Source organism: Pseudomonas sp. Irchel 3A5 (genome assembly GCF_900187575.1).
Lineage (GTDB): Bacteria > Pseudomonadota > Gammaproteobacteria > Pseudomonadales > Pseudomonadaceae > Aquipseudomonas > Aquipseudomonas folii.
The window spans coordinates 1-224,715 of record NZ_FYDU01000012.1; the positions used below are offsets into that span (position 1 = coordinate 1).

At 58.0% G+C, this 224,715-nt stretch carries 209 protein-coding genes and 3 pseudogenes; 116 read left to right on the forward strand and 96 right to left on the reverse strand.

Features of this window, described 5'->3' with window-relative positions; genetic code table 11:
• Nucleotides 1–597 precede the first annotated feature (597 nt).
• The 8 genes from CKW31_RS19430 (at nucleotide 598) to CKW31_RS19465 (ending at nucleotide 7,114) form a co-directional block, all read left to right on the forward strand.
• A complete protein-coding gene (locus CKW31_RS19430) occupies nucleotides 598–1,623 on the forward strand; it encodes an NAD(P)H-dependent glycerol-3-phosphate dehydrogenase (protein WP_095098687.1) in 1,026 nt (341 codons plus the stop codon).
• 23 nt (nucleotides 1,624–1,646) lie between these two features.
• On the forward strand, nucleotides 1,647–1,991 hold the full coding sequence (locus CKW31_RS19435) for a DUF4389 domain-containing protein (RefSeq protein WP_027897936.1): 345 nt from the start codon (nucleotides 1,647–1,649) through the stop codon (nucleotides 1,989–1,991).
• Entirely contained in the window at nucleotides 1,988–2,443 is a 456-nt protein-coding gene (gene sixA, locus CKW31_RS19440; protein WP_095098690.1) for a phosphohistidine phosphatase SixA, read from the forward strand. The genes CKW31_RS19435 and sixA overlap by 4 nt, the downstream gene beginning before the upstream one ends.
• A 366-nt stretch (nucleotides 2,444–2,809) precedes the next feature.
• Nucleotides 2,810–3,253, forward strand: coding sequence for a hotdog fold thioesterase (locus CKW31_RS19445; RefSeq protein WP_095098693.1), 444 nt, complete (start codon nucleotides 2,810–2,812; stop codon nucleotides 3,251–3,253).
• A 117-nt stretch (nucleotides 3,254–3,370) separates the two neighbouring features.
• Nucleotides 3,371–4,168, forward strand: a complete 798-nt coding sequence (locus CKW31_RS19450; RefSeq protein ID WP_095099225.1) for an alpha/beta fold hydrolase — start codon at nucleotides 3,371–3,373, stop codon at nucleotides 4,166–4,168.
• On the forward strand, nucleotides 4,165–5,019 hold the full coding sequence (locus CKW31_RS19455) for an alpha/beta fold hydrolase (protein ID WP_095098696.1): 855 nt from the start codon (nucleotides 4,165–4,167) through the stop codon (nucleotides 5,017–5,019). Before CKW31_RS19450 ends, CKW31_RS19455 begins: the two co-directional genes overlap by 4 nt.
• Nucleotides 5,020–5,137: 118 nt before the next feature.
• Nucleotides 5,138–5,968: a DUF4892 domain-containing protein gene (locus tag CKW31_RS19460; protein WP_095098699.1), complete on the forward strand. Its 831-nt coding sequence runs from the start codon at nucleotides 5,138–5,140 to the stop codon at nucleotides 5,966–5,968.
• 99 nt (nucleotides 5,969–6,067) lie between these two features.
• A complete protein-coding gene (locus CKW31_RS19465; RefSeq protein ID WP_095098702.1) occupies nucleotides 6,068–7,114 on the forward strand; it encodes an AI-2E family transporter in 1,047 nt (348 codons plus the stop codon).
• Nucleotides 7,115–7,126: 12 nt separating this feature from the next.
• Here CKW31_RS19465 and CKW31_RS19470 read toward each other — a convergent pair whose 3' ends face one another.
• Complete coding sequence (locus tag CKW31_RS19470; RefSeq protein ID WP_095098705.1) at nucleotides 7,127–8,380, reverse strand: MFS transporter; 1,254 nt, start codon at nucleotides 8,378–8,380, stop codon at nucleotides 7,127–7,129.
• Between the two features lie 374 nt (nucleotides 8,381–8,754).
• On the opposite strand from CKW31_RS19470, the gene CKW31_RS19475 reads away from it, so the two are divergent.
• Both CKW31_RS19475 and CKW31_RS19480 read left to right on the forward strand, forming a co-directional pair.
• On the forward strand, nucleotides 8,755–10,248 hold the full coding sequence (locus CKW31_RS19475) for a helix-turn-helix transcriptional regulator (protein WP_095098708.1): 1,494 nt from the start codon (nucleotides 8,755–8,757) through the stop codon (nucleotides 10,246–10,248).
• A 149-nt stretch (nucleotides 10,249–10,397) separates the two neighbouring features.
• Complete coding sequence (locus CKW31_RS19480; protein WP_095098711.1) at nucleotides 10,398–10,661, forward strand: DUF1652 domain-containing protein; 264 nt, start codon at nucleotides 10,398–10,400, stop codon at nucleotides 10,659–10,661.
• Here the strand turns inward: CKW31_RS19480 and CKW31_RS19485 are convergent.
• Nucleotides 10,650–10,955 carry a DUF6482 family protein gene (locus CKW31_RS19485; protein WP_095098714.1) on the reverse strand — a complete coding sequence of 102 codons (306 nt, stop codon included), beginning with the start codon at nucleotides 10,953–10,955 and terminating at the stop codon, nucleotides 10,650–10,652. The genes CKW31_RS19480 and CKW31_RS19485 overlap by 12 nt on opposite strands.
• A 397-nt stretch (nucleotides 10,956–11,352) precedes the next feature.
• On the opposite strand from CKW31_RS19485, the gene CKW31_RS19490 reads away from it, so the two are divergent.
• Nucleotides 11,353–12,972, forward strand: coding sequence for a methyl-accepting chemotaxis protein (locus tag CKW31_RS19490; RefSeq protein WP_095098717.1), 1,620 nt, complete (start codon nucleotides 11,353–11,355; stop codon nucleotides 12,970–12,972).
• Between the two features lie 60 nt (nucleotides 12,973–13,032).
• Here CKW31_RS19490 and CKW31_RS19495 read toward each other — a convergent pair whose 3' ends face one another.
• From CKW31_RS19495 to CKW31_RS19505, 3 genes are all read right to left on the reverse strand, one after another.
• On the reverse strand, nucleotides 13,033–13,779 hold the full coding sequence (locus CKW31_RS19495) for a FadR/GntR family transcriptional regulator (protein ID WP_095098720.1): 747 nt from the start codon (nucleotides 13,777–13,779) through the stop codon (nucleotides 13,033–13,035).
• A gap of 153 nt (nucleotides 13,780–13,932) precedes the next feature.
• The gene (locus tag CKW31_RS19500) at nucleotides 13,933–15,516 is read right to left on the reverse strand and encodes an aldehyde dehydrogenase (NADP(+)) (RefSeq protein ID WP_095098723.1); all 1,584 of its coding nucleotides are present in this window, start codon (nucleotides 15,514–15,516) and stop codon (nucleotides 13,933–13,935) included.
• A gap of 593 nt (nucleotides 15,517–16,109) precedes the next feature.
• Nucleotides 16,110–17,033 carry a LysR family transcriptional regulator gene (locus CKW31_RS19505; RefSeq protein WP_095098726.1) on the reverse strand — a complete coding sequence of 308 codons (924 nt, stop codon included), beginning with the start codon at nucleotides 17,031–17,033 and terminating at the stop codon, nucleotides 16,110–16,112.
• A gap of 100 nt (nucleotides 17,034–17,133) precedes the next feature.
• Here CKW31_RS19505 and CKW31_RS19510 point away from each other — a divergent pair, with 100 nt between their 5' ends.
• The 4 genes from CKW31_RS19510 to CKW31_RS19525 all read left to right on the forward strand — a co-directional run bounded on the left by CKW31_RS19510 (nucleotide 17,134) and on the right by CKW31_RS19525 (nucleotide 20,691).
• The gene (locus tag CKW31_RS19510) at nucleotides 17,134–17,670 is read left to right on the forward strand and encodes a GNAT family N-acetyltransferase (RefSeq protein WP_095099231.1); all 537 of its coding nucleotides are present in this window, start codon (nucleotides 17,134–17,136) and stop codon (nucleotides 17,668–17,670) included.
• Between the two features lie 171 nt (nucleotides 17,671–17,841).
• Nucleotides 17,842–18,918, forward strand: coding sequence for an ABC transporter substrate-binding protein (locus CKW31_RS19515; protein ID WP_095098729.1), 1,077 nt, complete (start codon nucleotides 17,842–17,844; stop codon nucleotides 18,916–18,918).
• Nucleotides 18,905–19,903 carry an ABC transporter permease gene (locus CKW31_RS19520; RefSeq protein ID WP_095098732.1) on the forward strand — a complete coding sequence of 333 codons (999 nt, stop codon included), beginning with the start codon at nucleotides 18,905–18,907 and terminating at the stop codon, nucleotides 19,901–19,903. Before CKW31_RS19515 ends, CKW31_RS19520 begins: the two co-directional genes overlap by 14 nt.
• The gene (locus CKW31_RS19525; protein ID WP_095098735.1) at nucleotides 19,897–20,691 is read left to right on the forward strand and encodes an ABC transporter ATP-binding protein; all 795 of its coding nucleotides are present in this window, start codon (nucleotides 19,897–19,899) and stop codon (nucleotides 20,689–20,691) included. The genes CKW31_RS19520 and CKW31_RS19525 overlap by 7 nt, the downstream gene beginning before the upstream one ends.
• A 4-nt stretch (nucleotides 20,692–20,695) precedes the next feature.
• Here CKW31_RS19525 and CKW31_RS19530 read toward each other — a convergent pair whose 3' ends face one another.
• Nucleotides 20,696–20,935, reverse strand: coding sequence for a hypothetical protein (locus CKW31_RS19530; RefSeq protein WP_095098738.1), 240 nt, complete (start codon nucleotides 20,933–20,935; stop codon nucleotides 20,696–20,698).
• Between the two features lie 255 nt (nucleotides 20,936–21,190).
• On the opposite strand from CKW31_RS19530, the gene CKW31_RS19535 reads away from it, so the two are divergent.
• Nucleotides 21,191–21,844, forward strand: coding sequence for a TetR/AcrR family transcriptional regulator (locus CKW31_RS19535; protein WP_095098741.1), 654 nt, complete (start codon nucleotides 21,191–21,193; stop codon nucleotides 21,842–21,844).
• A 48-nt stretch (nucleotides 21,845–21,892) separates the two neighbouring features.
• Here CKW31_RS19535 and CKW31_RS19540 read toward each other — a convergent pair whose 3' ends face one another.
• Nucleotides 21,893–24,658 carry a glycoside hydrolase family 3 protein gene (locus tag CKW31_RS19540; protein WP_095098743.1) on the reverse strand — a complete coding sequence of 922 codons (2,766 nt, stop codon included), beginning with the start codon at nucleotides 24,656–24,658 and terminating at the stop codon, nucleotides 21,893–21,895.
• A gap of 482 nt (nucleotides 24,659–25,140) precedes the next feature.
• On the opposite strand from CKW31_RS19540, the gene CKW31_RS19545 reads away from it, so the two are divergent.
• From CKW31_RS19545 to CKW31_RS19605, 13 genes are all read left to right on the forward strand, one after another.
• Complete coding sequence (locus tag CKW31_RS19545) at nucleotides 25,141–25,368, forward strand: hypothetical protein (protein ID WP_095098746.1); 228 nt, start codon at nucleotides 25,141–25,143, stop codon at nucleotides 25,366–25,368.
• A 97-nt stretch (nucleotides 25,369–25,465) separates the two neighbouring features.
• Nucleotides 25,466–27,202, forward strand: coding sequence for a type II secretion system ATPase GspE (gspE, locus tag CKW31_RS19550; protein ID WP_176469923.1), 1,737 nt, complete (start codon nucleotides 25,466–25,468; stop codon nucleotides 27,200–27,202).
• The gene (gene gspF / locus CKW31_RS19555) at nucleotides 27,199–28,401 is read left to right on the forward strand and encodes a type II secretion system inner membrane protein GspF (protein WP_095098752.1); all 1,203 of its coding nucleotides are present in this window, start codon (nucleotides 27,199–27,201) and stop codon (nucleotides 28,399–28,401) included. The genes gspE and gspF overlap by 4 nt, the downstream gene beginning before the upstream one ends.
• A gap of 25 nt (nucleotides 28,402–28,426) precedes the next feature.
• Nucleotides 28,427–28,858, forward strand: a complete 432-nt coding sequence (gene gspG / locus CKW31_RS19560; protein ID WP_095098755.1) for a type II secretion system major pseudopilin GspG — start codon at nucleotides 28,427–28,429, stop codon at nucleotides 28,856–28,858.
• Nucleotides 28,859–28,867: 9 nt separating this feature from the next.
• Nucleotides 28,868–29,305 carry a GspH/FimT family pseudopilin gene (locus CKW31_RS19565; RefSeq protein ID WP_080238180.1) on the forward strand — a complete coding sequence of 146 codons (438 nt, stop codon included), beginning with the start codon at nucleotides 28,868–28,870 and terminating at the stop codon, nucleotides 29,303–29,305.
• Nucleotides 29,302–29,679, forward strand: coding sequence for a type II secretion system protein (locus CKW31_RS19570; RefSeq protein ID WP_095098758.1), 378 nt, complete (start codon nucleotides 29,302–29,304; stop codon nucleotides 29,677–29,679). Before CKW31_RS19565 ends, CKW31_RS19570 begins: the two co-directional genes overlap by 4 nt.
• On the forward strand, nucleotides 29,676–30,296 hold the full coding sequence (locus tag CKW31_RS19575; RefSeq protein ID WP_095098760.1) for a prepilin-type N-terminal cleavage/methylation domain-containing protein: 621 nt from the start codon (nucleotides 29,676–29,678) through the stop codon (nucleotides 30,294–30,296). Before CKW31_RS19570 ends, CKW31_RS19575 begins: the two co-directional genes overlap by 4 nt.
• Nucleotides 30,293–31,027 carry a type II secretion system protein GspK gene (locus CKW31_RS19580; protein WP_095098762.1) on the forward strand — a complete coding sequence of 245 codons (735 nt, stop codon included), beginning with the start codon at nucleotides 30,293–30,295 and terminating at the stop codon, nucleotides 31,025–31,027. The genes CKW31_RS19575 and CKW31_RS19580 overlap by 4 nt, the downstream gene beginning before the upstream one ends.
• A complete protein-coding gene (locus tag CKW31_RS19585) occupies nucleotides 31,024–32,097 on the forward strand; it encodes a PilN domain-containing protein (RefSeq protein WP_095098765.1) in 1,074 nt (357 codons plus the stop codon). The genes CKW31_RS19580 and CKW31_RS19585 overlap by 4 nt, the downstream gene beginning before the upstream one ends.
• Nucleotides 32,072–32,725, forward strand: a complete 654-nt coding sequence (gene gspM, locus CKW31_RS19590) for a type II secretion system protein GspM (protein WP_095098767.1) — start codon at nucleotides 32,072–32,074, stop codon at nucleotides 32,723–32,725. The genes CKW31_RS19585 and gspM overlap by 26 nt, the downstream gene beginning before the upstream one ends.
• A complete protein-coding gene (locus CKW31_RS19595; RefSeq protein WP_095098769.1) occupies nucleotides 32,722–33,246 on the forward strand; it encodes a general secretion pathway protein GspN in 525 nt (174 codons plus the stop codon). Before gspM ends, CKW31_RS19595 begins: the two co-directional genes overlap by 4 nt.
• Entirely contained in the window at nucleotides 33,247–35,586 is a 2,340-nt protein-coding gene (gspD, locus tag CKW31_RS19600; RefSeq protein ID WP_176469924.1) for a type II secretion system secretin GspD, read from the forward strand.
• A gap of 60 nt (nucleotides 35,587–35,646) precedes the next feature.
• Nucleotides 35,647–36,375: an alpha/beta hydrolase gene (locus CKW31_RS19605; protein WP_095098774.1), complete on the forward strand. Its 729-nt coding sequence runs from the start codon at nucleotides 35,647–35,649 to the stop codon at nucleotides 36,373–36,375.
• 258 nt (nucleotides 36,376–36,633) lie between these two features.
• On the opposite strand, the gene CKW31_RS19610 is transcribed toward CKW31_RS19605, so the two are convergent.
• On the reverse strand, nucleotides 36,634–38,532 hold the full coding sequence (locus CKW31_RS19610) for a sigma 54-interacting transcriptional regulator (protein ID WP_095098776.1): 1,899 nt from the start codon (nucleotides 38,530–38,532) through the stop codon (nucleotides 36,634–36,636).
• A 239-nt stretch (nucleotides 38,533–38,771) separates the two neighbouring features.
• Between CKW31_RS19610 and CKW31_RS19615 the strand changes: the two genes are divergently transcribed.
• The 7 genes from CKW31_RS19615 (at nucleotide 38,772) to CKW31_RS19645 (ending at nucleotide 44,964) form a co-directional block, all read left to right on the forward strand.
• Nucleotides 38,772–39,254, forward strand: a complete 483-nt coding sequence (locus CKW31_RS19615) for an MSMEG_0572/Sll0783 family nitrogen starvation response protein (protein WP_087263801.1) — start codon at nucleotides 38,772–38,774, stop codon at nucleotides 39,252–39,254.
• A 195-nt stretch (nucleotides 39,255–39,449) separates the two neighbouring features.
• Nucleotides 39,450–40,418 (forward strand): Nit6803 family nitrilase, encoded by a 969-nt coding sequence (locus CKW31_RS19620; protein WP_095098778.1) that lies wholly within the window; start codon nucleotides 39,450–39,452, stop codon nucleotides 40,416–40,418.
• The gene (locus CKW31_RS19625) at nucleotides 40,405–41,487 is read left to right on the forward strand and encodes an MSMEG_0568 family radical SAM protein (protein WP_095098780.1); all 1,083 of its coding nucleotides are present in this window, start codon (nucleotides 40,405–40,407) and stop codon (nucleotides 41,485–41,487) included. Before CKW31_RS19620 ends, CKW31_RS19625 begins: the two co-directional genes overlap by 14 nt.
• A 26-nt stretch (nucleotides 41,488–41,513) precedes the next feature.
• Nucleotides 41,514–42,074: an MSMEG_0567/Sll0786 family nitrogen starvation N-acetyltransferase gene (locus tag CKW31_RS19630; protein ID WP_095098783.1), complete on the forward strand. Its 561-nt coding sequence runs from the start codon at nucleotides 41,514–41,516 to the stop codon at nucleotides 42,072–42,074.
• Nucleotides 42,067–43,095: a sll0787 family AIR synthase-like protein gene (locus tag CKW31_RS19635; protein WP_095098785.1), complete on the forward strand. Its 1,029-nt coding sequence runs from the start codon at nucleotides 42,067–42,069 to the stop codon at nucleotides 43,093–43,095. Before CKW31_RS19630 ends, CKW31_RS19635 begins: the two co-directional genes overlap by 8 nt.
• Before the next feature lies 1 nt (nucleotide 43,096).
• The gene (locus tag CKW31_RS19640) at nucleotides 43,097–43,417 is read left to right on the forward strand and encodes an MSMEG_0570 family nitrogen starvation response protein (RefSeq protein ID WP_095098787.1); all 321 of its coding nucleotides are present in this window, start codon (nucleotides 43,097–43,099) and stop codon (nucleotides 43,415–43,417) included.
• Between the two features lie 257 nt (nucleotides 43,418–43,674).
• Complete coding sequence (locus CKW31_RS19645; RefSeq protein ID WP_095098789.1) at nucleotides 43,675–44,964, forward strand: MSMEG_0569 family flavin-dependent oxidoreductase; 1,290 nt, start codon at nucleotides 43,675–43,677, stop codon at nucleotides 44,962–44,964.
• Nucleotides 44,965–45,810: 846 nt separating this feature from the next.
• Here the strand turns inward: CKW31_RS19645 and CKW31_RS19650 are convergent.
• Entirely contained in the window at nucleotides 45,811–46,824 is a 1,014-nt protein-coding gene (locus CKW31_RS19650) for a DUF4917 family protein (protein WP_371856783.1), read from the reverse strand.
• A gap of 168 nt (nucleotides 46,825–46,992) precedes the next feature.
• On the opposite strand from CKW31_RS19650, the gene CKW31_RS19655 reads away from it, so the two are divergent.
• On the forward strand, nucleotides 46,993–47,724 hold the full coding sequence (locus CKW31_RS19655) for a GntR family transcriptional regulator (protein WP_176469925.1): 732 nt from the start codon (nucleotides 46,993–46,995) through the stop codon (nucleotides 47,722–47,724).
• Between the two features lie 306 nt (nucleotides 47,725–48,030).
• Here the strand turns inward: CKW31_RS19655 and CKW31_RS19660 are convergent, their stop codons facing one another.
• The 3 genes from CKW31_RS19660 to CKW31_RS19670 form a co-directional block, all read right to left on the reverse strand.
• On the reverse strand, nucleotides 48,031–49,422 hold the full coding sequence (locus CKW31_RS19660) for a HAMP domain-containing sensor histidine kinase (RefSeq protein WP_095098794.1): 1,392 nt from the start codon (nucleotides 49,420–49,422) through the stop codon (nucleotides 48,031–48,033).
• On the reverse strand, nucleotides 49,400–50,083 hold the full coding sequence (locus CKW31_RS19665; protein WP_095098796.1) for a response regulator transcription factor: 684 nt from the start codon (nucleotides 50,081–50,083) through the stop codon (nucleotides 49,400–49,402). The genes CKW31_RS19660 and CKW31_RS19665 overlap by 23 nt, the downstream gene beginning before the upstream one ends.
• A 260-nt stretch (nucleotides 50,084–50,343) precedes the next feature.
• Nucleotides 50,344–51,264, reverse strand: a complete 921-nt coding sequence (locus CKW31_RS19670) for a formate/nitrite transporter family protein (protein ID WP_095098798.1) — start codon at nucleotides 51,262–51,264, stop codon at nucleotides 50,344–50,346.
• Between the two features lie 140 nt (nucleotides 51,265–51,404).
• Between CKW31_RS19670 and CKW31_RS19675 the strand changes: the two genes are divergently transcribed.
• Complete coding sequence (locus CKW31_RS19675) at nucleotides 51,405–51,890, forward strand: GNAT family N-acetyltransferase (protein WP_095098800.1); 486 nt, start codon at nucleotides 51,405–51,407, stop codon at nucleotides 51,888–51,890.
• Nucleotides 51,891–51,958: 68 nt separating this feature from the next.
• Nucleotides 51,959–53,728 (forward strand): S8/S53 family peptidase, encoded by a 1,770-nt coding sequence (locus CKW31_RS19680; protein WP_095098803.1) that lies wholly within the window; start codon nucleotides 51,959–51,961, stop codon nucleotides 53,726–53,728.
• 18 nt (nucleotides 53,729–53,746) lie between these two features.
• On the opposite strand, the gene pncA is transcribed toward CKW31_RS19680, so the two are convergent.
• From pncA to CKW31_RS19705, 5 genes are all read right to left on the reverse strand, one after another.
• On the reverse strand, nucleotides 53,747–54,385 hold the full coding sequence (gene pncA, locus CKW31_RS19685) for a bifunctional nicotinamidase/pyrazinamidase (protein WP_095098806.1): 639 nt from the start codon (nucleotides 54,383–54,385) through the stop codon (nucleotides 53,747–53,749).
• A 160-nt stretch (nucleotides 54,386–54,545) separates the two neighbouring features.
• A complete protein-coding gene (locus tag CKW31_RS19690) occupies nucleotides 54,546–55,502 on the reverse strand; it encodes a D-2-hydroxyacid dehydrogenase family protein (RefSeq protein ID WP_095098809.1) in 957 nt (318 codons plus the stop codon).
• Between the two features lie 61 nt (nucleotides 55,503–55,563).
• Entirely contained in the window at nucleotides 55,564–56,217 is a 654-nt protein-coding gene (locus tag CKW31_RS19695; RefSeq protein ID WP_095098812.1) for a DUF1345 domain-containing protein, read from the reverse strand.
• Nucleotides 56,218–56,446: 229 nt separating this feature from the next.
• Nucleotides 56,447–57,787 carry a glucarate dehydratase gene (gene gudD, locus CKW31_RS19700; RefSeq protein WP_095098815.1) on the reverse strand — a complete coding sequence of 447 codons (1,341 nt, stop codon included), beginning with the start codon at nucleotides 57,785–57,787 and terminating at the stop codon, nucleotides 56,447–56,449.
• Nucleotides 57,788–57,821: 34 nt separating this feature from the next.
• Entirely contained in the window at nucleotides 57,822–59,171 is a 1,350-nt protein-coding gene (locus tag CKW31_RS19705; protein WP_095098818.1) for an MFS transporter, read from the reverse strand.
• A gap of 434 nt (nucleotides 59,172–59,605) precedes the next feature.
• Here CKW31_RS19705 and CKW31_RS19710 point away from each other — a divergent pair, with 434 nt between their 5' ends.
• A complete protein-coding gene (locus tag CKW31_RS19710) occupies nucleotides 59,606–60,319 on the forward strand; it encodes a FadR/GntR family transcriptional regulator (RefSeq protein WP_095098821.1) in 714 nt (237 codons plus the stop codon).
• A gap of 123 nt (nucleotides 60,320–60,442) precedes the next feature.
• Here CKW31_RS19710 and CKW31_RS19715 read toward each other — a convergent pair whose 3' ends face one another.
• A complete protein-coding gene (locus CKW31_RS19715; protein ID WP_371856788.1) occupies nucleotides 60,443–61,585 on the reverse strand; it encodes an alpha/beta hydrolase in 1,143 nt (380 codons plus the stop codon).
• Between the two features lie 352 nt (nucleotides 61,586–61,937).
• Here CKW31_RS19715 and CKW31_RS29975 point away from each other — a divergent pair.
• Nucleotides 61,938–62,021, forward strand: a pseudogene (locus tag CKW31_RS29975) (VOC family protein); the annotation flags it as partial.
• 17 nt (nucleotides 62,022–62,038) lie between these two features.
• Here the strand turns inward: CKW31_RS29975 and CKW31_RS19725 are convergent.
• Nucleotides 62,039–62,521, reverse strand: a complete 483-nt coding sequence (locus CKW31_RS19725; protein ID WP_095098824.1) for a GFA family protein — start codon at nucleotides 62,519–62,521, stop codon at nucleotides 62,039–62,041.
• A 253-nt stretch (nucleotides 62,522–62,774) separates the two neighbouring features.
• On the opposite strand from CKW31_RS19725, the pseudogene CKW31_RS30450 reads away from it, so the two are divergent.
• From CKW31_RS30450 to CKW31_RS19735, 3 genes and pseudogenes are all read left to right on the forward strand, one after another.
• A pseudogene (locus tag CKW31_RS30450) lies at nucleotides 62,775–63,545 on the forward strand (MCP four helix bundle domain-containing protein); the annotation flags it as partial.
• Between the two features lie 15 nt (nucleotides 63,546–63,560).
• Complete coding sequence (locus tag CKW31_RS30455; RefSeq protein ID WP_371856789.1) at nucleotides 63,561–64,400, forward strand: methyl-accepting chemotaxis protein; 840 nt, start codon at nucleotides 63,561–63,563, stop codon at nucleotides 64,398–64,400.
• Nucleotides 64,401–64,488: 88 nt separating this feature from the next.
• The gene (locus CKW31_RS19735; RefSeq protein WP_095098829.1) at nucleotides 64,489–65,733 is read left to right on the forward strand and encodes an AGE family epimerase/isomerase; all 1,245 of its coding nucleotides are present in this window, start codon (nucleotides 64,489–64,491) and stop codon (nucleotides 65,731–65,733) included.
• Nucleotides 65,734–65,937: 204 nt separating this feature from the next.
• On the opposite strand, the gene xth is transcribed toward CKW31_RS19735, so the two are convergent.
• Nucleotides 65,938–66,726, reverse strand: a complete 789-nt coding sequence (gene xth, locus CKW31_RS19740; protein ID WP_095098832.1) for an exodeoxyribonuclease III — start codon at nucleotides 66,724–66,726, stop codon at nucleotides 65,938–65,940.
• 75 nt (nucleotides 66,727–66,801) lie between these two features.
• Nucleotides 66,802–67,890 (reverse strand): AbrB family transcriptional regulator, encoded by a 1,089-nt coding sequence (locus CKW31_RS19745; protein WP_095098835.1) that lies wholly within the window; start codon nucleotides 67,888–67,890, stop codon nucleotides 66,802–66,804.
• 118 nt (nucleotides 67,891–68,008) lie between these two features.
• On the opposite strand from CKW31_RS19745, the gene CKW31_RS19750 reads away from it, so the two are divergent.
• Nucleotides 68,009–68,911 carry a LysR substrate-binding domain-containing protein gene (locus CKW31_RS19750; protein WP_095098839.1) on the forward strand — a complete coding sequence of 301 codons (903 nt, stop codon included), beginning with the start codon at nucleotides 68,009–68,011 and terminating at the stop codon, nucleotides 68,909–68,911.
• A 96-nt stretch (nucleotides 68,912–69,007) separates the two neighbouring features.
• Nucleotides 69,008–69,238, forward strand: a complete 231-nt coding sequence (locus tag CKW31_RS19755; RefSeq protein WP_095098842.1) for a hypothetical protein — start codon at nucleotides 69,008–69,010, stop codon at nucleotides 69,236–69,238.
• Nucleotides 69,239–69,438: 200 nt separating this feature from the next.
• Here CKW31_RS19755 and CKW31_RS19760 read toward each other — a convergent pair whose 3' ends face one another.
• The gene (locus CKW31_RS19760; protein WP_095098844.1) at nucleotides 69,439–69,963 is read right to left on the reverse strand and encodes a nucleoside 2-deoxyribosyltransferase; all 525 of its coding nucleotides are present in this window, start codon (nucleotides 69,961–69,963) and stop codon (nucleotides 69,439–69,441) included.
• 157 nt (nucleotides 69,964–70,120) lie between these two features.
• Here CKW31_RS19760 and CKW31_RS19765 point away from each other — a divergent pair, with 157 nt between their 5' ends.
• Complete coding sequence (locus tag CKW31_RS19765) at nucleotides 70,121–71,800, forward strand: VRR-NUC domain-containing protein (RefSeq protein ID WP_095099243.1); 1,680 nt, start codon at nucleotides 70,121–70,123, stop codon at nucleotides 71,798–71,800.
• A gap of 207 nt (nucleotides 71,801–72,007) precedes the next feature.
• On the opposite strand, the gene CKW31_RS19770 is transcribed toward CKW31_RS19765, so the two are convergent.
• The 10 genes from CKW31_RS19770 to CKW31_RS19815 form a co-directional block, all read right to left on the reverse strand.
• A complete protein-coding gene (locus CKW31_RS19770) occupies nucleotides 72,008–72,709 on the reverse strand; it encodes a GntR family transcriptional regulator (RefSeq protein ID WP_095098847.1) in 702 nt (233 codons plus the stop codon).
• Nucleotides 72,710–72,761: 52 nt separating this feature from the next.
• Nucleotides 72,762–73,529, reverse strand: coding sequence for an amino acid ABC transporter ATP-binding protein (locus tag CKW31_RS19775; protein WP_095098849.1), 768 nt, complete (start codon nucleotides 73,527–73,529; stop codon nucleotides 72,762–72,764).
• A gap of 19 nt (nucleotides 73,530–73,548) precedes the next feature.
• The gene (locus CKW31_RS19780; protein WP_087263864.1) at nucleotides 73,549–74,322 is read right to left on the reverse strand and encodes an SDR family NAD(P)-dependent oxidoreductase; all 774 of its coding nucleotides are present in this window, start codon (nucleotides 74,320–74,322) and stop codon (nucleotides 73,549–73,551) included.
• Nucleotides 74,323–74,337: 15 nt separating this feature from the next.
• Entirely contained in the window at nucleotides 74,338–75,315 is a 978-nt protein-coding gene (locus CKW31_RS19785; RefSeq protein ID WP_095098851.1) for an NAD(P)-dependent oxidoreductase, read from the reverse strand.
• 34 nt (nucleotides 75,316–75,349) lie between these two features.
• Nucleotides 75,350–76,021: an amino acid ABC transporter permease gene (locus CKW31_RS19790; RefSeq protein ID WP_087263868.1), complete on the reverse strand. Its 672-nt coding sequence runs from the start codon at nucleotides 76,019–76,021 to the stop codon at nucleotides 75,350–75,352.
• A gap of 7 nt (nucleotides 76,022–76,028) precedes the next feature.
• Nucleotides 76,029–76,700 carry an amino acid ABC transporter permease gene (locus tag CKW31_RS19795; protein WP_087263870.1) on the reverse strand — a complete coding sequence of 224 codons (672 nt, stop codon included), beginning with the start codon at nucleotides 76,698–76,700 and terminating at the stop codon, nucleotides 76,029–76,031.
• Between the two features lie 23 nt (nucleotides 76,701–76,723).
• Nucleotides 76,724–77,590 carry an ABC transporter substrate-binding protein gene (locus tag CKW31_RS19800; RefSeq protein ID WP_095099247.1) on the reverse strand — a complete coding sequence of 289 codons (867 nt, stop codon included), beginning with the start codon at nucleotides 77,588–77,590 and terminating at the stop codon, nucleotides 76,724–76,726.
• 82 nt (nucleotides 77,591–77,672) lie between these two features.
• The gene (locus CKW31_RS19805) at nucleotides 77,673–78,569 is read right to left on the reverse strand and encodes an allantoinase PuuE (protein ID WP_095098854.1); all 897 of its coding nucleotides are present in this window, start codon (nucleotides 78,567–78,569) and stop codon (nucleotides 77,673–77,675) included.
• A 5-nt stretch (nucleotides 78,570–78,574) separates the two neighbouring features.
• A complete protein-coding gene (locus CKW31_RS19810; protein WP_095098857.1) occupies nucleotides 78,575–79,075 on the reverse strand; it encodes an ureidoglycolate lyase in 501 nt (166 codons plus the stop codon).
• Between the two features lie 390 nt (nucleotides 79,076–79,465).
• The gene (locus CKW31_RS19815) at nucleotides 79,466–79,768 is read right to left on the reverse strand and encodes a hypothetical protein (protein ID WP_095098859.1); all 303 of its coding nucleotides are present in this window, start codon (nucleotides 79,766–79,768) and stop codon (nucleotides 79,466–79,468) included.
• A 342-nt stretch (nucleotides 79,769–80,110) separates the two neighbouring features.
• Between CKW31_RS19815 and pstS the strand changes: the two genes are divergently transcribed.
• The 4 genes from pstS to pstB all read left to right on the forward strand — a co-directional run bounded on the left by pstS (nucleotide 80,111) and on the right by pstB (nucleotide 83,862).
• Nucleotides 80,111–81,136, forward strand: a complete 1,026-nt coding sequence (pstS, locus tag CKW31_RS19820) for a phosphate ABC transporter substrate-binding protein PstS (protein ID WP_095098862.1) — start codon at nucleotides 80,111–80,113, stop codon at nucleotides 81,134–81,136.
• A gap of 70 nt (nucleotides 81,137–81,206) precedes the next feature.
• Nucleotides 81,207–82,202 carry a phosphate ABC transporter permease subunit PstC gene (gene pstC / locus CKW31_RS19825; protein ID WP_095098864.1) on the forward strand — a complete coding sequence of 332 codons (996 nt, stop codon included), beginning with the start codon at nucleotides 81,207–81,209 and terminating at the stop codon, nucleotides 82,200–82,202.
• A complete protein-coding gene (pstA, locus tag CKW31_RS19830) occupies nucleotides 82,199–83,083 on the forward strand; it encodes a phosphate ABC transporter permease PstA (protein ID WP_095098866.1) in 885 nt (294 codons plus the stop codon). The genes pstC and pstA overlap by 4 nt, the downstream gene beginning before the upstream one ends.
• Entirely contained in the window at nucleotides 83,083–83,862 is a 780-nt protein-coding gene (gene pstB, locus CKW31_RS19835; RefSeq protein ID WP_087263883.1) for a phosphate ABC transporter ATP-binding protein PstB, read from the forward strand. Before pstA ends, pstB begins: the two co-directional genes overlap by 1 nt.
• Before the next feature lie 9 nt (nucleotides 83,863–83,871).
• On the opposite strand, the gene CKW31_RS19840 is transcribed toward pstB, so the two are convergent.
• Nucleotides 83,872–84,798, reverse strand: a complete 927-nt coding sequence (locus tag CKW31_RS19840; RefSeq protein ID WP_095098869.1) for a LysR substrate-binding domain-containing protein — start codon at nucleotides 84,796–84,798, stop codon at nucleotides 83,872–83,874.
• A gap of 964 nt (nucleotides 84,799–85,762) precedes the next feature.
• On the opposite strand from CKW31_RS19840, the gene CKW31_RS19850 reads away from it, so the two are divergent.
• Together CKW31_RS19850 and CKW31_RS19855 are read left to right on the forward strand one after the other, a co-directional pair.
• On the forward strand, nucleotides 85,763–86,563 hold the full coding sequence (locus CKW31_RS19850) for a glucose 1-dehydrogenase (RefSeq protein ID WP_095098872.1): 801 nt from the start codon (nucleotides 85,763–85,765) through the stop codon (nucleotides 86,561–86,563).
• Nucleotides 86,556–88,382 (forward strand): glycoside hydrolase family 15 protein, encoded by a 1,827-nt coding sequence (locus CKW31_RS19855; RefSeq protein WP_095098875.1) that lies wholly within the window; start codon nucleotides 86,556–86,558, stop codon nucleotides 88,380–88,382. The genes CKW31_RS19850 and CKW31_RS19855 overlap by 8 nt, the downstream gene beginning before the upstream one ends.
• 150 nt (nucleotides 88,383–88,532) lie before the next feature.
• Here the strand turns inward: CKW31_RS19855 and CKW31_RS19860 are convergent, their stop codons facing one another.
• From CKW31_RS19860 to CKW31_RS19880, 5 genes are read right to left on the reverse strand one after another with little or no spacing between them, the layout of a single operon-like run.
• Complete coding sequence (locus tag CKW31_RS19860; RefSeq protein ID WP_095098878.1) at nucleotides 88,533–89,966, reverse strand: DUF2723 domain-containing protein; 1,434 nt, start codon at nucleotides 89,964–89,966, stop codon at nucleotides 88,533–88,535.
• A 15-nt stretch (nucleotides 89,967–89,981) separates the two neighbouring features.
• Nucleotides 89,982–90,968 (reverse strand): lysylphosphatidylglycerol synthase transmembrane domain-containing protein, encoded by a 987-nt coding sequence (locus CKW31_RS19865; RefSeq protein ID WP_095098881.1) that lies wholly within the window; start codon nucleotides 90,966–90,968, stop codon nucleotides 89,982–89,984.
• Complete coding sequence (locus CKW31_RS19870) at nucleotides 90,965–91,705, reverse strand: SDR family oxidoreductase (protein WP_095098884.1); 741 nt, start codon at nucleotides 91,703–91,705, stop codon at nucleotides 90,965–90,967. Before CKW31_RS19870 ends, CKW31_RS19865 begins: the two co-directional genes overlap by 4 nt.
• Nucleotides 91,706–91,718: 13 nt before the next feature.
• On the reverse strand, nucleotides 91,719–93,035 hold the full coding sequence (locus CKW31_RS19875; RefSeq protein WP_095098886.1) for an FAD-binding oxidoreductase: 1,317 nt from the start codon (nucleotides 93,033–93,035) through the stop codon (nucleotides 91,719–91,721).
• The gene (locus tag CKW31_RS19880; RefSeq protein ID WP_095098892.1) at nucleotides 93,032–94,495 is read right to left on the reverse strand and encodes a UbiA family prenyltransferase; all 1,464 of its coding nucleotides are present in this window, start codon (nucleotides 94,493–94,495) and stop codon (nucleotides 93,032–93,034) included. The genes CKW31_RS19875 and CKW31_RS19880 overlap by 4 nt, the downstream gene beginning before the upstream one ends.
• A 448-nt stretch (nucleotides 94,496–94,943) precedes the next feature.
• Between CKW31_RS19880 and norR the strand changes: the two genes are divergently transcribed.
• On the forward strand, nucleotides 94,944–96,500 hold the full coding sequence (norR, locus tag CKW31_RS19885) for a nitric oxide reductase transcriptional regulator NorR (protein WP_256582671.1): 1,557 nt from the start codon (nucleotides 94,944–94,946) through the stop codon (nucleotides 96,498–96,500).
• A 158-nt stretch (nucleotides 96,501–96,658) separates the two neighbouring features.
• On the forward strand, nucleotides 96,659–96,883 hold the full coding sequence (locus tag CKW31_RS19890; protein ID WP_027900221.1) for a DUF6555 family protein: 225 nt from the start codon (nucleotides 96,659–96,661) through the stop codon (nucleotides 96,881–96,883).
• On the opposite strand, the gene CKW31_RS30460 is transcribed toward CKW31_RS19890, so the two are convergent.
• Together CKW31_RS30460 and CKW31_RS19895 are read right to left on the reverse strand one after the other, a co-directional pair.
• Nucleotides 96,835–96,963 carry a hypothetical protein gene (locus CKW31_RS30460; RefSeq protein WP_371856786.1) on the reverse strand — a complete coding sequence of 43 codons (129 nt, stop codon included), beginning with the start codon at nucleotides 96,961–96,963 and terminating at the stop codon, nucleotides 96,835–96,837. The genes CKW31_RS19890 and CKW31_RS30460 overlap by 49 nt on opposite strands.
• A complete protein-coding gene (locus CKW31_RS19895) occupies nucleotides 96,960–98,399 on the reverse strand; it encodes an MFS transporter (RefSeq protein ID WP_095098895.1) in 1,440 nt (479 codons plus the stop codon). The genes CKW31_RS30460 and CKW31_RS19895 overlap by 4 nt, the downstream gene beginning before the upstream one ends.
• 516 nt (nucleotides 98,400–98,915) lie before the next feature.
• Between CKW31_RS19895 and CKW31_RS19900 the strand changes: the two genes are divergently transcribed.
• Both CKW31_RS19900 and CKW31_RS19905 read left to right on the forward strand, forming a co-directional pair.
• The gene (locus tag CKW31_RS19900; protein ID WP_176469932.1) at nucleotides 98,916–100,223 is read left to right on the forward strand and encodes an Nramp family divalent metal transporter; all 1,308 of its coding nucleotides are present in this window, start codon (nucleotides 98,916–98,918) and stop codon (nucleotides 100,221–100,223) included.
• A gap of 145 nt (nucleotides 100,224–100,368) precedes the next feature.
• A complete protein-coding gene (locus CKW31_RS19905; RefSeq protein WP_256582673.1) occupies nucleotides 100,369–101,841 on the forward strand; it encodes an MFS transporter in 1,473 nt (490 codons plus the stop codon).
• A 1-nt stretch (nucleotide 101,842) separates the two neighbouring features.
• On the opposite strand, the gene CKW31_RS19910 is transcribed toward CKW31_RS19905, so the two are convergent.
• Complete coding sequence (locus tag CKW31_RS19910; protein ID WP_095098902.1) at nucleotides 101,843–102,052, reverse strand: hypothetical protein; 210 nt, start codon at nucleotides 102,050–102,052, stop codon at nucleotides 101,843–101,845.
• A gap of 119 nt (nucleotides 102,053–102,171) precedes the next feature.
• The gene (locus CKW31_RS19915; RefSeq protein ID WP_027900216.1) at nucleotides 102,172–102,372 is read right to left on the reverse strand and encodes a hypothetical protein; all 201 of its coding nucleotides are present in this window, start codon (nucleotides 102,370–102,372) and stop codon (nucleotides 102,172–102,174) included.
• A gap of 191 nt (nucleotides 102,373–102,563) precedes the next feature.
• Between CKW31_RS19915 and CKW31_RS19920 the strand changes: the two genes are divergently transcribed.
• On the forward strand, nucleotides 102,564–103,151 hold the full coding sequence (locus CKW31_RS19920; RefSeq protein WP_176469926.1) for a LysE family translocator: 588 nt from the start codon (nucleotides 102,564–102,566) through the stop codon (nucleotides 103,149–103,151).
• Nucleotides 103,152–103,155: 4 nt separating this feature from the next.
• Here CKW31_RS19920 and CKW31_RS19925 read toward each other — a convergent pair whose 3' ends face one another.
• The 4 genes from CKW31_RS19925 to CKW31_RS19940 all read right to left on the reverse strand — a co-directional run bounded on the left by CKW31_RS19925 (nucleotide 103,156) and on the right by CKW31_RS19940 (nucleotide 107,382).
• The gene (locus CKW31_RS19925) at nucleotides 103,156–103,977 is read right to left on the reverse strand and encodes an AraC family transcriptional regulator (protein WP_095098905.1); all 822 of its coding nucleotides are present in this window, start codon (nucleotides 103,975–103,977) and stop codon (nucleotides 103,156–103,158) included.
• Nucleotides 103,978–104,167: 190 nt separating this feature from the next.
• The gene (locus CKW31_RS19930; protein ID WP_095098908.1) at nucleotides 104,168–105,598 is read right to left on the reverse strand and encodes a PLP-dependent aminotransferase family protein; all 1,431 of its coding nucleotides are present in this window, start codon (nucleotides 105,596–105,598) and stop codon (nucleotides 104,168–104,170) included.
• Nucleotides 105,599–106,055: 457 nt separating this feature from the next.
• Nucleotides 106,056–106,367 carry an RcnB family protein gene (locus CKW31_RS19935; RefSeq protein ID WP_095098911.1) on the reverse strand — a complete coding sequence of 104 codons (312 nt, stop codon included), beginning with the start codon at nucleotides 106,365–106,367 and terminating at the stop codon, nucleotides 106,056–106,058.
• A gap of 157 nt (nucleotides 106,368–106,524) precedes the next feature.
• A complete protein-coding gene (locus CKW31_RS19940) occupies nucleotides 106,525–107,382 on the reverse strand; it encodes an SDR family oxidoreductase (RefSeq protein ID WP_095098915.1) in 858 nt (285 codons plus the stop codon).
• A 131-nt stretch (nucleotides 107,383–107,513) separates the two neighbouring features.
• Here CKW31_RS19940 and CKW31_RS19945 point away from each other — a divergent pair, with 131 nt between their 5' ends.
• Nucleotides 107,514–107,885, forward strand: a complete 372-nt coding sequence (locus tag CKW31_RS19945) for a winged helix-turn-helix transcriptional regulator (protein ID WP_371856790.1) — start codon at nucleotides 107,514–107,516, stop codon at nucleotides 107,883–107,885.
• A gap of 208 nt (nucleotides 107,886–108,093) precedes the next feature.
• On the opposite strand, the gene CKW31_RS19950 is transcribed toward CKW31_RS19945, so the two are convergent.
• The 3 genes from CKW31_RS19950 to CKW31_RS19960 are packed head-to-tail and all read right to left on the reverse strand — an operon-like array spanning nucleotide 108,094 to nucleotide 111,835.
• Nucleotides 108,094–109,320, reverse strand: coding sequence for a cytochrome c (locus tag CKW31_RS19950; RefSeq protein ID WP_095098921.1), 1,227 nt, complete (start codon nucleotides 109,318–109,320; stop codon nucleotides 108,094–108,096).
• Nucleotides 109,317–111,080 (reverse strand): GMC family oxidoreductase, encoded by a 1,764-nt coding sequence (locus CKW31_RS19955; RefSeq protein WP_095098924.1) that lies wholly within the window; start codon nucleotides 111,078–111,080, stop codon nucleotides 109,317–109,319. The genes CKW31_RS19950 and CKW31_RS19955 overlap by 4 nt, the downstream gene beginning before the upstream one ends.
• Nucleotides 111,081–111,085: 5 nt before the next feature.
• Nucleotides 111,086–111,835: a gluconate 2-dehydrogenase subunit 3 family protein gene (locus tag CKW31_RS19960; RefSeq protein WP_095098927.1), complete on the reverse strand. Its 750-nt coding sequence runs from the start codon at nucleotides 111,833–111,835 to the stop codon at nucleotides 111,086–111,088.
• Nucleotides 111,836–112,382: 547 nt separating this feature from the next.
• Here CKW31_RS19960 and mrdA point away from each other — a divergent pair.
• From mrdA to CKW31_RS30470, 11 genes and pseudogenes are all read left to right on the forward strand, one after another.
• Nucleotides 112,383–114,272: a penicillin-binding protein 2 gene (gene mrdA, locus CKW31_RS19965; protein ID WP_095098930.1), complete on the forward strand. Its 1,890-nt coding sequence runs from the start codon at nucleotides 112,383–112,385 to the stop codon at nucleotides 114,270–114,272.
• 234 nt (nucleotides 114,273–114,506) lie between these two features.
• Nucleotides 114,507–116,225, forward strand: a complete 1,719-nt coding sequence (gene poxB, locus CKW31_RS19970) for a ubiquinone-dependent pyruvate dehydrogenase (protein ID WP_095098933.1) — start codon at nucleotides 114,507–114,509, stop codon at nucleotides 116,223–116,225.
• Nucleotides 116,226–116,506: 281 nt separating this feature from the next.
• A complete protein-coding gene (locus tag CKW31_RS19975) occupies nucleotides 116,507–117,367 on the forward strand; it encodes a MurR/RpiR family transcriptional regulator (protein ID WP_095098937.1) in 861 nt (286 codons plus the stop codon).
• A gap of 49 nt (nucleotides 117,368–117,416) precedes the next feature.
• Complete coding sequence (ddpX, locus tag CKW31_RS19980; RefSeq protein WP_095098940.1) at nucleotides 117,417–117,977, forward strand: D-alanyl-D-alanine dipeptidase; 561 nt, start codon at nucleotides 117,417–117,419, stop codon at nucleotides 117,975–117,977.
• Nucleotides 117,978–118,177: 200 nt separating this feature from the next.
• Entirely contained in the window at nucleotides 118,178–119,746 is a 1,569-nt protein-coding gene (locus tag CKW31_RS19985) for an ABC transporter substrate-binding protein (RefSeq protein ID WP_095098943.1), read from the forward strand.
• A 128-nt stretch (nucleotides 119,747–119,874) separates the two neighbouring features.
• On the forward strand, nucleotides 119,875–120,891 hold the full coding sequence (locus tag CKW31_RS19990) for an ABC transporter permease (protein ID WP_095098945.1): 1,017 nt from the start codon (nucleotides 119,875–119,877) through the stop codon (nucleotides 120,889–120,891).
• Nucleotide 120,892: 1 nt separating this feature from the next.
• Nucleotides 120,893–121,792 carry a D,D-dipeptide ABC transporter permease gene (gene ddpC, locus CKW31_RS19995; RefSeq protein WP_095098948.1) on the forward strand — a complete coding sequence of 300 codons (900 nt, stop codon included), beginning with the start codon at nucleotides 120,893–120,895 and terminating at the stop codon, nucleotides 121,790–121,792.
• A 2-nt stretch (nucleotides 121,793–121,794) separates the two neighbouring features.
• Nucleotides 121,795–122,814, forward strand: a complete 1,020-nt coding sequence (locus CKW31_RS20000; protein ID WP_095098951.1) for an ABC transporter ATP-binding protein — start codon at nucleotides 121,795–121,797, stop codon at nucleotides 122,812–122,814.
• Nucleotides 122,811–123,797, forward strand: a complete 987-nt coding sequence (locus CKW31_RS20005; RefSeq protein ID WP_095098954.1) for an ABC transporter ATP-binding protein — start codon at nucleotides 122,811–122,813, stop codon at nucleotides 123,795–123,797. Before CKW31_RS20000 ends, CKW31_RS20005 begins: the two co-directional genes overlap by 4 nt.
• 164 nt (nucleotides 123,798–123,961) lie before the next feature.
• Nucleotides 123,962–124,993: pseudogene (locus CKW31_RS30465) on the forward strand (cache domain-containing protein); the annotation flags it as partial.
• A gap of 93 nt (nucleotides 124,994–125,086) precedes the next feature.
• Nucleotides 125,087–125,851, forward strand: coding sequence for a methyl-accepting chemotaxis protein (locus tag CKW31_RS30470; RefSeq protein ID WP_371856791.1), 765 nt, complete (start codon nucleotides 125,087–125,089; stop codon nucleotides 125,849–125,851).
• A 115-nt stretch (nucleotides 125,852–125,966) separates the two neighbouring features.
• Here CKW31_RS30470 and CKW31_RS20015 read toward each other — a convergent pair whose 3' ends face one another.
• The 7 genes from CKW31_RS20015 to CKW31_RS20045 form a co-directional block, all read right to left on the reverse strand.
• Nucleotides 125,967–126,791 carry an HDOD domain-containing protein gene (locus tag CKW31_RS20015; RefSeq protein ID WP_095098957.1) on the reverse strand — a complete coding sequence of 275 codons (825 nt, stop codon included), beginning with the start codon at nucleotides 126,789–126,791 and terminating at the stop codon, nucleotides 125,967–125,969.
• A 329-nt stretch (nucleotides 126,792–127,120) separates the two neighbouring features.
• Nucleotides 127,121–128,074 (reverse strand): 2-hydroxyacid dehydrogenase, encoded by a 954-nt coding sequence (locus tag CKW31_RS20020; RefSeq protein ID WP_095098960.1) that lies wholly within the window; start codon nucleotides 128,072–128,074, stop codon nucleotides 127,121–127,123.
• 153 nt (nucleotides 128,075–128,227) lie between these two features.
• Entirely contained in the window at nucleotides 128,228–129,502 is a 1,275-nt protein-coding gene (locus CKW31_RS20025; RefSeq protein WP_095098963.1) for an MFS transporter, read from the reverse strand.
• Between the two features lie 468 nt (nucleotides 129,503–129,970).
• Nucleotides 129,971–131,278, reverse strand: a complete 1,308-nt coding sequence (locus CKW31_RS20030) for an OprD family porin (protein WP_371856793.1) — start codon at nucleotides 131,276–131,278, stop codon at nucleotides 129,971–129,973.
• Nucleotides 131,279–131,560: 282 nt separating this feature from the next.
• On the reverse strand, nucleotides 131,561–131,980 hold the full coding sequence (locus CKW31_RS20035) for a GFA family protein (protein WP_027902769.1): 420 nt from the start codon (nucleotides 131,978–131,980) through the stop codon (nucleotides 131,561–131,563).
• A gap of 288 nt (nucleotides 131,981–132,268) precedes the next feature.
• A complete protein-coding gene (locus CKW31_RS20040) occupies nucleotides 132,269–133,156 on the reverse strand; it encodes an arginase family protein (RefSeq protein WP_095098968.1) in 888 nt (295 codons plus the stop codon).
• Between the two features lie 146 nt (nucleotides 133,157–133,302).
• Nucleotides 133,303–134,232, reverse strand: coding sequence for a helix-turn-helix domain-containing protein (locus CKW31_RS20045; RefSeq protein WP_095098971.1), 930 nt, complete (start codon nucleotides 134,230–134,232; stop codon nucleotides 133,303–133,305).
• Between the two features lie 776 nt (nucleotides 134,233–135,008).
• On the opposite strand from CKW31_RS20045, the gene CKW31_RS20055 reads away from it, so the two are divergent.
• On the forward strand, nucleotides 135,009–136,835 hold the full coding sequence (locus tag CKW31_RS20055; RefSeq protein WP_095098977.1) for a hypothetical protein: 1,827 nt from the start codon (nucleotides 135,009–135,011) through the stop codon (nucleotides 136,833–136,835).
• A 395-nt stretch (nucleotides 136,836–137,230) separates the two neighbouring features.
• Here CKW31_RS20055 and CKW31_RS20060 read toward each other — a convergent pair whose 3' ends face one another.
• Complete coding sequence (locus tag CKW31_RS20060; protein ID WP_095098980.1) at nucleotides 137,231–137,518, reverse strand: hypothetical protein; 288 nt, start codon at nucleotides 137,516–137,518, stop codon at nucleotides 137,231–137,233.
• Nucleotides 137,519–137,983: 465 nt separating this feature from the next.
• Between CKW31_RS20060 and CKW31_RS20065 the strand changes: the two genes are divergently transcribed.
• A complete protein-coding gene (locus CKW31_RS20065; protein ID WP_095098983.1) occupies nucleotides 137,984–138,805 on the forward strand; it encodes an NADPH-dependent oxidoreductase in 822 nt (273 codons plus the stop codon).
• A 27-nt stretch (nucleotides 138,806–138,832) separates the two neighbouring features.
• Here the strand turns inward: CKW31_RS20065 and CKW31_RS20070 are convergent, their stop codons facing one another.
• Both CKW31_RS20070 and CKW31_RS20075 read right to left on the reverse strand, forming a co-directional pair.
• A complete protein-coding gene (locus tag CKW31_RS20070) occupies nucleotides 138,833–140,224 on the reverse strand; it encodes a heavy metal sensor histidine kinase (RefSeq protein WP_095098986.1) in 1,392 nt (463 codons plus the stop codon).
• The gene (locus CKW31_RS20075) at nucleotides 140,221–140,895 is read right to left on the reverse strand and encodes a heavy metal response regulator transcription factor (protein ID WP_095098990.1); all 675 of its coding nucleotides are present in this window, start codon (nucleotides 140,893–140,895) and stop codon (nucleotides 140,221–140,223) included. Before CKW31_RS20075 ends, CKW31_RS20070 begins: the two co-directional genes overlap by 4 nt.
• A 543-nt stretch (nucleotides 140,896–141,438) precedes the next feature.
• Between CKW31_RS20075 and CKW31_RS20080 the strand changes: the two genes are divergently transcribed.
• From CKW31_RS20080 to CKW31_RS20095, 4 genes are all read left to right on the forward strand, one after another.
• A complete protein-coding gene (locus tag CKW31_RS20080) occupies nucleotides 141,439–142,665 on the forward strand; it encodes a TolC family protein (protein ID WP_256582676.1) in 1,227 nt (408 codons plus the stop codon).
• Between the two features lie 66 nt (nucleotides 142,666–142,731).
• Nucleotides 142,732–144,066 carry an efflux RND transporter periplasmic adaptor subunit gene (locus CKW31_RS20085; RefSeq protein WP_095098997.1) on the forward strand — a complete coding sequence of 445 codons (1,335 nt, stop codon included), beginning with the start codon at nucleotides 142,732–142,734 and terminating at the stop codon, nucleotides 144,064–144,066.
• Nucleotides 144,067–144,090: 24 nt separating this feature from the next.
• The gene (locus tag CKW31_RS20090; RefSeq protein ID WP_095099000.1) at nucleotides 144,091–147,234 is read left to right on the forward strand and encodes a CusA/CzcA family heavy metal efflux RND transporter; all 3,144 of its coding nucleotides are present in this window, start codon (nucleotides 144,091–144,093) and stop codon (nucleotides 147,232–147,234) included.
• 131 nt (nucleotides 147,235–147,365) lie between these two features.
• A complete protein-coding gene (locus CKW31_RS20095) occupies nucleotides 147,366–147,989 on the forward strand; it encodes a hypothetical protein (RefSeq protein ID WP_095099003.1) in 624 nt (207 codons plus the stop codon).
• A gap of 7 nt (nucleotides 147,990–147,996) precedes the next feature.
• Here CKW31_RS20095 and CKW31_RS20100 read toward each other — a convergent pair whose 3' ends face one another.
• From CKW31_RS20100 to CKW31_RS20145, 10 genes are all read right to left on the reverse strand, one after another.
• A complete protein-coding gene (locus CKW31_RS20100) occupies nucleotides 147,997–148,584 on the reverse strand; it encodes an SMI1/KNR4 family protein (protein ID WP_095099006.1) in 588 nt (195 codons plus the stop codon).
• A gap of 90 nt (nucleotides 148,585–148,674) precedes the next feature.
• Complete coding sequence (locus CKW31_RS20105) at nucleotides 148,675–149,265, reverse strand: SMI1/KNR4 family protein (RefSeq protein WP_095099009.1); 591 nt, start codon at nucleotides 149,263–149,265, stop codon at nucleotides 148,675–148,677.
• Between the two features lie 46 nt (nucleotides 149,266–149,311).
• Nucleotides 149,312–149,830, reverse strand: a complete 519-nt coding sequence (locus CKW31_RS20110; protein ID WP_095099014.1) for a DUF4303 domain-containing protein — start codon at nucleotides 149,828–149,830, stop codon at nucleotides 149,312–149,314.
• 40 nt (nucleotides 149,831–149,870) lie between these two features.
• Complete coding sequence (locus CKW31_RS20115) at nucleotides 149,871–150,200, reverse strand: hypothetical protein (RefSeq protein WP_095099017.1); 330 nt, start codon at nucleotides 150,198–150,200, stop codon at nucleotides 149,871–149,873.
• Between the two features lie 63 nt (nucleotides 150,201–150,263).
• On the reverse strand, nucleotides 150,264–150,800 hold the full coding sequence (locus CKW31_RS20120) for a hypothetical protein (protein ID WP_141230169.1): 537 nt from the start codon (nucleotides 150,798–150,800) through the stop codon (nucleotides 150,264–150,266).
• A gap of 77 nt (nucleotides 150,801–150,877) precedes the next feature.
• The gene (locus CKW31_RS20125; RefSeq protein WP_095099024.1) at nucleotides 150,878–151,195 is read right to left on the reverse strand and encodes a hypothetical protein; all 318 of its coding nucleotides are present in this window, start codon (nucleotides 151,193–151,195) and stop codon (nucleotides 150,878–150,880) included.
• A 69-nt stretch (nucleotides 151,196–151,264) separates the two neighbouring features.
• Complete coding sequence (locus CKW31_RS20130) at nucleotides 151,265–151,846, reverse strand: hypothetical protein (RefSeq protein WP_095099027.1); 582 nt, start codon at nucleotides 151,844–151,846, stop codon at nucleotides 151,265–151,267.
• 61 nt (nucleotides 151,847–151,907) lie between these two features.
• Nucleotides 151,908–152,357: a hypothetical protein gene (locus tag CKW31_RS20135; protein ID WP_095099030.1), complete on the reverse strand. Its 450-nt coding sequence runs from the start codon at nucleotides 152,355–152,357 to the stop codon at nucleotides 151,908–151,910.
• Between the two features lie 121 nt (nucleotides 152,358–152,478).
• Complete coding sequence (locus CKW31_RS20140) at nucleotides 152,479–154,074, reverse strand: J domain-containing protein (protein WP_095099033.1); 1,596 nt, start codon at nucleotides 154,072–154,074, stop codon at nucleotides 152,479–152,481.
• Between the two features lie 3 nt (nucleotides 154,075–154,077).
• Entirely contained in the window at nucleotides 154,078–155,772 is a 1,695-nt protein-coding gene (locus tag CKW31_RS20145; RefSeq protein ID WP_095099036.1) for a molecular chaperone HscC, read from the reverse strand.
• 437 nt (nucleotides 155,773–156,209) lie between these two features.
• Between CKW31_RS20145 and CKW31_RS20150 the strand changes: the two genes are divergently transcribed.
• The 8 genes from CKW31_RS20150 to CKW31_RS29885 all read left to right on the forward strand — a co-directional run bounded on the left by CKW31_RS20150 (nucleotide 156,210) and on the right by CKW31_RS29885 (nucleotide 163,955).
• The gene (locus CKW31_RS20150) at nucleotides 156,210–156,779 is read left to right on the forward strand and encodes a hypothetical protein (protein ID WP_095099039.1); all 570 of its coding nucleotides are present in this window, start codon (nucleotides 156,210–156,212) and stop codon (nucleotides 156,777–156,779) included.
• 213 nt (nucleotides 156,780–156,992) lie between these two features.
• Nucleotides 156,993–157,589 carry a hypothetical protein gene (locus CKW31_RS20155; protein ID WP_095099042.1) on the forward strand — a complete coding sequence of 199 codons (597 nt, stop codon included), beginning with the start codon at nucleotides 156,993–156,995 and terminating at the stop codon, nucleotides 157,587–157,589.
• Nucleotides 157,590–157,642: 53 nt separating this feature from the next.
• Nucleotides 157,643–158,074 (forward strand): hypothetical protein, encoded by a 432-nt coding sequence (locus CKW31_RS20160; protein WP_095099045.1) that lies wholly within the window; start codon nucleotides 157,643–157,645, stop codon nucleotides 158,072–158,074.
• A gap of 123 nt (nucleotides 158,075–158,197) precedes the next feature.
• Nucleotides 158,198–158,977 carry a hypothetical protein gene (locus CKW31_RS20165; RefSeq protein ID WP_141230170.1) on the forward strand — a complete coding sequence of 260 codons (780 nt, stop codon included), beginning with the start codon at nucleotides 158,198–158,200 and terminating at the stop codon, nucleotides 158,975–158,977.
• A gap of 126 nt (nucleotides 158,978–159,103) precedes the next feature.
• Nucleotides 159,104–159,586 (forward strand): cell division protein, encoded by a 483-nt coding sequence (locus CKW31_RS20170; RefSeq protein WP_095099051.1) that lies wholly within the window; start codon nucleotides 159,104–159,106, stop codon nucleotides 159,584–159,586.
• 42 nt (nucleotides 159,587–159,628) lie between these two features.
• Complete coding sequence (locus tag CKW31_RS20175; RefSeq protein ID WP_095099054.1) at nucleotides 159,629–162,064, forward strand: alpha/beta fold hydrolase; 2,436 nt, start codon at nucleotides 159,629–159,631, stop codon at nucleotides 162,062–162,064.
• A gap of 42 nt (nucleotides 162,065–162,106) precedes the next feature.
• Complete coding sequence (locus tag CKW31_RS20180) at nucleotides 162,107–163,063, forward strand: DKNYY domain-containing protein (RefSeq protein ID WP_095099057.1); 957 nt, start codon at nucleotides 162,107–162,109, stop codon at nucleotides 163,061–163,063.
• 25 nt (nucleotides 163,064–163,088) lie between these two features.
• On the forward strand, nucleotides 163,089–163,955 hold the full coding sequence (locus tag CKW31_RS29885; protein ID WP_176469928.1) for a hypothetical protein: 867 nt from the start codon (nucleotides 163,089–163,091) through the stop codon (nucleotides 163,953–163,955).
• A gap of 48 nt (nucleotides 163,956–164,003) precedes the next feature.
• On the opposite strand, the gene CKW31_RS20190 is transcribed toward CKW31_RS29885, so the two are convergent.
• The gene (locus tag CKW31_RS20190; protein WP_176469929.1) at nucleotides 164,004–165,260 is read right to left on the reverse strand and encodes a M20/M25/M40 family metallo-hydrolase; all 1,257 of its coding nucleotides are present in this window, start codon (nucleotides 165,258–165,260) and stop codon (nucleotides 164,004–164,006) included.
• An 87-nt stretch (nucleotides 165,261–165,347) separates the two neighbouring features.
• On the opposite strand from CKW31_RS20190, the gene CKW31_RS20195 reads away from it, so the two are divergent.
• Nucleotides 165,348–165,833: an immunity 22 family protein gene (locus tag CKW31_RS20195; protein WP_256582678.1), complete on the forward strand. Its 486-nt coding sequence runs from the start codon at nucleotides 165,348–165,350 to the stop codon at nucleotides 165,831–165,833.
• A gap of 121 nt (nucleotides 165,834–165,954) precedes the next feature.
• Here the strand turns inward: CKW31_RS20195 and CKW31_RS20200 are convergent, their stop codons facing one another.
• On the reverse strand, nucleotides 165,955–166,161 hold the full coding sequence (locus CKW31_RS20200; protein WP_095099063.1) for a hypothetical protein: 207 nt from the start codon (nucleotides 166,159–166,161) through the stop codon (nucleotides 165,955–165,957).
• A gap of 254 nt (nucleotides 166,162–166,415) precedes the next feature.
• On the opposite strand from CKW31_RS20200, the gene CKW31_RS20205 reads away from it, so the two are divergent.
• The gene (locus CKW31_RS20205) at nucleotides 166,416–166,745 is read left to right on the forward strand and encodes a DUF2790 domain-containing protein (RefSeq protein ID WP_095099066.1); all 330 of its coding nucleotides are present in this window, start codon (nucleotides 166,416–166,418) and stop codon (nucleotides 166,743–166,745) included.
• A 65-nt stretch (nucleotides 166,746–166,810) separates the two neighbouring features.
• Here the strand turns inward: CKW31_RS20205 and CKW31_RS20210 are convergent, their stop codons facing one another.
• Nucleotides 166,811–167,752 carry a LysR family transcriptional regulator gene (locus tag CKW31_RS20210; protein WP_095099069.1) on the reverse strand — a complete coding sequence of 314 codons (942 nt, stop codon included), beginning with the start codon at nucleotides 167,750–167,752 and terminating at the stop codon, nucleotides 166,811–166,813.
• 157 nt (nucleotides 167,753–167,909) lie between these two features.
• Here CKW31_RS20210 and CKW31_RS20215 point away from each other — a divergent pair, with 157 nt between their 5' ends.
• Together CKW31_RS20215 and CKW31_RS20220 are read left to right on the forward strand one after the other, a co-directional pair.
• Complete coding sequence (locus tag CKW31_RS20215) at nucleotides 167,910–169,235, forward strand: MFS transporter (protein WP_095099072.1); 1,326 nt, start codon at nucleotides 167,910–167,912, stop codon at nucleotides 169,233–169,235.
• A gap of 31 nt (nucleotides 169,236–169,266) precedes the next feature.
• Nucleotides 169,267–170,307, forward strand: a complete 1,041-nt coding sequence (locus tag CKW31_RS20220) for a histone deacetylase family protein (protein ID WP_095099075.1) — start codon at nucleotides 169,267–169,269, stop codon at nucleotides 170,305–170,307.
• Between the two features lie 116 nt (nucleotides 170,308–170,423).
• Here CKW31_RS20220 and CKW31_RS20225 read toward each other — a convergent pair whose 3' ends face one another.
• On the reverse strand, nucleotides 170,424–171,854 hold the full coding sequence (locus tag CKW31_RS20225; protein WP_095099078.1) for a mechanosensitive ion channel family protein: 1,431 nt from the start codon (nucleotides 171,852–171,854) through the stop codon (nucleotides 170,424–170,426).
• A gap of 117 nt (nucleotides 171,855–171,971) precedes the next feature.
• On the opposite strand from CKW31_RS20225, the gene CKW31_RS20230 reads away from it, so the two are divergent.
• Nucleotides 171,972–172,877 carry a LysR family transcriptional regulator gene (locus tag CKW31_RS20230; protein WP_095099081.1) on the forward strand — a complete coding sequence of 302 codons (906 nt, stop codon included), beginning with the start codon at nucleotides 171,972–171,974 and terminating at the stop codon, nucleotides 172,875–172,877.
• 423 nt (nucleotides 172,878–173,300) lie between these two features.
• Nucleotides 173,301–174,170 (forward strand): AraC family transcriptional regulator, encoded by an 870-nt coding sequence (locus CKW31_RS30130; protein WP_095099084.1) that lies wholly within the window; start codon nucleotides 173,301–173,303, stop codon nucleotides 174,168–174,170.
• 346 nt (nucleotides 174,171–174,516) lie between these two features.
• On the opposite strand, the gene CKW31_RS20240 is transcribed toward CKW31_RS30130, so the two are convergent.
• Together CKW31_RS20240 and CKW31_RS20245 are read right to left on the reverse strand one after the other, a co-directional pair.
• Nucleotides 174,517–175,698, reverse strand: a complete 1,182-nt coding sequence (locus CKW31_RS20240; protein ID WP_256582680.1) for an MFS transporter — start codon at nucleotides 175,696–175,698, stop codon at nucleotides 174,517–174,519.
• 90 nt (nucleotides 175,699–175,788) lie between these two features.
• Entirely contained in the window at nucleotides 175,789–177,912 is a 2,124-nt protein-coding gene (locus tag CKW31_RS20245; protein WP_095099087.1) for a TonB-dependent receptor domain-containing protein, read from the reverse strand.
• Nucleotides 177,913–178,286: 374 nt separating this feature from the next.
• Here CKW31_RS20245 and CKW31_RS20250 point away from each other — a divergent pair, with 374 nt between their 5' ends.
• The 5 genes from CKW31_RS20250 to pnuC all read left to right on the forward strand — a co-directional run bounded on the left by CKW31_RS20250 (nucleotide 178,287) and on the right by pnuC (nucleotide 184,246).
• A complete protein-coding gene (locus CKW31_RS20250) occupies nucleotides 178,287–178,907 on the forward strand; it encodes a DapH/DapD/GlmU-related protein (protein ID WP_095099090.1) in 621 nt (206 codons plus the stop codon).
• A 110-nt stretch (nucleotides 178,908–179,017) separates the two neighbouring features.
• Nucleotides 179,018–180,040, forward strand: a complete 1,023-nt coding sequence (locus tag CKW31_RS20255; protein WP_176469930.1) for an aldo/keto reductase — start codon at nucleotides 179,018–179,020, stop codon at nucleotides 180,038–180,040.
• Nucleotides 180,041–180,526: 486 nt separating this feature from the next.
• Complete coding sequence (locus tag CKW31_RS20260) at nucleotides 180,527–182,749, forward strand: TonB-dependent siderophore receptor (protein WP_095099093.1); 2,223 nt, start codon at nucleotides 180,527–180,529, stop codon at nucleotides 182,747–182,749.
• An 8-nt stretch (nucleotides 182,750–182,757) separates the two neighbouring features.
• Nucleotides 182,758–183,594: a 5'-nucleotidase, lipoprotein e(P4) family gene (locus tag CKW31_RS20265; protein ID WP_095099096.1), complete on the forward strand. Its 837-nt coding sequence runs from the start codon at nucleotides 182,758–182,760 to the stop codon at nucleotides 183,592–183,594.
• Between the two features lie 58 nt (nucleotides 183,595–183,652).
• Nucleotides 183,653–184,246, forward strand: coding sequence for a nicotinamide riboside transporter PnuC (pnuC, locus tag CKW31_RS20270; RefSeq protein ID WP_095099099.1), 594 nt, complete (start codon nucleotides 183,653–183,655; stop codon nucleotides 184,244–184,246).
• A gap of 169 nt (nucleotides 184,247–184,415) precedes the next feature.
• On the opposite strand, the gene CKW31_RS20275 is transcribed toward pnuC, so the two are convergent.
• Nucleotides 184,416–185,027 (reverse strand): hypothetical protein, encoded by a 612-nt coding sequence (locus tag CKW31_RS20275; RefSeq protein WP_095099102.1) that lies wholly within the window; start codon nucleotides 185,025–185,027, stop codon nucleotides 184,416–184,418.
• 250 nt (nucleotides 185,028–185,277) lie between these two features.
• Here CKW31_RS20275 and glsB point away from each other — a divergent pair, with 250 nt between their 5' ends.
• On the forward strand, nucleotides 185,278–186,186 hold the full coding sequence (gene glsB, locus CKW31_RS20280; RefSeq protein WP_095099105.1) for a glutaminase B: 909 nt from the start codon (nucleotides 185,278–185,280) through the stop codon (nucleotides 186,184–186,186).
• Between the two features lie 164 nt (nucleotides 186,187–186,350).
• Nucleotides 186,351–187,448, forward strand: coding sequence for a DUF1615 domain-containing protein (locus tag CKW31_RS20285; protein WP_176469933.1), 1,098 nt, complete (start codon nucleotides 186,351–186,353; stop codon nucleotides 187,446–187,448).
• Here CKW31_RS20285 and CKW31_RS20290 read toward each other — a convergent pair.
• Entirely contained in the window at nucleotides 187,445–187,675 is a 231-nt protein-coding gene (locus CKW31_RS20290) for a DUF6555 family protein (protein WP_246475477.1), read from the reverse strand. The genes CKW31_RS20285 and CKW31_RS20290 overlap by 4 nt on opposite strands.
• A gap of 50 nt (nucleotides 187,676–187,725) precedes the next feature.
• A complete protein-coding gene (locus CKW31_RS20295) occupies nucleotides 187,726–188,160 on the reverse strand; it encodes a DUF1810 domain-containing protein (protein WP_095099111.1) in 435 nt (144 codons plus the stop codon).
• A 254-nt stretch (nucleotides 188,161–188,414) separates the two neighbouring features.
• Between CKW31_RS20295 and CKW31_RS20300 the strand changes: the two genes are divergently transcribed.
• On the forward strand, nucleotides 188,415–190,226 hold the full coding sequence (locus CKW31_RS20300; RefSeq protein ID WP_095099114.1) for an ABC transporter ATP-binding protein: 1,812 nt from the start codon (nucleotides 188,415–188,417) through the stop codon (nucleotides 190,224–190,226).
• A 201-nt stretch (nucleotides 190,227–190,427) separates the two neighbouring features.
• Here CKW31_RS20300 and CKW31_RS20305 read toward each other — a convergent pair whose 3' ends face one another.
• From CKW31_RS20305 to nac, 12 genes are all read right to left on the reverse strand, one after another.
• Nucleotides 190,428–191,261, reverse strand: a complete 834-nt coding sequence (locus CKW31_RS20305) for an ABC transporter substrate-binding protein (protein ID WP_095099117.1) — start codon at nucleotides 191,259–191,261, stop codon at nucleotides 190,428–190,430.
• Between the two features lie 56 nt (nucleotides 191,262–191,317).
• A complete protein-coding gene (locus CKW31_RS20310) occupies nucleotides 191,318–192,046 on the reverse strand; it encodes an amino acid ABC transporter ATP-binding protein (RefSeq protein ID WP_176469934.1) in 729 nt (242 codons plus the stop codon).
• Between the two features lie 22 nt (nucleotides 192,047–192,068).
• Nucleotides 192,069–192,812 (reverse strand): amino acid ABC transporter permease, encoded by a 744-nt coding sequence (locus CKW31_RS20315; protein ID WP_095099123.1) that lies wholly within the window; start codon nucleotides 192,810–192,812, stop codon nucleotides 192,069–192,071.
• A 6-nt stretch (nucleotides 192,813–192,818) separates the two neighbouring features.
• Nucleotides 192,819–193,517, reverse strand: a complete 699-nt coding sequence (locus tag CKW31_RS20320; protein ID WP_095099127.1) for an amino acid ABC transporter permease — start codon at nucleotides 193,515–193,517, stop codon at nucleotides 192,819–192,821.
• A gap of 104 nt (nucleotides 193,518–193,621) precedes the next feature.
• On the reverse strand, nucleotides 193,622–194,374 hold the full coding sequence (locus CKW31_RS20325; protein ID WP_095099130.1) for an SDR family oxidoreductase: 753 nt from the start codon (nucleotides 194,372–194,374) through the stop codon (nucleotides 193,622–193,624).
• Between the two features lie 377 nt (nucleotides 194,375–194,751).
• Nucleotides 194,752–195,519: a LamB/YcsF family protein gene (locus tag CKW31_RS20330; protein ID WP_095099134.1), complete on the reverse strand. Its 768-nt coding sequence runs from the start codon at nucleotides 195,517–195,519 to the stop codon at nucleotides 194,752–194,754.
• Nucleotides 195,516–195,938: a biotin/lipoyl-containing protein gene (locus CKW31_RS20335; protein ID WP_095099137.1), complete on the reverse strand. Its 423-nt coding sequence runs from the start codon at nucleotides 195,936–195,938 to the stop codon at nucleotides 195,516–195,518. Before CKW31_RS20335 ends, CKW31_RS20330 begins: the two co-directional genes overlap by 4 nt.
• 10 nt (nucleotides 195,939–195,948) lie before the next feature.
• Nucleotides 195,949–196,920 (reverse strand): biotin-dependent carboxyltransferase family protein, encoded by a 972-nt coding sequence (locus tag CKW31_RS20340; RefSeq protein WP_095099140.1) that lies wholly within the window; start codon nucleotides 196,918–196,920, stop codon nucleotides 195,949–195,951.
• Nucleotides 196,917–197,588: a 5-oxoprolinase subunit PxpB gene (pxpB, locus tag CKW31_RS20345; RefSeq protein WP_095099143.1), complete on the reverse strand. Its 672-nt coding sequence runs from the start codon at nucleotides 197,586–197,588 to the stop codon at nucleotides 196,917–196,919. The genes CKW31_RS20340 and pxpB overlap by 4 nt, the downstream gene beginning before the upstream one ends.
• Complete coding sequence (gene accC, locus CKW31_RS20350) at nucleotides 197,585–198,937, reverse strand: acetyl-CoA carboxylase biotin carboxylase subunit (RefSeq protein WP_095099146.1); 1,353 nt, start codon at nucleotides 198,935–198,937, stop codon at nucleotides 197,585–197,587. Before accC ends, pxpB begins: the two co-directional genes overlap by 4 nt.
• Before the next feature lie 27 nt (nucleotides 198,938–198,964).
• The gene (locus tag CKW31_RS20355; protein WP_095099149.1) at nucleotides 198,965–199,396 is read right to left on the reverse strand and encodes an acetyl-CoA carboxylase biotin carboxyl carrier protein subunit; all 432 of its coding nucleotides are present in this window, start codon (nucleotides 199,394–199,396) and stop codon (nucleotides 198,965–198,967) included.
• Between the two features lie 105 nt (nucleotides 199,397–199,501).
• Nucleotides 199,502–200,416 carry a nitrogen assimilation transcriptional regulator NAC gene (gene nac / locus CKW31_RS20360; protein WP_095099152.1) on the reverse strand — a complete coding sequence of 305 codons (915 nt, stop codon included), beginning with the start codon at nucleotides 200,414–200,416 and terminating at the stop codon, nucleotides 199,502–199,504.
• A gap of 1,175 nt (nucleotides 200,417–201,591) precedes the next feature.
• Here nac and CKW31_RS20375 point away from each other — a divergent pair.
• The 4 genes from CKW31_RS20375 to CKW31_RS20390 all read left to right on the forward strand — a co-directional run bounded on the left by CKW31_RS20375 (nucleotide 201,592) and on the right by CKW31_RS20390 (nucleotide 206,920).
• Nucleotides 201,592–202,800 (forward strand): aspartate transaminase, encoded by a 1,209-nt coding sequence (locus tag CKW31_RS20375; RefSeq protein WP_095099274.1) that lies wholly within the window; start codon nucleotides 201,592–201,594, stop codon nucleotides 202,798–202,800.
• Between the two features lie 9 nt (nucleotides 202,801–202,809).
• On the forward strand, nucleotides 202,810–204,363 hold the full coding sequence (locus CKW31_RS20380) for an MFS transporter (protein WP_095099161.1): 1,554 nt from the start codon (nucleotides 202,810–202,812) through the stop codon (nucleotides 204,361–204,363).
• Nucleotides 204,364–204,426: 63 nt separating this feature from the next.
• Complete coding sequence (locus CKW31_RS20385) at nucleotides 204,427–205,758, forward strand: OprD family porin (RefSeq protein ID WP_095099164.1); 1,332 nt, start codon at nucleotides 204,427–204,429, stop codon at nucleotides 205,756–205,758.
• Between the two features lie 142 nt (nucleotides 205,759–205,900).
• Nucleotides 205,901–206,920: an alpha/beta fold hydrolase gene (locus CKW31_RS20390; protein ID WP_095099167.1), complete on the forward strand. Its 1,020-nt coding sequence runs from the start codon at nucleotides 205,901–205,903 to the stop codon at nucleotides 206,918–206,920.
• Between the two features lie 158 nt (nucleotides 206,921–207,078).
• On the opposite strand, the gene CKW31_RS20395 is transcribed toward CKW31_RS20390, so the two are convergent.
• Nucleotides 207,079–207,480, reverse strand: coding sequence for a DUF4124 domain-containing protein (locus CKW31_RS20395; RefSeq protein WP_095099170.1), 402 nt, complete (start codon nucleotides 207,478–207,480; stop codon nucleotides 207,079–207,081).
• A 365-nt stretch (nucleotides 207,481–207,845) separates the two neighbouring features.
• On the opposite strand from CKW31_RS20395, the gene phnC reads away from it, so the two are divergent.
• The 14 genes from phnC (at nucleotide 207,846) to CKW31_RS20465 (ending at nucleotide 218,979) form a co-directional block, all read left to right on the forward strand.
• On the forward strand, nucleotides 207,846–208,679 hold the full coding sequence (phnC, locus tag CKW31_RS20400; RefSeq protein WP_095099172.1) for a phosphonate ABC transporter ATP-binding protein: 834 nt from the start codon (nucleotides 207,846–207,848) through the stop codon (nucleotides 208,677–208,679).
• Nucleotides 208,680–208,745: 66 nt separating this feature from the next.
• Nucleotides 208,746–209,750, forward strand: a complete 1,005-nt coding sequence (gene phnD, locus CKW31_RS20405; RefSeq protein ID WP_027901496.1) for a phosphonate ABC transporter substrate-binding protein — start codon at nucleotides 208,746–208,748, stop codon at nucleotides 209,748–209,750.
• 58 nt (nucleotides 209,751–209,808) lie between these two features.
• Nucleotides 209,809–210,606: a phosphonate ABC transporter, permease protein PhnE gene (phnE, locus tag CKW31_RS20410; protein WP_095099181.1), complete on the forward strand. Its 798-nt coding sequence runs from the start codon at nucleotides 209,809–209,811 to the stop codon at nucleotides 210,604–210,606.
• Nucleotides 210,607–210,778: 172 nt separating this feature from the next.
• On the forward strand, nucleotides 210,779–211,486 hold the full coding sequence (gene phnF, locus CKW31_RS20415) for a phosphonate metabolism transcriptional regulator PhnF (protein ID WP_095099184.1): 708 nt from the start codon (nucleotides 210,779–210,781) through the stop codon (nucleotides 211,484–211,486).
• Nucleotides 211,487–211,500: 14 nt separating this feature from the next.
• Nucleotides 211,501–211,956, forward strand: coding sequence for a phosphonate C-P lyase system protein PhnG (gene phnG, locus CKW31_RS20420; RefSeq protein ID WP_095099187.1), 456 nt, complete (start codon nucleotides 211,501–211,503; stop codon nucleotides 211,954–211,956).
• A complete protein-coding gene (gene phnH / locus CKW31_RS20425) occupies nucleotides 211,956–212,564 on the forward strand; it encodes a phosphonate C-P lyase system protein PhnH (protein ID WP_095099189.1) in 609 nt (202 codons plus the stop codon). Before phnG ends, phnH begins: the two co-directional genes overlap by 1 nt.
• Nucleotides 212,564–213,640, forward strand: coding sequence for a carbon-phosphorus lyase complex subunit PhnI (locus tag CKW31_RS20430; protein ID WP_095099192.1), 1,077 nt, complete (start codon nucleotides 212,564–212,566; stop codon nucleotides 213,638–213,640). The genes phnH and CKW31_RS20430 overlap by 1 nt, the downstream gene beginning before the upstream one ends.
• Complete coding sequence (locus tag CKW31_RS20435; protein WP_095099194.1) at nucleotides 213,637–214,521, forward strand: alpha-D-ribose 1-methylphosphonate 5-phosphate C-P-lyase PhnJ; 885 nt, start codon at nucleotides 213,637–213,639, stop codon at nucleotides 214,519–214,521. The genes CKW31_RS20430 and CKW31_RS20435 overlap by 4 nt, the downstream gene beginning before the upstream one ends.
• Nucleotides 214,518–215,336 (forward strand): phosphonate C-P lyase system protein PhnK, encoded by an 819-nt coding sequence (gene phnK / locus CKW31_RS20440; RefSeq protein WP_095099196.1) that lies wholly within the window; start codon nucleotides 214,518–214,520, stop codon nucleotides 215,334–215,336. Before CKW31_RS20435 ends, phnK begins: the two co-directional genes overlap by 4 nt.
• Nucleotides 215,337–215,358: 22 nt before the next feature.
• Nucleotides 215,359–216,075, forward strand: coding sequence for a phosphonate C-P lyase system protein PhnL (gene phnL / locus CKW31_RS20445; protein ID WP_095099198.1), 717 nt, complete (start codon nucleotides 215,359–215,361; stop codon nucleotides 216,073–216,075).
• Nucleotides 216,069–217,244: an alpha-D-ribose 1-methylphosphonate 5-triphosphate diphosphatase gene (locus CKW31_RS20450; RefSeq protein WP_095099201.1), complete on the forward strand. Its 1,176-nt coding sequence runs from the start codon at nucleotides 216,069–216,071 to the stop codon at nucleotides 217,242–217,244. The genes phnL and CKW31_RS20450 overlap by 7 nt, the downstream gene beginning before the upstream one ends.
• Complete coding sequence (gene phnN, locus CKW31_RS20455; protein ID WP_095099204.1) at nucleotides 217,244–217,810, forward strand: phosphonate metabolism protein/1,5-bisphosphokinase (PRPP-forming) PhnN; 567 nt, start codon at nucleotides 217,244–217,246, stop codon at nucleotides 217,808–217,810. The genes CKW31_RS20450 and phnN overlap by 1 nt, the downstream gene beginning before the upstream one ends.
• Complete coding sequence (gene phnP / locus CKW31_RS20460) at nucleotides 217,801–218,550, forward strand: phosphonate metabolism protein PhnP (protein ID WP_095099210.1); 750 nt, start codon at nucleotides 217,801–217,803, stop codon at nucleotides 218,548–218,550. The genes phnN and phnP overlap by 10 nt, the downstream gene beginning before the upstream one ends.
• A 99-nt stretch (nucleotides 218,551–218,649) precedes the next feature.
• A complete protein-coding gene (locus CKW31_RS20465) occupies nucleotides 218,650–218,979 on the forward strand; it encodes a thioredoxin family protein (protein ID WP_095099215.1) in 330 nt (109 codons plus the stop codon).
• 203 nt (nucleotides 218,980–219,182) lie between these two features.
• Here the strand turns inward: CKW31_RS20465 and moaA are convergent, their stop codons facing one another.
• The 5 genes from moaA to CKW31_RS20490 all read right to left on the reverse strand — a co-directional run bounded on the left by moaA (nucleotide 219,183) and on the right by CKW31_RS20490 (nucleotide 224,392).
• Nucleotides 219,183–220,181: a GTP 3',8-cyclase MoaA gene (gene moaA / locus CKW31_RS20470; RefSeq protein ID WP_095099277.1), complete on the reverse strand. Its 999-nt coding sequence runs from the start codon at nucleotides 220,179–220,181 to the stop codon at nucleotides 219,183–219,185.
• Nucleotides 220,182–220,239: 58 nt separating this feature from the next.
• On the reverse strand, nucleotides 220,240–221,058 hold the full coding sequence (locus tag CKW31_RS20475; protein WP_095099217.1) for a formate/nitrite transporter family protein: 819 nt from the start codon (nucleotides 221,056–221,058) through the stop codon (nucleotides 220,240–220,242).
• A 358-nt stretch (nucleotides 221,059–221,416) separates the two neighbouring features.
• Nucleotides 221,417–222,439: a sensor histidine kinase gene (locus CKW31_RS20480; protein ID WP_176469931.1), complete on the reverse strand. Its 1,023-nt coding sequence runs from the start codon at nucleotides 222,437–222,439 to the stop codon at nucleotides 221,417–221,419.
• Nucleotides 222,423–222,875 (reverse strand): response regulator, encoded by a 453-nt coding sequence (locus tag CKW31_RS20485; RefSeq protein ID WP_095099221.1) that lies wholly within the window; start codon nucleotides 222,873–222,875, stop codon nucleotides 222,423–222,425. Before CKW31_RS20485 ends, CKW31_RS20480 begins: the two co-directional genes overlap by 17 nt.
• Before the next feature lie 176 nt (nucleotides 222,876–223,051).
• Entirely contained in the window at nucleotides 223,052–224,392 is a 1,341-nt protein-coding gene (locus CKW31_RS20490) for a sodium:proton antiporter (protein ID WP_095099223.1), read from the reverse strand.
• Nucleotides 224,393–224,715 lie beyond the last annotated feature (323 nt).

The following is a 224,715-nucleotide window of genomic DNA, read 5'->3' on the forward strand; positions in this document are numbered from 1 at the left end:
AAAACCCTTTTACCAACGCTTGGTCGCCAATGGTAAACCCAAGAAAGTGGCCCTCGTGGCCGCTGCTCGTAAACTGGTTACCATGCTCAACGCAAGGATGCGCGAAGCCTTGCAGGCTGGCGCGCATCTGGCTTGAGAACACAGTTGCTACAGAAGATCGGTAAGTTCACACAACCAGGTCGGCTGTCAGGCCGCCGCGCTTTTGATCTTGGGCGCCCCGTTAAACCACGCTGGCCGAACGCAGATTCTGAACCGTGGGTAACCCGGCAGGACGCCGGGTTAGCCGCATTGGGCCATGGATGGCCCGTTGCGGCGGCCCACGGTTCAGGATCTGCGGGCGGGCATCCCGAGCCTAGGCGAGGGACCGAGTGGTGGGGCGAGAGCGTTTTGCTTACTTTTGTCTGGGCCGGCTTCCGGATTTCAAAAGTGAGGCGCTGTAAAAGCGCAACCAATATCAGCCATGCCCGCGGTAACGGATATGTACACAAGAACCACTACCAAGAACCACCTGGCAATGAACGTTGTCACTGGCCGCCATCGCCATGCTCCGTATAATGCCGCCATCGCCAGATGAGATGGCTCTAAATGGATGTCTTTATGACCACACAGCAACCTGTTGCGGTTCTAGGTGGCGGCAGCTTCGGCACCGCAGTGGCCAACTTGCTGGCGGAGAATGGTCGTCCGGTCCGTCAATGGATGCGCGACCCGGAACAGGCCGAGGCCATTCGGGTCAATCGCGAGAACCCTCGCTACCTCAAGGGCATCAAAATTCTGCCCCTGGTTGAACCCGTCACGGACCTGGCGGCCACGCTGGATGAATGCGAGCTGGTTTTCGTCGCCCTGCCTTCGAGTGCACTGCGCAGCGTATTGGCGCCGCATGTAGAGCGCCTGACCGGCAAAATGCTGGTCAGCCTGACCAAAGGCATCGAAGCACAGAGCTTCAAATTGATGAGCCAGATCATCGAGGATATCGCGCCTAAGGCCCGCATTGGCGTGTTATCCGGCCCCAACCTTGCGCGGGAAATTGCCGAGCACGCGTTGACTGCAACGGTAGTCGCCAGCGAAGACGAAGACCTCTGTCAGCAGGTTCAGGAAGTGCTGCACGGCAGGACGTTCAGGGTCTACGCCAGTGCTGACCGCTTTGGTGTGGAGTTGGGTGGGGCGCTGAAAAATGTCTACGCGATTATCGCCGGTATGGCCGTGGCGCTGGACATGGGCGAAAACACCAAGAGCATGCTGATCACCCGCGCACTGGCGGAAATGACCCGTTTTGCGGTCAGCCAGGGTGCCAATCCGATGACCTTTCTTGGGCTGGCGGGTGTCGGTGACCTGATCGTGACCTGCTCTTCGCCGAAGAGTCGCAACTATCAGGTGGGTTTTGCCCTGGGGCAGGGCTTGAGTCTTGAGGAAGCAGTCAACCGGCTCGGTGAAGTCGCCGAGGGCGTCAATACCCTCAAGGTGCTCAAGGTCAAGGCGCATGAGCTGCAGGTGTACATGCCGCTGGTCGCAGGCCTGCATGCAATTCTTTTCGAGGGACGTACGCTGAATCAGGTCATTGAGCAGTTGATGCGTGCCGAGCCGAAAACGGATGTGGACTTTATCTCCATTACCGGTTTCAACTGAAACACTCATACCGGGAGAAGATCTTGAACGAGTCGAAAATCAAGCAAGACGAGTCCATTTTGCTGCGCATCCTCTGGATGGTGCTGTTCGTGGTGATCTGGCAACTGGCTGAACTGCTGCTGGCAGGCGTGGTACTGGTGCAATTGGGCTATCGCCTGATCTACGGTGCGCCGAGTGGCAGCCTGATGAATTTTGGTGACAGCCTGAGCCAGTTTCTTGCGCAGATCGGCCGCTTCGGCACTTTCCACAGTGATCAGAAACCCTGGCCGTTTGCCGACTGGCCGACACCTCGTGCGCCGGAAGGTGAAACGCCACACAGTGTTCCACCTGCGGCGCATCCGGTGCGTGATGAGGAACCCAAACTGTGAAGCTATGGGTGCTGCGCCATGGTGAAGCTCAGGCGCATGCGCGCAGTGACGCGCAACGCGAGCTGACAGGTCATGGTCGAGAGGAAGTGCTGCAAAGCGCAGCGCACCTGTTGAATAAGCCTCTGACGCGAATCCTCGCCAGCCCTTACGTGCGGGCGCAGCAGACGGCCGAGCTGGTGCGTCAGGCATTGGGCTTCAGTGAACCCGTGGTCACCGTGCCCTGGCTGACTCCGGAAAGTGACCCGGGCAAGGTGCTTGGTCAACTGGACACCTATGCCGCTGAGGATGTGCTTCTGGTCAGCCATCAACCTTTGGTGGGCTCATTGATCGGGCTTGCGGTGCATGGCAGTGTTCAGCAAGCGCAACCCATGAGCACAGCTAGTCTGGCGGAGTTGAAAGGGGAGTTTGCACTGGCCGGGACGATGGAGTTGTTGAGCGTTCGGCACGTTTGATTGTTGCTATCCTGACAGTTGCTATTTTGACAAGAAATCGCTCTGTGCCCTGACACAGCGGACCTGCAAGAGCCGTCCCGGTGTCCCTGACACCGCGCTGTCTCTCTGCAAACTCAGGGCTATGCAGGAGTGAGCTTGCTCGCGATAGCGTCAGTTAATGCGATAAATTCGTTAACCATGAAATCGAATCGCGAGCGAGCTCACTCCTACAGGGTCCGTGTTTGCTTCGCGACAGCGCTGTGTGAGGGCAGAGAGCAATCTCCTACACAAAACATTCCATATCAGCTGATTGCAATCTGTTTGATAACGGCAAGGCAGATGAACTCCCGCGCTCAGTATTCGGGCGCTTCATGACAAGGATTGACTATGAGCCTATGGCGCGAAACTCCGGACCTTGAGCAACTCAATGCCAACAGTAAAAACACCATTCTTGAACTGCTCGATATCCGTTTCGAGTCCTTCACCGAAGATTCCCTGACTGCCAGCATGGTGGTCGATCATCGGACTCATCAGCCTTACGGCCTGCTGCACGGCGGTGCATCGGTGGTACTTGCCGAGTCACTGGGTTCGTCAGCCAGTTACCTGTGCATCGATACCAGCAAGTATTTCTGCGTCGGCATCGAGGTCAACGCCAATCATCTGCGAGGCGTGCGCAGTGGTCGGGTTACGGCCGTGGCGCACCCGGTGCACATCGGTCGCACGACCCATGTCTGGGATATCCGTTTGACCAGCGAAGAAGGCAAGGCCAGTTGCATCTCCCGGCTGACCGTTGCGGTTGTGCCGCTAGGGCAGGAACCTCCAGCACGCTAGATGCCTGTTGTGCCGGGCATTGGCCGGATCGTCATGTGCGATGGCCGTTACGATCATTGCCGACTCAGCAACTCATTGCGCACAATCACCACTGATCGGCTCAATGAGTGCTTCGGCATGTCGCAACAGGTGTTCTTCGCTCACGCCAACGGTTTTCCGTCAGGCACTTACGGCAAACTGTTTTCCGCGCTGGCGCCGGACTATGTCGTGAGCCATCTGGAGCAGCATGCTCACGACCCGCGCTTTCCAGTGGATGATAACTGGCTGAATCTGGTGGATGAGCTGATTCACCATTTGCGCGAGCAGCCCGAACCCGTATGGGGCGTGGGTCATTCTCTGGGCGGCGTATTGCACTTGCATGCGGCGATGCGCTGTCCGGAACTGTATCGCGGCGTCGTCATGCTTGATTCCCCGGTGCTGACTCTGGCTGATCAATGGATGATCCGTGCCGCCAAACGATTTGGTTTCATTGACCGCATTACCCCCGCCGGACGCACGCTGGGACGTCGCGAGGCGTTTGCCGATCTTGAGGCGGCGCGTCGTTACTTCGCTGGTAAAACCCTGTTCCGCCGCTTCGACCCCGAGTGTTTCGACGCCTATCTGCAGTATGGTTTGCAGAGCGACGGTGAACAGCTACGGCTACGTTTCGACCCTGCCACGGAAATCAGTATTTACCGCAGTGTGCCGCACACCAGCCCTGGGCTCTCCCGCCAGCTCAAACTCCCGTTGGCGATGGTGCGTGGGGAGCACAGCCGTGTCGTGATGCGCCACCATGCTCGTTCAGTCAGGCGCATGCCGCTGGGGGAATACCTGTCCATGCCGGGCGGGCACATGTTTCCACTCGAGCAACCGGAAGCGACAGCGCAGTTGCTCAAATCGCTGTTCAGCCGCTGGACCGCAGGCGCTGGCGTATGAGTCATTCTGTGGAAGAGGTTCGCCTTAGCCTGCCGCATATCGAATTGGCAGCCCACTTGTATGGTCCCGAGGACGGCCAGCCGGTGATCGCGCTGCATGGCTGGCTGGACAATGCCAACAGCTTTGCGCGTCTGGCGCCGCGACTCGAAGGCTTGCGCATCGTCGCCCTGGATCTGGCCGGGCATGGTCATTCCAGTCACCGGCCGCCGGGTGCGGGTTATGCACTGGCGGACTACGTTCACGATGTGCTGCAAGTCGCCGAGCAATTTGGCTGGCAGCAGTTTTCGTTACTTGGCCATTCGCTCGGCGCAATCATTTCGGTGTTTCTCGCCGGGGCGCTGCCCGAACGGGTTTCGCGACTCGCTTTGATCGATGGTCTGATTCCACCCATGGGCGAGGCCGATAACGCGCCTGAGCAACTGGGCAAGTCATTGCAGGCGCAACTGCGTCTGGTGAACAAGCGCAAGCCGGTTTACCCCGATCAGGAACAGGCAATCTGCGCACGAATGAAAGGAGCGGTCGCCGTTACCCGTGACGCGGCTGAATTACTGGCCCAGCGTGGCCTGATGCCGGTGCCCGGTGGCTACACCTGGCGCAGTGACGGGCGGCTGACGTTGCCTTCGGCGATCCGGATTACTCGCCAACAAGCCATGGCGTTCGTCGAGGCAATCCGCTGTCCGACACATTTGGTAGTAGCTTCTCAAGGGTTGCTGGCGCAGAACGAATCGCTGCTTTCAGGTCTGCCTTTTGAGGTTACAGGCCTGTCAGGAGGCCACCATCTGCATTTGAATGACGAAGCCGGGGCAGGCGCTGTTGCAGACTGTTTCAATCGCTTCTTCGCTGCGCCTTGACTTGCGCAGGGCAACTGTCGAGGCTGGGGGTGTTGAAACAGGAATCAATCATGATGGATCTATGTATCGCTGTACCCTTTGAACTGCCCGTTAACGCTTTTTCCCCGAACGTGCCGCGATGAGCGGGTCTATTGGTTTTACCCGCGCACTCGGAGTGGCATTGTGTGTCTCTGCACTCAGCACGTCGCTATGGGCTGCGGACGTTCCCGGCAGCAGTGATCTGCAGATCGTACCAAGGCTGACTGACGCTGAAATTGTCGATTATCGTCCGGCTTCCGAGCTTGAGCGCATCTATCCCATGGGCTCGATCCGCAAGATCAGCGGCCAGTTGCGCTTTGACGGTCAGGTCAGCGCGAGGGGCAATGTGACTGGCGTGACCTATCAATTACCCGCCGAGCGCACTTCTTATGAGGCCTTTACTGCCGCACGTGAAGCCTTGCAGGCGCAAAATGCCGAGTTGTTGTTCTGGTGTCAGGCCCGGGACTGCGGTGAAAGCAGCCTGTGGGCCAACGAGGTATTCGGCAACTCCAAATTGTATGGCGCTGACGAGCAACAGGCTTATCTGTTGTTGCGTCTGGCGGAGCCCAAAGCCGACACACTGGTCGCTCTCTACAGCATTACCCGGGGTAATCGCCGAGCCTATTTGCATGTGGAGCAGTTCGACTCCGCTGCGCCACTGGGCGACCTGATGCCCACGTCCGGAACGCTGCTTCGGCAACTGAAAAGCACCGGCAAACTGACTCTCCCGAAACTGGTGGGTGCTCCTCAGGACGCGTGGCTGACGCTACTGTCCCGCGGCCTCAATCTCGACAGCAGCCTGCGTGCCACAGTATCCGGCCCGCAAGCCGAAGCCTGGCGTCAGGCGCTGATCAGCAAAGGCGTACGAGCGGCACGTCTGGAAGCGGGGAGTGGTGATACACCTGGCCTGCTTATCGAACTGATTCGCTGACTGCAGTTCATACGCGGGTCCACGGCGAACACTAACGTCGTCACTGTTCGCCGTTATGCTTCACTTCTGATGTCCTGATCCTTCTTTTGGAAACTGCTCATGTTCAATAACGATCGCCTGTTGGTGCAGATCCTGCTCCTGGCGCTGCTCGGTGCCTGTGTCTGGGTGATGGCGCCATTCTGGTCGGCACTGTTCTGGGGGGCGGTGCTGGCATTTGCCAGCTGGCCGTTGATGCGGCTGCTGACACGCTGGCTCAATGGCCGCGAGTCCCTTGCGGCATTGATCCTGAGTCTGGGCTGGATGGTTCTGGTGGCCGCGCCGCTGGTCTGGCTTGGCTTCAACCTGGCTGATCACGTACGTGACGCGACCGCGCTGATCAAGGATATTCAGGTCGACGGTTTGCCTGATCCTCCCGGCTGGCTGGGCAGCGTTCCATTGGTTGGCGAGCGGCTGGTCGCCTTCTGGAACAGCATCGACGAGCAAGGCGCGGCGATGATGACGACCCTCAAGCCGTACCTGGGTCAGGTAGGTAACTGGCTGTTGGCGCGCAGCGCGCAGATCGGCGGCGGGATTCTCGAACTGACCTTGAGTCTGGTGTTTGTATTCTTCTTCTATCGCGACGGTCCGCGACTGGCGGCTTTCGTGCTGCGGTTGCTGGAACGCTTGATCGGTGACCGGGCGCAATATTACCTGGATCTGGTAGCCGGCACCGTCCAGCGAGTTGTCAACGGCGTGATCGGCACCGCTGCTGCGCAAGCGGTGCTGGCCTTGATCGGTTTCCTGATTGCCGGGGTGCCGGGCGCTTTGGTGCTGGGCATCATGACGTTCATGTTCAGCTTGATCCCGATGGGCCCACCGCTGGTGTGGATTCCTGCGACTGCGTGGCTGGCGTGGAATGGCAACTATGGCATGGCCGTCTTTCTGGCCATCTGGGGCACGTTCATCATCAGTGGCGTCGACAACGTCCTCAAGCCTTACCTGATCAGTCGTGGCGGTAACCTGCCGCTGGTGATCGTGTTGCTGGGCGTGTTCGGTGGTCTGCTGGCTTTCGGCTTTATTGGCCTGTTCATTGGCCCGACGCTGCTGGCTGTGGGTTACAGTCTGGTCACCGACTGGGCACGCAGTGAGCGCCCAGTCAGGACTTGATGTGAAGAAGCGTCACACAGTCTGCGGGAGGGCGGAGTCCTTCGCTTCTCCCGGACGCTCCGTGGCGCTTAGCGTTTCCGGCATTGCCAGCAGCAACAGCAGTGCTGCCGTGGCAATGGCCGCAAGGGTCAGAAACGCTGCGTTATAGCCCGCGTTCTGGACGATGATCCCGGCCAGTCCATTGCTCAGTGCCGCGCCCAGACCGAATATCGTGGATATGATCCCGAGGCTCACGCTGAAACGTCCAGTTCCCTGAGTCAGGTCCTTGACCACCAATGGAAACAGCGCCCCGAATAGCCCGGCACCGATGCCGTCTAGCAATTGCACGGCGACCAGCCAGAAAGGGTTATCGGACAGCACATAGAGCACGCCGCGAATCGGCAGAATCAGAAACCCAGCCAACAGCAAGGGTTTGCGCCCCCAGACGTCAGCCTTCGCACCTACCAGCAGCGCGACAGGCACCATGACCCATTGGGCTGCGACAATGCAGGCCGAGGTCAACGGCGTTGCCAATTGCAAATTCACCTGTGCCAGCTTCTGGCTCACCAACGGCAGCATCGCCGCGTTTGCCAGGTGGAAAAGGGCGCAGCAGGCGGCAAATAACAGCAGGGTTTTGTTACCCGCCAATGCTTTGAAGCCGGAAGGCTGAGCGCCGCTCTTTGGATCTCCATGACCCAGCTCACGGGCGACATCATGATCAATCGCCTTGGCCGATACGCAACTGACCGCGATGACGCTGGCAACAGCCATCGCCGCCATCAGATAAAACACTGCGATAGGGCCAAACAGGTACGCAAAGCCGCCAGCCAGCATCGCTGCACAGGCGTTACCGGCATGGTTGAAGGTTTCGTTACGTCCTGTCCGCCGGGTGAATGCCTTGGGACCGGTGATACCCAGGGAAATGGCGGCAATGGCCGGGACAAATACCGACGCGGCGATCCCGCTGACTGCTTGGGTTATGGCGATCAGGCTGACTGAGGAAGTGAAGGGCAGCACCAGGCAACTGGCCGTCACCAACAGGGCTGCGATCGCGACCACGGCGCGTTTGTAATGAGTGCTGTCGATCAGTGCGCCTGCCGGTCCCTGGGTCACCAGACCAGCAATCGCCGCCACGGTCATGACAATGCCAATGCTCGCCGGATCCCAGTGGTGGACTGCCAGCAGATAAATAGCCAGATATGGCCCTAACCCGTCGCGGACATCGGCGAGAAAGAAATTCAGGGCATCCAGTGAGCGGTTGTTGCGGCGTTGGGTATGGGCGTCCACGGGATGTCTCGATTGGTCGATGATTGAGCTTTGAGCGGTGGTTATGAAAAAGGTTTGCTGCGCTCAGAATTTTCATAAGAGCGCAATATTTCGATGTGTGATCGGCTTTAGCCGGGAAAGCGGTGTTGCTGACGAGCTGATTTTGTGACCGTTCCGGCCTCTTCCCGGCTAAAGCCGGTCCCACGACGCATTGCGCTCACCCGTGGGGTAAGCCTCGCTCCAACACGAATGGCATTCCAGCCGGACAGCCTTGAATTCTTTGGAATTCCCGACAAAGTTCCACTGTCATACCGACGTTGGGCAATGATCTGCCGTGGCTGAACAGCAAGCTTCAGCGACGTGCCAGGTGCTCGTTGGCATGGAACGGAGGAACCATGAGTCAGGCAGTCCTTGAGAGAGAAACCGATCGTCGACAACTGCAGAGCATTATTGGGGGCCTGTCAGACGGTGTGCTGTTGATCGAGCTGGATCAGAGCATTCTGTGGGCCAATGAGTCCGCGTTGGAGATGCACGGCGTCAAACACGTCAAGGAACTGGGTCGTAACGTCCGGGAATATGCATCACGGTTCCATCTGCGATACCGCAACAACCATCCACTGGCGCTGGACAATTACCCCATCAGCCGGATCGCCCAAGGGGAATCCTTCAGCGATGTCGTGGTGGAAGTCAGGCCGACGGGCAACGATGAAAAATGCTGGGTGCATCGAGTGCGCAGCATGGTGCTGGAAGGTCGCTCCGGTGAGCCCGAACTGATGGCGCTCATCATCACCGATGCTACCGAACTGGCCAGCGCCGAGCAGCGTTTCGAACGTACATTCGCGGCTAACCCGGCACCGGCGGTTATCTGCAGGCTCAGCGATTTGCGCTACATCAAAGTCAATCAGGGTTTTCTGGAGATGACCGGCTACACCCGCGAGCAAGTCATCGGGCGCTCAGTCTATGAACTTGACGTTCTCGAGAATGCAGAGCGTAAAGACCTCGCCATCGAGCGGCTCAACGACGGCGGAACCATTCCGCAAATGCAGGCCGAGCTGAGGCTGCCCGACGGCGGCAGCAAACTGGTGATCGTCGCCGGACAGCCGCTGGACATCAGCGAGGACGACTGCATGCTGTTTTCTTTCATGGATATGGAGCCCCGCCGCAAGGTCGAGACTGCATTGCGCCAGAGCGAAGAGCGTTTCGCCAAAGCCTTTCGCCTGACCCCGGTGCCGACGCTGGTGTGTAACGCCGAATCGCAGTTTTTGGTTGAGGTGAACGATGCCTTCATTAACACCACCGGTTTCACCGCGCAGGAACTGACCGGGCGATCTGTCGAGGAGCTTGGCTTCATTGACGACCCGAAAAGCTGCGAACAGATATTCGAGGTATTGAAGAAGACCGGCAGCATTGAAGGTATGGAGCTCAAGGTGCGCAAGCGTGGTGATGAGGTCATCGACTGCGTACTGTCTGCCGATACTGTCGTGATTCAGGGTATCTCCTGTTATCTGCTGGTGCTGATGGACATCTCGGAGCGCAAGCGATCCGACCTGGAATTGATCGCGGCCATCGAAGAGGTCATGCAGGACGCTTCCTGGTTTGCCCGCTCGTTGATTGAAAAGCTGGCCAACGTGAAGAAAGGCAAAGCCCCGCAGTTACCAGGCAGTTCATTGACAGACCTGACGGCTCGGGAAAAGGACGTATTGGGCTTGATCTGCGAAGGCCTGGCCGACAAGGAAATCGCGGCACGTCTTAAGCTCGCGCCCAACACCGTGCGCAATCACGTAGCGACCATGTATTCCAAACTTGGTGTACACAGCCGCGCTGAAGCTATTGTCTGGGCAAGGGAGAGGGCACTCTTCACCAGTGATGGCCGCAAGCCACTGCACTAGATTGATGGTGCGAATGCACTAGTGCTACCAGTGCAAATTCGTCTGTTTATCTTGGCGCTGTTTTCTTTACCCTGACGGTCCATTTCTGGACCTTGTCAGGGGCAGCAGTTGCAGACTTTTAAGAGCTCGCAAGTACAAGGTGGCCGGCAATGAGCTGGCTGTCGCAGGTCCGTCAGGAAATCGAAGGCAGCTTTGAGCCCTTGGCATGCGAATGCGTCATCAGTGCAGACGCATCCCTCAGCGTACGCATTTATGATCGAGAATCAGGACGCGTTGACCTGATGGTCATCGGCATTGCGCTGGATCAGGTTAAAACCCAGCACGACGTGTTGGCGCTTATCAGCGAATTACGCGATGAGCTGGGCAGTGTCGGAATGAACCCACTTGATGTTGCTCCCTCTTCACAGGCTTGAGTTCCAGGGAATCGGTTCGCGATTGGGTTGCTGGTCAGTGGTACCCAAGCCGACCATCTCGTCATAGACCGCGGGCTGGACGAGGAACAGCGGTACTTCAGGCACGCCCTTCAGGTTTTTGCGTGCCTCTTCCAGTGACGCGATATGCAGCGTGCTGCCCTTGGCATCGATGATAGGGTGGGATTTGCCATCCTTCATCGCATGCATGACGTAGGACCCTCCCTCCATCGTGACCAGATGGACCGCTTCAATTTCGCCTTTCTTCACCTGATCAGCCAATTTACCCAGTTCCATGATATTACCTCTTGAACATTGGCGGACGATTGCCTGCCTGCTCAGGTTTGAGACAGATGCGCGGGTCAAGTTCGGACCTCGCCGATTAGTGGTCGTCAGTTGACAGCAATGCAGGGTTTGGAAAATTAAAAAGCTGACTGTTTGATCAGTTAAAGTTTTTATTACTTTTATTTTTTAGCGGCTTACGCACACACCCCAGCACAGATTTTTCTCGTCCCAATACATTGTTTCTTTCAGCCAGCTTTCAACGTGCCGAATAATTTAATACGGGTGAGGTGTTCCAACTAATGCGAGTAAACAGTGTGCTACTGCAATTTTTAAGATGGCCTCAAGCTTAATTTTTAATGGCCGATAGTTTCACATCGAATGCTAATAAATCTGAAACGGAAGCCTGTTAATGAGAAACCTCAAGGTATCGGTGCGCGCGACACTCAGCTTCATGTTTATCGCTTTTCTGTTGGTGGCCCTGGGGGGGATCTCCGTATGGAAAATGGGCGATATTCGCGAGATGGCTGCGGATCTGGAGAATGACGCACTGGCCAGTATCGTGGTTGCCGACCGGATCAACGCCGCCATGCTGCGCTTGCGTCTTGAGAACCGTCGACTGGTTTCCCAGACCGATCCCGAGGCTATCGCCGCAACCGTCAAAACCATCAACAACCTGCGTGACGAGCTAAGGAAGCAGATTCAGACTTACGCCCCTTTTGTTGCCAGCGACAGGGAAGGCCAGTTATTCAAAGCCGTTTCTGAAAACTCTGAAAAAATGCTGACCGCGTTCGATGGCGTTTCAGCCCTTGCAAGTCGAGGTGCAGCTGCCGAGGCATTGGCTTATATAGCCAGTAACGTAACCCCCGTGACGCGACCTCTGGAAGAAGCAGTGGCCGGGCTTGTCCAGATGAATATTGAAGAGGCGGGCGAAGCAGGTAAAGCGTCCGAGGCGTCTTATCAAAGTGGCTTGATGTTTGTCATTTTCATAATTGTCGCCGCCGCATTGGCAACTATCGCGCTAGCGGTCTTGTTTACTAAAAGTATTGTTGTGCCTTTGCGCGACATGTTGCGGGTCAATGACATGATCGCCAAAGGTGATCTGCGCACCGTTATTACAATCAATGGCAAGGACGAGTTCGCCGACCTTCTGCGCTCCACCCAGCAGATGCAGAACAACCTGCGCGACACCATCAAGCTGATTGGTGATTCAGCCACTCAACTGGCCTCGGCATCTGAGGAGATGAATGCTGTCACTGAAGAGTCCAGCAAAGGGTTGATGCGTCAGAACACCGAAATCGATCAGGCGGCGACGGCGGTCAATGAAATGACTGCGGCTGTTGATGAAGTCGCCCGTAATGCGGCTTCGGCGTCTGACGCTGCCAAGGCTTCTGATCAGGCAACCCGCACAGGCGCTTCGCGGGTTACCAGCACCGTCACTGCCATCGAGAGACTCAGTCAGACCGTGCAGAACACCAGCGGTGACGTGCAGCGTCTGGCGGTACAGTCCAAGGACATCAGCAAGGTGCTGGACGTGATCCGCACCATTGCCGAGCAGACAAACCTGCTGGCCTTGAACGCAGCCATCGAAGCGGCGCGGGCAGGGGAGCAGGGTCGAGGCTTTGCTGTCGTCGCCGACGAGGTGAGGGCGCTGGCGCATCGTACTCAGACGTCCACGCAGGAAATCGAGCAAATGATCGGTGACATTCTCAAAGGCACCGAGCAGGCCACCAAAGCCATGAGTGAGAGCTGTGAGCAGGCGCAAGGTACATTGGGTGTGGCTCATGAAGCGGGCGCGGCGCTGACATTGATTGCCAAAGCCATCAATGAAATCAACGAAATGAATCAGATGATCGCCACCGCTTCGGAGCAGCAGGCCCAAGTGGCTCGTTCGGTAGACGGCAACCTGATGAGTATTCGTGACCTGTCCATCCAGAGCGCGACGGGCGCTCATCAGACCGCAGCGGCGAGTTCCGAGCTGTCGCGTCTGGCGGCTGACATGAACAGGCTGGTGGGACGGTTCGCCCTGTAATTTTTCAGGCTGGGAAAGCTGTAGCGACGCAACAGTCGCTACAGCGCGTTCGGTCGGTGTTCATGATCCCTGTTTCTCATACGCTGCACGCAAGCGCTCACGGATATTACTCAAGTGGCGACGCATTGCGGCCTTGGCACCGTCTGAGTCCCGGTTGGCAATGGTGGCATAAATGTCGTGATGTTCCTGACGCAGCCTGGCGCTGTAATCCTTGATGGCCGTGTTGGCCAGCGCTGCCGAGTTGAGGCGGTTACGCGGAATGAGCGTCAGGCCCAGATGTTCGGTGATATCAGCGAAGTAGCGATTGTCGGTGGCCAGGGCAATTTGCTGATGAAAATCAAAATCAGCGGCTGCCGCTTCGGCCCGGCTCACAGTCGGGTCCTCAATGATGCTTAGCGCCTGTCGCATACGCGCCAGTTGTTCCTCGGTTCTGCGCAGGGCGGCGAAGCCCGCAGAGTCGACTTCGATCCCGATACGTAACTCGATGACTGCCATGACGTCGCTGAGCGTGCGGTCTGCCTGAGGATCGATTTGATCGACTCGCTGCCGAACCACAAACGTTCCGATGCCGTGTCGGGTTTCCACCAGTCCGTGGGATTGCAGGTGCGAAATAGCCTCGCGCACTACCGTACGACTGACGCCGTGCTCCTGGGTAATGTGTTTTTCCGGCGGGAGCTTGTCACCGACCTTGAGCTGACCGTCTTCAATCATGCTGGTCAGGATGTTGACCAGCGCCAGTGTCAGATTACGCGGACGTCTTATGGACGGATCGCTCTCTGCCGGTTCGAAAATCGGGGTGGGATTCATGGTGTTCCACCTGAGGAAATACGTGCCTTGCAGGGTGCCGAAGGATCTTTCCGGGCGCTGCGCAGCTCTCTATATAAAACTCTTCAGATAAACAAATGGCGCGGCTTTTGGGCCGCGCCATTTCTTCTCACAGAGACCTGACAGATGTCAGTCTCAAGCGATTGGCTGATCGCTCCACTCGCTGTTCACCAGGCGCTTGAGGCCCAGCGGGTTGGCGTTTTGCAGCGCTTCTGGCAGCAGGCTGTCAGGGTAGTTCTGATAGCAGACCGGACGCAGGAAGCGATCGATGGCCAGCGTGCCCACAGAGGTGCCGCGAGCATCGGAAGTCGCCGGGTATGGGCCGCCGTGGACCATGGCTTCGCAGACTTCGACGCCGGTCGGGTAACCGTTGACCAGGATGCGGCCGACTTTCTCTTCCAGCACCGGCACCAGCCATTGGTACTTCTGCAGATCGCTCTGTTCGCCGATCAGGGTGGCAGTCAGTTGACCGCGAAGGGCTTGCAGCGCGCTTTTCAATTGCGCGTCGTCAGCGACTTCGATCACCAGAGTCGTTGGACCGAACACTTCTTCCTGCAGCAGTGGATCGCCGTTGAGCAGCAGGCTGACGTCAGCTTTGAACAACTGCGCCTGAGCCTGTTTGCCTTCCTGCGGTTTACCTGCCAGATGGGTCACACCCGGATGCGACAGCAGATGCTCTACGCCTTTGCTGTAGCTGCGCAAGCCGCCAGCGTTCAGCATGGTTTGTGGAGCCTGGCCGCCCATGTGTTCCTGAAGCTGCTCCAGGAAACGGGTGAAGGTCGGCGAGCTGATGCCGATCACTACGCCAGGGTTGGTGCAGAACTGACCTGCGCCCATCACCACGGAAGCCGCCAGATCCTTCGCCACGGTATCGCCACGCGCTGTCAGCGCTTCAGGCAGCAAGACTACCGGGTTGATGCTCGACATTTCGGCGAATACCGGGATTGGCTCAGGACGTTCGGCAGCCATTTTGCACAGTGCGTCGCCACCGCTCAGGGAGCCGGTAAAGCCAACGGCCTTGATAGCCGGATGCTTGACCAGACCTTCGCCAACACCGCTGCCGAAGATCATGTTGAACACGCCTATCGGCATGTTGGTTTTTTCTGCTGCACGAATGATCGCCGAGCCCACCAGATCGGCAGTCGCCATGTGGCCGCTGTGCGCTTTGAACACAACCGGGCAACCTGCCGCCAGTGCTGCAGCGGTATCGCCGCCAGCAGTAGAGAAAGCCAGCGGGAAGTTGCTGGCACCAAACACGGCAACCGGGCCTACGCCGATACGGTATTGGCGCAAGTCAACGCGTGGCAATGGCTTGCGATCCGGCAGTGCCAGATCGATACGCGCGCCCAGGAAATCACCGCGACGCAGAACTTTGGCGAACAATCGCATCTGGCCGCTGGTACGTCCGCGCTCGCCCTGAATACGGGCGGTTGGTAGAGCGGTTTCCTGACAAACGATAGCGACGAAATCATCACCGAGCTGGTCCAGCTCGTCGGCGATAGCATCAAGGAATTCTGCACGGCGAGCCGGGCTCAACTGGCGGTATTCAAGAAAGGCGCCTTTGGCTGCCAGTGCTGCTGCGTCAATTTCCGCGTCAGTAGCCTGGTAAAAGCTGTAGGGCAGGGCTTCGCCAGTAGTGGCGTCGAGACTTTTGTGTTGCGGCTCGCCAAGTGCGCTACGTGCGCCTGCGATGAAGTTGTGGCCGAGAACATTAGGCATCTTTGTCTCCTGTTTTTATTTGCGGGTTTAATCAGGCTGATGCCTGTCTTAGAGATCTGCCAACCGTTCGATGACGGTAATGTGAGCTTACCAGCAACTGCACGGCTCAACATGTTGACAGTCATCGTACAACTATGGGTATGACTGCGCAACCATGGAGATTCCATGCTGGCCTGCAATTTTACCCGCTGGCCATTAACCCCGTAGGACCAGCTTTAGCCGGAAAAAGTGGTGTTTCCGCCGAAAAAATTTAGCGAACGTTCCGACGCCCTCCCGGCTAAAGCCGGTCCTACGGGATTGCATAGATCCTGTGGGAAATTCTATGTTCGCCCACGTCATCAGTGATTCCTGTGGGAGCGAGGCTTGCCCGCGATAGGGACACCACGATTCAGCAGGTTCAACGCGTTATCGTTCATCGCGGGCAAGCCCGACTCCCACATGAGATTGCGCTCTTCCGTAGGACCGGCTTCAGCCGGGAGGGCGTCGGGACATCCTCTAAATATTCTTCGCCTGAAATACGGTCCTCCCGGCTAAAGCCGGTCCTACGAGATCAAGCTTGCAGGCGAACACAGAATTTCCCACAGTACCGAATTTCAAGTCGATACTTTCGGTTCCCCGGCAACGATCCCCTTAACCGTTAACCCCCGCAACGCATCAATCACCTCACGCAGCGCGCGATTGACCGGTTTGTCCTGGCGCAGCACCAGGCTCAGACTGCGGCTCAAAGGTGGCGTCAGGCTACGGATTTGCAGGTTACGCTGATGGTGAGCAGTGGCCACCGCAATACGTGGGACGATGCTATAACCCAGCCCGGCAGAGACCATTTCTTTAATGGCTTCGATGCTACCCAATTCCATTACCGGGCTGGGCCTGACACCCGCATGCTGAAACCACTGGTTGATCAGCAAGCGCGTGCTGCTGCCTGCTTCGAATACCACCAGCGGCAAACTGCTCAAGGCGTCGCCATCGATCGACGGCTTCAGGTCGGTCTGGTCAGGTGCAAAGATCGCCACCATTTCGTCCTCCAGCAATGTTGTGGCGTGCAGGCTACGACCGGCCGCTGGCAAGGTGACCAGGGCGAGGTCAATACGGTTTTCTTCCACGGCTTTGAGGATAGTCTCTGTATTGCCGGTGCAAACCCGTACATCCAGTTTCGGGAAAGACGTGCGCAAGGTTTTCAGGATCGGCGGCAACAGATGAATGCAGGCGGTGGCGCCGGTGCCAATTACGACTTGTCCGGCGACGCCTTGAGCATGGCTGGCGAGATCCTGGAGTGCGTCATCAATCACCGAATCAATACGACCGATATGGCTCAGCAAGGTAAGCCCCGCAGCCGTCGGTTTCAGACGTTTGCCGACGCGCTCGATCAGGCGCAGGTTAAGGCGTTGCTCCAGCAGGCGAATATGCAAGCTAACCGCTGGTTGCGTGAGGTTCAGCGTAGTGGCCGCGGCTGAAAAGCTGCCCTGATGAATGACCTCGGAAAAACTGTTCAAGTGATTCAGGTTCAACGCTTGCATGGCAAAGTTTTACTTATGCTGAGGATGATTAATCATAGCTTTATTAAGGTCGGTGGGGTCGGCATGATTGCCGCACTTGCAATCGTTACCGAGAATGAAGATGAATCACGATCTAATCCTGCGCACTGCTCGCGAGGATGACATGCCTGTTGTACAGGCTATCTACGCACACCATGTGCTGACCGGCATTGCCAGCTTCGAACTGCAGCCGCCATCAGTGGAGCTGATGCTGGAACGTCGTGCGGAGGTGCTTTCGCGCAAATTGCCGTATCTGGTCGCCGAACTGGCTGGAGCAGTGGTGGGCTATGGTTACGCCACGCTGTATCGACCGCGGCCCGGCTACCGTTTTACGGCGGAAGACTCGGTGTATATGGCTGAGGGCATGGGTGGCAAGGGGATTGGTCAGGCATTGTTGGCTGCAGTCATCGAGCACTGCGTGCAGGGCGGCTGGCGGCAAATGGTGGCGGTGATCGGCAACAGTGAAAACCATGGTTCTCTGCGACTTCATGAAAAGCTGGGGTTTCGTCGGGTCGGGGTTTTTGAGTCGATAGGCTTCAAGCACGGACGCTGGGTCGACACAGTGTTGATGCAGCGAGCATTGGGTGATGGTAGCGGCAGCCTTCCGAATGATCAGTAAGGCAGGCAGAGTCGATAGACTATTTGCATATTAGTTTAGAATTTAAATGCATTTTCGGAATAAATTAACCGGTGATAAGGTTTTAACCAGTCACTGGAAACCTTGAGAAAAGTTATAAAAAAGGGATTTCGGCTGACGGCCCGATTTATCCACTTCTCAAGGAATACCTGCATGGCAGCTTTTGATCAACTCACCCGGCGTCGTTTGCTCGGTTTGACCGGCGTTGCTTTGGCCAGTCCGTTACTGGCTTCTGTTCCCGGTTTCGCCTGGGCTGCCGACGAGCATGCCGGGCACGACGCTGGCGGCGGTGGTGCGGAGCCAGCAGGCACCGGAGAATTCATCAAGCTTGCCGAAACACGCAAACTCAAACTGGCAGTCAATCTCAACGCGGTCTGCCTGGCACCTGTCGTGATCGCCCACGGTCAGGGCTTTTTCACCAAACACAATCTGGACGTCGAGCTGGTCAACTTCGGTAACTCTACTGAAGTGCTGCTTGAAGCCATTGCTACCGGCAAGGCGGATGCGGGTGTTGGCATGGCGTTGCGCTGGCTCAAAGCGTTGGAACAGGGGTTCGACGTCAAACTCACCGCGGGCACCCACGGTGGTTGCCTGCGATTGCTCAGCGCCGTCGACAGCCCGGTGCAGAAACTCGAAGACCTCAAGGGCAAAGCCATCGGCGTCACCGACATGGCCAGCCCGGATCGTAACTTCTTTTCCATTTTGCTCAAGAAGCACGGCGTTGACCCGGTACGTGACGTCGAGTGGCGGCTGTTCCCGGCGGATTTGCTCGGCACCGCGCTGGAGCGCGGTGAAGTACAGGCAGTCAGTGGCAGTGACCCGTTTATGTACCGCCTGATTCAGGGCGGCAAGGCTCGCGAACTGTCAAACAACCTGGTCGAGGAATACGCCAATCTCAGCTGCTGCGTTGTCGGTGTGACTGGCAAATTGGTGCGCGATGAGAAACGCGTCGCGGCGGCTTTGACTCAGGCCATTCTCGAAGCTCATGACTACTCTGTGAAAAATCCGGAGGTCGTCGCCAAGGGCTTCCAGGCTCACGCCCTGAACACGTCGGTTGAAGAAGTGAAAGCCATTCTTCACGACCACACCCATGGCCACCATGCGGTTGGCGCAGCCTTGACCAAGGAAATCGTCACCTATGTGACCGATTTGCAGACGGTTGAAGTGATTCGCAAGAGCACCGACGCCGTGGCCTTCTCCAAGGAGATTACCGCCGATGTCTTCAATTGAAGCCGCGTCGCAGATAGCCGCGCTTGAGCGAGCACCTGCCCGTTTCTGGCGGCAGGGGGCGGTGGCCGTTGTCGCCTGGATTGGCGTCGCGCTGCTGATCGCTTATTTCCCTAACGCCACCCGCAACTGGCCCATGACTCAGGGGCTGGCCAATCTGTGCCTCGCGGTCGCCGCGTTGATTGGCCTGGTGGGTATTTTGGGTCGCTGGTTTCCCGCTGTGCAGCGCCGGGCCTATCCCGCAGGTGCTTGGCTGATTGCCTTGCCAGTGTTGTTAGGAATCTGGGAGTTGCTGACCGCCAAGCTGGCATTGTTGCCGGTGCCGTTCTTTGCGCCGCCACAGGCGCTGCTGGATGTGTATGTCGAAGACTGGCCTCGTCTGGCCGACAGCTTGCTGAACTCGGCGCTATTACTGGGCACGGGCGTCGCATTGGGTGCAGTGACAGGGTTTATTGCCGGTGTCGCGATTGGCTGGTCAACCAGCATCGGCTACTGGTTGCACCCGGTACTGCGCATTCTGGGCCCAGTGCCTTCCACGGCATTGCTGCCGCTGTGCTTCTTCCTGTTCCCCAGCAGCTGGAGTGCCAGCGTGTTTCTCATTGCACTGGCAACCTGGTTCCCGGTCACGGTGCTGACCTGGTCGGGGGTCGCGAGTGTCGATAAAGCCTATTACGACGTTGCCCGGACGCTGGGCGCCAAACCGGGCTTTCTGATTTTCAACGTGGCAATCCCGGCTGCACTGCCTCACGTATTCGTCGGTCTGTTCATGGGGCTGGGCGCGTCGTTTTCTACGCTGGTCGTTGCCGAAATGATGGGCGTGAAATCAGGCATCGGCTGGTACTTGCAATGGGCTCAAGGCTGGGCTGCCTACGCCAATATGTATGCGGCGTTGCTGATCATGGCGCTGGCCTGTTCCGGCTTGATTTCCGGGCTGTTCCTGATTCGCGATCGCTTGCTGGCCTGGCAACAAGGAGCCATGAAATGGTAGCCACTGCATCTGCTTCAACGGTTTCCAGGCCGGCTGGCCTGGCGCTACGGATTGAAAACCTGAGTCATGGATTTGCGCTGGACGGACAGCGTTTGCCCGTTCTGGAAAATGTATCGCTGGACGTCGCCCCTGGAGAGTTTGTCGCGTTGCTGGGACCGTCGGGTTGCGGCAAGTCCACCTTGTTGCGACTGGTTGCCGGGCTGGAACCCGCTGACAGTGGCGCTTTGCTGGCTGATGGATTGTCGATTGCGGGCCCTGATCCAAGTCGCGTGGTGGTCTTTCAGGACCCGACGTTGTACCCGTGGCGGCGAGTCTGGGACAACGTTGCACTGGGTTTGCAGGCTCAGGGGCTGCTCAAGACTCACGCTGGTAAAGTCGATGCGGCGCTGGCCACGGTAGGCCTCAGCAATTTTGCCCGCGCTTATCCGCGGCAACTATCAGGGGGGATGGCTCAGCGTGTGGCGCTCGCTCGTGCGCTGGTCAACGAACCGCGACTGCTGATTCTCGATGAGCCCCTAGGCAAACTCGATTCGCTGACGCGCATTACCATGCAAAAGGAATTGATCGACCTGTGGCAGCGTCAGGGCTACACCGCGTTGCTAGTGACTCATGACGTGGAAGAAGCCTTGCTGCTGGCCAATCGTGTGATCGTTTTCAGCGACCGCCCGGCCAGCATCAAGGCGCAGCTGACCATCGAACGGCCTTATCCACGCCATCGTGACGATCCGTATCTGGTCGACCTGCGCAAGCAGATTCTGGGGCTGCTCGGGCTAGGGGAGAGCTGGTAGCCGTTTAGAAACGGGCTTGGGCTGAATACTCCGGCCCGTCATTGAAGCAGGCCAGATCAACCAGCAGGGTTTCCCATTCCACGCCATCCGCGAACTGATCCAGATGCGCCTGGCCCGCTTCGGCGTCCGAGGCGGTGATGGTTTTTACCGTCTCCGGCTGGGCCGTGACGCGATCAGGGGTGGGAGTGACTTTGATTGCAAGGCGAGACAGTAGCGATTCTTTGAGCATCAGTAGATAGGACATGAGCGTGTTCCTTTCTGGTGGCGTGAGTATCGACTGCGCCGCACTGTTATTGGACGAAACGCGGGTACAAGACGTTTAATTGGTGCGCCTTGCGGGACGATTGGTCCGGCTGTGCGACGAATAGCGGCCTGACACCATTCCCTTGAAAATAACGTGCCAACCTAGAACGGGCGTTCAGTTTTAAGGGCGGCCTGGATGATTGCGACCGGTTGTCTTTGCCGGTAGGGTAGCTGCCTGTCTGGCAAGGAGCTTGAAATGACTCAGTTAACCCCGCCCGGAGTGGCGGATGCAGCACTCGATCGACCTAAGCAACGTCGCGCGCCGAAAGGCGAGAAGCGCCGCGAAGAGTTGCTCGATGCTGCCTTGCAGGTGTTTTCCCTGGAAGGGTACAGCGGTGCCTCGGTGGCTCAGGTGGCGGCGATTGTCGGCATATCGGTTGCCGGGCTTTTGCACCACTTTCCAAGCAAGATTTCACTGTTGATGGGTGTGCTTGATCGGCGTGACAAGGCCAACAGCCGAATCGCCGAAGAAGTCCGTACCGATAAAAGCCTGACGGGGTTGCTGAGCAGTTTGCGTGCGATCAACCGGTCAAATGCCACGGCACCCGGTGTCGTGCGTGCTTTCACGATTCTCAACGCAGAAAGCCTGGTCGAAGGGCATCCGGCCTGGAGCTGGTTTCAGGATCGCTACGAGTTGATTTACGGAAAGCTGATCGGACAGTTTACCGATCTGGTCAATGCGGGAGAGGTGCGGGCCGATGTCGACCTGCCGGGACTGGTCCAGGAAATCCTGGCAATGATGGACGGTTTGCAGGTCCAGTGGCTGCGCTTTCCGGAGAAAGTCGATCTGGTAGAGCGTTTCGATACCTACATCGCACGGGTCGATGCAGCGATAAGAGTTCGTCCCTGAACCCGTCCGGACCTCGTGAGAGGTCCGGCTCTATCCCTGAATCAGCGCTTAGTTACCGCTTGCGCTGCCTTGAGTGGTGGTGTCATCGGTGGTGTCGTAGCCATCACCTTCGCTGGTATCGGTGTCGCCGGTGCCTTGATCAAGCAAGCCGCCGGTTTTGACTGCCGAATCACGCAGCGTCGAGTTCAGCGCAGAGCGTGGCAGCGGGTTGCTGGTGGTGGTCGACAGTTCCTGACGGAACGGGTTGACCAGCTTGGCGTTCAGGCGAATATCCTGAGACGACGCGCCCACCGACAGGTTGAAGCTGTCTGCGTCCACGACCCATTGCTTGCTGTCCACATCGTAGTAAGCCAGCGAGCGATCGTTGAGCTCGATGGTGACGCGCTTGCTTTCGCCCGGCTTCAAGAACACTTTCTTGTAGCCTTTCAGCTCCTTGATAGCGCGCTCGACTTTCGGGTTCTGCTGGCCAACATACAGCTCGGCCACTTCGGAACCACCCACCTTGCCGGTGTTGGTCAGGTCGAACGACACCTTGATTGGCGTGTTGCCCACTGCGACACCCGGAGTAACGGTGATGTTGCTGTAGCCGAAGGTGGTGTACGACAGGCCGTAACCGAACGGATAGAGCGGCTTGATGCCTTTCTTCTCGTAGCCACGATAGCCAAGGAGCAGATCGTCCTTGTAGCTCATCGTTTTCAGCGTTTCTTCGTTGTCGAATTTCGGGAAGGTCGCGTAGATCGGGTTATCTTCGATGTTGCGTTCGATACTGATCGGCAGCTTGCCCGACGGGTTGACCTTGCCGAACAGGATTTCAGCCAAAGCCTGACCGCCGTTCTGACCTGGGTAGAACGCGTGCAGCGCAGCTGGAACCTGGTCGATCCAGTCGCTCATCTTCAGACCGGTACCGCCGTGCATGGTCACCACGGTGTTCGGGTTGACCTTGGCGATGTTCTGAATCAGCTCGTTCTGGAATTCCGGCAAGTCGAAGCTGTGGTCGAAACCTTCACCTTCGTATTCGTTGCTGTTACCCACTGCAACCAGCACGGCGTCGTACTGAGACAGGTCCTGCGGAGCAGTCAGCGAAGCCCAGCTCATTTGCACGCCAACCAGGCCGCCCATTGTGGAGAGGTAGCCGTTGCGACGCGAGTATTCCAGCTTGATGTCGTAAGCCTTGCCTGCTTCCAGGTTGACCTTGGCGAACACTGGAATGGTCGGCGGGATGCTGTTGCTCGGCAGTGGCTTGCCGTCACCGTTGTCGAGGATCAGCTTGCCGTTCACGTACAGACGTACTGCACCGTCGGCACGGACTTTGAACACTTGATCGCCGCTGGTGGTCGGTGTGATCTGACCGGTGTAGCGAATCGAAGTGTTCGACGTGTCACCGCTGACTGGCAGGGTGTCGGTGGACCAGTCCAGATCAACGTGTTTGTCGGTACGGGTCGCCGCAGCATCACCAGACCAGTTGGCGTTGGTGAAGAATTCGGTTTTCAGGCCGTTGACGCTTTTGCCATCGCTGTCTGCGTGGCTCCAGGTCGTGGTGCTCGGATCCAGCGACAAGCCGTCGATGAACTCAACCTTGGCGTTAGGTGCCAGCTGCTGCAGACCGCTCAGCTCGCTGATGTAATGAGCTGCCATGACGTTGGCGCTACCAAAACCGGTAGGCGGCGCGTACTTGGCCAAGGTGCCGACCACAGCGATTTTCTTGACCGTCTGCTTGTTCAGCGGCAGCAGGTTGTTGTCGTTTTTCAGCAGTACGATGCCTTCACGTGCAGCGTTCAGAGCAACTTTGTTGCTGGTGGCGCTGTTCATGTTGTGCGCGGTCAACGGCGCTTTGCTGTCGAACTTGTACAGGTAGATCTGCTTCAGGATGCGGCGGACCTTGTCATCGATGGTCGCTACGTCCAGCTCACCGCTGTCCAGGTAAGGCTTGAGGATGGTGCTATTCATCTGATAGCCCATCATGTCCAGGTCGGTGCCTGCCTGAGCGGCATTCAGACCGTGGACTACAGCGTTGTAGTCGCTCTGTACGAAGCCTGGATAGCCCCATTCTGTCTTCAGAATGTCGCGCATCAGGTGTTCGTTTTCGCAAGCGAACTCACCGTTCACTTTCTGGAAGGCGCACATCATCATGGCGACCTTACTGTTCTTCGAAGCGGATTCGAAGGCAGGCAGGGTCATCTCGCGCAATACGCGCTCGCTGATGGTTTCGTCCAGGTTGAAGCGGTTGCTTTCCTGATCGTTAGCCGCGTAGTGCTTGGCGTTTGCCCATACACCACGGGACTGAATGCCGTTGATTACAGCAGGGCTGAGGCTTGCACCCAGGAACGGATCTTCACCGGAGAGGTACTCGAAGGCACGACCGCTGTAAGGCATGCGGTACAGGTTGACACCTGGGCCAGTCACAAACTGGTAGCCGCCGGTGGCAGTGTCATAACCCAGTGCGCGACCCAGATCGATAGCGCGACGCGGGTTCCAGGTAGCCGCCAGGTTAGGGCCGGACGGGTAAACCACGCCCTGAGCGTTGCCTTCGCTGGTGTAACGCACGCCGACGCCGCCGTCAGCGCCATGAATCTGCGGGATGCCATATTGGGTCAATGGCTTCACGTCCCAACCACCGGTGCCGCCGATATAGGCCAGCTTTTCTTCCAGGGTCATTTTTTTCAGGGTTTTTTCTGCGGCCTTCTCGGCACGGCTTACCTTGCCTTCATCCAGGGATGGGCTAGTGGCCGCGCTGGTGGCTGCGTGGACCTGTGATACTGCCAGCGCCAGCAAAGCGAGTGCAGACTTCGCACCGATCATTTTCCGTTTGTTCATGTATTTCTCCGACTACCAATTTTCAAGTTTTATGCTGTTAAAGGCTGCTCAAGTCTGACTGCTCACGAACTTTTATTCGGGCAATACTTCACCTTCTTCGCGACTTTCCGAGTATTAATCTCAGCGCGATAGTTAGTGTTTTAAACGTGTATTTATATTGTAAGAATTATGTGTTTCGTGTCTTTACTTGACATCAATGTGCCACTACAAGATGGCACTTTGATTCGCGTTGGCGGCGTAATTAAGACAATTCTCGACCCGAAATGTCAAACAAAAGCTCGTTTTGGGTGAATTTTTGTTTTTTTTGCTTACAAATTTGAACTCGCGCTAAACCTACTGGTCGATTGGTTTAAGAATTTTCGGTGAGCGATTCATATTCGCTGCTGGCACGATACCGAGGTTCCCCTTAGTTGCGGTTTAATGCCTCTGTTTTTCGGTGGGTATTGCGTAGCTATTTATTATTATTTTGTGGGAGATAGTTTATGAAGTTGCCTCTTATTGGTGCGGGCGTGGTATTGGGTTTTGCACTTTGCGGTGCTGCAATCGCTGCTGAAGCGACCGATGCCGATGCGAAGTCGGGTGCTACCGATTCCACGGTGCTGACCCAGACTCAAGACGCCAAAGTGTTGAAAAAACAGCAAGCTCAGACCACCAAAGGTGGCCGTCCTCTGGATACCACCAAAAACAATTCGCAGAAAACCTCGAATTGATGGTCTAAACGTTTTTCTGCCGGCCTCCTGATCCGATCCCGATTCGGTCAAGAGGCTGGTAACCTTGCCCCTTCGATCTGTACAGATGCCCGCACCTATGTTGTCCGCCCCCGTCGATACCTCCCGATTAGTGATCCCCGATGCCGAGCAGGTTTGCGCCTGGCTGATGGAAAATGCCGGTCTTAAGACCGTTGATCTGGAACGTGCCCGGCGTCTGGCTCAGGAATCGGCTCAAGAATCTGAAGCCGCCGAGCTGCTGGGCCTGCTGACCCGATTGGGTCTGGTCTCCGAATTTGAATTGGCCCGTGCCTGGGCTGCTCTTCTGGGTGCGCCGCTGGTGCTGGCCGAGTCCGCGCCACCGTTGCTGGACCCGTTGCCGCCGTTGACCGAGCGCTTCATGCGTCACTACCAGATCGTGCCGCTGGGCTGGAGCGATGGTGGCTTGCGCGTGCTGGCAGCCAATCCGCACCTGCTGTATCCGTTTCAGGCCGTCGCGTACGCGTGCGATGTGCCGGTCTGGCTGTCGGTTGGCCCGCGCAACGAAGTCGAAACCCTCATCGAGCGTTATTACGGTCAAGGTCGCTCAGCCATGGGCACGCTGATCGAGAACCTCGACGAAGAGGGCGGCTCGCTGGAAGACATCGAGCACCTGAAAGACATGGCGTCCGAGGCGCCGGTGATTCGTCTGGTCAACCTGATCCTGCAACGTGCCGTCGAACATCGCGCCTCCGACATCCATATCGAACCGTTTGAAAGCCAGCTCAAAGTTCGCTACCGCATTGACGGTGTCCTGCACGAGGCCGAAGCGCCGCCGTCCAGTTCATCGGCAGCGGTGATCTCCCGGGTGAAGATCATGGCCCGGCTTGATATTGCCGAGCGTCGTCTGCCTCAGGACGGGCGGATCATGCTGCGTATTCAAGGCAAAGAGCTCGACTTGCGGGTGTCCACGGTTCCCACCAGTTTTGGTGAGTCGGTGGTCATGCGTCTGCTGGATCGGCAGACCATCAATTTCGACTTCCCAAGCCTGGGCTTCGACGGCGAGCGCCTCGACGAATTTCTGGAAGTGCTGGAACGTCCTCACGGCATCCTGTTGGTGACCGGTCCGACCGGCTCCGGGAAAACCACCACGCTCTATACCGCGCTGTCCCGGCTCAACACCGCCGAACGCAAAATCATCACTGTTGAAGACCCGGTGGAGTACCAGCTCGAAGGCATCAACCAGATTCAGGTCAAACCTGCTATCGGTCTGGACTTCGCCGGAGCACTGCGCTCCATCGTGCGTCAGGACCCGGACGTGATCATGATCGGTGAGATGCGTGACCTGGAAACCTGCCGCATCGCGATTCAGTCCTCGCTCACCGGTCACCTGGTGCTCTCGACCCTGCATACCAACAGCGCTGCGGCGAGTATCACCCGTCTGTTGGACATGGGCGTCGAGAGTTATCTGATTGCTTCCACCGTGAACGGCATCCTGGCCCAGCGTCTGGTGCGTCGTCTCGATCCTGCGACCCGCGAAGCGTTTGAAGCACCGCCTGAATTAATAGAAGAGCATGGACTTGATCGTTTTACTGACGAGCGTCCAATCATGCTGTACCGTCCACGCCCCGATGCGCCCGGTGGTGGCTATCGCGGCCGTAGTGCCATCACTGAATTGCTGGTGATGAACGAAGAATTGCGCAGCCTGTTGATGCGTCATGCCGATGCGTCGACGCTGGAACAAGCGGCCCGTCGCGGTGGTTTACGGACCCTGCATGAAGAAGGTCTGCGTCAGGCAGTGGCCGGTGTCACCTCTCTTGAGGAAGTCTTGCGGGTGACCCGTGGGGAAGGTAATTGAGCCTGTTTAAATTTCGCGCCCTGGACAGCCAGGGCGTTGCGCAAAATGGCACCCTGGATGCCAAGGATCAGGACGCGGCCGTTGCCGTGCTGCAAAAGCGCGGCCTGCTGGTCCTGCAGATTGACCCTGCGGGTATGGGCGGGCTGCGTAACGCTCTCGGCCGCGGCATGCTTAATGGGGCCGCGCTGGTGAGTTTTACCCAGCAACTGGCGACCTTGCTGGGTGCCGGTCAGCCTCTGGAACGCTCGTTGGGGATTCTGCTCAAGCAGCCCGGCCAGCCGCAGACCCGGGCGTTGATCGAGCGCATTCGCGAACAGGTCAAGGCCGGTAAGCCGCTCTCGGCAGCGCTGGAAGAGGAGGGTGCGCAGTTTTCTTCTCTTTATATAAGCATGGTCCGCGCAGGCGAGGCAGGCGGTGCGCTGGAAAGCACGTTGCGCCAGCTCAGTGATTATCTGGAGCGCAGTCAGTTGCTGCGTGGCGAAGTGATCAACGCGCTGATCTACCCGGCGTTTCTGGTTGTGGGCGTGCTGGGTTCTCTGGCTTTGCTGCTGGCCTACGTGGTGCCGCAATTCGTGCCGATCTTCAAGGATCTGGGGGTGCCGATCCCGTTGATCACTGAAGTGATCCTCGGCCTGGGTGAGTTTCTAAGCGCTTACGGACTGGCGGTATTGGCCGGGTTGATCGCCTTGATCTGGCTGCTGATGGTGCGTCGCAAGGACCCGGCCCGACGTGAACGTCACGATCGTCGTCTGTTGGGTGTTCGCGTCATCGGCCCTCTGCTGCAACGGATCGAAGCCGCTCGTCTGGCGCGAACATTGGGCACACTTCTCAATAATGGCGTTGCGTTGTTACAAGCGCTGGTCATTGCTCGTCAGGTCTGTACTAATCGCGCGCTGCAAGCGCAGGTCGCGCAAGCCGCAGAGTCGGTGAAAGGTGGCGGCACCCTGGCCAGTGCCTTTGGCGCCGAGCCGCTGTTGCCGGATTTGGCCTTGCAAATGATTGAGGTCGGCGAGCAGGCGGGTGAACTGGACACCATGTTGCTCAAGGTCGCGGATGTGTTCGACATCGAGGCCAAGCGCGGCATCGACCGGATGCTCGCGGCGCTGGTACCTGCTCTGACCGTGGTCATGGCCGGGATGGTGGCGGTGATCATGCTCGCGATCATGCTGCCGTTGATGAGCCTGACCAGCAATATCTGAATTTTCGAAAGAGGAAACGATTGTGATGAGTTTCAGCCGTAAACGCTTCAAACCGGGCCGCAGACAAACCGGCTTCACCTTGCTGGAAATGCTCGCAGTTATCGTACTGCTGGGCATCGTGGCGACCATTGTTGTGCGTCAGGTCGGCGGTAACGTCGATAAGGGCAAATACGGTGCGGGCAAGGCGCAGTTGGCCAGCCTGTCGATGAAGATCGAAAGTTATGCGCTGGACGTCGGTTCGCCGCCTAAAACCCTTCAGCAATTGGTGGAGAAATCCGGCAATGCTTCCGGCTGGGCTGGCCCATATGCCAAGCCATCGGACCTCAAAGACCCGTTTGGTCACGCGTTCGGCTATCGCTTCCCGGGTCAGCACGGCACGTTTGACCTGATCTTTTTCGGCCAGGACGGCCAGGCAGGCGGCGAAGGCTACAGCGCCGACCTGGGCAACTGGGAATAATCACCGATCATGAACAGTCGTGCTGCAAGCCGTGGTTTTACCCTGATGGAAATGCTGGTGGTCATCGTGTTGATGAGTATCGCCATTGGCCTCGTAGGGTTCGGTTTACAGCAGGGCCTGAGCGCGGCGAAAGAACGCCAGACCGTGGGTCAAATGGTCAACGCGTTACGCGCGACCCGGGTCAAGGCGATTGTGACCGGGCAGCCGGCGCGGACGGTTTTTGATCTCCGGTCGAAAGCCTTCCAGGCCCCTGACCAGCGTATTCATCACTGGCCGCCGGAATTGCAGGTAACTTTGCAGACGGCTGCGGAGATGGGCTCGACTGTCGAGTTCTACCCGGACGGCGGTTCTACCGGTGGCAACCTGACTCTGGTTAATGGTGACCGGCGCTGGCGCATCGACATCGGCTGGCTGACCGGCAGCGTGCAATCCAAGGCGTTGCCATGAGCGGCGGCAGCCAAGGTGGTTTCACCTTGCTGGAAATGCTTGCAGCGCTGACCGTGATGGCGGTGTGCAGCAGCGTTTTGCTGGTGGCATTCGGGCAGAGCGCGCGGTCTTTGCAACAAGTGTCGCAGAGCGATCGCCTGACACATGCGGCGCGTACGATTCTGGATCAGGAGGCCGCCGGACCGCTGGAAAGCGGTACCCGGCAAGGTGTGCTGGCGGGCGATATAAGCTGGCAGCTGGATATACAGCAGATGCCGGGACGCAACGGTCAGGCGCGGATGTTTCGGCTGGACCTGGACGTGCGTGAACACCAGCGCCGGGCACAGTTCAGCACACTCAGGTTACGTGGCGCAGTCACCGGAGCCGGATCTTGAGACCGGCCCAGCGTGGTTTCACGCTGCTGGAAATCATGTTGGTGCTGAGCCTGCTGGGTGTTTTGCTCGTCCTGGTGGGCGGCGCGATGCTTGGCGCCAACAGGGCCGTGCTCAAGGCTCAGCGTTACACCACCAGCCTGGACGAGATGCGTGCGGCGCAGAATTTCCTGCGAGATTCCATTGGCCAGGCTTTACCGCTGGACAGTTCGGAAGACGACAGCGAAAGTAGCGGCTTTTTTGTCGGCTCAAGCCAGCGTCTGCAATTTGTTGCCACGTTGCCGGGGGAGCTGGGCGGCGGGATTCAGCTGCACACCCTTGAGGTAAAGGATCGGGAGCTGCAGGTCGCTTTCGCGCAGATTCTGAGCACCGCCGATGGCACCACTTCCAGGCCGTGGGGCGACCCGCAGGTGCTTGCGCGTAACGTTGAATCGCTGAATTTGAGCTACCGAGGGGTCACACCCAAAGGTGAGCCCACTGGCTGGATGGCCGACTGGCCCTGGCCAACGCGCTTGCCGCGAGCAGTGCGAATCGACGCGAAGCTCAACGGCCCGGTGCCATGGCTGACCGAAGTGGTCGCGTTGCGACTGGATCTGTCTGGTGGAGCGGGCGGCCAATGAGGGCGGTACCCGATAAGCAGCGCGGTGTCGCACTGCTGCTGGTGTTATGGGCTTTGGCGCTGCTCAGCCTGTTGCTCGGCAGTCTGGCCAGTTGGGTGCAACTGGAAAGTCGCCAGGCATTGTGGGCTCGGCAACACACTCAGGCGCATTTGGCAGCAGAGGCCGGTCTGGCCATGGCAGTCAAAGGTTTGAGTGACCCGCTGGAACGTAAACGCTGGATCGCCGATGGCCGGGAAGTTGCATTGCGCTTTGATGATGCGCAGTTGCGGATCCGGGTGCGAAGCGAGCGCGGCAAGCTTGATTTGAACAGCGCAGTGGCGGGTGACATCGCTCGTCTGGCCCAAGCCTGCGGAGCCGGGAAAGATCAGGCCGCGGCCATGGCCCAGGAAATTGAAAGCCGTCGCGGTTCGGGTTCGCCGCCGCTGCGGGTGATTGAAGAAGTCAGGCAATTACCAGGCATGACTCAGGCGTTGTACCGCCAGATGCTGCCGGAAGTGACCTTGTGGAGCGGGCTGGACCGACCTGAACCGGCCTTTGCATCGCCGTTGTTGCGGCGGGCCTTGAACCTGCCAAACCAGAGCGCGGTGGGTAGCGATCCGGGTGAAGTATTGATGATAGAAAGTTACGCGCAACGCCCCGGCGGTTTCCATGCCGAGCTACAGACCACTGTTTTATTGAGCCCATCGGAGGGAAGCGCACAGCCTTATCGGGTCCTGCGTTGGCAAGAATGAATCGACTATTTTCAGCGCGGCAGATGACCTTGCCTGCGCCCTTACTGGCCCTCGCCGAGCGTATCGCCCAACAGTGGCGCGGCAGCCTGCTGCAACGCGGCTGGCAATTGTGGCTGGCGGAACTGCGGGCCTGCATGCCTGAGAAACTGCAGCGGCTGTTGATTCACGACACGCCGGAGCACCTGCATGTCTGGCCATTGGTGGAACCGTTGCCGGTTCTGCCTGCAAACGTACAACAGGTTTTGCTGCTGCCGCCGTCCATGGTGCTTGTGCAAAGCCTGCAACTGCCTCTGGCCGCGGCCCGGGACCTGAACACCGTAGTCGGTTACGAGCTGGATAGATTTACGCCGTACGACGCTTCGCAGTTGTATTTTGTCGCCCGGCAGGACAAGCGTAGCGGCGCCTTTATTCAGGTCACGCTGGTGGCCATTCTGCGTGAGCGGCTGGATGCGATTCTCAATGAGTGCGCTACCCTCGGTTTGCAGCCGCACGCGGTGGATGTGGGCAGCGATCATGCGTCTCGTCTGGGGGTTGACCTGCTGCCCGCTCCGTTGCGTCCGCGACAGAAGCGCAACGGTCTGGGCCTGCAACGTAAACTCCTCTGGCTGTGCGGCGGCCTGTTGATCGTCGCCATGTTTCTCTGGCTCGACAGTCGCCAGCAATTGCTGGAAGAAATGCAAAGTACCGTCCAGGCGCAAAGAGCCCAGGTCGCGCAGATCCAGAAAATCCGCCAGCAACTGACCAATACCCGCGGTGCCGCCAGTTACCTGATCCAGCGCAAAGCCGCGCAGCCAACGTTTGCCTCGCTGCTCAACGAACTGACGGCTTGCCTGCCGCGCGACACCTGGATAGACCAACTGGAAATCAATGACAGCGCCGAAGTTTCGTTTTCCGGGCAAAGCGCCAAGGCCAGCGCCCTGATTGCCCGGGTGAAAGATTGCCACAGCCTGGACAACGCTCAATTCCAGGGTGTTATCCAGCCTGACCCACAAACCGGCAAGGATCGTTTCTCGCTGCGCGCCCATTTGCATCAGGAGGCCGCAAATGCGCCGACCACTGACCAGCCGTGAACGTCGCGGTGCTGCGCTGATCGTACTGGCGCTGGTGCTGTGCTTCGCCTATTGGCTGCTGATCGACAGTTGGTTCGCCGGGCCGCTGCGTGAAATCGATGCTCAGGCTGACCAGTTACGTGAACAGCAACAGCGCTACGCGGGCTTGCTTAGCCAGGGCAACACGCTGAAAAAACAACTGGAACAGGCCCGCAACGACCCTGCCAGTAGTACCAGCCTGTTGCCCGGCGATGATCCCAGCGCCGTGGCTGCCGATTTGATGCAGCGCATCGCGGACTTGATCAACACTCAAGCGACCACCGGTGGCGGCTGTGCCTTGACCCAGCGCATGCCGATCACGCCGGAACAGGACAGCGCCGAGCCATATCGCCAGGTCAAAGTCAGCCTGACGCTGGAATGCGCCATCGAGCCCTTGACCGCAATTCTCCATGAGCTGGAATACCAGCGACCGTTTCTGTTCGTCGATGAAATGAGCGTGCGCCGTGGCGCTGATGCGCCGAGCAAAGGCGGGGCTGGCAAGCTGGTCGCGCATCTGCTGGTCCGTGGTTATCTGCAACCGGCAGGCGTTGAAGTTGAAGAGGCGTCCGAAACTCAAGAAGCGCCTGAAACCGAGGAGGATGCCCAATGATCGGTTCATTGCGCTCCACCGAATGGGGCTTGCTCGGTCTGGCGGCCGTTCTCGGTCTGGTCATTACCGCAATTGTCAGCGGTGCTGCCAACTCACCGGACTGGTTGCCGGCACAAGCTCCGCGCTCGCAGAATGACAACGCCGGAAAAGCCCTTGTCGCCCCGAGTGCCACGCTGCAAAGCCTTGCGCCAACCTGGCAAGCCCCGCTGTTCAGTACCGACCGCACGCCGGATCGCTCGGTTGGAAAAGCTCAAGCGTCCAGTCTCGCGGGACTGACGTTGACCGGTATCATGATCGACGGCGAACTGCGGGTTGCCCTGATCAAGCGTACTGACGGACCACCGCTGAAAGTGCACCAGGGCGAGTCACTGCCCAATGGCTGGAAGCTGGAAAAGCTGACCCCTATGCAAGCCGATTTTTCTTCCGACGGTCGCACTCAAAGCCTGGCGCTACGTGCGCTGCGTTTGCCGCCGCCGTCCAAAACACCACCGATTTCTCTTCCTCGCGAGTCCACCCAGTAAATGGCTACTTCTTCAGGCGTTCGTCAATTCCCTCGCTTGCGCACTCCCATGTTGTGCCTGGCCACAGCTGTCGCCCTCGGCGGTTGTGCCTCCACGCCCAACAACTACGATCAAGACAGCGACATGTTGCGCGAGGCCCTGAACGGCACCGGCTCGCAACGTCCGCCGGTTGATCCGCGCAGTGAGCAGGTTCCGCAGGAAGCGTCGCAGCCACAACCCGCCACAGCGCCCACCCGGCAGTTGATCCGTGGCAACCAGCAATTCGTGCGCAAGCCGACGGCCGCTTCATCATCTTCAGCACCTGCCGGTCGTGATTCCGAAGTGGGTGATATCGTCTTCAACTTCACCAATCAGCCCATTGAAGCCGTGATCAACAGCATCATGGGCGACCTGCTGCACGAGAACTACAGCATTGCCCAGGGCGTTAAAGGTGATGTGAGCTTTTCGACCTCCAAGCCAGTCAACAAGCGGCAAGCGCTGTCGATCCTCGAGACGCTGCTCTCCTGGACTGACAACGCGATGATCAAGCAGGGCGATCGCTACGTGATCCTGCCTGCCAATCAGGCCGTGGCGGGCAAGCTGGTGCCTGAGATGACCGTCTCCCAGCCAGCGGCGGGTATGTCCGCACGTCTGTTCCCGCTGCGCTATATCTCCGCTACCGAGATGCAGAAACTGCTCAAGCCGTTCGCCCGTGAAAACGCGTTCCTGCTGGTTGATCCGGCACGCAACGTATTGAGCATGTCGGGTACGCCGGATGAACTGGCCAATTACCAGGACACCATCGACACCTTCGACGTTGACTGGCTCAAGGGCATGTCAGTAGGTGTATTTGGTTTGCAGCGCGCCTCGGTCGGCGAACTGATGCCGGAACTGCAAAAGATGTTCGGCCCCGACAGCGGTATGCCGTTGGCGGGCATGGTGCGTTTCCTGCCTATCGAGCGGACCAACTCCGTGGTGGCGATTTCTTCGCAGCCGGAGTACCTGCGTGAAGTCGGCGACTGGATTCGGACCATCGACGAAGGCGGCGGCAACGAGCCGCAAATGTACGTCTACGACGTGCGCAATATGAAAGCCACCGACCTCGCCAAATACCTGCGCCAGATCTACGGTAACGGCGCGATCAAGGACGATTCGGCGGCCAAGGTTGCGCCAGGACTCAGGACCCGTAGCCTGTCGTCGCTAAGCTCCGGCGGCACCTCCAATGGCATGAACAACAGCACCGGCGGTTTCGGTGGTGTGGGCGGCATGGGCGGTACCAGCAGCGGCATGGGGATGGGCAATAACCAGAACCAGGGCATGGGCAGCGGCGACGAAGAGCAAGACAGCGAAAGCAGCGAAGAAAACCTCGACAGCGAATCCGACACCAGCGCGGAGCAGGGCGGCGGCACCGGCAACACGCCCAAGGGCATCGATGCCAGCACCCGTATCACTGCGCAGAAGAGCAGCAACCAGTTGTTGGTGCGTACCCGCCCGGCGCAATGGAAGGAAATCGAAGCGGCCATCAAGCGCCTCGATAACGCACCGCTGCAAGTGCAGATCGAAACGCGGATTCTCGAAGTCAATCTGACCGGCGAACTCGACCTTGGCGTGCAATGGTATCTGGGGCGTCTGGCGGGTAACTCTGGCACCACTAACATCGCCAATGCCGCTGGCAGTCAGGGCGCATTGGGCGGCGGCGGAGTGACAGTGGGTGATTCCTCGCTGTTCTACTCGTTCGTCAGCAGCAACCTGCAGGTCGCACTGCGTGCGCTGGAAACCAACGGCCGCACCCAGGTGCTGTCCGCGCCGTCTCTGGTGGTGATGAACAACCAGCAGGCGCAGATCCAGGTCGGCGATAACATTCCGATCAGCCAGACCACGGTCAACACCACCAACTCCGATACCACCCTGAGCAGCGTCGAATACGTGCAGACTGGTGTGATTCTGGATGTGGTACCACGGATCAATCCGGGCGGCCTGGTGTACATGGACATCCAGCAGCAGGTCAGTAATGCGGACACGTCTACTATAACCGATACGCAGGCCAATCCGAGCATTTCCACCCGTTCGGTCTCGACTCAGGTTGCCGTACAAAGCGGCCAGACGGTGCTGCTTGGCGGTCTGATCAATCAGAACAATGCCGAGACCACCAGCTCGATACCGTATCTGGGCAATATTCCCGGTCTGCGCTGGTTGTTTGGCACAACCAGCAAATCCAAGGCGCGCACCGAGCTGATCGTGCTGATCACGCCCCGTGTGATCACCAGCAGCAGCCAGTCGCGTCAGGTGACGGATGATTACCGTCAGCAAATGCAGTTGCTGCGTCCGGAAAGGGTCAGCCACACCGGCATCGACGACTAACCTGTAGTCCCACTCAGCGCTGTCCTGAAGACAGGCAGCGCTCATCCGAGGTCTTGATTAATGCTGAAAGTGTTCGCCTTCATGTTGTTCGCCATGTGCGGGCTGGCTCAGGCCGCGCAGCCATTGTTGCGCGATCTGCCATTGGCTTATGTGGAGCAGGCCAGCACTGAAGTAAAAGACAAGCCTCTGGTCATCTTTTTACATGGCTACGGTGGCGATGAAACCAACCTGCTCAGCTTCACCTCGCTGATGCCGAGTGACTACAACTACCTGTCGGTGCGGGCGCCGATGAACGCAAGGGAGGAGGGCTATCAGTGGTTCACCCCGAAGCAGGATTCAGCCTATTACGACGGTGTAACGTCGGACCTTCAAAGCAGCGGGAAATTGCTGAAGCAGTTCATCGAACAGGCGACGCGCAAATACCAGACCCAGCCGTCAAAAGTCTTTCTGGTGGGCTTCAGCCAGGGCGCGATGATGAGCTACGAAGTGGCTTTGCGTGATCCCGATCTGGTGGGAGGTTTTGCAGCATTGAGTGGCCATATGCTGCCGGTGCTCAAAGCCGAGCTGAAGCCTGAGCCGACGCGGCAGAAGCTCGCAGTCTTCATCGGCCACGGCACAGCTGACACACTGATCCCGGTGCAGGGCGCGAGCGATGCCGAGGCGTACCTGAAAGCGTTGGGGCTCAAGCCGCAGTACCACGCCTATACAGGATTGCCTCATGGTGTGAATGAGACTGAGGTCAAGGATTTGGCGGGTTGGCTGGAGAAGGTTGTGACGTCTACCCGTTAGTAAACTGTTCTTTGTCTCTGACACCGCGCTGTTGCAAGGCAAGTATTGGACTGTAGGAGCTCACCGAGGTTACGAGGCCAGCGAAGGCGGTTTATCTGACACACCGCCATCGCTGGCCTCGTAACCTCGGTGAGCTCCTACAGGGTTTGGGCCAACTCAGAAAATTTTATTTTGCTTGATGAGAGCCTACTTGTTGGCGGGGCGCTGGGCTTGCATAAACGGGAAACTGCCTCGCGAACAGATCCTGTGTTCGAACCCCTAAAGGATAATATCCAGCCGCTTCAACCGCGACGCCAATGTCGTCGGTTTCAAACCCAACAACTCTGCTGCACCTCCCTTGCCGAACAACTTGCCATTACAGGCCTTGAGTGCCGCCTGCATGTTGCTTCGTTCCAGTTCTCTCACTTGAGCGTCGGTCATGATGCTCGTGGCGGAAAGCAGAGCAGGGGCGGTTTCGATTTTGTTGGGCTCATCCGGCAAGTCCATATTCAAATCCGCACCGTGAGAGGTAATGAGCGCGCGTTCGATGACGTTCTGCAACTCACGAATATTACCCGGCCATGAATAGCGCTGCAGGCGTTCGATATCGCTGTTGCGCAAGCGTCGGCCTGGCATGTTCAAGCGTTTGGCGGTCTGCTTGAGGAAGTGCGCAGCCAGCGGCGCAATGTCCATCGGCCGCTCGCGCAGGGCGGGGGACTGGATCGGAAAAACGTTCAGACGGAAATACAAATCCTCGCGGAAATGCTTGGCGGTCACCTCCTGACGCAAATCGCGATTGGTGGCCGCGATGATCCGAACGTCGACCTTACGGGTGCGTTCCTCACCCACGCGTTCGAACTGACCTTCCTGTAAAACCCGCAACAGCTTGCTCTGCAACTCCAGTGGAATCTCGCCGATTTCGTCAAGGAACAGAGTGCCGCCATCCGCCAGTTCAAAGCGTCCAACACGGTCGCGAATCGCCCCGGTAAACGCGCCGCGAATATGGCCAAAGAATTCGCTTTCAAACAACTCGGTGGGAATCGCCGCGCAGTTGACCCTGATCAGCGGGTTGGCGCTGCGTCGACTGGCTTGATGGATCGCCCGGGCAATCAACTCTTTGCCGGTGCCGGATTCGCCATTGATCAACACGCTGGCGTCGGTCGGCGCCACGACGTCGATCTGTTTGATGATCTTCAGGATCGGCTCGCTCTGGCCGACGATTTCCCGAAAGTTGTGTTCGATGTGAATCTCTTCCTGCAGATACGCGTTTTGCTCTTCAAGGCGCTGCTTGAGCACCTTGAGTTCTTCGAGCGCGTTGTGCAGTTGGTTCTCCGTAGTCCGCCGCTCGGTGATGTCGCGGAATACCACCACCGCACCGGCAATTCGACCATCGGCAATCACCGGCGTGCTGGTGAACTCAACCGGGAACGAGCTGCCATCCCGACGCCAGAAGACCTCCTGCCGACCCTCATGAACCACACCATCGCGTACCGCTTTATAAATCGGGCAGTCTTCCACCGGGTAATGGCTGCCGTCGGCGTGGGTGTGATGGTGGATGCGGTGGATGTTCTTGCCGATCATGTCGGCTGGCTCCCAACCCAGCATGCGCGCGCCAGCCGGGTTGACGAAAGTCGCCAGGCCGTCGGTATTGATGCTGTAGATACCGTCACCCACGGCGCTGAGCAGCAACTGGTTATCGCGTTCGGTTTCCTGGAACAGGTTGAGAATATTGCGCCATTCCAGCAGGCCGCCGCGCATGGTGCGCTCGGTGTGGGCCTGATCACGCTGGTACTTTTCATGGCTGGCTTCACGCATCACCAGAATCAGTTGCGGGTTGCCTTTGACCTGCAGGATGGTCGCCGACAATTCCAGCTCTATGCGCTCGCCGGTCTTGCAATTGCAGCTCAGGTCTTCAGTCCAGCCACGGCCTTTATTCATCACCGCTTGGGTAAAGACGATCAGGTCGGCCAGTTGATGACCGAACAACTTGCTGACCGGCAGTTCCAGCAGTTCCTGACGTGGATAGCCGAGCAACTTGCAGGTCGCTACATTCAGGTCGCCGAAGCGATCTGCCACAGGGTCTAGCAGGGCGATGGCCTCGGCGCAGTGCTCGAACACCATGTGCCGCGAGGAATAGGCCAGGTCGGCCCAGCCGGTCAGTGAATCTGGCTCGCTCATTACGAAGTCTCGTGATTCAGCGCTACGAAGATTCGTATTTCTACGGGAATGCGTGATCCGGCGATAGGCTCAGATAGATCCGTAAAAAACGGATCAGATTTAAATAGGCTAATTAATCAGTGACTTAGCCCACATACGCATAGCAATTTTATTTTTGGCACGGCGTTCGCTCTCTCCCTTGTGTCACCCCGGCGGTTGCAAGCCGCTGATAAAAACATGACTTACTGGAGAACGACGATATGCCAAGCGTGGACATTGCTCACTATCAAGACGGCGACTTCCTGGTCAATTACGAAGAAAAAGTCTTCGAGGACGTCAAAGCCGAACCCGGCGAAAAAGCCCTGCTCACGTTTCACACCATCGCTTTCGAAGGTTCTATCGGGCTGGTCAACATGCTCCAGGCCAAGCGTCTGCTGCGCAAAGGCTTCGAGACCAAAATCCTGTTGTACGGGCCAGGCGTGCAACTGGGTGTGCAGCGCGGCTTCCCGACCTTGGGCGCAGAAGCCTTCCCAGGCCATTTGGCAGTGAACAACCAGATCAAGGCGTTCATGGCGGAAGGCGGCGAAGTCTACGCCTGCCGTTTCGCCTTGCAGGCTCTGTACGGCCAGACCGAAAAAGCCCTGATCGAAGGTATCCGTCCCATCAATCCGCTGGACGTCATGGACCTGCGCCTGCTGATGCGCCGCGAGGGCGCGATGATTATCGATACCTGGACCGCGTAACAGAACAAGCGGTGCCTGCATGGAATGCATTCTTTGTGGGAGCGGTGCTTGCCCGCGATACATGAGACGCGGCTAGAAGACACACCGCGTTATCGTTTATCGCGGGCAAGCCTCGCTCCCACATTGGTATCTCATTTCAAATCAGATTTTTGTGTGTTGTTGATGAAAGCCTCCCAAATTTTCAGGACCTCCACCATGACCACCATCCGCGCCGCCGCCGTTCAGTTCAGCCCGGTGCTGTATTCCCGGGAAGCCACTGTCGCCAAGCTCTGCACGACCTTGCTGGCGCTGGGGCGCGAGGGCGTGCAGTTCGCGGTTTTTCCGGAAACCGTGGTGCCGTATTACCCCTATTTCTCCTTTGTCCAGCCGCCGTTCGCCATGGGCAAGGAACACCTGAAACTCCTTGAGCAATCCGTAACGGTGCCTTCCGACGTGACCCGACAGATCGGTGAGGCTTGTCGTGAGGCTGGAATCGTCGCGTCTATCGGCGTCAATGAGCGCGATGGCGGTACGCTCTACAACGCGCAGTTGTTATTCGATGCAGACGGCACGCTGATTCAGCACCGGCGCAAAATCACCCCGACGTACCACGAGCGCATGGTCTGGGGGCAGGGCGATGGGTCCGGGTTGCGCGCCGTGGACAGCGCCGTCGGACGCATCGGCTCGCTGGCCTGCTGGGAGCATTACAACCCGCTGGCCCGCTACGCGCTGATGGCCGATGGCGAGCAGATTCATGTGGCGATGTTTCCCGGCTCGTTGGTCGGGGACATTTTTGCCGAACAGATTGAAGTCACCATTCGCCATCACGCCCTTGAATCAGGTTGCTTCGTGGTCAACGCCACAGCCTGGCTGGACGCCGATCAGCAAGGGCAAATCATGCAGGACACCGGCTGCGCTCTGGCGCCGATTTCCGGCGGCTGCTTCACGGCCATTGTCTCGCCGGAAGGCAAATTGCTCGGCGAGCCGCTGCGTTCGGAGGAAGGCTGGGTGATTGCCGATCTGGACTTTGCCTTGATCGACAAGCGTAAACGCATGATGGATTCGGTGGGGCATTACAGCCGGCCGGAGCTGCTCAGCCTGCTGATTGACCGCACGCCCACCGCTCATGTGCACGAACGCGCAGCGCAGTTGAAAACCGAGGAGCTTGCCCATGCAGACCAATGAATTGCTGGCCGAGCTGCAATGTCACGGGGTGCGCTGGCCCGCTGCGCAGAACGGTCTGTCGCGGCAGGGCGGAGCAGGGCCGTCGGACCACAAGGCGCTGAGTTTCGGCAGCAGGACCATGATGGTGCCGATCCTCAATCAGGCCTCTCAGGATTCTCCGTATCAGGCGCAACCCAGTGAAGATGGCAGCCAGGCGCTGATTTTTCGTCAGGGTCTGCAGGTCGGTCAGGTACAGATGCCGGGCGTGCCGAAGTTTTACGGGTTGAGCACCGATGACGGCATTCCGTACTGGAAAATCGCCACTTTGCACAGCAGCGATGTGCTCGCAACGACCGTTCTGCAGCATTGCATTCGTTTCAATGATCGCGGCACTTCTTGCCAGTTCTGCGCCATCGGCCAATCCCTGGCAGCAGGTAAAACCATTGCCCGCAAACGTCCGCAACAACTGGCGGCGGTTGCCAAGGCGGCGGTTGAGCTGGATGGCGTCAAACACATGGTGATGACCACCGGTACGCCACAAACGCCTGATCGCGGCGCAGCGATTCTGTGTGAGTCCGCCGCTGCAGTGACGGCAGCAGTCGATCTGCCGATTCAGGCGCAATGCGAGCCGCCGGACGAAGACGCCTGGTTCATGCGACTGCGCGACAGTGGAGTCGCGTCCTTAGGCATGCACCTGGAAGCAGTCACTGACGAGGTTCGTCAGCGGATCATGCCCGGCAAGGCCGAAGTGCCCCTCACGCGTTATTTCGAAGCCTTCAGCGCGGCGGTCGAGGTGTTCGGTCGCGGTCAGGTCAGCACATACATCCTTGCCGGACTGGGCGACAGCGAAGCGGCGATCACCGAGATGAGCGAGCGTTTGTGCGAATTGGGCGTGTACCCGTTCGTTGTGCCTTTTGTACCCATAGACGGCACGCCACTGGCCCGTCATCCCAAACCCGACAGCGCCATGATGGCCCGCTTGTACCCGCAGATCGGCGCCAGCCTGCGTCGTCACGGTTTGCATTCCGAACAGATCAACGCCGGTTGCGCCAAGTGCGGCGCGTGCTCGGCACTGAAGAACTACGAGTAAGCCGGTTTACCCAGGGAGAAGCGCTCATGTCCAGCCTTGCCTTTGCTCTTGTCGACAGCACGTTCGAGCCTTTTCGTGCCGGTGAGCTGTTGGTTAAACCAGCCACGGAACATTGGGAGAAACAGGCGTATTACGCACTGCGCCGTGCGGTGTTCTCCGATGAGCAACAACTGTTGGCGCAAGACAAGGACGGTCACGACTTTCAGGCGATTGCGATTGTCGCGTTGGCCGGCAGTTGCGGCATGGCCGATCAGGTGGTCGGCGCGGTACGGATTTACCAGCCCGAACCTGGCGTGTGGTTTGGCGGACGTTTGTGCGTTGCGCCGGCCTATCGACGCCACAGCATGATCGGCAAGGCCCTGGTCAATGAAGCGGTGTCGCGGGCCAAGGAGCTGGGCTGCGAAATCTTTCACGCCACCGTACAAACGGCTAACGAGCTGTATTTCCAGACGCTGCACTGGGAGACCCTGAATCATCTTGAGTTGCTCGGGCAACCTCATTGCCTCATGCAGGCCGATCTGACGCGCTACCCCTTCATGCCGCGTCAGGTATCTCTGCGCACGTTGAAGGCTGCTCGCCATGCGTGAGATCGACGATCTGCCAGCGCTGCTCGAACTGTTGCGCAACACCCCGGCGATGCTCTCCAAACAGGCGATTCAGCAGCCCGCAGCGGTCATCGGCAACGCGGACAAGGTATTGAGTCGTGCCGAGATGTACGCCTTGCCCGGTGACGACACGGCAGCCATTGCCTGCGGCGAGCATTATCAGCTGTTGGCGATTGAAGGCATGTTGCCCGGATTTGTCAGCGCCGCCCCGTGGTTCGCGGGCTGGTCGGCAGTAATGGCTAACGTCAGCGATATCACCGCCATGGGCGGTCGGGCTACCGCAGTGGTCAATGCGTATTGGCACCATGATCAGGACGCTGCGCAGCAGGTGTTGGCCGGGATTCGCGCCGCGTGTGAAGCCTACGGTTTGGTGCTGGCGGGCGGGCATACCAGCCTGGCCAACGGCAACCCGACGGCGTTGGCTGTGGCGATTACCGGGATCGCCAGCAAATTGTTGTCCAGCCTGCATGTCGCGCCGGGGCAGGTGATTGCCATGGCGGTTGACCTCGAAGGCCAGTGGCACGCGGACACAGCCTATTGGAAGGCCTTCGAGGGTGTCCCGGCTTCACGGCTGCGCAGCAAGCTGGAGGTGTTGCCGCGTCTGGCCGAAGCGCAGTTGCTGCATGCCGCCAAGGACATCAGCAACGCCGGGGTATTGGGCAGCCTGCTGATGCTGCTGGAGGCCACCGGTTGTGGCGGGCATGTGGATTTGAATGCGCTGCCATGCCCGCCGGATGCTGATCCACAGCGCTGGCTGCAAGTCTTCCCCAGCTACGGTTTCCTCATGACTCTGAATGAAAAGGACTGGCCCAGTGTGCAGGCTGCCTTTGCGTTTGAAGGGCTGTGCTGCGAACGCATCGGTCAGGTCAACGCCAGCCCTGAGCTGACTGTGCAGACGGGTTTGCAACACGCGTCATTCTGGAATCTCGCCGAACAGGCCTTCACCGGCTTCAGTTACGCCCACCTTGATCTGTCCGCATTGAATACCCAACAGGAGCACTGACATGCCCGCTGTCAATTTCACCATTCGCTGGCCCAACGGCAAAGAAGCCTCCGGCTATTCACCTTCGACGGTGATCTACGACCACTTGCAGGAAGGCGCCAGTTATCCGCTGGCGGACTTTCTTCAGCGTATCGAAGGCGGACTTAACAAGGCCTCGGAGCGGGTCAGGCAGGTCAAAGGCTTCTACTGCAGCTCGGCGATGGACACCCTCAACTCCCTGAAGGGCCAGGCCATGCGTCAGGAAGACGGCGCGGTGCAGGTGATCAGTATGCGCACTGAAGGCGGCGGGCGGGTGCCTGGCTCGGGATGGAGTTCTTTCTGAAACAAGTGACCTGTAGGAGCTGCCGAAGGCTGCGATAGCGTTATACCCGACACACCGCTTTCGCAGCCTTCGGCAGCTCCTACAGAACGTGCAATCCGTGACTCACCGGAGCTTTCAAATGCCCAACGGTCGTGTGGGAGCCGGGCTTGCCCGCGATAAGAAAGGACACGATTCGATGTTAAACCGCGTCCAGCCTTATCGCGGGCAAGCCCGGCTCCCACAACGGACTCATTTCAATTAAAAATCCCGGAGCCCCCATGACCAACCCCCTCACCTCAATCAAACCACCCCATCACAGCGTAATCATCGTCGGTGGCGGTCAGGCTGGTTTGTCTGCCAGCCATTATTTACAGGCCCACGGCATCGATCACCTGGTAGTGGAAAAGCACAGCCTGACCCATACCTGGCGCACTCAGCGCTGGGATGCTTTCAGTCTGGTGACGCCCAACTGGCAGTGCGCTTTGCCAGGGTATCGCTACGGCGTGGAGCATCAGGGTAAAGATCCCCATGGCTTCATGACCAAGGATCAAATCAACGAGTATCTGGCGGGCTTTGTCGCGTCGGTGAATGCGCCTGCGCTAGAAGGCGTGGTGGTCCAGCGTGTAGTGCCAAGGGCCGCTGGCGGTTTTGAGGTGCATACCTCCAAAGGCGAGTTCACGGCTGATCAGGTAATCGTCGCCTCGGGCGGTTATCACACGCCGATCATCCCGCGTCTGGCCGAGCGTGTATCCGCGCACATCGTCCAGATTCACTCCGAGCAATACCGCAACGCCGAGTCGCTGCCCGAAGGCAATGTCTTGGTGGTGGGCTCCGGGCAGAGTGGGGCGCAGATTGCCGAAGATCTGCATCTGGCCGGGCGCAAAGTCTATCTGGCGGTAGGCGATGCTCCCCGTTGCGCACGTTTCTATCGCGGCAAGGACGTGGTCGACTGGCTGGCCGAGATGGGCTACTACGACATCGGCGTCGACACGCATCCGCTGCGTGAAGGCGTGCGCGACAACACTAATCACTACGTCACCGGTCGTGATGGTGGTCGCGATATCGACCTGCGTCGTTTCGCGGCTGAAGGGATGGAGCTGTTCGGACGTCTGCAAAGCCTGCAGGACAACACGCTGACATTTGCCAACAACCTCAAACACAGTCTCGACAGCGCTGATGCGGTCTATAACCGGATCAATGGCTCTATCGATAAATACATTCTGGAGCACGGCATCGATGCCCCGGTCGGTGAGGTCTATTCGCCGCAATGGACGCCGGAACAGGAGCGGACCGAACTGGATCTGAACGCGGCGGGCATCACCAGTATCGTTTGGTGTATCGGGTTTACGCCCGATTTCACGTGGGTCGAAGCACCGGTGTTCAATGGTCGCGGCCATCCTGGACACAAACGGGGTATCACCGCACAGCCTGGCTTGTACTTCCTTGGCTTGCCGTGGCTGTACACCTGGGGTTCCGGCAGATTTTCAGGTGTGGCGCGGGATGCGGAATATCTGGTGGCGCATATCGCTCAAGCGTTGGCGCCGGTGCGGCGAGTGGGGGCGGGGTAGGCTGCCCCCGTGTCCCTGAAACAGCGCTGTCGCGCAGCAAATACTGACCGGTAGGAGCGCAATTGTTGGCGAGAAGGTCTGCACCGCGGAGGCCCAGGTTTGCCGCGTTCGAAGGTAGGAGGCAACTTGTTGGCGAGAGGGCTGACGCGATTTTCCAGGCATGCCGCCCTCGCGAACAAGTTCGCTCCTACCCCGACCGTAGACGCTCAGGTTTGCCGCGTTCGAAGGTAGGAGGCAACTTGTTGGCGAGAGGGCTGACGCGGTTCTCCAGGCATGCCGCCCTCGCGAACAAGTTCGCTCCTACCCCTGCACCGCGGAGGCCCAGGTTTGCCGCGTTCGAAGGTAGGAGGCAACTTGTTGACGAGAGGGCTGACGCGGTTTTCCAGGCAAGCCGCCCTCGCGAACAAGTTCGCTCCTACCCCGACCGTAGACGCTCAGGTTTGCCGCGTTCGAAGGTAGTAGGCAACTTGTTGGCGAGAGGTTTGACGCGGTTCTCCAGGCATGCCGCCCTCGCGAACAAGTTCGCTCCTACCCCGACCGTAGACGCTCAGGTTTGCCGCGTTCGAAGGTAGTAGGCAACTTGTTGGCGAGAGGTTTGACGCGATTTTCCAGGCATGCCGCCCTCGCGAACAAGTTCGCTCCTACCCCGACCGTAGACGCCCAGGCTAGTCGCGTTCGAAGGTAGGAGGCAACTTGTTGGCGAGAGGGTTTGACGCGGTTCTCTAGGCACGCCGCCTCGCGAACAAGTTCGCTCCTACCCGGGCCGAAGAGGCTCCGGTCTGTTTGATGGGAGCGCATTCCCGTAAGAGTGGCTTTGGCCACTAGAAGGTCAGTGGACAAGCGATACTACGCCGCTTTGGAAACCAGCAGCTCCGGACTGCCCAGCGGATGAGTTTTTGCATCGAAAAAACTCAACTCGGCATCCAGATCACCCAACAACCCGATGTAATGCTGCTTCTGAAACTCGATAAACGCATCACTGCGCGGCAGGACCGATATCGCGATCCGCTTCGGCCTGGCCTGACGGATCGCGGCCATGATATGCGCGTCCTGTTTGCCCAGTGCATGGCCGAAAATACACAGCGCATCGCCGTGTTGCGCCAGTTGCCCATGGCAGAACGACAGGTAATCCGACGTTCGGATGAGCTTCATCTTTTCGGCGCTGGTGCCTTCGCTGATGAACAGCGGCACGTCGTCCAGGGCATTGATAGCGAAGCTGCCCAGCAGCGAACTTTCCGATGACAAAAGCTTGCGCACCGTGCCATCGAGGTTTTTCACCAAGTGCATGCCGCCGTGTAAATACAGGATGCGGGTCGCCTCAGAGCTGGTTCGGGCTGTGTGCAGATTGAACGTCGCCTCGTCGTTGAACAGGTCGTCGAACGGCTCCGGCGCGTGCATCACCGCCCAAAAGGCCAGCAAGTCATAGTTGCTTGAATACACGGTCGCGTAGCGTTGCAACTCGCTGTTCAGCCGGGCGAGGGTATTGGCCTCGATCAGCTTCCACGGAATATGCACCGAACGGATGGCGTGGATCAGCGCTTCCTTGATGGCGAAGTAGCGGTTGCGCGGCGAGGACGAGCTGATGGTCAGCGCAGCATTGACCCGCATCGCTGATTTCAGCGCGGCCAGCACCGGCTCGAAGTTTTGAGTTTCCAAGGCGTTGAACACCGCCAGTTCGGTGCGGCTCATGGGGTTGCTGCGAGTGGTCTGGGACAGGTCGAACAGCGAGTCGTAAGCGAAGTTCTTCCAGACCGCAAGACTCGCACCGTTACCCATCAACAGCCCCCAGCTTTCGTCACGGGCGTTTCGCAGGTCGTTCCAGTCAGCCAGTCCGGCATCCATTTTCGTCAATTGCATCATCTCGCTTCACTACACATTCAAAGATCACCCTTTGGCTGAGCGACAGGGCTAAACGCCGATCATCTTATAGAACGTAGCGAAGAAATGTCGCCTGGTTGCCTTGACGGTCCCGACTATCGAGACAATACTTCGCCTCATATTCATGTAGATGACTAGATAAATACCAATATGAACAAATTATCCAGCGATGAGCGTTTACCTCTTTATCAACGCCTGCGCGACCAGTTGGCCGAGCAGATTGCCAGCAATCGTTGGCGTCCGGGCGAGGCGATTCCCACCGAGGCGGCGCTGTCCAGCGAGTATTGCCTGTCCACCGGCACGGTGCGTAAAGCCATCGACATGCTGGTTGCCGACAATATTCTTGAGCGTCAGCAGGGCCGCGGGACGTTTATTCGCCGCCCGCAATTTGAATCCTCATTGTTCCGCTTCTTTCGTTTTCAGTCCGCTGCTGGCGCCCGCCAGGTTCCGGAAAGCCGAATCCTGTCCATTGAGCCAATGACCGCGCCGTCAGCGGTCAGCCAGGCCCTGGGTCTGGTTCCCGACTCCCCCGTGATCCGCATGGTGCGACTGCGCTTGCTTGAAACGCAGCCCATGCTGGCGGAAGAGATCTGGCTGCCCCGTGTTCAGTTTCAGGCATTGCTGGACAACGATCTGCAGCGCCAGGGGCCGTTGCTGTATCCGATCTACGAAGCGCTGTGCGGCCAGGTGGTCGCTTATGCCGAAGAGACCCTTACAGCCGAGGCGGTCAGTGAAGTGCATGCGCGCCTGTTGCAGATTCCCGTCAACAGTCCGGTGGTGGTGATTGAACGTCTGGCGCGCAACTACGCCGGTGAACCGCTGGAGTGGCGTCGTTCGCGCGGGCACGCCAGCCATTTCCGTTACAGCGTGGAAATCCGCTGACGGTTTGTCCGCAGCTTTTCCGGAATGTACGCGATAGCGTCCTGCTTGACACACCGCCATCGCGGCATCGCGGTGCTCGTGCGCTCCTACAGGGTCCATATTCATTATCTGATTTGAAATGCCGTTTACCTGTAGGAATCGCCCCGGTGTCCCTGACACCACGCTTTCGCGCAGCAAACAGGGGACCTATAGGAGTGAGCTTGCTCGCGATGGCGTCAGGTCAGACGGTAATTCTCAACAGGTCTACCGTTATCGCGAGCAAGCTCAATTCTACAGTTCCAATTTAACTGTTGTTATCGCGCGCGGTCACACCAACGCCACCGTCTGCCGACACTCCAGGCTCAACCTCGCACCACCCAACGGGCTGGTCCCGATGTGCAGGGTGAAACCATGCAGATTGACGATCGCCGCAACGATGGACAGCCCCAGGCCGAAGCCGTGTTTCTGGGTGCTGCCTTCGCTGCGATAAAAACGCTGGAACACCGCCTGGCGTTCGGCTTCAGGAATGCCGGGGCCTGAGTCCTGGACTTCCAGGCAGGTAATGTCGCCATCCGCTCTGGCACTGAGGATCACGCTGCCGCCGGCCGGGGTGAATTTGATCGAGTTGCTGAGCAGGTTGGCCAACGCTTCGAAGAGCAGAGCGCGGTCACCCAGTAGCGGTGGCAACGGATCTTCCACGCGCAGGTACAGGCTGACGCCACCTTCTTCGGCCAGCGGCAGGTAAAAATCATGGACCTCTTGCAGCAGTTCGCCAGGGTCGAGTTCGACAAACGCGGAGCGACGCTGGTGATCCTCGATTTCCGAGATGCGCAGCAAGCCGCGAAAGCGCGCCATCAACGTGTCTGCCTCGGCAATGACCTGATCCATTTGCGTTGCAACCAGGGAGTCCTCCGGTGATTGCTGCTGGATGCGATAGAGTTGCGCCCGCAAGCGAGTCAGAGGCGTGCGCAGGTCATGGGCGATGCTGTCGCAGACGCCTTTGACTTCATTCATCAGCTTCTCGATGCGATCCAGCATGGCGTTGACGATGACCGCCAGCATGTCCAGCTCATCGCGGCGCGCCGACACTGGAAGACGCCGACCCAGATCGCCTGCAACGATTGCCTCGGCGCTGGCCTGAATGCCGCGAATGCGTTGCAGCGGTCGGCGACTCAACAAATGCCAACCAGCGATGCCGGGAATAATCGTCAGTGACAGTCCCCAAAGTAGGGCGCGCAAGATCAGGGTGGTCACAGCAAACAGTGAACCGTTATCGCGTACCAGGACCAGCCAGTGACCGTCGCGGGTCTGGCTGGCGACCGCGTCACAGGTATCCTGCGGCATGTGCGGATCTTCTGAGTCGACGCAGTTGCTCAACTGATGAATCTTGCCGTCCAGCGGCAGGCTCGGAGGTACGGTTGTTATCGGGCCATTGAGCGGGCGCAGTTCCGCATCGAACAGACCATAGGCGTCTACGGCGCGCATGTCGAAGGTCATGCTGGAGGTCAGCGCCTCGATCAACTGCTCACCTTCAAAGCGGGCAAACAGTTGCTGGCGTTGCATGAGGGAGTGGCGAGCAAGGTTTTCCAGGTAGCTGCTGACTTCCCAGTACACCACGCCGATCAGCGTGCAGCTCCAGGCCACGAACAGAAAACTGTACAGCGCCAGTAAACGACTGGTGGAGGAACGCCAGCCCTTAGACGGGTTCAGCAATGACATAACCCGAGCCTCGCACGGTCCGAATCAGTGGAGTCATGCCGGGAGGATCGATTTTTTTCCGCAAACGACCAATGTGTACGTCGATCAGGTTGGTGCCGGGATCGAAGTGATAACCCCAGACTTCCTCGAAAATCATCATGCGGGTGATGATCTGCCCGCTGTTGCGCATCAGGAATTCCAGCAGTTTGTACTCGGTGGGTAGCAGGCTCAGCGGATGTTGACCGCGGCTGGCTTCGCGCTTGATCAGATTCAGTTCCAGATCGGCGACCCGCAGAACGGTTTCGGCAGCGGCCACCGGGTTGCGTCGGCGCAGCAAGACTTCAACCCGCGCTGCCATTTCGTCAGACGCAAAAGGCTTGGCCAGGTAATCATCGCCACCGGCACGCAGGCCGCGCACCCGTTCATCAACATCGGAAAGGGCGCTGATCATCAGAATCGGGGTAAAGATGCCTTGCGCACGCAAGGTGGTGACGATGGCCAGACCGTCTACTTCGGGCAGCATGCGGTCGAGGGTGATCAGGTCGTAATCGCCGCTTACCGCGCGGGCAAGGCCTTCGCGGCCGTTATCGACCCAGTCCACCTCAAGGCCATGGTTGCTCAACTCCGCAACGATTTCCTGGGCGGTCACGGCATCGTCTTCAATGGTCAGAATTCGGGTCATCTTGCCTGCCTGAAGGGGGTTACAGCCAAAAAACCTATTCTCGCTGATGTGACCTGAACATTTTCTGAAAGAATTTTCATCTGGTACAGGTTTTCAACTTGAATGTGATCTCCAGTTGGAGCAAGGCTTGTGTGGGAGCGGTGCTTGCCCGCGATAAACGATAACGCGGTATGTCTCTTAATCGCGTCTCATGTATCGCGGGCAAGCACCGCTCCCACAGGAGATAGCATTCCAGTACAGGGGCAGCATTCCTGTTCAGATTACTTGGAGGTAGCAGCAGCCTGCTCTTCTTCTTTCAGTCGCTTCTTTTCTTCAATTCGTTTCAACCGGTCCCGCTCCAGCTTGGCAGTGGTGTCTTTTTCGCTGCGGATCTGCGCATGGCTGAGAATGGCGAAGATGAAGCTGCCGCCAATGATGTTACCGGCGAGCGTTGGCGCCGCGAAAACCAACCAGAAATCACTCCAGGACAACTCGCCGGCAAACACCAGATATGATGCTTCGGCCGAGCCCACCACGATGTGGGTGAAATCACCGAGGGCCATGAGATAAGTGATCAGCACGATGATCCAGATCTTCGCGGCTTCCATGGAAGCGATCATCCACACCATGGTGGCGATCATCCAGCCGGACACGATGCCTTTGGAAAACATGTGAATGACGTCGTTTTCCATCACCTTGCGGCCGATTTCCAGAAATGCCTTGTCGGTCTGGCTATCGAAAATCGGCAAATTCAACATCACATAAGCCACCAGCAACGTGCCGCACAGGTTGCCGAAGAGGACTACACCCCACAACCTGAACAACCGGCCGAGGTTGCTCAAGGTCGGCTTGCTCATGACCGGCAGCACCGCCGTCAGGGTGTTTTCGGTGAACAGTTGCTGACGAGCGAGGATCACCGCGAGAAAACCGGCGGAATAACCGAGGCTGGCGATGACATGGCTGGATTCGATATCCGGCAAGCGCGACTTGAATAATCCCATGGCCATCAACGACAGGCCCATGGTCAAGCCCGCAGCCAGCGCCGACCACCAGAGTGCCGCAACACTTCGCTCCAGCTCATGATCGCCCTGAATGCGAATGGTCTCGTGGAGCACCGCCGCACGGGGCGGCTGGTTCTCGTCGACTTCGCGTTCTTCTTCTGCGGATAACCCGGGGGTTCTGCCTTCTGTTTTGTCTTCCATACAACATCCTTAAATGCGAGTGAAGGCGTAGATGTTTTAATGCTGCGCCGGGCTGATGGTTGAGACACAATTCACCGCGGGTCGTTCGCTGGTGGGCGTCCGGGTCAATCATAAAAAGCCATCATTAAAAGGAGAGAGTCGTGACGTTGCAGATTCGTGAAGCTACCAGAGCTGATGCCAAGGTAATTCTGGGCTTCATTACTGAACTGGCCATTTATGAAAAGGCCGAACATGAAGTGCTGGCGGACGTCTCTGATATCGAGCGTAGCCTGTTTGACGAAGCCTCTCCGGCAAAGGCGTTGATCTGCCTGCTGGATGACCAGCCAATCGGTTTTGCCGTGTATTTCTTCAACTATTCCACATGGCAGGGGCGTAAAGGCTTGTACCTGGAGGATCTGTTTGTGTCACTCGAACATCGCGGTGTCGGTGCAGGCAAATACCTGTTGCGCCACCTGGCGAAAGTCGCCCATGACACCGGATGCGGCCGTTTCGAATGGAGCGTGCTGGACTGGAATCAGCCTGCCATCGATTTCTACAAGTCCATTGGCGCAGAGCCGCAGGACGAGTGGGTGCGGTATCGAATGGAAGGGGCGAGCCTCAAGCACTTCGCGCTGGGCGGCTCTTGAGCTGAGCCCTGAACCCTGTGGTGACACAGCAGTCAGACTGCTATCGCCGCGTTCCTCAGGATTGTTAAATGCTCAGTCGCACCGTATTTCCCGTGTTCATGGCTGCTTTGGCAGGTGTCTCACCCGTACAGGCCGATGAGGCATTACGGTTGGAGCGGATGCAGCGTTGTGACGATCTGCTGGCCCGCGATCAGCAAACGTTCTGCCTCGGCGCACGCGGTCTGAAACCCGGGGCTGTGCAGCTCAAGCTGGATGGCAAAGCGGTGCCCGGCCAGGTGATTGAGCGTGATGGTGAGCGTCTCAAGTTGCGCCTGAGCGCTGCTGACTGGCGCAGCGGCCCATTGTGGCTGGAGCAGGAGGGGCAGAGCAGCAATGCCGTGTGGCTGAGCATGGCAGGCAGTCACGTATTGGCAGCCACGCCACAGCAAGTCGCCAAAAACATGGACGGCCTGACCAGTTACGTGGATCTGGTCAGTGTCATCATTGAAGAAAAATTCCAGGGCGCGGAAGAGGCGGAGCGCATTGCGAAAAAGTACGGCGCCACAGTCGTCGGTTCCATCGCGCCGCTCAACACTTATCAATTGCGCCTGCCAGTGACTGATCTGGTGCAGCGCGACGCCATGGTGCTGCGCATGGGCAGTGAGGTCAGTGTCGATGCAGTGGTGGTCGAGGAGTCGGCCGCTGAATCCCCCGAAGGCGAAGCCGCTCCCAGCGATGGCAAGCAGGCCAAGCCGACTCAGGATCAGTGGGCGGCCAACCGTTTCATGGACGCGGTCAACTACTATCAGCGCAGGATTCCCGCCGTCACGTCGCCGATCAAGCCGGTGCCGATCCGCATCGGGATCATCGAGCGCGAAGTGGACTTCGATTCTCCGGACTTTGCCGATTACCTGGGTAACTGCAAATCAGGCAAACCGCGCACCTGCCTGTACGCCCGTGACGCGAAAAAGCCTGACGGGCACGGCTCCACCGTGGCAGGCATTCTCGCAGCGGACACTGCGAAAGGCGGCAATAGCGGGTTTCTGCGCGCGCTGGATGGCGTAAGTGATGGCTTCGAGGTCATCGTCGAGCGCAACTCCGATGCCGGTATCACGGCGAACGTCGCGGCATCGGTGAATCTGGTGGAAGACGGCGCGCGGGTGCTTAACTGGAGTTGGGGGCTGCACCGGGTCGGCGCGAAAAACGTCGAGGGCGATGAGGTGGACTCGTTGCTCAGGTCTGGCATCGCCATGTCCGGCTATGAAGAACTGCTGGAAGAGTTTTTTCTCTGGCTGCGGCGCAAGCACCCCGACGTGGTGGTGATCAACTCGGCGGGTAACGGCTCGTCGTTCTCCGGCACGGATGAGTACCGCTTGCCGTCTTCGTTCATCACGGATCAGTTGCTTGTTGTGGGTGGGCATCAGCGCAGCAAGGATGACGATCTGCCCATCGATGACCCGGCTTACGTCGAGAAACGTGAGTCATCCAACGTTGACAGCCGCGTCGATATCATGGCGGCAGCCTGCACACGGGCATCGACCCTTACAGCGGGTGAGCAGGGCGCGGTGCATTGCGGTACTTCCTACGCCACGCCGATGGTCACCGGGATTGTCGCGGCCATGCTGTCGATCAACCCGAAGCTGACCCCGGAGCAGCTGCGCATGCTGTTGCGCCGCAGCGCCATGCCCATTGGTGGCAACTTCGATTTCGAAGCCATGGATGCCGATGACCTGACGGCGCCAATCCTGCCCTCTGAGCGCAATTATCAGATGGACGACAAGAACATCGGTCGCTCCGCGCGTCTGGACATGCAGAAGGCGCTGGATCTGTCGGTACAGAGCCTCAAACGGGAGCGATGATCCGCTGTAGTTGAGCGGCTATTTGAGCAATTCGCTGCTTTCGATGCGGGTCACGCCCGCCGCAGTCATGTCCTGCCAGGCTTTGTTCAGCGAGCCATTCATGTCGATGGCGCGGCAGGCGTCGGCGATGACCAGGGTGGTGAACCCGGCGGCTCTGGCATCCAGTGCTGACCATGCCACGCAGAAGTCCAGCGCCAGGCCTGCCACGAACACGTTCTGGACGCCGCGCTCCTTCAGGTAGCTGGCCAGACCCGTCGGTGTCTCGCGGTCGGCTTCGAGAAACGCTGAATAGCTGTCGATGTGCGAGTTACAGCCTTTGCGCAAAATCAACTGCGCATGGGGCAGGTCCAGATCCTCATGCAGTTGTGCGCCGTGGCTGCCTTGAATGCAGTGGTCCGGCCAGAGGGTTTGCGGACCATAGGGCAGGGTAGTGATCTCGAATGGCAAGCGGCTCGAATGGCTGGAGGCAAACGAGATATGCCCCGCTGGATGCCAGTCCTGCGTGATGACCACGCCTTGAAATTGCTGACCGAGACGGTTGATCAGCGGCACCAATGCATCACCCTCGGCCACTGCCAGCGCGCCTCCGGGCATGAAGTCGTATTGCATGTCGATGACCAGCAGCACGCTGTCGAGACCGAATGCGTTTGGGTTCATGGTGTGTCTCCTGAGTTTTTACCGATACGCTCTCGTAGGACCGGCTTTAGCCGGGAGGGCGGTATTTCTGACCAAAGATATTTAGGGGATGTACCGACGTCCTCCCGGCTGAAGCCAGTCCTACAGGACTTGCGTTCCAGTAAGGGAGTGCGGTTCGACTCTAACCAAACACCCGAATCGGCGCACCCGCACTCCACGCCTGAATATCTTCAATCATCTGGCCATAGAACATCCGGTAGTTGTTCTCCGTGACATAACCCACATGCGGCGTCGCGAGCAGGTTATCCAGTGTCCGAAAAGGATGCTCGACAGGTAGCGGCTCGATGGCAAATACATCCAGCGCCGCACCGGCGATGCGCCGCTGTTGCAGGGTTTCAATCAGTGCAGCCTCGTCGACGATAGGCCCGCGCGAAGTGTTGATCAGGTAAGCCGTCGGTTTCATCCAGCCCAGCGCCTGAGCATCCACCAACCCACGGCTGCGATCGCCGAGCACCAGATGGATCGACAGAATATCCGACTGCTCGAACAGCTCCTGCTTGCTGACATACGTCACGCCGGATTCAGCGGCTGCTTCAGCCGTGAGGTTTTCACTCCAGGCAATGACTTTCATGCCAAATGCCAGACCATAGCGGGCGATCCATTTGCCAATGCTGCCGAGTCCGAGAATACCCAGGGTTTTACCATGCAGATCACTGCCAATGCCGATCTGCCACTGACCGCTGCGTAACGAATTGGCTTCGTCCACCAGATTGCGGGTTACACCCATGATCAGCGCCCACGTTAGCTCCGGTGCGGCGTGCTTGTAGCTCTCCGTACCACACACCTGAATGCCCAGGCGTCCGGCGGCTTTGACGTCAATCGCCGCGTTGCGCATGCCGCCAGTCACCAGCAGTTTGAGGTTTGGCAATTGGCTGAGCAGGGCGTCATCGAAAATCGTCCGCTCGCGCATCACACAAATCACCGTGAAGGCCTGCAAACGTGCCGCCATGGTGGCGGTATCGGCAGGGTATTCATGAAGAAAGCTGACTTCGCCGATGCTGTTCAGGACCGACCAGTCCACGACGTCACTGGCTACGGATTGCCAGTCATCCAGCACTGCGATTTTCGTTTGCGTCATCTCGGGTTCGCCTTTGCCGCGTTTTCAGAATTGTGTTGCCACATTAGCGCCAGATTTCCCCTTAGCCAAACAGCCCGGCAGCAAGATTGATCGAAAAACCGAGAATCGCCGTGTTGAAGATGAAACCGATCAGGCTCTGGGCCAGGACGATCCTGCGCAGGCCTGGCGTCGCGACGCCCACGTCCGAGGTTTGCACCGCGACGCTGAGGGTGAAGGAGAAATACAGGAAGTCCCAGTAGTCCGGGTGCTTCTCGCCATCTGCGAAGCGCAGGGCTGGTTCTTTACCTTTCCAGGTATAAAACAGGCGGGCGTAATGCAGGCTGAAAATCACCCCGGTGACCAGCCACGAGCCTACGACTGTCAGGGCGGTGAAGGCGTAGTGAAGCGCCCGGTCATCCGTGGTCATCGCCTTGCTGCCAGCCAGTTCCAGGGTGATTGCCGCGAGGCTGGCCAGCGCTGCTACGCACACAGTGACCAGTACCAGACCGGCGTTTTCATCTTCGACCATGGAGATACGTTCCGCGTCGGCCGCATTGGTGCGAAACGTGCGGATCAGGATCAATACCAGATACACCCACACGGCGACGTTCCAGGCAATCAGGCACTTGCTGGTGATGGATATCTGCGGAGTGATGATTGCTGCGGCAAGCCCGCTGGCGAGACCCAGCGCGGTGGCGATGCTCAAACGTGGATGGGTGTGAGCGATATGGGACATGGGCCGGACTTCATGACGGATGATTCACGAACATTAGCACGGGCTTTTATGGCGGAATAAAAAACGACGCGCAAGGGGGTTACGCGTCGTATGCCAGCTTGGCAAGGATTTCAGTTCTTCGGTAGGAGCGAACTTGTTCGCGAGACGGCAGGCCTGCGTACGTAGCTGCGACGACTCGCCAACAAGTTGGCTCCTACCGGAATAGCGTTCATTCAGGTGGTGATGGATGTCACCGCACCAGACACGGCTGCTTGTTGTTGAATTTCCAGTCCGGCACCAGGAACTGCATGGCGACGCCATCGTCACGAGCACCCAGGCCCATGCCTTTGTAGAGTTCGTGCGCCTTGTGCACCTGATCCATGTCCAGCTCGACGCCCAGCCCCGGTTTCTTCGGCACTTGCACGGCGCCGCCCACAATCTGCAATGGTTCGCGGGTCAGACGCTGGCCGTCTTGCCAGATCCAGTGAGTGTCGATGGCGGTGATATCTCCCGGTGCGGCGGCGGCCACATGGGTGAACATCGCCAGGGAAATATCGAAATGGTTGTTGGAATGCGAGCCCCAGGTCAGGCCCCATTCGTTGCACATTTGCGCCACCCGCACCGAACCCTGCATGGTCCAGAAGTGTGGGTCGGCGAGTGGAATGTCCACCGACTGCAGCTGAATCGCATGGCCCATTTCACGCCAGTCGGTGGCGATCATGTTAGTGGCGGTTTTCAGGCCGGTCGCACGGCGGAACTCAGCCATGACTTCACGACCGGAGAAACCGTTTTCCGCGCCGCAGGGGTCTTCGGCGTAGGCCAGCACATGGTGCTGATCGCGGCACAGACGAATCGCTTCTTTCAGTGACCACGCGCCATTCGGGTCGAGAGTGATCCGGGCGTCCGGGAAGCGTTCGGCCAGGGCGGTGACGGCCTCGATTTCCGCGTCGCCGCTGAGCACGCCGCCTTTCAGTTTGAAATCCTGAAAGCCGTAGCGCGCCTGGGCCGCTTCTGCGAGACGAACGACCGCCTCCGGCGTCAGGGCCTCTTCATGGCGGACACGGAACCAGTCGTTATCGGCATCCGGTTCATTGCGGTAATCCAGATTGGTTTTGCCCTGATCACCTACGTAGAACAGGTAGCCAAGCATTTTCACTTCGTCGCGCTGCTGGCCTTCACCGAGCAGGGCTGCGACCGGCACGTCCAGGTGCTGACCGAGCAAGTCCAGCAGTGCTGCCTCCAGCGCCGTCACGGCGTGAATGGTGATGCGCAGGTCAAAGGTCTGCAAGCCGCGCCCGGCGGAGTCACGTTCGGCAAATGTTTTACGAACGTCGTTGAGAATCTTTTGATAGGTGCCAATCGAGCTGCCCACCACTAACTGCCGCGCATCTTCCAGCGTCTGGCGAATGCGTTCGCCGCCCGGCACTTCACCTACGCCGGTGTGCCCGGCATTGTCCTGCAGGATGACGATGTTGCGGGTGAAGTAGGGGCCATGGGCGCCGCTGAGGTTGAGCAGCATGTCGTCATGACCGGCGACCGGGACGACCTGCATGCTGGTGATAACAGGTGCTTTGCTCAGGTTCTGATTCATTGTTATAGGTCCTTTTAATAATCGTAGCGGGCGGTCAAGAGTGGGCGGCCGTTGGAGCCGTTGGCTCTGCCGGGATCTTGCCGGGCTTCGGTGTATTGCGTGCAGCGAAAACGATGATGGCGGCAATGATTGAGGTAGCCGTCAAACCATACAGGCCGCCCTGGATCGAGCCGGTGTGTTGTTCCAGCAAGCCGAACGTGGTGGGCGCGACGAAACCGCCGAGGTTTCCTACCGAGTTGATCAAGGCAATCACCGCCGCCGCGATACGAGCGTCCAGGTAAGCCTGGGGAATGGGCCAGAACAGCGACGATGCGGACTTGAAGCCTAGTGCAGCAAAGCAGATCGCAACGAAGGCAAACACCGGGCTGCCCGTTGTGGACATGAACATCCCGGCAGCCGCGATCAGCAATGCAGCGGCGACCCAGGCCTGTTGACGCTTCCACTTGGCTGACATGGCGGCAAAAGCGTACATGCCGACGATCGACAGCAACCAGGGAATCGAGTTGAACAGCCCGACCTGGATGTCACTGAGGTCACCCATCTTCTTGATGATGCTTGGCAGCCAGAAGGTCGCAGCATAGATCGTCAGCTGGATGAAGAAGTAAATCAGGCAGAACAGGATGATCTGCCGATCCTTGAGCAACTTGCCAATGGACGCTTTGACCGGATTGGCAGCTTCACGCGCCCGTTGCTCTTCATCAATCGCGTTGACCAGTGCGTCCTGTTCTTCGCGGGTCAGCCATTTGGCGTCATGGGGTTTGGAGTCGAGCCAGAACCAGACAAAAGCACACAGGCCTACCGAGAACATGCCCTCAATGAAGTACATCCACTGCCAGCCTTTCATGCCGAACCCGCTGATCTGCAGAAGCAGGCCAGAGAGCGGACCGGAAATCAGCGAGGCAATGGCCGAGCCGCTGAGGAAGATCGCAATGGCTTCGCCGCGCTCTACACCCGGCAACCAGCGGGTGAAGTAATAGATTACGCCCGGGAAGAAGCCTGCTTCTGCAACACCCAGCAGGAAGCGCAGGATATAGAAGTGGGTTTCGTTCTGGATGAAGGCCATGCAGGTGGCGACGATGCCCCAGGTGAACATGATCCGTGTCAGCCAGATGCGGGCACCGACTTTTTGCAGAAGCATGTTGGAAGGGACTTCGAACAACGCGTAACCGATGAAGAACAGGCCGGCACCAAAGCCATAGGCGGCTGCGCCGATGCCCAGATCGTGTTCCATGTGCGAGCGCACAAAGCCGATGTTCACGCGGTCAATGTAGTTGACGATAAACATGATGACGAACAGTGGCAGGATGTGGCGTTTGACCTTGGAGACAGCTGAAACCAAAGTCGAATCGGCCCCATCACCCGTCCGGGTACTGGATGCGTTCAAGGGTGAATCTCCCACTCGTTATTTTTATGCGGGTCAGTACAAGCTGCTGGCTTGTGTTGATGGACATCATACAAGTAGATATTGGGTGCGCAAGAGGCATTTAGCTGGTTTTTGCGGAAATTTCTGCGAAGTAATCCTGGTCGTCTGGCGAATTTTAAATGGACTGAACAAGTGCGGATTTTGTTTATTAATATATTTAAAACAAAGGCTTATGAGTTATTTGCAGCTGAATTTTTATTAGTTCGTCATTTCCTGATTTTTTCAGAAATCTTCGTCAGGCCTTGAGTCATGGCGCTTTCGGGGACGTGTCGAGTCGGCCTGACTTGATGTGTTGTCATACAAGTCAGATGAGTTCATCCGGGTTTGCTTGTATGACAAGCAGCTTCTTTGCGGTGCTATGATCCCGGCAAAATTGGCGTCCAGGACAGGTCTTCATGCAACAGCCCACGCGTCAGGCACCGAAGCGCCGACCTCACAATCTGGCGACGGATCTGGTGACCGAACTGAGTCAGCGGATTCTGCTCGGCAAGATCCCGCCGGGGCAGAAGCTGCCTTCGGAAAATCAGATCGTTCGTGAGCACGGTGTCAGCCGCACGGTAGTTCGCGAGGCCATCTCCAAATTGCAGGCTTCCGGTCTGGTGGAAACCCATCACGGCGTCGGCACATTCGTGCTGGAACGGGGCAACCAGACAGGGCTGCATCTGAAGGTTGAAACCGCCGCCAGTGTGCGAGACATGATCGAGTTGCGTATCGGTCTGGAAACCCAGGCCGTGGCTCTGGCGGCGTTGCGCCGGACCGACGAGCAGCTGGCCGCGATGCGCCAGGCCCTGGATGACTATCAGGACCTGTTGGCCAATGAGGATAGTTGCGTGGAGGCCGACTGGCGCTTTCACATGCTGATCGCGGAAGCCACCGGCAACTCGTATTACACAGAAATCATGCAGCACCTGGGCAGCGCGATCATCCCCCGCAGTCGCATTGCCTCAAGTGAAAGGGCAGGCGCCAACCTCGCTCATCACGGGTATCTGGCCAATCTGGAACACGAGGCGCTGCTCGCCGCGATCCGCCGCCAGGACCCGGATGCAGCCCGTGCAGCGATGTGGACGCACTTGAGTAACAGTCGCGAACGCTTCGCGCCGCTGGATTGAGTGGTTGCCCGCAAGCTGACGTGGGACCGGCTTTAGCCGGGAAGGCGGTATCTCTACCGACCCTTTTTAGTGACTGTACTGGCCTATTCCCGGCTAAAGCCGGTCCCACGTCAGAGTAATGCGCTATTTAGAAAACTTCTGCGCATCCCCCAGCACCTGCAGCATCACCCCCGTCTGCCACTCGAACCAGGGATTGAACGTCAGGCGCGCATGGACTTTGCCCGCTTCGCGGTAACCCCAGTCCGAATACCACACCTGATCACCCGCCAGGCATTTCTGCATGTCGGTCGTTTCCTGACCGTTCCAGCAAATGCGCTGCTTGCCATTCACGCCGTACAACGGATTTTCCGGGGAGAACAGCAGGCCCATGTGCGAGAACTGGCTGATTCGGTATTCAGGCAGGTAGTCCTTGCGCACCAGTACACGGGGCGTTTGTGCGGCGTCCTTCGGGCTGTCTCCGTACCAGATCAGCCGACTCGCGGGGTTGCTGAAACGCTGATTGAAATTGTCCAGGACGTAGTAGGTGTCCAGCACCGAGTCGTGCTGGGTAATGGCGATGAACACCGGCTTGTCGTAGCGGCGCTCGCTCAGGCGATCTTGCGCCAGCACGCTGCTGCGATAGAACTGGGCAAAGCCATTAGTGGGCACATTCAGGTAGCGCAGCGGTGTTTGCAGTGGGCGTAGCGGGTCTTTGGGGCTTGCCAGCCACGGGCGCGCCCACGCGATCCACTGCGTCGCCCAGGCGTAGGGGCTGTCGGAGCGAAAGGCCGGAGAGAACAGCACCAACCCGGCGATTTCGTCGTGATCGTAGGCGTAGTCCAGCACCAGATTGGCCCCGGTGGAAAACCCGCCGAGATACACCTTGGGCACTTCACGGCTAAGCGTTTGCGCTTGTTCCCGAACCACGCTCTGCCACTGCTCCAGCGTGACATCGAGCATGTCCGACGGCTGCGTACCGTGACCGGGCAGCAGCACGGTACGCACCAGAAACCCCTGAGCAGCAAGCTGTGCGCCGATGTCATGAAACGACCACGGCGAGTCACCCAGACCATGAACCAGCAAGACGCCGCCTTTGGGCGTAGCTGTTGGTCGCCATTCCTGTGGCGCGTTCCATTGCAGCTCGGCGGTACGGTCCGCAGTCTGGAAACTTCGGTGCTGCTGTATCCATTCCAGCGTCTGCTGACGATAGTCGGCAAAGCTCTGTGTCGGATGATCGTTGCTGGCCGATGACGCGCAGGCCTGAAGTGCAAGTAGGGCGGGGAACAGGCATACGATTCGGTGTTTGGCCAAGATTCGGGGTTCTCTTCAGCGTGTGATTACGAGATGAACTGCACTTTGCCACGAGCGTTCCGTCGGCTGCCAGCTTCCGTTTGCTCGCGATAGCGTCAGTTCATGCGATAAATTTGTCGACCAGGAAATCGAATCGCGACCAAGCTCACTTTCATCAAACAAACGACAACTATCTGATTTGGAATACTTGTCTGTAGGAGCTGCCGAAGGCTGCGAAGCATTTCTCCTGACACACCGCGATCGCAGCCTTCGGCAGCTCCTACAGATTTTTATATTTGCTGCGCGACAGTGCGGCGTCTGGACGACGGGGCTGTTCCCGCAGGAAATGCGCACTGGTGCTGTCGGGTCGATGCGCTCGGTCTATGTACGTGACCCGGATTTGAATCCGATCGAAATCCCGGAGCAGGTTTAAGTTTTGTGTGGCTGGCTTCAGCGCACCAATCCCAGCCGCTCATGCCACTCGGCAATGGATTCTTTCGGGTACTCATCGAATTGCTTGTCGCCGTCGTGCACGTACACCTCGACCCAGGATGCCTTGGAGTCCAGTAGCAGGTGAGTATTCTCTGGTGGCGATGGCAGTGCCGTGTCGATGGCTGACGCAAACGGGTGAATCAGCTCGGGCCATTCCGGGCTGAACAACCACAGGCCGCTGCCGCACAATTTGCAGAAATGCCGCTCGGCGCTGCTGACTCTGACGTGATGGTCTTCGCGGATTTTCGCGTGATAAATCGAAATGTTTTCCCGGCCTTTAACCTTCAGGCTTTTCGCGTCGCCGCCCAGATTGATCGAATAGCCGCCTCCACCCTGCGTTTTGCGGCAGATCGAGCAGTAGCAGCGTTGATAAGGGTAGGGATGGGCGCTGTTGAGGCTGAACTCGACTTCGCCGCAATGGCATGAACCTTCCAGATGCATGATGTGTTCTCCGTTAAAACGCTCAGGAGCCTGGCGTGTCTTTGGTTAAGCCTTAAGGTCTAGACAAAGTTATTGCCGGTTTGCACAGAGCGTTCGTCGGCCCCGGACAATCTGTTTGGGAAATATTCGGAAATAATCGCCGCCTCAGCCTGCTTCCTCGCTCAAGAATGCCGCTCGTCGGTCGATATTTGAGTTGTCCTACAACTTTACGTTGCCCAGTTTGACCCTCCTGCCAATAACAAGAGCTCCCCTCATGAACCTACGCAATTTGACCATCGCCCGCCGAGCCGGTCTTGGCTTCACGCTCATCTCCTTGCTGGTCGCCTTGCTTGGCTGGTTTGCCATGGTTCAGATGTCGACGATTCGTCAGAGTGAGGTCGCGGTTGAAACCAACTGGTTACCCAGCATGCGTGTCGTCGGTGATATTCGTGAAAACATGCTGCGCATTCGCACGATTTCTTTGCGTATGGCCCTGGACCCGGACCCTAAAAATATTCCGACGTATCGCAGCCAGCTCGACGTACGCAATCAGGATCTAAACAAGAAGCTGGACACTTTCGCTTCGTTCGTTGATACCCCGGAGGAAAAAGTCCTCAGTGATCAGTTTCGGGCAACGTTGGGTGAGTATCAGAAAGCGCTCGATAAATCATTTGTAATCGCTGCGCAGAACGACCGTGAGGCGCTGAACAAGTTACTCCTGGTGGACATGAAGACCATCGTCGATGGCTCAGGCAAACAGCTGTCTGATCTGGCCGATTTTTATGTCCAGCGTGTGGATGCAGAGGGCAAGGCTGCCGAACAGCAGTACGATCAGTCGCGCAACATCGTGTTCATTTTCGTGGTGATTGCTGGCCTGGGCACCATTGTCCTGGCCTTGCTGCTGACCCGCAGCATCGTGCGTCCGCTGGAGGTGGCCGTGACGGCCGCGGAAAACGTCGCCAATGGTGATCTGACTCAACGCATCACGGTGGATGGCAGCGATGAAGTGACCCGTTTACTGGTTGCGCTGGACAAGATGCAGGGCAACTTGCGCGCGGCCATGCAGCACATTGGCAGCTCCGCGACACAGCTTGCTTCGGCTGCCACCGAGCTGAACTCGGTGACCGAAGACAGCTACCGCGGCTTGCACCAGCAGAATGCTGAAATCGATCAAGCGGCGACGGCTATCAACGAGATGACTTCGGCGGTGGAAGAAGTGGCGCGCAACGCCGTGTCCACCTCCGATGCATCGAACCACTCCAATCGTTCGGCTCTGGCGGGTCAGGCGCGGGTCGTGGAAACCGTGCAGTCAATCCAGACCCTGACCGATAACGTCCAGGCGACTTCGGCGCTGGTGCAGAGCCTGGCTGATCAGTCGCAGGATATTGGCAAGGTGCTCGACGTGATCCGCTCCATTGCCGAGCAGACCAACCTGTTGGCACTCAACGCGGCGATTGAAGCAGCGCGGGCGGGTGAATCCGGGCGTGGTTTCGCCGTCGTGGCGGATGAGGTCAGGGCTCTGGCGCATCGCACCCAGCAGTCCACCCTGGAAATCGACAAGATGGTCAGCGCCATGCGCAGCGGTTCTGCTCAGGCACTGGAATCCATGCTGACCAGCAGCGAACGCGCTAACGAAACCCTGACTCTGGCTCAAGGTGCCGGTGCATCGCTGACGGATATCACCTCATCCATCAACCAGATTTCGGAACGCAACCTGGTCATCGCCAGTGCGGCCGAAGAGCAGGCTCAGGTTGCTCGGGAAGTGGATCGCAACATCGTCAACATCCGCGACCTGTCCATGCAGTCGACCCAGGGTGCCAACCAGATCAGTGCGTCCAGCAACGAGCTGTCGCGCCTGGCGGGTGATCTGAATCAGGTGGTGGCGCGCTTCAAGGTCTGATTTGCTGCTGTATTGCCTGGCGCTTGCTCCTTGCAGGTTATGCCGGGCATGATTCGCCTCTGCTCAATGACAGAGGCGAGACAGCTTCATGGACAATAAGAACAATCTTTTCAGCAGTTGGCTTCGCGCCCCCGGTCACCATGAGTGGCTGGCCCGCGAAGGCAATCGACTCCTGACCTTCGCCAAGGCCTCGCGGCTGCCCCAAGGGTTTGGCAATCTTGATGAGCATGGCGTCCTGCCGGAAAACGCTCACGCCGAAACCATGAACACCGCTCGCATGACCCACAGCTTCGCCATGGCTCACATCCGCGGCATACCCGGCTGCGCCGCATTGGTGGACCACGGCATCGCGTCGCTGGCAGGGCCGCTGCGGGATGCAGAGCATGGTGGCTGGTTCAGTGCGCCCCTCACTCACCAGAGTAAAACCGACAAGCAGGCTTACTTGCATGCCTTCGTCGCATTGGCGGCCAGTTCGGCTGTCGTTGCAGGTCGGCCGGGCGCGCAGGCGTTACTGTCGGATGCCATCGAGGTGATCCAGCGTCGTTTCTGGAGTGAGGAGGAGGGCGCGATGCGCGAGTCCTTCGCTCGCGACTGGACGCAAGAGGAAACCTATCGCGGAGCCAACAGCAACATGCACAGCACCGAGGCCTTTCTTGCCTTGGCCGATGTGACCGGCGATGCCCAGTGGCTGGATCGGGCCTTGCGGATTGTCGAGCGGGTGATTCACGGTCATGCGGCTGCCAATGACCATCAGGTGATCGAGCACTTCAGCCTCTCCTGGGAGCCCTTGCCAGAGTACAACCATGACAATCGCGCCGACGGATTCCGCCCGTACGGCACGACGCCGGGGCACGCCTTCGAGTGGGCGCGGCTGCTGTTGCACCTGGAGGCGTCGCGTCAGCGTCTGAAGCTGCCGACCCCGTCGTGGCTGCTGGTTGATGCACGTCAGTTGTTTGCCAATGCGTGTCGTGATGCCTGGAATGTCGACGGCCTGCCTGGCGTTGTCTACACCCTGGATTGGCAGAAGCAGCCGGTGGTGCGTCATCGTCTGCATTGGGTCCATTGCGAGGCCGCCGCTGCAGCCGCCGCGTTGTTGCAGCGCACGGACGAAAAGCAGTATGAGGACTGGTATCGCCGCTTCTGGGAGTTCAACGAAACGTTATTCATTGATCGCGAGCTGGGCAGCTGGCACCACGAGCTCAGCCCGCTCAACCAGCCCAGTGCGGATATCTGGGGCGGCAAGCCGGATCTGTATCACGCGTATCAGGCGACGTTGTTGCCGGTATTGCCGCTGGCACCGAGTCTGGCGAGTGCGTTGGCGGGGATGGGCTGAGTCAATGCGGTCTCACGTAAGGCAATGATTCCCTGTGGGGGACTCTATGTTCGCTCGCAAGCCGACGTGGGACCGGCTTTAGCCGGGAAGGCTTCATGACTGACGACGGAAATGCAGCGACTGTACCGGACCATTCCCGGCTAAAGCCGGTCCCACGACAGTGAATCCTGTGGGAGTGCCGCTCGCCGCCTTCTCGATCCCACACTAATCCCCCATCTCCAACTCTACCCACGTCGGTGCATGGTCGCTGGGATGTGGCTCGTTCCGCGGCCAGTGGTCCACCCCGGCACGCTCCAGCCGTGTGCTGGTTTCTGCGTTGAGCAGCAAGTGATCAATGCGCAAACCAGAGTTGGTTTCCCAATGTTTACGAAAATAATCCCAGAACGTATAAATCGGCTCGTCCGGAAAGCACCTGCGCAGCGCATCGGTCCAGCCCTGGCTCAGCAGGCGCTGAAAGCACTCGCGACTCTCCGGCTGAAGGAGTGCGTCCTTGAGCCATGACCGCGTGTTGTAAATATCCTCGTCGGTCGGCACCACATTGTAATCGCCTGCCAGCACCACCGGATGCCCGCTGGAATAGAGCGACTCGGCATGCTCGATAAGCTTTTCGAACCATGCCAGTTTGTAATCGAATTTTGGCCCCGGCTGAGGATTGCCATTGGGCAGGTACAGGCAGCCGACGATTACCCCGTGCGCTGCCGCTTCGATGTAGCGACTCTGACTGTCCTGTTCAAAGCCGGGCAGGCCGCGACGAATTTCCAGTGGCTCCATGCCCTTGGCCAGAATCGCCACGCCATTCCACGAAGGCTGTCCTTGCCAGATGGCGCCGTAGCCCGCGTCACGTATTTCATCGATGGGGAAGGCCAGGTCGGCGGCTTTCAATTCCTGCAGGCAAACCACGTCCGGACTTTCGCGGCGCAACCAGTCCAGCAGGATTGGCAGGCGGCTGCGAATGCCATTGATGTTGAACGTGGCGATTTTGATTGTGCTCACGGTGGTCCTCTCGAAGACGCGGTGATTAGCTGTTTGAGAGGTGCCAGCGCGATAGATTCAATGGATTACAGGCAGTCAGTGCGAAGTCGCGCTCTTGTCGGTCAGCCGGATGATCTGCCGGGCGAAGAACGCGCCCGTAAGGATCACGCCGATCAGCCGCAAGGTCTGCATGGCCAGCACGAAGCCCACGTCCGAGTGGGTGTCGATGGCGATGATCGCCATCGCGTCCAGACCGCCAGGACTTGTGGCCAGGTAGACCGAGAGATAGTCCTTGTCCAGCATGACGGCAATCAACCAGGCTGAAAGCGCACAGAGCACGATCAGCAGCATTGAGCCAAGAATCATCGCCGGCATGCGACGCCAGACGTATTTGATGGTCGGGCGATCGAAGCGCAGGCCCACGTAGCTGCCCATTGCGCCATAGGCCAGCGTCAGCATCCAGGAAGGCAGAGTGATCTGCAAAAGGCCGCTTAGCTGTAGGGCGCCACCGATCAGCAGTGGCCCCATCAAGGCCCCCGCCGGGATTTTGCTGGCGAGGATGATGCCGACTCCAATCACCGCAAGACTCAAGGCAAAGTTCAGCAGATTAATGCCTTCCAGCTCGACGTCTGCGCTATGGGCTTCGGTGCCGCCGCCTTCCACGCCGATCAGCCGACTGACCACCGCGCCGACCATCACGACGCAGACTACCCGCACGTACTGCATGGTGGCGACGACCCGCGAGTCGGCGCCGTAATCTTCCGACATGGCAACCATCGCCGATGCTGCACCCGGTGAAGTGCCCCAGGCGGCGGTGCTGCCCGCGATCCCGGCGTAGCGCACCAGGCACAAACCGACGCCAGCGCTGAGCGTTACCGTGAGCGCCGTGGCAAACAGCATGACGTGCCAGGAATGCAGCGCTGTGACCAGAACTGCCATGGTCATCGAGTGGGCGATCAGCACGCCGACCGTGCCCTGGCTCAAGCGAAACAGATTTTTATGCAGGCGAATATTTGCGCCCATCACCCCAAAGCAGATGGCAACCAGCATAGGGCCGAGAAACAATGCGGCTGGCATCTGCCAGTATTTGAGGAGTTGACCGGCCGCCCCTGCGACCAGAATCAGGGCTGCCCATTGAACGGGTTTAGGCAAGGTGTGCAGCGAAAAGCCAGAGGCGCGTGACAAGAGGGTGGGCTCCGCGAGGCGAGCGAGACAGGACGCTCGTACGGCAAGAGTATCGACACTTCAATCGATCAAGTCTATTTTCTAATAGTCATGAATTGATAACTTTGGTTGATGAATTATGGATCTTCGCGATCTTGCTTATTTTGAAACGATTGCCGAGTTGGGCCATTTGGGGCGAGCGGCGCAAAAACTCAATCGCAGTCAGCCTGCGTTGACCAAAAGCATTCAGCGGCTGGAAGAGTCTTTCGGCACGAGGCTGTTCCAGCGCGATGGTCGGCGGATCAAGCTGACCCCGGTGGGCGAGTTGTTACAGGCAAGGGGCAAGGTCCTGCAACAGAGCATCGCCCAGACCCAGCGCGAAGTTCGGGATTTCGCCAGCGGTGCGGTGGGCAATATTCGTCTCGGATGTGCGGCCACCATGGCTGAATATCTGCTGCCTAAATTGACGTCCGCACTGTTGCAGCGTGCGCCTGACGTCACGTTGAAGATGGTCATCGGTCAGGACGACCTGTTGCGTGAATCCCTGCGTTCCGGGCAACTGGACATGATTATTTGTGCCCTGATCACCGATGACGAGCAGTTCGAGAGTTTTCCGATTCTCAAGGATGAAGCGGTGGTGATCGCCAGCAAGGATCATCCCATCTTCAAAAACCGATACCACATGGCTGATCTTTGCGCCTATCGCTGGGTGCTACCGCCATCGGGTGTTTCATCCCGCAAATGGCTGGATCAGGCGTTCAGTGCCCAGCAGCTGCCATTGCCCGTGGTTCAGATCGAGGCCAATTCGATTCCTTTGTTGCCCGGTTTGATCGAACGCACCAGCCTGTTGAGTTTCACTGCCCGGGAGACCCTCGAGTTTGGCAACAACATGCAACACTTGCGTGAAGTGGTCGTGAGGGAAACGACGATGAAGCGCACCATTGGCTGCACCGTCCGCAAAGGCGGCTATCTGTCACCTGCAGCGCAAGCCATGGTGCAGATGTTGCGCGACAGCAGCGGAGAATTTTTAAGCTGGAACTGACGTAGGTAGCTCCATTTTCCTACAGGCTGGGTTAGCCTGTGCTTACGCAGGCTCGTTGGTAGCGCTGGTACAGGGAAATGATCAGGAGAGCAGTAGATGCAGACACCTTCGCCGTTTTACACGCACGTTGTTCAGCAGCCGTTTTTTGCGCGCATCGACCATCAGTTCGGAGGTGATCAGTCGCCATTGAATGACGCCGACGCTGATGAAGATACCGACCCGGAAGCTTATCTCGACCTGGATGTGCTGGGCCTGGACGAATTCAGTGACTCGGACAAGCTTGATCCGATCTTCAGCAGTGATGTGGGTTCTTCGTCGGTGAATTGAGTGTTGCTGGCTGAAGCGGTCTTCATCGTGTGAGATTCCAGGTTGGCCTGCAGCTGAATAACGACGTGGGACCGGCTTTAGCCGGGAAGAGGCCAGTACATTCAGTACATCTTTATCGTCATAAAGGCCGCATTCCCTGCTAAAGCCGGTCCCACGTCGGCTTGCGGGCAAACCTGGAATCTCCCCCCATCACAGCGCGTTTAGTTCCCGAGACCCGGCGCATTCCGCGCCAGATACAGCGACAGCGCCTCAACCGCCAGTTCCACTGTCGAACTGGAGCCCGCCCATGTGCACGCCAGCATCAGGTTCCTGGGCAGGGCAAAGTCCTCCACCAGATAACCGTGCTCGTCGTAGCCATCCAGGTCGTGGGGCACCAGGTCCCGAAGTGATTCCACCGGATCAAAGTAAACCCACACCGGCTTGTTCAGCGCGATGGCCATGCCGACTTCAAACGCTGTCCCGGAATCCGGCTCAAGACCGCGGAACACATTCAGGTTGGCCAGCACCGCTGTACTGCGCTGAATCATGGCGATATTCATCGAGCAGATCAGTTGCGCGGTTTCCTGAGCAGAGAGCCCGCCAGGGACTTCGTTATCGAAGGGGTAAAGTCCTTCAAGCCCGTGGGCGGTGCACAAGGCCTTGAGATATTGGCCGTGCTCTATGGCATCTTTGCGAAACACATCAAACCCGGCCAGATAAACCCGTGGAGCGGTAGTAATCTGCATGATCGATCTCCGGCATGACAGTTAACGTGCGTTGATTCTATCGCTTCACGCCTTACGTTATCGCAGACCATTTATCAGGCGATGGATTCAACGCTGGAATCTGTACGGATAAACAGTATCCTTGCGCACATGTCTGGTCTTGTTGCGTAGCGTTGCCGTGAATACGTCGCCCCTGGAAAACCCTTTCTACTACCTCGACAATTTCCGCCAGGTGTTGGGCTGGATTGCCCGACGCTATGCGGATTTGCTTGATACGGAAGAACAGCAATTCATCGAATGCTTTGCACAACTGCCACAAGCCGCTCAGGGTTTGCTGGTGCGTATGGTCATGCGCAAGGGAGAGCTGTTTCGGGCCAGCAAGCTCAGTTATCCGGAACTGGGCGACACGCTGGAAGCGGTGCAGCCGTTGCTGGTACACGGCTGGGTTGATCCGCGCCCGGCGCTCAATCTGGAACAGCTGTTCATCCTGTTGCGCAAGGCCGAACTGGCCGCCTGTTTCAAGGCCCATGGGATTCGAGGCACCGAGCGAAAGCACGAACTGCTGGAGCTGCTGCAACCCTTTCATCAGGCCACACAAACCCTGGACAGCTGGCATGCTGGGCTCGACGAAACGATTTTCGCCCTCAAGGTCATGCCGCTCTGTGACCGCTTGCGGTTGTTGTACTTCGGCAATCTTTATCAGGAATGGTCCGAGTTCGTCCTGGCTGATCTGGGCGTGTATCGCTATGAAAAGGTTGAGTTCTCGCTGGACTCACGAACTATCAATGATCGTGCGGACATCGATACCTGCCTTGAACTGCACGCCTGCCGCCAGGCGCTCGATGAGGGCGGGGTACTGGAAACACTGGCAACGCGCGCGCTGGCAATCGATACGGTCAATCCCTGGCTGGAAATGCGGCGCAGCAAGACGCTGTACCAGATCGGTCAACAGGCCGAGCGCGAGCAGGACTGGCCATTGGCGTTGAGTGTGTACGAGCGCAGCGACTATCCCGGTGCCAGATCCCGACGTGTTCGGGTCTTGGAGCGATGTGAGGACTATCAGGCTGCCCTGACGTTGCTGGAAGAGGTTCAGGCAGCGCCGCAAAGCGATGCTGAATTGCAGCATTCACGTCGTGTATTGCCGCGGCTGCAACGCAAACTTGGCCTTATCGATAAGGTCCGCCGAGTGACACGTAAAGTCGAGCGGCTGGATGTGAGCGTTGAGCTGCGACCGGATTTGAGCGTTGAACAGATGATCCAGCTGCATCTGGCGGAAGAGGGCAGCGAGGTGTACTACGTCGAGAATGCGCTGATCAACTCACTGTTTGGTTTGCTGTGCTGGCCGGCGATTTTCGCGCCGTTGCCGGGTGCGTTCTTCCATCCGTTTCACAGCGGGCCCAGCGATTTGCACAGTCCGGATTTCTATTCTCGCCGCGCGGAGCTGTTCGATACATGTCTCGCGCAGCTGGATTCCGGTATCTGGCAGGACACCATCCGTGAGCACTACCAGAGCAAATACGGTCTGCAATCGCCGTTCGTGTTCTGGGGCACATTAACCCCCGAGCTGCTTGAGCAAGCGCTGCACTGTTTACCGGTCGATCACCTTCGGCACTGGTTCAGACGTCTGCTGCTGGATATCAAGGCCAACCGCACCGGTATGCCGGATTTGATTCAGTTCTACCCGGAGCAACAGCGTTATCGAATGATCGAAGTCAAAGGTCCCGGCGACCGCCTGCAGGATAACCAGCTGCGCTGGCTGGACTTCTGCGCCGAACACGATATGCCAGTGGTGGTGTGTTATGTGCAGTGGGAGGAGCATGCTATTCCGGTAGGAGCGAACTTGTTCGCGAGATCGTGAGCCTGACGCTATGCCTCGCCAACAAAGATGGCTCTCATCAAACAAACTACAACTATCTGATGGAATACTTTTCTGTAGGAGCGCACGAGCACCGCGAGGCCGCGATGGCGGTGTATCAGGCAGGACGCCATCGCTGCCTCGCGGTGCTCGTGAGCTCCTACAGATCCTGTGTTTGCTTGGCGACGTGCTCAATGTCGTGCCACGCCATCAACGCTTGATACCCACCGACTCCAGAAAACTGTCCCGCGCACTGTTCAGGTGAGCGAGCATGCATTGCCGGGCTTTTTCCGGGTCACGAGCCTTGAGTGCCGCCACCAGCGCCAGGTGCTCGTGACAGGCCGGCAGGAAGCGCTCGGGTATGCGGGTCAGGTTGCGCATGCGGATGCGTTTGTGGATTTCCCGGATGAAGTGGCTCAGGGACTGATTGCCGCAATGGGCAAGAATCAGCACATGGATGTCGTCATCCAGGTACAAGCCTTCATTCTCCCGTGAAGGCCGGGCGACAACCTCCTGCAAGCGTCTTTCAATCTCTTCCAGCGGCGCCAGGGGAATATTCGTGGCTGCCAGCGCCGCTGCTTCGCTTTCCAGCATCAGCCGGATCGAGAGCAGTTCCAGATACTCAGTGATGTCCACTTCGCGAACCACCAGCAGGCCATTGGGCAGCAGTTGCAGAACACCTTCGCCCAGCAGTCGGCTGATCGCGGCGCGCATGGGAGTGCGGGAGACTTCAAAGCGCTCGGCGAGCTTGCGTTCTTCGATCAGATCGCCCGGTTCCAGATGCCGACTGGCAATCAGATCGAACAACGCCTGATAGGTTTGCCGGGTCACGCTCTCGGCCGGGCGGCGGCTGGTGCCGCTGGGGCGCCGACTGCTGCCTTCGTCGGTCAATGAAGCGTCAAGATCGTTCATGGTGCTTCCTGCTTTTGCATAGGGTTCGCGATCACTGCTCGTCGAGGTGCGTTCAGTGCAATATATTGCCGAGAAACAGCCGCGCGCGCTCGGTTTGCGGCGCGCTGAAGAATTGCTCCGGCGCACTTTGCTCGACGATTTCTCCGGCGTCCATGAATACCACGCGATCAGCCACGGTGCGCGCAAAGCCCATCTCATGGGTGACGCAGACCATGGTCATGCCTTCTTTGGCGAGATCGACCATGACATCCAGCACCTCCTTGATCATTTCCGGATCGAGGGAGGAGGTCGGCTCATCGAATAGCATGACCCGGGGTTTCATGCACAGCGCCCGGGCAATCGCCACCCGCTGTTGCTGGCCGCCGGAAAGCTGCGACGGGTAGTGGTCGGCCCGATGAGCGATGTGTACGCGCTCCAGATAATGCCGGGCGCGCTCTTCGGCTTCGGCCTTGGGCAGTTTGCGGATCTGCACCGGGGCAATCATCAGGTTCTGCAATACCGTCAGGTGCGGGAACAGGTTGAACTGCTGAAACACCATGCCGATTTCCTGACGCACCTGATGCACATTTTTGGTCTTGGCGTTCAGATCGTGGCCATCGACCACGATGCGGCCTTTCTGGTGTGCTTCCAGTTGATTGATGCAGCGGATCATGGTCGATTTGCCAGAGCCGGACGGACCGCAAACCACGATGCGTTCCCCTGGATTGACATGGAAATCGATGTTCCTGAGTACCTGGAATTCGCCGTACCACTTGTTGACGCCGATCAGCTGAATCATGGGTTCCGGGCTTTTCATTGCTGTATTCGTTGCGGTGTTCATTGAAGTTAATCCTCTGCGGTCAGCCAGCCATCCAGCCGCCATCGACCAATAGGTTCTCACCGGTGATGAAGGTCGCTTCTTCACTGGCGAGGAAAAGCGCGGCATTGGCCACGTCGTCGGGGCGACCTAGACGCGGCAGGGCAGTGCGCGATTGTGAGTACGCGAGCATTTCAGGAGCGATGGCCCGGCCGGTCTTGCCGGTGAGGATTTTCCCCGGTGCCACGCCGTTGCAAATGATGCCCTGAGCGGCGTAGTCCACTGCAATCTGCCGGGTGATATAGACCACGCCGGCTTTGGAGGTCCCATAAGCCACATCTTGTGGACAGGCCACCATGCCGTGTTGCGAAGAAATATTGACGATACGACCGCGCACGCCATCGCGCTCGGGCTGTTTGAGCATCGCCTCGACCACTTTGCGTGACATCAGGAATACGCCGGTCAGGTTGACGCCGATGACCCGGTTCCATTCATCCAGGCTGGTTTCGGTGAGCGGTTTGCCGACGCTGACGGCGGCGTCATTAATCAGCACATCGATTTTGCCGTCACGCTCAATCAGCGCATCGACGGCCCGCTGAACATCAGCCTCGGAGGACACGTCCATGTCGACGTGATCGGCGACGCAACCTTGCTCACGCAACAGGTCAATGGTCGGGGTTCCGCCTTCGCGCACTGTGGTGCTGAGGTCAGCCAGCAGAAGGCGAGCGCCTTCGGCGGCAAACCGCAGCGCGATGGCACGGCCGATGCCGGACGAGGCACCGGTGATGAGGATCGATTTATCAGTAAGACGGCCCATGCCGGAGTTCTCCAGTTAGCTGACAGTGATCTGTGATCGCCAGCGGATGTAGTCGGTTGCGGCCTCGGCCAGGGAATGAGCGGGAGACCAGTCGGTGTCCTGGCGCAGACGCTCGGTGGATAACGCTGGACGGGTGCCGGGCAGTCCATACCGGACGGTGGCGTCTTCCGGGCGCTGCGCGAGGCGCGCGGACCAGGTCGGCCAGCGTTCGCTCAGGTGCGCGCACCATTGCGGCAGGTCGGTCTGAACCTCGCCGCCGACGTTGTAGAGCCTGTGCTTGAGGGATGCGCTGGTCAGCAGCCGCGCCAGAGCGTCAGCGGCGTCACGGGAGTAAATCCAGTCGGCCTGCAAGCTGTGTGGCAGGCAGGCCGACTGGTTGTCCAGGGCTGCTTCAAGGGTCTGGGTGTGGGGGCTCAACATGTCACGAACCCCGGTTGCGTATTCCCAAGGGCCAAAAACCGGTCCCAGCCGCGCGACGCAAAGATCCAGGTCATGCAGCTCGGCCATGCGCAGGGAGATGTGTTCAGAGGCCAGTTTGCTGATGCCATACAGGCCGGTGGGCTGCGGCCAGGCCTGATCCTCGCGGTACAGCGGGCCAGGTGGCGGTGTGAAGCCATAAACCGCCACCGAACTGAGCAGCAGCACCCGGCGCACTGACGGTTGCTCTGTGCAGGCCTGGACCAGCGCGACGGTGCCGTTGATGTTGACGTCCAGCACGGTGCTGGCATCGCGGGTCTCGCGTTGCAGGTCCGGGGTGATCGCGGCGGCGTGAACCACACGATCAACCGCATGCCGAGCCATGACGCTTTTTAACAAAGCCTTATCGCGAATATCGCCCGTGACCTGCTCCACGGCCCCTTCGGGCAGCGCGTCCAGCAGCGCCGACGGTGCTGGCTGGCGATCGAAGAGCACCACGGTTTGTCCGTTGCGCAACAGCTGTTCGGCCAGTGCCAGACCAATAAAACCACTGCCACCAGTGATGAGAGTCGACATGACTGCTCCTGAAAATAGTGAGGGGCGGACGTACTTAGCGAGTGACCAGCATCCGCCGTTCCAGACGAGCGACCCAGCGGGCAAATGGCCAGAGCAGCACAAAGAAGATCAGCGCTGCGGCCATCAAGGGCGTGGGGTTGTAAGTCTGTTCCTGAGCCACTCGCGCCGAGCGCAGCAGTTCGGGCAGCGCCACCATTGCGGCGATGGATGTGGTCTTCACCAGTTCCAGAGAGTTGCCCGCCAGGGGCGCGAACACATTACGGATCGCCTGAGGCAGAACGATCATCACCGCCAGCCGGAGCGGGCGAAAACCCAAGGCCCGTGCCGCTTCGTATTGACCGTTGGGGATCGATTTGACCCCGGTACGAAAGATCTCGCCGAAATAGCCGGAGTGGTTGAGCACCATGGCCAGCACCGCGGCGTTGAACCCACTGATCTGCCAGCCCACGGAAGGCAGACCGAAGTAGATCAGCACCAGCAGCACCACCACGGGAAACGAGCGACAAATGTCGATATAGACCAGCACGGCTCCGCGCAGAGGCCGAATATCGAAGCTGTAGAGAATCGCCAGCAGCAGACCGGCAAGAAGCGCCAGGGGCAGGGTGACGATGCTCAACAGAAAGGTCAGTTTCAGCCCCTGAAGCAGCAGCGGATAGATCATCAGCAGCGAGTCGAGGTTGGCGAAGTTCTCGAGAAACATATCCATGGCGATATCAGCGACCTTTGTGGCTGGAGTGTTCGAGCCAGCGGCTCAGGATCACCAGCGGGATGAACAACAGCAGATAGAACCCGGCTGCCAGCGTCAGCGGTGACGGATTGGCCACGATGGACATGTAACTCTGGGCCTGACCCAGGGTTTCCGGCAGTGACACAGCCGTGCCCAGCGCGGTGCCTTTGCTGATGGAGATCGCCCGGTTGGTCAGCAGCGGAACGGCCATGCGAATCGCCTGTGGCAACACGATCATGAACAATGTGCGCAACCGGCCGAAACCCAACGCCTGTGCGGCGTCGGTCTGGCCTTTAGGTAGCGCTTGCATGCAAGAGACAAAGATCTCGCAGGCAAACGCCGACAGCACAGCGCCCAGCGCGAGCACCGTGGTCACCAGTGGCGACAGCGTCACGCCCATGTATGGCATGCCGAAGTACAGGAAGATGATGATCACCAACTGCGGCAAGGTGCGGAACACATCGACGTAGAAGGTGATCAGGCCGTTGACCCCGCGCAGTTGCAACGAGCGCAGAATCGCCAGGGCCAGTCCGCTGGTCAGGCCGAAGACAATTACCAGCAACGATACCAGCACGGTCAGCCCGAACCCCGGCAGCATGGCGGGCAGGGCACCAACCATGACCGGCAGATTGAAGAAGTTTTCGATCAACGCGTCCATTCAAGCTTCGCCTTTAGCCTGCTTCAATTGCATACCGGTGCCGGGGACGTCGCCACGTAGCCTTTGAAGCCCGGAGCGCCGTAGCCTGGATAGACAGTGGTCACCGCGGAGCCGTCTTCAGGTTTGGCGCCGTACCATTTCTCGTGCAGGCGGGCCATGGTGCCGTCCATCTTCATGCACTTGATGACGTCGTCGACCTTATTGCGGTACTCCTCGTTGTCGAGGCGGAAGGCGTAGCCGAAGTTGCGGGGCGAGCTGAGGTCCTTGAACGCCACCTTGATCGCTTTGTTCTTGCTGGCGGCGTAGACAGTGGTCGGCACTTCGTTGATGGCCGTGAATGCGCGGTTGGTCATCAACGCCTGTACGGTGTCGGGGAAGGTGTCGTAGCGCTGCACGTTGAAGCCATACTTCTCGGCGTTCGCGGTGGCCCATGTGTCGGACATGGTGCCGCGATTGACCGCCACATCCTTGCCTTTGAGGTCATCGAAGCCCTTCATGTCGTTGGCCGCTTTAACCATGAAGCCGTTGCCGGTGGACATGATCGGTTGCGAGAACAACATCCGCTCCGAGCGCTCAGCGGTGATGGTGGTCGGGTTGACGGTGAACTCGATACGCTTGGAAAACAGCCCGGCGAACAGCCCCGAGAAGTTGATATCCACGATCTCGACACCCGGACGCTTCAGGCGTTTGGAGATCTCGCTGACCAGATCGACGCCGAAACCTTCCGGTCCGTTCGTTCCGCGCATGATCCACGGTGCCACGCCAAAGTCGCTGCCTACGATCAGCGGTTTGTCTTGCGGGTGTTCGGATTCTTCTGCATGCAATCCAGCGGATGCCAGCAACAGGCTGGACGTGCAGATCAACAGCGCCTTGCGAAATACTCGATTCATGGCCACGGGGTCGTCCTGTCTTTGAAGGTTAGAGCCTGGGGTAAAGGCCTGGAGGTAAAGGCTTGGAGGTCAATGTGTCAGGTCAGGCGCCGTGTTCGGCGTACCAGTGTCGTGCGAGGTCGAGCCTGCGGCAGACCCAGACCCGATCGTGCCGTTGCACATAGTCGAGAAAGCGTGCCAGTCCGGCGGCGCGCCCCGGATGGCCGACCACTCGCGTATGCAAGCCCACCGACATCATCTTCGGCGCGGTCAGGCCTTCGGCGTAGAGCATGTCGAAGCTGTCGCGCAGGTATTCGAAAAACTGCTGCCCCGTGCTCATGCCGCCGCGAATGAACTTGGCGTCGTTGTTTGCCAGGCTATAAGGCAGGATCAGGTGGGTTTTTGAGTCAGCGCGGTGCCAGTAGGGCAGTTCGTCGTTATAGGCGTCGCTGTCATACAGAAAGCCGCCTTCTTCCATCAGCAAACGTCGGGTATTGAGCCCGGCGCCATAACGGCAATACCAGCCATACGGACGCTCGCCGGTGGTTTCAGTGATGCTTTGCACTGTGCGCCGGATGCGTTCGCGCTCTTCGGTTTCGCTCAGGAGTTGATGGCGTTCCCACTTCCAGCCATGGGCGCAGACGTCGTAGTTGAGATCGCGGATGGCCTGAGCCACCTCGGGGTTACGCTCCAGCGCCAATGCACAGCCATAAACTGTGGCGGGCATGCCGCGTTCCGCGAGCAGGCGGGACAGACGCCAGAAACCCACCCGGCTGCCGTATTCGAACATTGATTCGGCGGCCAGATCACGACCCTCGAACGAGCCGGCTCCGCCTTCGGTCAGGCCCGATTCGGTAAACCCGTCACCGTCGTCTATGGAAGGCTCTGAACCTTCCTCGTAATTGATCACGAAGTTCAGCGCAATCCGCGCTCTGCCTGGCCAGTTCGGATGCGGCGGGTTGGCGCCATAGCCAATGAAATCACGGGTGTGTTGTGTCATCCGGGTCAAGCCTCCAGCAGTTCGATGGCCGTTTGCAGCGGGGTGAAGACGTCGTCGTTCTGTTCGCCGGTAAAGGCCATGGACACCACGAACTGGGCACGGGCCTCGAGCACCGAAAGACCGTGGTGCCAGACGTTGCGCTTATAGGTCACGCCCTGATCGCCGCAGGCGCGGAATGCCTGCAAGGTGTGCAGATCGGGCAGGCCACTGTCGTCGGCGTGGCAAACCACCACCAGATAAGGACAGGCATTGAGGGGAATGAACGTCTGAGCCGAGAAAGGGTGACGCTCCAGTGCCTTCAGTGTCAGCGGCAAGGTCACCGCCTGTTGCACGGTGGCGATCCATAACTGTGGCTCACTGGCATGTTCGGTGCGTTCAACAGCGCCGGTGACATGTTGACGACGCGGTCCGTCACCCAGCTGGACAACATTTCCAAACGGCGCGAACGCTTCTTCGGTGAGGGGCTTTAACACCACCTGCGCCGGGCAGGCTGTCGGAGAACTCATGAGCTGGAAGCCTTGATCAACGAGCGTTTATATCTGGATACAGGTGGTATCCCACTTGTATCTCGATAAAGCAGTATTGATGCCAAGGTACCTGAGGTTGAGCTAACTAACTGATTGAAATGGGTTTAGTCGGATTTTAAGAAGGGCGATGGTGAAGTTTTTCAGGGGGAGGTGCACCAGCAAGTGCAGGCAGTGCGCCGCTTTGAGTCATGGGCCATGCTGCTGGAGCAACCACGGACCTGTAGGAGCGCACGAGCACCGCGAGGCCGCGATAACGGTATGCCTGACGCACCGCCATCGCGGCCTCGCGGTGCTCGTGCGCTCCTACAGAAAAGGCATTTCAATTCAGGCATGGGGGTTATGCCGAAACAGAAATTCGCGCAAGTCAGGTCACTTACTGCCGCTCGACCCACCTTCGCCACCACCACCACTGCCGCCCATGCCTTGATCATTCTTCATTCCGCCGCCTTCTGCGCCGCCTTTCTGCGGTTCGGGATCCATGCCTTTGGTGCCAGGGCTTGTGCCTTCAGCACCTGATGAACTGCCGTCGGTGTTTTTCTTCAGGACAGGAGGCGGGGTCTTGGCCGAGCCATCCACAGGGTTGGTCGGGCCGGTGGAGCCAGCCATGGCCGCGCCGGTCGCCACTGTCATAAGGCTGGCCAGCGCCAGCGCCGTCAATCTGGACTTGTTCATGAGATGCGTCTCCATTGTTGTTAGGGGGTTACTTGCATTGGTGCATGGGGTAGTGAAATAGGTGCCGAAGGCCCCGACCAATGGCGTATCGCTCTTCAGTTGTAAGAATAGTGGCGTAGAGCTAGTAGCGGGGTAGGCATGCCTTGAAAACCCTTGAACCCTTGATTTTATTGCGCGAAAACGCCTTTCTCAGGGGTTTCGTTGTAAGCCAAAACCTACATAAAAGGTCTTTGGAGGACACAACTCGACTGATTGTCATGAAACCGAAACATTTGAGGGTTTAAATCCGCATCGGGCCTTCCCATGGACGGGCCACAAAATTTCCCTTGTTGAGGTATCGCCGTGATTCTGCTGACTAAAAAACGCTTGTCGGTTCTGCTCGCTTCGATGTGCCTGAGTGGCATGGCTCATGCGGTAGACGTAACAGGCGCTGGTTCGAGTTTCGTCTTCCCGGTTATCTCTGCGTGGTCGCAGGACTACAGCAAGTCTGCCGACAACCGTATCAACTACCAGTCGATCGGTTCCGGTGGCGGTATCGCTCAAATCAAGGCCGCGACCGTTGACTTCGGCGCATCCGATGCTCCTCTGTCTGCCGAAGACCTGGAAAAAGGCGGTTTGGGTCAATTCCCGAGCGTGATCGGCGGCATCGTGCCAATCATCAACGTTGAAGGCATCGAACCTGGTCAACTGAAGCTGGACGGCCCGACGCTGGCCAAGATTTTCATGGGTGAAATCAAGAAGTGGAACGATCCTGCCATCGTTGCCTTGAACCCTGAGTTGAAAGACAAACTGAAAGACCAGGCCATCACCGTGGTTCACCGTTCGGACGGTTCGGGTACTTCTTACAACTTCACCAACTACCTGAGCAAAGTCAGCCCGGAGTGGAACGAGAAGCTGAAGTTCGGTTCGACCGTGCAATGGCCGGCCGGTGTAGGCGGCAAGGGTAGCGAAGGTGTTTCCGCCTACGTGAAGCAGATCAAAGGTTCGATCGGCTACGTTGAGCACTCTTACGCCGAGACCAACAAACTGTCTTACACCCAGCTGAAAAACGCTGCCGGCAAGTACATCAAGCCTGACGCCAAAGCATTCGCGGCTGCGGCTGACACTGCCGATTGGGGCAGCGTCAAGGACTTCAACCTGATCATGACCAACGCTCCGGGCGAGGCCGCATGGCCGATCACCGCAACGACCTGGATCATCATGTACAAGAAGGCCAAGAACCCTGAGCAAAGCGCTGCTGCGTTCGACTTCTTCAAATGGTCCCTGGAAAACGGTCAGAAACAAGCCGAAGGCCTGTCTTACGTAGCCCTGCCAAAAGCACTGGTCAGCAAGGTTGAAGACTACTGGAAAACCGAGTTCACCAAGTAATTCGACGTTTCTCCGGCTCACCCCTGTCATCGTGAAGCGATGACAGGGTTTCTTTGCGAGTGGACCCAAGATGACTGAAAACACCCAATATTTGTCCGCTGCGATCCCTGCGTCCGTAACCGAGGGTGAACGCCGAGCGGCTCGCGATCAACGTCACGACCGCTGGTTCAAGCGCACTATGTGCGGTGCGGCAATGCTCGTTCTGGCGTTGCTCGGCTGTATCGCTCTTTCGACCTTGTGGGGCGGAAGCCTTGCATTCCAGACGTTCGGTTTTGGCTTTCTGACCAGCACCGAGTGGAACGTGGTTGATGGCAAGTTTGGTGCACTGGTACCGATCTACGGTACGTTGGTGACCTCTTTTCTGGCTTTGCTGATCGCCGTTCCGGTGAGCTTCGGCATTGCGATTTTCCTGACTGAAGTAGCGCCGCCCTGGTTGCGTCTGCCGATCTCTTCGGCTATCGAACTGCTGGCGGGTATTCCTTCGATCATCTACGGCATGTGGGGCCTGTTCGTGTTCGGTCCTTACATGGCTGAACATATCGCACCGTGGATCAATGAAAACCTGGGCGAACTGCCCTTTATCGGCCCCATGTTTCAGGGTCCACCGTTGGGTATCGGCATGCTCACCGCCGGCATCGTGCTGGCGATCATGATCACGCCATTCATTACCTCCGTGATGGTCGAAGTATTCAAAAGCGTACCGACCACGCTTAAAGAGTCTGCATACGCCCTGGGCGGCACGACCTGGGAAGTGGTCTGGGACATCGTTCTGCCTTACACCCGCTCCGCAGTAGTCGGCGGCATCTTCCTCGGGCTGGGCCGCGCACTGGGTGAAACCATGGCGGTGACCTTCGTGTTGGGCAACTCCCACCAGTTCTCGGCGTCGCTGATGATGCCAAGCAGTTCGATTGCTTCGGTAATCGCCAACGAGTTCAACGAGGCATACACCGACCTGCATCGCTCGTCGCTGATTGCCCTGGGCTTCCTGCTGTTCGTAGTGACCTTCATCGTGCTGGCCCTGGCTCGCATCATGCTGTCGCGTCTGTCCCGCAAGGAGGGGTTATGAGTAAGGATGTGACTGGCAACGAGAGCCTGTACCGGGTTCGCGATCTCAAGAACAAGGCTGCAATGGTCCTCAGTTGTGCCGCGACGGCGTTCGGCCTGTTGTGGCTGGTGTGGATTCTGCTGACCACCATCATCAATGGCGTGGATGCATTGAACCTGCGCCTGTTCAGCGGCATGACCCCGCCGCCGGGTGTTGAAGGCGGTCTGGCCAACGCCTTTTACGGCAGCGTGCTGATGTCCGGCATCGGTCTGTTGATCGGTACGCCGATCGGCCTGATGGCTGGCGTGTGGCTGGCGGAGTTCGCCCGCTACTCGAAACTCGGCAACGCGGTGCGCTTCGTCAACGACATTCTGTTGTCCGCCCCTTCGATCGTTCTCGGCCTGTTTGTCTACACCGCGGTGATCCTGCCGCTCAATGAGTGGACCGATCACAAGGTGGGCTTCTCGGCAATTGCCGGTGCGCTGGCGCTGGCGCTGCTGGTGATCCCCGTGGTGGTGCGCACCACCGATGAAATGCTTCAACTACAACCTTCAACCATGCGCGAAGCCGCGCTGGCCCTGGGTGTGCCGCAATGGAAGCTGACCCTGCAGATCGTACTGCGTGCCGCCAAGGCGGGTGTGGTCACAGGCGTTCTGCTGGCGCTGGCCCGTATCACCGGTGAAACCGCGCCGCTGTTGTTCACCGCATTCGGCAATCAGTTCTGGAGCAGCGATCTGCTCAAGCCGATGGCCAGCGTACCGGTCGTGGTGTTCCAGTACGCCATGAGCCCATTCGACGATTGGCACTCTCTGGCCTGGGCTGGCGCTCTGGTCATGACGATGTTCGTGCTGGTCCTCAGCCTCGCTTCCCGCTTAATTCTTTTGCGCAATAGGGCGTCTTGATGAATAACCTTTCCCTTGCCAATGAAAAAACCAAGATTCAAGTTCGTGGTCTGGAGTTTTTCTACAACGAACAGAAGTCGCTGAAATCCATCGACATGATCATCCCGGAAAAACGCATCACCGCGATCATCGGTCCTTCGGGTTGCGGCAAGTCGACACTGCTGCGCGTGTTCAACCGTATCTACGCGATGTACCCGAAGCAGGAAGCGAAAGGTGAAGTGCTGCTCAACGGCGAGAACATCCTGGCGCCGGGCTACTCGATGAACCGCCTGCGCAGCCACGTAGGCATGGTGTTCCAGAAGCCGGTGCCGTTCCCGATGTCGATCTTCGACAACATCTCCTACGCCATCAAACACCACGAAAAGTTGTCACGTCGTGAAATGGAAGATCGCGTGGAAGAGGCCCTGCGTGGCGCAGCGTTGTGGGACGAAGTCAAAGACAAGCTCAACAAGAGCGCCACCGGTTTGTCCGGTGGTCAGCAGCAGCGTCTGTGCATTGCCCGCACCATCGCGCTGCGTCCGCAAGTGTTGTTGCTCGATGAACCGACTTCAGCCCTCGATCCGATTTCCACTGGCCGTATCGAGCAACTGATCACTGAACTCAAAGAGCAGTTCACGGTGATCATCGTGACTCACAACATGCAGCAGGCGGCCCGTTGCTCGGACTACACCGCGTTCATGTTCATGGGCGAACTGATCGAACACGGCGACACTGACACCATCTTCACCAAGCCGTCGAAAAGCCAGACCGAAGACTACATCACTGGCCGTTTCGGCTGATTTCCCTTCTCAGAGAATCGGGGAGACCCTGTCGCGGTCTCCCATGAATTCTTCCAGTCGACTGCGCAGCCAGCGCTCAGCCGGGTCGGTGTCCATGACGCTCAACCAGGTCATGGACAGCTCCAGATTGGGCGTGATGAAGGGCAGGGGTTCGCCATACAGCCTGCCGGTATTAATCATTGCCTGAGTCAGGTGGTCCGGCAGATTGCACAGCAAATCAGTGCCCGCCATCAGCGCGGGCAATGTGCTGTACTGCGGAACGGACAGCACGGCATGCCGCTTGCGTCCAATAGCATCCAGCCATTCATCCGCGAAGCTGCTGATATTCGCCACATGCGACACCACCACATGCGGGCGTGAGCAGTACTCGTCCAGCGTCATGGGCGTAGCCGATTTGTCGGCTCGCACCACCATCGGCTGTATCGAACGCAGCAGTTTGCGTTTGGCATTGGCGGGCAGCTCTCGCGTCAGGCATACACCTACGGTGACTTCGCCGGACATGAGCAATTCCGAGATATTCCAGTAGTTGACCTGTTTGATGACGAGGACCACGCCGGGTGCTTCTTCACGAATCGCGCGTAACAAGGCGGGCATGAGGCTGTATTCGACGTCATCCGAAAGGCCGATTCGGAAGGTCATGTCGCTGCTTGCCGGGTCGAACTCGCGGGTCAGGCTCAGGGCGACGGACATGGCGTCCAGCGCGGGGGACAGGTGATGGATGATCTCCTGTGCTCTGGCCGTGGGTTCCATGCGATGGCCAACGCGAATGAACAGCGGATCATTGAACAGTGCCCTTAGCCGGTTGAGGGCGGCGCTGATGGTGGGTTGGCCGAGAAACAGCTTTTCAGCAGCGCGCGTGACGTTGCGCTCTTGCATCAAGGTTTCGAAAACCACCATCAGGTTGATGTCGGCCTTGCGCAGTTCGTTTCGATTCATTGGGCTGGCGATCCGGGAGGGCTTTTAGCTTTGTGGGGTCAAGCTAACAGCTACAGGCTGTAACGCTCAAGCTGCGTGTTGGGTTTGGGTTTGGGTTTGGGTTTGGTGTCGATACCGGGGTTGGTGTGTATATCCGTTATTTCGGTTGCTGCTGATATTGGTTGCGCTTTTACAGCGCCTCACTTTTGAAAGCGCAAAAGTAAGCAAAACGCTCTTGCCCCACCACTGGGTGCCTCGCTGTCGCTCGGCATACCCGTAATCCGACATTGCTGCGTGGGGCCGCCGCCACCGGCCATCCATGGCCTGAGGCGGCTAAACCGGCATCCCTGCCGGTTTACCCCACACAGCAATATCGAATTCCGGCCGACGTGGTTTAACGGGGCGCTTAAGATCAAAATCTAAAGCAGATCAAAAGCAGATCAAAAGCAGCGGATTCACCTCGGACCGGTAGGAGCGAACTTGTTCGCGAGACGTCAGCACAACCAACGCATTCGACATCTGACACACCGCATCGCAGCCTTCGGCAGCTCCTACAGGTGCCCGGCAATCCACACAAACAGGTCGGCTGTCAGGCCGCCGCGCTGTTGATTTTGATCTTAGGCGCCCCGTTAAACCACGCTGGCCGAACGCAGATTCTGAAGCGTGGGTAACCCGGCAAGGATGCCGGGTTAGCCGCACCGGGCCATGGATGGCCCATTGCGGCGGCCCACGGTTCAGGATTTGCGGGCGGGTACACCGAGCGACAGCGAGGTGCCGAGTGGTGGGGTAAAGGCCTTTTGGTTACTTTTGGGCCTCAAAAGTGACGCGCTGTAAGAGCGCAACCAATAGCAGCCATAACCGCGATAACGGATATGTACACCATCACACCGAAACAGCCCATTACAACTCCACACCCATTCCCGCACTGAACTTCAACGAAGCCCCACCGGTCAGCTTTACATGCTGATCAAGAGGGCTCGAATCCATGCATATCTCACTGGAACACCAAGTCGCATTGGTCACCGGGGCCAGTTCCGGCCTGGGCGCGGGGGCTGCCAAGGCGTTGGCAGCGGCAGGGGCGGCGGTGGTCGTCAACTACAACTCCCAGGCCGAACCCGCTGAAAAACTTGCCGAACAAATCATCGCCGCCGGTGGCCGTGCAATTGCCATCGGCGCTGATGTTTCGAAAGAAGACGACGTCGAACGCCTGTTCGCCAAGACCATTGAACACTTCGGCCACCTCGACATATTGCTGGCCAATTCCGGATTGCAAAAAGACGCATCGATCGTCGACATGACCCTCGCAGACTGGAACAAAGTCATCGACGTCAACCTTACCGGTCAATTTCTCTGCGCTCGCGCCGCGCTGCGACAGTTCATCAAACAAGGCATGCGCCCCGACGTGTCCCGCGCCATGGGCAAGATCATTCACATGAGCTCAGTGCACCAACTGATTCCGTGGGCAGGCCACGCCAATTACGCGGCTTCCAAAGGTGGAGTCGATCTGCTGATGCGCAGCATTGCTCAGGAAGTGGGCGAGCAACGGATCCGGGTCAACAGCATCGCACCTGGCGCGATTCGCACCGCCATCAACGAAGACGCCATGGCGGGCGACAAGGAAGCCAAGCTCCTGAAACTCATTCCTTATGGCCGGGTTGGAGAAGCCGAAGACGTGGCGAATGCAGTGGTGTGGCTGGCGTCGGACTTGTCCGATTACGTGCATGGCACCACCTTGTTTATCGATGGCGGCATGAGCCTGTATCCGGAGTTTCGAGACAATGGCTGACTTCCCGGAAGAACCGCAAAACGCAATTGAGAACCACGGCATTATCGGTGACATGCGCAGTGCCGCATTGGTGGCCGATACCGGTAGCATCGACTTCTGTTGCTGGCCGGACTTCGACAGCCCGTCGATTTTCAGTGCGCTGCTGGACACCAACAAAGCCGGTATCTTCAAACTGGCTCCGGATCTGCCCAATGCCCGTCGTCAGCAGCTTTACTTGCCGGACACCAACGTGTTGCAGACCCGCTGGATCGATGAAGACGCGGTGGTGGAAGTCACCGATCTGATGCCGATCGGCGACAACGTTGATGACCTGCCGCGTGTCGTGCGTCGGGTCGAGTTGCGCTACGGTGCGGCGACTATTCGTATGCAGTGCCGTGTACGACTGGATTACAGCCGCGCTGAGACGGTTGCGAAGCTGGACGGCAAGGATGTCTGTTTCGAGGCCTCGGGTCAGCCGGGCATGCGCCTGTCAGCGAACGTGCCGATGCAGGTCAACGAGCAGGCAGCCACTGCCGAGTTCACTCTGAAGAAGGGCGAGTTCGTGGAGTTTATTCTTGGCGGTGTCGACGATCCCCAGGTCAGCGCCGGGCAATGCCAGCAATATTTCACTGACACCCTGGCGTTTTGGCGGCGCTGGAGCAATCAGTCGTCGTACCGCGGCCGCTGGCAGGAGATGGTCAACCGCTCGGCGCTGGCCCTCAAACTGCTGACCTCGCGCAAGCACGGCGGCATTGTTGCTGCTGCGACGTATGGCCTGCCGGAAACACCGGGCGGCGAGCGCAACTGGGATTATCGTTACAGCTGGATTCGTGATGCCTCCTTCACGGTTTACGCCTTTATGCGGCTGGGCCACACCGATGAAGCCAACGACTTCATGCGCTGGGTGCGCGGGCGTCTGGGGGATTGTGTCGAAGAGTCGAACAAGCTTGGCATCCTGTACAGCCTCGACGGTCGTGAAGAGTTGCCTGAAGAGCACCTTGAGCATTTCACCGGCTACGGCGGCGCGTTGCCGGTGCGCATCGGCAACGAGGCGTACAAACAGACTCAGCTGGATATCTACGGCGAGCTGATGGATGCCGTGTATCTGGCCAACAAATATGGCGAAGCGATTTCTTACGAAGGCTGGAAACACGCGACCCGGCAGGTGGATTACGTCTGCGAGCATTGGCGTGACAAAGACGTCGGTATCTGGGAAATGCGCGGTGACGACCAGCACTTTCTGCATTCCCGCTTGATGTGCTGGGTTGCACTGGATCGCGCTTTGCGTCTGGCTTTCAAGCGTTCCTTGCCTGCGCCTTTCGACCGCTGGGACAAGGAGCGTCAAGCCATCCACGATGACATCTGGAATAACTTCTGGAACGCTGACCTCGGTCACTTCGTGCAGCACAAAGGCAGCCGCAACCTTGATGCATCTATGTTGCTGATGCCATTGGTGCGGTTCGTCGGTGCCAGCGATCCGCGCTGGCTGGCCACGCTGGACGCCATCGAAGCCACGTTGGTACGCGATGGCATGGTTTATCGCTACCGCAACGATGATGACCATCACGACGGGTTGGCGGGTGAGGAGGGAGCGTTTACCGCCTGTTCATTCTGGTACGTCGAATGCCTGGCCCGTGCCGGGCGTGTTGAACAGGCGCATCTGGAGTTCGAACAACTGCTGCGCTACGCCAACCCTGTGGGGCTTTACGCCGAAGAGTTCGACAGCCATGGGCACCACTTGGGCAACACGCCACAGGCTTTGAGTCACCTGGCCTTGATCAGCGCGGCGAGCTTCCTTGACCGTAAGCTCGATGGCGCCAAGACGCTTTGGCAGCCTTGATGGTCGCGATCCAGAAAATGGAATGCTTTCCCCTGTGGGAGCGGTGCTTGCCCGCGATGGGAGCACCGCAATTTTCACGTGAACCGCATCCAGCCTTATCGCGGGCAAGCACCGCTCCCACATGAAAAATTGCATTCCAGCTTAATATATTCACCGACTCTGCAACGCATACCCCACCAGCGCATTCTCCAGCACGAAGCGCTCGCCGATCATTGCGCAGTAGCTCATCCGGGTCAGGAATGCACCTTGGCCTGCAAGAAACACTTTGATGTCGTTCACTTCTTCGCACATTTCCAGCGTACGTCCTTGCAATGCGCCGCTGGCCTGAGCCGAGCGAAGGGCGCCCAAGGGTGTCCAGTCAGCGATGATCAGTGCACCGGGAGGGGCGGTTTGCTCATACACGCGGACGAACTGTTCAGCCGAACGATCCGGCAGATAAGGTGCCATGAAGTAATGGATGTCGTCACGAAACGGCAGCGATTCACTGTGCACCGGCAAGCGAATAACGCCCGTCGCATACAGCGAGTAAACCAGCAAAATAGTGAACGGCGAGCTGAGCACTGACAGGTCCAGCAGCGGCTGACGACTGCAATTGGTCGACAGCAGTCGGCTCAGGCTCATCACGCCAAGGATGCACAGTAGCGCTACGCCAGGCAGAAAAAACGTGAAGCGATCGGTGACGTTGTAAGACACGGCGAATACAAAATTCAGCGCTGCTGCACACCACAGCAAACGCAATCGGTTGTCCCTGGGGAACAGAATCAGCCCCAGCAACTGTGGGCCTATCAGGGATAACAGCAGAATGAACACCGAGTTCTTTTCGTGCCACATGTCATCGAAGCGGAACAGACTGCCTTCCCAGTTGGGCGTTTGCGCACGGACTGAAGAACCCGTCAGGTAGCGGTGGGCAATGTCCCACAGGCTCATGCCCGATTGCAGGTCGTGGATGATGCCGGGAAACGCCACTGAAAAGCCTAGAACAAAACCCGGAATGGTCACCACGGTGCGCAGCTTGTGCTGATAGAGCAACTGCAAGTAAAGCGGCAGCAGCACCACGAACGTCAGCTGATGGATAGCCGCGCCGAGACCGGTCAGCAGACCGATGATCAGCAATTTACCCAGATCGCCAAAGCGCGATTTCTGGTCCAGATGAACCTGGTAGGCGAGCAACACGAACAGCGAATTGAGAATGTAAACCTCAGCCTTGGTCGATACCCAGAACACCCCGTGAGCCAGAATGGTTGCCGTGGTGGCCAACAGCGCCTGACGCTTACTGGCGCCGACAGTTACCGCCAGCGAGTAGATGATCCATGCCAGCGGCAACAGAAGAATGGAGTTGAGAAGGCTCAGAACGTGAGGCCCGAACAGGTCGAACACCAGGGTATTGATGAACTGATAGAGCGGATGATCCAGCGGACCGAGAGACTGACTGAAGTAATGCCCCTGAGAAGCCTCGGCGAGAAATACGCCATTGTCCATCCACTGGATCGGACCGCTTGAGGCCAGAAAACTGGCAGCTATGGCCCCAAAGAGCAATAACAACGCAACTGCATTTGAAGACTGACGGTGACTGCCCTGAACCATCGCGTTGCTCCTGTGCTAATTCGGGGTTGATTGCTCGATTGAGGTCCGTTCCTGCGCGTCGCCAGACTTTAGCTGCAGCAGCATCACGGCGCCGATGGCCACGGCAAACCACAGTGTTGCGAGGCGAATCAGCACGGTGGCGGCAATTGCGTCGGCGCTGGACATGCCTTTCCAGACCAGCAGGCCGACCATCACCGCCTCGGCACCGCCCAACCCGCCCGGCATGAAGCTGATCGCCCCGGCGAGCATGGCCAGCGCATAGACGAACACCGCGAAGGTCAGTTCGATGTCGGCGCCCATCCAGTTGAGGATCCAGTGAAACGCCAGCGCTTCAGCGCTCCAGGCCACGACGCTGAGGGAGGTGACGACCAGTAGCAGACTCAATCGATGGCAGTGCTGCGCCGCCAGCAACACGTTTAGCAAATGGCGACCAAGACCGAGCAGTTTTCCGCCTCCTTCAGGTATCGCGGCGGCGATTCTCTCCAGCAGACGACGCTGGGAAAGCACCAGCAAACCGATACCCACCAATGCCATTCCAACGATGATCATGGGGCGCGAATCCGGGTACAGCGACAGGCCAAACAAGGTCAGGAGGACCACTGCAAACAGGTCCGACAACCGCTCGCTGAAAAACGCCGCGAAGCTTTGCGGCCAGGGCACACCCCAACGCTTGAGCAACACCCCGCGCAGCGCTTCACCGGCCTTGCCTGGCGTAGTGGTCAGGGCGAAGCCTGCCAGATAAATCTTCAGGCTGGGCCGCCAGGGCACAGGATGCCCAAGTACGTTCAGGTAGGTCTGCCAGCGTAAAAAGCGCAGGCCATAGTTGGCGGCGGACATCAGCAGCGCGATGGCAATGCCGATCAAACCCACTTCGCCCACCGCTTTGCTGACCGCTTCCCAGCCGCCCCACAGAGAAAATCCCAGGTAACCCAGCGCGGAAAACACCACCGAAAGCACCACCGCGCGATAACGCCAGCCCGAGAGCAACAGCGCTTCGTTCATAGGTTCAGCCTCTTGAATAACGGCTGCGGGATCGAGCGGATGACCAGCATGATCAGCGCCCAAAAGCCTGGCGTGTAAAGGGTCGGTGCCTTGCGGGCGATGCCGGCGACGATGCGCTCCGCCACCTGTTGCGGCTGCGCCAGGAGTGCGGCGGGCAGCGACAGGCCCTGGGTCATGGGCGTGTCGACAAATCCCGGCTTGATCGTCAATACATGCACGCCGACCTTGAACAGACGCGCCTGCAAACCTTCGCTGAACGTGGACACGGCCGCCTTGGCCGAACCGTACAGATAATTGGAAGGTCGACCGCGATCACCTGCGACTGACGAGATGACGGCCAGACTGCCGCATCGCTGGGTTTCGAACTGATTGGCCAGTAAGGTCAGCAGGGCTATCACCGAAGTGCCGTTATTGGCGAACTCCTGCAACGCGACACTCACATCCTGCTCGCAGACCTTTTGATCGGGCAGGGTGCCATGGGCGATCAGTGCGACATCGATTTGTCCCAGCGCCAGCAAACAACTGTGCAGCATGCCTGGATGGGCCGCGATATCCGTCGCGTCCATCTCGTGCAGGTTTATCGCTCTCGCGCCACGGCCCTTGAGGTCGGCGGCGGTCTGCTCCAGCTTGTCGCCGTTACGTGCCACCAGAAAGAACTCGCTGCCTTCACTGGCCCACAGTCGTGCGCAGGCGGTGGCGATGGCCGAGGTAGCGCCGATGATCAACACTCGTTTCATAAGAGGCCTCGTTTCATAAAATCACTCGTTTCCAGAAGCGCGACATCAGGGAGGAATCGCGCAGTGCTTCCAGATGCTCCCAGGCGGGGTATGCCTGACGGAAATCACTGCCACTCATGTGAGCGTCCTTGGCCGGATACAGGCGGCCGCCCGCGGACCGGACAATGGCGTCCAGACGCGGGAACAGGACGTGCTGCAAATCACTGCTGTTGGGGAAATCCAGTGCCAGCGAGGTGCCGGGCAGGGGGAACGACAGCAAACCGGGCGAGGCGATGTCGCCGCAGCGCTTGAGCACCGCGAGAAAAGACCCCTGACCTGAATCAGCGATAGCCCCGAGCAGCTCGGCCATGGCCGCTTCGGCGTTGGCGTCGGGAATCACGCATTGGTACTGCTGAAAGCCTTGGCGGCCGTAAATGCGGTTCCAGTGCATGATGCGATCCAGCGGGTAGAAGAAGGGCTCGTAGGCACTGCGTTTTGCGGTTCGCTTGCCTGGATGCGCGCGCCAGTAAAGCGAGTTGAAAGCTCGCAGTGACAGGTTATTGATCAGCGAGACGGGCGGCGTCAGCGGCATTTTCAGGCGGCTGCCGCGCTCGACCTCAAGCGAGCCATAGCGCGCATGATCACCGACGATGAATACGCCGCGCCCGGTATTGGCACCTTTGGCCAGACAGTCGACCCAGGCCACGCTGTATTCGTGCTGGTGATCCAGTTCCGCGCTAAGACTGAAAAATTCGGCCAGGTTGGCGAAGCGCACCACCGTGCTGTCAATCTGGCTGGAGCGTACCCGCATCAGTTGCAGGTCGGCCCAGTTAATGACGCCCGTGAGACCCAGACCGCCAATACTGGCGGCGAACAGTTGGGCATTTTCCACCGGCGAACAGATTCGCGCCGTCTCGCCGTGGCGCAACAGGCCAAAACGCAAGACATGGTTCCCGAATGTGCCACGCAGGTGATGATTCTTGCCGTGTACGTCATTGGCGATGGCACCGCCAACCGTGGCGAATTGAGTGCCGGGCGTGACGGGCAAAAACCAGCCATTAGGGATGGCCGCTGCGAGGATTTCGGCCAGGGTGACACCTGCTTCCACGCGGATGGTGCCGGTGTTCCAGTCGGCGCGAATGAAGCGATCCAGTGCGCGCATGTGCAGTACCTGATCGCTGGCAGCCAGGCAACTGTCGCCATAGCTGCGGCCGTTACCGTAGGGCAGGCAGGTCTGGTGCCGATCGATGACGTTGTGCATGTGGTCGGTGAGGCCGTCGATCCATGGACAGGCATGTCCGTGTTGCGCGGTTCGCGGGTAGCGACCCCAGGAGTACAAGGGCTCAGTCATGCAGCGATCCAGAACACGAGGACGAAGAGGGCACCGATCACCTGGCTCATGCGGTCGCGAATCGCGAACACCACCGGGTCATCGTTCATCAGGCCGCGATGGGTGAGCATCCAGACCCGGGTAATCCAGAACAGCAGCAAGGGGCAGGTCAGCCAGATGACGTGAGGATGGCCGTACATCGCGACGGTCGAGCCTTCGTGGATGTAGAGGGCGAGCACCATCACCGCCAGATGGCCGGACGACGCACCCAGCGCGGCGATCATGTCCAGGTCGCCGGGGTAGTAGCCGCGGCCGCGCGCCTTGTCCATCAAGTCCTTGGCTCGTGCCTCACGCAGCTCGGCGTAGCGCTTGACCAATGCCAGGCTGAGAAACATGAACATTGAAAAAGCCAGAATCCAGAACGTCAGCGGCAGGCTGAACGCGGCAGCACCGGCCAGGATGCGGGCGGTGTAAAGCATCGCCAGGACGATCACATCCAGCACCATCTGCCGCTTCAGACTCAGCGAGTAGGCCAGGGTCAGTCCGTAATACGCCGCGAGTACGGCGGAGAACTGCCAGGGCAACAGCAAGGTGGACCCGACAAATGCGCAGATCAATAACACGGGCACGATGACCAGCCCGGACTTGATCGACAGCTTGCCGCTGGCGAACGGGCGCTTGCGCTTGCTCTGGTGGTGACGGTCGTCAGCCAGGTCCAGCAGATCATTCAGCACGTAAACGCTGGACGCACACAGGCCGAAGAACAGAAAGGCCAGGACGCCGTTTAGCAGCAGGTCTGCTCTGCCAAACTGATGCGCCGCGAGCAGGGGGACGAAGATCAGCGCGTTCTTCATCCACTGGTGCATACGCAACGCTTTGCGCCAGTCGCGCAGGCTTGAGGTATTGGAGTGAATGACGTTTTTGACGTTGCCCTGGGCCTTGGCTTTTTTCTCTACTCCCCGGAGAGGATTGACCACGATGGCCTCGCGGGCGGCATCCCAGATGGGCAGATCGTCCATGGAGTTGCCAAGGTAATCGAATCCGTTCTGACCATAATGGCCCACCAACAGGTCACGCTTGGTGTGAGCTGAAAGGTTGCGGTCGGCATTGGAGGCCACCACCAGATCGAACAACTGCAAGTGTTCGGCGATGCGTTTTGCCAGGCTGTCGTGGCTGGCAGTGGCCAATACGATCATCCGTCCGGCGGCGCGTTCGGCTTCGATCAACTCGATCACTTGCGGGTCGTAGGGCAATACCGTTACGTCAATCTGCGTATTGAGCGCCAAACCTTCTTTAAGCGCCGCTTTACCCTTTAACAACCATCCAAACAGTTTATAGATTTGTAGCGGATGACTTCGAACGAATGTCATCGCGGTTTCCATCAACAAGTCGGACTGCAATAACGTGCCGTCGAGATCGACAACTAAGGGGAGGAAAGGTTGAGGAGTAGTTTGTTGAACTCTTCCCTGAATTCTGGCCATGTCGGTGCGCTCCTGCCGGGGGTGAGCGCACTATGAAACGGAAGAGTGATTAAGCCACCTCAATAAAACTAAACAGGTTGCTTTATATCGTCAGTGGGCTGGCGTCAGAAAGTATCCCGTCTTTGTAAGGCTTGATAGATGCGGCAAGTGTTTCATCAGGATTACAACTAAGCAGGTATCTTCAGTCCGGGATTTATGCGTCAATTCTGACTGCGTTTACCGTATCTGTAGGCGATTGCGCCGTGAACCAAGCGATCTCTGTAGCAACTGCCGAAGGCTGCGATGGGCGGTTATCAGGGTTATCGCTTCGCAGCCTTCGGCAGCTCCTACATAGGAATCGCATCCATTCAGTGGCTTATGGTTTGTTTGAGAGGCGCCGCAGGGCCGCTGTCTATTCCATAAGCCGACGAGTCATAATGACCGCGTTTTCAGTCGATGGAACGCCGTCATGATGAGCAATCCGCTGTTACGTGCCCTTGTGCCGCTGGTGGCAGACCTGAGTCGCGAGCTGCCCGACGAGGAGCGCTATCGACGGTTGTTGAGTGCATTGCGGGAACTCTTGCCGTGCGACGCGGTGGCCTTGCTCAAATTTGAAGGCGATGTACTGATCCCTTTAGCGGTAGAAGGCCTGAGCGCTGATACCCTCGGGCGGCGCTTTCGGGTTGAAGAGCATCCGCGACTGAAGATCCTGCTGGAAAACCCCAGACCGACGCGTTTCTCCATGGACTGTGACTTGCCTGACCCCTACGACGGACTGGTCGATGGCCACGGCGGCCAACTCGAAGTTCACGATTGCCTGGGGTGCCCGCTTTATTTTCAGGGCAAACCCTGGGGGCTGATCACCCTCGACTCTCTGGAGTCATCGAGTTTCGGTCAGGTCGACCTGGATAACCTCGAAGCCTTCGCCAGCCTGGCGGCCGCGACGGTGATCGCCAGTGAACGCATCAACCAGTTGGCAAGGGGGTTCGAAGATCAACGGCAACTGGCTGAGGTGTACAAACGTGCCGCCGGGGGACGCGGGCCTCGTGAGTTGATTGGTCAGAGCGCGGTCCACAAGCGCCTGCTTCAGGAAATTCAGCTGGTAGGCAATAGCCTGTTGTCTGTGTTGATCACGGGTGAGACCGGCGTTGGCAAGGAGTTGGTCGCTGAGGCCATACACTTTGGCTCGCCTCGGGCGCATAAACCGCTCATCAGCCTTAACTGTGCGGCGCTGCCGGAGACCTTGGTTGAGAGCGAACTGTTCGGCCATGTCAAAGGTGCGTTTTCCGGGGCAGTTAACGGTCGCAGCGGCAAGTTTGAACTGGCGAATGGCGGAACTATCTTTCTCGATGAAGTCGGCGAGTTGCCATTGTCTGTGCAATCCAAGTTGCTGCGCGTCCTGCAGAGCGGTCAGGTGCAGCGGGTGGGTTCCGATCAGGAGCATCATGTGGATGTGCGGATCATCGCCGCCACTAATCGTGATCTTGCCGAAGAAGTGCGCGCCGGCCGTTTTCGCGCTGATTTGTACCATCGGCTGAGCGTCTATCCGCTGCTGGTTCCGCCATTGCGCGAGCGTGGCCGCGATGTCCTGTTGCTGGCGGGCTACTTCCTTGAAGAAAATCGCGCCCGTATGGGGCTGCGCAGTTTGCGTCTCAACAGCGAGGCGCAGAGGCTGCTGCTGGGTTATCACTGGCCAGGTAACGTGCGCGAACTGGAACACTTGATCAGTCGGGCAGTGCTGAAGTCGCTGTCGTCCAGTGCCGGGCGACCACGTATTCTCACCATCGAAGCGCAAGCTTTAGGCCTGGAAAACGAGGTGCTTAGTGTGAGCACAAAACTACAAGAAGATAAGCGCTCACTCCCGGATACCGGGGCTAATTTGAAAGTGGCGGTGGACGCTTATCAGAAACAACTGATTGAACACGCACTGTTGCGCCACGACGGCAAATGGGCCCAAGTAGCGCGGGAACTGGGGATTGATCGTGCCAACTTGAGCCGACTGGCCAAGCGTCTGGGTATTCGCTAATCACTTTTTTTACGCCAAATCAAGCGTATGAGGGCGTCAAGTCGTGTAGAACAGGGCGAGCTGTTATTGGTCGCGATTTGTGAAAAAAGAGTGAATTTTTTGGAAAGACGGGATGTCCTCTATTGCACTAAGCAAACCAACAAGGAGGCGCTGCCTGGATGTCACAGTACAAACATTACAGAATCGATTATTTGCTAAACGGCGCGTTCAAGTCTTTCTACATCAGTGCTGAGCACATGGATAATTCCGAAGCATGGCATCATGCCAGCGTTGATGCAGGGATTGCACGTATCCCCAAATATCGAACAGAAAAAGTCCCCCGCGTTTCCAAGCCTTACGCGGAACACTTCGGTATTACTAACGTGGAATGGCTGCAAAGTTGAAGACCCTGGCCGGTGTTGTCTGATCGACACGCCGGCCTGGTGCGCCTGCAATGGGCGCACCCTGCGGCCTGTGGAATCATCGATGCGCAATATTCTCCAGGGCCAGATTGCGGGTTTTCGGCCCGAACCTGCCAATGGTAATGATCACGATCAACATGCTGCTGACGATGAACGCCAGAACCCCCGGTGTGCCGAAGTGATCGAGAAAAAAACCGATCAACAAGCTGCTGAACACGGTCGACAGACGGCTGAATGAATAGCAGAAGCCTACGGCGCGGGCACGAATGTTGGTGGGGAATAATTCCCCTTGGTATGAGTGATAGCTGAAGCTCAGCCATGCATTGCAGAAGGTGATCATCACCCCGCAGAACACCAGGCCGACAGCTGAAGTCTGAAAGGCGAACAGGGTGCCGAAAATCATTGAGCCCAACGCCGAGCCGACGATCTGCCATTTGTTTTCAAAACGGTTGGCGAACCTGACGAACAACAGCGGACCCAGCGGATAGGCAAGGGTGATGATAAACGCGTAACCCAGACTGTGGGTCACGCTGACGCCCTGACCGGACAGTAACGCCGGTAACCAGTTGCCAAAGCCGAAGAAGCCGATGGCCTGAAACACATGGAACACGATCAGCATCAATGCCCGACGGCGATAAGGCGGCTGCCAGATGTCCGCGAAGCGGCCCTTGCCCGAGACGGCAACCACTTCCGGTTCCGGGACGTCCAGTGGCTTGCCATGGTCGCGCTCGCAGCGTGCTTCGATGTCATCCATGATGCGTTCGGCTTCGTCGAAGCGGCCGTGTTGCGCCAGCCAGCGTGGCGACTCCGGCAGACGTGAGCGTAGCCACCAGATAAACAACGCAAATACCGCACTGGCGAGCACCACCCAGCGCCAGCCGGAGATGCCGAACGGCGCTTGTGGCACCAGCCACCATGACATCAGCGCCACAGCGGGCACTGACAGAAACTGGATAAAGAAGGCAAATGCAAACGCCGAGCTGCGCATGCGTTTGGGCACCAGCTCCGACAGGTAAGCGTCGATGGTGACCAGTTCGATCCCCAGACCGATCCCCACCAGAAACCGCATGCAGATAATGCCCAGTGCATCAGTCTGAATGCCCATCAATACGGTGGCGATGGTGTACCAGATCAACGCGAAGGTAAAAATCGCCCGACGGCCAAATCGGTCCGCGATGGGGCTTAGCAGGCTCGCACCCAGAAACAGGCCTAGAAAAGTCGCCGAGGCAAAGGCTGCCTGATCTGAAAAGCCGAAAACACCTTGGGCGCCCGTGGCGAAGATTCCGTCACGCAGAAGGCCAGGGCTGATGTAGGCCGTCTGGAACAAGTCGTAAAGCTCGAAAAAACCACCGATAGACAGCAGCGCCACCAGTTTCCAGACCGTGGCGACGGCCGGCAGACGATCTATTCGCGCCGAGATCTGAGCGGCACGGACCGGATCGGGACCGTCGTCGGCTGCATCGGTCGGCGAAGAGTTCGCAGTAGAAGGGGAGGACATACACAGGCATCCATTATTTTTTGATGGCGTATGGTAGCGGGTTTACAATTTGTAATGATTGCTGCTTTTGGCTTGGTTTGGATTTTGGTTGGTGAAAAATTGCTAGAAAATTTAGTTTTTTGGTCTTGAAGATTTATTTGTAGAAGTTATTAGCTTGAATAAAAATTTTGCAGGTCACCACACTACTACCCGTTGGAACGCAGAACCAGTGGGAGCAGGGCTTGCCCGCGATTGGGTTTACAGATTATCGCGGGCAAGCCCGGCTCCCACAGGTGCTGCGCAGTCCCGTAGGACCGGCTAAAGCCGGTCCTACGCAAGAGCGCAATCTCATATGGGAGACTGCCCGCGAAGAACGATAACGCTGCGCATCTGATCTACCGGGTCGGCTGATTCGCGGGCAAGCCACGCTGCAACAGGACCAGCGTTGGCTGTGCGGATGGCTGTATCAAGATATGTCACGAATCTTTAATATTGTCTTCCGCTCTGCTGCCAGTCTGGTTTCCTGTGAAGTTCAAACTGCCCACTACCGCCACCGCTCCATTTTGCCCATCGGCTGTCACCGACAGCGTTGCCATTCCGGCCAATGCCTCGTTGGCGCGCAAGATGCTGTTGTTTATCGGCCCTGGCCTGCTGGTTTCCATTGGCTACATGGATCCGGGCAATTGGGCCACCGCTATTGAAGCCGGGTCGCGATTCGGTTACGCGTTGTTGTTTGTGGTACTGCTGGCGAGTCTGTCCGGCATGGTCTTGCAGAATTTGTGTTCGCGATTGGGCATCGCCACTGGTCGAGACCTGGCGCAATTATCCGCCTCGCGTTACAGCCCAGGCGTTGCGAAAGGGCAGTGGCTGCTGGCGGAACTGTCGATTCTTGCCACTGACCTGGCTGAAGTGCTCGGCGCAGCGTTGGCGTTTCACCTGTTGTTAGGTGTGTCGATCACCACTGGGGTAGTCCTTACCGCTTTCGACACAGTAATCGTGCTGGCACTGCAAGGTGCCAATTTCCGCCGCCTGGAAGCCATCATACTGGGCCTGATCGCCACGATTGGTGCCTGCTTCACGGTAGAACTGGTGCTGATCAAACCGTTCTGGCCGGACGTCGCCGCAGGTCTGAAGCCCACTTGGGACGTGCTCAGCAATCAGGAACCGCTTTATCTGGCCATCGGTATTCTCGGCGCAACGGTCATGCCTCATAACCTCTACCTGCATTCGTCATTGGTGCAGACCAGGGTCAATGGTGACGATGACGCCAGTAAAGCCAGCGCGATCAAGTTCGCGCGACTGGACACCATCGCTTCCCTGAGTCTGGCGCTGTTGATCAACGCCGCGATCCTGATCCTCGCAGCGGCCGCGTTCCACAAGAGTGGGCACACCGATGTGGTGGAAATTCAGGATGCTTACCACCTGCTGGATCCTTTGGTGGGCGGGGCGGTAGCCAGCGTTTTGTTTGGTATCGCCTTGTTGGCGGCCGGACAGAGTTCGACGTTCACCGGCACCATCGCCGGGCAAGTCGTGCTTGAAGGCTTTCTCCAGGCGAAGATTCCGTGCTGGCAACGTCGCTTGATCACTCGTGGTCTGGCCTTGATCCCGGCGCTGATCGGGGTGATCTGGCTGGGCGATGGCGCGGTAGGCAAGATGCTGGTGCTCAGTCAGGTTGTGCTCAGCCTGCAACTTCCATTTGCACTGTGGCCGCTGATCCGCTTCACCAGCGACCGGCAATTGATGGGACCGTTCGTCAACAGCCTCACCGTCAAGATTGCGGCCTGGGGCCTGTTTGGATTGATCTCGGCTGCGAATCTGACGTTGATGTGGTTTTGGGTGAGCTGAAAGCGCTGAACTTTTATCCTGTAGGAGCTGCCGAAGGCTGCGAAAGCGTTATATCTGACACACCCTCTTCGCAGCCTTCGGCAGCTCCTACAATGACCTTGCTGATTGCGAGTTGCCCTGTGTACTCCTAAAAATGGAGCGGCTATTGACCAGCACAGCTTCACTTACGCCTCCTGATGCAAGCCGCCAAGGCCAGATCTTCGAAACCGATCTCCCGGCACGGCTGGATCGTTTGCCCTGGGGGCGTTTTCATACCCTCCTGGTGTTTGCCCTTGGCATCACCTGGCTACTCGACGGTCTTGAAGTGACGCTGGCAGGTTCGGTATCCGGTGCGCTGAAAAGCAGTCCGGCGCTGCAGATGTCCAATAGCGATATTGGCCTGGCAGGGGCTGTGTACATTGCCGGGGCGGTGCTGGGCGCGTTGTTGTTCGGCTGGCTGACGGACCGTCTGGGGCGACGCAAGCTGTTCTTCATCACGTTGCTGCTGTATGTCGGTGCCACGGCGGCAACTGCCTTCTCGTTCAGTCTGGGCAGCTTCCTGCTGTTCCGTTTTCTTACGGGAATGGGCATTGGCGGTGAGTACACCGCGATCAACTCGACCATCCAGGAATTCACCCCGGCGCGCTACCGGGGCTGGGTCGATCTGACCATTAACGGCACGTTCTGGCTCGGTGCGGCGTTGGGCGCTGGAGGCTCGATCGTGTTGCTGGATCCGCAGTGGGTAGGCGGCGACCTCGGCTGGCGGCTCTGTTTCGGCATTGGCGCGGCATTGGGGCTGCTGATTCTGTTCATGCGCCTGTGGTTGCCGGAAAGCCCGCGCTGGCTGTTGATCCATGGGCAAACCGAGGAGGCGACACGCATTGTTGAGCAGATCGAGAACCGCCTTCGCGCGCAAGGCCACGAACTTGCGCCGTTAACGGGTAAACCCTTGCGCCTGCATGCCCGGGATCACACGCCCATCAGGGAAATCTTCCACACCCTGTTTGTCAGCTTCCGTCAGCGAGCGCTGGTGGGCATGACGTTGCTGACCGCTCAGGCATTTTTCTACAACGCGATCTTCTTCACCTACGCGCTGGTACTCACCGATTTCTACAACGTGCCCGCCGAGCAAGTCGGCTGGTACGTGTTGCCGCTGGCACTGGGTAATTTTTGCGGTCCACTGTTGCTGGGGCGGCTGTTCGACGTGATTGGTCGCCGAGTGATGATCAGCCTGACCTACGCAGTGTCCGGTGTGTTATTGGCCATCAGCGGTTATCTGTTCCAGCAGGGCTTGCTCGACGTCACACAGCAAGCGGTGGCCTGGATGGTGATTTTCTTCTTCGCCTCGGCGGCGGCCAGTTCGGCGTACCTGACCGTGGCGGAGACCTTCCCGCTGGAGATCCGCGCCTTGGCGATTGCAGTGTTCTACGCCTTCGGCACCGGCCTGGGTGGGATCATCGGGCCGACACTGTTTGGTGAGTTGATTCAGACCCAGGACCGCAGCAACGTGCTGATCGGCTACCTGATTGGCGCAGCACTGATGCTGATTGCCGCGGGAGTGCAGGGGGTGTGGGGCGTTGCGGCTGAGCGCAAGTCGCTGGAGGATGTCGCCCGGCCGTTATCCCAGGCCAAAGACTGAATCAGCAATCGATGCGCTGGGCGACATCGCGCAAGTCATCTACGGACGCTTGCAGCTTATCGATCTGCTGACCGACCTCTTTTGCATCTCGCGCATGAACGGAGTGCTGCAAATACAGCAGGTGCCCGGATAAATGCAGGGAAACACCTTCGAGATCGTCAGCAGTGCTGTGCAGATCGCTCTGGATGTTTTTCAGTTCTTCGATTTTCAACAGAGACTCCAGAAGTCAGGGGCCGAATGGCATTGACGTCCAGGTCAAGGTCAACCATCAAAGCAAAAAGATGGCTAATTGATATATTGCGCAAATTTATCACATTTGTCGCGTGCTTTTTATTCGTCTTCCAGATCGGACTCGGAGTAGGAGTCCAGCAAAGCAGCCAATGCCAGAGTGCGTTGCAGCCCCGTTGTGGTTTGCATGATCTGGGCAACAGCTTCAATGGCCGCGGCCTTGGCTTGTTCCCGCTCTGCTTCTGTGTTGTTCGGCGTCGCGTCCTGAGCCGCGGCGATGATCGATTCTTCAAAACTGTTCATGGGTTGCGCTCTGCAAATGAAGGCACCTTACGGCTGGCTTGTCATGACCGCCTGTCCAATGCGGGCCATTCTGCCTGATTCCTGCCACGAGAGTCAGTGGGCACGGCTCAGTGGGTGATTTTATTCAATACGCCGTCGACACCGATCCTTACCTTGATCACGTCATTTCAGATCAAGTTGAAGGTGTTCAAATGAGTGTGTTGGTGTCCATGGCAGCCTTTGCGCTGGCTTCCTCAATCACCCCGGGACCGGTAAATATCGTGGCATTGAGTTCGGGGGCGCGTTACGGCCTGGGCTCGGCGCTGCTGCACGTTACTGGTGCCACGCTGGGTTTCACGCTGTTGTTGATTCTGATCGGCTTCGGCCTGCATGAAACGCTGCTGCATTTGCCATTTCTGACCCTCGCAATCAAGTGGGCCGGGGTGGCTTTTCTGCTGTATATGGCCTGGAAACTGGCCCTGGATAACGGGCAGCTGGACGTAGAACGTGAAGGTGACAAGCCGTCGATGCTGGTGGGGGCGGTGATGCAGTGGCTGAACCCCAAGGCGTGGCTGGCGTGTATTGCAGGGATGGGAGCGTTTGTTGCCAGTGGCGAAACGCGGCTCATCTGGCAGTTCGCGGCGATCTATTTCGTGATCTGCTATCTCTCCCTGGCATGCTGGGCGTTTGCCGGGACGTTTCTGCGTCAATACTTGAAAAGTGCGCTGGGCATCCGCGTTTTCAACCGCAGCATGGCGCTGCTGCTGGTGGGCTGCGCGGTTTACCTGCTGGCTTACTGATCGATTATTGCAGGCGATATTGCCCTGGCGTCGCGGCCAGATGTTTCTTGAATGCCCGTTGGAAGTGCGCCTGATCGGCAAAGCCCAATTCGTGAGCCACGTCAGCAATCAGGCTGCCGTTTTTGAGTTGAGTGCGAGCGTGCTGGATGCGGCGGTTGATCAGGTACGCGTGGGGCGTCATGTGGTAACGCTGTTCGAAAGCGCGGATCAGATACGAACCGGACAAACTGGCCGCGTTGCACATGTCTTCGAGGGTAATGGGCCGTTTGAAGTTGTCATTGATGTACTGCGCCACGCGTTCGACCCGCTGGGTTGCCAGCTCCGGGCGAATAGAGTGGGTGCCCAGGGTGTGCTGCATCTGGCTGAAGAACGCTATGGCGGTGCATTGCTTGTGCAGAACCTCAGCCTGACGGTCGATCAGCGTCGCGTAGAGGTTATTCAGGCCCCTGAACAGGCCAGGTGCAGTGCTGTGGGTTTGCGCAATTGGCTGGAAATCATGGTTTCCATCAAGACCCAGTTCATGTTGCAGGCCGGTCAGCCACTGGGTATCGACGTACAGCATCAGGTATGACCAGTGCTGATCGGCAATGGGATTGCAGGCATGGACGTCGCCGGGGTTCATCAGCACCACTGTGCCCGCACGCACGTGCTGGCTGCTTTTCTCATGAAGGTAAGTGCTTTGCCCGGCAGTGATCGCCCCGATGGAAAACACTTCATGGGAGTGCTTGGCATAACACAGCTTGCGCCCATCGCCCACCGAACGTGCCTCGATGAAAGGCAACTGCTCGTCACGCCAGAAGTAGGGCGCTTGTGGTTGTGGATTCATGGGGTTATCGATCCGTCTGCAATTTTTCATGAGTGATCGGTCGTGGGACCGGCTTTAGCCGGGAAGGGGCATTTCACACACCGCAAATTCATCGGTTGTAAGCTCTTCTTCCCGGCTAAAGCCGGTCCCACGTCGTCCGGTACGACGAGAGCAAATGGCGCTTCCAGAGATTAGCGCATCTTAGCCAACATCAAAACGTTTGCAGCAAAGCCCGCAGCCGGTCCAGCGCCGGGTCGATGTCCAGGGTTTCGATGGCGCCAAAGCCCAGATAGATTCCGGCGCGATCAGGTGTGGACTGGTAATACGGCGTCAGTGAGTAAATGCCGACGTCATGCTGGCGAGCCTGTTTGATGAGCCGCTCGACATCCAGTGGCACCTTGCACCACAGCGCCATGTGAAAGCCCGCCGTGGCCGGAATGGCTTCAAACCAGGGCGCAAGGTCCGTCGCCAGCCGCGAAAGAATGCGTTCCCGACGCCCGGCGTAGATCCCGTGGCAGCGACGAATATGTTTTTGCAGTAAGCCGTCGTCGATAAATTTAGCCAGTGCCCATTGATTCAAGGTGCTGGTGTGCCAGTCGGTCAATTGCCGGGCCTTGATCACTGCTGCGTAAATGGCGGCGGGTAACACGGCGTAACCCAGACGCAGCTCCGGCAACAGGGTTTTCGAGAACGTCCCGACGTAGGCGACTATGCCGTGGCGATCCATGCTCTGCAGCGAGTCGGTGGGCTGGCCTTCGTAGCGGAATTCGCTGTCGTAGTCATCCTCAATGATGATCGCGCCGATACGCCGCGCTTTGTCCAGCAAGGCCTGACGACGGGCCGCGGTCATGGGCATGCCCAGTGGCATCTGGTGCGACGGCGTGACGTAGATAAACCGTGCATCTTCCGGAATTGCATCCACCTGCATGCCGTCGGCGTCCACCGGAACGCCAATCACTTTTGCGCCTTGGGCGGAGAATAATAGACGGGCCGGTCTATAGCCCGGATCCTCCATGGCAACGTGACAGCCGGGCTCGATCAGCACTCGTGAAATAAGGTCCAGCGCCTGTTGCGCGCCGTTACACACAACAATGTCATCGGCCACGCAACGCACGCCGCGGGCGAACGCGATATGTCCGGCAATGGCCTTGCGCAGAATCTCCAGGCCTTGCGGCTGACTGTACAGACCGGGTGTTTTCGCCAGTTGCCGCAAGGCATGCTGCACGCAGCGTCGCCATTCTTCAGCGGGAAAATGACTGTGACTGACCGCGCCGCCAATGAAGTCGCCGCGTCGGGTGTCCTCTACAGCAGGGTGGCGCAGGCCCAGCTCCAGGCTTTGCCATTTCTCCAGAACTGCCGCACTGGCGAGGTCACAGGTTTCCTGCTTGCGGGACTGCGCGGTCGCCAGGCTGTTGACGAAGGTGCCGCTGCCCCTCTTGCCCACCAGAAAGTTCTCGTAGGTCAGGCGTGAGTAGGCGTCCGAGATGGTTTTACGTGACAGACCCAGTTGCACCGCCAACAGACGGCTGGGCGGTAACTGCACACCCGCGGCGAGCCGACCGGATTCGATGTTGTCACGCAATTGGTCGTAGAGCTGGTTTGCCAGGTCCTTGCGACCTTTGATGACAATGTGCAATTCCATCGCTTGCTCCGGGCCAACCGCGACGCACGGTTTGAAAGGCCGCTGATTCTTTCAGGGCTCTCCGGGTTCGGCAATCAGCTTCGGTAGAAGTGTTTCAAAGGCAGGAGGTATTTAGCATGCTGGAGGAGGGGGTAGCTGGATTAACGGGATGCGCAGAGAGGAGTTGAGAGGTGTGTACGCAAAATTGTTGTAGGAGCTGCCGAAGGCTGCGATAGCGGTATCATCAGATACATCGTTTTCTCAGCCTTCGACGGCTCTCATCAAACACAAAATAACTATTTGAATTCAGCTACTTTTTTGTAGGAGTGAGCTTGCTCGCGATAGCGTTTGGTCAGGCGATAACTTCTCAACAGTTCGACCGCCATCGCGAGCAAGCTCACTCCTACAGGACCCAGTGTTTACCGCGAGACAGCGCTGTGTCACGCACACCGGGGCCACTCCTGCAATTCGATTGCTCTTACTTTTTCTTTGCCGGCACGATTTCGGTGATTTGCCCGTTGGTGAGCTGTACCTGCACATATTTGTCGTGGATCTGCACCCACTGGGATTCTTTGGCCGGCTCTTTCAGGCCACGCTTGCTCCAGTCTTTCAGACCTTCTTCAGGACGGCGGAATTTCTCAGGCGCGCGGGAGCCGAGTTCCAGATCATGCATGTTGTCCTTGGACTTCTCAATGGTCGGCTCTGGGGCATCGGCAGCCTGGACTGATAGGCTGGTCACAGACACACAGCCAAGAATTGCCAGACAGGCGACGAGTGATTTGCTCTTCATATACAGCTCCTAAGGCTCAGTGCGTAATGCGCTGTTCGTAGCTCTAGGACAACTGTCGAAAAAAATCATTCGGTTTCATTGCTGGGTTATGGCTGATGGGTCGTCGATCCGTGAACCAGTGCTCGCCCTGACGACGCAGGGCGAGCATTGGGGGGCGTCAGCTTTTCAGCGTTTGCGCGACGACAGTGGCAAGCGGCGTAGTGGGGCGACCAATCAGGGCGCTCAACTGGCGACTGTCATCGATTAGAGCACCCTTGGCTGCGGCTGCATCCGAGTCGGCCAGCAGTTCAGCGACGCTACCTGGCAAGCCAGCCTGAATCAGTGCGGCTTGAAAATCGGTCTGCGGCAAGTCGGTATACGGCACGGTTTTGCCCGTTTGCTTCGAAATCTCGGCGGCAAAGTCGCTCAGGGTGTAAGCGTCGTCACCTGCCAACTCATAAACCCGACCGGCCTGGTTTTCAGTCGAGGTCAACACCGCCACGGCTGCGTCCGCATAGTCAACACGGGTGGCTGAGCTGATACGGCCCTGAGCGGCGCTGCCGAACACTGCGCCATGTTCCAGTGCCGCCGGGATACTCGCGGCGTAGTTCTCGGTATACCAGCCATTGCGCAACAGTACGAACGGCACGCCGGACTTCTGCAGCGCCGCTTCGGTCTGGCGATGTTCTTCCGCAAGCCCCAGCAGCGAATTGTCAGCATGCAAAACGCTGGTATACGCCAGCAGCTTGACGTTGGCACGTTTCGAGGCGTCGATCACCGCCTGATGCTGCGCGGCACGTTGGCCGATTTCATTGGAAGAAATCAGCAGAATCTTCTCGGCACCTTTGAACGCGCTGTCCAGCGTTGAAGCTTGCGAGTAATCGGCTTGACGCACCTGCACGCCCAATGCGGCGAGGTCAGAGGCTTTTTCCGGGCTGCGCACGGCGGCGATGAGTTGCCCTGCAGGAACGCTGGCCAGCAGCTTTTCAATGACGAGACGGCCCAATTGGCCGGTTGCTCCGGTAATAACGTACATGCTTGGTTCCTTCAATGTATTCAAGGGAAGCCAGAGCATAGACATGATGCTAACCTTTCGTAAGTACGTACGAAAAGGTAAGTGTCATGAATGGATCAGAGCAGCAAAGCCGTTCACTGCTCGCGGCAGTGATGGAAGCGCGGGCGGGCGAGTTGATGGCGGCGGATTGTCCGTCGCGGATCGTGCTCAATCACGTGTGCAGTCGCTGGGGCGTATTGGTGCTGGTGGTGCTGCGCAGCGGCATGCACCGCTTCAGTGAACTGCGCCGCAAGATTGGCGGGGTCAGCGAGAAAATGCTCTCGCAGACATTGCAGCATCTGGAGGGTGACGGTTTCGTCGAGCGCAAGGCATTGCCGGTGGTGCCGCCACACGTTGAATACCGCCTGACGCCGCTAGGTGAGGAAGTGGCGTTGCAGGTCGAGAATCTGGCGAACTGGATCGAGGGTAATCTGCCGCGCATCATGGCGGCGCGAGAGGAAGTGGATTCAGCCAGATTGACCTGAGACTTGTGGAAGTAACTTGTGGGAGCGGTGCTTGCCCGCGATAAGGCTGGACGCGATCTGAAGAGAACCGCGTCCAGCCTTATCGTCGGAATTCCGCCCAGACCAAGCACCGCTCCCACAGGTCCCCCGTAATTTCTGAGACCAGCTTCACCCGGACAAAAAAATGCCCGGCGACATGACGAGGCCGGGCAAAGGGGAGGTGAACCGTTTATTTCGGTTGCAGCGCCTCGCGGACGGTTTTCACGTCTGCACTGGACACCGCAGGGGCGGCGTTGCCCCAACTGTTGCGCACGTAGGTCAGCACGTTGGCGACGTCGTCATCGGACAGCGCCCACCCCAGTGCAGGCATCGCCGGTGCGGTCGGGGCTGCATCGGTGGCTCCGGCACGACTGCCTGCCAGCACCACGCGGATCATCGACGACGGGTCGGCACTGTTGATCAGAGGCGCCATGGCCAGTTTCGGGAACAGGTTTTCTGCACCTTCACCGTTGCCCACGTGGCAGGCTGAACAGCGGTCAGCGTAGATGGTTTTGCCTGCAACCATGGCCGGATCATTCGCGTCCAGCGCTTTGGGGAGCGCAGCCGGTTTCGCGCCATCCTTGAGGTAGACCGCCACGGCCATCAGGTCGGCATCCTTCCAGTGTTGCGAAGAATGTTCGACTTCCTCGGCCATTGGACCTGAGGCGATATCGAAGCGGTTGGCACCGGTCTTCAGATACTTGACGATGTCTTCCTCGGTCCAGCTACCGATACCGCTGTGGGCGTCGGCGGTGATGTTTGGCGCGACCCAGTTCTGCAGGTTGGCACCGGTCAGGAACTGATCGTTCTTGTCGCCACCCGTCAGGCCTTTAGGCGTGTGGCAGGTGCCACAATGCCCCAGACCCTCCACCAGATAGGCGCCGCGGTTCCACTGCTCGGACTTCTGCGGATTGGCTTTGAATTCGCCTTCCTTGAAGTTCATCAGGTTCCACGCCAACAAGCTGGTGCGCACGTTGAACGGGAAGGGCAGCTGGTTGGTTTCAACCTTGTTGTCCACCGCATCCAGCGTTTGCAGGTAGGCCCAGATCGCCTGATTATCCTGACGGGTGACCTTGGTGTAGGCGGTGTAGGGCATTGCTCCGTACAAACGCTTGCCGTCCAGGCCGTGTCCCTTGGACATGGCGTTCTGGAAGTCGTTGAAGGTCCAGCGACCGATGCCTGTGACCGGATCTGGCGTGATATTGGCCCCCAGCAGTTTGCCGAACGGCGTATCAAGCACCACGCCCCCGGAAAACGCCGGTTTGCCGGGCAAGGTATGGCAGGCGGTGCAGTCGCCCAGGGTGGTCAGATACCGGCCTTGTTCCACCAGGTTGTACGAGTCGGCCCCGGTGGCGGCGTGTGCGACGTTGAGGGTCAGGCCCAATACGCCGACGCAGACAGAGAGAAGAGTCTTCATGCCGGGATCATCTCCCCAGGGCGTTTCAAATATCGGGTGCGAATCGCATCGGCGGCCTTGAAGGCCAGTGCTGCGACAGTGCCGGTGGGGTTGTAGCCGGGGTTCTGCGGGAAGGCCGACGAGCCAACCACGAACAGGTTCGGTACATCCCAGACTTGCAGGTATTTGTTCACCGAACTGGTCTTCGGATCAGCCCCCATGATGAAACCGCCGACGATGTGCGACGACTGATAGGGCGAGCTGTTCCAGTGCCCGGTCTGCGCTTTCGGGACGGTCTGTAGCGGGTTCATGCTCTTGGCGATTTCCTGAACCTTGCCCGTCACGTACGCGGCCATCTTGCGGTCGTTTTCCGGGAAGTCGAAGGTGATACGCAACAGCGGCCGACCATGAGGATCCTTGTAGGTCGGGTCCAGTGACAGGTAGTTGGTGCGGGTCGCGTAACTACTGGCTTCACAGCCGATGGACATGGTGTTGGCGTAGTTCTTGACTGTCGCCTGCTTCCACTGTGAACCCCAGGCGGGTGTGCCCGGCGGCACCGGACGCGCGTCAATGGGGGCGGCGCCGATGGGCGTTACCCGCGTGCTGCCGCCGCCGACAAAACCCAGACCCGAGTGGTCGAAGTTGTCGTTATTGAACTCGTCGATACCCATGCCAATGGCACCGCCGCCAATGAACGGGTTGAAGTTCTTGTCATCGAAGAACATCTGCACGCTGTTGGCGGTCTGGTATGCGTAGTTGCGACCGGTGGTGCCGGTATTGGTCACCGGATCGTAGGGCTTGCCGACGCCGGAAAGCAGCATCAGACGCACGTTTTCGAAGATGAATGCGCTGATGATGACCAGGTCTGCGGGTTGCTCGAACTCTTCACCATTGGCATCGACGAAGATGATCCCGGTGGCACGCTTGCCGGTGCTGTCCATGGTCACGCGCAGCACTTCACAGTTGGTCTGGGCGGTGAAGTTGGGCTTGCGGATCAGGACCGGCAAGACCGTGGTGATGGCGCTGGCCTTTGAATAGTTGGCGCAGCCATAGTTAGTGCAGAAACCGCAGAAGGTGCATGCGCCCATGGTCACGCCCAAGGAGTTGGTGTAAGCCCGGGAAACCAGTGCCGAGGGCACCGGAAAAGGCTTGTAACCGAGATTGCGGGCAGCTTCGGCAAATAGCGTTGGCGCATAGGTCTGTTCGGTTGGCGGGTTCGGGTATTCCTCCGAGCGGGCACCTTCGAAGGTGTTGCCGCCTTCCTGAATCACGCCCTTGATGTTGCCAGCCTTGCCGGACACACCGGCCAGTCGGTCGAACTTGGTGTAGAACGGCTCCATCTCCTCCCAGTCGGTGCCCCAGTCCTGCAGGGTCAACTCGGCAGGCAGCTCTTTGCCGTAACGCTCGGTCAGGTAGCTGTGCAGACGGAATTCATTGGGCTGAAAGCGGAAAGTAATGCCCGCCCAGTGGTTGCCCGCGCCGCCAGTGCCATTGCCTGGGTGGAAAGACCCCCACGTGCGCATCGGCAGTGCGGTTTCAGTGACGTTGTTGCGAATGGTGCAGGCGTTTTGTTTTGGGCGAACCATCAAGTCCTGACGGCGGCTATAGCGCAATTCGTCAGTTGCCGAGGCGATGTTGAAGTCCGCAGCCGTGTCGCGCCACGGGCCGCGTTCGAAGCCAATGACGCTCAAGCCTTCATCGGCGAGTTCATTGGCAATGATAGATCCGGCCCAGCCGAGTCCGACAACCACCACATCGGTGGAAGGTAGTTTTCTAGCCATGTCGATTAACCCTTCTTTTGCCAGGCAGAGCTGCCGATGATCGATATCGGTGTGAGGTCGAGCTTCTGGTTATGCCGTCTGACGTAATCGCGGTAGTCATAACGGGCGCCGGGAAAGCCGATCATTTTCCACGACACCATGTCGCGGTTGCCGCCGTAGACGGGGTCGGCAAAGAAGCCTTCCATGGTGTTGCCCAGCACTTGCTGGAAGAACAGCTTCGCGTCGATGCCTTCGAGCTCCACTGCACCTTTTTCCAGGCTGGTAAGAACCTTGTCCCGCTCTTCGTCGCCCAGGGCGCTGAAGGTTTTCTGAAACTGCTTCTGGCAGTACCGGGTCAGGGCAGCAATGCCGAGGCGATAACGCTCACGGGGCACCAGTGGCGATTGATCACCCTGCATCGGCGTACCGTTTTCGAACGGGCCCTGCATGTACAGGCGATCAAAAGTGCCGTACTCACCCGCCAGCTGGCGGTCGATGAAGACGGCGCATCCGGCGTCTTTACCGCTGACGCTGAGGTCATCCGCAGGGATCAGGCGCTCGACGATGGCTTCGACTTCATGGGCTTCTTCAGCTGTGAAGAACTGCCAGCCCGGCGTTTCGTAATGCATCGGGCCGTTGTGATCGAAAGGCACCCATTGCGGCACGCCAGTGAGGGTGGCGGCCTTGGCGCTGGCGGCGGCCCCGGCGGCCAGGGTGGTGGCAGAGGACACCAGCAGTTGGCGGCGGGTCAGGCCTTTTGGTGGCAGGTCAGGCATTTTTTGAGGCTCCTGCGAACGCATACGACAGGAGCGGGTCCCATCGGCAGTTGGCGTGTCGCGGTCAATACACGGTGTTTGTCCGACTGAGGGACACTGAAAACTCACGTGAGGGTGTGACATTAGGTCTCTGGCAAATCGGTAAGCCCGAAGCGCATGCTAAGCAGGCAACAGCCAGATTCCGCGATCATCTTTTCCGCACGTCCGCCATGATAGATATGTTGCCAAACGTTGCGCCGCACTCATTTCACAATGGACTGTTGCGCTCAGGGTAATAATCTTCGGCTGTTTCTCGACCGTTCATGCCAAGCAGACAAGACAAATCCTCCGTGGACAGGCACTTCTTGGTATCGTGCGCACCCTGTCGTGTACGGAAATATCTCCTCATACATTTTCTGCGCGGCCAGTGTGCGGCGATCAGGCGCCTCGCCAACAAGTTGGCTCCTACAGATCGTGCGCAATACCCTGTAGGAGCCAACTTGTGGCGAAGCGTCGTGTCAGGCAATGCACATCGCGAATTTTTGCCATTTAAAGAGAAGCTGTAGAAATGCCCGATCCAATTCCTTTGAAGGATCACGAAAAAGATGCCCGGCTGGTCAACAAGCGGTTGATCGCCTGCGCATTGCTCGTGGCCATCTTGAGCGCGTGTCTCGTGGCGCGGATGTATTTCCTGCAAGTCACCGAGTTCGCCTATCACTCGACCATCTCTGAAAACAACCGTGTACACGTTCTGCCCATCGCCCCCGAGCGCGGTTTGATCTACGACCGGAACGGAGTGGTACTGGCGGATAACCGGCCCAGCTACAACATGACGCTCACCCGCGAGCGGGCAGGGGATTGGCACAAAGTCATTGATGAAGTGATGGTGCTGCTCAAACTGCCCGAGGAGGAGCGCATCCTCTTCGATAAAGACCTCAAACAAGTGCGTCACCCGTTCGAGCCCGTGACCTTGTTGTACGAGCTGACCGAAGAGCAGATCGCTGTGCTGGCGGTGAATCAGTACCTGCTGCCGGGTATCGACGTCGAGCCTCAGTTCGTGCGGCATTACCCGTTGGGCGCGCACTTTGCCCACTCCATAGGGTACGTCGGGCGGATCAACGAGAAAGAAGCCAAACAACTGGATTCAGTTGAATACCGCGGCACTCAGTCCATCGGCAAGACCGGCATCGAACGGTTCTATGAGTCCGAATTGCACGGCAAGGTCGGCTATGAAGAAGTCGAGACCAATGCGCAGGGTCGGGTGTTGCGGGTGCTAAAACACACCGACCCGGTACCGGGCAAGAACATCACGTTGAGCCTGGATATTCACCTGCAGGAAGCTGCGGAAGCCGCGCTCGGGGACCGTCGTGGTTCGGTGGTGGCGCTGGACCCGGCCACCGGTCAGGTGCTGGCGATGGTCAGCAAACCAAGCTTCGATCCAAACCTGTTTGTCACCGGGATCAGCTTCAAGGAATACGCGGCGTTGCGAGATTCCATCGATCGCCCGTTGTTCAACCGGGTCCTGCGTGGCCTCTATGCACCGGGCTCGACCATCAAGCCAGAAGTGGCGATTGCCGGTCTCGACAGTGGCGTCGTGAACGCCTCTACCAAAGTCTTCGACCCCGGTTATTTCCAGTTGCCGGACTTTGATCACAAATACCGCAACTGGAACCACAGCGGCGATGGCTGGGTGGACATGGACGCGGCGATCATGCGTTCCAATGACACCTACTTCTACACCCTGGCGCACAAGCTGGGCATCGACCGCATGTACGACTACATGACCATGTTTGGTCTGGGCCAAAAGGTCTCGCTGGACATGTTCGAGGAGTCAGCGGGGCTGATGCCGTCGCGGCAATGGAAACGTGCCACCCGACGTCAGGCGTGGTTCCCCGGTGAAACCGTGATTCTCGGCATCGGTCAGGGCTACATGCAGGTCACGCCGTTGCAACTGGCGCAAGCTACGTCGTTGATCGCCAACAAGGGCGTTTGGGTGCGCCCACACCTGGCCATGGAAGTCGGCGGTAGCGCTCCGGTGGACGAACACCCGATGCCGAACATCGTGCTGCATGATCCCGGCGAGTGGAATCAGGTCAACATCGGCATGCAGATGGTCATGCACGATCCCCGCGGCATCGCCCGTGCAGCGGCGCAGGGCGCGCAGTACCGCATCGCCGGTAAAAGTGGTACCGCGCAGGTGGTGGCGATCAAGCAGGGCGAGCGCTATGACCGCGCCAAGACCCTCGAACGCAATCGGGACAACGCCTTGTTCGTCGGTTTTGCACCGGCCGATCATCCGAAGATCGTGGTGGCAGTCATGATCGAGAACGGCGAGGCGGGCGGTCGGGTCGCCGGCCCCGTCGTCAGGGAAATCCTCGACGCCTGGCTGTTGGACAAGGACGGCAAGCTGAAGCCGCAATACGCGGCACCCGCCAAACCGGGTGAGCCACATGTGTAGGTTTTCAGCTTAGGCACTGTCTCTTCTGCTGACTGCTTTAGGTAGGAGGCAACTTGTTGGCGAGGAGGCTTGATGCGGTGATTCAGTCCTGCCGCCTCGCGAACAAGTTCGCTCCTACCGTTGAGTTCGGGATAGTGCACCACAAGCTGAACTGTGCGCCCCACAGCCTGTCGATGACTGATGCGTACCAAGACACTGGCTACGTTTTCCATCTGTCTCGACAAGGAAACCAGCATGTCCAAAACCATTGCCGATCACCTCGCTCAAACCCTCGCCAGTGCTGGCGTCAACCGTATCTGGGGGGTGAGCGGCGACAGCCTCAATGGCCTGACCGATAGCCTGGAAAGAATCGACTCCATCCGCTGGATGCACACCCGCCACGAAGAAGTCGCAGCCTTCGCCGCCGGTGCTGAAGCGGCGAGCACGGGCAAGCTGGCGGTGTGCGCGGGCAGTTGCGGGCCGGGTAATCTGCACTTGATCAACGGACTCTATGACTGCCATCGCAATCAGGTTCCGGTATTGGCGATCGCGGCACATATCCCGTCGTCGGAAGTCGGCCTGGGTTATTTTCAGGAAACCCATCCCCAGGAACTCTTCAAGGAGTGCAGCCACTTCGTCGAACTGGTCAGCACCCCTGAGCAATTTCCCCGGGTGCTGGAGCGCGCCATGCGTGCCGCGATTGGTCAGCGTGGCGTTGCGGTGATTGTGTTGCCAGGCGACGTCGCCCTGAGCGATGCCCCTGACGCGCTGGCCAAATGGGTGGCGACCGCGCCTCCAACGGTCACGCCGAGCGAGCCGGATATTCAGCAACTGGCCGACATCCTCAATGAATCCAAAGCGGTCACCTTGTTGTGCGGTGCCGGTTGCGCCGGGGCCCATGACGAGATGGTCGCCCTGGCCGACCGCCTTGGCGCGCCCGTGGTGCATGCTCTGCGCGGCAAGCAATATGTCGAGTATGACAACCCGTTCGATGTCGGCATGACCGGGCTGATCGGTTTCAGCTCGGGTTATCACGCCATGCTGTCCTGCGACACGCTGGTGATTCTGGGCAGTAGTTTTCCGTACCGGAATTTCTACCCGACGGACGCCAAAATCGTCCAGATCGACATCGACCCCACCGCCCTGGGCCGACGCACGCCGATTGCTCTGGGGTTGACCGGCGGCGTGAAAGAAACCCTTGCCGCGCTGCTGCCCAAACTGAATCGTCAGGAAGACCGCCGTTTCCTCGACAAGGCGCTCAAGCATTACGCCAAGTCACGGGAAGGGCTGGATGATCTGGCCACGCCGTCGGCGCCCGGCAACCCTATTCATCCGCAGTACCTGACCCGTTTGATTGACGAGCAGGCGGATGCCGATGCCATCTTCAGTGTCGACGTCGGCACGCCAACGCTGTGGGCGGCGCGCTACCTGCACATGAACGGCAAGCGCAGTTTGCTGGGCTCGTTCAACCATGGCTCCATGGCTAACGCGATGCCGCAAGCGCTGGGGGCAAAAGCGGCGCATCCGGATCGTCAGGTGATTTCCCTATGCGGTGATGGCGGATTGTCGATGCTGATGGGCGATCTGCTCAGCGTGCGTCAGCTGGACCTGCCGATCAAAATGGTGGTGTTCAACAACAGCTCGCTGGGCTTCGTGGACATGGAAATGAAAGCCAGCGGCTACGTTCCTCATGGTACTGATCTGTACGAGACCAATTTCGCCGGTATCGCGTTGGGCGCTGGCATTCTGGGTATTCGCGTGGAGAGTGCTGAAGAGTTGCCTGCTGCCTTGCGCAAGGCGTTCGATCATCCGGGGCCGGTATTGCTGGATGTCGTCACCGCCAAACAGGAACTGGGCATCCCGCCAAAAATCAAACTGGCCCAGGCCAAAGGCTTTAGCCTGTACATGATGCGCGCCGTGTTGAGCGGGCGTGGGGATGAGGTGTTTGAGTTGGTGAAAACGAATTTGCGTTGATCTGCTTCCTGCCCTGATGCGCTGCCGAAAGGCCGTAAAAACGCCGCGTGCGAAACGCGGTCTTTCTGGCTTTTCGGCGGCGTTCCGCTGAAATTTTTGCCCGTTGAAAGCGCATTGTTCATTTCCCCCGCACCGTTCTGAGTCGCAATAAAAGCCTCTGAAATATCCTGCAAAAAAAGCATTGTGCTGGCTGGAAAGTGAATGTTATGTTGATAACAAGATTTGGTTTGTTGAGTTATTTCTAACATTTTTACAGGCGCTTCAGGGATGCCGTAATCAGCATGAATGCCACGGAAAAACACACTTTTCTCGAGATACTCGAACAGCGCTTTACCGAGCTGACGCCTACGGGCAAGCGCATCGGGGGCTACCTGCTGGCCAATCCTCAGCAGCTGCCGTTCGAGACCGCGGACAGCATCGCGCAGCAGACCGGCACAACCGGCATTTCAGTCGGCCGGTTCTTCCGTTCGCTGGGTTATCGCAACATTGATGACGTGAAGCAGAGTCTTCGTGGCGACTCCACGGGGAGTTGGTTGCTGACAGACCGGCTCGGGGCATTTCGCGAGGAAAGCATTCTCGGTGATGCTCTGGACCGTTCGCTGACTCGTGAGCTGGAAGCCATCCAGCATGTCTACGGCCTGGCCCGCAGTGATACGTTCGCAACCATTGTTGAACGTATCTACAGTGCTGACGCCGTGTTCATCATCGGCATTCAGACCACCCGTGGCATTCTCAATGCCTTCTTCAGTCATCTGGAATACATCCGTCCGCAGGTGTACTACGTGGACGGCTTATCGGGTACGTATGCCGAGTCGCTGAACTCAGGATTCAAAAATCCCTACGCACTCATTGCGGACTTCCGCACTTACTCCAGCATGACCCGCAAATTTTGCGAGGTCGCCAGTGGCCAGGATTTGCCCTTGGCGTTGATCACTGATTTCCATTGTCCCTGGGCGCGGGATTACTCCATGGACCTGTTGCAGTTGAAGTCCGACGTCGGGCAGTTCTGGGACTCACCCGCACCTCTGGCCTGCCTGTTCAACCTGATGGTGTCCGCTGTGGCCGAGAAATACGGTGAGCGGCTTGACCAGCGCCTGGCGAAAAACCGTCAGTTGCAAGAGCTTTTCGGTCAGTTCGAATGAATGGCCCATTCATCATGTTCTTCGCTGTTTTTGTTAATGGAGTGTTTGAGTGAATAACGGCCCACTTGTCGAAGTCGATGCCCACGCGCTAGAGGTCCAGATCGACCTGATTTATGCCGGTGCCGACAACCTCGCTGGCAAGGTGATTTATCAGGACCCGCGTTGTTTGCTGCATGTGGACGCTGAGCGTTGCCTGCGCATGGCAAGCCGGTTGGCCCGGCAGGCCGGTTATCGCTTGAGGATATTTGATGCCTACCGTCCGCCGTATGCGCAGTTTCTGTTATGGGAGGCGCTGCCTAATCCTGAGTACGTCCGCGATCCGGGGCTGGGGTCACACCACAGTCGTGGCGTTGCGGTCGACCTTACGCTGATTGATGCCGACGGCCAGCCGTTGGACATGGGCACCGGGTTTGACGACATGCGTGAGCCTTCCCATCAGTTCTTCAGTGATCTGCCACCGCAGGTGCAGCGTAATCGCCTGATGCTTTTGGGGATCATGCTTGCTTCCGGTTTTACCTGGATCGACAGCGAATGGTGGCATTACGAGTTGCCCGACGCTGAGGATTATCCGCTGATCGACGATAAGTCGCTCCAGCCTGTCGGCCATTGAGATACGCGCTCAACAGCGCTGCATGACAACAGTATTCAAAAACAAATGACCGGGGCGTTGATGATTCCCGGCGTGAATTCGGCAAGACCTGCACTGCAGTGATTGCCCGTTTCGGACGTGAGTCCGAGTTTTAACTGCCCGGTATAGCTTCAATAAAAAACCTGACGAACTTCCACATATCGAATGATCAAGGAACCGGCATGAATCTGATTTTCACTCCGCGCCTCAATCCGCGCTCCCTTGCCATGGCATTGCTCTGTACGGCCATGGGGCTGGGGGCCTGGCAGTCTGCAAGCGCTGCTGCTCCCAAGGACGTTTTGATGATCGGCAAACCCGCCGACCCGCAAACCCTGGATCCTGCGGTCACCATCGATAACAACGACTGGGCGGTGACTTATCCGGCCTATCAGCGGCTTGTGACCTATAAGGTTGAAAACGGCAAGGGCAGCACCGAGGTCGAGGGCGAACTGGCCTCCGGCTGGACCACTTCGGCGGACAGTCTGGTCTGGGAATTCAAACTCAAACCCGGCAACAAGTTCGATGACGGAAGCGAAGTCAGTGCAGAAGCCGTCAAGTTCTCCTTTGACCGGGTCATGAAGCTCAAGCAAGGCCCGTCGGGTGCGTTCCCCGATGACATGGTGGTGTCGGTGGTCGATCCGTGGACCGTGCGGTTTACGCTCAAGACCCCCTATGCGCCTTTTCTCTCGACACTGGCCCATAACGGCGCTGCAATTGTGAACCCTGAAGTGGCGAAGAAAAGCGAAGGTGCTGAGGCTTACCTGTCGACCCATACCGCAGGTTCCGGTGCATTCAAACTGGTCGGCTGGCAGAAAGGCCAATCATTGACCATGGAGCAGAACAGCTACTACGCCGGACCCAAGCCAACCCTTAACAAGGTTGTGGTGAAAATCATTGGTGAGGCGTCGGTGCGGCGTCTGCAACTGGAGCGTGGCGATCTCGACATTATTGAAGATATGCCGGAGGACCAACTCGATGCCCTGAGCAAGAAGCCTGGCGTCGTGATCGGTGATTACCCGTCCTTGCGCGTGACGTTGCTGTATCTGAACACCAAGAAAGCGCCGATGGACAATCCCGATGCACGCCGTGCCATCGTTGACGCTCTGGATTACGACGGCATTATCAACGGTCTCCTGAAAGGCAAAGCCAAGCCCATGAACGGGCCGATTCCACAGGGCATGTGGGCTTACGATGAAAAATTGCCAGTGCCCAGGCAGGACCTGGCCAAGGCCAAGGCAGACCTCGCCAAGGCGCCGTCCAAAATCAGTTCGCTGAATTTCATGTATTCAGACAAGGACCCGAACTGGGAGCCTATCGGCCTCACCCTGCAAGCTGGCCTGGCGCCGCTGGGCGTTAATCTGAAACTGGAGAAGCTGGCTAACGCCACGATGCGTGAGCGTTTGGGCAAAGGTGATTTCGATGTCGCTATCGGTTCGTGGAGCCCGGATTTCGCCGACCCCTACATGTTCATGAATTTCTGGTTTGACTCCAAATTGCAAGGTCTGCCCGGCAACCGCTCATTTTATGAGAACCCTGCAGTGGACAAGTTGATTCGTGAATCCGCGGCCACCAACGACGCAGCCAAGCGCACCGAGTTGTATCAGCAGGCGCAGAAAATTGTCCTTGAGGACAGTGTTTACGCCTACCTCTACCAGAAGGCTTACACCTTGCCGATGCGCGATACGGTCAAGGGCTACGTGTTCAACCCGATGCTGGAGCAGGTGTTCAACGTCGGTACGATCACCAAGTAATACGTTACGGACTCAACATTTCTACCGTTAACGTTCGGCGCTCCCTTTTGATCCTTAAAGGGAGTGCTGCGACGCCGTGCCCAAGGCAGCCATTTGAGCTGCCGCTAAACGCATGACTGAGGTGCCTGATGGCCTTCTTGAATATCTTGCGAAAACGACTTTTCGGCCTGCTACTGGTTGTGATTGGCGTCTCCGTGATCACCTTTTCGATTTCCCACCTCATTCCCGGTGATCCCGCGCGGCTTATTGCCGGGGATCGGGCCACCGACGCGATCGTGGCCAATATCCGTCATCAGTTGGGGCTGGACTTGCCGCTGTACCAGCAATATGGCCGCTACATGCTCGACCTGCTTCGCGGCGATCTGGGTACCTCAATTCGTACCAGTCGGCCAGTGCTGGAGGATTTGCAGGCGTTTTTTCCTGCCACCCTGGAGTTGGCAATGGCTGCCTTGCTGCTGTCGATCCTGGTCGGCGTGCCGCTGGGCGTACTGTCTGCGGTTTACCACAACCGCCTGATCGATCAGATCGCCCGCACGCTGGCGGTCACCGGGATATCCACTCCGGCGTTCTGGCTGGGTCTGGGCCTGATCGTGTTTTTCTATGGTCACTTGAACTGGTTGCCTGGCAGCGGTCGCCTTGATGACGGGCTGGACCCGCCGGTGACAGTCACCGGTTTTTACCTGATCGACTCATTACTGATGGGCGACTGGGCGCTCTTCAGCAATGCGCTGCAGCATCTGATCCTGCCCGCCGTGACCTTGGGTTTCGTCAACCTGGGAGTAGTCGCCCGGCAGATTCGTTCGGCGATGCTTGACCAGTTGGGCGAGGACTACATCCGCACGGCGCGGGCGTATGGTTTATCGAAGTGGTCGGTGATCCTGCGTCATGCACTGCCTAATGCACTTATCCCTTCGGTGACCGTACTGGGCCTGACGCTTGGTGACTTGCTCTATGGCGCGGTGCTGACTGAAACAGTATTCGCCTGGCCGGGGATGGGGGCTTACGTGGTCAAGTCCATCGAGGCTCTGGATTTTCCAGCGGTGATGGGCTTCGCAATCGTTGTCTCCTTCATTTATGTGTTGCTCAACATGGTTATCGATCTGCTTTACCGCTTGATCGATCCGCGCATCAGCGAGGTCAACTGACATGACGACACCACTCACTCCCTTGAGTGTCGCACCCGTTGCGCAGACTGCAGGCTGGCGGGACCGGCTGAGCTTTTTACGCTACCAGATCGGGCGCAGCCCGCTGACCATTGCTGGCCTGGCGATCACCTGCATAGTGCTCCTGTGTATGATTTTCGCGCCTTGGCTGGCTCCCCATGATCCCAACGCGGTCAACCTGGCTCATCGGCTGGCTGAGCCATCTGCCCAGTACTGGTTTGGCACCGATGAAGTGGGGCGTGACCTGTTCAGTCGGGTGTTGCATGGCAGCCAGCAATCGGTTGGCGTCGGACTGTTCGTGGCCTTTTCCTCCTGCCTGATCGGCGGCCTGCTGGGCTGTATGTCCGGTGTGATCGGAGGCCGCTTTGACAGCCTGATCATGAGGCTGATGGACATCATGCTCTCGGTGCCTTCCCTCGTGCTGATCATGGCCCTGACCGCTGCACTCGGCCCAAGCCTTTTCAATGCGATGCTGGCGATTACGCTGGTACGTATTCCATTTTATGTGCGGTTAGCCCGCGGCCAGGCGCTGAGCATCAGGCAGATGGGCTACGTCAAGGCGGCGCAGACCTTCGGCGCCGGGCGTTGGCACATTGTGCTCTGGCACGTGGCGCGCAATGCCACGCCGCCCTTGCTGGTGCAACTGAGTCTTGATATCGGCGCAGCCATCCTCATGGCTTCCGCGCTGGGCTTTATCGGTCTTGGCGCACAACAGCCCACGGCCGAGTGGGGCGCAATGGTCGCGACCGGTCGCAAATACATTCTTGATCAGTGGTGGTACTCGACTTTCCCGGGGCTGGCGATCCTTATCACCGCTACGGGATTCAATTTGCTGGGCGACGGCGTGCGCGACTTGCTCGATCCGCGTCAACAGGGGAAATGATCATGTCGACTCTATCTATTGCAAGCCCGAAGCTTGCGGCTGCACCGGTATTGACGATCGATAACCTGAGCATTGAATTCCCGGCGTATCGCGGCACGGTGAAGGCACTCAACGGCATCACGCTGCAGGTGGATCCGGGGGAGATCGTCGGCGTGATCGGTGAGTCCGGTTCAGGCAAGTCGGTCACTGCCATGCTCAGTATGCGTTTGCTGCCGGAGCGCAGTTACCGTGTCAGCGGCGGCAGTCTGCACATATTGGGTCGTGACATGCTGGCGGCCAAAGAGAAAGACCTGTTGAAGGTACGCGGTCGTGACGCGGCGATGATTTTTCAGGAACCCATGACGGCCCTGAACCCGACCCGGCGTATCGGGCGACAGATGACGGATGTGATCATCCATCACCAGCACGTGAGCAAATCCCAGGCGCGGGCCAGAGCTGTCGAACTGTTGCGTGACATGCACATCGCCGACCCTGAGCAGGTGCTGGAAAGCTACCCGTTCGAGCTTTCCGGCGGGATGCGTCAGCGTGTGATGATCGCTCTGGCGTTTTCTTGCGACCCTCAGCTGCTGATTGCCGACGAGCCCACCACGGCATTGGACGTTACCGTGCAGCGTCAGGTTTTGCTTTTGCTGAGAGAAAAGGCCCGTGAGCGCGGGACGGCAATTCTGCTGATCACCCACGATATGGCGCTGGTTTCCCAGTTTTGTGACCGGGTTTACGTGATGTACACCGGCGCTGTGGTGGAGCAGGGGAATACCGCTGCGGTCATGGCTGATCCGCGTCACCCTTACACCCGCGGTCTGCTCAGCGGCTTGCCTGAGCAGGTGCAGCCCGGGGAGGATTTGATGACGATACCGGGCCAGGTGCCAAATCTTTCTGCGCTGCCCGAAGGGTGTACGTTCCGGGACCGTTGTCCGTCCGCGATGGCCAAGTGCGTCGAGCGGCCACCGCTACAGCCCATCAATGGCCGCGAGCTACGTAAAAGTGCCTGCTGGTTGAGCGAACAGGAGCAAGTTTCATGATCAGTACTGCACGTAAACGCCTGCCTGAAGACAACTCGCCGATTCTTTCCCTTGAAGATGTCCGCGTGCATTTCCCTGTGGGCAGCGACTGGCTAGGTCGGGCAAAGGGCGTAGCCCATGCGTTGAACGGTATCGATCTTCAGGTTCATGCCGGCGAGACACTGGGCGTGGTGGGGGAGTCCGGGTGTGGCAAAAGCACCCTGGCGCAGCTGTTGATGGGGCTGATCAAACCCACAATGGGTCGCATGGACTGGATTTATAACAATGCCCACGAGTTGGGCAGTAACGTGCAGATTGTTTTTCAGGATCCGCAGTCTTCGCTGGATCCTCGGTTACCGATATGGAAGGTCATTACGGAGCCACTGTTCGTCCAGCGTTCAGCGCCGCGACGGGACATGCGTGACATTGCTGCAAAAGTTGCCTCCCAAGTGGGGATTCGTACGGAGTACCTGGACCGTTTCCCGCACCAGTTTTCTGGCGGTCAGCGTCAACGAATTGCCATTGCTCGTGCATTGTCATCCAATCCGGACATCATTGTTCTCGATGAACCCACTTCTGCGCTGGATATTTCGGTACAAGCACAAATTCTTAACCTGCTGGCAGCGTTGCAACGCAGTCGTGATTTGACCTACATCCTGATTTCGCACAACGTCTCAGTGGTACGCCATATGGCCGACCGGGTGGCCGTGATGTACCTGGGCCAAATCGTCGAATTAGGCAGCGCAGCCGAAGTGCTTGAGCGGCCTCAACATCCTTACACTCGTCTGCTTCTGGACGCGGTTCCGCGCCTGGGAGCTCCGCTGGATAACGCATATATTTCGGCGCCTACAGAGTTACCAGGCAACCGTAAACTGCCCTCCGGCTGTTTCTTCCGGGACCGCTGCCCGCAGGCGACAACAGGTTGCGACAGGCCACAGTTGCTGGCCCCCGCGAAAGAGGGGCAGGGGTCAGTCAGGTGTCATCTCATGTCGAGTATTACTTAGACCTGTGCACACTATGTCGCACCTCTACTGAGGTGGATCCAATAATATATTTATCGAGATACTTTCTTTTTACTCGAAGAGTACGTAAAACGCGGCACGGCCTTTGCTAACTTGATCTCAGGCCGTCCCGTTGTAACTCTTTTGTAATGGAAGTATCCGCAATGATGAAAAGTCTGGGTTTCAGCAGAAAGATTCTGCTCGCCGCCGCATTGGTCGTGGTGGTCGCATTTACCTGTTTTATTGTTGTTAACGATTACCGTCAACGCCAGACTTTGAAGTCCAACGTTTTTGCCGAGCTTCAACAACTGGGTGGGTTGACGACCCAGAACATTCAGACCTGGCTGGAAAGCCGCACGCAGTTGCTGCAATCCATGGCGCAGCGGGTCTCGGCGGATGGCAAGGCGATTCCGGATCTGCAGCGCTCCATCGGTATCCCGGCTTACACCGATAACTTCCAGCTCAGTTATTTCGGCGGTACTGACGGCGTGATGTTTTCGGTGCCTGCGGGTAACCGGGCGGCAGATTATGATCCCCGTGCGCGTGGCTGGTACAAGGCGGCGCAAAACGCCCCGGGCACTGTTGTGACCGAACCGTACATTGCCGCTTCTTCGGGCAAGTTGGTCGTGACATTGGCCGCGCCGGTCAAGTACCAGAACCAGTTCATCGGCGTTGCCGGTGCTGACATCTCTCTGGAGAGTATTACCAAGACCATCAACTCGCTGAACTTCGGCGGGCATGGTTATGCATTCATCGTCAGCGGTGACGGCAAGATTCTGATTCACCCGGACAGCAAACTTATTCTGAAGAACATCAGCGAAGCCTATCCGACCGATACACCGAAGATTACTGCGGGCGTGACTGAAATCGCGTCCGCCGGTAAAGCGGAAATCATGTCGCTGACCAAGGTAGAAGGCGTTTCTTCGGCTAACTGGTATGTGGCGCTGGTACTGGATCAGGATGCGGCCTACGCCATGCTCGGCGAATTCCGTACGTCAGCGATTACTGCGATGGTCATTTCCGTGGTGATCATCATTCTCCTGCTGGGCATGTTGATCAGCGTGCTGATGCAACCGCTGCATCAGATGGGGCGCGCCATGCGTGACATCGCTGATGGGGATGGCGACCTGACCAAGCGTCTGGCTATCACTTCACAGGACGAGTTCGGCGAATTGGCGCAGTCATTCAACCGATTCGTTGAGCGTATTCACGGCTCCATACGCGAGGTGGCTTCCACGGCCGGCCAGTTGGGCGATGTGGCAATGCGAGTGGTGAAGGCTTCCAACTCCTCCATGACCAATTCCGACCAGCAGGCCAATCGTACCGAAAGTGTCGCAGCGGCGATCAACGAGCTGGGTGCGGCTGCCCATGAAATTGCCCAGAACGCGGCACGCACTTCTCAGCAATCTGCCGATGCCAGCCAATTGGCGGGTGATGGTCAGCAAGTTGTACAGCAGACAATCAGCGCGATGAACGAGCTTTCGGCAAAGATCAGCGAGTCCTGCGCGAACATCGAGAACCTGAACGGCAAGACGGTAAATATCGGTCAGATTCTGGAAGTGATCACCAGTATTTCCCAGCAAACCAACCTGCTTGCACTGAACGCTGCGATTGAAGCGGCGCGTGCTGGCGAAGCAGGGCGTGGCTTCGCGGTGGTGGCCGACGAAGTACGCAGCCTTGCACACCGCACTCAGGATTCGGCGCAGCAAGTGAAGAAGATGATCGAGGAACTGCAGATCGGCGCTCGGGAAGCGGTGGTCACCATGACCGAAAGCCAGCGTCAGAGTGAAAGCAGCGTGACCGTCGCCAATCAGGCCGGTGAGCGGTTAAGCAGCGTCACTCGTCGTATCGATGAAATCAACGACATGAACCAGTCCGTAGCCGCTGCGACCGAAGAGCAGACAGCGGTGGTTGAGTCGATCAACGTCGATATTACGCAGATCAACACGCTCAACCAGGAAGGCGTCGACAACCTGAAGCTGACGCTGGATGCCTGCTCGTATCTGGAAGAACAGGCTGCACGGTTGCAGCATCTGGTGGGGACTTTCAGGATTTGATGTGAAGAGTAAGGCTTGAAACCGGATCGCCGTTATCGCGGGCAAGCACCGCTCCCACATTTGAAATGCAATCCCATGTGGGAGCGGTGCTTGCCAGTGATAAGGGCCACTCGGTCTAACTCAGCAATTCTGCAAACGCTTTGTCCGCCTCCAGCACGGCGGGCAATCCGGCAAACAATGCATCCAGATTGACCCCTTCAGTCAGCGGCCCTACCACCGCCTGTTGCGCCTCTGGTGTAGCGCCGCCGTGGGCTTCGAGCGCATCGGAAACCAGCATCGCCTGGGCCACGATACGCGGCAGTGGCGCATTGCCTGGGGCTTGTAGCGGTTTGGCCTGATACGCGATGGCTTGTTGGATCACCTCGGGCAAATGCCAGCGACGGGCCAGCTCTTCACCCACTTCGGGATAACCAAAACCCAACTGCACCGTTTCATTGGCCGCGCGCCCCGGTGTCCCCGTCTTGCTCGCTGCATTGATGCGCTCGGCGACTTCCGGCGCGCCTGTCTGGATCAACAGCTCGCCGATGTCATGCATCACACCGCAGGTAAACGCGATCTCCGGATCTACGCCGCTCTGTTTTGCCAGCATCCGGCAGATCCCGGCTACCTGAAAACTCTTCAACCAAAAGCCTTTAAGGTCAAAGCTCGGCCCGGCCTTGAACGCGCCCGTCACCGCCGAAGCCAACACCAGGGTGCGCAGCGTGTTGAAGCCCAGACGCATCGCCGCGTCTTCAATGCTGGATGACTCCCGGGAGCCGCGAAACCGGGCCGAGTTGGCCAGACGGAGGATCTTCGCCGAAATCACCGGATCCTTTTCAATATTGCGAGCAATGCTTTCCAGGCTGGAAGAAGGGCTGTCGAATTGCAGGATCAAATCCTGAGCAACTTTCGGGATGCTGGGGAGGCTATGCAGGTTGGCGAACAGCGTTTCAATACTCATGGAAGACTCACCTATTTTTCCGTCCTGAAACAGAACGATAGGTGATATTGGCGAGCCTGCACGGCTAACGATCGTTAAATGCGTGAAACAGTCAGCAAATCCGGTGTCTCTGATCTGCTTCGTGGGACTGGCTTTAGCCGGGAAGAGGCCGGGACAGACGACCTTCATCGGCAGAAATACCGCCTTCCCGGCTAAAGCCGGTCCCACGTCATCAGTGAGTCCTGTGGGACGATGCCGGCGACTGGTTCTTTCAGACATACCGCGTCATCGTTTATCGCGAGCAAGCTCGGCTCCCACAAAAAACGCGTTCCAGTTCGGGCGGGAAATAGTTAAACCGTCACCGGCGTAACCAGCTCACCCTCTTCGATATAACGGCTCAGATTGGCGAACACCAGATCGGCCATGGCTTTGCGGGTCTCATAGGTGCCGCTGCCAATGTGCGGGGTCAGGACGACCTGGTCCAGGGCCAGCAACTCGGTCGGTACGTTGGGCTCATCCTCGAACACATCCAGCCCGGCACCGGCGATTTCACCCGCCTGTAGCGAGGCAATCAGAGCCTTTTCGTCCACGACCGTGCCGCGTGCAACGTTGATCAGGAAAGAATCCGAACCCAGCGCCTTGAGCACCGAAGCGCTGATCAGCTTTTCGGTATCGGCACCGCCCGGCACGATCACCACCAGATAATCGCTGACTTTGGCCAGTTCGTGGAGGTCGGCGTAATGGGTGTAGGACACATCCGGATAAGCCTGGCCGCGACGGAAATAGGCAATGTTCATGTCGAACGCTGCGGCGCGAGTGGCGATGGTTTTACCAATTTTTCCCAAGCCTACGATGCCGCAGGTCTTGCCCGCCAGATCACGACCCAGCGGGAATTTGCCGTCTGGCCATTTACCTGCCCGTACAAAACGCTCGGCTTCGCTGATCTTGCGGCTCACACAGAGCATCAGCGCGAGTGCAGTTTCCGCGACAGCCTTGTTCAATACATCCGGGGTGTTACTGAATTTGATGCCGCGGCCTGACAAGTAGTCGATGTCGATCGCGTCGTAACCCACGCCGAAGCTGGTGACCACTTCAAGATTGGGCAGACGATCCAGCACCTGATTGTCGGTGCCGTACACGGCGCTGGTGACGATGGCGCGAATCTTTTCACCGTGGGTGGAGAGCCAAGCCTCCAGGTCCGCGATCTCCCAGCGGTTGTGCACGGTAAAGTCCCGGTCCAGCGCTTCAGTGAGAGAGGCGTGCATCTGGCCCCAGACCAGTACTTCGGCTTTGCTTTGAGTCATAGTGGATCGCTCGTCATTTTATTTTTGAGAAACATGAAGGCATGCTTAGCGTCATATGTCATCGTACAACTTCGCTCTGATCATATACGCATGGTGCCGTCATTCAAGTCTGAATGTTCGATCCGAAGCCTGGCGATGGGTTCAGACAACCTTCTAGCCAACTACTTGCCGACCTTTCGGCCCCGTTTCCAGAATCAACAGCGCGAGCACGATAGCGAGCACGATGCCACCCAGCAACCAGGCGCCGGCAGCCTGGAATATGGGCAGGGTCAAGACGCCGCCCATGGCCATACGCGCAAGCAGGTAACCAAAAACCGGCGTGAGCAGGGCGCTGAAGGTAAAGACTAGGAAGTTGATGGCACCGGTGGCACTGCCTTTGACGTTGTCGGCGTTGACTTCCTTGATGATCGAATAGGGGATCATCGCTGCACCGGAACCGATACCCAACAGCAGCCCGAACAGATAAGGCGGGGCAATTCCGGCAGGCAAATACAGGATCGCCGCGCTGGCGATCAGCATCAGCGATGCGCCACCGATCAATACCGGCTTGCGTCTGCCAATGCGGTCGGAAATATAGCCGAGCAACGGGCAACCAATGACCCAGCCCAGGGGGATCATGCTGCTGCGGTTGACTGCTTCGCCGTAGCTGACCGCGAGACCGTCACGTAGAAACGGCACGCCCCAGATCATGTCGCCAATCGTCGTCGGCAGAAACAACAGGCCCGCCGTGAAACCGCATAGCCAGGACTGCGGATTACTCAGGACCTGCTTGTAGGGCGTCAGCACCGAACCCAGTGAGTTGCTGCTGCCCGCAGGCCTTGGGTCGTGGCCTTTGGGAGTCATGCACAGCACCAGTATGGCGATCACGAACAGGCAACCGGCAGCGATGAACCAGAACTGCTGCCACGGGATAGTCCCGTGAACAATCGGGCCCACGGCGAATTGCCCGGCGAAACCGCCCATCATGCCGAAGCATTGAGTGAAACCGACGGCAGTGGCCAGATACCGGGGCGGGAAGCCATGGGTTGCCAGATATACGGCGCCTATGAAAGCACTGGCCGATCCAGCGCCTTGCAGCAGGCGGCCAATTTGCGCGACTTGCAACTCCCCCAGCCCGAACAACGCCGCGCCTGCTGCAACCATCAGGATGCCCGCCGGGATCACGTACTTGGCACCCAGCCTGTCCAGTGCCGCGCCCGCAATGATCGAGAAAATCGAGTAGGTGTAGTAATACAGACCGACCAGCGCACTGACGGCCACCACGTCGCGGCCAAACGCTTCGGTCAACTCCGGCATCATCACCCCCGGCGCGGAACGCAGGGCGTATTGCACAAAGTAGAAGAGGGCGCAGAACAGCCAAGCGATCACGAACCCCATGTGCAGCGGTTCGGAGCGGACGGACAAATGTGCGGCTGACGCAGGAGGCATGAGGATGGCCTTGGTGGAGGGGCAATGGACCTCAGCCTAGACGCTTTTCGTGATCCGAAAGCTGCGTCGGATCAATGGATGGGCAGTGAAGCAGCTCATACCATGCAATTCGCAGCAAACGTAGTCCCCTGTAGGAGTGACCGGGGTGGCGATCCACATTGCTCGCGATAGCGTCATGTCAGACGATAATTTATCGACAGAAAAATCGAATCGCGAGCAAGCTCACTCTCATCAAACAAATGCAAATCAATGGATTGAAATGCATTTTCTGCAGGAGCTGCCGAAGGCTGCGAAGCATTTCTCCTGATACACCGTGATCGCTGCCTTCGGCAGCTCCTACAGGTCCAATATTTGCTGCGCGACACAGAAAGACATGACCAAAAAAAGGCGCTCGCGAGAGCGCCTGAAACACCTTGATTGCAGAGCGGGAGCTTCCAAGGCGGTGTTGCTAAACCCTTGGATCCCTCTTCACAGAACGCTAAGCGGGTACTCGACAATCACCCTGACCTCATCAAGGTCTGACTCGAATGCAGTCGCACGGGTGGTGGCTTGTCGCACGCGCAGTGACAGGTCCTTCAGGTTGCCGGTCTGCACGATGTATTTCGCTTCGATATCCCGCTCCCAGCGCTTCTGATCGGTGAGTGGATTGCCATCCGAATCCCGGCGCATGTAAGTGCTGTTGGCATTGGAGTAGTCGGCATCGGTGCCTTTACCGTAGCGCGTCATGAATGACAGGCCGGGTACCCCGAACGTTGTCATGTCCAGGTTGTAAGTGACCATCCACGAGCGCTCTTTCGGTGAGTTGAAGTCGCTGTACTGGATAGAGTTCGCCAGGTAGATCGAGTCGGACTGTCTGAGGTAATCGAAGTCGTCGTCGCCTTCATTTCGCTGGTGCGAGAGGGCCAGGGTATGAGCGCCATACTGGAGGCCGATTTTTGCGCTCCAGATGTCATTGTCGAATTCCCCGAGGAGCTTTTTGCCTTCGTCGGTGGCGTTGTAGTAGTTCAGGCTGCCGGTCAGCGCCAGATTATCCGAGAGCGGAAGCGTGTAAGAGGTCGATGCATACGTCTGATCCCAGGCGTCTTTCAGCCTGCTGGTGTACAGCCCCAGACTCAAGCGGTCGGTGGCATTGTAATCGCCCCCGAAATAGGCGACCCACGGAGCGTTGACCGAACCTGCATAGAACGTGGCGAAGTTGTCGCGCATGCCGCTGGAGGCTGGCTGGCTCATTGAGTGAAGTCGGCCACCCTGAAGGGTTAAACCGCTGATACTGGTGTTGGTCGCTGTCACGCCGCGAAAGCTTTCAGGCAGGAGTCGCGAGTCGCCAAAAGAAACCACCGGGGTCGACGGGAAGACATCTCCGACCTTTACAACAGTGTCGAATGCTCGGGCTTTCAGAGCGCCGCCGACTTTGCTGTATTCGTCTTCGGCCTCGCCATCACCGTCGACCGGAAGCACATCGAAGGAGCTGCGTCCGCCGTTACGGCCATCGCCTGTATCAAGCTTGATGCCCAGCATGGCAAAGGCGTCGACACCGACGCCAAACGTACCCTGGGTGAAACCCGATTCGAATTTGCCGATAACGCCTTGTGCCCACGCTTCGGAATAGCCATTGCCGGTAGGGCTCGACTCGCCTTTGCGATGGTCGCGGTTCATGTAAAAACTTCGATTGAGTACGGTCAAGGTACTGCCTTCGATAAACCCTTCCTTTTGCTCTTCTGCAAAAGCAGCAAGCGGCGTGACACTCGCAAGGGTCGATAAAACGGCCACAGTCATTTTGTTGAGGTGAGTCATAGTCGCTCCGTTCAAATCGGCAGATTTCTTATGTGTCGACCTGGCTTTTTTTATAAATTCGAGCGTTGCCAGTGGGCACAATCTTGACGAGTTGAAGATAACGACGAGATGGTTGAAAGATTACAAATGTGCAATGAAGCGTTTATGTTCCTGAGACAGCAAGTGGTTGGTTACTGCTGACAACCTGATGCGACCGGTAACTGTGTTTATTTATTGCATCAGCCTTCGACCCAATGCAGCGAGGCCGGAAGGCTGGTATTGCATTCAGCCGGGTGCGTTGGTCGGTGGCTCGCGGTCGGCAGGATGATTGACGCCGTCACTGGTCTTGATCTGCCCCAGATCATAGGGATTCACGCCTTCCAGGCAGCCCAGATTAAAGCCGTACTGGTCCGGTGAGGAGCGCCGCTGGTGATGGGTGTAAATCCCGCAGTTACCGCAGAAATAATGCTTCGCTGTGCGGGTATTGAATTGATAGAGCTTGAGCTGGGTCTGGCCCTGAATGACTTTGACACCGTCCAGCGCGACCGACGCAACGATGGCACCTTTGCGGCGGCACATCGAACAATCGCAGCGCCGAGGATCGACAATGCCGTCGGGTAAATCCAGCTCCAGTACCACCGCGCCGCAATGGCACGATGCACGATGTTTGGGTTTTATTTCAGTGGGGCCGACTTTCTTGATCACGGGCTGTTCCTCCTGAGGTAATTCAACAGGGTAGCCGTTTAGAGTGGATGGTGCACATGTTGGCCAGCAGACACAGTTTCCGCGAACTCATTTACAAAGGGGCCGGTATACCGCCGGACTTGTGGGAGATTCTATGTCTGTCTGCAAGCTGATTGACGACGTGGGACCGGCTTTAGCCGGGAAGAGGGCGGGGCAGGCGATGAATCTTCATCGCCAGAAATACCGCCTTCCCGGCTAAAGCCGGTCCCACGTCATCAGTGATTCATATCAGGCAGATTGCACCCAGCCTCACCGCGAGTAAACGTCACCCAGCAATGGCAGGCCAGCCAACATGTTTTTCAGCGCAAGCGCGTCCCAAGGCAGATGCTCTGCGACACCGATCCCGACCACATCCACGACGTTTGCCACCTCGCGCAGCAGGCGCACAACTTGATCCATGGTCATCTTGCCTTGAGCGATCCCTTCAAAGGTGTCATCCGGGACGTTGGGTTGGGCGAATAGCAGTGAACGAAACAGGCTCGGATCCAGCACATCCAGATCAAGGTGGATAGCCAGGTGCCTGACCCCTGTCTCCTTGAGCCATGTCAGCACCGGTTCGCTGGTGTTCGCCAGGTCAGCAGGACTCGCGCTGCGAAGGCCGAGGCGCTTGATGGTGGCGGTTTCGACTTCCATGGTTTCCTGCAGACCGGCATACATGACATTCGCCGGTTTCAGCGGGCGCTTCACTGCCCGGGCAAAGTCCGGGTCCCCCTCGCCCAGCAGGTTCCCCAGCACCATGGCGTGCGCGTGCTCAAATTCCTTAGGGGTCAGAACGTCAGGGTGGGCGTCGACCCAAAGCACTGCCAGCTCACCGTCGTATCGTTCATTGAGATAAGCAAAGGGGGCAAGGTCGACCAGGCAGTCGCCGCCGAGCACAACCATGCGGTCCGGTTGATGTTTCTCGATCAGTTGCTGCGCATGGTTCAATTGCTCAACCAAGGCCTGACGAGCAACGATACCGTTTTCGTTTTGCAGCGTTTTGCCATCGGGCTCAGGGACATGCACTTCCTCCACGGGGCCGTTCGCCTCGGGAGCGAGCCATGACAGCAATTGAGCGCCGAAGAAATACGGGGCGTTGTTGCCACCTTGCCACTGCGGGAATAACAGACGTAGGGTTTTATCTGAGGCGTTAGCCATGTGTTCACCATTAGGTTGGCTAAGTTGAATCGTTGATTGGTTTCAATCGGCGCAAATCTCCACCGCGCGCTGTTGATACTGCGCGTGAAAGAAATAAGTCGCTTTGCTGCAACTGCCAGGTGCTGTGCTCAGAATGCCAAGTGTGATCAGGCTCGATGCAGCAGTTGCTGAGGGGAGATGCCGTAGGCTTGTTTGAACGCCCGGCTGAAGTGCGAGAGGTTACTGAAGCCAAAGCTCAATGCGGCGTCGCTGACGTGCGTGAACGACTTTTTCAGCAGGGCATCATGGCAAGCGGAAAGGCGCTGCTGCCACAGCCAGCGAATGACCGTGGTGCCTTCCGTGCCAAAGAGTCTGTTCAATGTTCTGGGCGACATGTGCACGGCGGCGCAGATGCTTTCCACGCTCATCCCGGTCTGGCCAAGATTTGCCAGAATGTGCTGTTTTACTCCGGCAAGCTGCTTGTGCCGGTGTGATGCCTGTTTAGGCGTCAGGGAGCCATACGCTGTTTCGAACGCGCTGGACAACACGTCCAGCAGCGCCCCATTGAGCCGGTCGCCGATGGCAGCATCAGGCGTCTCGGCCTTCCACATCTCAAGCAGCATTGATTTGGCGAGCCCTCCCAGCGGGGAATGGCTCTCCAGTGTTCGGCTTAAAAAACCTTCGTAATGGGGAATATGCGTCAGCAGCAGTGAACGCGGCACCGCGAGCACGATCTGATCGTCGCCAGCGGGAAGCGTGCAGGTGAAGGGTTGAGCGCTGTCGTATAAAACGATGTCTCCAGGACGTTGACGCGAAGTTCTGCCGGACTGGCTGATGTAGGCTTCCGGGCACAAGGTGAGTGTCAGGAAAAACGTGCCATTGCCCCAGTTGTCTCGGGGACGTTTGTACTCCACCGGCAGGGATCTGATCCGGCTGAATAACACGCTGCCTTTGGTCGCGACGTCCAGTGAGCCATCGAACAGCTCATCTGTTAACTGGCGGTTCGTGGTGGGTGTGTAAGTCGAGCAGACGACATCTTGCCAATAATCGAAACGCTCCTTGGCATCAATGTGTGAAGTGGGAAAGACAATCGCCATGGGCGCTCCGGTAAACAAGCCGACAAAACTTTGCAAATCACCGTATCAGATATTTGGCAAAGCGGAGGCATGCGGCGACGTGATGCAACTGGATGCGTCTCTGGCTGCGAGGTTTTCCATTGGAACTACAGCAGGCCTCCGTTGATGGTCAGAGGTTCTTTAGTCAAACGATCCATCATGGCCTGCACAGCAGTAGCAAAAATAGAATGGGACGTGGTCGGAAGAAGAATGGCGACCAGTTTGCTCTGCTGGTAGCCAGACTGCCAACCAGCAGATTCGGGACTTAGCCCATCTTTTCCGACGAGCTCGGGCACGTGGGCGCGAGCTGCGTCGCTGATCAACTCAGGTCGGTTAATGGCGCGCTAGATGGTAGTCGGCGATACCCCAGCCCCTGCGTGACGTCGATCACAGTGCCCGGCATAACAGCCTTGTTCGCCGGGCTTGCAAGTTCTCTTCTTGATTTCCTTGCCACTGGTTGCCTGCGTGCTTTGGGAGAGTGGGGGCACCCGTTGTGGTAACCCGTGTGCGCGTGTTTGCAGGGAGGGGGGCGTGGGCATAGTCTCGTTCTGAGGGCTTGTGCGTAAACGCATGGATTTGACCAATCATTTGGTTGGATTTGACAAGCAGACAACGTCTTCTTTAGTGGCAGAGATCGATCTTGAGCGCAGTCTAATGCCATGGAAAGCGCAATGGCCGGCACTACTGCGTAAATACAATTTAAGTCACTCCCTCGTATAGCCGATACAACCAACGACGCCCCTATCAAAGGAATGAGCATGAACCGTTTTATCCTGCCGCTGTTGGCAGCCGTCGCGATAGTGGCTGGGTACCGACCCGTGGAAAGTTGGCTTGAGCGTTATTTGCCGCTGACTTCCGAGGACAAGCTGGTCGCCGCGTTGCCGCTGGGGCCCACCCGCCAGCTACAGATCCAGCGGATTATCGACAGCGCCACACCCAAGGCCAAAACCGGTTTTGGTCTGGAACTGAACTCGCGCCTGAAAATTCGCGCGCTGAGTTGCACGCAGGGTTTCCAGGCTAAGTGGTACCAGAGCCGTGAAGCGATCAACGCGTCGGTGGGCCACAGTCAGTGTCTGGATGACCAAGAGCAGAGCATCACGCAGTGGCTCGGCATTATCGAAGCGGGTCAGCTACTGGCGAAGCCGCCATTGCGTGAAGCCGTGGGTGAGCCTGTCGGGTTGGTGCAGGTAAAAAGCGGTATTCGCGAGATCAAGTATGCGCGCCAAGCCGCCATCGCATTGCTGGGTAGCGGCAATGATCTCGCAGTGGTCGACCTGCACAGCGGCGAGGTGCTACACCGTGATCCTTGGCAGACCACCCAAGGCACCCTCAGCGAGTTATCCGCCAATGGCCGCCTTTACGCGCGCGACGCAGGGCGGTTGCTGTCGATCGTAGACGCCGCGAGTGGCACTGAAGTGGTACGTATCCCAGACGCCATGGGCCATGCGTTTTTCTGGCTGGATGACCATACAGCGGTTTTCGGCCAGATCAGCAGTGGCGGTGCACAGCTTATCGATTTCGACAGTGGCCAGATCGTTGATCTTGGCATGCCGCGCAGCTGGAACCGGGCGTTGCCAATGCCCGGTAAACCTGACCATTACCTGCTGCTCGGCGGGCAGCATAACGTGGAGATCCAGGTCCTGCGCCAATCGGGGCCAGTCCAGGTGAGGGTCGTCGCTCAGCTCGATGTTGACGGCTACGGCAGGTTCGCGGGGTTGGAAAGCAATAATCCCAGTCGCGACGGCACGCGTTACTACGGTATCGACGAAGGGTTAGTATTACTGGACGTATCGCAATTAGCGTTGACTCGGATTGACACCGCACCTTTGCGTTTGACGCGGGTCACCACTACGCCGCAAGTGGGGCAGATCCTGCTCGAAGGTACTGCGCCGGGGCTACGCGCCACTGATGCCCGGCGCTATATCTACGAGGTGGCCAGCCAGACAATCGCTCCGCTGAGCGACCCGCGTTACAAAGCTTCACGTTTGGATTATGTGCCAGCGTTCGATGTCATGGCGCTGGTCGAGGGTAACCGCATCACATTTCATCACGATCTGGCTACCGGCTTGCCACAGCCCCTGGCCTTGTGGCGTGCGCAACTGGCGGAACGTCAAACGGCGCAAGTGGCCCAGGCCCAGCAGATCCAGAGCATCGTGCAACGGGTCGAGTTCGCCCCGCTCAAGGCACTAGCAGCCACAGCTCAAGTCGAAGGGGTCGGTGTGTACGAGGCGGCCGAAGGCGTGCATGGGGGCGGGACGCACGCGCCGGGGACGGTGCAGGTCGAGGTCAAGCCGAGTCGCCAACCGACTGTGCTGGTTCTGTCTTCTTACGAGCCTGTGCGTTGGCGCTTGCTCCTGCAACCCGGCAGCCAGTTGGGGCTGGTGCTCGTATCTGGATATTATCCTTCGACGGTGGAAGGGGCTGGCGACGCTCGGGTCGTGGTCATCGGCGCGGGTTTTGCCTATAGCAAAGGCTCTGGTGAATATCAGGGTTTGAACCAAAACGTAATGCGCTATACGGGCAAGGGGATAGATTTTTTTCAGGGAACGTATTCAGGACGTCGGTTTTCGGTTGGGGGGAGATGATTCATGAGCGCTTACGAAATACCCATGGGCAAATGGTTCGCGGGCGACGTAACGCTAGCCGGATCATCTATCAGGCCGTCCGTGGCAGCAGCGGTTGCCATGATTTATCGAACTGAGAGTGATCAATCCCGAAAATCCTCAAGCCCTGCTGGTACCTTCAGACGACAGCATTGAGCCGGCCATTGCCCTGCTTGGGCATATGCGATGCTTAAAGACAAACCAATGAATGTGAGCGCTGAAGCAGACCGCCCGGGATTAGCTCTCCCGTACCCCTCAAGCGAAATGTCTGCTTTGGGTCTTAAGCTGCCTTAACCGAAGGCAGTTAATGGTTAAGAGTGGTTACTGATTGCGCCTACGATCTGCTTGCTCAGTCAACAAAGATGCCAAGTCCAGCGCTAACGCCATAGATAAGCGACAGCGTTCACGAGCTGCCGCCGCGCCTGCTCGGAAAGCCAAGGGAAATCTGACTTGAGGCGAGCGTCTGCGAGTAAGCAACTAGCTTCAAGTTCGTTGCTCATCCGCCAGCTTGGGTACTCGATTGCTGCAATCCATACGATGTGCAACATCTCACGTGCATCAGCATCGAGAGAGGTGGATGCTGACAAGACCTCATAAAAACGCCAAGGCTGTTCCCAGCTCTCGAATTTTTCTATTTCCAACACCAATGTTAGGTGCAGTTCCATGGAGGTACCTAAAGCCTAGGTCAGGAAAAGTCATAAGCAAATCCACCGCTGAGCGGCAGAATCATAACTCATTGATCACGTTCGCTCACGTCGGCGGCATCAGAGATCCTCAAGACAGTGCTAAACGGCATGGCGCACTGAACTGAGAAGCAAACGGTGGCACCAGACCTGATCATCTTAGCCGCCTAATCTTGCCTGCAAAGACCGCTATCGGGCCGACTGCTGCCGGTCATGGAGACGCCGTGTGCTGGTCAGGCTCGATACAAACGCTTGGTAAGGTCGGATGCAAATGGGTCGTCAAGTGGAATGTAATTTCCTAACTAGGCTCACGCTGTAGCAACCACTCGCCATCGCCATCCGCTGATATCGTCTAACCGCAATTTTCGTCGCATGCTAATTTGTCTTCGGACTAAAAATACGAGTTCATCAAAGGCTCTGCCCGGTCACAGCCTATTGGGAGATTTCATGACACAAGCAACCCAGCACGGTCTGGCCCTACGCTACGGCGATACAGACTCAACGATTCCCGAGAACTGGAACCCGATTCTCGATCAACTGGTAAACCATCGCAGCGTCCGCGCTTTCAACGACAAGCGACTGCCAGAAGGAACGCTTGAGGCGCTGATCGCTGCCGCGCAATCGGCGGCAACTTCATCAAATCTGCAAGTCTGGAGCGTGATCGCTGTTCAGGATCCATCTCGCAAAGCGCGCCTCGCGGAGCTTGCCGGTAATCAGGGCTACATTCGCCAGGCCCCGCTGTTTCTGGTCTGGCTCGCCGACCTCTCCAGAGTATCCCGAGTAGCAGCGCGCGCGGGCGTCGAGCTCGAAGCCTTGCCTTATATCGAGAGTCTGTTGTTGGGCACTATCGACGCGTCGCTGGCCGCCCAGAATGCTGTGGTGGCTCTGGAGTCGATGGGGCTCGGTAGCGTCTACATCGGCGCGATACGTAATGACATCAAAAGTGTCGCGAAGGAATTAGAGCTGCCGCCTCAGGTATACCCGGTATTCGGGATGTGTGTGGGTTATCCCGACGCTGAACGTCCGGCACAGGTAAAACCGCGCTTGCCCCAGGCGGCGGTCTTGCACCACGAGCGCTACAGCGCGGAGTCGGAACTGTCCTCTATAGAACAATATGATCAGCGCCTCGGCGCCTTTTATCAGCAGGAGGGGATGAAGGCTGCGGGCTGGTCGGAGCAAGTTGTGAATCGCTTGCGCAGTATTTCCAGCCTGCATGGGCGTGAAGAGTTGGTCAGGGCGCTACAGCAAATGGGTTTCGGCCTGCGCTAGCAGGCCGGGCTCAGTTCGGTGAATCACTCACTTCGCTCGCGGAAAAACCAGCCTGAAAGTCGTGACCCGTTCCAGCTCACTCTCCACCGTCACCCGCCCTTGATGAACAGTCATGATGGAACGAACGATTGCCAGCCCCAGACCGGTGCCGCCCTGTTGTCGGGAGCGGCTGGCGTGTACCCGGTAAAAGCGGTCGAACAGGCGCGGCAGGTGCTCGGCTTCGATGCCTTCGCCCTGGTTGCTAACGGCCAGAGAGACTTCATTGGCATGGCTGGCGAGGGTGATGGTCACTGTGCTGCCGGGATTGCCGTGACGGATGGCGTTGGAGATCAAATTGGAGATCGCTCGCTGGATCATCAGTCGTTCTCCGAAGGTCTGGGCACTGCCTTGAACCACCAGCGTCATGTTTTTTTCTTCCGCTGACTGATCAAAAAGCTCGGCGACCTTATTGGCTTCTACCTCAAGATCCACTGCAGTAAACGTCAATAGCGCCGAGGGTTGGGTCACGCTGGCCAGGAACAGCATCTGGGAGACCATCAATGACAGACGCTCAAGTTCTTCGGTGCATGACTCCAGCGCCTGTTTGTATTCCTCGGGTGGTCGTTCCCGGGACAAGGTGACTTGCGCCTTGCCCATGAGGTTGTTCATGGGCGAGCGCAGTTCGTGGGCCAGGTCGTCCGAAAATTGCGCCAGTTGCTGAATATCCTCGGCCAGTCGGTTGAGCATCACGTTGACCGCGTGGGCCAGGTCACGGAGTTCGTCAGGGAGTCCGGCAGCTTGCATCCGATGGGACAAATCCCGGGCCGATACCTTGTGCGCGACTTTGCGAAATGCGCGCAAGGGTCTTAACCCGCGATGCACGATCCACCACGCGCAACCGCCAACGAGCAGCAGGATAAGCGGCAAGGCAATGAGTGTGGATTTCACATAGGCGCCGAGTAACAACGCATCGCTTTCTCTGTCGAGCGCGAGCAGCACCAGAACCTTCTGGCCGCCTTTGAGGCGCACGTGTTTGCTGGCAATCAATATCTCGTGACCGGCCGAGGATTCCACTCGCTGGAAATCCCCCCGGCTGTCCTCGCCCAATGGCACAGGAGGCACCATCTGCTCATCCTGGCCCAGGCTCAGCAGGCGTTTTCTCGGGACGCTCGAGTCGAGGATGGTCAGGGTCAAGTCATCGTGCCCGACAATCTGGTCACGCAGGTGATGCGGCGCAAGCACCACGTCAGCAACGGAATTGAAGCTCTCTGACAGACTGTGCTCGATTTGCTCCAGCTTTTCCTGCAGGCCGTTCCTCGCTCGGAAATCCAGCTGATGGGAAATGGACGCGTAGGCGAACGCTGCCATTACCAATACCAGCACGGCACTCATGGCGGTTACGGCAAGGCCCAGCCGTGTGGAAAGACGCGTGGGTTTCATTCACGCACTTCCAGAACATAGCCGACGCCGCGCAGGGTGTGGATCAGCTTCTGTTCGAAAGGCTCGTCGATTTTCGCCCGCAGACGGCGGATCGAGACTTCGACAACGTTGGTGTCGCAGTCAAAGTTCATGTCCCACACCAGCGAGATGATCTGCGTGCGAGACATGACTTCACCGCTGTGACGCATCAACAGGTGGAGAAGGGCGAACTCTTTGGTCGTCAGGTCAATGCGCTGAGTGCCACGAAATGCCCGGTGTCGTCCCTGGTCCAGCTCAAGGTCGCCGACCCGCAGCACTTCGGGCAAACCGGCCTGTTCGCTGCGACGCATCAGGGTGCGAACTCTGGCCAGCAGCTCGGGAAACTCGAACGGCTTCACCAGATAATCATCAGCCCCCATCTCCAGGCCCCGAACCTTCTCTTCGAGACGACCACGGGCTGTGACCATCATGACTCGGGTATTGCTGTTTTTTCTCAGCCGGGCCAACACTTCCCAACCGTCCATTTCGGGCAGATTCACATCCAGAATGACCAGATCGTAGGTTTGATGCTGAGCCAGATAAAGCCCATCAAGTCCGGTGACGGCCAGGTCCACAACATAGCCACTCTCGGTTAAACCCTGATGCATGTACTCGGCAGTTTTTGGCTCGTCCTCTACAACAAGGATTCGCATATCAGTGTCCTGTATTAATAGGGTGGATAAATGTCGCGGGCTTTGTTGTTTAAAACAGCCTGCTTTCAAACTGCACCACTGCAATAGTGTCCTGGCAGTCCGCAGTTTTGCGCGATCTGTCGAATGTGGGCGGATTCTGGAGTCTGTAGCCACTTCAGGGTCAACCCCGCAGGTGGCTGAATACAGAGATTTTTTTGCCTGCTCTCAATGGAATAAGCTTTAAAGTGTTAGCCCTGTCAGCGTTTTAAAAAGCAAGTTTTAAGTTATTGCTGTTTATGTCTTCGGGGGCGGTCATTTCATTGCGTCGCGCAGTGTAATAGCGAGCGACTGCAACTTTCCTTAAATGACAGGATTGTAATTTTTCAGTAATCCTTCTGCTAACTCCCTTTGCATAAAGTCCCCGCATCCAACTCCGCTGAACGCAGCCGGAGTCTGTTCTGGTTATTTGATGGGGTGGTTAGTCATATGCAAAGGCGCGACGGGAGCAGTGCAAACCCGCTCAGGCATAAAGTTTTTTCCCTGGTAACAGATAGGAAGCCCACCGTGAAAACCGGTTTGCTTTACGCCCTGTTACTGTCATTCGCCGCGCCCGGTATTGCGACTGCTCAAAGCTTGAGCCTGCCTCAGGCCATCGAGGCAGCCTTTGCGGAAAACCCGGAGCTCGCCGCCGCACGTTGGGAAATTGGCATCGCCGAGGGCGACAAACAGCAGGCCGGTCTGATGCCCAACCCGGAGTTGTCCTGGGAGGTCGAGGATACTCGCCGCAACACCAGCACCACCACGGTCATGCTCAGTCAGGCGCTGGAACTGGGCGGCAAGCGCGGTGCCCGCGTTGAAGCGGCCAGCCGATCCCAGGATGCTGCACAGATCGAACTGGAGCGACGTGGCAACGAGCTGCGTGCCGAAGTCGTCCAGGCTTTCTACACCGCAGTGCGTGCGCAAACCGGTCTGGAACTGGCGCGGCAATCCCACACCCTGGCCCAACGCGGCCTGGAAGTAGCCGACGGGCGTGTGCGTGCGGGCAAGTCTTCGCCGGTCGAGGTGACCCGTGCGCAGGTACAACTGGCCGAAACCGACCTGCTGGTGCGCCGCGCCGAAACCCTCAAAGCCAATAGCTACCGGGATCTGGCGCGCACGACAGGCTCGTCCGTTTCTTCGTTTGATCGCCTGGAGTACGCCGACCTGTCGCCGGGCAAGTCGCCGTCGGCGGCGAGGATGCTTACGGCTATCAATCAATCTGCGGAGCTGCGTCTGGCCCATGCCCAGATCGAGCAGCGTGATGCGGCGTTGGGCTCGGAGCGGGCGCAGCGCATCCCCGACCTCACTGTCAGCATTGGCAGCCAGTACAGCCGCGAAGACCGTGAACGAGTCAATGTGATCGGCTTATCGGCACCGCTGCCGCTGTTCAACCGTAATCAGGGCAATGTCCTGGCCGCGTCACGCCGTGCAGACCAGGCGCGTGATTTACGCAACGCGGTAGAACTCAGATTGCGCACCCAGACCCAGGCCGCGCTGGATCAGTGGGCCACCGCCAGTAAAGAAGTCGAGTCCTTCAATCAGGTGATTTTGCCCTCGGCGAAAAGCGCGGTGGATGCTGCGACCCGTGGCTTCGAGATGGGCAAATTCGGCTTTCTCGAAGTTCTTGACGCACAGCGCACGCTGATTGCGGCGCGCAGCCAATACCTCGAATCGCTGGCCATTGCCACGGACGCCAGAGTGACTGTCGAGCGCATCTACGGCGATATCAGTCCATTCACTGCCAATCCTTAACCCTCACTTTTCGCACTTATCGGGCGCATCGCTGTGTACATCCGTACGTGATCGCCGGGAGCATCCATGGATAACAAACGAAGTATGACCATTGCCCTGGCGGTGGTTGCAATCATTGGTCTGGGCAGCCTGACGCTGGGCAATCAGGGGCTTCCCGTTGCGGCGGAAGCGGCCAGGGACGCGAAGCATGAACACTCCGAAGAGGAAGGGCATGCAGACGAGAAGGGGCACGCGGAAAATGACAGCCACAGCGATGGCAAGGTGGATGAGAAAGGCCACGCTGACGAAGCGCACGGCGAAGAAAGCCATGGTGATGAAGAGCATGGCAAAAAGGGTCACGGTGCTGAAGGGGCCGAAGACTCCCACGAAGAAGAAGGCAAGCTGGAACTCAACGCTGAACAGAGCAAGTCAGCCGGCATAGAGCTGGCCGTCGCTGCACCTCGGTCTATGAGCACTTCTGTCACGTTCCCCGGCGAAATTCGCTTTGATGAAGATCGCACCACCCACGTTGTACCGCGGGTCGGCGGGGTGGTGGAAGAGGTCAAGGTCGACCTCGGCCAATCGGTGAAAAAAGGCCAGGTGCTGGCCGTGATCGCCAGTCAGCAAATCTCCGATCAGCGCAGCGAGTTGAATGCGGCACAGCGCCGTCTTGAGCTCGCCCGGTTGACGATGCAACGCGAGAAAAAACTCTGGGAAGACAAGATTTCCGCCGAGCAGGATTATCTGTTGGCGCGTCAGGCGTATCAGGAAGCAGACATCAGCTACGCCAACGGTCGGCAAAAGCTGAGTGCTATCGGTGCCAGTCTGAAATCCTCCGCAGGCAATCGTTACGAGCTGATCGCTCCCTTTGATTCGGTGGTCGTCGAAAAGCACCTGGCCATAGGCGAGGTGGTCAATGACACCACCTCGGCATTCACGCTCTCCGACTTGTCGCGGGTCTGGGCGACCTTTGGCGTGGCACCCAAGGACTTGAACAAAGTCGTGGTAGGTCGCGCGGTCACCGTCAGCGCACCAGACCTGAATGCCCAGGTCGAGGGCCGCATCAGCTACGTCGGCCATCTGTTGGGCGAGCAAACCCGCGCGGCTGCGGTGCGTGTGGTGCTGGCCAACCCCGAGGGCGCGTGGCGTCCGGGGCTGTTTGTTTCTGTTGATGTGACCGCGGAAAAAGCCAATGCGGCGGTCAGCCTGCCTGAATCTGCCATTCAGTCCGTTGAAGACCAGACTTCGGTGTTCGTGCGCAATACGGAAGGTTTTGAGCTGCGCCCGGTGAAAGTCGGCAGGCGCGATGGCGGTTATGTGGAAATCGTTCAAGGCCTGACGGCGGGCACTCAAGTGGCCGCCGCTGGCAGTTTCATTCTCAAGTCCGAGCTGGGTAAAGGCTCCGCTGAGCACTCCCATTGATCTGCCTCGCACGAGTACAACGTCATGTTTGAACGGTTGATCCAATTCGCAATCGAGCAGCGCATCGTCGTGATGCTTGCTGTGTTGCTCATGGCAGGGCTCGGCATTGCCAGCTACCAGAAACTGCCCATTGATGCTGTGCCTGACATCACTAACGTGCAGGTGCAGATCAACACCTCAGCGCCCGGTTTTTCGCCGCTGGAGACTGAACAGCGCGTGACCTTTTCGATTGAAACCAGCATGGCAGGCCTGCCAGGGCTGCAACAGACTCGTTCCCTGTCGCGCTCGGGCCTGTCGCAGGTCACGGTGATTTTCGAAGACGGCACGGATCTGTTCTTTGCCCGCCAGTTGGTGGGCGAGCGTCTGCAAATTGCCAAGGATCAGTTGCCTGAGGGCGTCGATGCGGTCATGGGACCGATCTCCACCGGGCTTGGCGAAATTTTCCTGTGGACGGTAGAGGCGAAGGAGGGCGCGCTGAAGGAAGACGGCACGCCTTACACCCCGACCGATCTTCGGGTGATTCAGGACTGGATCATCAAGCCGCAATTGCGCAACGTGCCAGGCGTCGCCGAGATCAACACCATCGGTGGTTTTGCCAAGCAGTATCAGATCGCGCCTGATCCGAAAAAACTGGCCGCGTACAAGCTGACCTTGAACGACCTGGTGGCCGCCCTCGAACGCAACAACGCCAATATCGGCGCGGGCTACATCGAGCGCGGTGGCGAACAATTGCTGATTCGCGCGCCGGGTCAACTGGGCACGGTGCAGGACATTGCCAACATCGTCATCGCTAACGTCCAGGGCACGCCGATCCGGGTCAGCAGCGTGGCCGACGTGGACATCGGTCAGGAGCTGCGCTCTGGCGCTGCCACCGAAAATGGCCGTGAAGTGGTGCTCGGTACGGTGTTCATGCTGATCGGTGAAAACAGCCGCACGGTTTCCCAGGCCGTCGCCGCCAAGCTGGCTGATATCAATCGCTCATTGCCCGAAGGTGTTGAGGCGATCACGGTGTATGACCGGACCAATCTGGTTGAAAAAGCCATCGCGACCGTGAAGAAGAACCTGATCGAAGGGGCCATTCTGGTCATCGCGATTCTGTTCCTGTTCCTCGGTAACATCCGTGCCGCGTTGATCACCGCGATGGTGATTCCGTTGGCCATGCTGTTCACCTTCACCGGAATGTTCACCAACAAAGTCAGTGCCAATCTGATGAGTCTCGGCGCGCTGGACTTCGGCATTATCGTCGACGGCGCAGTCGTGATCGTCGAAAACGCTATCCGCCGACTGGCTCACGCACAGCAGAAATACGGGCGGATGTTGACCCGATCCGAGCGCTTTCATGAGGTGTTTGCAGCGGCCAGGGAAGCGCGTCGTCCGCTGATTTTCGGCCAGTTGATCATCATGGTTGTTTACTTGCCGATCTTCGCCTTGACGGGTGTTGAAGGCAAAATGTTCCATCCGATGGCTTTCACGGTGGTGATTGCGCTGTTGGGCGCCATGATCCTGTCGGTGACGTTCGTACCGGCGGCCATTGCCATGTTCGTCACCGGCAAGGTCAAGGAGGAAGAGGGCGTGGTGATGCGCACTGCGCGCCTGCGCTACGCACCGGTTTTGAAATGGGTACTGAGCCACCGGTCGATAGCATTCTCTGTCGCTGTGGTGCTGATTGTGTTGTCCGGATTTACTGCGAGTCGCATGGGCAGTGAGTTCATCCCAAGCTTGAGTGAGGGCGACTTCGCGTTGCAGGCGCTGCGGGTGCCCGGCACCAGTCTGACCCAGTCGGTGGACATGCAGCAGCGTCTTGAAAAAGCCATTGTCGAGAAAATGCCGGAAGTCGAGCGGGTGTTCGCCCGGACAGGTACGGCAGAAATCGCTGCGGACCCCATGCCGCCGAACATCTCCGACAGTTACGTGATGCTCAAGCCGCAAAGTGAATGGCCAGATCCTGGCAAGTCTCGCGAGGCATTGATTGCTGACTTGCAGCAGGCCGCTGCGACGGTACCAGGCAGTAACTACGAGTTGTCGCAGCCGATTCAGTTGCGCTTTAACGAGCTGGTTTCGGGTGTGCGCAGCGACGTTGCGGTGAAGGTGTTCGGCGATGACATGGCAGTGCTGAACCAGACTGCCGCGAAAATCGCTGCGACCTTGCAGAAGGTGCCGGGCTCGTCCGAAGTCAAGGTCGAGCAGACTACGGGGCTGCCTGTGCTGACGATCAATATTGATCGTGACAAGGCCGCACGTTATGGCCTCAATGTAGGCGACGTTCAGGATGCCATTGCCATCGCGGTAGGCGGGCGCCAGGCGGGTACTCTTTATGAGGGTGATCGTCGCTTTGACATGGTGGTGCGATTGTCGGAAACGCTGCGAACGGATGTGGCCGGACTGTCGAGCCTGCTGATCCCCGTGCCTGCTACGGCAAGCAGCGTTAATCAGCAGATCAGCTTCATTTCGCTGTCCCAGGTGGCGAGTCTGGATCTGGTGCTGGGGCCGAATCAGATCAGCCGGGAAAACGGCAAGCGTCTGGTCATTGTCAGTGCCAACGTGCGCGGTCGCGACCTCGGTTCGTTTGTTCAAGAGGCGGGCGAGACCATCGAACGCGACGTGCAAATTCCGGCGGGATACTGGACCAATTGGGGCGGCCAGTTTGAGCAGTTGCAGTCCGCTGCCAAGCGTTTGCAGATCGTGGTTCCGGTGGCGCTGCTGATGGTGCTGGCGCTGTTGTTCATGATGTTCAACAACCTGAAGGACGGTTTGCTGGTTTTCACTGGTATTCCGTTTGCGTTGACCGGCGGCGTCATGGCGCTCTGGTTGAGGGACATTCCACTGTCCATCTCGGCGGGAGTTGGTTTCATCGCGTTGTCGGGTGTGGCAGTGCTGAACGGCCTGGTGATGATCTCGTTCATTCGGAATCTGCGCGAGGAAGGGCGTTCGCTGGGCGATGCGATCAACGAAGGGGCTCTGACCCGCTTGCGCCCGGTGTTGATGACCGCGTTGGTGGCGTCGCTGGGCTTTATTCCGATGGCACTGGCGACCGGCACCGGAGCAGAAGTTCAGCGTCCGCTGGCAACCGTGGTGATCGGTGGGATATTGTCGTCCACCGCGCTGACCCTGCTGGTACTGCCTGCGCTGTACCAATGGGCGCATCGTCGGGAAGAAGAACCGACATAGTCCTGGCGTTGGAAGTGGAGGCCCGCGGCAGGTGACTGTTGCGGGCTTTTTTATAGCGTCTGGCTACCTCTGTAGCAAAGACGAAGCCTTGGTATAGTCACCGCTCATTGAGTGCCAGGAGACGTTGCAGAATGTTAAAGCTTAATTCGTTTCGCGAGACAGTAGAGGCTATCGCTGCATGCTCTGATGATCGGGATGTATGGAACCGATACGTCTGGGTCTACGCTCAGGGCGACACAGCATTGCTGGACAGCCGCTTTTACCTGGTTTCGCGCGATGATGAGGACGAGGATGAGCGTCGCGTTTCGGAATTTGGAGCCCAGCATGACCTGTCGTCGTGCCTGGAAGCGGCCACGTTTGCAGACGTGTTGTCTGTACAGAAGCGACAGCAGCCGCACTCCAGCCTGGAGGACTACGCCATCGCCCTTGAGCATTACTCTGAGCAGGATGCCTTCCTGGAGGTGCCCGGCGGTGATGACCCAAAGGCAGCAGAACCCGGTTTGGCGCGGGACTTGTACGCCGAGTACGATCTTTTTCTGGCTGAATGCGCGCCTGAGCAGTTGAGTGTCGCGGCGCGAGAGGTTAGCGCCGTTCTTGAAATCAACATTGCCAGTGCGCTAGCGGGATGTCGGGCGTTGCCCTTGTGCCTGGGAGAGCGCATGACCGGCGATCAGTGCCTGCAGATCGAAGCGCGTTTTTCCGCGCTCTCGATTCCGTTGCAGCGAGTGACCCACCGCTCATTTCCTTGGCAGTAAGCTGGCGTCAGGCCTCCCGGCGAATGAACTGGTAGTCATAACCAATCAGTAGTTGCAGATAGTGATCGAAGCTCGGCGCAATCACTTCATAGTTATCCGGGTCATGCAGAAAGCGCATGACCTGACCCACTGTCCCGCCCGGGGCCGGATTGAAGTCGATATACAGTCTCGAAGTGCCCCCATTGTTGAGACAGTTGGAAAAGCAAAGCCGCGCGTTCATGCCCACCGTGCGGTCAATGCCTGCTCCGGCCAGCTCGCCTTCCTCATCCGGCCAGCCTTCATAAATTTCTGCGATGCTTTCGGTACAAGGGCCGTTAGCCTCGGCAAGTATGTCTTCTACCGAATTCAGGTAGTAAGGAAAACGGGCCAGGTCGGAGCCCAGTATCAGCACTACGAACTCGGCGTCCGGATATTCCCAATGCGTGCCGTCGAAATGGCCAAGCAGTTGCAACAGGCTTGCCGGGCACAATGGATAGCGCTCGGTGAGCCGCTGCAGGTCTGCCGCAGAAGCGCCGTGTGCATGTTTCAGTTGATCGAGATCTTCGGCAGGTAAGGCCTGGCGCAGACCGGCGAGATAAGTGTCGACGAGGCTCATGATGGAGTGCCTTGAAAAGAAAAACTGAATTCAGGTTGCCACATTTGTCGTTCAGGGGGGGGGCAGGAAAACCCTGGATTCACAAAGACATCAGTAGTCTTCAGCCTCGAAAACGAAGGCGTAGTTGTCATCAATCAACTGTTGCAGGTAGTGATCGAAGCTCGGCGCAATCACCTTGTAGCTGTCAGGGTCGTGAAGGTAGCGCACGACCTGACCCACATTGCCGCCGGGGGCTGGATTGAAGTCGATATACAGTCTGGAACTGCCGCCATTGTTCATGCAGTGCGAGAAACACAGCCGTTCATGCATGCCCAGCGTTATGTCGATCCCGGGGCCGACGAGGTCGGGTTCGTCAAGATAGCCTGCATAAATTTGCTCAATGCTTCGGGTGTAAGTCTCGATTTCTTCAAGGATCTGATCGACCGAACTGAGGTAGTAGGGGTACTCGAATACATCGGAGCCCAGTATCAGGACCATGACTCTGCCGTCCGGATAATCCCGGTAGTGCGTGCCGTCGATCTGGCCAAGCAGTTGCAACAGGCTTGCCGGGCACAACGGATAACGATCGGTGAGCCGCTGCAGGTCAGCCGCTGAAGCGCCGTGTGCATGTTTCAGTTCATTGAGTTGTTCGGCCGGTAAGGCTTTGTGCAAACCGGCGAGGTAGGTATCGACGATGCTCATGATTCAAGTCCTTGTATAACTATTGGATATCCCGGTATTCGCGGTTTCAGCTGGAGGGTGACTCCATCCATGTCCTGAATTCGTCGGCCTGGTCTGGAGTGTTGAGAGCGGTAACCCAGGCAATCTCGTCTTCCGGGCACTCAAAGTCCGAAACCGCAAACACGTAAATGGCATCGTCGAAGGTCGTTGTCAGCTTTTTCAGGGCGATGACACATTGCTCGAATATATGTTTGCGATGCGCCACGAAATTGTCCTCGGTGGTCGCGTCGGCCAGGTCCCAGAGCATTTTGCATAAATCCTGGAAGTAATCGTCGGCGTAGGCTTCGTGGCTCCATTCGGCGGGATACCACTTGAAGTATTGCCAATCATCGGAGTTTTCAGCTATGACACGCTCCAAATGGTCTTGAGTGTTAAAGGCGGGTACAAGTGTTCCCGCATCGCCGTCGGAATAAAGCGCGAATCCGCAGACCTTTGCGTTCGGGAAGTCCGCTCGAAACTGTTCGATGGCGTTCTTGGACGCTTTCAGGACATCTCGTTGAAACTGCTCAATGTTCAAAGTCGACATGGTTTTCTCGTGGCGGGTTATGGCTAGGGATCATTGCTCATCAGCGCGGGTCTGGCTGAAATTCCATGAACGCATCGTTTTGGTAAAAGTATTCAAAGGCCTGGAAGTAGTTCTCCAGCGATGCATGAGGCAATTGCTGGTCGGCGTTGAAGATGACGTCCTCGATCATGGCCTTTTCCAGTGTCGCTACCCAACCTTCACTGGCGACCTGCGGGGGAAGATAATCGGTGGAATCCGGGGCGTAATCCCGGCTGTCCAGTGAGAACGCGCCGCGGGTATCCAGCGTCCATTGAGTCGCTGGCAAGTAGAACCAGCTGTCAGGCATGTCTGCGATATTCTGCAGTACTTCGCGAATGCTGTAAGTTTTCATGAGGCCCTCACGTCAGGCTGTTCAATCCGTTGTATCAAACCACTCCGTCAGGCTGAAAAACAATCACAGCCTATGGGGTGAAGCCAGTGCTGCGATTAATTCAAGGTTGGCTGGCGCTGTCGAAGGAGTTGCTGCGGCCTGCTCCAGCAAGTTATCGAAAACATGCTGCTCTGCGGCCGTCAGTTCCATTTGTAGGTAGTCAGGGTCGCGTTCGTAATACAGCAAGTCAACGTTTTGCAGGGTCATGTTGATACTGCGCTGCAATAGAGCCGCGTCGTCGGTGACTGCCGCTTCCATTAGATAAAACAGGGCGATAAACGCGTTTTGTGCATAGCTCGCTTCCTGCTCACCGAAGTCATCGGTGTCAGGTATGTGGGCCTCGATCTCTGCGTGCAGGTCGCTGCACTCGCTGGCTCGCCCGGCGACGTACGCCGATAGGCCCCGGCAGAAAAGATCTGCCAGACATTGGTTATAACGACGATCAAACATCTCGACCAGACGCAGACTTCTGAGCGTATAGCTGGCGATCACCAGTCTTTGCTGTTGCGCGGACAGCGCCTGATAGCCAAGCTTGTGGGTTAGGTCGTGTAAGGGTTGCATGTCTTCCATTTTGTTACGCTCAATCCTCTTCAACGACAGCTTTGATCAATGCCTCAAGGGATGAAAAAACCGCTGCGTCATCGATGAAAGGATCTCCCGAGTCCTGCAGGTAAAACCGGTGCTCTGCAGAGCGCTCCAGTAATACAAAAGCGACCGCCGGAGTCGTCACCAATCAGCAGGTGATCAGGAAAATACTCCGCTATTTCGTAGGTCTGTTGGCGTTCAGCGATCATGTCCGTGGAATAAATCTGCACAAGGTCTTCGATCATCGCGCCGTCGCGCTGCGCCCAGAACCCGGCTATCCATGCGTCCGGTTTTATACCGCACTGTTGCATGGCCATAGCGATGTCTTCAGCACTCGCAGGCGGATTTTTGTCGGTGTAGAGCAGGCTCATTGGCGTCCACTCATTGAGTTGGATTAAAAGACTGGGGCGGCCACTGAATATAAGATCAGCCCCACGTGTTCATTCAAAAAAGAACTTCATAAAGCCATCCACGTCGGCGCCCTCAACATGACTCACTACGTCTCTGACTCTATCCAGAAAGGCAGGTTTGGGACTCAGGTCGTCGTCGAGGGTGTCATCGTTGAATTCCTGCAATTGCACCGTGATCCCGGCTTGTAAGGCGTTGAGCAATGAAACGATATCTGAAGCGACCTTGAACGATCTTTTCTGAATCGATCCGTAAATGGCAGAACAGGCATCGTGGCGGTCATAAACCAGCACATCGCCGTTGCGATCCGCGAAAACGGTGAAGCCTTCCTTCCAGCCCCACGCCGGGTCTTCATTGTCTGTGACATGCCACCCTTGCTGTGCTTTTTCCAGCCTCAGTGGACCATAAAGTTCCAGACCGAAATCTGCGCCTATCATGGGTTCAGCCGAGAGGTCTATGTGCTCGAAATACCTGCGCATGAGGCCCGCTTGCGGGATCTCGGCGATGGCCGGAAGACTCGCCGGGGCGGCGTTAAAGGTGAGATGCCCGAGGGAATCAGGCCACGCATTGAATTGCACCACGAAACGTTCAAATGCCTGCAACGACTCATCCATGCTATTTCCCACTGACAGTAGGGTGATGTCGAATAAACGTCATGCTCGTCGCCAGGCTCGTTCAAGTAATATGTTCGGGCCGCCCGGCCGCATTCCAGGCCGTAAAACGTGCATCCATCGCGGCAGACAGTTGGTCGTAATGGGCCCAACTGTCCTCAACGCTGTAGAGGGTTTTAATGCTGACGCCAAAGGTCAGCAGGTAGTCGTCGACGTAACGGCTGTCGTTGTTCAAACCTTCGTAGTAGGCAACGGCAAATGCATTGCCGGTTTCAGAGAACTCCTGGTCGGTCAGTTTTTCGTCCAGTACGGTCATTAGAAACTGTGCCCCGGTGAGGGTGCGAGCCTTGAGTTGGGCAAGCTCGCTCTCGGCGTCATCTTCCAGTTCTTCGCTGGCCAGGTCATTCATCAGCATCCATGCGAGAAACATACCGATATGAGTGGCGCCAGCAGCTTTTGGCAGATGCTTGGGGAAGGTGCCCAGGTAGTGCCAGGAGGCATCGTCGTATTTCATGTGTTGCTCCAGTCATAGCGCAGGTCGGGGGCTCTTCAATCACTGGATGCTTATGTCTGCAACGAGTTCTCTCGGTGACCCTGAACGCAGCCAGCGGTAAGGTTTATCCAGTTTTCAGCCATCAACCTTTAGTCAGCAGGGTGCCGGGCATGTGCAGTTGTACATAGCCAATGACACACAGCATCGATACGCCAAACAGCCATTGCAACCGGCTGAGTCCGGCAATCCGATAGATCGCCTGCAACGGCCTTCGCCAGCGGTACTGACGGTCTGCAGGCGCGGCACCGGCAAAGCGCAGCAGGCCGATGGCTCCGGTCAACACGTAAGTTGCGAGGCCGAGTATCCCGAGCAACTTCCAGATTAGAAATCCGAGTGCTAAATAACCACCACTGTTACGAATCACCAGGTAACCACGATCCTTGATCAGCTTGTGTCGCACACACCACAGGCTGACCTGCAGGTCCACGTCATAAAGGTATTGCGTCAGCGACGCCCAGTGGCTCAGCAACCATTTACCGACGTAAGCCGCCAACACACCGCCCGCAATATAGAGTGGCAGCAGGATTATCGTGACCGTGAACATGAAGTCGGGTTGATCCATGCTGTTCAGTATCAGGGCGAGGGTGATGACGCAGGCGCTGCGTTTCAGCCCGTAGGGCGGCGCCTTGTGTGCCACAAGTGCCTTCCAGAACCTGGGGTTGTGGTTAGGGAATATTCCCAGCAGGTCAGGGTACTGACTGGCAAAGATCTCAGACAGTTGTTCGCAGGCGTGCCAGTCTTCCTCGACAAAATCAGCAGCCAGTTGCGCTTGCTGTGCAGGGTCGGTGCAGAGCAGGAACAGAGTGGCGGCATTGGCCCGCGCACTGGGTTGTTGTTCGCGCAGTTGCATGAGGGCGCGCAGTTCGTTGAGCCAGGCTTGTTGCTCGCAGCGCCGACGCAGGTATTGCCATTGCCCATCCGCAATGGGCACCACTGCCGCTTCATTGTCCCAGCCGAACAACTCACAGACGCGCCGGAACAATGCAGGTGTCCAGATTTCAGTATTCAGAAACAGATTCAGGACATGCACCTGCAGTGCCTGACGGCGTTCGAAATCACTGAGCCAGCCTTGACGACTGTGCTGCTCCAGGCAGTCGAAAAAATACGCGTCTTCGCCTGCAGCCATGTGCTGATCAAGTCGGTGATAAAGCGCTGCGGTGAGGGCAAAGGCAAGCCGTTGTTGCTGAAACTCACCACCTATGACCTGCTGCCACGGCGTCAGCCATTGACGTTTTTCCAGACCCCACTTCAATAGCGCAGTGTGCGCTTCAGGGTCGTCTGCACAGTGCTGGAACACAAGACGCTCGAACTCAGGCCCACAGCCTTTGGCCGAGGCTTTATCCCAACACTGCTCAACGTCTGTGTCATCAAACCCGGACAACAGCTCAACGGCTTGCTCGTAGGGTGAGAGTGTCGGGTTGAAAGGCTCGTGGGGGTGGCTTCTGACAACAAAGGGTTCAGCGATGAAATCAGCAGCAGCTTGCTCGCTCTCGTCCAGGCCGCCATCACGCATGATCTGCAAGGCTTGCTCATACGCTTCACGCAGCCGCTGGAAGGCCACCGGATCTTCGTCCGGGCGCGTGGTCTTTAGCTGTCTGGCGTACTGGCGCTTGATGCTGCGCTCATCGGATCCGGCAGGCAGGCCCAGTATTTCCCAGCAATCGAAAGTCGACACCATGGCTCAGTACCCGCCGCCTCTTTCCAGCCGCGCGATGCGCTCGCTCAGGTCACTACGGGCCTGACGAATGATGCGTTCGTCCTGGGTTGCCAATGCCTGCTGAAACCGATTTGCACAACGGTCAATCTCCTCACGAAGATCGCCCAGGCTCTCCTGATACATGCGCTCCAGACGGGCGACCAGCAGCGTATTGATTTGCTGATCACGGGGATGCACTTTCAGTGCGGCAAGCGCTTGCAGACGCTTGGCAATTTCTTCGCTGCTCAATACGCCCGGGTTATTTTCGATGACCAGTACATGCTGCTCGCCGGTCAGGGGAATGCTGACCTGACATTCCAGAATGCCGTTGTTGTCGTAGGTAAAGCGTACGTCGAGATCCACGGGGCCTTTTTGTGGTGGGACGGGAATATCCAGTTCACCCAAGGCAATGTTGTCGCGCACCAGGCGACTTTCGCCCTGGTAAATGCAGACCATCACACTGTCCTGAAAATCATCAACCGTCGACACAGTTTTAACCCGGCTCACCGGGACCGTACTGTTGCGTTCAATGATCGGTAAATAGTGGCCGCCCTCACGCTCCCTGCCGACTCTTTGCGAAATCTCGATGCCCATGGTGTAGGAGCAGACGTCCGTAAGTATCACTTCCTCAAGTGCAGCACTGCGTGATTTCAACGCAGCCTGTATGGCTGCGCCGTGGGCCACGGCTTCGTCAGGATTGAGATGAATCGAAGGAAAACGACCGAACAGGCCTGCGGCGAGTTTACGTACCAGTGGCATGCGTGTGGTGCCGCCCACCAGCAATACTTCGTCGAGTTCGTTGATGCGGATTTTGGCATCACGCAACGCGCGTTCGATGGGGTTGCGCAGGCGCTCCATCAGGGGGGCAAACAACGTGCTCATATCGTCCTGGGTGAAAACGTGCTTCCACTCTTTGCCATCTACCCGCAAAACGAATTCGCTGTCGTTGTCCTGACCCAGTGCCTGGCGCACACGTTCGGCTTCGCGACGCAGCGGCTGGATGATCGACTGCGGTGCGGGAAAATCAAGCTGTTCCCGCTGGGTCTGGATGAAACGCTCGGCCAGCAAATGGTCGAAGTCCTCGCCGCCCAAATAGTTGTCGCCAGCGCTGGCACGGACCTCCACGACGCCGTCGAAGAGCTCAAGAATTGACACGTCAAAGGTGCCGCCGCCCAGGTCGAAGACCAGGAACGAAGTCTCTTTGTCGCGCTGAGGCAAGCCATAGGCCAATGCGGCTGCGGTCGGTTCGTTGATCAGTTTGTCGACTTTCAGCCCTGCCAGTTCACCCGCGATGCGGGTGGCCTTGCGCTGAGCATCACTGAAGTAGGCCGGGACGCTGATGACCGCTTCAGCCACCGGTTCGCCGTAAGCACGCTCAACATCTTCCTTGAGACTGCGCAGTACCAGTGCCGACAGTTCTTCGGGACGAAATGACTGTGTTCCCAACTGAACGGTATGGGCGCTGCCCATGTGCCGTTTGAACAACGCGGCAGTCTGGTCTGGATGAGTATGCAGGCGCTCGCGTGCAGCCTGACCAACCAGTATCCGGCCTTCCTCGTCCAGCCCCACGACCGAGGGCGTCAGGAGACTGCCCAGTACATTGGGCACTAGTACGCTGGCATCGTTATGCCAGACGGCAACCAGGCTGTTAGTGGTGCCCAGGTCAATTCCGACAATCATCAATGTGTTCCCTTATCCCTGGCTCGACGGCGCATTACTGTTAATCAGACTGAGGGCTGTCATGAAGGCATTCTTCCTTGAACGGCACAGGCTGAACGTAGCCATTTGAGATCACGTTTTGAAATGATGGTTCAATACTGGCACGCTTGAGTATTCGGTGGGAGATTCCATGTTTGTCCGCAATCTGATTGACGACGTGGGACCGGCTTTGGCCGGGAAGCCGGTATTTCTGCAGATAAAGATTCAGCGTGTTTCCCGGCCTCGTCCCGGCTGGAGCCGGTCCCACGTCATCAGTGACTCTTGTAAGAGCGAATTCATTCGCGAAGGGCCGGTACATACGCAGTCTGTTTATGGCCTGTGATGCCGCGTCCCGAATAAATTCGGCCCTACGCATCGGTCATGAACTTAATATCAGCATCAACCTGTGGAAGTGACGGATGAAAACTGAGGCAAACATTGAAACTTTCAGCCCCGGCGTGGTTATTTTTGACCCGCTCGTGTTGAGCCGTTTTACTGCTGAGCATTGTCCGGATGATTCCAGCCTCTTTGAGGTGTTCATCGAACAAAGCGAAACAGGACGGTTGGCGGTCCAGAGTGGGGCGGTTGTGCCCTTGTATCCGCTGCCCGAAGAAGACTATGTGTTTCGTTTGCGCGATGAGCGAAAGTTGCCCTTTGAACAAGGCAATGAGGCGGTGTTTCGATATGCGGATATTCCACTGAGAGTCATCAGCGGCCTGCTGATTGTTGCCGATATGCATGCCCTGACGGATTGGGATCCTGAGTTCTTTCTGAATTACAAAGCCCGGCTATCGGACCGCTTGGGCAATAACGACTATCTGGATATTTCACCGGGGCTCTACGCATTGAGCATCACTGGTTTCAGCCAGTTGAATGAAGGCTTCCCACTCAACGTGTATCAGTTGGGTATCAATGCCGTTGAGTCGTTGCCGGTGTTGAGTGATGAGGCGAATTTTGATCAATGGGATTTCAGGATCGACCGGGTATGAGCGAATTGATTTCGCACCCGCTGGAGATTTTTCCTGGGTAAAAAAACATGCGCATCCAGAACTACAGCCCGGTTCATGAGTCCATGACAGGCGTTTGCAAGGATGTGCAGTTTTTAAGGGTGCATCAATAGCCAGAGACAACGGTATTAGCGTCCGGTATATACGCCGGATAACCTCCGGTCTTTATTGATTGTTTACGCTGGCGAGGTGTCAATGGCAGACAGTAATGGACACGTTGCGGACAGCATCCGAATGTGGGTGTGGTCCGGTTTCTATACGTACGAAGAAATCTACGGGATGGTCGATGACATCATTGACGATCACTGTGACGTGGCCACGCTCAAGGCGTCGATCCTGCCGGAGTTGCAACGCAAGCTTGACGCAGAGCGTGACTGGCCGGAGGTGACTGCCTGCGATCGACTCGATGAAGTGTTCTATCACCTTCATGAAGACGGTATCTGTGCCCTCCAGAATGCAGGCTATGAAGCGTCGGATGGGTTCACGGAAGTGGCGGAAGTGCTTAACGAGGCCCCCGATGATCATTACCACGGCTTTTGCTTTTACCATGGGCAAGACGTCGAGTGCGTTGTTAAGAGCGATGTTCTGTTCATCGCCTTTGGGGCGGTCAATGATGATCCTGCAACGGCTCTCAAGGTGGGGCAACGGTTGGCCACAGTATTGAAAACTGCTGGGTTTGAAGTCGTCTGGAATGAAACCGTCGAGCGATGTGTGGAAGTTCACAACTTCAAGTGGCAGCGCAGAAGTCCAGTCCCTGACAGTGGATTGGATGCGTTGCCCACCCTTCATTAATGTTTTTATTTATGTATTATCCCCGGACTTTTTCTCGCTAAGGAAGACAATCGATGTCAGTAATCAGGAGTGTTTGGGCAGTACTTTTCAGTGTCTGCCTGTTGGGTTCATCCGTTGCGATGGCTGAAGAAGCCCGCCCGGAAGTCGCTGATAAAATGTTCGCTTACAGCGGCGAGAAGGGCGCGAAGGTCTGGGTCCTGCGCATCGGCGATCGCTCTGCCAATGAGGCGTTGGTGCAGGTAGCGGGTGTTGATCACGAGTGGAATTTGCGCATTCAGAAAATGAAAGTGGAAAAAACCAACAAGGACACACGCTATTCCGTCCAGAAGGACGGCAAGTCCTACGAAGTATTGCGACTTGATCGGGACTCTGGCGAACTGTACTTGCCAGGTGAAAGCCAGGAGCTGCACGTCAGGTACAACGACGAGTTGTCCATGACTGGCCGTCCACAGTGGTTCCTGACTGAGTACCTCGACCAGAAGTAACGGTGTCTGGCCTGATCGCGTCGCGTCTGCGCTCAGGCCTGTTAATACCAGGAGATGTTCTGCTCATTGGGAAAGGTCGATAGCGTGAAGAATTCACCTGAAGCAGCCATGATCTGCGTAGACATGAACGGCAAGGATCCGTTGCTGGATATTCCCTGGCCAGAGATACAAGGCAACCAGGCTGTATTTATCGAGCGGATCAGACTCGAGCAGACAGACCTGGAGATTCTGGGCAGCCAGATTGAAAGGGAACTCTATCTGTTTGGCGGCAAGGTCAGCGACTGTGTCCACCCTGAATATGGTGAATTGTTCCGGGTTCATTACCTGGTCATAGAGAAACAACTGAACAGTGGAACGCTGATTTACCACCCGCTCTCACAAAATGGAGAAGTGACGTACAGCCGCAAAGGGGAGGCCACGCGGCCTGTTTGCGTTGACATGATCAAAAAGAAAGACATTCTCTTTCTACGTCGCCCACCCAGATGGAATGCGTCGGAGGCCAGTATCCCCACCTGTAACGGGCAAATGTTCCATTTCTGTTCACAGGTGTACCTTCCGCAAACCGCGACCAATCGTAAATCCCTGACCTTTGTTACTACCGTGTTCTTATTTGTACACGTGCTGGAGCAGGATGAATTACGGGTGCAGATTTTCGCTCAGGACACTTCGGAGCAAACCGCTGAAGGGCACTATCGGCTGGAAAGCCAGATGATGCGCTTCGAAGAAGACTACAACGATCCAGCGGTTGTTTTGCAGCTCATTCGGGCTGGCAACAAACTCCTTCACGAGTACCTGCTCAACCATCCCAAGGCCAGTAAAAACACGCTGGAGTTGCTGGCAGAGCACGGTAAAACCAAAGCGCTCAAAGCCGAGGCTGTTAAAAGGGCGTTGGCTAAAACCTGATGCTTGAGCCGCGATGCGGTTACGTCGCAAGGTTTCTCGATCAGCCCCTTGTGGGCGATGTCCATTGTATTTAGCCCGTTGGTAAACTTTTAAATGGTGTCTTTTACGGACGCTGCAGGACGCAGAATGTCGTACTCATTTCTGACTCGCCGACGCTCGTTGGTGATGTGGCTGTATGTCATGGTGTCGGGGCATTTGCTGGCGAGCGTGGTGCTCACATGGGCCGCTCCTTCAGGCCTGTTTGATAACTACCTGAGCTCCCTTGAAGAGGTTTTCTGGACCGGCGCGGCGCCGACGTCTGCCCGAGCCCAACAGACGTGGTGGCTCGCCTTGTTTGGTGCGACGCTGCAGAGCTATTCGTTATACATGCTGGCCCTGGTGCACATTGGCAATCGTCAGAAAACACCGATGGTCTGGGGTTGGCTGATCGCCGGTCTGGTGCTCTGGGCGCCTCAGGACATACTGCTTTCCATTCAGGTCGGGGTCTGGTCGCACCTGTGGCTCGACACCTTTGCACTGCTCATGCTGCTACCCCCTTTGGTGTGGCTGTATCGCCATGACCGTAATTATCAACGTGGCGCCGTCGCCCAGGGACCCAGCAATGTCTAACCGAATGCTTCTGGGCCTGGTTACCTTGCTTGAGGCGCACGCATGAGCAAGCCGCTTCTGTATCTGCTGGCGGGCAACGGCAGTAGCGCCGAGTGGTGGGACGACGCGCTGCCCCACTTCGAGCACTATCAGGTCATCGCCCTGGAATTGCCAGGTTTCGGCAGCAACCCTCAGCCGCCTTGCGAAGATCTGGCGAGCTACGCCGAGGCACTGTTAACGATGACTGTGAGCGGCAGCGCAATTGTGGCGGTGGGGGTCAATGCCTTGCTGGTGATGCATGCGCTGCAACGTCGCCCGGGGCATTTCTGCAGGAGCGTATTGCTGGCGCCGGTGGGGGCGTTTCTCTGGCAGCGTCGTTTGCCGGCGTTGATGTCGCCACTGCCGATTCGCAAGACCATCCATTGGTTATTGGCCAACAAGCCCGCACTGTTTGCTCGCAAGTTCTCCCGGCAGACCTGGCCCACCAGTCACTATCAGCGTATGGGTGAAGGGTATGCGCGCTGCCGTTCGTTTGTCCCGTATTGGGATCTGTTGCGGGCCGACACCGCGTTGCCTTTGCTGGAGTGGGTGCAAGACCCGATCGAAATGGTCTGGGGCGATCAGGATGGGGTGTTGGGCATTGAGCAGGCCGCGGCATGGTCGGCCATTCTGGCCCGCGCTGATCTGACCATCAGTTTGCAGCCAGGATGGGGACATTATCCGTGGATCGATTCGCCCGCCGCGTTTGTACAATGGCTGGAATCGAAGCAGCGCGGATTTGTCGCCCATACCAAGGGCGGGCGCTTGCGTCTGGCTGCCTGCGCCGGGCAACCGGTACCGCCAGCGTTGTCACTGGTAAAAGGTGACGAGTGCGGTCTGTCTGCATTTCTTGCCAGCCAGCCGGATGCCATCTGGGCGGTTCGCTCCTCCAGCTTTGGCGAGGATCAGGCCGACTCTGCGAACGCGGGTCTGAGTACCACTTTCCTGCGCGAACCTGCGCTCAACGTCTCTGCGCGTGTCGCCGAACTGCATGAAGCCGGCGTCGAAGAAGTGGTTGTTCAGCGGTTCATTACACCGGTGCTTTCCGGGATTGCTTTCGTTCGTCACTTGGCCGTCGAGCTGGAGTGGGTTGAAGGCCACCTTGAGTCTCTGGCTGATGGCCAGGCAAGCCCTGAGCGCGCAGTCATTTCCCGTCTGGGTGATTCCTGGAGCAGTCACGCGTTCAAGTCAGCTCACGGTTTGACCCAAGAAAAACTCTGGGACTTTCTGCAAGGTATATTGCGGGTCTTTCACTATGTGCCGGGCGATGTCGAGTGGGCGTGGGATGGCCGCCAACTGTGGCTGCTGCAGTACCGACCGATCAGTGATTACGGCTGGCGTCGTCACTTGACCGCCGCCAACATCGCCGAGATCCTGCCGCCGCAGCCCAGCCGCCTCGTGGAGCACGCTCAGCGCCGCGCTGCGGGCAGTATTCCGGCAATCATGGCGCGCTGGGATCCTCGGGTATTGCAGGACAACGAACCGTTTACCGCCTTGTTTGGCGCTGCCTCCTATATCAACAATGATCTGTTTCTCGCTCGCCTGGCCGATTGGGGCGTTGCCTCCAGCAGCTACGCCGGTGAAGTCGGTGGCGCAACGCCGCATCTGCCCTGGCGGCCCATGCGACTGCTGCGTTCGCTGCCACTGTTCCTGCGCATGCAACGCATCGCGCGCGGGCATTTGTTGACGCTGGAAAAGCAATTACAGCGTTTTGACCGGGAACTCGGCACCCTTCAGGCCCAAGGTGCTGATGGCAGGCAGTTGGCCGACTGGTTTACCCGCTTTTATGTGTTTGTGGTGCAGGGCAACCTGTGCATTGCCACCGCACTTGCCAGCAGTGGCGGCGACCTCTTGGGGCGCCCGCCGACCGCCTACCATGACCTTGAACATTGTCCTCATCGGTTGCCGTGGGAAACCGATCCGGCGACTGCCCGTCCGGCGCTGACAGACCTGCCGTTGCAGGCATTCCCGGCGTGGTCGAACGCTATAAAACTTGCGCATTGCGCAGGTTTGCCCGGTCTGCGTGGCTATTACCTGCAGGTGCGGGAGTGGTATCGCGATAACCTGATGCGGGTGTTTTTTCGCCTGCATCACGCCATGCCAGAGACTGACCGAGCGTACTGGTTTGCGCCACATGCGGATGTTCGCAACCGCGCTGGCAGTTTTTGGCAGGACGGCAGTGAGGGAACCGAACACGCCACCGGGTTCATGATTTATCCGGGGCAGGTCCAGGGCGTTCTGGGCGAGGATATCTTGCTGGAAGACACTTTGGACCCCGGGCGTCATGCACATTATCAGAACGCCCGGGCGGTGATTGCGCGCATGGGAGGGCGTCTGTCCCATGGTTCGACCTTGTTGCGCGAGCTGCGTAAACCCTCGGCGGTGATGCCCGATGTCGACCCGGCGTGGCTCGGGCGCGAAGTGCGGTATGTCGATGGTGCATTAACACTGGTCGAGTGAACAGGCGCGCCAAGCCTTGGCGGCGTCAACAGGTTGCTGTGCATGGAGCAGGAAATGCCAAACAGAAGTCGTGCCCTGGAACGCTGTTCGACGGCGCAAATAGTGGTGCTGTGTTTTACGTTGTGGCTGCCGCTGAAGGGTCAGGCGTTTGAGACGTTCAGCTGTACCGAAAGCTGGTTTGATACGACCTTTGCCGAGACCTTCGCGAACCCTCGCCCACCTGATCGGGAGCGCGACTGTTCCAAGGAAAAAGATGCCGTGCGAAAAGACAGTTTCCAGATCGTTGATGGCCGCGTGTACTTGGGTGGAGTGTCCCGCGAGCGCGAAAGTCCTTGTAGCGGTACAGGCGTTGGATCAGTAGCGCAGGGGCTCAATCCGGTGTGTTACCTGCCTGCCGGGCTGCAAATCCACCAAACTATCGAACGACGCACATTCTGGTTGCTCAGTACCGATGCCGCACACTTTCGTGTCGCACGCTCCAGTCAGGCTGGATTGACGCCTTATCAGGCGAATCAAGTCGCTGCCTACTCAATGGACAGCACCACGGTATATCTCGGTGCTACCCGGATTAAAGGCGCCGATCCAAAGAGCTTTGAAGTCATTTTTCCTTTCGGTGACTATTCAGCGGTCAATCTCAATGCCAAAGACAAGTTACAGCGCTACTCGTATGCCAGGGACAACCAGCATCTGTTCATTGGTGAATGGTCGCTCCCATACATCGACCTCACCAAGGTTGAATGGCTAAGCGGGCACTGCACCGGGGAAATCATGGAATGCCAGAACACCACCTATGCCAAGCCACTGATAGGTAAAGTCGGAGACGACATCCTGTTTCTTTACAAGAGCGCGCGTCCTACGCTTTTTCGTAACCTCGCCACTGCAGATTTTGAATTGTCGCGGGAAGGTTTCAAGAGCTATGTCATCAGTGGTGGGAAGCGCTACCTGATTGAACACGGGTTCATGGAAGAAGCGAAACTGGTTGCTCAACCGCAAGGTTGACCCTATTAAAAGAGGCGTCTGGACAGTGAAAACAATCAAGTGGGTTGATGATGCCGTGCTCGTTGTCGAAGTCGCTGAGGGCATCTATACCCTTGCCCAGATGCGAAAAAACGGCCTGATGGAGTTTTTTGACACCTTCAGAACGGCCGATGAATGGGCGGGCGTTGATTTAAATGACAGCCCCATTGTGTTCTGCCTGTTTATTGCCGAAAAGTCGGTCAAGAAACTATTCATGCGATTCCTGACCGCAGGTGAAGTGAAGATCAACGAACGCCCGATACTGAAAAAAATGCTGGATTTCAGGTGGGTGTCAGAGGGCACATACACCGCTGACCTCATAGAACTGAGCGACCGTTACTCGAGTGTAGGGGCGACGGTGCTGAAGTCTGATCTATGTCCTGAGAAAGATCTTGAGATCATTGAAAGTCATGACTTCTGCGGCGTTAACGGCGACCCGGTCAAGCTGCAAGAAAGGCTGCGCTTTTTTTACGACACGGGTATCAATTGGGATGACAGCAAGCAATTTATTTTCCCGTCGTTAAAAACCCCGGAGGCGCTGCTCTTGTCCCGCAAGGAAAGGGCTGAGGCTTCGATGTCTGAGCCGGATGTAAAAACGGGACTTCAGTTGCTGGAAGGGGATGAGGAGCTTCTGGTTAAAATTTATCCTGTGGTCTCTGCGCTTTATGTTGAAGTGCTGAAATTACAGGGCGCGGATGCGGCTGAGCGCGCGCTGCCGCTGTTCGAAAAAGCGGTGCTGCACATTAACCAGTTCGAAGATGAGATTGAAACAGTGGGACGCGAGTCCCTGATGGAGGCTTTGTACCAATTGGGGGAGAGAGTCGGTCTGTCCAGAGACACTGAATTTGTCGAGCAGTGGCGGGGCGACTGGTAGCGTGGGGTACCTTACCGTTCGTAAGGCCCCAGCGCCAAAGCTCGTCAGTTATGGTTTGGACGGGTTGCCAGAAAGCTCCATGATCATGCGCGTCAGCAAATAAATGCGGGGCGAGACGCTTTCGACTTCGGCGTACTCTTCGGGGGTGTGAATGTTGCCGCCGACGATGCCGAAGCCGTCCAGCGTGGGTACACCGACACTCGCCGCCAGACTTGCATCGGCTGCTCCGCCGCTGCCTTCGATGGTCAGTTTGCGCCCCAGTTCGCCATAGATACCCTGAGCGATGTTCACGAGCCTGTCGGTTTCCGCGGTCTGCGGCATGGGTGGCAGTCCACGAACCAGGCGCGTCGAGACTTCGGTATCCGGGATCAGTTTATCTGCCGACACTCGCGCAAGGTCTTTCTCGATGCGGTCGAACTCTTCGGGCACCGCTGCACGAACATCGGCCTTGGCAATGGCATGATCGGGAATGACGTTAGTCCGGTCACCGGCATTAATGGTGGTGAAGTTGATGGTGGTCTTCTTCTCGGCATCGCCCAGTTGCCCCAACTGCAGGATCTGGTGGGCCGCTTCCATGGCCGCGTTCCGCCCCAGTTCTGGCGCAACACCTGCGTGCGAGGCTTTGCCTTTGACCTCTACCTCTGCCGTGGCACTGCCTTTGCGCCACACGACCAGGCCATCGGCTGGACGGCCTGGCTCAAGGTTCAACGTCACGTCATGTTGTTTGGCCGTTGTCTTGATCAGCTCGGTCGCGGCAGCCGAACCCGTCTCTTCGCTGGCGTCCAGCAGGAAGGTGATCTGCGCGTAGTCGGTAAAATTGAGGTTTTTCAGAATCTGCAGCGCGTAGATGCCAGCGACAATCCCGCCTTTATCGTCCATCACCCCAGGCCCGTAAGCGCGACCGTCCTTGATATGGAAAGGCCGGGCAGCGGCCGAACCTTCCTTGAACACGGTATCCATGTGCGCCATCAGCAATATTTTTGCTTTACCCGTGCCTTTGAACGTTGCAACCACGTGTTTGCTCTTGTCGGGTGCAGTATTGGGGACGGTTTCAATGGTCGCTCCAAGCTTTTTTAATGCCTCGATAACGATCGTGCTCACTTGCGTCAAACCTGGCTCGTAACCCGACCCGGAATCGATGTTTACCAATTGCTCCAGCAACTTGAGCGCAGGCTCCTTGTATTGCTCGGCTGCCGACTGAACCCGTGCGTCGGGTGTGGCAGCCTGAGCGAGGGAACTCGCTCCCAGCGTGACAGCAAGCGCCAGCGCACAGGAGAGGGCAGAACGCGAAAACATCAACGGCATGAGTGGATCCTTGAACAGGTTGGATTTATTCAAAGTACCCTAACGACTCGCGACGCGTTCTGCACCCAAAAAATGCAGGGTGCCAATGTGAAGAGTATTGATGCGTTAAGTGCGACAGGCATTTATCATAGCGGGTGTCTGCAATGGGGGGCGTCAATGATCACGTATGATTTGGAAAAATATGAATACGTTCATGTGTGGGTGGGCATTAACTTTTCGCCCGAAAGCGAATATCTACAATATTTTGAGCTGGATTATTCCACGGAAGATGGCTTTGACGACCCTGACTATCGGGTCTGCGGTTTCTGCAAGGATGTAGGCGTCAAATGGTATGACGAAGATTTTATAGGCATCATTGCGCGGCGCGACACACCGGTCACGGTTGATGAAATCCTGAAAGACGCTCCCATTGATTCGAGTGACTGGGAAAGGGCCAAAAATGCCTGCGCAGCGTTAGGCATTATTGAAGCCAACGCAGTCTTCTGGTACACCGACGGTGATGGAGTCATCAGCATCTCGCCTGAAAAAACTTATAACGGCTTACGCTATCTTGGTTTGTTCGAAGCTAACTGAGTATGGGCTGCCAAGTTAATTAACAAGCAAAAAAAGCGCCCCGAAGGGCGCTAAAGATTCACCTTGACCAAAGGAGCTTGTCAGCTGCTAAAGGTGAATAGAGTGGAACCGAAGTTAATCCTTAACCTTTTTCAGGTTCGTCAACCGACGTCTTCTTCTCGGTGTTAACGAGGCGCGACGCCTCGTTGAGTTGATCGTTGAAGCGCTGTTCCTGGACAATCTTGATTTTTTCAGCGGCCGGGCTGGCGCGCTCACTTCCGTCGTGGGCCATTGCCGCAGCAGATGATAGGGCGGCGACTGTGAAGGCTATGGATTTGATCAGGTTCATCGTAATTACCATTCTGTTTAAGGGCAGTTACTGCGGAGTCTTGAAGCCACCTGCGTCGTGCTCCTCAGTGTTAGCGTCGAGTATAAATTTCGAAGCTAACAGGACGGTGAGTGAATAATTACAATATTGTTATTAACCGAGTTGGCAGGAATTCAACGTTTTTTTTAAGATTTCCAAATCGTCATTTTTGCGCCACGTCATTGTTAGCGATGGGTTGTTATCTTTCAATCACCCACTAAACGGAGACAGAGAAAATGAAAATCGCTAAATCGTTGATGCTTGCACTTGCCGTACTTGTACCTGCTACTTCTTTCGCTTCCAGCGATCATGATCCGGTAGCCAGCAAGATTATCAAGGAGCACCAGGCGTTTGTCGCGGATTATGCCGCCGAGAAAAACCAGACGCCACCCGGCATCGTGAAGTATGAGTACGGTATGAAACTGGATGTCGAGAAAGTTGTGCGTATGTCTTCAGCTTCCAAAACGTGCGGCGTTAACCCGCAGCTGATGACTTATGAAGACTCCAAAGGCGCGTTGAATACCGTCAAGTATCAAGCGTTGAATGATTGCCGAAATAAAAACTGATCAGGAACTGCTTGTTCCACTTCTCTATTAAAGTGCGGCTGGATTGATCAAGAAGATTAAACGCTTCATGGATTGTCCAGCCGCGCTGCCAGTCCTTCGATAAACACTGTTTCGGCACGGCTCATGCGCTGTTCGCGGTTCCACAGCAAGTGAATATCGACATCCGCAACACCCTCCAGAGGCGGCACTCGCCACAGCAGACCCTGCTCCACATCATCAACCACGACATGCTCCGGCAGGCATCCCAAACCAATCCCCGCAATGACCAGACGCCTGATTTCTTCGAGGCTTGAAGATGACGCCACAATCCGCCCGCTAAATCCCTGCTGGTCACGAAAGATGGTCAAGGGTGAGAGCATCCCACCGATTTGATCACTGGTGAAACTGACGAAGTTTTCTGACTGCAGATCGCTCTGGTTGAGGTCGGTGCGACCATACAGCGGATGATTTCGGCCGCAGAAAAATACATAACGCTGGCGTTGAAACAGCCGTTGTTCCAGCCGTGGCTGTGGTCGGCGATTAAGGCTCAGCCCCAGGGTGGCGGTTTTTTCCAGCAGGGCACTGACGATATCGGAGCTGCGCATCACGTCGACTTCCAGATCAACCCGTGGATGCTGACGGTGGAACTCCGTCAGGAAATTATCAAAGTTGTTCGACACAATCCGGCTGATCATCAACAGGCGCACTTTGCCGATCACTTCGTCCCCTGGCATCTGCAAGGTGTTGCTCACTTGCGAGACCTGGCCATACATCTCACCCGCCAGGGCGAAAATTTTCACTCCGGCTTCGGTGAGGTCAAAACGTGGCCCGCGACGGGCAATGAGCTGACAACCCAGTTGTTCTTCCAGACGTTTGAGTGCCTGACTGACCGCCGGTTGGGTCAAGTGCATTCTGGCCGCGGCGCGACTGATACTGAGCTCCTGGCCGATGACCCGGAAGGTACGCAGCAGATTCCAGTCAAGGCGGTCATTGAGCAACGGAGAAATATCGCGGGAAGAGTCGGTCACGTCCACCTCACTATAATTGCGGCTTATAGTTCGAATAATAAATAGAAATTTGACTGATTATGCCTCGTGGGCAAAAAATCAGTCCAGAGTTGCCAACAGAGCGACCCGGCAACACCTTTTCCTCCTGCCAAAAAAAACTAACCAATGGAGTTGATTCATGAAGCCCACTGCTTCTGCGCAGCCACGCCGGGCTGCTGCTGCCGCGTTCATCGGTACGATGATCGAGTGGTACGACTTTTATATCTATGCCACCGCCGCCGCGCTGGTATTCGGTCAGCTCTTTTTCCCCTCTGAAGATAAATTGTTCAGCACCATGGCGGCCTTCGGTACCTTTGCCGTGGGCTTTTTCGCCCGGCCCCTGGGCGGCATCGTGTTTGGTCACATCGGCGACCGGATCGGCCGCAAGAAGTCGCTGGTCATCACATTGGTGATGATGGGCGTGGTCACGGTCTGTATCGGCTTGCTGCCGACTTATGCGCAAATCGGCGCAGCGGCCCCGGTGTTGCTCATCCTGCTGCGTGTGGTGCAAGGCATTGCCGTCGGAGGCGAGTGGGGCGGCGCAGTGTTGATGGCGGGTGAACATGCGCCCAAAGGCCGACGTAATTTCTTTGCCTCCTTTGCGCAGTTGGGCAGCCCGGCGGGTTTGATCCTTTCGCTGCTGGCGTTCAGCGCAGTAACGCGTCTCCCAGAGGAAGACCTGATGAGCTGGGGCTGGCGCCTGCCGTTTCTGGCCAGCGCAGCCTTGCTGGTCGTAGGCTTGGCGATTCGCCTGGGCGTCAATGAATCACCTGAATTTCTCAATGACAAAGAGCAGGCACGACTGGATGTCGCAAAGTCCGGGCGTAAGGCGCAGGCTCCGGTATTCGAGGTGCTCAAGACTTCATGGCGGCCTTTGCTGTTGTGCATCGGCGCAAACACCTTGGGCATCGCCGGTGTGTATTTCACTAACACCTTCATGATTGCGTACACCACTCAGCAACTGGGCCTGCCACGGTCGCTGATTCTGGAGTGCTTGTTTGTGGTGGCGATCATCCAGTTCTGCATTCAGCCCATCGCCGCATGGGTTGCGGAGAAAATCGGTGCCACGCGCTTCCTGTGCGGCGTGACGATACTGGCGATGGCCTCACCGTATCCGATGTTCATTCTGGTCAGCAGCGGTCAGGCACCGTTGATCATTCTCGGAATCGCCCTGGCGGTGGTCTGTATGGCGTCGTTTTATGCGGTGATCGCCGGTTACGTCAGTGGCATGTTTGAAACCCGGGTTCGCTACACAGCGATCTCCCTGGCGTATCAGGTGTGCGGCGCCCTGGCAGGCGGTCTTACTCCGTTGATCGGCACCTGGCTGGCGCATTCCTATCCCGGCCAATGGTGGCCGATGGCACTGTTCTACAGCCTGATTGCGGGCACCTCGCTGATCTGTGTATTGGCACTCGCCAAGCGACATGCCACAGCATTCGAACTGGAAACTGCTCGCGAAGCCTGATTGCCGCGACCTACTGAATGAGGAACATCCCATGCTCAGTTTTTTTCATCCTGAACAGCTTCTGCATTTCCCGAAGAGCTATTACTCCCGTGGGCAAATGCGCACGCCACAGGAAGTCCCACAACGAGCCCGGAATTTGCTGCAAGCGGTTCAGGGCCTGGCGTTCGATATTCGGCAACCGGCTGATTTCGGCCTCGATCCTTTGCTGGCGGTCCACAGCGATGCTTATCTGACGTTCTTGAAAAGCGCGCATACAGAGTGGAAGAAGATGCCCGAGGACTGGGGCGATGAAGTGATGTCGAATATCTTCGTTCGCGAGCCCAATGCTCTGCGCGGCATTCTCGCTCAGGCTGCCCGTTATCTGGCAGATGGCAGTTGCCCGGTGGGCGAAAGCACCTGGCGTTCCGCTTACTGGTCTGCTCAAAGTGCGGTTGCGGCGGCCAAAGCCGTGCTCGACGGGGAACCAGCGGCGTATGCGCTGTGCCGTCCACCCGGACACCACGCCCGCAAAGAAGCTGCCGGTGGTTTTTGCTACCTCAACAGCGCGGCAGTGGCTGCTCAGGTTTTACGCGATGGCTTCGAGCGGGTCGCCGTGCTGGACACTGACATGCACCACGGTCAGGGGATTCAGGAAATATTTTACGATCGCGATGATGTGTTGTATGTCTCCATTCATGGCGATCCGGAGAACTTTTACCCTGGCGTTGCCGGGTTCGAAGACGAGCAGGGCGCAGGCGCTGGAGTGGGTTGCAACGTGAACTTCCCGATGCCCCATGGTTCGCCTGAGTCGGTGTTCATGGACAAACTTGAGCAGGCGCTGGACGCCGTCAAATCTTTTGACGCGCAGGTGCTGGTGTTGTCCCTGGGCTTCGATATTTACGAGCATGACCCACAGAGTCAGGTGGCCGTGACCCGTGAAGGATTCGCGAAACTCGGTGAGCGGATTCGCAGCCTGGGCTTGCCATGCGTGATCGTGCAGGAAGGCGGTTACCACCTGGAAACACTGGTCAGAAATGCCCATGCGTTTTTTGATGGGGCACAGGTCTGGAAGGATGCAGTGCGCAAGGCCTGAGAGTCCGGTTTATACGGTTTCTGTAGGAGCTGCCGAAGGCTGCGAAAGCGGTGTGTCAGTAAAATTGCTTCGCAGCCTTCGGCAGCTCCTACAGACTGCGCAGGGCAATGGACATTTCACCGCTTCTGCAACCACCCCAGAAAACTGCCTTTCTTGATGGCTGCCGGTTTCTCGGTCAGCAATGACTGGCTGCTGTGTTGGCGCACGGCCTGAAGTTTTTTCAGGGCGTTCTTGATCTGGCCTTCACGTTCCATGGTTTCCCGGGCCATGCTCTTGTCGATGCTGTACACCACGCATGAGGTAAGAGCCGTGAAGCGTGCTTCGGACGGCGTATCGTCAAGGACGCTCTGTTCGCCCATCACTTCGCTTGGGCCCATGCGCCCGGCTTCGATGAAGGCCTTGCCGTCGGACACTTCGGCCGACACAACGCCGGTGGCGATCACCAGCAGGCTGTCGGTCACTTCATTGGCTTCGATGATCACCTGGCCTGCGGCGTACTCCCTGGCGGACATGCTCTGCGCCAGGTGGTTTTTCTCTTCGATGTTCAGTGCGCGGAATACCTTCACTTCGTCCAGCAGGGTCCGGGCGCGGGATACCGGTTCTGCCACCACGTCGGACTGCCAGGCAATGCCTGCTGCTTCAAGGTGACGGTAAGCGAGGTCGAACAGCAGGTTGCGGACTTCGCTCTTCTTGTCCAGATCCTTGATGAAACCGGTGACGGTATATTCGATGGTGGTAGGGCTGGCTTCCTTGACCACCGCACGGGCCTTGGGGAATGGCAGCAGGGCGCTGCTGCCTTGTAGCGCGCGGTCCAGTGCATCCAATACGCGGCGCGGGCGAATGTGGGGCGAGACCATGATGTTGATCGATACCCCGAACATGTCCTTGGGCCGACTCAGATTGACGATTTTGGCTTTGGCGGCCACCGAGTTCGGGATGACCGCCGTGCTGCCGGTGCCGGTCAGCAAGTGAGTAGCACGCCAGTCGATATCGACGACTTTGCCTTCTACGCCGTCAATGCTGATTGAGTCGTCGACCTGATAGGGCTTGGTGGTGTTGAGGATGATCCCTGAGAACACGTCGGCCAACGTGCTCTGCAACGCCAGACCGACCACGATGGCCATTGCTCCGGAAGTCGCCAGCAAGCCTTTGACGGGAAGCTGCATCACATAACCGGCGGCAGCCACGATAGCGATCAGAAAGATCACGGCACCGATCACTTCCTGCAGCAAGCGACCGCTGTGACCGATGCGGCGCATCAGCAGCGTGCCAATGATTTCAGTCAGGGTCCTCGCCGCCAGAATCCACCAGACGATTTCCAGTGCGGTGGCCGCCAGATGCCGGGCGCTGTCTTCTTCCCAGGGGGCGCTGTCCAGTGGGCTGAGGCCCGCGCTGATGATCACCACGCTATAAACCAGAAACAACGCCAGCCGAGCCGCAACTTTCTGCAATCGATAGGGGTACGGCACCAGGTTCCAACTGACCAGATCCAGCAGGACCAGCAACAGGCTGCAGATCAGCGGATAGCTTTGAATAAATGCGGGCATGATCTGATCCTGTAGGAAGTCGGTGCAGCGATGGGAATACAGTCAGCGCAGATTAAGCGCATGCATTGGGCGGATAAAGCTGGTAGAAAGCGTTGGACTGTCAACCGGTGAGCGACAATGAACCCTTTCGAAGATATGCGCATATTTACCCAAGTGATGGAATCCGGGAGTTTCACTGTTGCCGCCGAACAGTTAGGGCTTTCCAAGCAATTCATCAGCCGGCGCCTCATTCAACTCGAAGAGCGTCTCGGCGTGCGCTTGCTCAACCGTTCAACCCGCCGGCTGGACGTCACACCGTTGGGCCAGGCCTATTACGAATCGGCGTTGCGGTTGGTGGCGGATCTTGAACAGGCCGAGCAGAGCATAGCCGGGCAGAACACTCAACCGCGGGGCACCATTCGTATTACTGCGCCGTTGTCGTTCGCCGTCGAACATCTGGGGCCGTTGTTGCCGGTTTTCCTGCAACGCTTTCCCGAGGTGTCAGTAGAAGTGGACCTGAGTGATCGCGCCGTGGATTTGCTGGGGGAGGGGTACGACCTGGCGCTGCGCATCGGTGTACTGGAAGACTCGACGCTGATTGCCCGTCACATTGCCAATATCGAGCGGGTGTTCTGTTGCAGTCCAGACTACCTTGAACGACACGGCGCCCCTGCCGAGCCGGAAGAGCTCAAGCATCATGATTGTTTGCCTTATGGCCATAGCCGTCAGGTGCAGTGGCGCTTTGAGCGAAATGGCAAGCCCTTGGCGGTCAGCCTGTGCGGACGCATGCGCTCCAATAATGGCGAGCTGTTGCGCGATGCTGCCATTGGCGGGTTGGGGATCACCTATCTGCCGCTGTTCATTGTCGGCGCGGCGCTGGAAGACGGGCGTCTGGTCCGCGTGTTGAACGAGTTCCGCACGCCATCACTGGCGTTGTCGGCGGTCTACCCGCAACATCGTCAGGGCTCGCGTCCGGTGCAAGCGTTAATTGAGTTCCTGAAAGAACATCTGGTTCAGTGCCCGGCACTGGTATCGCCTGACTGAACGAATCAAGCCCGGCATGAGTTCAGCGCTGCCGCGATCAACTCACGACCAGCAACTGCCCCGTCGCCATATCGTCAGGTCGTCGCGCTGTCGCGCAACAACACAGGATCTGTAGGAGCTGCCGAAGGCTGCGATGGCGGTATGTCAGGAGAAATGCTTCGCAGCCTTCGGCAGCTCCTACAGAAAATGTATTTCAAGCCAGTATTTTGCCGTTGTTTGATGAGAGCGCACGAGCACCGCCAGGCCGCGATAGCGGTTTATCAGAAAGGCCGCCATCGCTGCCTCACGGTGCTCGTGAGCTCCTTCAGAGAAAAGATTTATTCAGTAGCGATATATCGTCCGACAAGAGCCCGGTCGCGGATGTCTGGTTTTGCCGATAGAGTAGGTTGAACCTGTTACCCGCCCCGAGCTGAAGGAATCAACTTGAGCGCCCCCGCAATCGCCCATTTGCATACCGAAAAATTCTCCGCCACGCGGGTGGTGGATGCACGCCCGGATCCTGAGAAGATCATTGATATTCCCTGCCTCGATGCCTTTTCGATCATCGTCCAGCTCGAGGATTTTGCCGAGCATCGGTTATGGCGCGGCCGACGTTTGAGTTATGCCGGTGGTTATCGTCAAGGCAGTGTTTCCTTGCCATTCATGGGGGATGAGTTGCGCTGCCAGCATCGCGCCTCTTATGACAATCTGCGCTTCAACATTCCGCGACAGACCTTCGACGAATACCAGCGTGAAAATGGCGGGCGGATCATCAGTGGATTCCGCTACGAACAGGGTGCTCAGGATCCGGTGCTGTACCACCTGGCGCAGGCGATGCTGCCCGCGCTACGCAATCCGGCAGCCGCCAATCAGTTGTTCATTGATCACATCCTGTTGGCGATGTGCGCGCATTCGGTCACTCAATACGGGCGCGTTGCCTCTATGACCGGAAAATTCACTACCACGCTGACGCCGATGCAGGAGCGTCTGGCCAAGGAAATGATCGCCAGCAATCTGGGCAACGATCTTTCTGTGGAGCGGATTGCTCGGGAGTGTTCGCTGAGTCGCAGTCACTTCTCTCGCGCGTTCAAACAGGCCACGGGCGTTGCGCCGCACACCTGGTTGCTGCAGATGCGCGTCGAGAAGGCCAAGGAGTTGTTGATAGCCCAGCCTGGACGGTCGCTGGTCGAGATTGCCCAGGCGTGCGGGTTTTCAGACCAGCCGCACCTGACCCGGGTTTTCACGCGGCTGGTGGGAGTGACGCCCAGTACATGGCGTGCGGCTCAGCGTGGGGCGCTGATTGTTCTGGGTTGAAGAGCTTGTCTGAGCTGCTCACTCGATAGCCATGATGAAGAGGAGGCTGTCGTCCAGCAGCCCACAGCTATCAGGTTCGACGCCAGTCCTGTGGGAGCGGTGCTTGCCCGCGATAAAGCTGGACGCAATTCACTTTAAATCGGGTCCAGCCTTATCGCGGGCAAGCACCGCTCCCACAGGTTGGCGCTCCACTTCATCCGGGAAGGAGGTATTTCAGGCTGCGCAAAGGCGCCGAATCCAATGGCCTCTTCGCGAATGAATTCGCTCCCACCGGGATCAACGCTTGCAGGCCAGCATAGAATCTCCCACACAGGGGATAGCCTTCCAATTCGTACTCAGGCGTCTTTCACGCCGTCCGCCGCGCCACCAACCTCGCAAGCCACAGGCACAACCCGAAGGCAATCAATGCCATTGCGGTCAGCACATGGATCATCGCTTCGCTGCCCAGCTGCGAGATCACATAACCGCAGGCGATGGGCGCTATGGCCTGGGCCAGTAATGCCGGGCGTGCCATTTTGCCGGACACCACCGCGTAATCGCTTTGATGCACCACCACCAACGGCAAAGTGCTTTTCACAATGGCGCGCAAGCCGTTGCCTGCGCCGTAACACACCAGACCCCACGCCACGAGGCTCGGTGCGAAGTCCACCAGCAGCAATCCCAAAGCCGTAAAACCGCTGGACAACAGCGCTGTGAACATCGGCGCCTTGCGTTTGAACATCAGGTCGATGACCCGGCATAGCACCTGAGCCGGGCCGATCATCGCTGCCAGTGCAATGGCTGATGCGAGGCTGTGCCCGCGGGCTTGCAGGATGGTGAGGATCACAATGGAGAGACAGGTCATCAACGCTGCGGCAATGGCGAAGAGCGCCGTCATGGACCAGTAAATAGAGGAGGCGAGCGGCGTGCCGCTGCCTTGGCTGGCATGTCCGGATGCTGCAACCGGCACATGGGCGTCCAGCGCATAACGGTATAGCGGATAGAGCACAAACAAAACAACGGTGCCGAACACCCCACAGGTCATTCGCCAGCCCATGAGGTGATCCATCACCGCCAGCAACGGCCAGATGACGGTGGTGCAAAACCCTGAAATCAACGTGATGCCGACAATGATCGGCCGTGCTTCCAGCCCATAGGTGGAGCCCAGTGACGTGAACAGCGCATCGTAAAGTCCGCTGGCCATGGCGACGCCGATGATGACCCAGGCCAGCAGAAAGACGGGTAATGAGGGTGCCAGCGCCATCATCCACAGGCCCGCTGCGAGGATCAGACCATGGGCGGCCAGCACTCTGCGCCCGCCGATGCGGGCAATCAATCGTCCGCACAAGGGCGATAACAGGCTGGCCACCAGCAAACCGATGGATGCGCCGCCCAGAACCCATTGATGAGGCCAGCCCGTGTCGGCAGCGATAGGATCGGCCAGCACGCCGAGCAGATAGAACGATCCGCCCCAGGACAATATTTGCAGCAGCCCTTGCAGGGCTATTTTTCCCTTGCCGGGGCGGCGGGGCAGTGCAGCGGTATTCAATCGAAGTCCTTAGCGTCAAGCGGTGAGTACGCCAACAGCAGGGCCGAATCCTAGCAGTTTCAAACCGCTCAATGACAGCCGTTCAGGCCCTCAGCGCAAACTCCACGACACCCCTACATAAACTCCAAGACCTTCGCCTGGCGTGGAGCGTGCCGCGTCCAGTCCTCGGTCGTCATAGCCCGGCGTGACAGTGGCGGCGTAATGTTTGTTGGTCAGGTTGCGCATGTCGACCCAGGTCTGCCAGTCGTTCTTCGGGGCGTTGTAACCTACTGTCGCCCCGAACAGCGCGTAAGGATCAGCGTAGTAGCTGTTGGCGTAGTCCACGGCGGTTTTTGACACCAACTGGGTGTTGAAGGCAGCAAAGAAGCCTTTTGGCCAGTCGTAACGCAGTTCGCCCTGGTAGTAATGCATTGGCAGGCCCGGCAGACGGTTATCGCCGAAGCGATCATCGTCGCGGTAGTGGAAATCACTGAAGGTATAAGCCTGACGCAAGCTCAGTTCGCCTCCTTCGTGGGACCACAGTTTGCTCTGCAGGCTGGCTTCCACGCCCTGGTGAATGGTAGGGCTGGCGTTGAGCTCGTAAGGCGTGGTGGCGTTGGCATCCGGCAGCACCGAAAGCAGTTCGTGACGGACTTGCGCGTAATACCACGCCAGGCTCCATTCGCCGAGTGTGCTGTCGCCGCGGCCGCCAATTTCCAAGGTGGTAGCGGTCTGATTGTGTAGCTTGACCGGATCACGCTGGGCACCGGTGGCAACTCCGCTGCCCGCCGGGAATCGCTGGTCAGCGCTGTAGATCAGCGACCACGGATGCGGGCCTTCCACCGAGCGGCTGAGATTGGCGAACACCTGCATGTCAGGCGTCAACTGATAGCGCATGCCCAGTCTTGGCGCGTAGTCCCAGTCGCCCATGCTGGTTTTGCCACCGCCATCAGGGTAGGTCACGGCACTCTCACGGCGGGTGTAGATCGCTGCGAGGCCCGTGGTCAGCCACAGGTCGTCTGCGATCTCCAGATCATTGCCGACGTGCAGAACGGTGTCCGAGCCTTGGTAGGTGAAGTCACGAATGCGGGTGCCCGGCGCATACCCGGCGGTGTTGCCGGTCGGGATACGCACGAACTCGCTGGCGCCGGAGTTGGGCAAGTGCTTGGTGACGCGCAGCCCCAACGTGCTGTTGCTTTCCAGACCCCACAGGGTGTCACGGCGCTTGTAGTCGAAGGTGCCGCTGACATCTGTATAGGCCACTCTGAGGCGGTTAGGCCCTTCGCGCAGGTCCATGGGGTAATCGTGGTAGGCGAGGCCGGTCTCGATGCTTGAATCGTCGTCGATGTACCAGGTGGTTTTGTTTCCGATAAACGTGCTCCCCGGCTGGTCGCGATTATAGTCCCGCGATTCATAAGTGGGGTTGGCGGCGCGTGGGTCGTGCTCGATGGAGTTCTTGGTGACCCGCCCGGCAAGTTCGTTATCGGTCTCGCGATGGCGGAAATAGAACCGGGTTTCCAGATTCGGATTGAAGCGATACCCGAAGTTGGCGATGACACCCTGGCTTTCGCTGGACGTGTGGTCTTGATAGCCATCGGAGCGCGCATCGGTCATCGCCACGTAATAGTCGAAGTCGCCCAGTACTTGCCCGGAGCTGATCTGCCGCTGTTGGTAGCCGTGGCTGCCGGTTACGTAGCGTACTTGCAGCAGTGGAGCGTCGTGGCCAGTGTGGCTGACGTAGTTGATGGCACCGCCCAACGCCAGAGCGCCCCGGTCAAAACCGTTCGCGCCGCGTAGCACTTCCACGTGGTCGAGCCACAGCGGCTCGAGTAACTCGTAGGGCGTACCGCCAGGGCCGGTGAGCGGCAGGCCATCGAGCATTGTGTACAGGCCGGAGGCGTGGGCACCCGGTGCGCGGTTGATACCCGAGCCGCGTATGGAGATTTTTACTCCTTCGTTGCCCGCAGACTGGGCATAGACCCCAGGCTGATACGCCAACACATCCTGATTGCTGGCCACGCGGCCCTGTAGTGGTTGACGCAGGTCGATGACGTTGCTGCCGCCGGGCACCTTGGCCAGTTGTTCCTTCGCGTCTTCGACTGACTGGTCCTCGCCGCCTCGCTCCTGATCACGGATCAGCACCTGGCCCAGTTCCACTTCCTGAGCCTCGGCCAGCGCCGGACAGACAAGGGCCAGGCCCAACAGCGCAGTGGGCAGGGATTTCGGCGAAAGCATTAAAGGCTCCAAACATAGAAAACAGGCAATGAAGCTTGCGACGTATGAAAGAACGAAAGAAGCACACGGCAATTTTGTTTTTTGTATGAACATAGACCTGTAGGAGCGCACGAGCACCGCGAGGCCGCGATAGCGGTGTGTCAGACATACCGCCATTGCTGCCTAGCGGTGCTCGTGAACTACAGAACAGCATTCCAAATCAGGGCGGGCATTTTATTTGATAGGGGCGAATTCATTCGAAGAGGGCTCGGTACATTCAAAGCATCTTTGTTGGCATGAACGCCGCCTGCCTGATTTTCAAATATGTGTAACCATCCCAGACCTTCCGCTCATAACAAGCAGCGGTTCATGTGCACTTTTCAAGGGGAGTCTGGATGCAAGGGATATTAATTTCAGAATTCATCACGCGCTGGCAAGCGCTAGACCTCGGCGCAGAGGTCGCTTCCCCTTGGGCTGTCACAGAGCAGTGCGAGCATTTTGTTCGCAGGATCCTGCTGACGCTTGGACCCGAATACGAGCGCCAGGGCAATATCGCTATCCATAAAACGGCGCAGGTCGAAGACGGCGCAGTACTCAAAGGGGCGATCGTCATCGGGCCAAACTGTTTTATCGCCGCAGGTGCCTATTTACGCGGCGGCGTGTTTCTTGGCAGCGATTGTATTGTCGGTCCCAGCTGCGAATTGAAAAGCAGCTTCATGCTTGACCGCAGCAAACTTGCCCACTTCAATTTCGTGGGCGACTCATTATTGGGCCAGGACGTGAACATCGAGGCCGGCGCGGTCATCGCGAACTATCGCAATGAATTTGCCGGGGCGAATATCCGGATTCTGCACGGCGATACGATCATCGAAACCGGCGTTGCGAAATTTGGCGCTTTGGTGGGTGACGGTACGAGGATCGGTGCCAATGCGGTGGTGGCGCCGGGTGCCTTGCTAGAGCAGGGTAGTGTTGTGCCAAGGCTGGGTCTTGTTGATCAATACCCCGGCTCATCCTGAATGCGTCGGCAGGGATCGGGTGCCGCTCGCCCCATGCACTTGTTCAGGAGTATCTTGCAGGGCGAGCCAACTCAACGCCGAAGTGTCATCAACCCATTTCTGGAGCACCCATGAGCGCTATCGAATACCGCAACCTTGGCCGTCACGGCGTCAAGGTCTCGCCACTGACCCTGGGCACCATGATGTTCGGTGAGCAGACCGATGATGCGGTCGCAAAGCGCATTGTCGACAAGGCATTTGAACAGGGCATCAATTTCATCGACACCGCCAATAACTACAACGGCGGCGTATCCGAAGAAGTGGTGGGCCGATTGATCGCCGAGCGTCGTTCGCACTGGGTCCTGGCCACCAAGTTCGGTAACCCCAATCCCGGTGGCTGTGCGCCGAATGATCGTGGTGCGTCACGGGCCAGCATCCTTCAGTCGGTGGAGTCCAGCCTCAAGCGTTTGAACACCGATTACATCGACCTGCTTTATCTGCATCGCGAAGATGACAGCGTGCCGGTGGAAGAAACCCTGCGGGCGCTGTCGGATCTGATCCGTGCGGGCAAGATCCGCTCCTATGGTTTGTCCAACCACCGTGGCTGGAAACTCGCAGAATTCAGCCGTACTGCCGATCTGCTGGGCATCGAGCGTCCTGCCGCTACTCAACCGCTGTACAACCTGGCTAACCGTCAGATTGAAGTTGAGCACTTGCCCGCTGCCGAGTACTACGGGATTGGCGTGGTGTCGTACAGCCCGCTGGCACGGGGTGTATTGACCGCCAAGTACGATCCGACCCATCCGCCTGCCGAGGGAACCCGTGCCGGGCGCAACGACCCACGCCTGCAACAGACTGAATGGCGTGCCGAGTCGTTGAATCTGGCCCAGCGGGTCAAGGACCACGCGGCAGCGCGGGGCATTACGCCGGGTCAGTTCGCGTTGGCCTGGGTGCTTAACAACAAGCTGGTTACGTCTGCCATCGCAGGCCCGCGTACCGAAGAGCAGTGGAACGACTACGTGCCCGCGTTGAACTATGTGTTCACGGCCGAAGACGAGGCGTTCGTGAATGATCTGGTGGTCACCGGGCATTCTTCCACACCGGGCTATAACGACCCGAGCCACCCGTTTCTCGGGCGCCAATCGAGGGTTTGACGATGGCTTTCCAGCGCCTGTATGGCGGGCAAGCACCGCATACAGGTTGGTCAAGATTTCAGGCTCATTTTGGACCCGAGGGACCGAATTCATTCGGGACAATACCCAGGTTGGGAATGTACCGGCCCTTCGCGAATGAATGGGCTCTCATCAAGCAACATGTAACCTACTGAATTGGGATGTATTTTCTGTAGGAGCTGCCGAAGGCTGCGATCGCGGTGTGTCAGGATGAATGCTTCGCAGCCTTCGGAAGCTCCTACAGGTCCTATGTTCGCCGCGAGACAGCGCGGTGCCATAGACACCGATGCAGCTCCCACGGGAACTGTGTTTGCATGTTACCCAGGCGAAGCCAAGCTCCTACCGATCGCATTCCCCCTGCCTGACGCCTTCTCTCCTTGAAAAATCCAGCTGTAACGGACTGTTTGCAGGCCTCGCCCTTGCGTCCGGCATAAAGCGCCGGTATACAGCGCCCACAAAGGAGCTTTCATGGTTATGTCTTATCGAGCGTCTGAGTCACCCGTGCCGAGGTTTTCGCCAAACCTATTGAGAGTTGGCGTGTTGATGGCCTGTGGCGTGGGCAATGGTTGGCTGGCGGGTGCCGTGTGGGCCGATGACGGGATAGCCGTAAGCAACAGCGTGCAGCTTGACGCGATCACGGTTAACGGCGAGCAAGACGCTGGCTATCAGGCCAGTGAGGCCGCTGTCGGGGGCTTTTCTTCGGCGCCATTACTGGACACGCCTGCGTCCATTGCCGTGATCACCGAACAGCGACTCAAGGATCAGCAGGCACGCCTGCTCAGCGAAGTGCTGCGCAACGACGCTTCCGTTGGCGAGAGCTATGCGCCAGTGGGTTACTACGAAAACTTTGTGGTGCGCGGTTTCGCCCTCAACTCGGCCAGCAGCTACAAGATCAACGGCCGGACCATCACCGGCGAGCAGAACGTTGCGCTGGAAAACAAGCAGCAGATTGAGTTGCTCAAGGGCTTGTCGGGCCTGCAAAGCGGCGTATCCGAGCCCGGTGGGCTGGTCAACTACGTGAGCAAGCGTCCTGAAAATGTACGCTCCGTCACGGTATCCACCAACGAGCAGGGCGAGCGTTATCTGGCTACGGATCTGGGCGGCTGGTTCGGCAGCGAACGGCAGTTCGGTATTCGTACCAATCTGGCACATGAGGACATTCGGTCTTACGTGGACCACGCCGACGGCAAACGTGATTTCGCCTCACTGGCAATCGACTGGAACATCAGCCCCGACAGTCTCTTGCAGTTGAACGCCGAGTACCAGAATCGCGAACAGCGTTCCGTACCGGGTTACCAGTTGCTGGGCGGCACCAGGGTCCCCCACAACCCGAATCCCCGTGATCTGCTGGGCTACCAGAGCTGGTCCAACCCAGTGGGCATTGAGTCGCTGAACCTTGACGGGTTGTATGAGTACCGCTTCAACGATTCCTGGAAAGCCAGCTTCAGCGCTTCCCGCAGCCGTGTGGTGATCGACGATTACAGCACCTTCGCCTGGGGATGTTATGGCTCGGCCAGTTGCGCAGGCGTGAATGTGGCGAACTATTTCAGCCCCGAGGGTGAGTACGATATCTCGGACTACCGCAGCCCTGACGACACCCGCCGCAATGACGAAGCTCAGGCCGCGATCAAAGGGCAGTTCGACACCGGAATCCTCAAGCATGACCTGACGTTCGGGACCACAGCATTCCGTCGTCTGGTGGATCGCCGTGATTCGCTCAATGAGTTCATTGGCACTGGTGTGATCGGCAACACGCCGGATACTTTCGAGCCATTTTCGGGGGAGGCGGGCCACACGTACCGTCACCTCGACAGCCGCCAATACGGCCTTTTTGCAACTGACCGGATCAGCTTCAACGAACAGTGGCAGACCGTGCTGGGCGGGCGGCAGGTTCGCCTTGACGAAAAAACCTATGACGAGGCCGGCGCTACCACCCGGCATACCCAGCGGGCGGAGTTTCTGCCTCAGGCCGCGCTGATTTACAAACCGCGTCCGGACACTTCGCTGTACATCAGTTACAGCAAAGGCTTGTCACTGGGAGGCGAAGCGTCATGGTTCAGCACCAACGCCGATGAGATTCTGCCGCCGACCACATCCCGGCAAATCGAGTTGGGGGTCAAGCACGACTGGCAACTCTTGAGTCTGACCGCTGCGCTGTTTCAGATCACTCAGGACTACCAGTACAACCGTCCCAACGATGATGGGACCTTGACCTACATTCAGCAGGGCAAGCAGAAAAATACCGGTCTGGAGCTGTCGGCCAATGGCCGCGTGACCTCGAATCTGCAAGTATCGGCCAGCGTCGCCGCAATTCGCGCACGCGTCTCCGGCAGCGGCACCGAGGAGTACGACGGTCATCAGGCAATCAACGTGCCTAAATTGCGCGCTGCGCTGCACGGTGACTACAGCATTCCTGGCTTCAACGGCCTGGCCTTGCTCGGTGGTGTGCAGTACAGCGGCAGCAAGTACGCCAACCGACAAGGCAGCGTCAAGGTTGACGACTATGCGGTGTTTGATATGGGCGGCCGCTATAGCACGAGGGTCGAGGGCTATGACACGGTGCTGCGTCTAACGGTCGATAACCTGTTCGATAAGCGTTACTGGCGTGACGTGGGCGAGTCTGCGGGCGACGGCTATTTGTTCCCCGGCGCGCCGCGTACTGCGCGAGTGTCAGCCACTGTGAATTTCTGAGGTCAAGCATGGGCAAGTTCTTTATCAGTGGCACGCTGGCGCTATGCGCTGCACTCGCCGGGTGTCAGCAACGTCCTCCGGCCAATGATCAACTGGATGCGGTGCTTTGGACGCAAACGTCCATCGAGCACGAGTTGATTTACCGGCAGGTGTTCGACGGTGCCACGCGGCAACTCGACGTCGCGCTGGCTGATCCGACCTGGGATGCCTTGCCGCAAGCACCCCGCAACCTCATCGGTTTGCCACCAGCGGTGATCGTCGATATCGACGAAACCCTGCTGGATAACATTCCGCTTAATGCGCGGGATATTCGCAACGATCAGGTTTACTCCTATGATCGCTGGAACGTCTGGGTGGATCAGGCCAAGGCCCAGGATTTGCCGGGTGCAGTGGGTTTCCTGCAGGCCGCTGCTCAGCGTGGCGTGAAGGTGTATTACCTGACCAACCGTGAGCATTCACAAGTCGCGGCCACCGTGAAAAACCTGCGCCTTCGCGGCTTTCCAGTGAACGACGCGCAGCAGGTACTGGCGGCGGCAACGCCCACTGGTGGTTGTGAAAAGGACGGCTATGGCAAGACCTGCCGCCGCCAATGGGTTGCCAGCCATGCACGGGTATTGATGCTGGTGGGGGATTCTTTTGGCGATTTCATCCAGGCCGACAGCAATAACCTGGCTGCACAGCGCAAGGCAGCCGCTCCGTATCTGGCCTGGTTGGGACAGCGCTGGTTCCTGCTGCCTAATCCGACCTATGGCAAATGGTACAGCGCACCTTACGGTGATCAGGAAGACCTGCCCATGACGCGCAAACGCGAGCTCAAACAACAGGCGCTGGATCTCCAGCAATAACACCAACGCTAATGTTTTCCACGCTGGCGCTTTTCGCCAGCGGGCCGAGGGGCAAACCATGTCAACGCTGGAAATAATCGCGGTGCTCATCAACATCATCGGCGTATGGCTCACCACCCAGCGGATTCGTTGGTGCTGGCCGGTGAGTGTGGTGGCGGTGTTGTTGTATGCGTGGATCTTCTACGACGCAAAGCTCTATTCGGACATGTTGCTGCAGGTGATTTTCGCCTTCCTTCAAGGCTACGGCTGGTGGTGCTGGAGTCAGGGAGGGCTGGACAACGGCAAAGTGCATGTGGCGCGCCTGCCGCTGCACACGGCTGTGTTGAACCTGATCGTCGGTGCATTGGCCGCCGTGCTTCTCGGGAGTCTGATGGCGCACTTTACCGACGCCGTCGTGCCGTGGCTGGATGCGTCGCTGACAGCCTTCAGCCTCGTCGCCAGCGTCTGGGCTGCACGCAAGTACGTCGCGAGCTGGTGGTTGTGGATCGTGCTCGACTGCGTCTACGTTGGCATGTACCTGCACCGTGACCTGGATCTGACTGCCGGGTTGTACGCAGGGTTTGTGGTATTGGCGTTCTACGGCTACCGCGCCTGGCGGCGTGATTTGTTGAGTCAGGAAGCGCACCGCAAAGGATTGAGCGCAGCGATTTAGACCAGCAAATGCGGCTCCGACGACCATGGCACCGCGCTGTCGCATAGTAAAATTGGACTTGTAGGAGCTGCCGAAGGCTGCGATGGCGGTGTGTCAGGATAAAAGCTTCGCAGCCCTCGGTCGGCAGCTCCTACCGTCGCGCAGATCATGAAAAAGTGTAGGCAGCAGTTCATGGGCAGGGGTTAACAGTCGTCCAGATGGCGTGTGAGGTTGCATAGGGAATGGTGGTCCCCGCGATCATTCCGCCACCGTACTCACGCTTATCGGTTTCTTTGACGTAAACGCCGTCTTTTCCCTTGAATACCGGCTGATTGCGACTCATCAGATAGTCGAAGAACTTTATCTTCAACGGCATGTTCAATTGGCCGCCTGGCGTGATCGGTGCGAGCATGACGCCCATTTGATCGGTGAACACCACAAAGACTTCCTGTGCATCGCGGCCTTCAACGGTCTTCGCACAATTGATCTGTTCGCTTTTCAACTTCAGGGCCTGTTTGTAAGTTTTTCCCTCATACAGGCTCAGAATCAAACCCTGTCGGGTCAATACGCCCAAGCCTTTGGTGACCGTGCACGCGGGGTTGCTGCCATAAGGGTAGAGGCACCAGTTCGTTTCGGTTATGCCTTGTATATCGCTCGGCGAAAGCTTGAGGTCATGTTCGATTTTTGCCTTGGCCTCCGGGGTTTCATACGGGATCATGACGCAGCCCCCGACAAATACCGCTGCTATCAGTGATAAACACTTCAAGCCACTGCTGATGGTTTTGTTGAGTGTAACCTGCATCGTGTGCCTCCCAGGGTCGTTAAAAAAACGCAACGATATCAGGAGGTCGCGCAGCTGGGCCTTTTTTTGGTCAGATCGGGTTGAAGATGCAGGTCGCATATTTCCTGGGTCTTAGCCTTGCGGCACCCTGACGCCCGTCTGACTTGCAAACAATTGGGCGAGATGACTTTCACCCGGGGATGATGCCGCGTGTGATGCGCTACGCCCATTGATCGTCTAGCATGCGGTCCCGAAAACAATGAGCGCATCCATGCAGAAGTTGCTGAACGAGATACTCGACGAAGTACGTCCCTTGATCGGAATGGGAAAAGTCGCCAACTATATTCCGGCGCTGGGTGAAGTGCCTGCGAATCAATTGGGCATTGCCGTGTATGGCAACGACGGTGAGTTGTATTGCGCAGGCGATGCCGAGACGCGTTTCTCTATCCAGAGTATTTCCAAGGTCTTCAGCCTGGTGCAGGCCATCGGGCATTCCGGTGAGGATATCTGGCAGCGGTTGGGCCATGAGCCCTCCGGGCAGCCGTTCAATTCCCTGGTGCAGCTGGAGTTCGAGCGAGGTCGGCCGCGTAATCCATTCATCAACGCCGGGGCGTTGGTGATCTGTGACATCAACCAGTCACGTTTCGCGGCACCCGCGTTGTCGATGCGTGACTTCGTGCGTCGTCTGTGTGGCAACCCCGAGATTATCTCCGACTCGAAAGTGGCCGAGTCCGAATACCAGCACCGCTCACGCAACGCAGCGGCGGCCTATCTGATGAAGTCGTTCGACAACTTCCACGGCGAAGTCGAGGCGGTCCTGCGCAGTTACTTTCATCACTGCGCCTTGAGCATGAGTTGCGTTGATCTGGCGCGTGCCTTTGGTTTCCTCGCCAATCAAGGCTATTGCGTGCACAGCGGTGAGCAAATCCTCAGTGCTCGACAGACCAAGCAACTCAACTCGATCATGGCCACCAGCGGGCTCTATGACGAAGCGGGCAATTTCGCTTATCGCGTGGGTTTGCCGGGCAAGAGCGGGGTAGGTGGCGGTATCGTGGCCGTAGTGCCGGGACGCTTCACGGTATGCGTCTGGTCCCCCGAGCTCAATGCTGCAGGCAACTCTCTCGCTGGCATGGCGGCATTGGAAAAGCTCAGTTCGCGCATTGAATGGTCGGTGTTCTGAAGGCGGGTTTGTCGCCATTCAGGAAATCTTCGAGCATTCACGCTTTTAAGCGGGTCTATTGAACTGGAATCAGCACCCATTCCGCTGATTCCGATTTCAGTAATGCCAGGAGAAGCATGCTTTTGAATCGATCATCGCTGCCGGTTTTCGGGTCTACGCTCGATATGTCTACTGTGCTCAAGCCCTTGCTGATAGCGTTCGGCGGCTTGTTGCTGGCTGCTTGCGGCACTCAGCGCAGTCAGCAGGCTCCAGAGCTGACGCCGGGGCAGGTCCGCGCGCAGATCGTGCGCCTGATGCCTGCCAAAACGCCGGACCGGGAAGGCTGGGCCGCTGACATTCAGACGGCGTTTACCGCGCAGGAATTGGAGCCCAGCACGGAAAACCTGTGTTCTGTACTGGCAGTCACCGAGCAGGAATCCACTTATCAGGTCGATCCGGCCGTACCGGGGATGGCGAGAATTGCTCGGGGTGAAATAGACCGCCGCGCCGCCCGATTGCACATTCCGCAGATGCTGATTAACCGTGCGCTGAAAATCCGCTCGCCTGACGGTAAAACCTATGCCGCGCGACTGGAAGCTGCACGTACCGAGAAGGACCTCAGCGCGATCTTTGATGATTTCATTGGCATGGTGCCTTTGGGGCAGACGCTGTTTGGCAGCTTGAACCCGGTACATACCGGCGGGCCTATGCAGGTGAGCATTGCCTTCGCAGAGAAGCAGGCCAAGGGTTATCCGTACCCGGTAGACGGTACAATTCGCCGCGAAGTATTCAGCCGACGTGGGGGCATGTATTTCGGGATCGCGCATTTGCTGGGCTACCCGGCAGATTATCCGCAATCGCTATACCGCTTCGCCGATTTCAATGCAGGCTGGTATGCCAGTCGCAATGCCGCTTTTCAAAGTGCTGTCAGCCGCGCAACGGGCGTTAAACTGGCGCTTGACGGTGACTTGATTCGCTACGACTCGACGTCACCCGGCGCCACCGAGCTGGCGATTCGCTCGCTGGGCAAACGTCTGGATATGAGCAACTCGGCGATTTTCAGCCAGCTCAAGCAGGGCGATACGCTGGATTTTCAGAAGACTGAAGTGTACGAGCGGGTCTTCGAACTCGCCGAGCAGGCCGCTGGCAAACCGCTGCCTCGGGCGATTCTGCCGGGCATCACGCTGCAAAGTCCGAAGATCACTCGCGACCTGACTACCGCGTGGTTTGCGGAAAGGGTTGATGATCGGCGCGAACGGTGCGTGCAGCGAGCAGGGCGCTAGGTTTGTTCTTGCCAGCTGACGTCGGTCAATCCAGAGCGTTCCGCGTGCTGCCTGAGCAGGATAATTTCTTCGGGGGGCGGAGACAGGCTGTGCAGGACGCCAATACCTGCGTGCAGGCAGGCATAGTACCAGGCGTCGGTGTCAGTCATTTGCGAGTCAATTTGTACGAACAGTTTTACTTGCCCGTGGATCCGGTAGCGGATCTCGAAGTGTCGGCTAACTGCCATAAAGCGCTCCATGGGTGATAGCGCTATGACACTAGTGGCTTTCTGATAGTTCAATTGTTGCGATTGCTGATTTTCTCCAGTGTGCTGGCGTCGTGGTTGCCGTCGAAGAACGTATCGAGCACACCTTGAAAGACTTTGCGTTGAGGTGCAGCGTTGGCGAACAGGGTCATGCTCGAATGCAGCTTCAGATCATCCGGGGACCCAAATATCTGCCGCGCCGTCCATTGTATGTGCGGTTCGATAATTTTCGCGCATTGCTCCAGACGTGCTCCCAGAAGCGGATGCGCAAGATAGGCCTGGGCTTCGTCCAGGCAGGTGATGGCATACCGACGGGCCATTTCGCTATGGCCCAGGCCGCTGATTTGCGGGAACACGTACCACATCCAGTGGCTCTGCTTGCGGCCAGCGCTCAACTCTTTGAGCACTTGTTCAAATACCGGGTCTTGCGCATCGACGAAACGCTGCAAATTGTAGGTGTCTTCCATGTCTTGGGTCCTCGGGGGCTTATGATGTGAGTCTAGTCGTTAGCATGCTCAGGAGCTTGTCGTGAAGCAAACACAGGACCTGTAAGAGCTACCGAAGGCTGCGATTGCGATGTGTCAGGATAAATGCTTCGCAGCCTTCGGCAGCTCCTACAGAAAATGCATTTCAATCCAGTAGTTTGCATGTTGTCTGATGCTGGTGAGCTACAACTGTCATCACCAGCAGATTTTCATTCCAGCCATTCAGAGCCCCACGCATGCCCGTTGTCAGTCGCTTTACCGCTTTTCTCGATCAGGCACGCCGTGCCATGGGGTTGGTCTGGACCACATCCCGAGGTTTGTCGATCGGCTTGATTGTCGCCACGTTGATGGCAGGTGTGTTGCCAGCGCTGGCTGCCTGGCTTGGCCAGCGTATCGTCGATGCCGTAGTGGCTGCCATGCAATTGCATGCGGCGGCGGGCGATGCGCCGTTGTGGCCGGTGTTGCGTTACGTGTTGCTGGAGGCAGGCGTGCTGGCGTTGCTGGCTGGCACTCAGCGGGCGCTGTCCGTGCAGCAATCGCTATTGCGTGTACAGCTGGGGCAGAAGGTTAATACGCTGATTCTGGAGAAGGCCCAGACCCTGTCACTGATCCAGTTCGAAGATTCCGAGTTTTACGACAAGCTGGTGCGGGTCCGTCGCGAGGCCTCGACCCGGCCTTTGGCGTTGGTAACCAAGTCTCTCGGATTAATCCAGAACCTGATTTCTCTGGTCAGCTTCGGTATTTTGCTGGTGCACTTTTCGCCGTGGGCGCTGTTGATTCTGGTAATCGGCGCACTGCCCGTGTTCTTTGCCGAGGCGCATTTCTCGGGTGATGCATTCCGACTGTTCACTCGTCGTGCCCCTGAAAGCCGTCAGCAGAATTACATCGAGACCCTGCTGTCCCACGAAACCTACATCAAGGAGGTCAAGCTGTTTGGCTTCGGACCCTTGCTGATGCAGCGTTATCGCGACACCTTCCAGCGGTTGTACGCCGAAGACCGTAAGCTCACCCTGCGCCGCGACGGCTGGGGCTTTCTGCTCGGTCTGTTGGGCACTAGCGCGTTCTATCTGGCCTACGCCTGGATCGTGATCGACGCGGTGCACGGGAAGATCACTCTGGGGCAGATGACCATGTACCTGGTGCTGTTCAAGCAGGGACAAAGCGCCGTCAGCAGCAGCCTCAGCGCAATCAGCGGTCTGTACGAAGACGGTTTGTATCTGGCCGATCTCTACGAATACCTCGGGCAACCCGTACCTGTGGAAACCGGCCATATCACCGAGGGTGTGCTGCCAGGCGATGGTCTGCGTTTTGAAAACGTGAGCTTCAGTTATCCCGGCTCCAGTCACATGACGCTGGAGAGCATCGACCTGCATTTGGCTCCGGGCCGCAGTGTGGCGCTGGTCGGCGAGAACGGCTCCGGTAAAACCACATTGATCAAATTGCTGACCCGCCTGTATCGGCCCAATCAGGGTCGCATCCTGCTCGACGGCAGCGACCTCAATGACTGGAACGAAGATGCATTGCGTCGGCGCATCGGGGTGATTTTTCAGGATTACATTCGCTACCAGTTCGTGGTTGGCGAAAACCTGGGGGTGGGGGATATCGACGCTTTTACTGAAGAAAATCGTTGGCGCGAAGCTGCCGGCCAGGGCATGGCGGCGGAGTTCATCGAGCGTCTGGACAAAGGCTACGCCACCCAATTGGGCAGGTGGTTCGCCGGAGGGCAGGAGCTGTCGGGCGGGCAATGGCAGAAAATCGCTTTGTCCCGGGCCTACATGCGCCGTAACGCCGATATTCTGATCCTGGATGAACCGACCGCTGCACTGGATGCCGGGGCGGAAGCGGCGGTGTTCGATCACTTCCGGGAATACGCCAAAGGGCGCATGACATTGCTGATTTCCCACCGTTTTTCTAGCGTGCGCAACGCTGAACATATCGTGGTGCTGGATCAGGGCAGGGTGCTGGAACGGGGTGATCATGCCAGCCTGGTGGCAGCGGGCGGCCGCTATGCCGAGTTGTTTGATTTGCAGGCGCGTGGGTATCGGTAAGTGATCGGCTCATCAGGTTGATTGCATCTCGCAGAATTGCGCAAAAAACCTGTGGGAGCGGTGCTTGCCCGCGATAAGGACGACATAGATAACAGGTCAATCGCATCTAGCCTTATCGCGAGCAAGCTCCGCTCCCACAAAGGTCTGAGCCAGCAGGCAGAAAAAGAGTCTGCCACACACGTAGTGCAGCGCATTAACCCATCAAGGCAACGGATCAAACTTCAGTGCGCTCAGGCTCTGCACTTTGTCTTCCCGAACCATCTTGTATTCGGTGTTCGGGCCGATCCAGCGTTCCCAGATGGCGTCGATTTCACCGGCGTCATCCATGGCTTTCAGTGATTCATTGACCTTGGCGAGGAAGGCAGGCTCATCCTTGCGCATGCCTGCACCTATCGGCTCAAGGGCCATGGGTTCTTTGGCAATGGCCAGTTCAATGCCGGACGCCTTGGCCTGATTGACCAGCTTGATGGCGGTCATGGTGTTGGTGACCAGGCCCAAGACCTTGTTCTGCTGCAACGCCATGTAGGCCGAGCCGGTGTCCTGGAAGGTCACGGGGATGGCTTCAGCAATCCGGATGGATTGCTCGGAAGTCGAGCCCTTGGTGGAGCTGATGCGTTTGCCCTTGAAGAACGCCTTGTCCTTGTCGGCATTGACCGCGTGAACCACCAGGGTTTCCTTGGCAATGTAGTACGGGTCGCTGAACTGGATCTGGTCAGCGCGGGTCTTGGTGTACGCCAGGTTGGCGAACAGCACGTCAACGCGGCCCATTTTCACTTCCGGGATCCGTGCTTCAACCGACATGGGCTTGAGCTCCAGCTTGACGCCGAGCTTCTTTGCCAGCGCAGTACACAGGTCCACATCCATGCCCACCAGCTCACGAGTTTTCGGATCCGGTGCGGAAAATGGCGGAACATCGGCGTACACGCCGCAGCTCAATGACTGCTTGGCCATGATGTCGCTCAGTTGATCGGCATGGGCGAGGGTGACTGCCAAGGGACTCAAGGCTACAGTGGCGAGCAAATGCTTGATAAGCATGGGAAACTCCAGAAATTCAGGATGAGTTGAGAGCAGGTCCAGCAGCAGTTTTTAAATCAGTGCGCCCGCAGGTCAGCGATGAAGCGCTGGGCACGAGGGTGTCGGGGTTGGCTGAAAAAACTTTCCGGGTCGCTTTTTTCAAGGATCTGCCCGGCGTCCATGAACCAGATGGTGTCAGCGACTTCGCGGGCGAAGTTCATCTCGTGGGTCACGCACATCATGGTCATGCCGTCTTTGGCCAGGCCTTTCATGACGCTCAGGACTTCGCCGACCATTTCCGGGTCCAGAGCGCTGGTCGGTTCATCGAACAGCATCACTGGTGGCTCCATGGCCAGGGCGCGGGCAATCGCCACGCGCTGCTGCTGGCCGCCGGACAGTTGCGCCGGGTAAGCGCCAGCCTTGTGCGCCAGGCCCACCCGGTCCAGAAGCTGCATGGCCCGCTGTTTGGCAGTCGAGCCCTTGAGACCAAGGGTCTTGGTGGGAGACAGAATGATGTTGTCCAGTACGGACAGATGCGGGAACAGGTTGAAGCTCTGAAACACGAATCCCACCCGGCTGCGCAGGCGATTGACGTTGGCATCGGTGCCGTTCACGTCCTGGCCATCGAACAGGATCTGGCCTTCCTGGATATCTTCCAGGCGGTTGACGGTACGGATCAGGGTTGATTTGCCTGAACCCGACGGGCCGCACAGCACCACTACTTCACCGGTGTTCACTTGCGCAGTGAGGTTGGTGAGGGCCTGGTACTCGCCGTACCACTTGTTGACGTTGGAAAACATGATCATTGGACGCATGGGTCAGCCCTCTTCAATTAATGGGAGTCAGCAAAGGGCTGTCGACGGCGGCAGCAGTTACGGTGCCCAGACGCTTGCGGGCAATACGCCGCTCCAGCCAGTCGGCCAGATGAGTCAGGGCGAAACACAGCAGGTAGTAGATGACGGCAAGGATGAAAAACACCTGGAACGGTTTGGTCAGCAACTGGTTGTTGACCTGATTGGCGGCGAAGGTGATTTCCTGCACGTTGATCACGTAACCCAGCGAGGTTTCCTTGATGATCGAGATGAACTGGCTGAGCAGGCTGGGCAGGGCGTTATAAAGTGCCTGGGGCAGAATCACCCAGATTGTAGTGCGCATGTAGCCCATGCCCAGTGCGCGGGACGCTTCGTACTGGCCGCTCGGCAACGCCTGAATGCTGCCGCGAATGATTTCGCACAAGTAAGCGCTCTGGTAGATCACCAGCGTGCACAGCATGGTGGTGAAGCCGGTGATGTTGTGCCCGATCAGCAAGGGCACCAGAAAGTAGGTCCAGAAGATCACCATCAGCAACGGGATGCCGCGCAGTACGTAAACCCAGACTGTCGAGAACCAGCGCAGCGGGCCCCAGGGAGAAATTCGCGCCACCGCCAGCAGCAGGCCGAGCGGGAAAGCGAAGATCAGCGCCAGAACCGCGAGAATCAGCGTCGCCGCCAGACCGCCCAGCGGCCCGTGCGGGTATTGGCCAATAAGGAACAGCGTCCAGTTCTGCTGAAGGATCGTGAAGATATCGAACATGCTCGCTTACCTCGCCAGGGCTTTGTTGAATCGCTTGGCCAGCAGGGCGCCAAGGCCCATCAGCAACAGCGAAAAGGCCAGGTAAACCACCGAGGCGACCAGAAAGGATTCAAAGGTGCGGAACGTGTAGTTCTCGACTTCGCGAGTGGCGTAGGTCAACTCCATCACGCCAATGGCCATGGCGAGGCTGGTGTTCTTGAACAGCAGCACGGTGTGATTGATCAGGGATGGCAGGCAGTTGCGCACCCCTTGCGGCAGGATCACGTAACGCATTGAGCGCACATAGCCCATGCCCAGCGCTCGTGACGCTTCGGTTTGCCCGGCTGGAATGGCGCGCAGCCCGCTGCGAATGTCTTCGCTGAAGTAGGCGGCCTGACACAGACCCAGCGCGATGACCGAAAACAGATACTCTGTGTTGTAGCCCGCCAGCCAGACCTGAGTGGAGGTCGACAGCAGTGTGGGAATACCGAAGTACCAGAGCATCAATTGCACCAGCGTCGGCACATTGCGGTGGTAGGAAACGTATGCCGCCACCAGACCATTGGCGTACTTGTTGCCGGTCAGGCGCACCGTCACCAGAATCAGGGCGAGCAGCATGGCCAGGCACCAGGCGAACAGCGCCAGTTGCAACGTCATTTCGATGCCCTTGACGATCAGTTCGGCGTACTCGCCAGTCAGGATCGGGGCCAGATCGAAGTCATTCATGGTCAATCCCTATCGGCATTGGTAGGGGCAGAAAAAGTGCCAGGCACTGGCCTGGCCAAAGAGCGCATTGACGGATCAGTCCGTTCTGGTCGCTTGGGCTGAACTCAACCTTGATAGTCTTGCGGGCGGGCCGTGGACAGGCCGCCGGGTACTTGCAGCGTCGGGGTGATTTCCATGTGGCCGATGTTCACTGCAACCGGCGCTGCGATCGCGAAGGCGATGGCATTGGCGATGTCGGCAGCCACCGGCAATTCGAAGCCTTCGACGAAGCGTTTGTAGGTTTCTTCGGAGTCGCCATGCACATGGGCAAAGATGTCAGTGGCCACCCGGCCAGGACAGATTTCGGTGACGCGTACACGCTTGCCGAATGCATCGATGCGCAGTTGGCGCGAAAGCATGCTGACGGCTGCTTTGGTCGCGTGATAAGTGGAGTTGCCGCCGAAGTTGTAGGCCGCGGCGATGGAGCTGATATTGATGATGTGACCGCTGTCGCGCTCGACCATGTCGGGCAGTGCCAGACGGGCCAGATGCAGCACAGCGCGCAGGTTGACGTTGATCAGGAAGTCGATGCCTTCGGCGTCTGCGGCGAGAATCGAACCCGGACGATCCACCCCGGCGTTGTTGACCAGAATGTCGAAGCTGTGTTGTTCGAAGAGCGTGGTCAGGGCTGGCAGGTCGGTCACGTCGATGGCGTGGGCGATGCAGCCGGTGCGTGCCGCCAGTTCGGCGAGCTTGTCGGCGCTGCGGGCAATGGCGTGAACTTCAATGCCTTCCTGACACAGGCGCTCAACCACGGCGGCACCGATCCCGGAAGAAGCACCGGTGACCAGCGCGGTTTTGTAATCGGAAAATGGCATTGCGTGTACCTCTGAATCCATTGGCTCGCCGGTCTGTCCAGCGAGCGTTCAATACGGTTGTTTTGCTGATGTATCGACTCTATCCAGCCCCAACCCTGCCGACCAAGACGGAATGGCTGTGAGGCTATAAGCGTCTCTTATGACGCTTAGTGAACCCGAACAGCTTGAGTGGAATGCCGGCCAGACCAGCACCGCTCCCACCGGATCACTGATGACGTGGGACCGGCTTTAGCCGGGAGGAGGCCAGTACATCCACTACATCTTATCGTCAGAAATGCCGCCTTCCCGGCTAAAGCCGGTCCCACGTCAGTTGCGGGTGAGCAAAGAATCTTCCAAAGGTTCTGCGGCATTTAGCGGGAGCACTGATTACCTCGCACTCACGCCATCAACCGACTGATCGGCACGATCTGTCCGCCTGCCGACTCGATCTCATCGCGCACGGTACGCGCCAGTTCGACTGCGCCTGGGGTATCCCCGTGGAGCAATATCGAGCATGCGCTGACCTCGATCACCTTGCCGCTGATGCTGGTCATGGTGCCGTCTTCGAGCAATTGGCGAACCCGCTGCAGCACAGCGACGGGGTTTTTGATCACCGAGTTGGCGATCTTGCGCGGCACCAATAGACAATCGTCGTCATAGGCGCGGTCGGCCAGAAAGGTTGTGGCGACTCGCAGATTGCACCGACTGGCAGCTGTTTCAATGGCGCGGCTGCTGGACGAGCTGACGATGATCTCGGGATCGAACGCCGCCACCGTACGAATCAACTGCGCCGCCAGGTCAGCATCGGCAGCGACCATGTTGCCCAGCGCGCCATGAAAGCTCATGTGCGTCATGTGATGCCCGGCAACCCGGGCGATGGCGGCCAGGGAGCCCAGTTGATACGTCACGTAGGTGCACAGCTCTTTGATCTCGATATTCATCTGCCGACGGCCAAAACCCACCAGGTCGGGGAAGCCGACGTGGGCCCCCAGATCGATGCCTTTGGCTTTGGCCATCAGTGCAGTGTTATTCATGATCAACGGGTCACCGGCATGGAAGCCACAGGCGACGTTGGCCGAGGAAATGATCTCCATCAGTGCTTCGTCTTCGCCCATGCGCCAGGCACCGAAGCCTTCGCCCATGTCGGCATTCAAATCAATCTTCATGGTTGCACCGCTTCGGCGTCATAGGGTGAAAGGTTGATCAACGGCTGGCCATAGCTGACTGTTGTGTCATTGGCTACCAGAACGCTGGAAACCTGACCGCTATGAGGGCTGTGCACGGGGAGAAGCAGGTTGCCCACGGCCAGAAACGCGACCCGCTGGCCTGCCTGAATGTCACCGCCCACTGGCGCGAGCACGATGCCGTCGTCAGGATGCGCGCTCAGCAAGCGGCCCACACCGGTTGCCTTGATCTGGTGTGCGTTCAGCTCAGGTCCGACCTCGAATTCCTCTGCAATTGCCGCTGGCTGGCTCACGACACCACGCTTCAAACTCAGCTTGAACCCTGGTTTGTCGATTTCTGCGCCGGACAAACCGGCGGCTGTCAGGTCAGCTACCAATTGGCGAATCTGTTCAATGTTCATGCTTCGCTCCTCAGCGCCGGGCTAGATTCTGCAGGGCCACAAGGCGTCGCACTTCGGCCAGATAAGCCTGATTTTGCTCAAGAGCATCCAGCGCCTGGTCATAACTGCATTCGATGAAACGAATCCGGCTGCCAATGGCGGCCTGACCCAGACGCCACAGATCAGCCTCGATCACAGTGCCGAATTTCGGGTAACCGCCGCTGGGCTGGGCATCGCGCATCTGAATGATCGGCTGGCCACCGTGAGGCACCTGAATCACACCGGGCACGATGCCGTGGGAGCGGACTTCCATGGCCTGCTCGGGCAGGATTGGCGTGCCTTCCAGACGGAAACCGTAACGGTTGCTCTGTGAGGTGATCTTCCAGTCATCGCTCCAGAACGAGGCCCGGGAATCAGCCTTGAACGCCTGATATTCCGCAGCAGGCAGCACACGCATGGCGACAACCCCGTCGACGCTGAGTGGCAGCGCATGAGTCGGGCTCAGCACGCCAAAATCCACAGAACGGGGGAGCAGTCCCGGCGCAGCGGCAGCCAGTTGATCACCTTGCTGCAGGGCCCGGCCCTGAAAGCCGCCGAATTCGCCCCGCAGTTGAGTGCTGCGCGAACCCAGCACCATCGGAACGTCTATACCACCCGCCAGGCACAAGTAAGCACGGCAGCCAGCAACTGGTTGATTAATTGTCAGCGTCTGGCCTTTCAAGCCCTGCATCACCCAGTTAGGGGGAAAGCCAACACCATCCAGACTTGAAGGACAGGCGGCCCCCGTCACGGCAAAGGCGCAGTCTTCAAGCAGGCGCACTTCGAAGGGGAATACCGGAATCTCGATGGCGGCTGCGTTTTCGGCATTGCCCAGCAAAATATTGCCGGTCGCCACCGCCAGAGTGTCCATGGCACCTGAGGTGCCCACGCCGTAGCCCAGACTGCCAATGCGGCCCAGGTCCTGAACGGTGGCCAGTGCGGTGGCGGATAAAATCTCGATCATCGAATGATCCTCTCGATGCGGAAGCGCAACAGATCGCCCGGCTGCAATAGCGCCGGCGGGGATTGAGCGGGGTCGAAAAACACCATTTCGGTGCGGCCAATGGTGTTCCAGCCGCTCGGGCCTGCGGAGGCAGAAACGCCGGTCTGCACGCCGCCGATGGATACTGCGCCTGCGCCAATGCTCAGTACCGGTACCTTGCGGCGGGGCGTGGCGATGCGCGGATCCATGCCGCCCAGGTAGCAGTAACCGGGGTGGCTCCCCAAGGCATACACCGGGTACAGCGGTTCACTGTGCAGGTGCGCGATGGTTTCAATATCCAGCCCGGTGTGTTCGATCACGTCAGCCATGTGCGGACCGAACTCGCCGCCATACACCACTGGCAATTCAATGATTCGACCCTCAAGCGGCAGCGGCTCGCTGGCTTCCCAAGCTTGCAGCAGGCGTTCGGTCAAGGCGCTCAAGTGGCGCGGCGGGACGTTGAAAGTCAGCATCAGGTTGTTCATGCCCGGCACCGATTCACGGATTTCCGGCCATTGTTCCGTCACTCGGGCCATGGCCCAGATGCGTTGTTGCGGAGCGAGATCAAGGCTGCCCGGCGCTTCGAAGAGCAGGGCGGTGGTGCCCAACAAGCTGATGGTCGGACGCGTGTCCGGGAGAGCGATGCTCATTGCGGGCTCCGTTGCTTTAACCAGTGCTCAAGATGATGAATGTCGACGCCACCGGCGCAGAACGCCGGATCGTCGAGGATTTCCCGGTGCAAAGGGATATTGGTGGAGATGCCTTCGACGTACAGCTCGCTGAGCGCCAGACGCATGCGCGCCAGGGCTTCTTCCCGGGTTGCGCCGTGGCTGATGACCTTGGCGACCATCGAGTCGTAATAGGGCGGCACGCGATAGCCCGTGGTGACATGGGAGTCGACGCGCACGCCAAAACCGCCGGGCACTTCCCAGCGGGTGACTTGCCCCGGCGTTGGCATGAAACTGATCGGGTTCTCGGCGTTGATCCGGCACTCCAGCGAGTGACCGCTGGTGACGATATCTGCCTGACTTAATTCCAGACGTTCACCACGGGCCATGCGTATCTGCTGCTGAACGATGTCGATGCCAGTGGTCATCTCGGTCACCGGATGCTCGACCTGTAAACGTGTATTCATTTCAATGAAGAAGAACTGGCCGTCTTCGTAGAGAAACTCAAAGGTGCCCACGCCGCGATACCCGATCTGCTGACAGGCCTTCACACAGCGTTCGCCTACATGTGCGATCAGCTGTGGATCGATGCCGGGAGCCGGGGCTTCTTCGAGCACCTTCTGATGGCGACGCTGCAACGAGCAGTCGCGGCTACCCAGCCACACCGCATTGCCATAGGCATCGCACAGCACCTGGATTTCCACATGGCGCGGGTGGCCGAGAAACTTTTCGATATACAGCTCGGGATTACCGAAGGCCAGACGGGCTTCTTCCCGGGTCAGGGCAATAGCGTCGAGTAATTCCGCTTCTTGCTGGACCACGCGCATGCCACGGCCACCGCCGCCGCCAGCGGCTTTGACAATCACCGGATAACCGATCTCACGGGCCACGGCGAGAATCGCCTGCGGGTCGCTGGACATGCTTGAGTCCGGCCCCGGAACACAGGGTACACCGGCTTCGCGCATCGCCCGCTTGGCGGCGACCTTGTCACCCATGGTGCGGATGCACTCTGCGCTGGGGCCGATAAACGTCAGACCTGCTGCTTCAATGCGCTCTGCAAAGTCGGCGTTCTCGGACAAAAAACCGTAGCCAGGGTGTATCGCCTGAGTGCCGCTAACCTGTGCGGCAAACAGCAGGGCGGCCTGATTCAGGTAACTGTGGGTCGGCGCTGCGGGGCCAATGCACAAGGCTTCGTCAGCCTGAGTGACGTATTGCGCGTGGCGGTCAGCCTCGGAGTATACGACTACGGTTTTCAGCCCCAGGCCCCGACAGGCGCGCTGGATACGCAGGGCAATTTCGCCGCGGTTGGCGATCAGCACTTTATTGAACATTGTGAGCACCTAAAAAATACGGGGGGATCAAACCAGGCGAAACAATGGCTGGCCGGATTCAACCTCCGTGCCGCCGCTGGCCAGGATCGCTTCGACAATGCCAGCGTGAGACGCTTTGAGCGGGTGGAACATCTTCATCGCTTCAAGAATCGCCAGGGTTTGCCCTGCTTCGACGGTGTCGCCGACTTTCACGAAAGGTGCTTCACCGGCTGCCGGGGTCAGGTGCAGTACGCCGTACAGGCTGGCTTTAACCTCGCCATTGCCAGCAACCGGATTGACCGCCTTGACGGATGTTTTCGGCGCTTTGGCAGCCGCAATCTTTGCAGGTGTACTTTGCACGGTGCCATTCGCGGCATCTTTGAACAGGCGCAGCGTGCTATCGCCTTCCGTGAGGCTCAGTTCGATCAGGTCGGACTCGGCCAGCAACTCGATCAGTGCCTTGATGCGTTCTTGATCCATACCCTTGCCTTTACCTTTGCAGCTTGCCGTATTGAATGAAGTTCAATCTAACGAGGGCTGCGCAGGACCGCCAAGACGGTTTGGCTGTGGGGTGATAAGAGGCGCTTATGACGCTGAAACGGTTTGGGTACGCATCTCTGCGACCAGCTCCAGCAGGATCGCCTTGACCGCCTGCGCCGGCACTGACAAAGGCAAATGGCCCGAGAGACACAACGCCAGCGGTGCCTGAATATCCGGCTCGACGATGCGCAACATGCGCGCCCCGGTGGCGGCGACCAGCACCTTGGCGGCTGATTCGGGAAGGATGGTCGAACCAAAGCGTTCAGCCACCGCCGAGGTCAGGGTCGCCGACGACTCCACTTCGGCGACGACGTTTGCGCTCTGGCCAATGCTGACAAAGGCTTCGTCTACCAGCTTGCGCATGATGTTGTAAGGGCGGGGGAGGAGCATTTCCATGGGGGCCAGCTCGGTCAGGCCAATTTCATCACGTCCGTCCAGGTGCTCTTCAGCACTGACCAGGTAAAGATTCTCCCGCAGCAATGGCACGAAACTCAGGCCATGCACCTCGCGACCGCCATACAGGACGGCCATGTCCATGCGGCCATTCATGATCAGCTCGCTGAGGGTGGTGCCGAAGTTTTCGTTGAGGTACAGCAGAATCCCCGGATAACGCTCGCGCACCCGACGCAGCAACGGCAGCGATAAAGTGGACGCTGCGGTGCCCGGCGCGAGGCCTACCGACACCTGGCCGGACAGCGCGTGACCGGTGTCGTTGACGTCGCTGATTGCCTGTTCACACTGGCGCAGGATGTGTTGCGCATGGCCGTACAAGACCTTGCCCGCTTCCGTCGGCGTCACACCGCGTTTGGTGCGAATCAGCAGTTGCTGATGCAGTTCAGCCTCAAGCGTGGCGAGCTGTTGGCTGAGTGCCGGTTGGGCGATATGCAGGACGTCGGCGGCTTGGGTCAGGCTGCCGATGTCGACGATCTTTACGAAGTACTTCAGGCGACGGAGGTTCAAAAGGAGGGCTCATGGTGGGCTGACATCTGTTGGGTGTTAGCAAAAGCCAGGCCATCGAATGCGACGGGCCTCGAAGGCATAGGTATCTGCATAACTTCTTTATTTGTGTACATATCCGTTGTTGGGGTAGCGGCTGGTATTGGTTGCGCCCTTACGGCGCCTCACTTTTGTTCCGGAAGCCGGCCCAGCCAAAAGTAACCAAAAGGCTCTTGCCCCACCACTGGGTGCCTCGCTGTCGCTCGGCATACCTGTAATCCGACATTGCTGCGTGGGGCCGCCGCCACCGGCCATCAATGGCCTGAGGCGGCTAAACCGGCATCCCTGCCGCCCCTTCTTCTAACAAGAGCCCCCACACAGCAATATCGAATTCCGGCCGGCGTGGTTTAACGGGGCGCTTAAGATCAAAATCAAAAGCAGAGCAGAGCAGAGCAGAGCATTGCAGAGCATTGCAGATCAAAAGCAGAGCGAGAACGGTGGTATCGCCTCGGACCGGTAGGAGCGAACTTGTTCGCGAGACGTCCCGACAGCCAACCCATTCTTCGCCTGACACACCGCATCGCAGCCTTCGGCAGCTCCTACAAAATATCGGTAAGTCCACACAATCAGGTCGGCTGTCAGGCCGCCGCGCTTTTGATCTTGGGCGCCCCGTTAAACCACGCTGGCCGAACGCAGATTCTGAGCCGTGGGCAACCCGGCAAGGATGCCGGGTTAGCCGCATTGGGCCATGGATGGCCCGTTGCGGCGGCCCACGGTTCAGGATCTGCGGGCGGGTACACCGAGCGACAGCGAGGTGCCGAGTGGTGGGTCACAGACATTTTGGTTACTTTTGGCTGGGCCGGCTTCCGGGCGTTTGCCAAAAGTGACCCGCCGTAAGGGCGGAACCAATATCAGCCGTAACCAAAACAACGGATATGTACACAAACAAAGACGTTGTGTAGATCCGCATCTCCAAAGGTCTACCCCAAAACTATAAGCCTTTGCTATGACCAGGCGCGTTACGGCCAATTGTGCCTGCGCAAAGCACAGTAAAGACTCAGTCGTTCCATTTTGGTGCATAGCTGATCCGTGCCCGGTCATAAGCACTTCCTATTAGCCCAGAACGAAACTGTCTTATCTGCTCCAGGATACAGACTCGTAACGTAGAGCCTCGAATGTCACCTCCGAGGATCACCACCTTGAACGCCTCCCGCATCGCCGCCCGCGTGCAACGCATCAAACCTTCGCCGAGCAGCGCCGCTGCCGACCGTGCCAACGAACTGCGTCGCCAGGGCAAATCGATCATTAATCTGGTCGTCGGCGAGCCCGACTTCGATACCCCAAAACACATTCGCGAAGCCGCCAGCGCCGCCATCGAAAATGGCGCAACCCGCTACACCCTGAACGCGGGCACCCTTGAACTGCGCCAGGCCATTGCCGCCAAACTGGCCCGTGAAAACAGCCTGGATTACTCGGCTTCGCAAGTGGTTGTCACCAGCGGTGCCAAGAGCGCAATCTTCAATGCGTTTGCCGCGACCCTCGGGGCAGGGGATGAAGTGCTGATTCCAGCACCTTACTGGGTGTCTTATCCGGACATGGTGCTGGCCTGTGAAGGCGAGCCGGTGACGCTGGCCTGTCCGGAAGAAAACGGCTTCAAGCTTACCGCAGAGCAATTACGTGCCGCGATTACCGAGCGCACCCGCTGGCTGCTGATCAATTCGCCAAGTAACCCGACCGGGGCCAGTTACAGAGCTGAAGAGCTGCGGGCGTTGGCCGATGTGTTGCTGGAGTTTCCCGATGTGTTGGTGATGACCGACGACATCTACGAACACATTCGTTTCGACGATGCGCCCAACGCCCACATCCTGACCGTTGAACCGGCGCTGCGTGATCGTGTGCTGGTGATCAATGGCGTCTCCAAGACGTACGCCATGACCGGCTGGCGCATCGGCTACGCGGCGGGTCCTGCCGATCTGATCAATGCCATGGCGACCTTGCAGTCGCAGTCGACCAGCAACGCGAGCTCTGTCAGTCAGGCGGCTGCTGTGGCAGCGCTGAACGGTGATCAGTCCTTCGTCAAAGAGAGCGTGGTGGTTTACCGGCAGCGTCGCGATCGCTGTCTGGAGTTGATCAATGCCATCGACGGCCTGAGCTGCCTGAAGCCTGACGGAGCGTTCTATCTTTACGTGAACTGCGGCGTGTTGCTGGGTAAAACCAGACCCGATGGCAAGACTCTGGACACTGACAGCGACGTGGTGATGTACCTGCTGGAAAGTCAGGGGGTGGCTGTCGTCGCCGGTACGGCTTACGGATTGGCACCGTTCTTCCGGATGTCTATCGCCACTGCGCTGGAAACTCTGGAAGAGGGTTGTTCGCGAATCGCCACTGCCGTTGCGGCACTGGGCTGAGGCGCGAGCATGACGACCCAGGTGAGTGCGCTGAGCTTCCGGCAAGCCTTGTTGGCGATGCTCGGGATCTCACTGGTGCTGATGCTCTCGGCGCTGGACCAGACGGTGATCGGCAACGCCTTGCCGAGCATCGTCGCCGAGCTGCAAGGGTTTGAGCTCTACGCCTGGGTCGCCACGGGTTATCTGCTGACCTCGATTGTCACCATTCCGGTGTTCGGCAGGCTGGGCGATTACTACGGTCGCAAGCCGTTCGTGATCGCCGCCACCATCATTTTCACCCTGGCCTCGCTGGTCTGTGCCTTGGCCAACGACATGCTGGTGTTGGTGATTGGCCGTGCGTTGCAGGGTGTCGGTGGCGGCATGCTGATTGGTACCGCGTTCGCCTGTATTCCGGAGTTATTCCCGGATACCCGACAGCGGCTGCGCTGGCAGATGATGCTCAGTGCGCTGTTCAGTGTGGTCAATGCGATTGGCCCTGGCCTGGGTGGTTTTCTGACCGAGGCGTATGGTTGGCGTTCGGTGTTCTACCTGAACCTGCCCTTGGGGTGTCTGGCACTGTTTTTTGCCTGGCGGTATCTGCCGCATTACCGGCCGGTGCAGGTCACCGGTATTCGACTGGACTGGTTGGGCGCGCTGCTGATCGCCCTGGCATTGGGCAGCCTGCAACTGGGGGTTGAGTGGATGGGGCATTCCAGCACGGCGTTGAGCGCCGCCTTGGGTTTGATTTGCCTGCTCTCTGGCGTTGCCCTTTGGTACTGGGAGCGCCGCTGCAGTACGGCATTACTGCCGCCTGCAATGTTTGCCGTGCCTAGCCTGCGCATTTTGTTCCTGCTGTCGATGTTGGCCGGGGCAATCATGTTCACCTTGCTGTTTTACCTGCCGTTGCTGCTGCAGGGCAGTTACGGTTATTCGCCCAAGGATGCTGGTTTGCTGATTACACCGCTGGCGTTGAGCATCACCCTCGGCGCTATCGTCAACAGCCGTATCGTAACCCGGTTGCGTAATCCCAATCTGCTGCCGCTGGCGGGGTTCGTCGCGCTGCTATCGGCCTGTATCGGGTTGTCGCTTGTGGGACGGCAAGCATCATTCAACACCTTGTTGATGTTGATTCTGCTGGCCGGTGTTGGTTTGGGGTTCATCTTGCTCAACCTGACCGTCTTCACCCAGACCATTGCCGAGCGGCAGTTCCTTGGTATCGCCACCGCGTTGACTCAGTCATTGCGACTGGTCGGTGGATTGTTGGGCACGGCGGCCATGGGTGTGCTGGTCAACCTGTTGTACGTGAGCCATTTGAATCGAGTGTTTCTGGCGGCGGGCCAGGAGGGAGAACTGGCCCGTTATATCGACCCGCAAGTTCTACTCAATTCAACCCCAGGTGTCGTGAGTGGCAACCATGAACTACTGGAACTGGCGCGTGATGCGTTGGCGCGCTCGGTGGGTGTGGGTTTGTTGATGTGTGCCGGACTGGGTGTTTTCGCATTACTGGTTCTGGTTCGCCTGGCGCCCGTCAAGTTGTTAGCGACTGTTAAACCTGTCTCTTCTGAATCTACTGCTCCTGAATAATAAAAAAATTAACTGCCCACTCCTGACTGCTTAAAACACTTACTTACAGCTAAGGATATCTCGATGGAGCTTATTTATCGCTCACCCCGTGTGGTGGCTGGTATTTGTGGAATGGTCATGGCCCAACAGGCATTCAGTGCCGGTTTTGTCGAAGACAGCAAAGCCAGTGTACTGGCGCGTAACTTCTTCAGTAACGCGGACAACCGCAGTGGTACAGCAGACCCTAATTACACACAGGAGTGGGGCCAGGGTTTCATTTTCGATTTTCGTTCCGGCTATACGCCGGGCACCGTAGGTTTTGGCGTAGACGCGCTGGGCATGCTCGGTATCCGTCTGGACTCCGGCAAAGGTCGTCACTACAACCCTACCAGCACGGCGTTCAACGGTAACGTGTTCCCGACCGATAGCGATGGCCGGGCGGTGGACGAGTTCGGCAGCATTGGCCTGACTGCCAAGGCACTGGTGTCCAAAACCGAATTCCGTTACGGCACACTGGTGCCCATGCTGCCGGTGGTGATTTCCACCGACCGCATGCTGCAACAGACTTTTAACGGTGGTCAGGTGCAATCCAAAGATCTGGATAACTTCACCTTTACTCTCGGTCAGCTGGAACATGTTAAAGGCCGTGGGTCGAGTGACCAGATGGGCATGTCGATCCCGGGTGCGAACAATGCGGTGAGCGGCGAGTTTGTAAACAAGTTCTATTACGGTGGTGTGGATTACAAACCGACCAAAGACCTGACCCTCCAGTATTACTACGGCAACTTGAAAGACTTTTACAAACAGCACTTTCTGGGGTTGAAATACGACATGCCGGCGGGGCCGGGTATATTGCGTTCGGACCTGCGTTACTTCGACAACAGCTCTGATGGCGCCAACGGCAATGACCCGGCGTTTTACACCTTCGGCTATTACGGCGATGGCGTAACCAAAGGCAAAGTTGACAGTCGGCTTTCCAGTGCGCTGTTCACTTATATGATTGCCGGTCACAGCTTGTCTGCCGGTTTCCAGCAAGTCAGCGGCGACAGCGACGCGGTCTGGCTTAATCAGGGCGATGGCTCCAGTGCTTACTTCATGACCGAGTCGATGATCGGCAAATTCCAGCGTGCCGGTGAAAGCACCTGGCAGGTTCGTTACGGCTATGACTTCGCTCAGGTTGGCATTCCGGGGCTGACGTTCCTGGGCATGTACGAAAGCGGCTCGAACATTCGTACCCCGGACGGGGATCGTAAAGAGTGGGAGCGCAACCTGACGCTGGGTTACGTGGTGCAATCAGGGCCGTTGAAAAAGCTTGGCGTTCAGTTGCGTCATGCCTCTCTGCGTACGCAAGTCACGACTCAGCGTGACAGTGATGAGCATCGTGTGATCGTGACTTATCCGCTGGATATTCTCTGACGCCAGCCTGAGTGTGGCTCTCTGTCTGCTCAGACTCGGGAGCCGCATTTAACTCTTACTTCATGTTTCATTGCTTGCCCGCAACACAAGGCGCGGTGTATCACCTTGAGCTGAATTTTTTTTTGCTCAGGAGAGACTGCACATGCGCGCTGCACAAATTGCCGGTTTCATGCTGGCCTTGGCGTTGCCCGTCGGGGCAATGGCTGACACACCCAGCTACGGCAAGCAACTTGAGGGTTTTAAATACCCTTATCCGTTGAGCAAATTCGAATTCGAGTCCCAAGGTAAAAAGCTCGAAATGGGTTACATGGATGTCGCCGCCCAAGGCAAAGCCAACGGCAAAACCGTGGTGCTGATGCATGGCAAGAATTTCTGCGGCGCAACCTGGGAAGACAGCATCAAGGCCTTGAGCACCGCAGGCTATCGGGTGGTTGCGCCGGACCAGATTGGCTTCTGTACGTCCAGCAAACCTGAGCAGTACCAATACACTTTTCAGCAGTTGGCGACCAACACTCACGCGCTGCTCGCCAAACTGGGCGTCGACAAAGCGACCATCATTGGGCATTCCACCGGCGGCATGCTCGCCACTCGCTATGCGTTGATGTACCCGCAGCAGACTCAGCAACTGGTCATGGTCAACCCGATTGGTCTGGAAGACTGGAAAGCCTTGGGTGTGCCGTATCGCACCGTGGATCAATGGTATGCCCGTGAGCTGAAAGTTACGGCTGAAGGGATTCGCAAGTACGAGCAGAACACCTATTACGCAGGCCGCTGGAAGCCTGAATACGACAAGTGGGTGGACATGCTTGCCGGTCTGAGCAAGGGGCCTGGCAAGGAAGCGGTGGCGTGGAACTCGGCGCTGATCTACGACATGATTTTCACTCAGCCGGTGTTTTATGAATTTCCGAAACTCACCGTTCCGACCTTGCTGATGATTGGCGACGCGGACACCACAGCCATCGGCAGCGATATTGTTTCGCCGGAGCTCAAGGCCAGGCTGGGTAACTACAAAGTGCTGGGCAAGGACGTTGCGAAGATGATTCCCGGCGCCAAACTGGTTGAGTTCCCGGGCATGGGGCATGCACCGCAGATGGAGGATCCGGAGGGGTTTAACAAAGCGTTGATTTCGGGGTTGGTTGCGGGTGACCAAAAACAGAAGTAACTCTGGTGGGACCGGCTTTAGCCGGGAAGAGGTCGATACTGTCAATAAAAATGGATAGTCAGAGATACCGCCTTCCCGGCTAAAGCCGGTCCCACGTCGTGCCCATGGTTGGGATCGGATCTTCCCTCAAGTGCCTGCTCTAGACGTGGGGCGTCTGATTACTTGCCTTTCTTCACCGATTGACCGCCCGAAGGATCAAAACACTGGCTGTCATACCGCGGACTTTCGCACAGCGATTTCGCTGTCGGCGGAGGCGGGCGGTTCTTTTGATACTGCTTGTAGCTCTCCGTCTCATAGACAGTGACCTTGGTCCGGCCGCTGACTTTGAGAAACTCGGTGGCCTTCAGATTGATCTTGTGCGCATGATCCACCGGCTCACCCTGGCGCAGCATTTTGGGTGGGCCTTGTCGTTGTAAGGACGTCGCCGCGTTGTTTTCGCTGCAAGGGACTGACGCAAAGCTCACCTGGCCCTGAGGCGATGTGCATTTGAATATTTCGCTGCGAGCGGTGCCGCTGGCGAGCAAGGCAGTAATGGCTATCGCCAGTGAATATCCTTTCATGAATTCTCTCCGTAGATGGCGCAAAGCTACCATTTACGCTCTGCAAGCCACAGATATTTTTTGCGCTGTCGCTACGGCATCTGGCTTTAGCAGTTCGAACCGGGTTCTGAATGTTATGCCTATGTTGTACGTATGAAGTTAACGGTTAATGCTCCAACTGGACATCAGGGCACCGAAGACTAGCCGCACGGATGATCGCGAGCCGCACGGTATTGTTTCCAGCTGTTGACGCTTGCGCCGCCAACGTTTTGCAACACCTCAACCTTTCACGAAACGGTTATCTAACCGTCACTTGCAGTTCACCCCACTGAAACACCCCAGGCCTACTGTCTGTTGCAACTCACAACAACCAGACAGAGAAGCCCATGAACCCAGCCATCCATGTCGAGCGTCTGAACAAGACTTTTGCGCGCAAACCCGCGCTGGTTGATTTGGCATTGTCTATACAACCCGGCGAAATGGTCGCGCTGATCGGCGCTTCGGGTTCTGGCAAATCCACGTTGCTGCGTCATCTCGCCGGGCTGGCGTGCTGTGATCGTGGCAATGGCGGCAGCGTGCAGGTGCTGGGGCGGGAAGTGCAGGCGGCGGGCCGTCTCAACGGCAAAGTGCGCAAGCTGCGTTCCGACATCGGCTACATTTTTCAGCAGTTCAACCTGGTCAACCGTCTCAGCGTCCTCGACAACGTGCTGCTGGGTTGTCTGGGGCGCATGCCCGGCTGGCGCGGCAATCTCGGCCTGTTCAAAACCGAGGAGAAGCAACGCGCTTTACAGTCACTGGACCGGGTCGGTCTTGTGGATCTGGCCGCGCAGCGTGCCTCGACCTTGTCGGGTGGTCAGCAGCAGCGGGTCGCCATCGCCCGGGCGTTGACCCAGCGTGCCGAAGTGATCCTCGCTGACGAACCTATCGCATCGCTGGACCCTGAGTCCGCTCGCAAGGTCATGGAAATCCTCGCCGACATCAATCGCACCGACGGTAAAACCGTGGTCGTCACTTTGCATCAGGTGGATTACGCGGTGCGTTATTGCCCCCGCGCAGTGGCGCTCAAAGGCGGGCGGATTCATTTCGATGGCGATGCGCAGAATCTCAGCAGCCAGTTCCTCAACGACCTGTACGGCGCAGACGTCGACACCAGCCTGATGATTGCCGATGAGGGCCGACGCCTGGTTGTCCCACCTCGTCTGGTGCTGGCTCGCGGCTAGGCCGCTTCCGATTTTTTCAAACAACCGAACACAACAACAGCCAAACCCAAACTGAGGAGTGCTTCCATGTTGAACCGTATCGGTCGCGTCGTTGCGTCTGCCGCGTTGCTGGGCAGTTGCCTGCTGGGCACTGCCCACGCTGACGAGAAAGTCATCAACTTCGGCATCATGTCCACCGAGTCTTCGCAGAACCTGAAAAGCATCTGGCAGCCGTTTCTGGATGACATGGGCAAGAAAACCGGGTTGAAGATCAACGCTACGTTCGCCTCGGACTATGCCGGTCTGATCCAGGGCATGCGCTTCAACAAAGTCGATGTGGCCTGGCTGGGCAACAAGGCAGCGATGGAAGCGGTGGATCGTTCCAACGGCGAAATCTTTGCTCAGACTTCGGCCGCCAATGGTGCGCCGGGCTACTGGAGCGTGATCATTGCCCGCAAGGACAGCCCGATCAATACCGTCGAGGACATGCTCAAGAATGCCAAGACCCTGACCTTCGGTAACGGTGATCCAAACTCCACTTCAGGTTATCTGGTGCCGGGTTACTACGTGTTCGCCAAGAACAACGTTGACGCCGCTACTGCTTTCAAGCGCACCTTGAACTCGAGCCACGAGGTGAACGCCCTCAGCGTTGCCAAGGGCCAGCTGGATGTGGCGACTTTCAACACCGAAAGCTGGGATCGCCTGGAAGTCACTCAGCCGGACATGGCTGCCAAGCTCAAAGTGATCTGGAAGTCGCCATTGATTCCGGCCGATCCGATGGTCTGGAGCAAAGCCCTGTCGGACGAGAACAAAAACAAGATTCGTGAGTTCTTCGCCGATTACGGCAACACCGACGAAGAGAAGGCCGTGCTCAAGGGCATGCAATTGGGCAAGTTTCTCAAGTCCAGCGATGACCAACTGCTGCCGATCCGCCAGCTGGATCTGTTCAAACAGCGCACCGAAACCCTCGCCAGCACCAGCCTGAATGCCGACGAGAAAGCCAAGCGCCTCAAGGACATTGACGCGGGCCTGAGCAAGTTGCAGGAACGCCTCACCGAGCTTGAAAAGAAAAACACAGCCAGTGCGGGTTGATTGATCCGGGGCGTGCTCTTTTCGGGCACGCCCACCTCCTGCTGAACGAGATCCGATTATGACGAGCACGACCACCCACGTGGCTTACACCCAGGCCGCCGGTAAACGCAGTTGGCCGCAATACCTGGGCTGGGGTTTGTTTCTGGCCATGCTGGCCTGGGCCTGGCAAGGCGCCGAGATGAATCCGCTGACGCTCTACCGCGACTCCGGAAACATGGCGACTTTCGCCGCCGATTTTTTCCCGCCTGACTTCCACGAGTGGCGTTCGTATCTCAAGGAAATGATCGTTACTGTGCAAATTGCGCTATGGGGCACGGTGCTGGCGATTGTCTGCTCGGTGCCGCTGGGCATCCTCTGTGCTGAAAACATTACCCCCTGGTGGATTCACCAACCGCTGCGCCGGGTCATGGACTCGTTTCGCTCCATCAACGAGATGGTCTTCGCCATGCTGTTCGTGGTGGCGGTCGGCCTCGGTCCGTTCGCTGGCGTTCTGGCGCTGTGGATCAGCACTACCGGCGTTCTGGCCAAGCTGTTCGCCGAAGCCGTGGAAGCGATTGATCCGGGCCCCGTCGAAGGTGTGCGTGCCACGGGTGCCAGCGCCTTGCAGGAAGTGATTTACGGGGTCATCCCGCAGGTCATGCCGCTGTGGATCTCCTACGCGCTGTATCGCTTCGAGTCCAACGTGCGCTCGGCAACCGTAGTGGGCATGGTCGGCGCAGGCGGGATCGGCGTGATCCTCTGGGAAAACATCCGCGCGTTCCAGTTCACCCAGACCTGCGCCGTGTTGCTGGTGATCATCGTCGTGGTCAGCGCCATCGACATCGTGTCCCAGCGTTTGCGCAAGCAGTTTATTTAGATGTCGTGGTCGACCGGATTTTGTGCTGTGGATGTTGCTCTCGTAGGACCGGCTTTAGCCGGGAGGGCGTCGGTCGTTTCAAGTAAGTGTGTCGACCCTGGTGGCGCTCTCCCGGCTAAAGCCAGTCCTACAGGGTTACGCGCTGTTTTACGGAATAGGGTGGTTTTTAGCCATGGATATGTCTAGACAACAAACCGAGCCGCTGTACCTGGAGCTCGCCAACATTCTGCGCGCCGAGCTCGGCAGTTACACCTCGGGGGATTACTTGCCTCCTGAAGTTCAGCTCGCTGCACGTTTTGAAGTCAACCGTCACACCATCCGCCGTGCCATTGATGAGTTGGTGCGTGAGGGCAGTGTTTTGCGGCGGCAGGGTAAAGGCACGCAGGTATTGCAGCGTCCCTTGATCTATCCCATGCGTGCAGACAGTGCCTACACCCAGTCGTTGTCAGCGCAGGGCGTTGGCGTCGACGCCACTCTGCTGCAACGTCAGGAATGCCCGGCCAGTGCCGAAGACGCCGAACACTTGCAGCTGGATCAATACACGCCGCTGATCGAACTGCACACCTTGCGCAAACTCGACGGCCATCCGGTGAGCCTGATTCGCCATCGTTTCTGCGCCACTCGCAAGGAGTTGCTGGCCAGTTACCGACGCGGCTCGCTGCGCCAGTTCCTGGCCGACCGCGACTTGCCGCTGACCCGAACCCTGAGTCTGGTCGGGGCGCGTCTGCCCAGTCGTGAAGAGGCGGATCTGTTGATGATGCCGCGTCATCTGCCAGTGCTCACCGTCCTCACTGTTTCCCGCGACAGCAGCGGCAACCCAGTGGAGTTGTCGCGCTCCACCAGTCGCTCCGACCGCTTCCAGTATCAGTTCATCGTCTGATGGAGATGCCCCATATGAACCCTGCTACAGACCCCGCAATTGCCGCACGTCAGCGCTGGATCGGTGTACTCGCCCGCGCTGTCGGCGACGAACTGAGCCGCCATGAATCGGCATTGCGTGACGCCGAATACCAACTGATTCGCGCCCCGGAAATCGGCATGACGCTGGTGCGTGGCCGCATGGGCGGCACTGGCGCGCCGTTTAATGTCGGTGAAATGAGCGTAACCCGTTGCGTCGTGCGCCTGGCTGACGGACGCACCGGTTACAGCTATCTGGCCGGGCGCGACAGGCCCCGCGCCGAGTTGGCGGCACTGGCCGATGCCCACCTGCAAGGCCCGCAACAGCAGCACTGGCTCACGGAGCTGATCGAGCCGCTGGCCCACGCCCAGCTCAAGCGTCGTGCTGACAAGGACGCCGAGACCGCCGCCAGCAAAGTGGAATTCTTTACCCTTGTCAGAGGAGAAGACTGATGAATGCAGCCCTGTTGCAACCGGCATTTGCCGACCCGGTACTCGACGCCCAGCGCAGTTTTCGCGCGGCCCTCAAAGCGCTGGCAGGTCCCGGTGTCATCCACACCTTGCAGGCGGCCCAGCGCCCCCCCGCACTCACCGGTCTTGATTCAGCCACCCATGCCTTGTGCCTTGCCTTGCTGGATATCGACACCGCTCTGTGGCTGGCTCCGGCGTTCGACACTCCAGCCATTCGCGCCAACTTGGCCTTTCACTGCGGCTGCCCGATTGTCACTGAGCGCCGCCATGCGCGATTCGCCTTGCTCGACGACAGCCAGCTACATGATCTGTCTGGCTTCGACCTGGGTAACGACCGTTATCCGGACCAGTCCTGCACCTTGCTGATCCAGCTGTCGAGCCTTGGCGGCGGTAGCTCCATGAGCTGGCAAGGACCGGGCATTGAAAGCGAAAACAAAGTCGCCTTGCCGTTGAGCGATACGTTCTGGAACCAGCGCGAGCAGCACAACGATTTTCCCCGAGGGCTGGACGTGTTCTTTGTCACCGACAGCGATTTGCTCGGCCTGCCACGCAGCACCCGGGTCACACAACTTGCACAGGAGCGTGCCTGATGTACGTCGCCGTCAAGGGTGGCGAACAGGCCATCGATAATGCCCACCGCCTGCTGGCCAAAAAACGCCGGGGCGATACATCCATTGCCGAACTCAGCGTCGAGCAGATCCGTCAGCAACTGCCTTTGGCCGTGGCTCGCGTGATGACCGAAGGCTCGCTGTACGACGAGCAACTGGCTGCGCTGGCCATCAAGCAAGCGGCGGGGGACATGATCGAAGCGATCTTCCTGCTGCGTGCCTACCGCACGACACTGCCGCGCTTCAGCGCCAGCATGCCGATCAATACCTCGGACATGCAGCTCAATCGTCGCTTGTCCGCCACTTTCAAGGACGTGCCTGGCGGGCAATTGCTTGGCCCGACATTCGACTACACCCATCGCCTGCTGGACTTCACCTTGCTGGCAGATGGCGAATACCCAGGCCCGGAGGTGCAGGACAACGCCGTTCTTGAGCCTTGCCCGCGCGTCTTGGGTTTATTGGCTAAAGAAGGCTTGATGAAGAACGAAGCTGACAGCAGCGAAGCCGTTGCCGACATCACCCGCGAGCCGCTGGAGTACCCGGCCAATCGCGCTCAGCGCCTGCAAGCTCTGGCCCGTGGCGATGAAGGATTTCTGCTGGCCCTGAGTTACTCCACCCAGCGCGGTTATGGCCGCAACCACCCGTTTGCCGGGGAAATCCGTATCGGCGAAGTCGAGGTCTGGATCGAACCTGAAGAGCTGGGCTTCCCGATTGCCATTGGCGCTATCGAAGTGACCGAGTGCGAAATGATCAACCAGTTCGTTGGCTCGGCCACTGAACCGGCGCAATTCACCCGCGGTTACGGGCTGGCGTTCGGCCACGCAGAGCGCAAGGCCATGGCCATGGCGCTGGTGGATCGCTCTCTACGCGCCGAGGAGTTCAACGAAGAAATCCAGTCTCCGGCGCAGCAGGAAGAGTTCGTACTCGCTCATTGCGACAACGTCGAGGCCGCCGGTTTCGTCTCGCACTTGAAATTGCCGCACTACGTCGACTTCCAGTCCGAACTGGGGCTGATCCGTAAACTGCGTGCGCCTGCACATAAGGAGTCCAAGCCATGAATGCTTATCAGCAGGCAAAACCCCAGCCCCAGCGCGACGAGGCCTACAACTTCGCGTATCTGGATGAGCAGACCAAACGCATGATCCGCCGTGCCTTGCTCAAGGCGGTGGCCATTCCCGGTTATCAGGTGCCATTTGGCGGCCGTGAAATGCCGCTGCCGTATGGCTGGGGCACGGGCGGCATGCAACTGACGGCTGCGATTCTGGGCGCCGAAGACGTGCTCAAGGTTATCGACCAAGGCGCGGACGACACCACCAACGCGGTGTCGATCCGGCGCTTCTTTGCCCGTACTGCCGGTGTCGAAACCACCGAGCGCACGCCTGAAGCAACCGTCATCCAGACCCGCCACCGTATCCCGGAAACGCCGTTGAGTGCCGAGCAGATTCTGGTTTATCAGGTGCCGATTCCCGAACCGTTGCGTTTCATTGAACCACTGGAAACCGAAACCCGGACCATGCACGCCCTCAATGATTACGGGGTCATGCACGTCAAACTTTACGAGGACATCGCCACCTTCGGGCACATCGCGACCAGCTACGCGTATCCGGTGATGGTTGATGAGCGCTACGTTATGGACCCGTCGCCGATCCCCAAATTCGACAACCCCAAACTCGACATGAGCCCGGCGTTGATGCTGTTCGGGGCAGGGCGAGAAAAACGTCTGTACGCCGTACCGCCGTTCACCCGAGTCGTGAGCCTGGATTTTGAGGACCACCCGTTCGAGATCCAGAGCTGGGAGCACAACTGTGCCATTTGTGGCAGCGAAGATTCCTATCTCGATGAGCTGATTCTTGACGATGCAGGCACTCAGAGTTTCGTCTGTTCCGACACTGATTACTGCGCTCAGCGGGTCAGCCAGCAACAGGAGGCGAGCCAATGATCAGCGCGCAAGCCAGACATGACGTTACGCCACTGCCCGAGAGCACCCAGCCGCTGCTCAAGGTTCGTGACCTGACCAAGCTGTATGGCCCGGAAAAGGGCTGTCAGGGCGTCAATTTTGAACTGTATCCGGGGGAAGTGCTGGGCATCGTCGGCGAATCCGGTTCCGGTAAGTCCACCTTGCTCTCGCTGCTCAGTGGCCGCTGTCCGCCAGACCGTGGCGGCATCGATTATCGCGGCAAGGATGGCCAGTTGCTCGACCTGTACAGCGCCAGTGAAGCCCAGCGCCGCACCTTGCTGCGCACTGAATGGGGGTTCGTCGAGCAAAGCCCGCGTGACGGTCTGCGCATGGGCGTGTCCGCCGGCGCCAACATCGGCGAGCGGTTGATGGCCCAGGGCGTGCGCAATTATCAGGAATTGCGGGCGGCCGGGATTGACTGGCTGACTCAGGTGGAAATTGATCCGCTGCGCATCGACGACCTGCCGCGCACATTCTCCGGGGGCATGCAGCAACGCCTGCAGATCGCCCGCAATCTAGTGTCCAGCCCGCGACTGGTGTTCATGGATGAGCCTACCGGCGGGCTCGACGTTTCGGTGCAGGCACGCTTGCTGGATTTGCTGCGGGCCCTGGTGCGAGAGCTGGACCTGGCGGTGGTAATCGTCACCCACGACCTGGCCGTCGCCCGGCTGCTGGCTGACCGCTTGATCGTGATGCGTCGCTCACGGGTAGTGGAAACCGGTTTGACCGACCAGATCCTTGATGACCCACAGCATCCTTACTCGCAGTTGCTGGTGTCTTCGGTGCTGCAACCGTGAACCGCCTTTTTGGGAACGTCTCATGAATACGCTGATCGAGGTCCGCGACCTCTCGAAAACCTTCACGTTGCACCAGCAGAACGGCGTCGTGCTCAACGTACTGCGCGGCATGAATTTCAAGGTGCGCGCAGGGGAATGCCTGGTGCTGCATGGCGATTCCGGCGCGGGCAAAAGCACTTTGCTGCGCACCTTGTATGCCAACTACTTGCCCGCTGGCGGCAGCATCCGCGTGCAGCATGACGGTGAATGGCTGGAGCTGGTCGGTGCAGAGCCCCGACAAGTGCTGGCGGTACGACGCCAGACCCTGGGCTACGTCAGTCAGTTTCTGCGGGTGATTCCGAGGGTTTCCAGTCTGGATGTGGTCATGGAGCCTGCACTGTCACGGGGCTGGTCAAAAGCCGACGCCAAGACCCGCGCCGAGCAACTGCTGACCCGCCTGAACATTCCACAACGCCTGTGGCAACTGGCACCGGGGACCTTTTCCGGTGGCGAACAACAGCGCATCAATATTGCCCGCGGCTTCATGGTGCCTTGGCCCGTGCTGCTGCTGGACGAGCCCACCGCATCCCTGGATGACAGCAATCGCCAGGTGGTGCTGGAACTGATGAATGAAGCCAAACATGCCGGTGCCGCGTTGATTGGCATCTTCCATGACCGCACCGCCCGTGAAGCGGTCGCTGATCGCTATCTGGACATGACCCCGGTGGACCTGACCGCCAAGGAGTTGCAGCAATGCTGACCGAACAGATTCTGACCAATGTACAAGTGGTCACGGCCGATCAGGTATTTAACGGCACTGTGGTACTGCGCGATGGCTTGATCGTTGAGATGCAAACCGGTCGTAGCCAGGTACCTCAGGCGCAGGACCTGCAAGGCGATTTCCTGCTGCCAGGCCTTGTCGAACTGCACACCGACAACCTTGAAAAACACCTGTCGCCACGCCCCGGCGTAGACTGGCCGTCGGCCTCGGCGGTGCTCAGCCATGATGCGCAGATCATTGCATCGGGCATCACCACGGTGTTCGATGCGCTGTCTATCGGCGACGTCAATCCCAAGGGCAAGCGCATGCAGCAATTGCCCGCCATGCTTGAAGCGATCGCCCACGCCAACGCGGCAGGTCTGACCCGTGCCGAGCACCGGCTTCACTTGCGTTGTGAAGTCTGCCATCCGGATACCTTGAGCGTGTTCCGCGATCTGGTGGAGCAGCCATTGGTGCAACTGGTTTCAGTGATGGACCACTCGCCGGGTCAGCGGCAGTTCGCGCTTGAGTCCAAGTACCGCGAGTACTACATGGGCAAATACCACCTGACGACTGCGCAGATGGACGAGTTCATCGTTGAGCAGGTGGGTAACTCCCGTGAGTACAGCGATCGTTTTCGTCGCGCTATCGTCGAGGATTGCCTGGCGCGAGGGCTGTCGGTGGCCAGCCATGACGACGCGACACTGGCTCATGTCGAGGAGTCCGCAGGCTATGGCATGAGCATCGCTGAATTCCCCACCACCATGGAAGCTGCGCAGGGTTGTCGGCGTCTGGGCATGAGCGTATTGATGGGTGCACCCAACGTGGTACGCGGTGGCTCTCACTCAGGCAACGTGGCAGCCGTCGATCTGGCAAAAGAAGGGCTACTGGATATTCTCTCCAGCGACTATTATCCGGCCAGCCTGTTGCAGGCCGCGTTCACGCTGGCCGGCCAGGGCGATTACTGCACGCTGCCCCAGGCAGTCGCAATGGTCAGTCGGGCTCCGGCCATTTCAGCCGGGCTGGATGATCGCGGGGAAATTCGTGTCGGGCTGCGAGCCGATCTGGTTCAGGTCCGTGGTGATAAGAGCCGGGCTGATAATGTCCGGGATCAAGGTACACTGCCGGTTATTCAGCAGGTCTGGCGACAAGGCAAGAGGGTGTACTGATGGCAGGCAGGTTGATCTATCTCATCGGGCCGTCCGGTTCGGGCAAGGACAGCCTGCTGGATAGCGCCCGTGATGAGCTGGCCCGGCGCGGTTGCCGGGTGGTGCAGCGGGTCATCACGCGTTCGGCGGAAGCCGTGGGTGAGGCCGCGCAGGCCGTGACCGTCGAGCAGTTTCTGGCGATGCAGGCGCAGGGTGACTTCGCCTTGAGCTGGCAGGCCAACGGCTTGCATTACGGCATTCCGAAACAGATCGATGAGTGGCTGGCTGCTGGGCTGGACGTTCTGGTCAACGGCTCCCGGGCGCATCTGTCTCAGGCCCGCCAGCGCTACCCTGATTTGCTGGCGATCTTGTTGACGGTCAATGACGACACCTTGCGCCAGCGATTGCTGGCCCGAGGCAGGGAATCAGTGGCTGACATCGAAGCGAGGCTGCAACGCAATTCCCGATTCACCGTGGAGTTGCTGGACAGCGATTCGGCGGTACGCCTGCTGGATAACTCGGGAGCGCTGGAGCAGACCACCGAGCGCCTTTTGCAATACATCGCCCGCGAGCACGCATGCGCCTGACCTTGCTGGGCACCGCGGATGCTCGTCAGGTGCCGGTGTATGGCTGCCAGTGCCCGGCGTGTCTGGCAGCCATGGTCAATCATCAATTACGGCGGCTACCGTGCAGCGCCTTGATCGAGTGTGGCGATCAACGCTGGTTGATCGACAGCGGGCTGACCGATCTTGCCGAACGTTTTCCACCGCGTACGCTGAGCGGCATCCTGCAGACCCATTACCATGCCGATCACGCCCAGGGCCTGCTGCATTTGCGTTGGGGGCAGGGACTGATCATTCCGGTACACGGGCCAAAGGATCCGGAAGGCCTGTCCGACCTGTACAAACACCCGGGTATTCTTGATTTCAGCCAGCCATTCGATGCTTTCGAGACCCGTGAGCTTGGCAGCCTGACCGTTACCGCCTTGCCGCTGCTGCATTCAAAGCCAACTTTGGGTTATCTCTTGAAGGGTGAGGGCAGGAGCATTGCTTACCTCACCGATACGGTGGGTTTACCCGATGCGACGGCTGAATACTTGCAGCGCGAGCCGCTGGATGTACTGGTTCTTGACTGTTCGATGCCGCCGCAACCGCAAACTCCGCGTAACCATAACGATCTGAACCTTGCGCTTGAAATCATCGAGCACCTGCAACCGGGCAAGGCTGTGCTGACCCACATAGGGCACACGCTGGATGCATGGTGGATGGAGCATGGGCATGAGTTGCCGGAACAGGTGGTCATCGCCAGAGACGGGATGCAGGTTTGATATGCAGTCGAACTTCGTCATACACGACCGTTCCAACCTGACAGAGTGATCACGCGGTCATCACCATGATGACACCTTGCAGTGTCCGGAGATTTACCTATGAGCGGTCAGCCTTACGCTACAACGGCCCCAAGTCGCGCCGAAGTCGATGCGTATCAGGGGGCGACCCTGATCCAGTTCGGAACCGATTGGTGCGGCTTCTGCAAAGCTGCCGAGCCTTTGGTAGACAGCGTGCTGGCAGACTACCCCGGTGTACGCCATCTGAAAATCGAAGACGGCAGCGGACGACCATTAGGCCGTTCATTCAGGGTCAAACTGTGGCCAACGCTGATCTTCATGCGCGACGGTGTTGAACTCAGCCGTCTGGTACGGCCGAGTAATGTCAGTGCGATTGAAGAGGCGTTCGAAGGGATGGTTAAGCAGGGGTAGGGTGGTCAATGCGCTGCTTTTCATGGGGAACGGTGTGACGTGGGACCGGCTTTAGCCGGGAAGAGACCGGGGCAGGCACTCCATATTCCTTGTCAGAAATACCGCCTTCCCGGCTAAAGCCGGTCCCACGTCAACTTGCCGATAACCATAGAGTCTCCATTTTTTCGCGCTTGGGCAAGATCCCACAGGCTCAACAGGCTTAACTACCCACCCGTCATATTCATGAACCGCACCACCTGCACTTCATCGTTGACGCTGAAGTTATGGCTCCACGGCTTCAACTGCATGGCGTCGATAATCGCTTTCTCGAGCTTTTCCGGTTGACCCGGGTTGGCTCGCAGCACGGCTTTGAGGTCTGCGGAGTGTTCGTTGCCCAGACACAGCAGCAGCCTGCCTTCAACGGTCAAGCGCACCCGATTGCAGGTGGCGCAGAAGTTATGGCTGTGGGGGGAAATGAAGCCGACGCGAATATCCGGTGCTTCCGCCAGTCTCCAATAACGTGACGGCCCTTGAGTGGATTCAGCGGAGTTGATCAACGTGTATCGCTCGGCGATACGTTCGCGTACCTGATCACTCGAATAGAAGGACTCGGCACGGCTGTGATCGCTGATGATGCCCAGCGGCATCTCTTCGATAAAGGAAATGTCCAGTTTGCGGTCAATGGCGAAGGCCACCAGATCATTGATCTCATGATCGTTGCGACCCTGCATGACCACGCAGTTGAGCTTGGTATGGACGAATCCGGCTGCGTTGGCTGCATCGATCCCGGCAATGACCTTGCTCAGGTCACCGGTGCGGGTCATTTCCTTGAAGCGCACCGGGTCGAGGCTGTCCAGGCTGATGTTCAGCCGGGACACACCGGCGTCGAACAACGGCTGGGCGAGCCTGTCCAGTTGGGAGCCATTGGTGGTCATGCACAGTTCACGCAGGCCGGGCAGGGCGGCAATCTGCTGACAAAGCCCGACAATTCCGGACCGGACCAGCGGCTCGCCACCGGTCAGACGAATTTTGCGCGTGCCCAGAGCAACAAACTGTTCAGCGACTTGATAAATCTCTTCCAGCGACAGGATCTGCTGGCGCGGTAGAAAAGTCATTTCCTCGGCCATGCAATACACGCAACGGAAGTCGCAACGGTCTGTCACTGACATCCGCAGGTAATCGACCTTGCGTGCAAAGCTGTCCATCAGGATACGGTCTGACATTTCCACCTTCTCAATGCATTCTTCTACAGCCATATAACAGCACTGTTCATGGCAAGTTTCATATTTTTTGCGAACTGGCCGCCGATGATGTTACCGGGTTATCGGCCGATGTCAGCGTTTCGCTATAGGACACGTAGTAAGCCAGACCCACGAACACTGCGCCACCCACTGCGTTACCTAAAAATACCGCGACAAAGTTGTCGACGAATTGGCTCCAGCTCAATGCGTCGGCAAATATTGCCGCAGGAATCAGAAACATGTTGGCCACGACGTGCTGGAAACCGATGGCCACAAAGGCCATCACTGGAAACCAGATGCCGAGGATCTTGCCTGCAACGTCCTTGCTGGCGTAGGACAACCACACGGCCAGACAAACCAGCCAGTTGCAGCCGATACCGGAAATGAACGCCTGGGTGAAATCTGCGTTGACTTTACCGGTCGCGATGGCGACGGTTTTCGCCAGGAACGGACCTTCGGTCAAACCCAGCAGGTGACCAAAGAAAAACGCGACAAACAGGGCTCCCAGCAAGTTGGCTATTGTTACCAGCAACCAATTGCGCGCCACCGCCGACAGCGTGATGCGCCCGGCGAACATTGCCATTGGCAGGCTCATCATGTTGCCGGTCAGCAATTCGCCGCCTGCAAGAATCACCAGAATCAGGCCGATGGGAAACACCGCCGCTCCGAGCAAATTACCGAATGAAGCCCATTGCGCCGGAATCATGGTGCTGACGTGGATATCCAGCAGAAAGCCAAGGGATATGAATGCTCCGGCCAGAAATCCCAGGATCAGCACTGAAAGCATGGGCAGGTGAGCTTTCTTCACGCCTGCTTCGACGGTCAGTTCGGCAATCTGTTGCGGAGTATTCACGGACATAATCATGGCTCAAGCAAGGCAACTTCGAAGTACGCGCCTCAGGCACGCGACTGCTGGCAGCTGCCGGTCTATATTCGGGGTTCTTCTAGCATCCGGTCTGGTTGCGCAACGTGCGTCAGGGCGCGTTGGCGGGTTCCTGTGATTCAGAGATGTGGTTTGCGGTATGTTCAGAGGCGAGCGGCGCACAGTGCACAGCATTCGCTTTCGGACAATCGGGGCAGGTTGGACTCGGCCACCGAATTAGTAAGCAAGCTACTGAGTCGAATTGCCGCAGTCCAATCGCTTGTTCCGATGAGGTGATCGATAGACTCAATCACCGGTCTGCAGGCCACGTGCAGCAAGGGGTTAGCCGCACGGCTCAATGGGTGGGATCAAGTTTCAACATGAGCTCGACCTGTGCGCCATGACCGATATCGAGCTGTTTGTTGCTGCGCTGTACAGTTGCACCGCAGCGTTTGGACAGCGCATCGACCAGGCTCAAGGCCAGAGGAGTGCCTGAAGCGGAGAAGGCACTCAAGACTTCGTCGCTGAACCCTGGCCCTTGATCGCAGATGCAGATTCGCGCCGTTTCCGGGTCCATTGGCGCTATTTGCAAGTCGATACCACTGCCATTGCTGTGCTTGATCGCGTTGTCCAATAACTCGTTGAGAATCAAGCCCATGTTGGACGCTATTTGCAGGGAAACGTACACCGGCTGGGTTTGAAGGCTGAGTGCGATAGGCCTGCTGTACTGGGTGTCGATAACGCCTCGCGCCAGGTCAGGCAGCAATTGCGCGAGATCGACCTGATTTCGGCTGTTGCGGTGCAATTGCTCCTGGACAGCGCCGATGCCTACCACACGGGAGATCGCAGACTGCATCAGGTTTTTGGCTTCTTCACCCTGGGCGCGGAGGCTGGAAAGTTGCAGCAGGCTGATGATCAACTGAAGGTTGTTCTTGACCCGATGATTGAGCTCGGCAAGCAGCGCCTGTTGATTCTCAGCCATCTCCCTTTGTTCTGTGATGTCGACACAACTGCCAAAATACCCCGCGAATTGCCCGTCGCGGTAGAACGGCGCGCCACTGTCCAACATCCAGCGGTATTCACCGTCGTGACGCCTGACCCGATAGGGCGTTCTGAACGGGATACGCTCGTCGAATGCCTTGTCGTAAGCATCCATACAGGCATCGAGGTCTTCAGGGTGAACGTCGTCCTTCCAGCCATAGCCGCAGAGTTGCTGCTGACTCTTGCCGGTGAAGTCTGTCCAGGGCTTGTTGAACCAGTCGCAATGTTTGTCGCTTCTTGCACGCCAGATCATCACCGGCGCGTGGTCGGCCAACTCGCGAAATTCAAGTTCACCAAGTGTTGCCGGGTGACTGGTCTCCTCAGGCTCGAATTTCATTGACGCTGACCGTTGGCAATCGTGATCGGGCAGGCTGGAATATCTCCAGAGCATTATGAGCGGGGAGTGTGGCGAGGGGTTGGCCATCCAGTAACGCCCGGGCGACGTCCGCGCACAGGGTCAGGTCTTGCGGCGCATAAGGCTTGCGCAACAAGCCCAGTGCGGCATCGGCGTTGGCCCGGGCGGTAAGGATTTGCCCGCTGATAAACATCGAACTGACGCCATGCTCGTTCATAAGACTGCGGGCCAGCGCGATACCTTCGTCATTACCACCGAGATTGATATCGACGAAAGCGATGTCGGCCTGTTGTTCACGGGCGAGCTTCAGCGCGTGAGACACGTCATATGCAGGGCCGATCACTTCATGTTCTGCACCAAGCGTGGCGGCTGCAATCATCGCCAGGATCGGATCATCTTCTATCAGAAGGATGCGCATTCTTTATTCCTGCCTTTCAAACGGGAGACGCAAACGTGGACCCCAGTGGTGGTCGGTTACGTCGCGAGGCAAAAAGCGTCTACTCATGCAAATGCACGTCGTTGCAGATTGGGCTGCCCCTTGACTGAATGGTTCATAAATGGTTTGAAAAACATTCAAACGAGTGTAGGACTGCATTATTCCTCGCGAATGCTGCGTTCATATCGCTCCAGTAGCGGCTGAATGCTGACACCGTGGAGCAAAATACTAAGTGCCACTACTGACAGCGTCAGGCTGATACTCACACTGGCGACATCGTCCGGTAGCCCGTGGCCCAAGGCAAAGCACAGGTAGAACAGGCTGCCGATGCCGCGAATACCGAACCAGCCAACCAGGGCTTTCTGCCGTTTGTTGAGCAAGCGCTTGCTGACGAGAAGCCACACTGCAATGGGCCTGATGAAGCAAAACAGCACCAGCCCGAGCCCGACAGCGCGCCAGTCCCAATAAGTAGCCAGCGATGCGCCGAGCAGCGTGATCAGCAGCACCTCCATTGAGCGCTCTACCAGGCTTGAGAACGCCAGCATGTCGCCCATCATGACCCCGGCAGCCAGTTGCGATTCACTGAGGTCTTCTTTTTCGGCAACCGTGGTGCGCTCGATGCTGCCGCTCATGTGACCAATCACTGGTTGTGCCAGATGTTCGGCAGGCACCTCTGACTGGGTTGTCTGCGCCTCTGCCTGACGCAAGCCAAGCCCCGCCGCGAACACCGATAAGAAGCCGAACGCGCCCAGACCGTCGGCCACCACGTAAGCAATGGCGATGAGTGCCAGGGCCAGGAAGTCATTAGGTGACGTATCACTGTCAGCGTTTTTGATCCGCAGATAAATCATCAAATGCCCGACCCCACGACCCAGGCCGTAGCCGATCAGTAGTCCGACGGGCACACCCCACAGCAGGTTTTTTATGGCCCAGTGCTGTATCCAGTTCATGTCACCACTGGCGTGAGTCAGAAACATCAGGGCGAAGATCACGAATGGAAAGGCAGTGCCGTCGTTCAGGCCCGCTTCACCTGACAAACCGAAGCGCAGCCGGTCGGAGTCCTGAGCGTTGTTGACCTGCACCAGCGAAGCGAGAACCGGATCGGTGGGCGAGAGCATGGCGCCCAGCAAGATCGAAACGCCCCAGGACAGGCCGAACAGGTAGTGAGCCGCCAGCGCAGTACCTGCAATGGTCGCCAGCATCACCGGCCCGGACAGCCAGTAAGCGGAATGCCAGGCCTTGCTGTTCAACGGCAGACGCAGCTTGATCCCGGTACTGAACAACGAGAACAGCACAGCCGCTTCGGTCAGACGCTCCAGCCAGCTCGACGCGTCGCGGAAGTCCAGATCCAGCATGTCCAGCCCCGCCGGGCCAATGGCAAAGCCGAATGCCAGGCACACAGCCGACGTCGTGACGGGCAGCCATCGCAAATAAGAGGAAGTCAGCGCGAGCATCATCAGCAACGCGCCAAGTACGGTCATGCAAAGAATGAAACTCATCCGGCCTGTTTTCTCACAACGGGGCCCCGTAAATACGGGGCGATAGGGTTGTGACTGCTCAGGTTCTGGATAGTTGAAACATTTGGTATTAAAGGTATTTCACGGGCAAGCACGGTCCTGTAGGAGCTCACCGAGGTTACGAGGCCAGCGATCACAGAGTGTCAGACAGACCGCTATCGCTGGCCTCGTAACCTCGGTGAGCTCCTTGTATCTCGACTCTAGCGCCTCACCGCGCCATAGTTCTCGACTGATCATCGAGGGAGAGCAGGAAGCTGTTGAGCTCCTAAGGCCAAGAGCCTCTATTGTAGATAGTGCTCCTGCCC

What these genes read in the sequence shown, in the direction of transcription:
- poxB (WP_095098933.1), top strand. Translation starts at nt 114,507, where the DNA reads ATGTCCAAAACCATTGCCGATCACCTCGCTCAAACCCTCGCCAGTGCT.
- CKW31_RS20180 (WP_095099057.1), top strand. Translation starts at nt 162,107, where the DNA reads ATGGAGCAGGAAATGCCAAACAGAAGTCGTGCCCTGGAACGCTGTTCG.
- CKW31_RS19735 (WP_095098829.1), top strand. Translation starts at nt 64,489, where the DNA reads ATGGACAATAAGAACAATCTTTTCAGCAGTTGGCTTCGCGCCCCCGGT.
- pxpB (WP_095099143.1), bottom strand. Translation starts at nt 197,588, where the DNA reads ATGAGCATCGCTCTCCCGGACACGCGTCCGACCATCAGCTTGTTGGGC.
- CKW31_RS20160 (WP_095099045.1), top strand. Translation starts at nt 157,643, where the DNA reads ATGTCAGTAATCAGGAGTGTTTGGGCAGTACTTTTCAGTGTCTGCCTG.
- CKW31_RS19475 (WP_095098708.1), top strand. Translation starts at nt 8,755, where the DNA reads ATGAGTCAGGCAGTCCTTGAGAGAGAAACCGATCGTCGACAACTGCAG.
- CKW31_RS20015 (WP_095098957.1), bottom strand. Translation starts at nt 126,791, where the DNA reads ATGAGTATTGAAACGCTGTTCGCCAACCTGCATAGCCTCCCCAGCATC.
- CKW31_RS19790 (WP_087263868.1), bottom strand. Translation starts at nt 76,021, where the DNA reads ATGGATATGTTTCTCGAGAACTTCGCCAACCTCGACTCGCTGCTGATG.
- mrdA (WP_095098930.1), top strand. Translation starts at nt 112,383, where the DNA reads ATGCCCGATCCAATTCCTTTGAAGGATCACGAAAAAGATGCCCGGCTG.
- CKW31_RS20165 (WP_141230170.1), top strand. Translation starts at nt 158,198, where the DNA reads ATGAACGGCAAGGATCCGTTGCTGGATATTCCCTGGCCAGAGATACAA.
- phnF (WP_095099184.1), top strand. Translation starts at nt 210,779, where the DNA reads ATGGATATGTCTAGACAACAAACCGAGCCGCTGTACCTGGAGCTCGCC.
- CKW31_RS20435 (WP_095099194.1), top strand. Translation starts at nt 213,637, where the DNA reads ATGAATGCTTATCAGCAGGCAAAACCCCAGCCCCAGCGCGACGAGGCC.
- phnD (WP_027901496.1), top strand. Translation starts at nt 208,746, where the DNA reads ATGTTGAACCGTATCGGTCGCGTCGTTGCGTCTGCCGCGTTGCTGGGC.
- CKW31_RS20100 (WP_095099006.1), bottom strand. Translation starts at nt 148,584, where the DNA reads ATGAGCCTCGTCGACACTTATCTCGCCGGTCTGCGCCAGGCCTTACCT.
- CKW31_RS20110 (WP_095099014.1), bottom strand. Translation starts at nt 149,830, where the DNA reads ATGTCGACTTTGAACATTGAGCAGTTTCAACGAGATGTCCTGAAAGCG.
- CKW31_RS19525 (WP_095098735.1), top strand. Translation starts at nt 19,897, where the DNA reads ATGGTAGCCACTGCATCTGCTTCAACGGTTTCCAGGCCGGCTGGCCTG.
- moaA (WP_095099277.1), bottom strand. Translation starts at nt 220,181, where the DNA reads ATGTCAGACCGTATCCTGATGGACAGCTTTGCACGCAAGGTCGATTAC.
- CKW31_RS19625 (WP_095098780.1), top strand. Translation starts at nt 40,405, where the DNA reads ATGCAGACCAATGAATTGCTGGCCGAGCTGCAATGTCACGGGGTGCGC.
- CKW31_RS19510 (WP_095099231.1), top strand. Translation starts at nt 17,134, where the DNA reads ATGAATCACGATCTAATCCTGCGCACTGCTCGCGAGGATGACATGCCT.
- CKW31_RS19925 (WP_095098905.1), bottom strand. Translation starts at nt 103,977, where the DNA reads ATGAATCCACAACCACAAGCGCCCTACTTCTGGCGTGACGAGCAGTTG.
- CKW31_RS20335 (WP_095099137.1), bottom strand. Translation starts at nt 195,938, where the DNA reads ATGAACATTGAACAGATTCGCCAATTGGTAGCTGACCTGACAGCCGCC.
- CKW31_RS19760 (WP_095098844.1), bottom strand. Translation starts at nt 69,963, where the DNA reads ATGCAGATTACTACCGCTCCACGGGTTTATCTGGCCGGGTTTGATGTG.
- CKW31_RS19780 (WP_087263864.1), bottom strand. Translation starts at nt 74,322, where the DNA reads ATGGGCCGTCTTACTGATAAATCGATCCTCATCACCGGTGCCTCGTCC.
- CKW31_RS19460 (WP_095098699.1), top strand. Translation starts at nt 5,138, where the DNA reads ATGAGCGGGTCTATTGGTTTTACCCGCGCACTCGGAGTGGCATTGTGT.
- CKW31_RS19535 (WP_095098741.1), top strand. Translation starts at nt 21,191, where the DNA reads ATGACTCAGTTAACCCCGCCCGGAGTGGCGGATGCAGCACTCGATCGA.
- CKW31_RS20005 (WP_095098954.1), top strand. Translation starts at nt 122,811, where the DNA reads ATGATCAGTACTGCACGTAAACGCCTGCCTGAAGACAACTCGCCGATT.
- CKW31_RS20260 (WP_095099093.1), top strand. Translation starts at nt 180,527, where the DNA reads ATGGTTATGTCTTATCGAGCGTCTGAGTCACCCGTGCCGAGGTTTTCG.
- CKW31_RS19530 (WP_095098738.1), bottom strand. Translation starts at nt 20,935, where the DNA reads ATGTCCTATCTACTGATGCTCAAAGAATCGCTACTGTCTCGCCTTGCA.
- CKW31_RS20135 (WP_095099030.1), bottom strand. Translation starts at nt 152,357, where the DNA reads ATGAAATACGACGATGCCTCCTGGCACTACCTGGGCACCTTCCCCAAG.
- gspE (WP_176469923.1), top strand. Translation starts at nt 25,466, where the DNA reads ATGTTGTCCGCCCCCGTCGATACCTCCCGATTAGTGATCCCCGATGCC.
- CKW31_RS19430 (WP_095098687.1), top strand. Translation starts at nt 598, where the DNA reads ATGACCACACAGCAACCTGTTGCGGTTCTAGGTGGCGGCAGCTTCGGC.
- CKW31_RS19445 (WP_095098693.1), top strand. Translation starts at nt 2,810, where the DNA reads ATGAGCCTATGGCGCGAAACTCCGGACCTTGAGCAACTCAATGCCAAC.
- CKW31_RS20040 (WP_095098968.1), bottom strand. Translation starts at nt 133,156, where the DNA reads ATGGCTAACGCCTCAGATAAAACCCTACGTCTGTTATTCCCGCAGTGG.
- gspG (WP_095098755.1), top strand. Translation starts at nt 28,427, where the DNA reads ATGAGTTTCAGCCGTAAACGCTTCAAACCGGGCCGCAGACAAACCGGC.
- CKW31_RS20145 (WP_095099036.1), bottom strand. Translation starts at nt 155,772, where the DNA reads ATGATTGTCGGAATTGACCTGGGCACCACTAACAGCCTGGTTGCCGTC.
- CKW31_RS19990 (WP_095098945.1), top strand. Translation starts at nt 119,875, where the DNA reads ATGGCCTTCTTGAATATCTTGCGAAAACGACTTTTCGGCCTGCTACTG.
- CKW31_RS19515 (WP_095098729.1), top strand. Translation starts at nt 17,842, where the DNA reads ATGGCAGCTTTTGATCAACTCACCCGGCGTCGTTTGCTCGGTTTGACC.
- CKW31_RS19750 (WP_095098839.1), top strand. Translation starts at nt 68,009, where the DNA reads ATGGATCTTCGCGATCTTGCTTATTTTGAAACGATTGCCGAGTTGGGC.
- CKW31_RS19480 (WP_095098711.1), top strand. Translation starts at nt 10,398, where the DNA reads ATGAGCTGGCTGTCGCAGGTCCGTCAGGAAATCGAAGGCAGCTTTGAG.
- CKW31_RS20385 (WP_095099164.1), top strand. Translation starts at nt 204,427, where the DNA reads ATGGAGCTTATTTATCGCTCACCCCGTGTGGTGGCTGGTATTTGTGGA.
- CKW31_RS20140 (WP_095099033.1), bottom strand. Translation starts at nt 154,074, where the DNA reads ATGGTGTCGACTTTCGATTGCTGGGAAATACTGGGCCTGCCTGCCGGA.
- CKW31_RS19840 (WP_095098869.1), bottom strand. Translation starts at nt 84,798, where the DNA reads ATGAATCGAAACGAACTGCGCAAGGCCGACATCAACCTGATGGTGGTT.
- CKW31_RS20255 (WP_176469930.1), top strand. Translation starts at nt 179,018, where the DNA reads ATGAGCGCTATCGAATACCGCAACCTTGGCCGTCACGGCGTCAAGGTC.
- CKW31_RS19800 (WP_095099247.1), bottom strand. Translation starts at nt 77,590, where the DNA reads ATGAATCGAGTATTTCGCAAGGCGCTGTTGATCTGCACGTCCAGCCTG.
- CKW31_RS19850 (WP_095098872.1), top strand. Translation starts at nt 85,763, where the DNA reads ATGCATATCTCACTGGAACACCAAGTCGCATTGGTCACCGGGGCCAGT.
- CKW31_RS20475 (WP_095099217.1), bottom strand. Translation starts at nt 221,058, where the DNA reads ATGTCCGTGAATACTCCGCAACAGATTGCCGAACTGACCGTCGAAGCA.
- CKW31_RS19455 (WP_095098696.1), top strand. Translation starts at nt 4,165, where the DNA reads ATGAGTCATTCTGTGGAAGAGGTTCGCCTTAGCCTGCCGCATATCGAA.
- CKW31_RS19630 (WP_095098783.1), top strand. Translation starts at nt 41,514, where the DNA reads ATGTCCAGCCTTGCCTTTGCTCTTGTCGACAGCACGTTCGAGCCTTTT.
- CKW31_RS19580 (WP_095098762.1), top strand. Translation starts at nt 30,293, where the DNA reads ATGAGGGCGGTACCCGATAAGCAGCGCGGTGTCGCACTGCTGCTGGTG.
- CKW31_RS20200 (WP_095099063.1), bottom strand. Translation starts at nt 166,161, where the DNA reads ATGAACCTGATCAAATCCATAGCCTTCACAGTCGCCGCCCTATCATCT.
- pnuC (WP_095099099.1), top strand. Translation starts at nt 183,653, where the DNA reads ATGTCAACGCTGGAAATAATCGCGGTGCTCATCAACATCATCGGCGTA.
- CKW31_RS20150 (WP_095099039.1), top strand. Translation starts at nt 156,210, where the DNA reads ATGAAAACTGAGGCAAACATTGAAACTTTCAGCCCCGGCGTGGTTATT.
- phnP (WP_095099210.1), top strand. Translation starts at nt 217,801, where the DNA reads ATGCGCCTGACCTTGCTGGGCACCGCGGATGCTCGTCAGGTGCCGGTG.
- CKW31_RS20055 (WP_095098977.1), top strand. Translation starts at nt 135,009, where the DNA reads ATGAACCGTTTTATCCTGCCGCTGTTGGCAGCCGTCGCGATAGTGGCT.
- CKW31_RS20085 (WP_095098997.1), top strand. Translation starts at nt 142,732, where the DNA reads ATGGATAACAAACGAAGTATGACCATTGCCCTGGCGGTGGTTGCAATC.
- CKW31_RS19915 (WP_027900216.1), bottom strand. Translation starts at nt 102,372, where the DNA reads ATGAACAGTTTTGAAGAATCGATCATCGCCGCGGCTCAGGACGCGACG.
- CKW31_RS20205 (WP_095099066.1), top strand. Translation starts at nt 166,416, where the DNA reads ATGAAAATCGCTAAATCGTTGATGCTTGCACTTGCCGTACTTGTACCT.
- CKW31_RS19570 (WP_095098758.1), top strand. Translation starts at nt 29,302, where the DNA reads ATGAGCGGCGGCAGCCAAGGTGGTTTCACCTTGCTGGAAATGCTTGCA.
- CKW31_RS20490 (WP_095099223.1), bottom strand. Translation starts at nt 224,392, where the DNA reads ATGAGTTTCATTCTTTGCATGACCGTACTTGGCGCGTTGCTGATGATG.
- CKW31_RS20465 (WP_095099215.1), top strand. Translation starts at nt 218,650, where the DNA reads ATGAGCGGTCAGCCTTACGCTACAACGGCCCCAAGTCGCGCCGAAGTC.
- CKW31_RS20340 (WP_095099140.1), bottom strand. Translation starts at nt 196,920, where the DNA reads ATGATCGAGATTTTATCCGCCACCGCACTGGCCACCGTTCAGGACCTG.
- CKW31_RS20120 (WP_141230169.1), bottom strand. Translation starts at nt 150,800, where the DNA reads ATGCAACCCTTACACGACCTAACCCACAAGCTTGGCTATCAGGCGCTG.
- CKW31_RS19655 (WP_176469925.1), top strand. Translation starts at nt 46,993, where the DNA reads ATGAACAAATTATCCAGCGATGAGCGTTTACCTCTTTATCAACGCCTG.
- norR (WP_256582671.1), top strand. Translation starts at nt 94,944, where the DNA reads ATGATGAGCAATCCGCTGTTACGTGCCCTTGTGCCGCTGGTGGCAGAC.
- CKW31_RS19500 (WP_095098723.1), bottom strand. Translation starts at nt 15,516, where the DNA reads ATGCCTAATGTTCTCGGCCACAACTTCATCGCAGGCGCACGTAGCGCA.
- CKW31_RS19660 (WP_095098794.1), bottom strand. Translation starts at nt 49,422, where the DNA reads ATGTCATTGCTGAACCCGTCTAAGGGCTGGCGTTCCTCCACCAGTCGT.
- CKW31_RS19985 (WP_095098943.1), top strand. Translation starts at nt 118,178, where the DNA reads ATGAATCTGATTTTCACTCCGCGCCTCAATCCGCGCTCCCTTGCCATG.
- CKW31_RS20355 (WP_095099149.1), bottom strand. Translation starts at nt 199,396, where the DNA reads ATGGATCAAGAACGCATCAAGGCACTGATCGAGTTGCTGGCCGAGTCC.
- CKW31_RS20155 (WP_095099042.1), top strand. Translation starts at nt 156,993, where the DNA reads ATGGCAGACAGTAATGGACACGTTGCGGACAGCATCCGAATGTGGGTG.
- CKW31_RS19645 (WP_095098789.1), top strand. Translation starts at nt 43,675, where the DNA reads ATGACCAACCCCCTCACCTCAATCAAACCACCCCATCACAGCGTAATC.
- CKW31_RS20070 (WP_095098986.1), bottom strand. Translation starts at nt 140,224, where the DNA reads ATGAAACCCACGCGTCTTTCCACACGGCTGGGCCTTGCCGTAACCGCC.
- CKW31_RS19935 (WP_095098911.1), bottom strand. Translation starts at nt 106,367, where the DNA reads ATGAAGAGCAAATCACTCGTCGCCTGTCTGGCAATTCTTGGCTGTGTG.
- CKW31_RS20390 (WP_095099167.1), top strand. Translation starts at nt 205,901, where the DNA reads ATGCGCGCTGCACAAATTGCCGGTTTCATGCTGGCCTTGGCGTTGCCC.
- CKW31_RS20285 (WP_176469933.1), top strand. Translation starts at nt 186,351, where the DNA reads ATGTCTACTGTGCTCAAGCCCTTGCTGATAGCGTTCGGCGGCTTGTTG.
- phnH (WP_095099189.1), top strand. Translation starts at nt 211,956, where the DNA reads ATGAATGCAGCCCTGTTGCAACCGGCATTTGCCGACCCGGTACTCGAC.
- CKW31_RS20025 (WP_095098963.1), bottom strand. Translation starts at nt 129,502, where the DNA reads ATGCCTCCTGCGTCAGCCGCACATTTGTCCGTCCGCTCCGAACCGCTG.
- CKW31_RS19805 (WP_095098854.1), bottom strand. Translation starts at nt 78,569, where the DNA reads ATGACACAACACACCCGTGATTTCATTGGCTATGGCGCCAACCCGCCG.
- CKW31_RS19880 (WP_095098892.1), bottom strand. Translation starts at nt 94,495, where the DNA reads ATGGCCAGAATTCAGGGAAGAGTTCAACAAACTACTCCTCAACCTTTC.
- gspD (WP_176469924.1), top strand. Translation starts at nt 33,247, where the DNA reads ATGGCTACTTCTTCAGGCGTTCGTCAATTCCCTCGCTTGCGCACTCCC.
- CKW31_RS19490 (WP_095098717.1), top strand. Translation starts at nt 11,353, where the DNA reads ATGAGAAACCTCAAGGTATCGGTGCGCGCGACACTCAGCTTCATGTTT.
- CKW31_RS19770 (WP_095098847.1), bottom strand. Translation starts at nt 72,709, where the DNA reads ATGAACGATCTTGACGCTTCATTGACCGACGAAGGCAGCAGTCGGCGC.
- phnG (WP_095099187.1), top strand. Translation starts at nt 211,501, where the DNA reads ATGAACCCTGCTACAGACCCCGCAATTGCCGCACGTCAGCGCTGGATC.
- CKW31_RS20300 (WP_095099114.1), top strand. Translation starts at nt 188,415, where the DNA reads ATGCCCGTTGTCAGTCGCTTTACCGCTTTTCTCGATCAGGCACGCCGT.
- CKW31_RS20065 (WP_095098983.1), top strand. Translation starts at nt 137,984, where the DNA reads ATGACACAAGCAACCCAGCACGGTCTGGCCCTACGCTACGGCGATACA.
- CKW31_RS30455 (WP_371856789.1), top strand. Translation starts at nt 63,561, where the DNA reads ATGCAGCACATTGGCAGCTCCGCGACACAGCTTGCTTCGGCTGCCACC.
- phnL (WP_095099198.1), top strand. Translation starts at nt 215,359, where the DNA reads ATGAATACGCTGATCGAGGTCCGCGACCTCTCGAAAACCTTCACGTTG.
- CKW31_RS19945 (WP_371856790.1), top strand. Translation starts at nt 107,514, where the DNA reads ATGGAAGCGCGGGCGGGCGAGTTGATGGCGGCGGATTGTCCGTCGCGG.
- CKW31_RS19520 (WP_095098732.1), top strand. Translation starts at nt 18,905, where the DNA reads ATGTCTTCAATTGAAGCCGCGTCGCAGATAGCCGCGCTTGAGCGAGCA.
- CKW31_RS19860 (WP_095098878.1), bottom strand. Translation starts at nt 89,966, where the DNA reads ATGGTTCAGGGCAGTCACCGTCAGTCTTCAAATGCAGTTGCGTTGTTA.
- CKW31_RS19695 (WP_095098812.1), bottom strand. Translation starts at nt 56,217, where the DNA reads ATGTCCCATATCGCTCACACCCATCCACGTTTGAGCATCGCCACCGCG.
- CKW31_RS19640 (WP_095098787.1), top strand. Translation starts at nt 43,097, where the DNA reads ATGCCCGCTGTCAATTTCACCATTCGCTGGCCCAACGGCAAAGAAGCC.
- CKW31_RS20230 (WP_095099081.1), top strand. Translation starts at nt 171,972, where the DNA reads ATGAACCCTTTCGAAGATATGCGCATATTTACCCAAGTGATGGAATCC.
- CKW31_RS19665 (WP_095098796.1), bottom strand. Translation starts at nt 50,083, where the DNA reads ATGACCCGAATTCTGACCATTGAAGACGATGCCGTGACCGCCCAGGAA.
- CKW31_RS19785 (WP_095098851.1), bottom strand. Translation starts at nt 75,315, where the DNA reads ATGTCGACTCTCATCACTGGTGGCAGTGGTTTTATTGGTCTGGCACTG.
- CKW31_RS20115 (WP_095099017.1), bottom strand. Translation starts at nt 150,200, where the DNA reads ATGAAAACTTACAGCATTCGCGAAGTACTGCAGAATATCGCAGACATG.
- CKW31_RS20265 (WP_095099096.1), top strand. Translation starts at nt 182,758, where the DNA reads ATGGGCAAGTTCTTTATCAGTGGCACGCTGGCGCTATGCGCTGCACTC.
- CKW31_RS19710 (WP_095098821.1), top strand. Translation starts at nt 59,606, where the DNA reads ATGCAACAGCCCACGCGTCAGGCACCGAAGCGCCGACCTCACAATCTG.
- CKW31_RS20290 (WP_246475477.1), bottom strand. Translation starts at nt 187,675, where the DNA reads ATGGCAGTTAGCCGACACTTCGAGATCCGCTACCGGATCCACGGGCAA.
- CKW31_RS19870 (WP_095098884.1), bottom strand. Translation starts at nt 91,705, where the DNA reads ATGAAACGAGTGTTGATCATCGGCGCTACCTCGGCCATCGCCACCGCC.
- pncA (WP_095098806.1), bottom strand. Translation starts at nt 54,385, where the DNA reads ATGAACCCAAACGCATTCGGTCTCGACAGCGTGCTGCTGGTCATCGAC.
- CKW31_RS20225 (WP_095099078.1), bottom strand. Translation starts at nt 171,854, where the DNA reads ATGCCCGCATTTATTCAAAGCTATCCGCTGATCTGCAGCCTGTTGCTG.
- CKW31_RS19955 (WP_095098924.1), bottom strand. Translation starts at nt 111,080, where the DNA reads ATGGCTAGAAAACTACCTTCCACCGATGTGGTGGTTGTCGGACTCGGC.
- CKW31_RS19815 (WP_095098859.1), bottom strand. Translation starts at nt 79,768, where the DNA reads ATGAACAAGTCCAGATTGACGGCGCTGGCGCTGGCCAGCCTTATGACA.
- CKW31_RS19450 (WP_095099225.1), top strand. Translation starts at nt 3,371, where the DNA reads ATGTCGCAACAGGTGTTCTTCGCTCACGCCAACGGTTTTCCGTCAGGC.
- CKW31_RS19855 (WP_095098875.1), top strand. Translation starts at nt 86,556, where the DNA reads ATGGCTGACTTCCCGGAAGAACCGCAAAACGCAATTGAGAACCACGGC.
- CKW31_RS20320 (WP_095099127.1), bottom strand. Translation starts at nt 193,517, where the DNA reads ATGAATGACTTCGATCTGGCCCCGATCCTGACTGGCGAGTACGCCGAA.
- accC (WP_095099146.1), bottom strand. Translation starts at nt 198,937, where the DNA reads ATGTTCAATAAAGTGCTGATCGCCAACCGCGGCGAAATTGCCCTGCGT.
- CKW31_RS20325 (WP_095099130.1), bottom strand. Translation starts at nt 194,374, where the DNA reads ATGCCATTTTCCGATTACAAAACCGCGCTGGTCACCGGTGCTTCTTCC.
- CKW31_RS19605 (WP_095098774.1), top strand. Translation starts at nt 35,647, where the DNA reads ATGCTGAAAGTGTTCGCCTTCATGTTGTTCGCCATGTGCGGGCTGGCT.
- CKW31_RS19485 (WP_095098714.1), bottom strand. Translation starts at nt 10,955, where the DNA reads ATGGAACTGGGTAAATTGGCTGATCAGGTGAAGAAAGGCGAAATTGAA.
- pstB (WP_087263883.1), top strand. Translation starts at nt 83,083, where the DNA reads ATGAATAACCTTTCCCTTGCCAATGAAAAAACCAAGATTCAAGTTCGT.
- CKW31_RS20295 (WP_095099111.1), bottom strand. Translation starts at nt 188,160, where the DNA reads ATGGAAGACACCTACAATTTGCAGCGTTTCGTCGATGCGCAAGACCCG.
- pstC (WP_095098864.1), top strand. Translation starts at nt 81,207, where the DNA reads ATGACTGAAAACACCCAATATTTGTCCGCTGCGATCCCTGCGTCCGTA.
- CKW31_RS19690 (WP_095098809.1), bottom strand. Translation starts at nt 55,502, where the DNA reads ATGACGCAAACGAAAATCGCAGTGCTGGATGACTGGCAATCCGTAGCC.
- CKW31_RS19795 (WP_087263870.1), bottom strand. Translation starts at nt 76,700, where the DNA reads ATGGACGCGTTGATCGAAAACTTCTTCAATCTGCCGGTCATGGTTGGT.
- CKW31_RS19890 (WP_027900221.1), top strand. Translation starts at nt 96,659, where the DNA reads ATGTCACAGTACAAACATTACAGAATCGATTATTTGCTAAACGGCGCG.
- CKW31_RS20305 (WP_095099117.1), bottom strand. Translation starts at nt 191,261, where the DNA reads ATGCTTATCAAGCATTTGCTCGCCACTGTAGCCTTGAGTCCCTTGGCA.
- CKW31_RS19895 (WP_095098895.1), bottom strand. Translation starts at nt 98,399, where the DNA reads ATGTCCTCCCCTTCTACTGCGAACTCTTCGCCGACCGATGCAGCCGAC.
- CKW31_RS19775 (WP_095098849.1), bottom strand. Translation starts at nt 73,529, where the DNA reads ATGAACACCGCAACGAATACAGCAATGAAAAGCCCGGAACCCATGATT.
- CKW31_RS19595 (WP_095098769.1), top strand. Translation starts at nt 32,722, where the DNA reads ATGATCGGTTCATTGCGCTCCACCGAATGGGGCTTGCTCGGTCTGGCG.
- CKW31_RS20090 (WP_095099000.1), top strand. Translation starts at nt 144,091, where the DNA reads ATGTTTGAACGGTTGATCCAATTCGCAATCGAGCAGCGCATCGTCGTG.
- CKW31_RS19680 (WP_095098803.1), top strand. Translation starts at nt 51,959, where the DNA reads ATGCTCAGTCGCACCGTATTTCCCGTGTTCATGGCTGCTTTGGCAGGT.
- CKW31_RS19950 (WP_095098921.1), bottom strand. Translation starts at nt 109,320, where the DNA reads ATGAAGACTCTTCTCTCTGTCTGCGTCGGCGTATTGGGCCTGACCCTC.
- CKW31_RS20215 (WP_095099072.1), top strand. Translation starts at nt 167,910, where the DNA reads ATGAAGCCCACTGCTTCTGCGCAGCCACGCCGGGCTGCTGCTGCCGCG.
- glsB (WP_095099105.1), top strand. Translation starts at nt 185,278, where the DNA reads ATGCAGAAGTTGCTGAACGAGATACTCGACGAAGTACGTCCCTTGATC.
- phnC (WP_095099172.1), top strand. Translation starts at nt 207,846, where the DNA reads ATGAACCCAGCCATCCATGTCGAGCGTCTGAACAAGACTTTTGCGCGC.
- CKW31_RS19975 (WP_095098937.1), top strand. Translation starts at nt 116,507, where the DNA reads ATGAATGCCACGGAAAAACACACTTTTCTCGAGATACTCGAACAGCGC.
- phnK (WP_095099196.1), top strand. Translation starts at nt 214,518, where the DNA reads ATGATCAGCGCGCAAGCCAGACATGACGTTACGCCACTGCCCGAGAGC.
- CKW31_RS20395 (WP_095099170.1), bottom strand. Translation starts at nt 207,480, where the DNA reads ATGAAAGGATATTCACTGGCGATAGCCATTACTGCCTTGCTCGCCAGC.
- CKW31_RS19725 (WP_095098824.1), bottom strand. Translation starts at nt 62,521, where the DNA reads ATGCATCTGGAAGGTTCATGCCATTGCGGCGAAGTCGAGTTCAGCCTC.
- CKW31_RS19960 (WP_095098927.1), bottom strand. Translation starts at nt 111,835, where the DNA reads ATGCCTGACCTGCCACCAAAAGGCCTGACCCGCCGCCAACTGCTGGTG.
- CKW31_RS20190 (WP_176469929.1), bottom strand. Translation starts at nt 165,260, where the DNA reads ATGCCGTTGATGTTTTCGCGTTCTGCCCTCTCCTGTGCGCTGGCGCTT.
- CKW31_RS19540 (WP_095098743.1), bottom strand. Translation starts at nt 24,658, where the DNA reads ATGAACAAACGGAAAATGATCGGTGCGAAGTCTGCACTCGCTTTGCTG.
- CKW31_RS20310 (WP_176469934.1), bottom strand. Translation starts at nt 192,046, where the DNA reads ATGATCATGTTTTCCAACGTCAACAAGTGGTACGGCGAGTACCAGGCC.
- CKW31_RS20075 (WP_095098990.1), bottom strand. Translation starts at nt 140,895, where the DNA reads ATGCGAATCCTTGTTGTAGAGGACGAGCCAAAAACTGCCGAGTACATG.
- CKW31_RS20130 (WP_095099027.1), bottom strand. Translation starts at nt 151,846, where the DNA reads ATGGATGAGTCGTTGCAGGCATTTGAACGTTTCGTGGTGCAATTCAAT.
- CKW31_RS20095 (WP_095099003.1), top strand. Translation starts at nt 147,366, where the DNA reads ATGTTAAAGCTTAATTCGTTTCGCGAGACAGTAGAGGCTATCGCTGCA.
- CKW31_RS20060 (WP_095098980.1), bottom strand. Translation starts at nt 137,518, where the DNA reads ATGGAACTGCACCTAACATTGGTGTTGGAAATAGAAAAATTCGAGAGC.
- CKW31_RS19495 (WP_095098720.1), bottom strand. Translation starts at nt 13,779, where the DNA reads ATGAATCCCACCCCGATTTTCGAACCGGCAGAGAGCGATCCGTCCATA.
- CKW31_RS19635 (WP_095098785.1), top strand. Translation starts at nt 42,067, where the DNA reads ATGCGTGAGATCGACGATCTGCCAGCGCTGCTCGAACTGTTGCGCAAC.
- CKW31_RS20030 (WP_371856793.1), bottom strand. Translation starts at nt 131,278, where the DNA reads ATGACTGTGGCCGTTTTATCGACCCTTGCGAGTGTCACGCCGCTTGCT.
- CKW31_RS19755 (WP_095098842.1), top strand. Translation starts at nt 69,008, where the DNA reads ATGCAGACACCTTCGCCGTTTTACACGCACGTTGTTCAGCAGCCGTTT.
- CKW31_RS20480 (WP_176469931.1), bottom strand. Translation starts at nt 222,439, where the DNA reads ATGAAATTCGAGCCTGAGGAGACCAGTCACCCGGCAACACTTGGTGAA.
- CKW31_RS19930 (WP_095098908.1), bottom strand. Translation starts at nt 105,598, where the DNA reads ATGGAATTGCACATTGTCATCAAAGGTCGCAAGGACCTGGCAAACCAG.
- CKW31_RS19615 (WP_087263801.1), top strand. Translation starts at nt 38,772, where the DNA reads ATGCCAAGCGTGGACATTGCTCACTATCAAGACGGCGACTTCCTGGTC.
- CKW31_RS20175 (WP_095099054.1), top strand. Translation starts at nt 159,629, where the DNA reads ATGAGCAAGCCGCTTCTGTATCTGCTGGCGGGCAACGGCAGTAGCGCC.
- CKW31_RS19670 (WP_095098798.1), bottom strand. Translation starts at nt 51,264, where the DNA reads ATGGAAGACAAAACAGAAGGCAGAACCCCCGGGTTATCCGCAGAAGAA.
- CKW31_RS20450 (WP_095099201.1), top strand. Translation starts at nt 216,069, where the DNA reads ATGCTGACCGAACAGATTCTGACCAATGTACAAGTGGTCACGGCCGAT.
- gudD (WP_095098815.1), bottom strand. Translation starts at nt 57,787, where the DNA reads ATGAATCAGAACCTGAGCAAAGCACCTGTTATCACCAGCATGCAGGTC.
- gspM (WP_095098767.1), top strand. Translation starts at nt 32,072, where the DNA reads ATGCGCCGACCACTGACCAGCCGTGAACGTCGCGGTGCTGCGCTGATC.
- CKW31_RS19865 (WP_095098881.1), bottom strand. Translation starts at nt 90,968, where the DNA reads ATGAACGAAGCGCTGTTGCTCTCGGGCTGGCGTTATCGCGCGGTGGTG.
- CKW31_RS19465 (WP_095098702.1), top strand. Translation starts at nt 6,068, where the DNA reads ATGTTCAATAACGATCGCCTGTTGGTGCAGATCCTGCTCCTGGCGCTG.
- CKW31_RS19565 (WP_080238180.1), top strand. Translation starts at nt 28,868, where the DNA reads ATGAACAGTCGTGCTGCAAGCCGTGGTTTTACCCTGATGGAAATGCTG.
- phnE (WP_095099181.1), top strand. Translation starts at nt 209,809, where the DNA reads ATGACGAGCACGACCACCCACGTGGCTTACACCCAGGCCGCCGGTAAA.
- CKW31_RS30470 (WP_371856791.1), top strand. Translation starts at nt 125,087, where the DNA reads ATGACCAATTCCGACCAGCAGGCCAATCGTACCGAAAGTGTCGCAGCG.
- ddpC (WP_095098948.1), top strand. Translation starts at nt 120,893, where the DNA reads ATGACGACACCACTCACTCCCTTGAGTGTCGCACCCGTTGCGCAGACT.
- CKW31_RS20125 (WP_095099024.1), bottom strand. Translation starts at nt 151,195, where the DNA reads ATGAGCCTGCTCTACACCGACAAAAATCCGCCTGCGAGTGCTGAAGAC.
- pstA (WP_095098866.1), top strand. Translation starts at nt 82,199, where the DNA reads ATGAGTAAGGATGTGACTGGCAACGAGAGCCTGTACCGGGTTCGCGAT.
- CKW31_RS19505 (WP_095098726.1), bottom strand. Translation starts at nt 17,033, where the DNA reads ATGCAAGCGTTGAACCTGAATCACTTGAACAGTTTTTCCGAGGTCATT.
- CKW31_RS19940 (WP_095098915.1), bottom strand. Translation starts at nt 107,382, where the DNA reads ATGTACGTTATTACCGGAGCAACCGGCCAATTGGGCCGTCTCGTCATT.
- CKW31_RS19545 (WP_095098746.1), top strand. Translation starts at nt 25,141, where the DNA reads ATGAAGTTGCCTCTTATTGGTGCGGGCGTGGTATTGGGTTTTGCACTT.
- CKW31_RS20330 (WP_095099134.1), bottom strand. Translation starts at nt 195,519, where the DNA reads ATGAAGATTGATTTGAATGCCGACATGGGCGAAGGCTTCGGTGCCTGG.
- CKW31_RS20220 (WP_095099075.1), top strand. Translation starts at nt 169,267, where the DNA reads ATGCTCAGTTTTTTTCATCCTGAACAGCTTCTGCATTTCCCGAAGAGC.
- phnN (WP_095099204.1), top strand. Translation starts at nt 217,244, where the DNA reads ATGGCAGGCAGGTTGATCTATCTCATCGGGCCGTCCGGTTCGGGCAAG.
- CKW31_RS19650 (WP_371856783.1), bottom strand. Translation starts at nt 46,824, where the DNA reads ATGATGCAATTGACGAAAATGGATGCCGGACTGGCTGACTGGAACGAC.
- CKW31_RS20315 (WP_095099123.1), bottom strand. Translation starts at nt 192,812, where the DNA reads ATGTTCGATATCTTCACGATCCTTCAGCAGAACTGGACGCTGTTCCTT.
- CKW31_RS19920 (WP_176469926.1), top strand. Translation starts at nt 102,564, where the DNA reads ATGAGTGTGTTGGTGTCCATGGCAGCCTTTGCGCTGGCTTCCTCAATC.
- CKW31_RS19610 (WP_095098776.1), bottom strand. Translation starts at nt 38,532, where the DNA reads ATGAGCGAGCCAGATTCACTGACCGGCTGGGCCGACCTGGCCTATTCC.
- CKW31_RS20000 (WP_095098951.1), top strand. Translation starts at nt 121,795, where the DNA reads ATGTCGACTCTATCTATTGCAAGCCCGAAGCTTGCGGCTGCACCGGTA.
- CKW31_RS20275 (WP_095099102.1), bottom strand. Translation starts at nt 185,027, where the DNA reads ATGCAGGTTACACTCAACAAAACCATCAGCAGTGGCTTGAAGTGTTTA.
- CKW31_RS20105 (WP_095099009.1), bottom strand. Translation starts at nt 149,265, where the DNA reads ATGAGCATCGTCGATACCTACCTCGCCGGTTTGCACAAAGCCTTACCG.
- CKW31_RS19585 (WP_095098765.1), top strand. Translation starts at nt 31,024, where the DNA reads ATGAATCGACTATTTTCAGCGCGGCAGATGACCTTGCCTGCGCCCTTA.
- CKW31_RS19620 (WP_095098778.1), top strand. Translation starts at nt 39,450, where the DNA reads ATGACCACCATCCGCGCCGCCGCCGTTCAGTTCAGCCCGGTGCTGTAT.
- CKW31_RS20170 (WP_095099051.1), top strand. Translation starts at nt 159,104, where the DNA reads ATGTCGTACTCATTTCTGACTCGCCGACGCTCGTTGGTGATGTGGCTG.
- CKW31_RS20245 (WP_095099087.1), bottom strand. Translation starts at nt 177,912, where the DNA reads ATGCTTTCGCCGAAATCCCTGCCCACTGCGCTGTTGGGCCTGGCCCTT.
- CKW31_RS20020 (WP_095098960.1), bottom strand. Translation starts at nt 128,074, where the DNA reads ATGACTCAAAGCAAAGCCGAAGTACTGGTCTGGGGCCAGATGCACGCC.
- CKW31_RS20045 (WP_095098971.1), bottom strand. Translation starts at nt 134,232, where the DNA reads ATGGCGATTGTCTTTCCCACTTCACACATTGATGCCAAGGAGCGTTTC.
- CKW31_RS30460 (WP_371856786.1), bottom strand. Translation starts at nt 96,963, where the DNA reads ATGATTCCACAGGCCGCAGGGTGCGCCCATTGCAGGCGCACCAGGCCG.
- CKW31_RS20430 (WP_095099192.1), top strand. Translation starts at nt 212,564, where the DNA reads ATGTACGTCGCCGTCAAGGGTGGCGAACAGGCCATCGATAATGCCCAC.
- CKW31_RS20380 (WP_095099161.1), top strand. Translation starts at nt 202,810, where the DNA reads ATGACGACCCAGGTGAGTGCGCTGAGCTTCCGGCAAGCCTTGTTGGCG.
- CKW31_RS20485 (WP_095099221.1), bottom strand. Translation starts at nt 222,875, where the DNA reads ATGCGCATCCTTCTGATAGAAGATGATCCGATCCTGGCGATGATTGCA.
- CKW31_RS20250 (WP_095099090.1), top strand. Translation starts at nt 178,287, where the DNA reads ATGCAAGGGATATTAATTTCAGAATTCATCACGCGCTGGCAAGCGCTA.
- CKW31_RS19875 (WP_095098886.1), bottom strand. Translation starts at nt 93,035, where the DNA reads ATGACTGAGCCCTTGTACTCCTGGGGTCGCTACCCGCGAACCGCGCAA.
- CKW31_RS19810 (WP_095098857.1), bottom strand. Translation starts at nt 79,075, where the DNA reads ATGAGTTCTCCGACAGCCTGCCCGGCGCAGGTGGTGTTAAAGCCCCTC.